General features: G+C 73.1%; 202 protein-coding genes, 2 pseudogenes and 1 riboswitch (2 of these 205 running past the window's edge). Of the genes and pseudogenes, 102 read left to right on the top strand and 102 right to left on the bottom strand.

Going from position 1 to position 227,027, the window contains the following annotated elements:
* Positions 1-1,037: the 5' portion of a DUF8017 domain-containing protein gene (locus tag GGE06_RS13905; protein ID WP_116162170.1), read on the bottom strand. 106 nt of this gene lie to the left of the window's left edge; 1,037 of the gene's 1,143 nt are visible here — the first part of the coding sequence; the start codon lies at positions 1,035-1,037; the stop codon falls past the left edge of the window.
* 107 nt (positions 1,038-1,144) lie between these two features.
* Between GGE06_RS13905 and GGE06_RS13900 the strand changes: the two genes are divergently transcribed.
* Entirely contained in the window at positions 1,145-1,603 is a 459-nt protein-coding gene (locus GGE06_RS13900; RefSeq protein WP_181924695.1) for a DUF4442 domain-containing protein, read from the top strand.
* Positions 1,604-1,654: 51 nt separating this feature from the next.
* Here the strand turns inward: GGE06_RS13900 and GGE06_RS13895 are convergent, their stop codons facing one another.
* On the bottom strand, positions 1,655-2,185 hold the full coding sequence (locus tag GGE06_RS13895) for a hypothetical protein (protein ID WP_184930952.1): 531 nt from the start codon (positions 2,183-2,185) through the stop codon (positions 1,655-1,657).
* Between the two features lie 249 nt (positions 2,186-2,434).
* On the opposite strand from GGE06_RS13895, the gene GGE06_RS13890 reads away from it, so the two are divergent.
* Positions 2,435-3,088 carry a DedA family protein gene (locus GGE06_RS13890; RefSeq protein ID WP_116162173.1) on the top strand — a complete coding sequence of 218 codons (654 nt, stop codon included), beginning with the start codon at positions 2,435-2,437 and terminating at the stop codon, positions 3,086-3,088.
* Between the two features lie 195 nt (positions 3,089-3,283).
* Here GGE06_RS13890 and GGE06_RS13885 read toward each other — a convergent pair whose 3' ends face one another.
* A complete protein-coding gene (locus GGE06_RS13885; RefSeq protein ID WP_116162174.1) occupies positions 3,284-3,811 on the bottom strand; it encodes a gamma carbonic anhydrase family protein in 528 nt (175 codons plus the stop codon).
* A 147-nt stretch (positions 3,812-3,958) separates the two neighbouring features.
* Here GGE06_RS13885 and GGE06_RS13880 point away from each other — a divergent pair, with 147 nt between their 5' ends.
* Positions 3,959-4,726: an acyltransferase gene (locus tag GGE06_RS13880; protein WP_116165649.1), complete on the top strand. Its 768-nt coding sequence runs from the start codon at positions 3,959-3,961 to the stop codon at positions 4,724-4,726.
* Between the two features lie 48 nt (positions 4,727-4,774).
* Here GGE06_RS13880 and GGE06_RS13875 read toward each other — a convergent pair whose 3' ends face one another.
* Positions 4,775-5,638 carry a DMT family transporter gene (locus GGE06_RS13875; protein ID WP_116162175.1) on the bottom strand — a complete coding sequence of 288 codons (864 nt, stop codon included), beginning with the start codon at positions 5,636-5,638 and terminating at the stop codon, positions 4,775-4,777.
* Between the two features lie 117 nt (positions 5,639-5,755).
* On the opposite strand from GGE06_RS13875, the gene GGE06_RS13870 reads away from it, so the two are divergent.
* Complete coding sequence (locus GGE06_RS13870; RefSeq protein WP_116162176.1) at positions 5,756-6,328, top strand: helix-turn-helix domain-containing protein; 573 nt, start codon at positions 5,756-5,758, stop codon at positions 6,326-6,328.
* Positions 6,329-6,372: 44 nt separating this feature from the next.
* Positions 6,373-6,936, top strand: coding sequence for a YbaK/EbsC family protein (locus GGE06_RS13865; RefSeq protein ID WP_184930951.1), 564 nt, complete (start codon positions 6,373-6,375; stop codon positions 6,934-6,936).
* A gap of 85 nt (positions 6,937-7,021) precedes the next feature.
* On the opposite strand, the gene GGE06_RS13860 is transcribed toward GGE06_RS13865, so the two are convergent.
* The gene (locus tag GGE06_RS13860) at positions 7,022-7,462 is read right to left on the bottom strand and encodes a CoA-binding protein (RefSeq protein ID WP_184930950.1); all 441 of its coding nucleotides are present in this window, start codon (positions 7,460-7,462) and stop codon (positions 7,022-7,024) included.
* Positions 7,463-7,616: 154 nt separating this feature from the next.
* Between GGE06_RS13860 and GGE06_RS13855 the strand changes: the two genes are divergently transcribed.
* From GGE06_RS13855 to GGE06_RS13845, 3 genes are all read left to right on the top strand, one after another.
* The gene (locus GGE06_RS13855) at positions 7,617-8,243 is read left to right on the top strand and encodes a YigZ family protein (RefSeq protein ID WP_116162194.1); all 627 of its coding nucleotides are present in this window, start codon (positions 7,617-7,619) and stop codon (positions 8,241-8,243) included.
* Between the two features lie 264 nt (positions 8,244-8,507).
* The gene (locus tag GGE06_RS13850; RefSeq protein WP_184930949.1) at positions 8,508-9,677 is read left to right on the top strand and encodes an exonuclease SbcCD subunit D; all 1,170 of its coding nucleotides are present in this window, start codon (positions 8,508-8,510) and stop codon (positions 9,675-9,677) included.
* The gene (locus GGE06_RS13845) at positions 9,674-12,706 is read left to right on the top strand and encodes an AAA family ATPase (RefSeq protein ID WP_184930948.1); all 3,033 of its coding nucleotides are present in this window, start codon (positions 9,674-9,676) and stop codon (positions 12,704-12,706) included. The genes GGE06_RS13850 and GGE06_RS13845 overlap by 4 nt, the downstream gene beginning before the upstream one ends.
* On the opposite strand, the gene GGE06_RS13840 is transcribed toward GGE06_RS13845, so the two are convergent.
* The 3 genes from GGE06_RS13840 to GGE06_RS13830 form a co-directional block, all read right to left on the bottom strand.
* Positions 12,696-13,145 (bottom strand): Lrp/AsnC family transcriptional regulator, encoded by a 450-nt coding sequence (locus GGE06_RS13840; protein ID WP_116162200.1) that lies wholly within the window; start codon positions 13,143-13,145, stop codon positions 12,696-12,698. The two genes, GGE06_RS13845 and GGE06_RS13840, sit on opposite strands and share 11 nt — an antisense overlap.
* A 159-nt stretch (positions 13,146-13,304) precedes the next feature.
* Positions 13,305-15,017: a DUF885 domain-containing protein gene (locus GGE06_RS13835; protein WP_376773540.1), complete on the bottom strand. Its 1,713-nt coding sequence runs from the start codon at positions 15,015-15,017 to the stop codon at positions 13,305-13,307.
* A gap of 40 nt (positions 15,018-15,057) precedes the next feature.
* Entirely contained in the window at positions 15,058-15,555 is a 498-nt protein-coding gene (locus GGE06_RS13830) for an Lrp/AsnC family transcriptional regulator (RefSeq protein ID WP_116162204.1), read from the bottom strand.
* 59 nt (positions 15,556-15,614) lie between these two features.
* Here GGE06_RS13830 and GGE06_RS13825 point away from each other — a divergent pair, with 59 nt between their 5' ends.
* Positions 15,615-16,841: a trans-sulfuration enzyme family protein gene (locus GGE06_RS13825; RefSeq protein WP_376773538.1), complete on the top strand. Its 1,227-nt coding sequence runs from the start codon at positions 15,615-15,617 to the stop codon at positions 16,839-16,841.
* Here GGE06_RS13825 and GGE06_RS13820 read toward each other — a convergent pair.
* The 5 genes from GGE06_RS13820 to GGE06_RS13800 form a co-directional block, all read right to left on the bottom strand.
* Positions 16,753-18,171 (bottom strand): GNAT family N-acetyltransferase, encoded by a 1,419-nt coding sequence (locus GGE06_RS13820; protein ID WP_221518007.1) that lies wholly within the window; start codon positions 18,169-18,171, stop codon positions 16,753-16,755. The two genes, GGE06_RS13825 and GGE06_RS13820, sit on opposite strands and share 89 nt — an antisense overlap.
* An 88-nt stretch (positions 18,172-18,259) precedes the next feature.
* Positions 18,260-21,043: a DUF7824 domain-containing protein gene (locus GGE06_RS13815; RefSeq protein WP_312883131.1), complete on the bottom strand. Its 2,784-nt coding sequence runs from the start codon at positions 21,041-21,043 to the stop codon at positions 18,260-18,262.
* 242 nt (positions 21,044-21,285) lie between these two features.
* On the bottom strand, positions 21,286-22,878 hold the full coding sequence (locus GGE06_RS13810; protein WP_184930946.1) for an alkaline phosphatase D family protein: 1,593 nt from the start codon (positions 22,876-22,878) through the stop codon (positions 21,286-21,288).
* Between the two features lie 234 nt (positions 22,879-23,112).
* Positions 23,113-24,522 (bottom strand): MocR-like pyridoxine biosynthesis transcription factor PdxR, encoded by a 1,410-nt coding sequence (pdxR, locus tag GGE06_RS13805; RefSeq protein ID WP_116162212.1) that lies wholly within the window; start codon positions 24,520-24,522, stop codon positions 23,113-23,115.
* 113 nt (positions 24,523-24,635) lie between these two features.
* Positions 24,636-25,667, bottom strand: coding sequence for a saccharopine dehydrogenase family protein (locus GGE06_RS13800; protein ID WP_116162214.1), 1,032 nt, complete (start codon positions 25,665-25,667; stop codon positions 24,636-24,638).
* Between the two features lie 108 nt (positions 25,668-25,775).
* Between GGE06_RS13800 and GGE06_RS13795 the strand changes: the two genes are divergently transcribed.
* A complete protein-coding gene (locus GGE06_RS13795) occupies positions 25,776-26,789 on the top strand; it encodes a helix-turn-helix domain-containing protein (RefSeq protein ID WP_116162216.1) in 1,014 nt (337 codons plus the stop codon).
* A gap of 949 nt (positions 26,790-27,738) precedes the next feature.
* On the opposite strand, the gene GGE06_RS13785 is transcribed toward GGE06_RS13795, so the two are convergent.
* The gene (locus GGE06_RS13785) at positions 27,739-28,569 is read right to left on the bottom strand and encodes an alpha/beta fold hydrolase (RefSeq protein WP_184930945.1); all 831 of its coding nucleotides are present in this window, start codon (positions 28,567-28,569) and stop codon (positions 27,739-27,741) included.
* Between the two features lie 167 nt (positions 28,570-28,736).
* Here GGE06_RS13785 and GGE06_RS13780 point away from each other — a divergent pair, with 167 nt between their 5' ends.
* The gene (locus GGE06_RS13780) at positions 28,737-29,627 is read left to right on the top strand and encodes an RNA polymerase sigma-70 factor (protein WP_116162220.1); all 891 of its coding nucleotides are present in this window, start codon (positions 28,737-28,739) and stop codon (positions 29,625-29,627) included.
* Between the two features lie 259 nt (positions 29,628-29,886).
* Positions 29,887-30,627 carry a GntR family transcriptional regulator gene (locus tag GGE06_RS13775; RefSeq protein WP_116162222.1) on the top strand — a complete coding sequence of 247 codons (741 nt, stop codon included), beginning with the start codon at positions 29,887-29,889 and terminating at the stop codon, positions 30,625-30,627.
* A gap of 89 nt (positions 30,628-30,716) precedes the next feature.
* On the opposite strand, the gene GGE06_RS13770 is transcribed toward GGE06_RS13775, so the two are convergent.
* Positions 30,717-31,874, bottom strand: a complete 1,158-nt coding sequence (locus GGE06_RS13770; protein ID WP_116162224.1) for an ROK family transcriptional regulator — start codon at positions 31,872-31,874, stop codon at positions 30,717-30,719.
* Positions 31,875-32,025: 151 nt separating this feature from the next.
* Here GGE06_RS13770 and GGE06_RS13765 point away from each other — a divergent pair, with 151 nt between their 5' ends.
* A complete protein-coding gene (locus tag GGE06_RS13765) occupies positions 32,026-32,463 on the top strand; it encodes a hypothetical protein (RefSeq protein WP_184930944.1) in 438 nt (145 codons plus the stop codon).
* Here GGE06_RS13765 and mug read toward each other — a convergent pair.
* The 11 genes from mug to bioB all read right to left on the bottom strand — a co-directional run bounded on the left by mug (position 32,460) and on the right by bioB (position 43,071).
* The gene (mug, locus tag GGE06_RS13760; RefSeq protein WP_116162228.1) at positions 32,460-32,954 is read right to left on the bottom strand and encodes a G/U mismatch-specific DNA glycosylase; all 495 of its coding nucleotides are present in this window, start codon (positions 32,952-32,954) and stop codon (positions 32,460-32,462) included. The two genes, GGE06_RS13765 and mug, sit on opposite strands and share 4 nt — an antisense overlap.
* Before the next feature lie 62 nt (positions 32,955-33,016).
* A complete protein-coding gene (purB, locus tag GGE06_RS13755) occupies positions 33,017-34,450 on the bottom strand; it encodes an adenylosuccinate lyase (RefSeq protein WP_116162230.1) in 1,434 nt (477 codons plus the stop codon).
* An 82-nt stretch (positions 34,451-34,532) separates the two neighbouring features.
* Positions 34,533-35,306, bottom strand: a complete 774-nt coding sequence (locus GGE06_RS13750) for an SGNH/GDSL hydrolase family protein (protein WP_184930943.1) — start codon at positions 35,304-35,306, stop codon at positions 34,533-34,535.
* Between the two features lie 98 nt (positions 35,307-35,404).
* Positions 35,405-36,424, bottom strand: coding sequence for a hemolysin family protein (locus GGE06_RS13745; protein ID WP_116162234.1), 1,020 nt, complete (start codon positions 36,422-36,424; stop codon positions 35,405-35,407).
* A complete protein-coding gene (locus GGE06_RS13740; RefSeq protein ID WP_184930942.1) occupies positions 36,421-37,770 on the bottom strand; it encodes a hemolysin family protein in 1,350 nt (449 codons plus the stop codon). The genes GGE06_RS13745 and GGE06_RS13740 overlap by 4 nt, the downstream gene beginning before the upstream one ends.
* A 200-nt stretch (positions 37,771-37,970) precedes the next feature.
* The gene (locus GGE06_RS13735; RefSeq protein ID WP_184930941.1) at positions 37,971-38,408 is read right to left on the bottom strand and encodes a GNAT family N-acetyltransferase; all 438 of its coding nucleotides are present in this window, start codon (positions 38,406-38,408) and stop codon (positions 37,971-37,973) included.
* A 53-nt stretch (positions 38,409-38,461) separates the two neighbouring features.
* Positions 38,462-39,124, bottom strand: coding sequence for a class I SAM-dependent methyltransferase (locus GGE06_RS13730; protein ID WP_184930940.1), 663 nt, complete (start codon positions 39,122-39,124; stop codon positions 38,462-38,464).
* A gap of 12 nt (positions 39,125-39,136) precedes the next feature.
* The gene (locus tag GGE06_RS13725; RefSeq protein WP_116162241.1) at positions 39,137-39,481 is read right to left on the bottom strand and encodes a VOC family protein; all 345 of its coding nucleotides are present in this window, start codon (positions 39,479-39,481) and stop codon (positions 39,137-39,139) included.
* Between the two features lie 190 nt (positions 39,482-39,671).
* Positions 39,672-40,403: a dethiobiotin synthase gene (bioD, locus tag GGE06_RS13720; protein WP_116162243.1), complete on the bottom strand. Its 732-nt coding sequence runs from the start codon at positions 40,401-40,403 to the stop codon at positions 39,672-39,674.
* 156 nt (positions 40,404-40,559) lie between these two features.
* Complete coding sequence (locus GGE06_RS13715) at positions 40,560-41,840, bottom strand: adenosylmethionine--8-amino-7-oxononanoate transaminase (protein ID WP_116162245.1); 1,281 nt, start codon at positions 41,838-41,840, stop codon at positions 40,560-40,562.
* Positions 41,833-43,071: a biotin synthase BioB gene (gene bioB, locus GGE06_RS13710; protein ID WP_116162247.1), complete on the bottom strand. Its 1,239-nt coding sequence runs from the start codon at positions 43,069-43,071 to the stop codon at positions 41,833-41,835. Before bioB ends, GGE06_RS13715 begins: the two co-directional genes overlap by 8 nt.
* A 143-nt stretch (positions 43,072-43,214) precedes the next feature.
* On the opposite strand from bioB, the gene GGE06_RS13705 reads away from it, so the two are divergent.
* Both GGE06_RS13705 and GGE06_RS13700 read left to right on the top strand, forming a co-directional pair.
* Positions 43,215-44,417: an 8-amino-7-oxononanoate synthase gene (locus GGE06_RS13705; protein WP_116162249.1), complete on the top strand. Its 1,203-nt coding sequence runs from the start codon at positions 43,215-43,217 to the stop codon at positions 44,415-44,417.
* Between the two features lie 170 nt (positions 44,418-44,587).
* Positions 44,588-45,025 carry an ATP-binding protein gene (locus GGE06_RS13700; RefSeq protein WP_116162251.1) on the top strand — a complete coding sequence of 146 codons (438 nt, stop codon included), beginning with the start codon at positions 44,588-44,590 and terminating at the stop codon, positions 45,023-45,025.
* A 60-nt stretch (positions 45,026-45,085) separates the two neighbouring features.
* Here the strand turns inward: GGE06_RS13700 and GGE06_RS13695 are convergent, their stop codons facing one another.
* The 3 genes from GGE06_RS13695 to GGE06_RS13685 form a co-directional block, all read right to left on the bottom strand.
* Positions 45,086-45,562, bottom strand: coding sequence for a C40 family peptidase (locus GGE06_RS13695; protein WP_116162253.1), 477 nt, complete (start codon positions 45,560-45,562; stop codon positions 45,086-45,088).
* 3 nt (positions 45,563-45,565) lie between these two features.
* Positions 45,566-45,687: riboswitch (cyclic di-AMP (ydaO/yuaA leader) on the bottom strand.
* A 400-nt stretch (positions 45,688-46,087) separates the two neighbouring features.
* Positions 46,088-46,393 (bottom strand): hypothetical protein, encoded by a 306-nt coding sequence (locus GGE06_RS13690; protein WP_184930939.1) that lies wholly within the window; start codon positions 46,391-46,393, stop codon positions 46,088-46,090.
* A gap of 7 nt (positions 46,394-46,400) precedes the next feature.
* Positions 46,401-47,018 carry a ClpP family protease gene (locus GGE06_RS13685; protein WP_116162255.1) on the bottom strand — a complete coding sequence of 206 codons (618 nt, stop codon included), beginning with the start codon at positions 47,016-47,018 and terminating at the stop codon, positions 46,401-46,403.
* 63 nt (positions 47,019-47,081) lie between these two features.
* On the opposite strand from GGE06_RS13685, the gene GGE06_RS13680 reads away from it, so the two are divergent.
* The 8 genes from GGE06_RS13680 (at position 47,082) to GGE06_RS13645 (ending at position 53,779) form a co-directional block, all read left to right on the top strand.
* A complete protein-coding gene (locus tag GGE06_RS13680) occupies positions 47,082-47,360 on the top strand; it encodes a type II toxin-antitoxin system Phd/YefM family antitoxin (protein ID WP_041128052.1) in 279 nt (92 codons plus the stop codon).
* A gap of 219 nt (positions 47,361-47,579) precedes the next feature.
* Positions 47,580-47,882, top strand: a complete 303-nt coding sequence (locus tag GGE06_RS13675) for an urease subunit gamma (RefSeq protein ID WP_030686168.1) — start codon at positions 47,580-47,582, stop codon at positions 47,880-47,882.
* A gap of 14 nt (positions 47,883-47,896) precedes the next feature.
* Complete coding sequence (locus tag GGE06_RS13670; RefSeq protein ID WP_116162257.1) at positions 47,897-48,238, top strand: urease subunit beta; 342 nt, start codon at positions 47,897-47,899, stop codon at positions 48,236-48,238.
* Complete coding sequence (locus tag GGE06_RS13665) at positions 48,231-49,952, top strand: urease subunit alpha (RefSeq protein WP_116162259.1); 1,722 nt, start codon at positions 48,231-48,233, stop codon at positions 49,950-49,952. The genes GGE06_RS13670 and GGE06_RS13665 overlap by 8 nt, the downstream gene beginning before the upstream one ends.
* Positions 49,952-50,614: an urease accessory protein UreF gene (locus GGE06_RS13660; protein WP_116162261.1), complete on the top strand. Its 663-nt coding sequence runs from the start codon at positions 49,952-49,954 to the stop codon at positions 50,612-50,614. The genes GGE06_RS13665 and GGE06_RS13660 overlap by 1 nt, the downstream gene beginning before the upstream one ends.
* 26 nt (positions 50,615-50,640) lie before the next feature.
* On the top strand, positions 50,641-51,318 hold the full coding sequence (ureG, locus tag GGE06_RS13655; protein ID WP_116162263.1) for an urease accessory protein UreG: 678 nt from the start codon (positions 50,641-50,643) through the stop codon (positions 51,316-51,318).
* Positions 51,315-52,058 carry an urease accessory protein UreD gene (locus GGE06_RS13650; RefSeq protein WP_116165654.1) on the top strand — a complete coding sequence of 248 codons (744 nt, stop codon included), beginning with the start codon at positions 51,315-51,317 and terminating at the stop codon, positions 52,056-52,058. Before ureG ends, GGE06_RS13650 begins: the two co-directional genes overlap by 4 nt.
* 143 nt (positions 52,059-52,201) lie before the next feature.
* Entirely contained in the window at positions 52,202-53,779 is a 1,578-nt protein-coding gene (locus GGE06_RS13645; RefSeq protein WP_116162265.1) for an alpha/beta hydrolase, read from the top strand.
* Between the two features lie 52 nt (positions 53,780-53,831).
* Here GGE06_RS13645 and GGE06_RS13640 read toward each other — a convergent pair whose 3' ends face one another.
* Complete coding sequence (locus tag GGE06_RS13640) at positions 53,832-54,869, bottom strand: NAD-dependent epimerase/dehydratase family protein (RefSeq protein WP_184930938.1); 1,038 nt, start codon at positions 54,867-54,869, stop codon at positions 53,832-53,834.
* Between the two features lie 85 nt (positions 54,870-54,954).
* Positions 54,955-55,644 (bottom strand): lysophospholipid acyltransferase family protein, encoded by a 690-nt coding sequence (locus GGE06_RS13635; protein ID WP_116162267.1) that lies wholly within the window; start codon positions 55,642-55,644, stop codon positions 54,955-54,957.
* Positions 55,645-55,722: 78 nt separating this feature from the next.
* Between GGE06_RS13635 and GGE06_RS13630 the strand changes: the two genes are divergently transcribed.
* On the top strand, positions 55,723-56,742 hold the full coding sequence (locus tag GGE06_RS13630) for a DUF3048 domain-containing protein (RefSeq protein WP_116162269.1): 1,020 nt from the start codon (positions 55,723-55,725) through the stop codon (positions 56,740-56,742).
* Positions 56,743-56,752: 10 nt separating this feature from the next.
* Here GGE06_RS13630 and GGE06_RS13625 read toward each other — a convergent pair whose 3' ends face one another.
* The 5 genes from GGE06_RS13625 to GGE06_RS13605 all read right to left on the bottom strand — a co-directional run bounded on the left by GGE06_RS13625 (position 56,753) and on the right by GGE06_RS13605 (position 61,441).
* Positions 56,753-56,953: a hypothetical protein gene (locus GGE06_RS13625; protein ID WP_116162271.1), complete on the bottom strand. Its 201-nt coding sequence runs from the start codon at positions 56,951-56,953 to the stop codon at positions 56,753-56,755.
* A 255-nt stretch (positions 56,954-57,208) separates the two neighbouring features.
* The gene (locus GGE06_RS13620; RefSeq protein ID WP_116162273.1) at positions 57,209-58,159 is read right to left on the bottom strand and encodes a cytochrome c oxidase assembly protein; all 951 of its coding nucleotides are present in this window, start codon (positions 58,157-58,159) and stop codon (positions 57,209-57,211) included.
* A 102-nt stretch (positions 58,160-58,261) separates the two neighbouring features.
* Positions 58,262-59,287 (bottom strand): 6-phosphofructokinase, encoded by a 1,026-nt coding sequence (locus GGE06_RS13615; RefSeq protein ID WP_116162275.1) that lies wholly within the window; start codon positions 59,285-59,287, stop codon positions 58,262-58,264.
* A 158-nt stretch (positions 59,288-59,445) separates the two neighbouring features.
* Positions 59,446-60,174, bottom strand: coding sequence for a type 1 glutamine amidotransferase (locus GGE06_RS13610; RefSeq protein WP_116162277.1), 729 nt, complete (start codon positions 60,172-60,174; stop codon positions 59,446-59,448).
* A gap of 19 nt (positions 60,175-60,193) precedes the next feature.
* Positions 60,194-61,441, bottom strand: coding sequence for a Mur ligase family protein (locus GGE06_RS13605; RefSeq protein WP_116162279.1), 1,248 nt, complete (start codon positions 61,439-61,441; stop codon positions 60,194-60,196).
* Positions 61,442-61,567: 126 nt separating this feature from the next.
* Here GGE06_RS13605 and def point away from each other — a divergent pair, with 126 nt between their 5' ends.
* On the top strand, positions 61,568-62,125 hold the full coding sequence (gene def / locus GGE06_RS13600) for a peptide deformylase (RefSeq protein ID WP_116162281.1): 558 nt from the start codon (positions 61,568-61,570) through the stop codon (positions 62,123-62,125).
* Positions 62,126-62,157: 32 nt separating this feature from the next.
* Here the strand turns inward: def and GGE06_RS13595 are convergent, their stop codons facing one another.
* Complete coding sequence (locus GGE06_RS13595) at positions 62,158-62,805, bottom strand: TetR/AcrR family transcriptional regulator (protein WP_116162283.1); 648 nt, start codon at positions 62,803-62,805, stop codon at positions 62,158-62,160.
* Positions 62,806-62,967: 162 nt separating this feature from the next.
* Between GGE06_RS13595 and GGE06_RS13590 the strand changes: the two genes are divergently transcribed.
* Positions 62,968-64,182, top strand: a complete 1,215-nt coding sequence (locus tag GGE06_RS13590) for an acyl-CoA dehydrogenase family protein (protein WP_116162285.1) — start codon at positions 62,968-62,970, stop codon at positions 64,180-64,182.
* Positions 64,183-64,203: 21 nt separating this feature from the next.
* Here GGE06_RS13590 and GGE06_RS13585 read toward each other — a convergent pair whose 3' ends face one another.
* Positions 64,204-64,674, bottom strand: coding sequence for a VOC family protein (locus GGE06_RS13585; RefSeq protein ID WP_184930937.1), 471 nt, complete (start codon positions 64,672-64,674; stop codon positions 64,204-64,206).
* Positions 64,675-64,831: 157 nt separating this feature from the next.
* Between GGE06_RS13585 and GGE06_RS13580 the strand changes: the two genes are divergently transcribed.
* Positions 64,832-66,202 carry a cytochrome P450 gene (locus GGE06_RS13580; protein ID WP_116165656.1) on the top strand — a complete coding sequence of 457 codons (1,371 nt, stop codon included), beginning with the start codon at positions 64,832-64,834 and terminating at the stop codon, positions 66,200-66,202.
* A gap of 42 nt (positions 66,203-66,244) precedes the next feature.
* Here GGE06_RS13580 and GGE06_RS13575 read toward each other — a convergent pair whose 3' ends face one another.
* Entirely contained in the window at positions 66,245-66,943 is a 699-nt protein-coding gene (locus GGE06_RS13575) for a putative protein N(5)-glutamine methyltransferase (RefSeq protein ID WP_246532554.1), read from the bottom strand.
* A 61-nt stretch (positions 66,944-67,004) separates the two neighbouring features.
* Positions 67,005-67,487: a glutathione peroxidase gene (locus GGE06_RS13570; protein ID WP_116162291.1), complete on the bottom strand. Its 483-nt coding sequence runs from the start codon at positions 67,485-67,487 to the stop codon at positions 67,005-67,007.
* Positions 67,488-67,524: 37 nt separating this feature from the next.
* Here GGE06_RS13570 and GGE06_RS13565 point away from each other — a divergent pair, with 37 nt between their 5' ends.
* Complete coding sequence (locus GGE06_RS13565) at positions 67,525-67,752, top strand: DUF6011 domain-containing protein (RefSeq protein WP_116165657.1); 228 nt, start codon at positions 67,525-67,527, stop codon at positions 67,750-67,752.
* Here GGE06_RS13565 and GGE06_RS13560 read toward each other — a convergent pair.
* A complete protein-coding gene (locus GGE06_RS13560; protein ID WP_184930936.1) occupies positions 67,741-68,112 on the bottom strand; it encodes a hypothetical protein in 372 nt (123 codons plus the stop codon). The genes GGE06_RS13565 and GGE06_RS13560 overlap by 12 nt on opposite strands.
* Positions 68,113-68,416: 304 nt before the next feature.
* Here GGE06_RS13560 and GGE06_RS13555 point away from each other — a divergent pair, with 304 nt between their 5' ends.
* A complete protein-coding gene (locus GGE06_RS13555; protein WP_116162295.1) occupies positions 68,417-69,487 on the top strand; it encodes an RNA ligase (ATP) in 1,071 nt (356 codons plus the stop codon).
* Between the two features lie 10 nt (positions 69,488-69,497).
* On the opposite strand, the gene GGE06_RS13550 is transcribed toward GGE06_RS13555, so the two are convergent.
* Together GGE06_RS13550 and GGE06_RS13545 are read right to left on the bottom strand one after the other, a co-directional pair.
* A complete protein-coding gene (locus GGE06_RS13550; RefSeq protein ID WP_181924700.1) occupies positions 69,498-70,361 on the bottom strand; it encodes an acyl-CoA thioesterase in 864 nt (287 codons plus the stop codon).
* A 12-nt stretch (positions 70,362-70,373) separates the two neighbouring features.
* Complete coding sequence (locus tag GGE06_RS13545; RefSeq protein WP_116162299.1) at positions 70,374-72,935, bottom strand: DEAD/DEAH box helicase; 2,562 nt, start codon at positions 72,933-72,935, stop codon at positions 70,374-70,376.
* An 82-nt stretch (positions 72,936-73,017) separates the two neighbouring features.
* On the opposite strand from GGE06_RS13545, the gene GGE06_RS13540 reads away from it, so the two are divergent.
* Positions 73,018-73,809, top strand: coding sequence for a metal-dependent hydrolase (locus GGE06_RS13540; RefSeq protein ID WP_116162301.1), 792 nt, complete (start codon positions 73,018-73,020; stop codon positions 73,807-73,809).
* Between the two features lie 90 nt (positions 73,810-73,899).
* A complete protein-coding gene (locus tag GGE06_RS13535; RefSeq protein ID WP_184930935.1) occupies positions 73,900-75,513 on the top strand; it encodes a peptide-N4-asparagine amidase in 1,614 nt (537 codons plus the stop codon).
* Positions 75,514-75,563: 50 nt separating this feature from the next.
* On the opposite strand, the gene GGE06_RS13530 is transcribed toward GGE06_RS13535, so the two are convergent.
* The 3 genes from GGE06_RS13530 to GGE06_RS13520 all read right to left on the bottom strand — a co-directional run bounded on the left by GGE06_RS13530 (position 75,564) and on the right by GGE06_RS13520 (position 80,551).
* The gene (locus GGE06_RS13530; RefSeq protein ID WP_184930934.1) at positions 75,564-76,970 is read right to left on the bottom strand and encodes a Gfo/Idh/MocA family protein; all 1,407 of its coding nucleotides are present in this window, start codon (positions 76,968-76,970) and stop codon (positions 75,564-75,566) included.
* 155 nt (positions 76,971-77,125) lie between these two features.
* Positions 77,126-80,050 (bottom strand): FAD-binding and (Fe-S)-binding domain-containing protein, encoded by a 2,925-nt coding sequence (locus GGE06_RS13525; RefSeq protein WP_116162305.1) that lies wholly within the window; start codon positions 80,048-80,050, stop codon positions 77,126-77,128.
* 39 nt (positions 80,051-80,089) lie between these two features.
* A complete protein-coding gene (locus GGE06_RS13520) occupies positions 80,090-80,551 on the bottom strand; it encodes a MarR family winged helix-turn-helix transcriptional regulator (protein WP_116162307.1) in 462 nt (153 codons plus the stop codon).
* Between the two features lie 91 nt (positions 80,552-80,642).
* On the opposite strand from GGE06_RS13520, the gene GGE06_RS13515 reads away from it, so the two are divergent.
* Both GGE06_RS13515 and mltG read left to right on the top strand, forming a co-directional pair.
* Positions 80,643-82,523, top strand: a complete 1,881-nt coding sequence (locus GGE06_RS13515) for an ABC transporter ATP-binding protein (protein ID WP_116162309.1) — start codon at positions 80,643-80,645, stop codon at positions 82,521-82,523.
* 290 nt (positions 82,524-82,813) lie between these two features.
* Positions 82,814-83,728 carry an endolytic transglycosylase MltG gene (mltG, locus tag GGE06_RS13510; protein WP_184930933.1) on the top strand — a complete coding sequence of 305 codons (915 nt, stop codon included), beginning with the start codon at positions 82,814-82,816 and terminating at the stop codon, positions 83,726-83,728.
* Positions 83,729-83,737: 9 nt separating this feature from the next.
* Here the strand turns inward: mltG and GGE06_RS13505 are convergent, their stop codons facing one another.
* From GGE06_RS13505 to GGE06_RS44065, 6 genes are all read right to left on the bottom strand, one after another.
* The gene (locus GGE06_RS13505) at positions 83,738-84,868 is read right to left on the bottom strand and encodes an NAD(P)-binding domain-containing protein (protein WP_184930932.1); all 1,131 of its coding nucleotides are present in this window, start codon (positions 84,866-84,868) and stop codon (positions 83,738-83,740) included.
* 58 nt (positions 84,869-84,926) lie between these two features.
* Positions 84,927-86,138: an LLM class flavin-dependent oxidoreductase gene (locus GGE06_RS13500; protein WP_116162314.1), complete on the bottom strand. Its 1,212-nt coding sequence runs from the start codon at positions 86,136-86,138 to the stop codon at positions 84,927-84,929.
* Positions 86,138-87,169 carry an ABC transporter substrate-binding protein gene (locus GGE06_RS13495; RefSeq protein WP_116162316.1) on the bottom strand — a complete coding sequence of 344 codons (1,032 nt, stop codon included), beginning with the start codon at positions 87,167-87,169 and terminating at the stop codon, positions 86,138-86,140. Before GGE06_RS13495 ends, GGE06_RS13500 begins: the two co-directional genes overlap by 1 nt.
* 33 nt (positions 87,170-87,202) lie before the next feature.
* Positions 87,203-87,937 carry an ABC transporter ATP-binding protein gene (locus tag GGE06_RS13490; protein WP_116162318.1) on the bottom strand — a complete coding sequence of 245 codons (735 nt, stop codon included), beginning with the start codon at positions 87,935-87,937 and terminating at the stop codon, positions 87,203-87,205.
* Positions 87,910-88,770 carry an ABC transporter permease gene (locus GGE06_RS13485; RefSeq protein WP_184930931.1) on the bottom strand — a complete coding sequence of 287 codons (861 nt, stop codon included), beginning with the start codon at positions 88,768-88,770 and terminating at the stop codon, positions 87,910-87,912. Before GGE06_RS13485 ends, GGE06_RS13490 begins: the two co-directional genes overlap by 28 nt.
* A 116-nt stretch (positions 88,771-88,886) precedes the next feature.
* The gene (locus tag GGE06_RS44065; RefSeq protein WP_352027631.1) at positions 88,887-88,970 is read right to left on the bottom strand and encodes a putative leader peptide; all 84 of its coding nucleotides are present in this window, start codon (positions 88,968-88,970) and stop codon (positions 88,887-88,889) included.
* 176 nt (positions 88,971-89,146) lie between these two features.
* Between GGE06_RS44065 and GGE06_RS13480 the strand changes: the two genes are divergently transcribed.
* From GGE06_RS13480 to GGE06_RS13470, 3 genes are read left to right on the top strand one after another with little or no spacing between them, the layout of a single operon-like run.
* Complete coding sequence (locus GGE06_RS13480) at positions 89,147-90,280, top strand: hypothetical protein (RefSeq protein ID WP_184930930.1); 1,134 nt, start codon at positions 89,147-89,149, stop codon at positions 90,278-90,280.
* A 42-nt stretch (positions 90,281-90,322) separates the two neighbouring features.
* Complete coding sequence (locus tag GGE06_RS13475) at positions 90,323-90,871, top strand: nitrobindin family protein (protein WP_184930929.1); 549 nt, start codon at positions 90,323-90,325, stop codon at positions 90,869-90,871.
* A gap of 36 nt (positions 90,872-90,907) precedes the next feature.
* Positions 90,908-92,944 (top strand): prolyl oligopeptidase family serine peptidase, encoded by a 2,037-nt coding sequence (locus GGE06_RS13470; protein WP_184930928.1) that lies wholly within the window; start codon positions 90,908-90,910, stop codon positions 92,942-92,944.
* A 10-nt stretch (positions 92,945-92,954) separates the two neighbouring features.
* Here the strand turns inward: GGE06_RS13470 and GGE06_RS13465 are convergent, their stop codons facing one another.
* Positions 92,955-93,938, bottom strand: coding sequence for a helix-turn-helix domain-containing protein (locus tag GGE06_RS13465; RefSeq protein ID WP_181924702.1), 984 nt, complete (start codon positions 93,936-93,938; stop codon positions 92,955-92,957).
* Positions 93,939-94,097: 159 nt separating this feature from the next.
* On the opposite strand from GGE06_RS13465, the gene GGE06_RS13460 reads away from it, so the two are divergent.
* The 3 genes from GGE06_RS13460 to GGE06_RS13450 all read left to right on the top strand — a co-directional run bounded on the left by GGE06_RS13460 (position 94,098) and on the right by GGE06_RS13450 (position 97,508).
* A complete protein-coding gene (locus GGE06_RS13460) occupies positions 94,098-95,510 on the top strand; it encodes an aminopeptidase P family protein (RefSeq protein WP_116162328.1) in 1,413 nt (470 codons plus the stop codon).
* A 225-nt stretch (positions 95,511-95,735) separates the two neighbouring features.
* Positions 95,736-96,917: a sialidase family protein gene (locus tag GGE06_RS13455; RefSeq protein ID WP_184930998.1), complete on the top strand. Its 1,182-nt coding sequence runs from the start codon at positions 95,736-95,738 to the stop codon at positions 96,915-96,917.
* A 159-nt stretch (positions 96,918-97,076) separates the two neighbouring features.
* Entirely contained in the window at positions 97,077-97,508 is a 432-nt protein-coding gene (locus GGE06_RS13450; RefSeq protein ID WP_246532500.1) for an STAS domain-containing protein, read from the top strand.
* Here GGE06_RS13450 and GGE06_RS13445 read toward each other — a convergent pair.
* Together GGE06_RS13445 and GGE06_RS13440 are read right to left on the bottom strand one after the other, a co-directional pair.
* Positions 97,439-98,143 carry a response regulator gene (locus GGE06_RS13445; protein ID WP_116165660.1) on the bottom strand — a complete coding sequence of 235 codons (705 nt, stop codon included), beginning with the start codon at positions 98,141-98,143 and terminating at the stop codon, positions 97,439-97,441. The genes GGE06_RS13450 and GGE06_RS13445 overlap by 70 nt on opposite strands.
* A 2-nt stretch (positions 98,144-98,145) precedes the next feature.
* The gene (locus tag GGE06_RS13440; protein WP_312883130.1) at positions 98,146-99,465 is read right to left on the bottom strand and encodes a sensor histidine kinase; all 1,320 of its coding nucleotides are present in this window, start codon (positions 99,463-99,465) and stop codon (positions 98,146-98,148) included.
* Positions 99,466-99,670: 205 nt separating this feature from the next.
* On the opposite strand from GGE06_RS13440, the gene GGE06_RS13435 reads away from it, so the two are divergent.
* The 5 genes from GGE06_RS13435 to GGE06_RS13415 all read left to right on the top strand — a co-directional run bounded on the left by GGE06_RS13435 (position 99,671) and on the right by GGE06_RS13415 (position 105,475).
* Positions 99,671-100,375: an ABC transporter ATP-binding protein gene (locus GGE06_RS13435; RefSeq protein ID WP_116162334.1), complete on the top strand. Its 705-nt coding sequence runs from the start codon at positions 99,671-99,673 to the stop codon at positions 100,373-100,375.
* On the top strand, positions 100,372-102,753 hold the full coding sequence (locus tag GGE06_RS13430) for an ABC transporter permease (RefSeq protein ID WP_184930926.1): 2,382 nt from the start codon (positions 100,372-100,374) through the stop codon (positions 102,751-102,753). The genes GGE06_RS13435 and GGE06_RS13430 overlap by 4 nt, the downstream gene beginning before the upstream one ends.
* Positions 102,754-102,779: 26 nt before the next feature.
* Positions 102,780-103,295, top strand: a complete 516-nt coding sequence (locus GGE06_RS13425) for a PadR family transcriptional regulator (RefSeq protein WP_184930925.1) — start codon at positions 102,780-102,782, stop codon at positions 103,293-103,295.
* Between the two features lie 111 nt (positions 103,296-103,406).
* A complete protein-coding gene (locus GGE06_RS13420) occupies positions 103,407-104,600 on the top strand; it encodes a DUF2306 domain-containing protein (protein ID WP_184930924.1) in 1,194 nt (397 codons plus the stop codon).
* Positions 104,597-105,475, top strand: a complete 879-nt coding sequence (locus GGE06_RS13415) for a hypothetical protein (protein ID WP_184930923.1) — start codon at positions 104,597-104,599, stop codon at positions 105,473-105,475. Before GGE06_RS13420 ends, GGE06_RS13415 begins: the two co-directional genes overlap by 4 nt.
* 29 nt (positions 105,476-105,504) lie before the next feature.
* Here the strand turns inward: GGE06_RS13415 and GGE06_RS13410 are convergent, their stop codons facing one another.
* Together GGE06_RS13410 and GGE06_RS13405 are read right to left on the bottom strand one after the other, a co-directional pair.
* On the bottom strand, positions 105,505-106,041 hold the full coding sequence (locus GGE06_RS13410; RefSeq protein WP_184930922.1) for a GNAT family N-acetyltransferase: 537 nt from the start codon (positions 106,039-106,041) through the stop codon (positions 105,505-105,507).
* A 50-nt stretch (positions 106,042-106,091) separates the two neighbouring features.
* On the bottom strand, positions 106,092-106,640 hold the full coding sequence (locus GGE06_RS13405; RefSeq protein ID WP_116162351.1) for a hypothetical protein: 549 nt from the start codon (positions 106,638-106,640) through the stop codon (positions 106,092-106,094).
* A gap of 131 nt (positions 106,641-106,771) precedes the next feature.
* Between GGE06_RS13405 and GGE06_RS13400 the strand changes: the two genes are divergently transcribed.
* Positions 106,772-107,350, top strand: a complete 579-nt coding sequence (locus GGE06_RS13400; RefSeq protein WP_116162352.1) for an isochorismatase family protein — start codon at positions 106,772-106,774, stop codon at positions 107,348-107,350.
* 10 nt (positions 107,351-107,360) lie between these two features.
* Here GGE06_RS13400 and GGE06_RS13395 read toward each other — a convergent pair whose 3' ends face one another.
* The 3 genes from GGE06_RS13395 to GGE06_RS13385 all read right to left on the bottom strand — a co-directional run bounded on the left by GGE06_RS13395 (position 107,361) and on the right by GGE06_RS13385 (position 110,715).
* Positions 107,361-107,891, bottom strand: coding sequence for a carboxymuconolactone decarboxylase family protein (locus tag GGE06_RS13395; RefSeq protein ID WP_116162353.1), 531 nt, complete (start codon positions 107,889-107,891; stop codon positions 107,361-107,363).
* Positions 107,892-107,980: 89 nt separating this feature from the next.
* Positions 107,981-109,594 carry an FAD-dependent monooxygenase gene (locus GGE06_RS13390; protein WP_184930921.1) on the bottom strand — a complete coding sequence of 538 codons (1,614 nt, stop codon included), beginning with the start codon at positions 109,592-109,594 and terminating at the stop codon, positions 107,981-107,983.
* A 308-nt stretch (positions 109,595-109,902) separates the two neighbouring features.
* Positions 109,903-110,715, bottom strand: coding sequence for a helix-turn-helix transcriptional regulator (locus GGE06_RS13385; protein WP_184930920.1), 813 nt, complete (start codon positions 110,713-110,715; stop codon positions 109,903-109,905).
* A gap of 63 nt (positions 110,716-110,778) precedes the next feature.
* On the opposite strand from GGE06_RS13385, the gene GGE06_RS13380 reads away from it, so the two are divergent.
* A complete protein-coding gene (locus GGE06_RS13380; protein WP_116162359.1) occupies positions 110,779-111,225 on the top strand; it encodes a DUF2000 domain-containing protein in 447 nt (148 codons plus the stop codon).
* Between the two features lie 141 nt (positions 111,226-111,366).
* On the opposite strand, the gene GGE06_RS13375 is transcribed toward GGE06_RS13380, so the two are convergent.
* Positions 111,367-112,800 carry an aminotransferase-like domain-containing protein gene (locus GGE06_RS13375; protein ID WP_181924705.1) on the bottom strand — a complete coding sequence of 478 codons (1,434 nt, stop codon included), beginning with the start codon at positions 112,798-112,800 and terminating at the stop codon, positions 111,367-111,369.
* 135 nt (positions 112,801-112,935) lie between these two features.
* Between GGE06_RS13375 and GGE06_RS13370 the strand changes: the two genes are divergently transcribed.
* From GGE06_RS13370 to GGE06_RS13360, 3 genes are all read left to right on the top strand, one after another.
* On the top strand, positions 112,936-114,186 hold the full coding sequence (locus tag GGE06_RS13370; RefSeq protein ID WP_116162363.1) for a Tm-1-like ATP-binding domain-containing protein: 1,251 nt from the start codon (positions 112,936-112,938) through the stop codon (positions 114,184-114,186).
* 179 nt (positions 114,187-114,365) lie between these two features.
* Positions 114,366-115,250, top strand: a complete 885-nt coding sequence (locus GGE06_RS13365) for a phosphoenolpyruvate hydrolase family protein (protein ID WP_184930919.1) — start codon at positions 114,366-114,368, stop codon at positions 115,248-115,250.
* A gap of 127 nt (positions 115,251-115,377) precedes the next feature.
* Positions 115,378-117,438, top strand: coding sequence for a SpoIIE family protein phosphatase (locus tag GGE06_RS13360; RefSeq protein WP_116162365.1), 2,061 nt, complete (start codon positions 115,378-115,380; stop codon positions 117,436-117,438).
* A gap of 6 nt (positions 117,439-117,444) precedes the next feature.
* Here GGE06_RS13360 and GGE06_RS13355 read toward each other — a convergent pair whose 3' ends face one another.
* The 3 genes from GGE06_RS13355 to GGE06_RS13345 all read right to left on the bottom strand — a co-directional run bounded on the left by GGE06_RS13355 (position 117,445) and on the right by GGE06_RS13345 (position 119,164).
* Positions 117,445-118,062 (bottom strand): DinB family protein, encoded by a 618-nt coding sequence (locus tag GGE06_RS13355; protein ID WP_184930918.1) that lies wholly within the window; start codon positions 118,060-118,062, stop codon positions 117,445-117,447.
* Positions 118,063-118,172: 110 nt separating this feature from the next.
* A complete protein-coding gene (locus tag GGE06_RS13350) occupies positions 118,173-118,568 on the bottom strand; it encodes a TOBE domain-containing protein (RefSeq protein WP_116165662.1) in 396 nt (131 codons plus the stop codon).
* 116 nt (positions 118,569-118,684) lie between these two features.
* Positions 118,685-119,164, bottom strand: a complete 480-nt coding sequence (locus GGE06_RS13345) for an Lrp/AsnC family transcriptional regulator (protein ID WP_030686050.1) — start codon at positions 119,162-119,164, stop codon at positions 118,685-118,687.
* A gap of 210 nt (positions 119,165-119,374) precedes the next feature.
* Here GGE06_RS13345 and GGE06_RS13340 point away from each other — a divergent pair, with 210 nt between their 5' ends.
* Both GGE06_RS13340 and GGE06_RS13335 read left to right on the top strand, forming a co-directional pair.
* Positions 119,375-120,976, top strand: a complete 1,602-nt coding sequence (locus GGE06_RS13340) for a serine/threonine-protein kinase (protein WP_184930917.1) — start codon at positions 119,375-119,377, stop codon at positions 120,974-120,976.
* A gap of 116 nt (positions 120,977-121,092) precedes the next feature.
* Entirely contained in the window at positions 121,093-123,108 is a 2,016-nt protein-coding gene (locus GGE06_RS13335) for a SpoIIE family protein phosphatase (protein WP_184930916.1), read from the top strand.
* Positions 123,109-123,130: 22 nt separating this feature from the next.
* Here GGE06_RS13335 and GGE06_RS13330 read toward each other — a convergent pair whose 3' ends face one another.
* A complete protein-coding gene (locus tag GGE06_RS13330; protein WP_116162373.1) occupies positions 123,131-123,961 on the bottom strand; it encodes a glycoside hydrolase domain-containing protein in 831 nt (276 codons plus the stop codon).
* Between the two features lie 63 nt (positions 123,962-124,024).
* Positions 124,025-124,393, bottom strand: coding sequence for a VOC family protein (locus GGE06_RS13325; protein ID WP_184930915.1), 369 nt, complete (start codon positions 124,391-124,393; stop codon positions 124,025-124,027).
* Between the two features lie 396 nt (positions 124,394-124,789).
* On the opposite strand from GGE06_RS13325, the gene GGE06_RS13320 reads away from it, so the two are divergent.
* Both GGE06_RS13320 and GGE06_RS13315 read left to right on the top strand, forming a co-directional pair.
* Complete coding sequence (locus GGE06_RS13320) at positions 124,790-126,283, top strand: FUSC family protein (protein ID WP_116165663.1); 1,494 nt, start codon at positions 124,790-124,792, stop codon at positions 126,281-126,283.
* 104 nt (positions 126,284-126,387) lie between these two features.
* The gene (locus GGE06_RS13315) at positions 126,388-127,443 is read left to right on the top strand and encodes a lactonase family protein (protein ID WP_184930914.1); all 1,056 of its coding nucleotides are present in this window, start codon (positions 126,388-126,390) and stop codon (positions 127,441-127,443) included.
* A 105-nt stretch (positions 127,444-127,548) separates the two neighbouring features.
* On the opposite strand, the gene GGE06_RS13310 is transcribed toward GGE06_RS13315, so the two are convergent.
* Both GGE06_RS13310 and GGE06_RS13305 read right to left on the bottom strand, forming a co-directional pair.
* Entirely contained in the window at positions 127,549-128,472 is a 924-nt protein-coding gene (locus GGE06_RS13310; RefSeq protein ID WP_116162378.1) for a sirohydrochlorin chelatase, read from the bottom strand.
* Between the two features lie 150 nt (positions 128,473-128,622).
* Positions 128,623-129,699, bottom strand: a complete 1,077-nt coding sequence (locus GGE06_RS13305) for an N-acetylglucosamine kinase (protein ID WP_312883129.1) — start codon at positions 129,697-129,699, stop codon at positions 128,623-128,625.
* 97 nt (positions 129,700-129,796) lie between these two features.
* On the opposite strand from GGE06_RS13305, the gene GGE06_RS13300 reads away from it, so the two are divergent.
* Positions 129,797-130,474 (top strand): uracil-DNA glycosylase, encoded by a 678-nt coding sequence (locus GGE06_RS13300; protein WP_116162380.1) that lies wholly within the window; start codon positions 129,797-129,799, stop codon positions 130,472-130,474.
* A gap of 66 nt (positions 130,475-130,540) precedes the next feature.
* On the opposite strand, the gene GGE06_RS13295 is transcribed toward GGE06_RS13300, so the two are convergent.
* Both GGE06_RS13295 and GGE06_RS13290 read right to left on the bottom strand, forming a co-directional pair.
* Complete coding sequence (locus GGE06_RS13295; RefSeq protein ID WP_116162382.1) at positions 130,541-131,623, bottom strand: WD40/YVTN/BNR-like repeat-containing protein; 1,083 nt, start codon at positions 131,621-131,623, stop codon at positions 130,541-130,543.
* Between the two features lie 87 nt (positions 131,624-131,710).
* The gene (locus tag GGE06_RS13290; RefSeq protein ID WP_116162384.1) at positions 131,711-132,790 is read right to left on the bottom strand and encodes an NADH:flavin oxidoreductase/NADH oxidase; all 1,080 of its coding nucleotides are present in this window, start codon (positions 132,788-132,790) and stop codon (positions 131,711-131,713) included.
* A gap of 123 nt (positions 132,791-132,913) precedes the next feature.
* Between GGE06_RS13290 and GGE06_RS13285 the strand changes: the two genes are divergently transcribed.
* A complete protein-coding gene (locus tag GGE06_RS13285) occupies positions 132,914-133,273 on the top strand; it encodes an ArsR/SmtB family transcription factor (RefSeq protein ID WP_184930913.1) in 360 nt (119 codons plus the stop codon).
* A gap of 34 nt (positions 133,274-133,307) precedes the next feature.
* On the opposite strand, the gene GGE06_RS13280 is transcribed toward GGE06_RS13285, so the two are convergent.
* Positions 133,308-133,958 carry a DUF305 domain-containing protein gene (locus GGE06_RS13280; protein ID WP_246532499.1) on the bottom strand — a complete coding sequence of 217 codons (651 nt, stop codon included), beginning with the start codon at positions 133,956-133,958 and terminating at the stop codon, positions 133,308-133,310.
* Between the two features lie 281 nt (positions 133,959-134,239).
* On the opposite strand from GGE06_RS13280, the gene GGE06_RS13275 reads away from it, so the two are divergent.
* Positions 134,240-135,673 carry an LVIVD repeat-containing protein gene (locus GGE06_RS13275; protein WP_246532548.1) on the top strand — a complete coding sequence of 478 codons (1,434 nt, stop codon included), beginning with the start codon at positions 134,240-134,242 and terminating at the stop codon, positions 135,671-135,673.
* Here the strand turns inward: GGE06_RS13275 and GGE06_RS13270 are convergent.
* The 4 genes from GGE06_RS13270 to GGE06_RS13255 all read right to left on the bottom strand — a co-directional run bounded on the left by GGE06_RS13270 (position 135,652) and on the right by GGE06_RS13255 (position 138,920).
* Positions 135,652-136,323, bottom strand: a complete 672-nt coding sequence (locus tag GGE06_RS13270) for a TetR/AcrR family transcriptional regulator (protein WP_184930910.1) — start codon at positions 136,321-136,323, stop codon at positions 135,652-135,654. The two genes, GGE06_RS13275 and GGE06_RS13270, sit on opposite strands and share 22 nt — an antisense overlap.
* Positions 136,324-136,452: 129 nt before the next feature.
* A complete protein-coding gene (locus GGE06_RS13265; protein WP_116162392.1) occupies positions 136,453-137,127 on the bottom strand; it encodes a phosphatase PAP2 family protein in 675 nt (224 codons plus the stop codon).
* A gap of 132 nt (positions 137,128-137,259) precedes the next feature.
* Positions 137,260-138,195 (bottom strand): M56 family metallopeptidase, encoded by a 936-nt coding sequence (locus tag GGE06_RS13260; protein ID WP_116162394.1) that lies wholly within the window; start codon positions 138,193-138,195, stop codon positions 137,260-137,262.
* A 140-nt stretch (positions 138,196-138,335) separates the two neighbouring features.
* Positions 138,336-138,920 (bottom strand): DUF5134 domain-containing protein, encoded by a 585-nt coding sequence (locus GGE06_RS13255; RefSeq protein WP_116162396.1) that lies wholly within the window; start codon positions 138,918-138,920, stop codon positions 138,336-138,338.
* A gap of 221 nt (positions 138,921-139,141) precedes the next feature.
* Between GGE06_RS13255 and GGE06_RS13250 the strand changes: the two genes are divergently transcribed.
* From GGE06_RS13250 to GGE06_RS13230, 5 genes are all read left to right on the top strand, one after another.
* A complete protein-coding gene (locus GGE06_RS13250; RefSeq protein WP_116162398.1) occupies positions 139,142-139,693 on the top strand; it encodes a GNAT family N-acetyltransferase in 552 nt (183 codons plus the stop codon).
* A 157-nt stretch (positions 139,694-139,850) separates the two neighbouring features.
* Entirely contained in the window at positions 139,851-141,257 is a 1,407-nt protein-coding gene (locus GGE06_RS13245) for a DUF6421 family protein (RefSeq protein WP_116162400.1), read from the top strand.
* 35 nt (positions 141,258-141,292) lie between these two features.
* The gene (locus GGE06_RS13240; protein ID WP_116165666.1) at positions 141,293-142,054 is read left to right on the top strand and encodes an SDR family oxidoreductase; all 762 of its coding nucleotides are present in this window, start codon (positions 141,293-141,295) and stop codon (positions 142,052-142,054) included.
* Positions 142,051-143,130: a threonine aldolase family protein gene (locus GGE06_RS13235; protein WP_184930909.1), complete on the top strand. Its 1,080-nt coding sequence runs from the start codon at positions 142,051-142,053 to the stop codon at positions 143,128-143,130. The genes GGE06_RS13240 and GGE06_RS13235 overlap by 4 nt, the downstream gene beginning before the upstream one ends.
* A gap of 74 nt (positions 143,131-143,204) precedes the next feature.
* Positions 143,205-143,804: a transglutaminase-like domain-containing protein gene (locus tag GGE06_RS13230; RefSeq protein ID WP_184930908.1), complete on the top strand. Its 600-nt coding sequence runs from the start codon at positions 143,205-143,207 to the stop codon at positions 143,802-143,804.
* 40 nt (positions 143,805-143,844) lie between these two features.
* Here GGE06_RS13230 and GGE06_RS13225 read toward each other — a convergent pair whose 3' ends face one another.
* Positions 143,845-144,567: a lysophospholipid acyltransferase family protein gene (locus tag GGE06_RS13225; RefSeq protein WP_116162406.1), complete on the bottom strand. Its 723-nt coding sequence runs from the start codon at positions 144,565-144,567 to the stop codon at positions 143,845-143,847.
* Positions 144,568-144,790: 223 nt separating this feature from the next.
* Between GGE06_RS13225 and GGE06_RS13220 the strand changes: the two genes are divergently transcribed.
* The 6 genes from GGE06_RS13220 (at position 144,791) to GGE06_RS13195 (ending at position 151,415) form a co-directional block, all read left to right on the top strand.
* Positions 144,791-145,102 (top strand): TlpA family protein disulfide reductase, encoded by a 312-nt coding sequence (locus tag GGE06_RS13220; protein WP_116162407.1) that lies wholly within the window; start codon positions 144,791-144,793, stop codon positions 145,100-145,102.
* Between the two features lie 234 nt (positions 145,103-145,336).
* The gene (locus GGE06_RS13215) at positions 145,337-145,867 is read left to right on the top strand and encodes a flavin reductase family protein (protein ID WP_116165667.1); all 531 of its coding nucleotides are present in this window, start codon (positions 145,337-145,339) and stop codon (positions 145,865-145,867) included.
* A 199-nt stretch (positions 145,868-146,066) separates the two neighbouring features.
* Positions 146,067-146,852, top strand: coding sequence for an electron transfer flavoprotein subunit beta/FixA family protein (locus GGE06_RS13210; protein WP_184930907.1), 786 nt, complete (start codon positions 146,067-146,069; stop codon positions 146,850-146,852).
* 65 nt (positions 146,853-146,917) lie between these two features.
* Positions 146,918-147,892, top strand: coding sequence for an electron transfer flavoprotein subunit alpha/FixB family protein (locus GGE06_RS13205; protein WP_116162409.1), 975 nt, complete (start codon positions 146,918-146,920; stop codon positions 147,890-147,892).
* A 155-nt stretch (positions 147,893-148,047) separates the two neighbouring features.
* Entirely contained in the window at positions 148,048-149,340 is a 1,293-nt protein-coding gene (locus tag GGE06_RS13200; protein WP_116162410.1) for a DUF6986 family protein, read from the top strand.
* Between the two features lie 71 nt (positions 149,341-149,411).
* A complete protein-coding gene (locus GGE06_RS13195; RefSeq protein ID WP_184930906.1) occupies positions 149,412-151,415 on the top strand; it encodes a serine/threonine protein kinase in 2,004 nt (667 codons plus the stop codon).
* A gap of 11 nt (positions 151,416-151,426) precedes the next feature.
* Here the strand turns inward: GGE06_RS13195 and GGE06_RS13190 are convergent, their stop codons facing one another.
* Positions 151,427-152,461, bottom strand: a complete 1,035-nt coding sequence (locus tag GGE06_RS13190; protein ID WP_116162414.1) for a LacI family DNA-binding transcriptional regulator — start codon at positions 152,459-152,461, stop codon at positions 151,427-151,429.
* 150 nt (positions 152,462-152,611) lie between these two features.
* Between GGE06_RS13190 and GGE06_RS13185 the strand changes: the two genes are divergently transcribed.
* Complete coding sequence (locus GGE06_RS13185) at positions 152,612-153,568, top strand: ROK family protein (RefSeq protein WP_116162416.1); 957 nt, start codon at positions 152,612-152,614, stop codon at positions 153,566-153,568.
* A gap of 131 nt (positions 153,569-153,699) precedes the next feature.
* On the opposite strand, the gene GGE06_RS13180 is transcribed toward GGE06_RS13185, so the two are convergent.
* Complete coding sequence (locus tag GGE06_RS13180; RefSeq protein ID WP_312883128.1) at positions 153,700-154,146, bottom strand: hypothetical protein; 447 nt, start codon at positions 154,144-154,146, stop codon at positions 153,700-153,702.
* Between the two features lie 1,347 nt (positions 154,147-155,493).
* Here GGE06_RS13180 and GGE06_RS13175 point away from each other — a divergent pair.
* The 3 genes from GGE06_RS13175 (at position 155,494) to GGE06_RS13165 (ending at position 164,883) form a co-directional block, all read left to right on the top strand.
* The gene (locus GGE06_RS13175) at positions 155,494-163,149 is read left to right on the top strand and encodes a golvesin C-terminal-like domain-containing protein (RefSeq protein WP_246532546.1); all 7,656 of its coding nucleotides are present in this window, start codon (positions 155,494-155,496) and stop codon (positions 163,147-163,149) included.
* An 83-nt stretch (positions 163,150-163,232) separates the two neighbouring features.
* Positions 163,233-163,727, top strand: a complete 495-nt coding sequence (locus GGE06_RS13170; protein WP_147321113.1) for a hypothetical protein — start codon at positions 163,233-163,235, stop codon at positions 163,725-163,727.
* Between the two features lie 121 nt (positions 163,728-163,848).
* A complete protein-coding gene (locus tag GGE06_RS13165; protein ID WP_116162422.1) occupies positions 163,849-164,883 on the top strand; it encodes an NUDIX hydrolase in 1,035 nt (344 codons plus the stop codon).
* Between the two features lie 56 nt (positions 164,884-164,939).
* On the opposite strand, the gene GGE06_RS13160 is transcribed toward GGE06_RS13165, so the two are convergent.
* Positions 164,940-165,641 carry an MBL fold metallo-hydrolase gene (locus GGE06_RS13160; RefSeq protein ID WP_116162424.1) on the bottom strand — a complete coding sequence of 234 codons (702 nt, stop codon included), beginning with the start codon at positions 165,639-165,641 and terminating at the stop codon, positions 164,940-164,942.
* 84 nt (positions 165,642-165,725) lie between these two features.
* The gene (locus tag GGE06_RS13155) at positions 165,726-167,090 is read right to left on the bottom strand and encodes a dipeptidase (protein ID WP_116162426.1); all 1,365 of its coding nucleotides are present in this window, start codon (positions 167,088-167,090) and stop codon (positions 165,726-165,728) included.
* 160 nt (positions 167,091-167,250) lie between these two features.
* Here GGE06_RS13155 and GGE06_RS13150 point away from each other — a divergent pair, with 160 nt between their 5' ends.
* Positions 167,251-168,687 (top strand): geranylgeranyl reductase family protein, encoded by a 1,437-nt coding sequence (locus GGE06_RS13150; RefSeq protein ID WP_184930905.1) that lies wholly within the window; start codon positions 167,251-167,253, stop codon positions 168,685-168,687.
* Between the two features lie 34 nt (positions 168,688-168,721).
* On the opposite strand, the gene GGE06_RS13145 is transcribed toward GGE06_RS13150, so the two are convergent.
* Positions 168,722-169,201, bottom strand: coding sequence for a nitroreductase family deazaflavin-dependent oxidoreductase (locus tag GGE06_RS13145; protein WP_116162430.1), 480 nt, complete (start codon positions 169,199-169,201; stop codon positions 168,722-168,724).
* Between the two features lie 138 nt (positions 169,202-169,339).
* Between GGE06_RS13145 and GGE06_RS13140 the strand changes: the two genes are divergently transcribed.
* The 4 genes from GGE06_RS13140 (at position 169,340) to GGE06_RS13125 (ending at position 172,603) form a co-directional block, all read left to right on the top strand.
* Entirely contained in the window at positions 169,340-170,035 is a 696-nt protein-coding gene (locus tag GGE06_RS13140; RefSeq protein ID WP_116162432.1) for a TetR/AcrR family transcriptional regulator, read from the top strand.
* Between the two features lie 111 nt (positions 170,036-170,146).
* On the top strand, positions 170,147-171,430 hold the full coding sequence (locus GGE06_RS13135; RefSeq protein ID WP_184930995.1) for a sensor histidine kinase: 1,284 nt from the start codon (positions 170,147-170,149) through the stop codon (positions 171,428-171,430).
* A 23-nt stretch (positions 171,431-171,453) separates the two neighbouring features.
* Positions 171,454-172,119 carry a response regulator transcription factor gene (locus GGE06_RS13130; protein WP_116162436.1) on the top strand — a complete coding sequence of 222 codons (666 nt, stop codon included), beginning with the start codon at positions 171,454-171,456 and terminating at the stop codon, positions 172,117-172,119.
* 67 nt (positions 172,120-172,186) lie between these two features.
* Positions 172,187-172,603, top strand: a complete 417-nt coding sequence (locus tag GGE06_RS13125) for a hypothetical protein (RefSeq protein WP_221518002.1) — start codon at positions 172,187-172,189, stop codon at positions 172,601-172,603.
* Positions 172,604-172,612: 9 nt separating this feature from the next.
* Here GGE06_RS13125 and GGE06_RS13120 read toward each other — a convergent pair whose 3' ends face one another.
* A complete protein-coding gene (locus tag GGE06_RS13120) occupies positions 172,613-173,368 on the bottom strand; it encodes a maleylpyruvate isomerase family mycothiol-dependent enzyme (protein ID WP_184930993.1) in 756 nt (251 codons plus the stop codon).
* Between the two features lie 48 nt (positions 173,369-173,416).
* A complete protein-coding gene (locus tag GGE06_RS13115) occupies positions 173,417-174,649 on the bottom strand; it encodes an MFS transporter (RefSeq protein WP_184930904.1) in 1,233 nt (410 codons plus the stop codon).
* Positions 174,650-174,731: 82 nt separating this feature from the next.
* On the opposite strand from GGE06_RS13115, the gene GGE06_RS13110 reads away from it, so the two are divergent.
* Positions 174,732-175,958 (top strand): ROK family protein, encoded by a 1,227-nt coding sequence (locus tag GGE06_RS13110; RefSeq protein ID WP_116162440.1) that lies wholly within the window; start codon positions 174,732-174,734, stop codon positions 175,956-175,958.
* A gap of 5 nt (positions 175,959-175,963) precedes the next feature.
* Here GGE06_RS13110 and GGE06_RS13105 read toward each other — a convergent pair whose 3' ends face one another.
* On the bottom strand, positions 175,964-176,437 hold the full coding sequence (locus tag GGE06_RS13105) for an SRPBCC family protein (protein WP_184930903.1): 474 nt from the start codon (positions 176,435-176,437) through the stop codon (positions 175,964-175,966).
* Between the two features lie 235 nt (positions 176,438-176,672).
* Here GGE06_RS13105 and GGE06_RS13100 point away from each other — a divergent pair, with 235 nt between their 5' ends.
* Entirely contained in the window at positions 176,673-177,461 is a 789-nt protein-coding gene (locus GGE06_RS13100) for a cyclopropane-fatty-acyl-phospholipid synthase family protein (protein ID WP_116162444.1), read from the top strand.
* A 19-nt stretch (positions 177,462-177,480) separates the two neighbouring features.
* Here the strand turns inward: GGE06_RS13100 and GGE06_RS13095 are convergent, their stop codons facing one another.
* Positions 177,481-178,065, bottom strand: coding sequence for a DUF4865 family protein (locus GGE06_RS13095; RefSeq protein ID WP_116162446.1), 585 nt, complete (start codon positions 178,063-178,065; stop codon positions 177,481-177,483).
* A 17-nt stretch (positions 178,066-178,082) separates the two neighbouring features.
* Complete coding sequence (locus GGE06_RS13090; RefSeq protein ID WP_116162448.1) at positions 178,083-178,667, bottom strand: TetR/AcrR family transcriptional regulator; 585 nt, start codon at positions 178,665-178,667, stop codon at positions 178,083-178,085.
* 147 nt (positions 178,668-178,814) lie between these two features.
* On the opposite strand from GGE06_RS13090, the gene GGE06_RS13085 reads away from it, so the two are divergent.
* From GGE06_RS13085 to GGE06_RS13075, 3 genes are read left to right on the top strand one after another with little or no spacing between them, the layout of a single operon-like run.
* Positions 178,815-179,096 carry an SHOCT domain-containing protein gene (locus GGE06_RS13085; protein WP_184930902.1) on the top strand — a complete coding sequence of 94 codons (282 nt, stop codon included), beginning with the start codon at positions 178,815-178,817 and terminating at the stop codon, positions 179,094-179,096.
* Positions 179,093-179,851 (top strand): ABC transporter ATP-binding protein, encoded by a 759-nt coding sequence (locus GGE06_RS13080; protein ID WP_116162452.1) that lies wholly within the window; start codon positions 179,093-179,095, stop codon positions 179,849-179,851. The genes GGE06_RS13085 and GGE06_RS13080 overlap by 4 nt, the downstream gene beginning before the upstream one ends.
* Entirely contained in the window at positions 179,848-182,400 is a 2,553-nt protein-coding gene (locus GGE06_RS13075) for an FtsX-like permease family protein (RefSeq protein ID WP_116162454.1), read from the top strand. Before GGE06_RS13080 ends, GGE06_RS13075 begins: the two co-directional genes overlap by 4 nt.
* Before the next feature lie 106 nt (positions 182,401-182,506).
* Here GGE06_RS13075 and GGE06_RS13070 read toward each other — a convergent pair whose 3' ends face one another.
* Positions 182,507-183,100, bottom strand: coding sequence for an ATP-binding protein (locus GGE06_RS13070; RefSeq protein ID WP_181924707.1), 594 nt, complete (start codon positions 183,098-183,100; stop codon positions 182,507-182,509).
* A gap of 192 nt (positions 183,101-183,292) precedes the next feature.
* Positions 183,293-183,610, bottom strand: coding sequence for a hypothetical protein (locus GGE06_RS13065; protein WP_116162456.1), 318 nt, complete (start codon positions 183,608-183,610; stop codon positions 183,293-183,295).
* A 187-nt stretch (positions 183,611-183,797) separates the two neighbouring features.
* Between GGE06_RS13065 and cds1 the strand changes: the two genes are divergently transcribed.
* The gene (gene cds1, locus GGE06_RS13060; protein WP_116162458.1) at positions 183,798-184,928 is read left to right on the top strand and encodes an L-cysteine desulfhydrase Cds1; all 1,131 of its coding nucleotides are present in this window, start codon (positions 183,798-183,800) and stop codon (positions 184,926-184,928) included.
* Here cds1 and GGE06_RS13055 read toward each other — a convergent pair.
* Together GGE06_RS13055 and GGE06_RS13050 are read right to left on the bottom strand one after the other, a co-directional pair.
* On the bottom strand, positions 184,888-185,388 hold the full coding sequence (locus GGE06_RS13055; RefSeq protein WP_116162460.1) for an SRPBCC family protein: 501 nt from the start codon (positions 185,386-185,388) through the stop codon (positions 184,888-184,890). The two genes, cds1 and GGE06_RS13055, sit on opposite strands and share 41 nt — an antisense overlap.
* Before the next feature lie 218 nt (positions 185,389-185,606).
* A complete protein-coding gene (locus tag GGE06_RS13050) occupies positions 185,607-186,716 on the bottom strand; it encodes a hypothetical protein (RefSeq protein ID WP_147321114.1) in 1,110 nt (369 codons plus the stop codon).
* Positions 186,717-187,088: 372 nt separating this feature from the next.
* Between GGE06_RS13050 and GGE06_RS13045 the strand changes: the two genes are divergently transcribed.
* The 4 genes from GGE06_RS13045 to GGE06_RS13030 are packed head-to-tail and all read left to right on the top strand — an operon-like array spanning position 187,089 to position 191,591.
* Positions 187,089-188,324, top strand: a complete 1,236-nt coding sequence (locus GGE06_RS13045) for a hypothetical protein (protein WP_184930901.1) — start codon at positions 187,089-187,091, stop codon at positions 188,322-188,324.
* 36 nt (positions 188,325-188,360) lie between these two features.
* The gene (locus tag GGE06_RS13040) at positions 188,361-189,332 is read left to right on the top strand and encodes a hypothetical protein (RefSeq protein WP_116162464.1); all 972 of its coding nucleotides are present in this window, start codon (positions 188,361-188,363) and stop codon (positions 189,330-189,332) included.
* 51 nt (positions 189,333-189,383) lie between these two features.
* Positions 189,384-190,553, top strand: coding sequence for a hypothetical protein (locus GGE06_RS13035; protein WP_184930900.1), 1,170 nt, complete (start codon positions 189,384-189,386; stop codon positions 190,551-190,553).
* 48 nt (positions 190,554-190,601) lie between these two features.
* A complete protein-coding gene (locus GGE06_RS13030; protein ID WP_116162468.1) occupies positions 190,602-191,591 on the top strand; it encodes a hypothetical protein in 990 nt (329 codons plus the stop codon).
* A gap of 72 nt (positions 191,592-191,663) precedes the next feature.
* Here GGE06_RS13030 and GGE06_RS13025 read toward each other — a convergent pair whose 3' ends face one another.
* Complete coding sequence (locus tag GGE06_RS13025) at positions 191,664-192,488, bottom strand: DeoR/GlpR family DNA-binding transcription regulator (protein ID WP_181924708.1); 825 nt, start codon at positions 192,486-192,488, stop codon at positions 191,664-191,666.
* A gap of 134 nt (positions 192,489-192,622) precedes the next feature.
* On the opposite strand from GGE06_RS13025, the gene GGE06_RS13020 reads away from it, so the two are divergent.
* Positions 192,623-195,004: a hypothetical protein gene (locus GGE06_RS13020; RefSeq protein ID WP_184930899.1), complete on the top strand. Its 2,382-nt coding sequence runs from the start codon at positions 192,623-192,625 to the stop codon at positions 195,002-195,004.
* On the opposite strand, the gene GGE06_RS13015 is transcribed toward GGE06_RS13020, so the two are convergent.
* From GGE06_RS13015 to GGE06_RS12995, 5 genes are all read right to left on the bottom strand, one after another.
* A complete protein-coding gene (locus GGE06_RS13015; RefSeq protein ID WP_184930898.1) occupies positions 194,974-197,379 on the bottom strand; it encodes a right-handed parallel beta-helix repeat-containing protein in 2,406 nt (801 codons plus the stop codon). The genes GGE06_RS13020 and GGE06_RS13015 overlap by 31 nt on opposite strands.
* Positions 197,380-197,593: 214 nt before the next feature.
* Complete coding sequence (locus tag GGE06_RS13010) at positions 197,594-198,202, bottom strand: Rv1733c family protein (RefSeq protein ID WP_184930897.1); 609 nt, start codon at positions 198,200-198,202, stop codon at positions 197,594-197,596.
* Positions 198,203-198,355: 153 nt separating this feature from the next.
* On the bottom strand, positions 198,356-199,180 hold the full coding sequence (locus GGE06_RS13005; RefSeq protein WP_116162476.1) for an MOSC domain-containing protein: 825 nt from the start codon (positions 199,178-199,180) through the stop codon (positions 198,356-198,358).
* A 54-nt stretch (positions 199,181-199,234) separates the two neighbouring features.
* On the bottom strand, positions 199,235-199,735 hold the full coding sequence (locus GGE06_RS13000; RefSeq protein WP_116162478.1) for a DUF6643 family protein: 501 nt from the start codon (positions 199,733-199,735) through the stop codon (positions 199,235-199,237).
* Positions 199,736-199,942: 207 nt separating this feature from the next.
* On the bottom strand, positions 199,943-200,713 hold the full coding sequence (locus GGE06_RS12995) for an IclR family transcriptional regulator (protein ID WP_116162480.1): 771 nt from the start codon (positions 200,711-200,713) through the stop codon (positions 199,943-199,945).
* 128 nt (positions 200,714-200,841) lie between these two features.
* On the opposite strand from GGE06_RS12995, the gene hutH reads away from it, so the two are divergent.
* The 3 genes from hutH (at position 200,842) to GGE06_RS12980 (ending at position 205,922) form a co-directional block, all read left to right on the top strand.
* Positions 200,842-202,377, top strand: a complete 1,536-nt coding sequence (gene hutH, locus GGE06_RS12990; RefSeq protein ID WP_116162482.1) for a histidine ammonia-lyase — start codon at positions 200,842-200,844, stop codon at positions 202,375-202,377.
* Positions 202,378-202,516: 139 nt separating this feature from the next.
* On the top strand, positions 202,517-205,231 hold the full coding sequence (locus GGE06_RS12985; RefSeq protein ID WP_184930896.1) for an aminotransferase class I/II-fold pyridoxal phosphate-dependent enzyme: 2,715 nt from the start codon (positions 202,517-202,519) through the stop codon (positions 205,229-205,231).
* A 121-nt stretch (positions 205,232-205,352) separates the two neighbouring features.
* Complete coding sequence (locus GGE06_RS12980) at positions 205,353-205,922, top strand: HutD/Ves family protein (RefSeq protein WP_184930895.1); 570 nt, start codon at positions 205,353-205,355, stop codon at positions 205,920-205,922.
* Between the two features lie 135 nt (positions 205,923-206,057).
* On the opposite strand, the gene hutG is transcribed toward GGE06_RS12980, so the two are convergent.
* Positions 206,058-207,038 carry a formimidoylglutamase gene (gene hutG / locus GGE06_RS12975; protein WP_116162488.1) on the bottom strand — a complete coding sequence of 327 codons (981 nt, stop codon included), beginning with the start codon at positions 207,036-207,038 and terminating at the stop codon, positions 206,058-206,060.
* Positions 207,035-208,720 carry a urocanate hydratase gene (gene hutU, locus GGE06_RS12970; protein WP_184930894.1) on the bottom strand — a complete coding sequence of 562 codons (1,686 nt, stop codon included), beginning with the start codon at positions 208,718-208,720 and terminating at the stop codon, positions 207,035-207,037. Before hutU ends, hutG begins: the two co-directional genes overlap by 4 nt.
* Before the next feature lie 185 nt (positions 208,721-208,905).
* Here hutU and hutC point away from each other — a divergent pair, with 185 nt between their 5' ends.
* Positions 208,906-209,682 carry a histidine utilization transcriptional repressor HutC gene (gene hutC / locus GGE06_RS12965; RefSeq protein WP_184930893.1) on the top strand — a complete coding sequence of 259 codons (777 nt, stop codon included), beginning with the start codon at positions 208,906-208,908 and terminating at the stop codon, positions 209,680-209,682.
* Between the two features lie 47 nt (positions 209,683-209,729).
* On the opposite strand, the gene GGE06_RS12960 is transcribed toward hutC, so the two are convergent.
* On the bottom strand, positions 209,730-210,566 hold the full coding sequence (locus tag GGE06_RS12960) for an IclR family transcriptional regulator (protein ID WP_246532498.1): 837 nt from the start codon (positions 210,564-210,566) through the stop codon (positions 209,730-209,732).
* Positions 210,567-210,711: 145 nt separating this feature from the next.
* Between GGE06_RS12960 and GGE06_RS12955 the strand changes: the two genes are divergently transcribed.
* The gene (locus GGE06_RS12955; RefSeq protein ID WP_184930892.1) at positions 210,712-212,139 is read left to right on the top strand and encodes an amino acid permease; all 1,428 of its coding nucleotides are present in this window, start codon (positions 210,712-210,714) and stop codon (positions 212,137-212,139) included.
* Between the two features lie 21 nt (positions 212,140-212,160).
* On the opposite strand, the gene GGE06_RS12950 is transcribed toward GGE06_RS12955, so the two are convergent.
* Positions 212,161-213,336 (bottom strand): glycosyltransferase, encoded by a 1,176-nt coding sequence (locus GGE06_RS12950; protein ID WP_116162496.1) that lies wholly within the window; start codon positions 213,334-213,336, stop codon positions 212,161-212,163.
* Positions 213,337-213,394: 58 nt separating this feature from the next.
* Between GGE06_RS12950 and GGE06_RS12945 the strand changes: the two genes are divergently transcribed.
* The 6 genes from GGE06_RS12945 (at position 213,395) to GGE06_RS12920 (ending at position 219,901) form a co-directional block, all read left to right on the top strand.
* Entirely contained in the window at positions 213,395-214,189 is a 795-nt protein-coding gene (locus tag GGE06_RS12945; protein WP_184930891.1) for a glutamate racemase, read from the top strand.
* A gap of 61 nt (positions 214,190-214,250) precedes the next feature.
* The gene (locus tag GGE06_RS12940) at positions 214,251-214,805 is read left to right on the top strand and encodes a hypothetical protein (RefSeq protein ID WP_116162500.1); all 555 of its coding nucleotides are present in this window, start codon (positions 214,251-214,253) and stop codon (positions 214,803-214,805) included.
* Positions 214,806-214,905: 100 nt separating this feature from the next.
* Entirely contained in the window at positions 214,906-216,504 is a 1,599-nt protein-coding gene (gene lnt, locus GGE06_RS12935) for an apolipoprotein N-acyltransferase (RefSeq protein WP_184930890.1), read from the top strand.
* 43 nt (positions 216,505-216,547) lie between these two features.
* Positions 216,548-217,030 carry an NUDIX hydrolase gene (locus tag GGE06_RS12930; RefSeq protein ID WP_116162504.1) on the top strand — a complete coding sequence of 161 codons (483 nt, stop codon included), beginning with the start codon at positions 216,548-216,550 and terminating at the stop codon, positions 217,028-217,030.
* A 55-nt stretch (positions 217,031-217,085) separates the two neighbouring features.
* The gene (locus GGE06_RS12925; protein WP_246532497.1) at positions 217,086-217,937 is read left to right on the top strand and encodes a 3-hydroxybutyrate dehydrogenase; all 852 of its coding nucleotides are present in this window, start codon (positions 217,086-217,088) and stop codon (positions 217,935-217,937) included.
* Between the two features lie 68 nt (positions 217,938-218,005).
* Entirely contained in the window at positions 218,006-219,901 is a 1,896-nt protein-coding gene (locus GGE06_RS12920; RefSeq protein ID WP_116165675.1) for a helix-turn-helix domain-containing protein, read from the top strand.
* A gap of 45 nt (positions 219,902-219,946) precedes the next feature.
* On the opposite strand, the gene GGE06_RS12915 is transcribed toward GGE06_RS12920, so the two are convergent.
* Positions 219,947-221,314: an MFS transporter gene (locus GGE06_RS12915; protein ID WP_116162506.1), complete on the bottom strand. Its 1,368-nt coding sequence runs from the start codon at positions 221,312-221,314 to the stop codon at positions 219,947-219,949.
* 576 nt (positions 221,315-221,890) lie between these two features.
* On the opposite strand from GGE06_RS12915, the pseudogene hydA reads away from it, so the two are divergent.
* Both hydA and GGE06_RS12905 read left to right on the top strand, forming a co-directional pair.
* Positions 221,891-222,885: pseudogene (hydA, locus tag GGE06_RS12910) on the top strand (dihydropyrimidinase); the annotation flags it as partial.
* A gap of 1 nt (position 222,886) precedes the next feature.
* Positions 222,887-223,507, top strand: coding sequence for an LLM class flavin-dependent oxidoreductase (locus GGE06_RS12905; protein ID WP_312883125.1), 621 nt, complete (start codon positions 222,887-222,889; stop codon positions 223,505-223,507).
* Positions 223,508-223,584: 77 nt separating this feature from the next.
* On the opposite strand, the gene GGE06_RS12900 is transcribed toward GGE06_RS12905, so the two are convergent.
* On the bottom strand, positions 223,585-224,334 hold the full coding sequence (locus GGE06_RS12900) for a hypothetical protein (protein WP_147321116.1): 750 nt from the start codon (positions 224,332-224,334) through the stop codon (positions 223,585-223,587).
* Positions 224,335-224,727: 393 nt separating this feature from the next.
* Here GGE06_RS12900 and GGE06_RS43720 point away from each other — a divergent pair, with 393 nt between their 5' ends.
* Positions 224,728-226,347 (top strand): PucR family transcriptional regulator, encoded by a 1,620-nt coding sequence (locus GGE06_RS43720; RefSeq protein WP_221517999.1) that lies wholly within the window; start codon positions 224,728-224,730, stop codon positions 226,345-226,347.
* A gap of 284 nt (positions 226,348-226,631) precedes the next feature.
* Positions 226,632-227,027 (top strand): annotated as a pseudogene (locus GGE06_RS12890) (transposase) (its annotated part continues 126 nt past the right edge of the window); the annotation flags it as partial.

The following is a 227,027-nucleotide window of genomic DNA, read 5'->3' as shown; positions in this document are numbered from 1 at the left end:
AAGTCGCCGGCGGCGTTCTTGAAGGAGAAGGCGATGGACTTGCCGTCCGTCTCGCACTTGTTGCGCTTCTTCACGCCGGGCGCCGTGGCGGTCGCCAGGCTGCCCGTGAGACCGGACGCCGTCGTGTACGGCACGGACTTGGTGATCTTGATGGTGCTCTGCGGCATGTGCTGCGCGTAGCCGCCCCACACCCAGGTGCCGGCCTCGCTACGGGCGAGGGACGCGGTGTCCTTGGCGCCCTGGCCGCCCTTGGTGCCCGAGGTGGCCAGGCCCCAGGTCTCCTCGGTGCCGTTCTTGTCGACGTCGTACGTGCACCACTTGCCCTTGAGCTGCGTGGGCCCGGACATCGTGACCAGCGGACTGCCGTCGTGCTTCTTCTCGTCCTCGAAGTACGTGATCGAGCCCGGCTTCAGCACCTCCCACTCCGGCGGTACGTCGAAGAGGGTGCCGTACTTCGGGTTGTAGACGACCTTCCAGCCGGGGACCGTCGGCTGCTGCGCCGCTCCGTCGCGCGGGTTGGCGATCCCGGACGACTGGCTCGGGGCGGGCGCGGAGGAGGGATCCGCGGAAGCGGAGACGGAGGGCTTGGGGTCCTCGGCGGTGTTCTTCTTGTCGTCGTCCTTGCCGAGCACGAGGAACGCGGTCACTCCGGCCGCGACGACCACGGCGGTGGCGGCGACGATCGCGACGATCGTCGTCTGCTTCTTCTTGCCGCCGTCGGGCCCGCCGGGCTGTCCGGGGCCCGGCACCGCGTACTGCTGCGGCACGGTCGGCTGCTGGTACGGGTTGGGGTAGCCCGGCTGCTGCCCGTACCCCTGCTGCGGGTAGCCGGGCTGTGCGGGCTGCTGCTGCGGGTAGCCCGGCTGCGTCGGCGGTTGCTGCGGATAGCCGGGCTGGGCCGGCGGCTGCTGCGCGTACCCGGGCTGCGTCGGCTGCTGGTACGGGTTCGGCTGCTGGTACCCCGACTGCTGGTAGGGGTTCTGACTCTGGTCCTGCGGGTTCTGCTCGCCCCCGGGCGGCTGCTGTCCTGGCCACATGGCCAGTAACCATAGAGGTGCGCGGGCCGCCCGACCACGCCCGCCCCCGGACCGGTGGGCTGCCAGGGGATGGCCAAGACTGCTACTCGTGGGTAACATCGTGGTTCATGAGCGCAGACCAGATGTCCGTCGGCGAGATGCTCGCCGCCACGGTCCCCATGGCCGGAACCCTGAACCTGGAGTTCCTGGAGACCACCGCCGAGCGCGCCGTCGTGCGCCTCCCGGACCAGCCCGCCTACCACAACCACGTCGGCGGCCCGCACGCCGGAGCGATGTTCACCCTGGCCGAGTCCGCCAGCGGCGCCATCGTGCTCGCCGCCTTCGGCGACCAGCTGAGCCGCGCGGTCCCGCTCGCCGTCAAGGCCGAGATCGGCTACAAGAAGCTGGCCATGGGCGTCGTCACGGCCACCGCCACCCTCGGCCGGCCCGTCGCCGAGGTCGTCGCCGACCTCGACGCCGGACAGCGGCCGGAGTTCCCGGTGCGGATCGACATCACCCGCGAGGACGGCGCCGTGACCGGCGAGATGACGGTCCTCTGGACCCTGCGCCCGCACGACAAGGCGTAGCGAGTCGCGCCGTGCGCACCGTGGCCCCCGCCGGAGCGGGGGCCACACGCGTCACGCGACCTGGAACCAGAAGGCCTCGATGGGCAGGCCGCGGCCCGTGGTGCCGATCATGTAGTTGGGCAGCGTGTTGTACTCGCTCGCGCCGACGTAGGCCGCGCCGCCCTGCCAGCCGTCGTTGCTGATGTGGGCGTCGGCGTTCAACGTGGGCGAGCCGGCGAACATGATCGCCTCCATGGCGACGTTCACCCCGTCGATACCGATCTGATCGGTCGTGTGCGAGCCGTTCACGCAGACCTGGCGGTCGTCCCAGCCGTAGTTCGCGCGGTGCGCCCTGGCGCAGAACCGGATGGAGCTGCCGGGCTGCACGTGGAACCGGACGGCCTCGACGGCGAGGGCGCGGCCGGTGGTACCGGCCCACTCCCCGTCGCAGCGCCAGTCCTGCCAGCCGATGTTCTGCACGTGCGCCTGGTAGCAGAAGGTTCCGGTGGGTTCGCTGCGGGCGACGGCCTGGCCCGCGGTCGTGACCGCGGCGGCCGCCGTGATCGCCAGCGCGGCGACCACGCGCGTGATCTGCTTGAGCATCTGCTGCTTCCCCCTGGTGAGTTGACGAGCCGTCTGCGGCTCGGCGGGATCTTAACCGGCGCTTACGCCACCGCCGTTCGGGGGCCGCGCCCGGCGCCCGACCCGCCGGGCCGCCCCCGGGTTGCCTCCCGGGCGGGTGACAATGCCCTCACCCCGGCGAGTCGAGGCCGGGCACGTCGGAGCCGGTACGCTGCCCAGGTGTGCCCGACGCGGTGCACACCTGGTCGGGTCGTCACGGGAGGTACCGCGTTGCACGTGCAGGAATGGCTGGAGACGATCCCCGCGGTCGCCGTCTACGTCCTCGTGGCGGTGGTGATCGGGGTGGAGAGCCTGGGCATCCCCCTGCCCGGCGAGATCGTGCTCGTGAGCTCGGCGCTGCTCGCCTCGCAGCACGGCCACATCGACCCGTACGTCCTCGGCGCCTGCGCCACCGCCGGCGCGATCATCGGCGACTCGATCGGATACGCGATCGGCCGCAAGGGCGGACGGCCGCTGCTCGCCTGGCTGGGCGGGAAGTTCCCCAAACACTTCAGCGAGGCCAACATCGGGCTTGCCGAGAGCTCCTTCCAGAAGTGGGGCATGTGGGCCGTCTTCTTCGGCCGCTTCATCGCCCTCCTGCGCATCTTCGCGGGGCCGCTCGCCGGCGTGCTGAAGATGCCGTACTGGAAGTTCCTCATCGCCAACGTCCTCGGCGGCGTCCTGTGGGCCGGCGGCACCACGGCCGTCATCTACACGGTCGGCGTCGTCGCCGAGGCCTGGCTCAAGCGCTTCTCCTGGCTGGGTCTCGTCCTCGCCGTCCTGATCGGCATCGCCTCGATGCTGGTCGTCAAGAACCGCGCCAAGAAGGCGGCGGCGCAGCGGACCGAGACCGCGGAGCCGGAGCCGGTCCCCGCGGCGGACTGAGCGCGGACCGTACGCGTACGACGGAGGGCGGCACCCGGGACGGGTGCCGCCCTCCGTTTCGTATCGGACCGCGGTCGTGGGCGCGGGGTTCGTGGGGCCGGGCCTCGGTGGCGGCTCGGGCCCCGGTGGTGGCGTCGGGCCCCGGTGGTGCAGGGCCTTGGTCCCGGTGCGGGGCCGCGATCCCGGCCCCGCGCGTCAGTCCTCGAAGGCCTCGGCGTGGCCCTTGGCGAGCAGCAGGTACATCTCGGCGTTCAGCTGGATCCCCGCCTTCTCCTCGTCGGTCAGTGGGCGGCGCACCTTGGCGGGAACGCCGGCGACCAGCGAGCCCGGCGGGATCTCCATCCCCTGCGGGACGAGGGCCTGGGCGGCGACGAGCGAGCCGGCGCCGATCCGGGCCCCGTTGAGGACGGTCGCGCCCATGCCGACGAGTACGTCGTCCTCGATCACGCAGCCGTGCACGGTCGCGTTGTGGCCGACGGTCACCCGGTCCCCGATCGAGACGGGGAAGCCGGGGTCGACGTGGACCGTGCAGTTGTCCTGGATGTTGGAGTCCTCGCCGATCGCGATCGGACCGCAGTCCGCCCGCAGCACCGCGTGATACCAGATGCTGGCGCGGGCGCCGAGCGTGACCTCGCCGAGCACCACGGAGGTCGGGGCGGTGAAGGCGGTCGGATCGATCTGCGGCTCCTTGCCGCCCACTCCCTTGATCAACGCCTCTGTCATGGTTCGCTCCTGATCATCGGATCCCGGGATCCGCAGCCGTCGTGTCACGCCCGGGGATGCCCCCGCACGCAGCCTATGCCGTGCTCATGACGGACATCACAGCGCACCGCGGTGATCAGGTGCGACGGCTCCGACTACGGTGGCCGGGTGCCCAGGAACAGAAACACGTTCTCATCCCTCGCCGCCTGGCGGCGCAGGGTCCTCGCCCGTGCCGTGCAGGGCGGCTGGCGCTGGGTGCAGCAGGCCGGCTCCGTCACCGCCGAGCACCCCGGGAAGCTGCGGTTCCGCCGCCTCGGCGCAGGGACCCGGCTGGCGTTCCCGCAGGGCACGGTCTTCGGCGAGCCGTGGATCGAGATCGGTGAGTGCTGCATCATCGCCGAACAGGTCACGCTCACGGCCGGGATGCTGCCGGACCTCGACCTCGGGACCGACACGGTCCTGACCCTGGGCGACGGAGTCGTCCTCGGGCGCGGCAGTCACGTCATCGCCGACGCGAAGGTGACGATCGGCTCGGACACCTACTGCGGCCCGTACGTCTACATCACCTCGACCAACCACAGCTACGACGACCCGGACGAGCCCGTCGGCCGCCAGTGGCCCCGCTCGGCACCCGTCTCCATAGGCCCCGGCTGCTGGCTCGGCACGGGCTCGGTGATCCTCCCGGGCGCGCGCCTCGGCCGGAACGTGGTGGTCGCGGCGGGCGCGATCGTGCGCGGCGAGGTTCCCGACCACTCGGTGGTCGCGGGCGCGCCGGCCAGGGTCGTCCGCAGCTGGGACCCGGAGAAGGGCTGGCAGCCGCCGATCCGTACGCCCGCCCCGGTGCCGATCCCGGAACACGTCACCCCGGAGCAGCTCGCGGCGCTGGCCGTCTGGGAGGCGCAGCGCGCGCAGTCGTCGGAGTCCGTGCCGTCCTGACCGGTGAGGGGTGAACGGCCGGCGGTGTGAACGGCCGGCGGTGAGCGGTTAGCCCGTCGCCAGGAGGACCGTGCCCACCAGGGCGAGGCCCGCGCCCGCCGCCTGGACCGCGCGGAGCCGTTCTTTGAGGACGCCGCGGGCCGCGAGGGCCGTGACGACCGGGTAGAGGCTGGCGAGGACGGCGGCGACGGTGACCGGGCCCTGCTGCGCGGCGATCGCGTACGTGCCGTTGGCGGCGACGTCCGCGAGGCCCACGAAGGCGAGGGCCGGGAGCGCGGCGCGGACGACCCCGGCGCCGCCCTCCGGAAGCGCGCGGCCGCCACGCCTCACCGAGGCGTACAGGGCTCCGCCGCCGACCAGGACGTTGGTGACGCGCTGGACGAACAGGGCGAGGAACAGGCCCGTGACGGTCGTGGACGCCTCGGCGATGAGCGTCATCACCGAGCCGAAGCCGAACGCCGCGATCAGGGTCAGCAGGACCGCCTGGCGCTGGACGGGCGCCCCGCGCAGCTCCGGTCCGCCCGCGAGCACCACGCCGAGGATCGCCACCGCGATCCCGGCGAACTGGAGCAGCCCCGGCCGGTCGCCGACGAGGAGGCCGACGGAGACGGGGACGACGACGCCGAGGGAGCCGAGCGGCGAGACCACCCCCATGGGGCCGAGCGCGAGCGCCTTGTAGAAGGCGAGCATGGCCGCAGGGCCGACGACGCCCGCCCCGACCGCGTACCAGAGCTGGGGCCCCGCCTCGGTCCAGGCGCCGGTCGCGAGGACGATCGAGCCGAGGACGAGGACCGCGAGGGCCTGGGAGACCACGACGACGGTGAGGGCGGGGATCCGGCGGGTGAGGAGTCCGCCCCCGAAGTCGGCGAGGCCCCACAGAAGGCTGGTGGCCAGGGCGAACAGGGCGGTCATGGATCCTCGCAAGGGCGTGCGTCAGCGGCGTGCGGCAGTACAGTGCAGTGAACAATCGGGTGCACCCCACCGTAGTTCAGTCTGTTGAACTCTGTCATCCAGAATATTGGACGGAACGTGTCGGACCTCGACCAGCTCACGCAGTCGCTCGCCCGGAACCTGAAGCGCTGGCGCAAGGAGCGGGGACTCACCCTGGACGCGCTCGCCGCCCGCGCGGGCGTCAGCCGCGGCATGATCATCCAGATCGAGCAGGCCCGGACCAACCCCAGCGTCGGCACCACCGTGAAGCTGGCCGACGCCCTCGGCGTCTCCATCACGACCCTCCTCGACTACGAGCAGGGCCCCCAGGTCCGGCTCGTCCCGCCCGGCCAGGCCGTCCGGATGTGGTCCACCTCCACCGGCAGCCACACCACGCTCCTCGTCGGCACGGAGGCCCGCGGCCCGCTGGAGCTCTGGTCCTGGACCCTCATGCCGGGCGACGGCAGTGCCTCCGACCCGCACCCGGAGGGCACGGTCGAGCTGCTGCACGTCACCGCCGGGACGCTCACCCTCGTCGTGGAGGGCGAGGACCACCCGCTGCCCGCCGGCACCTCCGCCGTCTTCGAGGCCAACGTCGCGCACGCCTACCGCAACGACGGCGACGAGCCGGCCGAGATGACGATGGCCGTCTCCATCCCGCCCGTACGCTGAGACGGATGCCCCTTCCCCGGGCGGCGGTTGTTAGCGTGAGGCGTATGCGCGCACCCATCGGAGACTTCGTAGACGCCCGGCCCGCCCCCGACTGCCTCGACCTCCTGACCGCCCCCGTCGCGGCAGCCGTCCGCGCCTGGACGGGGCCCGTCACGGCCGACCAGGTGCTGTACGTGGACACCGACCCGGACATCGCCGACACGGCCGTCTTCGTCGAGCACCACGGGCCCGACCTCCTCGACGCGTCCGCCAACTGCGTGGTCGTGGCGGGCAGGCGCGGCGAGACGACCACCCTCGCCGCGTGCCTCGTGAAGTCGGCGACCCGGGTCGACGTCAACGGCCTCGTCCGCAAGCACCTCGGCGCCCGCAAGGCCTCGTTCGCTCCGATGGACACCGCGACCGGCGAGACCGGCATGGAGTACGGCGGGATCACCCCCGTCGGCCTCCCGGCCGACTGGCCCCTCCTCGTCGACGCCGCCGTCGTCGACACCGAATGGGTCCTCATCGGCAGCGGCCGCCGCCGGGGCAAGCTCATCCTCCCCGGCAAGGCCTTCGCCCAACTCCCCGGCGCCGTCGTCCTGGAGGGCCTCGGCGTCCCCGTCGGGTGAGGAGGGGGCCGACCGTCGGTGAGAACGGGGCCGAGCGTCGGGTGAGGGCGGGGCCGAGCGCCCCGCCCAGGACCCGGCCCGCGGCTCAGCCCAGGCGGGGTATCTCGATCGCGGGGCAGCGGTCCATGACCATGTCGAGCCCCGCCTCACGGGTGCGGGCGAACGCGTCCTCGTCGATGACGTCCAGCTGGAACCAGACCGCCTTGGCGCCGATCGCGACGGCCTCGTCGGCGACGGCCCCCGCCAGCTCGCTGTTCACGAAGACGTCCACGACGTCCACCGGGAACGGGATGTCGGCCAGCGAGGCGTACCCCTGCTCGCCGTGGACCGTCTCCGCCTTCGGGTGCACCGGCACGATCCGCTTCCCGAAGCGCTGGAGGACGGCCGCCACCCCGTACGCGGCACGGCCCCGGTTCGACGAGAGGCCGACCACCGCCCAGGTGTCGCCCGTGGACGTCAGGATCCGCCGCACCGTCTCCGACGCGGAGTACGCGGTGGGGTCCGTGGTCGTGGTGTCTACGCTCATCGCTTCTGCTGCCTTTCGTGGGCGCGGCCCGTCTGCGAGTGGAACGAGCCGCGCCGAGCCGTGATTCCCGCCCGCGCCACCGCGCGGCCCTGAGATCTCCCCTAGGGAGTGCCTTGCCGATCAGGCCGGGCCCGGCGGAACGTAGGCTGGTCGGATGCAGGAGCAGTACCGCACTCTGGCCCGTGAGGGCGTGCACGAGACCGAGATCAACCGCTCGCGCTTCCTCTGCGCGCTCGCACCCGTCGCCGACGAGCGGGAGGCGCAGGAGTTCGTCGCCCGGATCCGCAGGGAGCACCCGACCGCCACCCACAACTGCTTCGCGTACGTCCTCGGCGCCGACGCCTCCGTGCAGAAGGCGAGCGACGACGGCGAGCCCGGCGGCACCGCCGGCGTCCCCATGCTCCAGATGCTGCTGCGCCGCGAGATGCGGTACGTCGCCGCCGTCGTCACCCGCTACTACGGCGGCGTGAAGCTCGGTGCGGGCGGCCTGATCCGCGCGTACGGCGGGGTGGTCGGCGAGGCGCTCGACGCCCTCGGCACCGTCACCCGGCAGCGCTTCCGGCTCGCCACCGTCACCGTCGACCACCAGCGCGCCGGCAAGCTGGAGAACGACCTGCGGGCCACCGGCCGCGCCGTCCGCGAGGTGCGGTACGCCGACGCCGTCACGATCGAGATCGGTCTCCCCGACGCGGACGTCCCCGCCTTCCGCGGCTGGCTCGCCGACGCCACGGCGGGAACGGCCTCCTTCGAACTCGGCGGCGAGGCGTACGGGGACGCGTGACGGGTGACCTGTGACGGGTGACGCGTGGCGCGGCGAGATGTACGCGCGCGTGACACGTCGCAGGTGACGCGCCTCACACGGGCGAGCCCTCGGTGACGCCCCCGCCCGTGGCGTCCGCTCCCGTGGAGCCCCGTCCGTGACACCCCGCCAGGGGAGCCCCACCCGTGAGGCCCTCCCCACACCCCCGCTCGGGATAGCGTGGTGGGCGCACACGAACGGGAACCGGCGGCGAGGAGCGGGGCACATGCGGGGTGGGACGGCATCGTGAGGCTCCTGCACACCTCGGACTGGCACCTCGGCCGGTCCTTCCACCGCGTCGGCCTCCTCGACGCCCAGGCCGCCTTCCTCGACCACCTCGTGGCGACCGTCCACGCGCACGACGTGGACGCCGTCCTGGTCGCCGGTGACGTCTACGACCGGGCCGTGCCGCCGCTGCCCGCCGTCGAGCTGTTCGACACCGCGCTGCACCGCCTCGCCGAGGCCGGCGTGCCCACCGTCATGATCTCGGGCAACCACGACTCCGCCCGGCGGCTCGGCGTCGGCGCCGGACTCATCGAACGCGCCGGGATCCACCTCCGTACCGACCCCGACGGCATCGGCACCCCCGTCGTCCTGACCGACCCCCACGGCGAGGTCGCCCTCTACGGCCTGCCCTACCTGGAACCCGCGCTCGTCCGCGAGCGCCTCGGCGCCGAGAAGGCCGGCCACGAGGCCGTCCTCGCCGCCGCCATGGACCGCGTCCGCGCCGACCTCGCCACGCGGCCCGCCGGCACCCGCTCCGTCGTCCTCGCCCACGCCTTCGTCGCGGGCGGCGCGCCGAGCGACAGCGAGCGGGACATCACGGTCGGCGGCGTCGCCGCCGTCCCCACCGGGATCTTCGACGGCGTCGACTACGTCGCCCTCGGCCACCTCCACGGCAGCCAGACCCTCACCCCCCGCGTCCGCTACTCCGGCTCCCCGCTCGCCTACTCCTTCTCCGAGGCCGACCACCGCAAGACCATGTGGCTGATCGACCTCGGCGAGAACGGGACGATCACCGCCGACGTACGCCTCGACTGCCCCGTCCCGCGCCCCCTCGCCCGGATCAGGGGCCGGCTCGACGACCTCCTCGCCGACCCGGCGCTCGCCCCGCACGAGCAGTCCTGGGTCGAGGCCACCCTCACCGACCCCGTGCGCCCCGCCGAGCCCATGGCCCGGCTCACCGAACGCTTCCCCCACGCCCTCAACCTGGTCTTCGACCCCGAGCGGACCGGCGACGACCAGGGCGCCTCCTACGCCCAGCGGCTCCGGGACCGCAGCGACCAGCAGATCGCGGAGGACTTCGTGGCCCATGTGCGTGGCGGCGCCGCCCTCGACGGCGCCGAACGGTCCGTCCTGTACGGCGCCTTCGACGACGTCCGCGTCGACGCGGCCGAGCGCGAGGTGGGCCGATGAGGTTGCACCGCCTGGAGATCACGGCATTCGGGCCGTTCGGCACCACGCAGAAGGTCGACTTCGACGCCCTGTCCTCCGCCGGGCTCTTCCTCCTCCACGGGCCGACCGGCGCCGGCAAGACCTCCGTCCTCGACGCCGTCTGCTTCGCCCTGTACGGGAGCGTGCCCGGCGTCCGCCAGAACCCCGGCACCTCCCTGCGCAGTGACCACGCGCCCGTCGGCACGTACACCGAGGTCCTGCTCGAACTGACCGCGGGGGACCGGCGCCTGGAGATCACCCGCCGCCCGGCCCAGCAGCGGCCCAAGAAGCGCGGCGGCGGCTTCACCACCGAGAAGGCCCAGACCTGGCTCCGGCAGTACGACCCGGCCACCGGCGAGTGGGCCGGCCTCAGCCGCTCCCACCAGGAGATCGGAGAGGAGATCACCCAGCTCGTCGGCATGAGCCGCGAACAGTTCTGCCAGGTCGTCCTCCTCCCGCAGGGAGACTTCGCCCGCTTCCTGCGCGCCGACGCCGAGGCCCGGGGCAAGCTCCTCGGCCGCCTCTTCGACACCCGCCGCTTCGCCGCCGTCGAGGAACGCCTCGCCGAACTGCGACGCGCCGCACAGCAGCAGGTCGAGGACGGGGACGCACGGCTGCTCACCCTCGCCCACCGCATGACCCAGGCCGCCGGCGGCCTCGACGCCGCCCGCACCCCCGTCGAGGGCCGGCCCGGCGACCCCGGGCTCGCCGAGTCCGTCCTCACCTGGGCCGCCGTCGCCCGCACCGAGGCCCGCGAGGCCCTCGACATCGCCGGCGTCCGCCTCACCGCGGCCGAGGCGGGGCAGGCCTCCACGCGGGCCGCCCTCGACGCGGAGAACGACCTCGCCGCCCGGCAGGCCCGGCACGCCGACGCCCTTCGGCGCCGCGAGCGGCTCACCGAACAGACCCCCGAGCGCGACCGCCTCCAGGCCACCCTCGACCGCGGCCTCAAGGCCGACCGGGTGGCCCCCGCGCTCGGCCTGCGCCGGGACGCCGAGCGCGAACACACCACCGCGCAGAGCGCCCGGGAGCGTGCGCTCGCCCAGCTGCCCCCCAGCCTCGCCGACCACGGCGCCGAGCAGCTCTCCGCCCGCGAACACCGGCTGCGCGAGGAGCTCGGCGGCCTCGAAGCCGCCCGCCGCGCCGAGCACCGGGCCGCCGCCGTCGCCGAGGAACGCGCCGTCCTCGCCCGGGAGGCGCGCGCCGACGAGGACGCCCTCCGGGACGCGGCCGACTGGCTCGCGGGCTGGGAACCGCGCCGCACGGCCCTCGCCGAACGCGTCGAGGCCGCCCGCGACGCCGCCGCCCGCGCCGAGCACCTCGCGGGCCGCCTCGATCCCGCCCGCCGCCGGCTCGCCGCGGCCCGCCGCCGCGACGCCCTCGCCGAGGGCACCCGGGTGGCCGAGGCGCGTCTCGCGGAGGCCCGCGAGCGGCGCAACGCGGCCCACGAGACCTGGCTCGACGTCAAGTCCCGCCGCCTGGAGGGCATCGCCGCCGAACTCGCCGTCACGCTCACCCCGGGCGACCCCTGCCAGGTCTGCGGCTCCACCGCCCACCCCGCCCCCGCCCGCACCACCGCCGACCACGTCGACCGCGCCACCGAGGACGCCGCCTATGCGGCCTACACCCGCGCCGAGGAGACCCGCACGGGTGCCGAACGCGAACTGGCCGTCACCCGCGAGTCCTGGTCCGCGGCACGTACGGAGGTGCAGGACGGGCCCGAGTCGCCCGAGCCCACCGTCGCCGAACTCGCCGACGAAGCAGACGAGTTGGCCCGGCTGCACGCCGAGGTGCACGCCCTCGCCGGGCAGACGCACAGCGCGCGGGAGGCGCTCGCGCGAGCCGAGCGGGAACACGAGGAGCGGGTGGGCGCCCAGCGGGAGGCCGAGCGGCGGGTCGCCGCGCGGACCTCGCGGCGCGAGGCCCTGGAGCGGGAGCAGTCCGCGCTCGACGAGGAACTCGCCCGGGGACGCGGCGTGTTCGCCAGCGTGGCCGAACACGCGGCCCTCCTCGAGCGGCGGATCGCGCTCCTGGCCCACGCCGCCGGGGCCGTACACACCGCCGAACTCGCCGCCCAGCGCCTCAAGGAGGCCGACGACCGGCTCGCCGACGCCGCCTACCGCGCGGGCTTCGCCACCCCGGCCGAGGCCGCCGGCGCCGTCCTCGACGAGCGTGAGCGCCGCGACCTCCAGCAGCGCGTCGACGCCTGGCAGGCGGAGGCCGCCGCCGTCGCGGACCGGCTCGCCGAGCCCGGCACGGCCGAGGCCGCCGCCCGGCCGCCCGCCGACCCCGCCGGCGCGGCGGCCGCGCACGCCGCGGCCGAACGCGCCCTCCGCGAGGCCGACTCCGCCCTCTCCGCCGCCCGCGAGCGGGCCACCGGACTCGCCGGACTCTCCCGGCAGGCCGCCACCGAGGTCCGCCGCCTGGGCCCGCTGCGCGAGGAGTACGACCGGGTGGCCCGGCTCGCCGCCCTCACCGCCGGCACCTCCGCGGAGAACGAGCGCCGGATGCGCCTGGAGTCGTACGTCCTCGCCGCCCGGCTCGAACAGGTCGCGGCGGCCGCGAGCGCCCGCCTCCAGCGCATGTCCTCGGGCCGCTACACCCTGGTCCACTCCGACGCGCGCTCCGGCGGCAAGCGGTCCGGCCTCGGACTGCACGTCGTCGACGCCTGGACGGGCAACGAACGCGACACGGCCACGCTCTCCGGCGGCGAGACCTTCTTCGCCTCCCTCGCGCTCGCCCTCGGCCTCGCCGACGTCGTCACCGACGAGGCCGGCGGGGTCAGGCTCGACACCCTCTTCATCGACGAGGGCTTCGGCAGCCTCGACGAGCAGACCCTCGACGAGGTCCTCGACGTCCTGGACTCGCTGCGCGAACGGGACCGCAGCGTCGGCATCGTCAGCCACGTCGGCGACCTGCGCCGCCGGATCCCCGCCCAGCTGGAGGTGGTCAAGGCGCGCCAGGGCTCGGCCGTGCGGCTGCGGACCGGCGCGGACGCGCTCAGCGGCTGAGGGAACGCCGGGGCAGCGGCGAGGAGTAGACGACGCTGGTGGTCACCGCGCCGAGCGTGGCGATCTTCCCGCTGATCCCCTCCAGGTGCTTCATGGAGCGGGCGGCGACCTTGAGGACGAAGCAGTCGTCGCCGGTGACGTGGTGCGCTTCGAGGACCTCGGGCGTGGTGTCCAGCAGGTCGTGGAACGGCTTGTAGTTGCCGTGCGGGTAGCGCAGCCGTACGAAGGCGAGGATGGGCAGGCCGAGGCGGTCCTGGTCGACGATCGCCGTGTACCCGGTGATCACCCCGGCGTCCTCCAGGCGCCGCACCCGCTCGGTCACCGCGGACGGCGACATCGACACGGCGCGGGCGAGCTCGGCGAAGCTGGCACGGCCCTCGGACTGGAGCGCTTCGAGGATGCGCCAGTCGGTGGCGTCGGGTGCGTAATCGGTGCTCATGGGAGAGATCCTGCGGGGGAATCCCCGGCCGATCAAGCGATCGACCGGGGATTCTCGCCATCGGAGACGCCGGAGCCGGGGCATCGGATCCAAGATTCGGATCCAAGATTCGGATCCGATATCCCGGATACTGGATCCGATATCCCGGATACGGAGACCTCAGAGGCGGGAGATCTCGTCCACCAGGTCGTCCAGGCCCAGCGGGCCCAAGGAGAGGGCCGCCATGTGCCAGGCCTTCGCGTCGAACGCGTCGCCGTGCGCGGCCCGCGCGTTGGCGCGACCGAGCAGCCAGGCGCGCTCGCCCAGCTTGTAGCCGATCGCCTGGCCCGGCATCGACAGGTAGCGGGTCATCTCGCTCTCCACGAAGGACGGCGGCCGGCTGCTGTGCAGCTGGAAGAACTCCTGCGCGAGCTCCGGCGTCCACCGCTCGCCCGGGTGGAAGGGCGACTCCGCGGGGATCTCCAGGCCGAGGTGCATGCCGATGTCCACGATCACCCGGCACGCGCGCATCATCTGCCCGTCGAGGTAGCCGAGGCGCCGCTCCGCGTCGGGCAGGAAGCCGAGCTCGTCCATCAGGCGCTCCGCGTACAGCGCCCAGCCCTCCGAGTTCGCGCTGACCTTGCCGATGGTCGCCTGGTAGCGGGAGAGCCGGTCGGCGACGTGCACCCACTGCGCGAGCTGCAGGTGATGGCCGGGCACGCCCTCGTGGTACCAGGTCGACACCAGGTCGTACACGGGGAAGCGGGTCGTGCCGTCCACGGGCAGCCAGGTGCGGCCGGGGCGGGAGAAGTCCTCGGACGGGCCGGTGTAGTACGGCGCGGCGGCGCCGCCGGGCGGGGCGATCCGGGACTCCACCCGCCGTACCCGCTCGGCGAGTTCGAAGTGCCGGCCGTCGAGCGTCTCGATGGCCTGGTCCATCAGCTCCTGGAGCCAGACCCGTACCTCCTCCACGCCCTCGATGTGGGTGCCGTGCTCGTCGAGGTGGGCGAGCGCCTCCCAGGGGCCCGCGCCGGGCAGGATCCGCTCGGCCTCGGTCCGCATCTCGCCGAGGAGCCGGTGGTACTCGGTCCAGCCGTACGCGTACGCCTGGTCGAGGTCCAGGTCGGTGCCGTTGAAGAAGCGGGTCCAGCGCTGGTAGCGCTCGCGGCCCACCGTGTTCGGCGCGTCGGCGACGGCCGGTGCGTACACGTCGCGCATCCAGTCCCGCAGCGCCCCGACGGCCGCGGTCGCGCCCTTCGCGGCCGTCGCGAGCGCGGCCCGCAGCTCCTCGGGGAGCGCGGCGGGGCCGGCGGCGGCGAACTCCTCGAACCAGCCCAGCTTCCCGTTCTCCCCGCCGGCCCACTCGGTGAGCTGCTCGACGAAGGTGGCGGTGGGGCGCGGCCCGCCGTGGAGCTTGCGCTCCAGACCGAGCGCGAGCGAGGCGCGGTAGCCGTCGAGCGCGGCCGGGACCGCGCGCAGCCGGTCGGCGACCGCCTCCCAGTCCTCCTCGGTCTCCGTCTGCATGACGGTGAAGACGATGCGGACGCTGTGCGCGGGCGAGCGCATGTTGCTGACGGTGCAGAGGTTCTCCTCGGCCTCGTGCATGGCCAGTTCCGCCGTCAGCCGCTCCCGGAGGAGCCGCGCGCAGCGCCGTTCGGCGTCGCTGTCCGCGCCCGGCGCCCGCTCGGCCTCGTCGAGCCGCGCGAGCGTGCGGCGGGCGAGGTCGGCCACCGCACGCTGGCCGGCGGGCGAGAAGTCCGGCAGCCGTCCGGCGCTCTCCTTGACTCCCAGGTACGTACCGGTGATCGGGTCGAGGGCGATGAGTGCGTCGACGTGGTCGTCGGCGACCTGGCGGGGCAGCGGGCTGATGGAAGTGTCTGGCATGGGGGTCATCCTGGCGCCTCCGGCGGGCCCGCGTCACCCTCGTCCGGCCTCAGTCGGCTGACAAGGAGGGGCCCGAGGAGGGCGGCAGGAGCGGGCCGCACTCCCACTGCTGGAAGATCAGCCGCGTCTCGACGCGGGCCACCTCGCGGCGCGAGGTGAACTCGTCGAGGACGAGACGCTGCAGGTCGGCGGGGTCCGCCACGGCCACGTGCACCAGGTAGTCGTCGGGTCCGGTGAGGTGGAACAGCGCCCGGGACTCGGGGAGGGCCCGGATCCGGTCGACGAACGGACCGATCAGTTCACGCCGATGGGGGCGGACCTGGACCAGAAGCAGTGCTTCGAGCCCGCGCCCGAGTTTGGCCGGATCCAGTCGTAGCTGGTGTCCGAGGATCACGCCGGTGCGGCGCAGCCGTGCCACCCGGTCGAGGCAGGTGGAGGGTGCGACCCCGACCTCGGCGGCGAGTTCGCGGTAGGTGCTCCGGGCGTCGTTCTGCAGGAGGCGAAGAATGTGCAGATCGACCGTGTCCAGTACGACAGAATCGGCCATCTGGCGAACGTAGCACGGTGATTTCGCGCTACTTCCCGGTATCCGTTCACAGTGCCGCCATGGACGCCATGGATCACGGCCTCTCGGCCATCCCGAGGGCCCTTGCCACCGAAGCCGTGCACGCCGGCCGCGAAGACCTCGCCGGCCTCGGGCTGCACGCCCCGCCGCTCGACCTGTCCACCACCTACCCCTCGTACGACGCCCGGGCCGAGGCCGCCCGCATCGACGAGTTCGCCACCACCGGCGCCCGGCTCGACGGGCCGCCGGTCTACGCCCGGCTCGACAACCCGACCGTCGCCCGCTTCGAGGACGCCCTCGCCCGCCTGGAGGGCGCCGAGGCCGCCGTCGCCTTCGCCAGCGGCATGGCCGCCCTCACCGCCGTGCTCCTCGCACGGGCGAGCCAGGGCCTGCGCCACGTCGTCGCCGTCCGCCCGCTCTACGGCTGCAGCGACCACCTCCTCGACGCCGGGCTGCTCGGCACCGAGGTGACGTGGACCGATCCGGCGGGCGTCACCGACGCCCTCCGCCCCGACACCTGCCTCGTCGTGGTCGAGTCGCCCGCCAACCCGACGCTCGCCGAGGCCGACATCAGGGCCCTCGCCCACTCCTGCGGCTCCGTCCCGCTGCTCGTCGACAACACCTTCGCCACGCCGGTGCTCCAGCGGCCCGTCGAGCAGGGCGCGCGCATCGTGCTGCACAGCGCCACCAAGTACCTCGGCGGCCACGGCGACGTCATGGGCGGGGTCGTCGCCTGCGACGAGGAGTTCGCCCGTACCCTCCGTCAGATCCGCTTCGCCACCGGAGGGGTGCTCCACCCGCTCGCCGGATATCTGCTGCTGCGCGGCCTGTCCACCCTTCCGGTACGGGTCAGGGCGGCGTCCTCGACGGCCGCGGAGCTGGTCCGGCGGCTCGCCACCGACCCCCGGATCGCCCGCGTCCACTACCCGCGGATCGGCGGCGCGATGATCGCCTTCGAGGTGTACGGGGACCCGCACGACGTGATCGCCGGGGTACGGCTCATCACCCCGGCGGTCAGTCTCGGCAGCGTCGACACCCTCATCCAGCACCCGGCCTCCATCAGCCACCGGATCGTGGCCGAGGGAGACCGGCGTTCGGCGGGCGTCAGCGACCGGCTGCTGCGGATGTCGGTCGGCCTGGAGGACGTCGAGGACCTGTGGCGCGACCTGACCCAGGCGCTCAGCGCTCCGCCGGCCGGGTCCCTTCGTGCGGCTGCTCCTGCTGCGTCCGGGCGGCCGGTCGCGATGCCGAGGCCAGCCGGGCGGTGATCACCAGGGTGCCCTCCTCGATCTGGTAGTCGAGGGGGAGGTTCAGCGCCCGCATCGCGGCCACCATCCCCGTGTTGGAGGACTGCGTCACGGCGTACACGCTGTCGCAGCCGGTCTCCTCGGCCATCGCCACCAGTCGGCCGAGGAGCTCGGATCCGATGCCGCGCCGCTGCCAGTCGTCCTCGACGAGGAGAGCGACCTCGGTCTCGTCGCCGTCCCACAGCAGGTGGCCGAGGGCGACGAGGCGGCCGGAGGTCGTCTGCACGGCGAGGGTACGGCCGAAGCGGGGGCTGAGCAGGTGGTCGAGGTAGCGGTCGGCGTCGCCGACCGGGCCGTGGTAGCGCAGGCCCAGGGTGCGGGCCGAGCAGCGGTCGTGCATGGCGCGCGCGGCGGCCAGGTCGCGCTGGTCGGCGCGGCGCACGGTGATCTCGTTGCCCTCCGGCAGGGTCAGCACGTCCCGGCTGCGCGGGAGGCGGGGGCCGAGGCGGGCGTCGAGCTCGACGAGGGCGCGGGCCCGGGCGAACTCGGTCGGGGTGAAGGGCAGATAGGGCCGCTCGATGATGAGGGTGCCGCCGTGCGGGTCGCGCAGCCGCATCACGGTCTCCTCCAGGACTCCTTCCACCGGGGCCTGTTCGCCGGTGGGGCGGCCGGTGAGCGAGACGGCCGGCACGGAGTGGAGGGTGCAGCGGCCGAGGAGCTGGCGCAGCGCGAGCGGCAGTTCGGCCGCGTCGAGCGCGGTACGGGTGGCCAGGCCGAGGACCCGGGTGGGCGTGTCCACCAGGTCGTGGGCGTCGGCCCGCTCGGTCCAGGTGTCACGGCCGCCGGCCGCCGCCGTCTCACGGGCGAGGGCCTGCGCGGAGAGGTCGGCGGGGGCGCGCAGCAGGAACTCGTCGACCGTGCCGTCACCGAGCGGATGCGTCTGCAGGGTGAGGATGTCCACGCCGAGGCGGGCGAGGACCGTGCAGAGCGCGGCGAGGCTGCCCGGGGTGTCCGCGACGGTGGTCCGCATCCGCCACAGCGTGGTCTCGGCCGGGGCCGCGGACTCGTCCCCGCTCTCGCTCCGCTCGGACCCGGCCGCCGCCGGGAGGCCGGCGGGTGGGGCAGGGCTGGCATGACTGTGCCGCCGCGCCCACCAGGTGTGGAACGCGGCGGTGGCGACCAGCGCGATCGCCGAGAAGACCAGGAGGTAGGGGCCGTCATGGCCCTTGACCACGGTCTTGGCGATCGTGTCGGCCACCACCACGGCGGTGAACAGGGCGGCGAGCTCGATCAGGTCGTGCCGCCAGTGGTGCGGACGGTGGGCGCTCTTCGAAGACGTCACATCGGTCATGGCTTCACTGTGACCCAGCGGTGTTGCGTGATCACGAACGCTTTGTGACTGACGGGTTAAGCGCCGATCTGGCGGATTAAGAACCGATTCAGACCGTTTCTGTCGGCGGCTGATCGACCCCCTGACGGAGTGCGCCCAGCAGCCGCTTGGCCTGCACCACCAGCTGCGAGGAACCCCGTCCCGAGGCCGACGCGCCGAGCCCGGAGACCTCGCCGACGGCCCCGCACCGCTCCACGCAGTCGGCGGCGACCGCGAGGACCTCGCCGAGCCCCCGTACCGGCTTCGCCGCGGCGAGCAGCTCCGGGAGCATCGCCGCGAGCACCGCCCAGACCGTCCCGTACGCGCCCGTGGCGGCCGCCGTTCGGGCCGCGTCCGCCAGCCGGTTCGGCTTCACCGAACCCTCCGCGACCAGCCACGCCAGCTCCGCACCGAGCCCCCGGGCGTCCAGCTCGCCCCGCGCCGCCAGGACGAGCACGGCGTCCACCGCGCGCAGCCGGTCGTCCGCGTCCACACAGCCGAGACCGAAGGCAAGGGCCAGCAGGACCGCCCTTCCGACCGGACCTTCGGCCTCGACCAGCGCGGTCAGCGGCTCGGTCGTGCCGCGCGAGTCCCCCTCGGTGCTGCTCGTGAGCGTCGGCAGGAGACAGGCCGCGAACACCTCGCGGTCGGCCGGCAGCACCGTCGACCACTGCGCACGGCCCTCTATCCAGTGGGTGCAGCGGCGCGGAGTCGCCTCCAGGGCGCCACCGAGCCATTGGAAGGCGGGCGGGAACTCCGCCCGCACGGCGGGGTGCTCGTCGATCCCGACGACGAGGCGGTCGGCCAGCCACAGCCTGCGAAGGGTCCTGTCCTCGTCGCGCTGGAGGAAACGCACGGTGGCCCCGACGGAGGCCGCATCAGCGACAGCCCCGCCGCCGGACGCGCTCGGGACCGGCTCGTCGGCCGTCGCGCTCGGGACCGGCTCGTCGGCTGCCGCGCCCTGGACGGCTCTTGCGGCGGTCGCCTCCCCTCGCAGCCAGGCGGCGAGCCGTCGGCCGGGCTCGGTGCCGAGCGCCGCGGCCTCCTCGGCCGCCCGCTCCGCCGACGGATCGGCTCGCAGCACCCGGACCAGGGCCTGCGCGAGATCGGTCGGAGCGGGCTCGACGCCGGCGTCCCGGTACTCCCGCAGTCGGTCCACCAGGACCAGCGGGTCGATCGCCCCCGTGTGCCAGGTCGGCGTGGCGAGCAGGAACGGCAGCGCGGCCGTGCCGACGAGGCCGGCGGCCTCCCACAGCCGGGCGTCGAGGACCCCCGACAGAGCCTGGTGGAGACAGGCGACGGAACCGTGCCCCTGGGTCCTGCGGACATCGACGAGCGCCGGGTCCAGGACCCCGAGCAGCCCCGCGAGCACCACATGGACCCCATGGGTCTCGTGCGTGAAGTAGTGGGGCTCCTGCTCCCATCGCGGCCGGGGGAAGGCCTCCCGCACCGCTTCCGCCACGGCCGCCCGGTCGGCGTGCGCGTGCCGCACCAACCCGTCGAGCGCCCGCTCGAAGGCCGCGGGCTCCTCCGCCAGGCGCCTCACCACCAGCTGCGCCATCAGCTCCTCGACCGTCGTCGCCGCAGGCGCGAGCCGCTGCGGCTCCGGCACCGGCGGCAGGATCTCCTCGTACGGAAGCCGCGCCTCCTGCTCCAGGTCCGCGCCGAACAGCTCCTCGGCGGCCTGCCGGTGCGTCGGGCCCAGGAGACCGGCGGCCTCGGCCAGCTCGCGTCGGACCTCGGCGTCCACGGCCGGCAGATGGCGGCCGACCAGCTTGAGGGCCCGCTCCTGCACGTCGGTGTCCTCGCTCGCGAAGGCCTCCGTCACGGCGGGCAGCAGCTCCCCGGCCGCGCCCGGCTCCCGGGCCAGCACCTTGCCGACCAGCGCCAACTGGGCCCGTACGAGCTTCTTCTCGGTACGGAAGAGAACACCGGCCGTCATCTCGGCCAGCGCCCCGACCGGCAGGAGCTCCGCCGAGGCGAGCTCCACCAGGACGTCCTGGGCGTACCCGGCGACGAGCGACGGCGCCTCGGCCGCGATCCCGACCCAGTCCGGGATCCGCTGCCGCAGCTCCTCCGCGTCCGGTGCGAGCAGCCGCACCATCTCCAGCGGCAGGCGGAGGTTCCGGATGGGGCCGCCGCGCAGCAGCCGCGACACGCACACGTCCAGGATCTGCGCCCGGTCCAGGATCCCTTCCTCGACGAGCGTCCGCAGGGCGAAGGGCCAGTACCGCTCCGGTCGGCGGCCGAGGGACCGGGCCAGCCGCTCGGGCGGCTCGGCCATCGCGAGCGCGTGCGCCACCAGGACCGGGGTCTGCGGGTCCTCCCGGAGACGCTCCACGAGCCGATCGTCCGTGATGTGCCAGGCCCAGCCGGTCACGTAGCCGTCGGTCGGCGGCACCCTGTACCCGGAGCGGACCATGAGCCCGTGCAACAGCGGGTAGCTGTTCTCCGCCGCCGTCCGGCGCTTGGCCAGGCGCCCCGCCAGGTCCGCCGCCCACTCGGGGTCCCGGTCGCCGAGCACCTCGAGGGCCAGGACCTTGTCCTCCTCCCAGATCAACAGGTCGCGCGCGCCGAGCCAGCTCGCGGCGGCCGCGGCCGTCGGGTGACAGCCGGCCCCCGCCACGTACAGCGCGCTGCGGATCCGGTTCGGGTGGTACGGCGGCGTCGCCCACTTCCCGGCACGCACCTCCGCGCGCAACTCCTTGAGCCGAGCGAGCGCGGCCTTGCGGGCGGCGGCGTCCAGCGGCTCCAGGAGCCCCGGCATCCGGGCGGCCTCCCCGTCGCGCACCGCCGCGAGCAGTTCCTCGACGCGGGCGTCCCCCTGCCCGCCACCGCCCGCGCGAGCCGTCACGTCCTCACCCGCACGAACCCCCGTGCTGTCACCCGCACCAGCCACCACGTCGTCAGCCCTCCCCGTTCCCATGCTCCCCCCGTCCCGTTCTGCCGCGGCCGGAGAACGACCCGAACCGCGGCCGGAGCCCGTAGGCCCCGGCGCGGACGGCCGGACGGAGGCGAGCGCCTGTACGGATCGCGTCATGGGAACGACGTTACGACCCCCCACTGACAATCAGCGGCGCCCGCCCCGACCAGGGGTTACTGTCCGACGCGCCCCGGCTGCAGCACCTTGGTGAACAGCACCGCGCCGCCCTCGGCCCGCAGCCGTACCGTCAGTTCCCCGCTGTGTCCGTCGATGTCGACCTCGCCGAAGTACTGCGGGCTCTCCATCGGCGACAGGTTCGCCCGCTCCGGCGCCCGCACGAACACCCGCTCCGGACCGAAGGTCGCGTCCAGCGCGTTCGCCGGGAACCCGCCCGCCGCCAGCGGCCCGGACACGAACTCCCAGAACGGCGCGAAGTCCTGGAAGGCCGCCCGCTCCGGCGCGTAGTGCTGCGCCGAGGTGTAGTGGACGTCCGCCGTCAGCCACACCGTGCCGGTGATCCGCCGGTGCTTCACGAACCTCAGCAGCTCCGCGATCTGCAGCTCCCGGCCCAGCGGCACGCCCGGGTCGCCCTGGGCGATCGCCTCGAAGTTCGCCGCGCCGTCCGTGACGACCAGACCGATCGGCATGTCCGCAGCGAGCACCTTCCACACCGCACGGGACGCGGCCAGCTCCCGCTTGAGCCAGGCGAGCTGCTCGGCACCGAGGATGCCGGTGGTGTCGTCGGCCTGCCGGCCGGGCGAGTTGGCGTTCCGGTACGAGCGCATGTCGAGCACGAACACGTCGAGCAGCGGCCCGTACCGCACCACCCGGTGCACCCGCCGCTCGCGTCCCCCACCGCGCGCGTGGAGCGTGGAGACCGGGAAGTACTCGCCGAACGCCTGCGAGGCGCGGGCCGCGAGGACGTCCACGTCCTTCTCCGTGTAGCGGGCGTCGTCCAGGATCTGCCCCGGGTACCAGTTGTTCCGCACCTCGTGGTCGTCCCACTGCACCACCGACGGCACCTGCGCGTTGAAGGCCCGGACGTTGTGGTCGAGGAGGTTGTAGCGGAAGTTGCCCCGGTACTCGTCGAGGGTCTCCGCGACCTTCGACTTCTCCGGCGTCGTGACGTTCCGCCAGATCCGTCCGTCCGGCAGGGTCACGCTCGGCTGGATGACCCCGTCGGCGTAGATCGTGTCGCCGCTGCACAGGAAGAAGTCCGGGTCGAGGCGGCGCATCTCCTCGTACGCGCGGAAGCCCCCGATGTCCGGGTTGATGCCCCAGCCCTGCCCCGCGATGTCCCCGGACCACAGGAAGCGGACCCCGCCCCGGCGCCGGTCCGGGGCCGTGCGGAAGGTACCGAGGACCGGCTCGCCCGCCCGGCGCGGGTCGTCCGGATCGACGAGGGTGACCCGGTAGTGGATCTGCTCGCCCGCCGGCAGTCCGCGTAGGGCGGTCGTACCGGTGAAGTCCGTGTCCGCGCCGATCAGCGGCCCGAGGTGGCGGCGCGCGTGCCGGAAGGACTCGGTCGCCGAGGTCTCCACGAGCATCCGCGCCGGCCGGTCCGAACGCACCCACACCAGACCGGAGGAGGCCGTGACGTCACCGGCCTGCACGCCCCACTCGGCCCGGGGCCGGCCCGAGAGCGCGAACGCCGGGGCGGCGAGGCCGGTGCCGCCGAGGGTGAGCGCCGCCGACGCGGCCAGCGAGCCGCGCAGGATGCTCCGCCGGGCGGGGGAGGAGGAAGAGGCGGACGGGGGAAGGGACATGAAAGGACCTCCGGGGTCGGTCGTTCCGGTCACGGACGGCGCCCCGGCCCATGCCGGACGGCCGAGTGCGCCGCCCCATGCCTAACGACCGGGTGCGGCGCCCACACCAACCCCGCGTGAACAGATCGCCCTGGCCGCCGGCCGCTTTGGATCCGGGATCCAACACTTCGGATCCAACATCCGGGATCCAACATCCCGGATCCAACACCCGGGATTCTGGATCCACGACCCCCGTCACCCGCGCCCCAACGCCTCCGCCACCAGCCGGATCCCCGTCGTGACGGCCGAAGGCGCCAGGTGCGCGTACCCGATGACGAGCCGTACGTCCCCGTCCGCCGGCCGGGCCGTGCCGTACTCCTCCAGGGAACGCAGCGCCACCCCGGCCTCCGCGGCCCGTGCCAGGAACCGCTCGGGTGGCCCGAAACCGGCCGGTACGCGCGCGATGACGTGGAGTCCGGCGGCGATGCCGCTCACACGGGTGCCGGGCAGGTGTTCCGCGAGGGCGGCGAGGAGCGCGTCCCGCCGCTCCCGGTAGGCGCGTTGGCAGCGGCGGAGCTGTCGGTCGTACCCGCCGCGCGTCACGAACTCCGCGAGGACGGCCTGGTCGAGTACGGGATTCCCGAGGTCCATCGTCCGCTTGCGTTCGACGACCTCGTCGAGCAGCGCCTCCGGGACGAGCAGCCAGCCGAGCCGCAGGCCCGGGGCGAGGGACTTGCTGACCGAGCCGGCGTAGGCGACCCGCTCGGGGTCGAGTCCCTGGAGCGCGCCGACGGGGGCGCGGTCGTAGCGGAAGTCGCCGTCGTAGTCGTCCTCCAGGACGTATCCGTCCACCGCGCGCGCCCAGTCGAGGAGCGCGGCCCGGCGTTCCGCCGACCAGCTGATCCCGGACGGGAACTGGTGCGAGGGCGTCACCACCACCGCCCGTACGCCGGAGTCGGCGAGTGGCCCCGGGCGCAGACCGTCCTCGTCCAGTGGCAGCCACACCGTGTCCAGGCCGGTCGAGGCGAACAGCCGCCCGTGCTCGGGGCTGCCGGGGTCCTCGATGCCGACCCGGTCGTGTCCACGCGCGCGTAGGACGAAGCCGAGCAGGGTCGACGCCTGTGCCACGCCCGAACAGACCACGAGCCGCTCGGGATCGGCCACCACGCCCCGCCGCCGCGCCAGCAGCGCGGCGAGGGCCTCGCGCAGTGCGGGGAGCCCGCGCGGATCCGGGTAGCCGAGCGACGGGTGGGGGAGCCGCGTGAGCACGGACCGCTGTGCCGCCGCCCAGGCGCTCCTCGGGAACAGCGACAGGTCGGGCGTCCCCGGACGGAAGTCGATCCGGATCCCGGGCGTCCCGGCGGCCAGGTCGCGGGCCCCGCGCGTGGCAGCCCGGGCCGCGCCGCCCACCCAGGTCCCCGCGCCCCGGTCGCTGCGCAGGTAGCCCTCGGCCGTCAGCTGTTCGTACGCCTCGGTGACGAGGCCCCGCGAGACGCCGAGGTCGGCCGCGAGCGCGCGGGTCGACGGCAGCCGCGTCCCGGCCGCGAGCCGCCCCGACCGCACGGCCTCCCGCAGTGCCTCCTGCAGTGCCCGCCCCCGCCGTCGCGGCGGAGCGCCTGCGGCCGGCAGCAGCAGCTCCCAGGCCGCCTGCCCCTGGCTCCTCATGTCATCTGGCCCTTCTCGCCGTCCCGGCCCGGAAGTTCACCGATCCACCCGGGACCGATCCACCCCAGGACCGATCCACCCGGTCGGACCCATGATGCCGAGGCCGCCCCGGGTCAGTGCCGCACGTCCAGGGACAGGTGTGCGGACAGCGCGCGGAGGAAGTCGGGTGCGTCGAACATCTCGCCCGCGGAGGCGACGCCGGTCGTCCGGGTCCGGCCCGTGAGGATGCGGTGGAGCGCCTCCACCGCGAGCGGCGCGGTGACGGCGTAGATGTCCTGGCCGGCGGCGACGGCCCGGCGTTCCGCGCCGCCGGAGCGCACGACGACGTCCACCAGGAAGGTCTGCGCGGAGCGGCCGCGCCCGTCGACCGCGGTCGGTGCGGACGGGTCCGGCGCCGTCAGGTCCTGGGCCGCGTCGACCGCCATGTACGTGCGTACCTCCGGCACCGCCAGGTGGCTGGGGACGGTCACGACGTCGGCCATGGTGAACTCGCCGATGACGGGTCGGGTGCCCAGGGGCGCGGGGAAGGGCCACTCCACGACGGAGAGCGCGTCGTCGTGGTATTCGAGCCGTCCGCCGGTGTGGCGGACGTGCCGCCCGCCCCGCCGCTCCCGGGAGACCCTGCCCGCCGCGAGGGTCCCCGCTGTGGGGTGCCAGCTGCTCAGTCCGTACGCGACGTGCACCTCGTCGGCCGTCGTCCAGTCGCCCATGGCCGTGGTCGCCAGGAGGTCGCCGAGGCCGCCGTAGAAGGCCATCGCGGGGACGATCACGGTTCCCGCGGCGCGGGCCCGGTCCCTGAAGCGCGCGAAGGTGTCGGCGTTGGCCTCGATCTCGGCCGCCACGTCCACGTACGGGATTCCGGCCCGCAGCGCGGCCTCGATCACCGGGGCGCCGGTCACGGCGAACGGTCCGGCGCAGTTGACGACGGCCGCCGCGCCCGCCAGCGCGCGGTCGAGCGCGGCCGGGTCGTCGACCGACGCCGGGCGGACGTCGAGCCCGTCGTGGGACGCGGCGAGCGCCCGCAACTTGTCGGCGTCGCGGCCGGAAAGCACCGGGACGAACCCCCGCTCCAGCAGCTCCGCCACCACGAAGCGCCCGGTGTGACCGTAGGCACCGAACACCGCGACCGTCCGACCCGATCCCATGACTTCTCCCGCCGTTCCCTGTAATCGAATGTTCAACTACTGCCATCCTGGCGGCCGTTGCGAGCCACCGCGAGTGTCCGGAACGACATGTCCCGTACAATTACGGACATGGGTACGCTCGCGCTGGCCGTCACCGACGGCATGCTGCACTTCGAACTCTCCCTCGCCCACGAGGTGTTCGGCTCCGCCCCGGACGCGGTCGCCGTCCCCTGGTACGACATGACCGTCTGCGGGCCCGGCCCCGTACGGGTCGAGCGGTTCCGCCTGGAACCCGACCACGGGCTCGACCGACTCCCGTACGCGGACACGGTGATCGTCCCCGGCTGGGCCGACGTCGACCGGGAACCGCCCGCCGACCTCGTCGACGCCGTACGCGCTGCCCACGAGGCAGGCGCGCGCGTGGCGTCCCTGTGCACGGGCGCGTTCGTCCTGGCCGCCGCCGGTCTGCTCGACGGCCGCCGTGCGACCACGCACTGGGCGCACACCGAGGCCCTGGCCGAGCGGTATCCCCGGGTCGAGGTCGACCCGGACGTGCTCTACGTCGACAACGGCACCGTGCTCACCTCCGCCGGCAAGGCCGCCGCGATGGACCTCTGCCTGCACCTCGTCCGCCTCGACCACGGCTCGGCGATCGCCAACACGGTCGCCCGCCGCCTGGTCGTGCCCCCGCACCGGGACGGCGGCCAGGCCCAGTTCGTCACCGCACCCGTGCCCACCCGCGAGGACCACCCGCTCACCGAGCTGCTGCCCTGGGCGGTCGAACGGCTCGACCGGCCGCTGACCGTCGAGGACCTGGCGCGCCGGGCGCGGATGAGCTCGCGCCACCTGGGCCGCCACTTCCGGGCGGCGACCGGCACCACTCCGCTGCAATGGCTGCTCACCCAGCGGATCCGCCGCGCCCAGGAGCTCCTCGAAGCCACCGACGACAGCGTCGACGCCATCGCGGAGGCCACCGGCATGGGCACCGCCACGACGCTGCGCCGGCACTTCAACCGCACCGTCGGCGTGCCCCCGGACACCTATCGCCGCACCTTCCGCCTGCGGACCCGCCCCGGTCCCGGCGAAGTGGTCCCCGATGGCGCGACGGAAGTGGACCTCAACGCGGACCGCACCGCTCCCTAGCGTCGGAGGCATGAACGCGAACGCCCTGCGCGGGGTCCTCCTGGTGACCTTCGCCTACGCCCTCGTCGGTGCCTCCTTCACCGCCAACAGCCTGCTCGGCGCCTACCCGTACGCGGGTGGACAAGCCCTTCGGTACGGCGCCGCATGCCTGCTCCTCCTCCCGCTGCTCGGCCGTGACGGGCTCGCCCCGCTGCGGCTCCTGACCGCCCGCCACTGGCTGCGGCTCGCCGCGCTCGCGGCCGTCGGCATGGTCGGCTTCAACCTCGCCGTCCTCGCCGCCGAGCGGACCGCCGAGCCCGCCGTCCCCGGCGTCCTCGTCGGCTGCGCCCCGGTCGTCGTCGCGGTCCTCGTCCCGCTGACCGAGGGTCGCAGGCCCGCCCCCGCCGTGCTGTACGGAGCGCTGCTCGTCGCCGCCGGCGCCTTCACCGTGCAGGGCTGGGGCCGGACGGACCTGGCCGGGATCGGCTGGTCCGCGGCGGCGCTCGCGGGTGAGGTGGGCTTCACCGTGCTGGCCGTCCCGGTGCTCCGGGTCCTCGGGCCGAAGCTCCTGACGGCCGCCGTGTGCGGGATCGGCGCGGCCGAGGCGGCACTCCTCGGCCTGGTCGTGGACGGCGCCGGGTTCGTGCGGATGCCGACGGCCGTGGAGGCGGGAGCCCTGTTCTGGCAGGCGGCCCTGGCCACCGTCGTCGGATTCGTCCTCTTCTACATGGGCGTCCAGCGTGTCGGCATGGAGAGGGCCACTCTCTACACCGGGGCCATCCCGATCGCCGCAGCCCTGAGCGCCGCCCTGGTCGGAGACGCCGTCTTCGGCCTCCCGCAGGCCACCGGCAGCCTCCTCGTGGGCGCCGGAGCCGCCCTGGGCACGGGCCTGTTCACACGGGAGGCCCGCAGGGGTCTGTTCACACAGGTGCGCCGGCGTGGTCTGTTCACACGCACGCCCCACCTCGTCTCAGCGGCTGCCGTCCAGGATCACGCGTGCGACGAGAGCCGGGTCGTCGTTCATCGGCACGTGCCCGCAGCCGGGGAGCCTGACCAGGCGCGCGGCGGGCAGGATCTGCTTGGCGCGGATGCCCTGGCGGCGCAGCAGCAGCCGGTCGCCGCTGCCCCAGGCGACGGTCACGGGGACCGAGGGGACGACGTCGCGGAAGAGGGCCGTGCGGCCGGCGGCAAGCGTCTGGTGGAAGCCGGTGGCCTCGCGCAGCGCGAGCGTCTCGGCGACGACGGCCTCGGGTGAGCGGCGGCCGGGGCGCGCGTAGATGGTGCTGGTGAGCACGGTGCGTCCGGCGGCCGAGCGGGAGAGGCGTTCGATCAGCGGCACGGGCAGCGCCAGGGCGGCGCCGCGCATGGCCCGCAGGGTCCCGAAGGCGTACCGCCGCTCGCTCTCCGACCAGAAGCCGGCGGGGGAGAGGGCGGTGACCGAACGCACCAGCTTCTCCCGGCCGAGTTCGAGGGCGAGCAGTCCGCCGAGCGAGTTACCCGCCACGTGCGGCCGCTCGAAGCCGACGGCCCCGCAGAAGGCGCCGAGCACGGGGACGACGGTGGACAGGTCGTACGGGCAGCCCTCGGGCAGCCCGTCGGAGGCCCCGAAGCCGGGCAGGTCGACGGCGATGACCTCGCGTTCGGCGGCGAGCACGTCGAGTACGGGCTCCCAGGCCTGCCAGTGGTGCCCGATGCCGTGGAGCAGCAGCAAGGGCTCGCCCGCGCCCCGCCGCTCGTACGTCAGGGACGTGGTGCGGGGACCCGCCGGGGTCTCGATCGTGAACGCGATCCGTGCGGGCATGGGCCCCTCGCTTCCTCGTGAAGCTCGCTCGTGGAGCTTCCTCGTGAACACCGGGCACGCGCCATCTTTTAGACGTCCCGTCAGTAAGAATTACCGCTCAGTAGCCAGGAGTTCAAGACGGGAGCCGGAAACTGGACAGGACCGGTGACGTGGGCTGGGATGGGTGGGTGCTCACCGACACCGACACCCTGACCGAACTCTTCGAGGAGCACCGCCCGATGCTCCTCGGCGTCGCCTATCGGATGCTCGGCCGCACCGCCGACGCCGAGGACGTCGTCCAGGAGGCCTGGCTGCGCTGGACCGCCGCGGACCGGGCCGCCGTCCGCGAACCGCGCGCCTTCCTCGTACGGATCACCACGCGGCTCGCCATCGACCGGCTCCGCCAGGCGCAGGCGCGCCGCGAGTCCTACGTCGGCCCCTGGCTCCCCGAGCCCCTCGTCACCGACTTCGGCCCCGCCGCCCCCGACAGCGCCGAGCGCGCGCTGCTCGCCGACTCCGTCTCGCTCGCCGTCCTCGTGGTGCTCGAATCCCTCTCCCCGCTGGAGCGGGCCGTCTTCGTGCTCCGCGAGGCCTTCGGCTTCCCGTACGGGGAGATCGCCACCGCCCTCGACCGCTCCGAGGCGGCCGTGCGCCAGCTCGCCGGACGCGCCCGGCGCCACGTCGACGAGGGCAGGCCGCGCTACGACGTCGACCCGGCCGAGCGCCGCGACCTCACCGAGCGCTTCCTCTCCGCCGCGGCCGGCGGCGATCTCGGCGAGCTCCTCGCGCTCCTCGCCCCCGACGTCCGGCTCGTCGGCGACAGCGGCGGCAAGTCCAAGGCGCCGCTGCGCATCATCGAGACCGCCGACAAGGTCGGCCGCTTCCTCTCCGCCGTCGCCCGGGACGCGTGGGCCGGGTACGAGGCGCGCTTCCTGGAGCTCAACGGCGCCCCCGCGGTGCTCGTCCTCGCCGACGGGAAGCCCGACACCGTCTTCCAGATCGAGATGCGCGACGGACTCGTCCAGTGCGTCCACATCATCCGCAACCCCGACAAGCTCCGGGGCCTCGCCGACGCCTGACCAGGATCACGCCAGTCGGCCGGAACTCGCCCCGCCTCCCCTCCCGGGAGGCGGGGCTCTTTGCTGCGCAGGGCTCACCAGGGTGCGAACGTCCTGTGAACGATCTAGGTCAGAGGGTCACATTCAGGGGCGTTCGACGGAGGATTGGTCTTGACCAAGGGGGTGGCTCGCCTTATGGTCGCAGAGTTAGTGCAGGAACCTTTAATAAACAAGGGCGCGGAAAAACGCCGCGGGACACGGCGAATTGCGGAGGATCAGGGTGGGGACCACGCAGCTGGCATCGGTACCGGAACCGAAGTACCAGCACCTCAAGACAGTGATCGGCGAAGCGCTCGACTCGGACTTCGCGGTCGGGGAGATCCTGCCCAACGAGCGCGAGCTCGCGGCCCGCTTCGGCGTCGCCCGCGCGACGCTCCGCCAGGCCCTGGAGCAGCTGGAGCTGGAAGGGCGCCTGCAGCGCCGCCGTGGCGTCGGCACCACCGTCGCCCCGCCCCGCGTCGGCGTCGACGTCTCCACCACCCAGCACGTCTGGCCCGGTGTCGGTGACGACGCCTGGCAGCCCCAGGACTCCGCCGCCGACGTGGCCCCGGCCGCCGTCGCGCGCGTCCTGGAGACCGCCGCCGACGAGCAGGTGCACGTCGTCCGCCGCCTCCGGATCAGCCAGGGCCAGCCGGTCGCCGCCGAGCTGCTCTACGTGCCGGCCGGCTCCGTCCCCGGCCTCAGCGCCATCGACGCGCCCGCGGGCCCCGCCCGCGCCCGCGCCGTGCTCCGTGAGCTCCAGCACCTCGCCCTCGACGGCCAGGACCGCTCCGTGGAGCTCGGCTCCGCCCGCGCCGACGACGCCAAGGAGCTCGACCGGCTGCCGGGCGCGCCCGTCCTCGTCGTGACGACCCGCTACCTGTCCGCCGGACGCCCGGCCGCCGTCTCGGTGGCGACGTACCGCGCCGACACCTGCCGCCTCACCTTCGGCGACTCGGCCGACCTGGTCATGGCCTCGTGACACGGCACGAGTAACGACACGGCACGAGTAACGCCGTACGACTGACACCGCGCGAGCACCGGCCCGTCGCAGGCTCCCCGGAAAGGGGGCTAGCGGCGGGCCGTCACCGTGCCGTCCACGGCGAAGAGCTGCTCCTCGACGTGGTCGAGGGCGAGCCGCAGGGCGCCCGTTCCCACCGCGGCCTCGCCGAGCAGGGACAGCACCACCCGCGGCGGCCGCAGGCAGAACCGCGCCAGTTCCTCGCGGAGCGGCTGGAGCACTCCGTCGAGACCGGCCGCCCAGCCGCCGACGACCACCAGCTCGGGGTCGATGGCGAGGACCAGGGCCGCCACGTCGTGCACGAGCCGCTGGATGAACCGCTGCACCGCCGCCTCCGCGCGCGCGTCGCCCTTGCGGGCCAGCGCGAAGACCTCGGCGACCGCCTGCTCGTCCAGCGGGTGCAGCGGCTCGTCCGTGGTCGACAGGAGATGCTCGGGGGTGACGCCCCGGCCGAGCAGGTGCAGGGCGCCGATCTCCCCGGCCGCCCCGCCGAAGCCCCGGTGCAGCCGGCCGCCGATCAGCGAACCGGCCCCCGGGCTGAGCCCCGCCAGTACGAACACGATGTCGTCGGAGTCGGTCGCGGCACCCTTCCAGTGCTCGGCGACGGCCGCCGCGTTGGCGTCGTTCTCCACGATCACCGGGCAGCGGAAGGAGCGCCTCAGCCGATCGCCGAGCGCGAGGCCCGTCCAGCCGGGCAGCGCCGTGCCGAGGCGCACGGTCCCGTCGGCCTCCACGATGCCGGGGGTGCCGACGCCGACCGCCCGCAGGTTGGACCGGGCGACCCCGGCCCTGCGCAGCACGTCGGCCACGACCGTACGCACCCGGTCCAGGCGCTCGTCCTCGGGCGCCGTCTCCGACACCTCGCGGGACCCGGCGCCGATGATGCGCCCGTCCAAGCCGGAGAGCAGGGCGGCCACGCGGTGCGGGCCGATCTCGATGCCGAGCAGATGACCGGCCTCCGCACGGAACCGGAACCTCCGTGCCGGACGTCCCTGCCGCCGGGCCTCGCCCTCCTCGGGCGCCGACTCGACGACGAGACCGCCCTCCATGAGGCCCTCGACGACGCCCTCGACCGTGGGCCGCGACAGGCCCGTGATCCGGGTCAGATCCGTGAGCGTGGGCGCGTCGGCGCCGCGCAGCGCATGGAGTACCACCGCGGAGTTGATCCGCCGCAGCAGAGACGGATCCCCGCCGGTCAGCCGCCCCACAGTGTTTCCTCCCAGCTCGTGCGCCTCTCCGGCGGATGGTACTCAATGGGCCCGGATGCGGCGAGTGCCGCCCCCGCGGCGCCCCGGAGCGGCGCGCGCCCCGAATCCTGACGGAACGCCAACTGTCAGTGGCGGCCGTTTTACTGGATCCATGACCACGGCACAGCACCTGGCGACGATCGACTCGCTCCGCACCCGCGCCTTCCCGGCGCGACCGGAGCGATCCGGACGCGTCGACAGCGGCCCGGGCTTCCACGTGGGGACGCTCGCGACGAGCGAGGACTTCTGGGAGGACGACGGCACCCGCAGCCTCCTCGTCGAGGAGCAGTACGAGGCGGAGCGGGACGGACTCGCCGCCCTGTTCACCGTCCGCTGGGGCCCGCCGCGGGTGCTGAGCCTGTGGTACGTCCTGGAGCGGATCCACGACGACGAGGAGATGCCCGAGCCGTGGGCCGACCTCAGCTGCCACACGCCGGACCTGCGGCTGTGGCGGGTGGACGGCCGGTGGATCGGCCTCGGCGTCTCCCAGCACGACAAGGAGCTGCCGTTCGAGCTCCTCGCCGTGGTCACCGAGGTCGACCCGCCCTAGGAGGTGCCTTCGGCCGCCGCCCGCAGCCGGGCGAACTCCTCGGCCATCGTCGCCGCCGTCCAGTGGGCGTTGAGCCCGCTCGGATTGGGCAGCGCCCAGATCCGGGTGGAGCCGATCATCCGCTCCTGCGGACCGATCGCCGCCTTCGGCTCCGCGAAGGCCGTGCGGTACGCCGTGACGCCGACGACCGCGAGCCAGCGCGGCTCAAGGCGTTCCACCTTCTCCGTCAGCAGACGACCGCCCTCGCGGTACTCCTCGCGGCTCAGCTCGTCGGCCCGCGCGGTGGGCCGGGCGACGACGTTGGTGATGCCGAGCCCGTACGAGAGGAGCTCGTCCTGCTCGTCCGGCCGCAGCTGCCGCGGTGTGAACCCGGACAGGTGCAGGACCGGCCAGAAGCGGTTGCCGGGGCGGGCGAAGTGGTGGCCCGTGGCCGCCGTCATCAGACCCGGGTTGATCCCGCAGAAGAGGACGGAAAGGCCGCCCGCCACCACGTCGGGAACGACGCGGTCGCGAGCGGCCTCCAGCTCCTGCTGGGTGAACCGGGGGTTCCGGGTCAGAGGATCGCGCCGGGGGTGTAGGCGGCGGCCTCCGGGTGCTGCTTGAGGATCTCCTCGATGCGGGAGACCACGGACGCGACCTGGTCGGCGGCGGCGCCCGTGAAGGACAGCTTGTCGGCCATCAGCTCGTCGAGCTGCGCCCGGTCCAGCGGGATCCGCTCGTCGGCGGCCAGCTTGTCGAGCAGCTCGTTCTGCACGGTGCCCTGCTCCCGCATGGCGAGGGCGGAGGCGACGGCGTTCTCCTTGATCGCCTCGTGGGCGACCTCGCGGCCGACCCCGGCGCGCACGGCGCCCATGAGGACCTTCGTGGTCGCCAGGAACGGCAGGTAGCGGTCGAGCTCGCGGGCGACGACGGCCGGGAAGGCGCCGAACTCGTCGAGCACGGTGAGGAAGGTCTCCAGGAGGCCGTCGAGCGCGAAGAAGGCGTCCGGCAGCGCGACCCGGCGGACCACGGAGCAGGACACGTCGCCCTCGTTCCACTGGTCGCCCGCCAGCTCACCGGTCATCGACGCGTAGCCGCGCAGGATGACCATGAGGCCGTTGACGCGCTCGCAGGAGCGGGTGTTCATCTTGTGCGGCATCGCCGAGGAGCCGACCTGGCCGGGCTTGAAGCCCTCCGTCACCAGCTCGTGGCCCGCCATCAGGCGGATCGTCTTGGCGATCGAGGACGGGGCGGCGGCCAGCTGCACCAGCGAGGTGACCACGTCGTAGTCGAGCGAGCGAGGGTAGACCTGGCCGACCGAGGTGAAGGCGTGCGCAAAGCCGAGGTGGCCGGCGATCCGCTGCTCAAGGTCGGCGAGCTTGCCGGCGTCGCCGCCGAGCAGGTCCAGCATGTCCTGCGCGGTGCCGACCGGGCCCTTGATGCCGCGCAGCGGGTAGCGGCCGAGCAGCTCCTCCAGGCGGGCGTACGCCACGAGCAGCTCGTCCGCCGCCGTCGCGAAACGCTTGCCGAGGGTGGTCGCCTGGGCGGCGACGTTGTGCGAGCGGCCGGCCATGACCAGCTCCGCGTACTCGGCGGAGAGCTTGCCGAGCCGGGCGAGGACGGCGACCGTACGGTCCCGCATCAGCTCCAGGGAGAGCCGGATCTGCAGCTGCTCGACGTTCTCGGTGAGGTCGCGCGAGGTCATGCCCTTGTGGACGTGCTCGTGGCCGGCGAGGGCGTTGAACTCCTCGATCCGGGCCTTCACGTCGTGCCGGGTGACCTTCTCGCGCTCGGCGATGGAACCGAGGTCGACCTGGTCGAGAACGCGCTCGTAGTCGGCGAGGGCGGCGTCCGGAACCTCGATCCCGAGGTCCTTCTGCGCACGCAGCACGGCGAGCCACAGCTGACGCTCCAGCTTCACCTTCTGCTCGGGGGACCAGAGGACGGCGAGCTCCGCGGAGGCGTAGCGGCCGGCCAGAACGTTGGGGATGCGGGGCTTCGGAGTCACAGCAGTCACGTGCACAGAGTTTACTGGTGGTTTCTGCAGGCCAGCGCCACGGTCCCGTGTGGAGCTTGCTACGAGACGCAGCTCACTCGGGCTCGTACGGCAGGAGCTCGGGGCGCTTGGGCGCGCGGCCGTCCCCCGAGGAGCGGCCGGTCAGGCGCCGTCCGATCCACGGGCCGAGGTGCTCCCTGGCGAAACGGGCGTCCGCGATCCGGCGGCTCGCCCAGCCCGGCCGTACGGCCGGGGGAAGCGGTTCGCGCCAGTCCGCCTCGGGCGCCAGGCCGAGCGTCTGCCACACGGCCTCGGCGACCCGCCGGTGCCCGTCGGCCGTCAGGTGGAGCCGGTCCACGTCCCACAGCCGGGGATCGCCGAGCGGCGGGGCCCCGTACAGGTCGACGACCAGCGCGCCGTGCCGGTCGGCGAGCGTGTCGATGTGCTCGAACAGCTCCTCCATCCGGGGGCGGAAGCGCTCCATGACCGGGCCGTTGCGGCCGGGGCTGCGCATCAGGACCAGCTGTCCGCAGGAGGGGGTGAGGCGCTCCACCGCCTCGGTCAGCAGGTCCCGCACCCGGACCATGTCGACCTTGGGCCGCAGGGTGTCGTTGAGCCCGCCGACCAGGGTCACCACGTCGGCCTTCATGCCCGCGGCCAGGCCGACCTGCTCGTCGACGATCTGCCCGATGAGCTTGCCGCGGACGGCGAGGTTGGCGTAGCGGAAGCCGGGGGAGCGGGTGGCGAGACGGGCGGCGAGGACGTCGGCCCAGCCCCGGTAGGAGCCGTCGGGGGCGAGGTCCGACATGCCTTCGGTGAAGCTGTCTCCGACGGCGACGAGACTGTTGTACGTGGCATTGATCTCCATGGCGGAGCGATCATACCGTGCGGTATGGCCGGCCCCGGGGCCCGGCGGTGTGCCGGGCCCCGGGGCCGCGACGCGGGCTTATGGTGCCGCGACGCGGGCTACGGTGCCGTCGGACGGCCCACCAGTTCCCTCAGGACGTCCTCCATCGTCACCAGGCCCGCCGGCTTGTCCGCCTCGTCGAGTACCGCCGCCAGGTGCGTCCGGCTGCGGCGCATCGCCGTGAGGACGTCGTCCAGCGGCGTCGCCGCCCGGACCCGGGCGATCGGCCGCAGGGCCGACACCGGGAACGGCAGGTCGCGCGGCGTGACGTCCAGGGCGTCCTTGACGTGCAGATAGCCCAGGATGCGGCGCTCGGCGTCGACCACGGGGAAGCGGGAGAACCCGGTCCGCGTCGCCAGCGCCTCCAGCTCCTCCGGAGTGGTGCCCACCTCCGCGTACACCACCTTCTCCGCCGGCATCACGACGTCCCGCACGGGGCGCCGGCCCAGCTCCAGGGCGTCGTGCAGCCGCTCGGCGGCCCGGTCGTCCAGGAGGCCCGCGTCGCCCGCGTCGGTGACCATCCGGGCCAGTTCGTCGTCCGAGAAGGTCGCCGCGACCTCGTCCTTGGCGTCCACCCGCAACAGCCTGAGCAGCGCGTTGGCGAAGGCGTTGATCGCGAAGATCACCGGTCGCAGCGCCCGCGCGAGCGTCACGAGCGGCGGCCCGAGGAGCAGCGCGGAGCGCGCCGGGTCGGCGAGCGCGATGTTCTTCGGCACCATCTCGCCGAGCAGCATGTGCAGATACGTCGCCAGGGCCAGCGCGATCGCGAACGAGATCGTGGCGGCCACGCCGTGCGGCACGCCCATCGCGTTGAAGGCCGGTTCGAGCAGGTGCTCGATGGCCGGCTCGGCGACGATGCCGAGGACCAGGGTGCAGAGCGTGATGCCGAGCTGTGCCGCCGCGAGCATCGCGGACACGTGCTCCAGGCCCCAGATGACGCTGCGCGCCCGCCGGTTCCCGGAGTCGGCCAGGGGCTCGATCTGGCTGCGGCGGACCGAGATCAGGGCGAACTCGGCGCCGACGAAGAAGGCGTTGACGACCAGGGTCAGCAGGCCGATCAACAGCTGGACCGCGATCATCGGCCGGCCTCCCCGGACTCGTCGGTGCCGTGCGGGGCGGCTTGCGCGGGGGCGTGCAGCAGGACGCGCGCGGCGCGGCGGCCCGAGGCGTCGACGACGTCGAGGCGCCAGCCGGCCAGCTCCACGGTGTCGCCGGCGGCGGGGATGCGGCCGAGTTCCGTCGCGAGGACGCCCGCGAGCGTCTCGTACGGGCCGTCCGGCACCCGCAGGCCGATCGCGGCCAGTTGGTCCGTACGGGCGGCGCCGTCGGCGGACCACAGCTCGCGGCCGTCCGCGTCCTCGCCGGCCCGCGCCAGGTCGGACGTCTCGTGCGGGTCGTGCTCGTCGCGCACCTCTCCGACGACCTCCTCGACGATGTCCTCGAGGGTGACGACTCCGGCCGTGCCGCCGTACTCGTCGATGACGACGGCCATCGTCTGCTTGCCCGACAGGCGGTCGAGGAGCCGGTCCACGGTGAGGGTCTCGGGGACGAGCAGCGGCTCGCGCAGCATCTCGCCGATCCGGCGGCGGGGCCGCTCCTCGGCCGGTATCGCGAGCACGTCCTTGATGTGGGCGATGCCGACGACGGCGTCGAGGCTGCCCCGATAGACGGGGAAGCGGGACAGGCCGGTCGCGCGGGTCGCGTTGGCGACGTCCTCGGCGGTGGCCTGCACCTCGAGGGCGGTGACCTGCACGCGGGGCGTCATCACGTTCTCCGCGGTGAGCTCCGCCAGGTTGAGGGTGCGGACGAACAGCTCGGCCGTGTCCGCCTCCAGGGCGCCCTCCTTCGCGGAGTGCCGGGCGAGCGCCACCAGCTCCTGCGGGGAGCGCGCGGAGGCGAGCTCCTCGGTCGGCTCCAGGCCGAGGCGGCGCAGGATCCGGTTCGCGGTGTTGTTGAGGTGGCTGATGAACGGCTTGAAGGCGGCCGTGAACACGCGCTGCGGGGTGCCCACCACCTTCGCGACGGCGAGCGGAGAGGAGATCGCCCAGTTCTTGGGGACGAGCTCGCCGACGACCATCAGGACGACCGTCGACAGGGCGGTGCCCAGGACGAGGGCGACCGAGGAGGCCGTCGAGGACGAGAGTCCGATCGACTCCAGGGGGCCGCTGATCAGCGCGGCGATCGACGGCTCGGAGAGCATGCCGACGACCAGGTTGGTCACGGTGATGCCCAGCTGCGCGCCGGAGAGCTGGAAGGTGAGCGAGCGGACGGCCTTGAGCGCGCCCGACGCGCCGCGCTCGCCGCGCTCCACGGCGGCTTCGAGATCGCCGCGCTCGACCGTGGTCAGCGAGAACTCGGCCGCGACGAACGCGCCGCACGCGAGCGCGAGCAGGAGCGCCACCACGAGCAGAAGCACTTCGGTCATCGGTTCACCTCCGTCCCATGATCAGTCAGCGGGAGAGGGATCGCTCGATGTCGGCGGTCGGAACCAGTGCTACTGGGAGGCTCGCCCATGGGCGGACGCTCACACCTTTCGGTCGTCGGGAGGAATGGACACCATGGTAAAGGATCGGCAAAGCGGGGTGGTGATCGCCCCGGTGATCCCCCCGGTGGCGATCCCGGTGGTCACTTCGCGGCCCGGTCCGCGAGCGGCTTCACCCAGCGCCGCCAGTGCTCCTCGCGCTCGTACCCGGCGGCCGTCCACAGCGCCTGTCCCGTCCCGTTCGCCTCCAGGACCATGGCGTCCGCACGCCGTCCGCCGAGCGCGAGGAACCTCTCCTCGGCCGCGCGCAGCAGCGCGGTGGAGATCCCGCGGCGGCGGTACGAGGGCAGGACGGCGAGCCGGTAGAGCGAGGCGCGCCAGCCGTCCCAGCCGGCGATCACGGAGCCGACGATCACGCCGTCGGCGAGGGCGAGGATCAGGGCGTCGGGGTCGCGCTCGACCAGCCGGGTCACCCCGTTCACGTCGTCCGAGATGGACGTGCCCTCGGCGGACTCCTTCCAGAAGGCCAGGACGGCCTCGGCGTCGGCGGGCACAGCGGAACGTATCTGCAGGTCGATCATGACCGGATCCCATCACGTGGCGCGGCGGGGCTGCCAGGAATTACCGCCGGGGATCACCGCCGGGCCGTGCCCAGGACGCAGGGGGAGGACGGCAGGCGCGGGCCCTGCTCCGGGACGTCGAAGGAGCGGTACGAGACGAGGTCGAAGCCGGCCGCCTCGATCGCCGCGAGCGGGGTGCGGGAGGTGTGGCAGCCGCCGAAGAGCAGAGGCCAGACCGTGCGGTCGAGCCCCCGCTGCACGCGTGCGAGCCCGGGCGTGTCCGCCGCCCCGTGCTCGAAGAACCGCAGCTCGCCGCCGGGGCGCAGGACCCGCCGCAGCTCGGCGAGGACCTCCGGCACGTTCCGTACGGTGCACAGCACCAGCGAGGCCACCGCCGCGTCGAAGGAGCCGTCCGGCCCCGGCAGTGCCTCGGCCGTGCCCGGCAGCACCGTCACCGGGACGGCGGCCCGGCGCCCGGCCTCCTCGGCGAGCCGGCGCAGATGGGGCTCCGGCTCGACGGCGACGACCTCGGTGACCCCGGCCGGGTAGTGCGCGAAGTTCAGGCCGTTCCCCGCCCCGATCTCGACGACCCGGCCGGTCAGCCCGGCGAGCAGCTCCGTCCGCAGCGCGCCGAGACCGCCCCGGGTGTCGGCCGAGGTGCTGAACCGGGCGTAGAAGCGGGCGAAGAGCGGATGGTGCACGTGAGGGGTCCGGGGCGCGGGACGGTTCTGGGTCATCGGAGTCGCCCCTCAGCCCGTCACGAAGCAGAACTCGTTGCCCTCCGGGTCCCGCATGACCTGGAAGGAGCCCTGCTCGTCGGTGACGAGCCCGCCGACCGCGACCGCCCCCAGCGGCAGCACCTCCTTGGCCGCCAGCGCCGGATCCGGCACCTCCAGGTCGAGATGCAGCCGGTTCTTCGCGGCCTTGCCCTCCGGCACCCGCTGGAAGGCGATCCGTACGAACTCCGGCGGATCCACGTACGACCAGTCGGCGCTCCGGTCGACGGGCTCGCCGCCGAGGAGCCCGGCCCAGAAGCGGACGAGGGCCGCCGGGGCGGCGCAGTCGAAGACGATCTCCTGAACGTGTGCGCGCATACGGTCAGCGTACGGAGAGGGGTGCGGGTTGTGCGTGCGCACGCGCCCTCGGTGAGGGGTGTGCTTGCGCGCGTGCCGTCCGCGTACGGAGACCGCGCTTTCCGCGTACGGAGACCGTGCTTTCCGCGTACGGAGACCGCGCTTTCCGCGTACGGAGACCGTGCTGCCCGCGCGGTCTCCGCGCGTGCCCTCAGCTCGCGGGGAGCGGTGCCGCCTGCGCCTCGGCGAACGCCTGCGCGTCCCACGTGCCGCCGAGCTCCGGGCCCAGCCAGCCGCCCGCCGCCGCCCGGAACGCCGCCGGGTCCAGCGCCCCCGCACCCTCCGGTACCGCCCCGAGCAGCGGAGCGCCCGCCTCATCCGGCAGGTCCGCGAGGTTGCAGCGCGCCGCCAGGTCCGGCGCGTCCGGCCAGCTGCCGACGACCACGCCGAGCTGCTCGATCCCGCGTGCCCGCAGCGCCTCGGCCGTCAGGGCCGTCGGGTTGAGCGTCCCCAGACCGGCCGGGACCACCACCAGAACCGGCGCGCCGAGCAGCGCGGCCGCGTCGGCGAGGGTGCCGCCCTCCTCGTCGAAGCGGACGAGGAGGCCACCCGCCCCCTCCACGAGCACCAGGTCGTGGTCGGCGGCCAGCTTCCGGGCGGCCTCCGCGACCTCCCGGGGCCCGACCGGGGTGAGCCCGGCCCGCCGGGCGGCCGTTCCGGGGGCCAGCGGCTCCGGGAAACGGCCGAGCTCGGCGGAGGTCGTGGCGCCGGAGAGGCGTACGACCTCGTCGGCGTCGCCCTGCTCGTCGGGGGTGACGCCGGTCTGGGCGGGCTTGAGTACGGCTACCGACCGTCCCGCGGCCGTGGCGACGGCCGCCACGGCCGCGGTGACGACGGTCTTGCCGATTTCCGTGCCGGTGCCGGTCACGACGATGATGCCCATGGGGGGTGTCCTTCCTTGTTCGGTGCGGCTTGCACGGGGTGCGGGTTCAGGCGCGGAGGCCTCTGGCGCCGGCAGGGGCGCCGTTCCGTTGTGCCCACCCGTTCCTCCCTGCGGAACGATTGCCCACAACGGCGGGGCGCCCCCGCCACAACGGGGTCAGCCCGCCTGCGCCGCAGCCCTCACCGCCGCGCAGATGCTGGCCAGGTCCTCGTCGCCCGTCACGTACGGCGGCATCGTGTAGATCAGGTCGCGGAAGGGGCGCAGCCACACGCCCGCCCGGACCGCCGCCTCCGTGGCCGCGGCCATGTCGACGTCGTGGTCGAGCTGGACGACGCCGATGGCGCCGAGCACCCGCACCTCGCGCACACCGGGGAGTTCCGCGGCAGGGGCGAGCCCCTCGCGGAGTCCCGTCTCGATGCGCTTGACCTCCAGTGCCCAGTCCTGGGACATCAGCAGGTCGATCGACGCGCAGGCCACCGCCGAGGCCAGCGGATTGCCCATGAAGGTCGGCCCGTGCGCCAGGACGGGAACCTCGCCGCGCGAGATGCCCTCGGCGATCTCCGTCGTGCAGAGCGTGGCCGCCATCGACAGGTAACCGCCCGTCAGCGCCTTGCCCACGCACATCACATCGGGCGAGACGCCGGCCTGGTCGGCGCCGAACAGCGTGCCCGTACGGCCGAAGCCGGTCGCGATCTCGTCGAAGATCAGGAGCACACCGTGCTCGTCGCACGCCTCGCGGAGGACGCGCAGGTACTCGGGCGGGTGGAACCGCATCCCGCCCGCGTTCTGCACCACCGGCTCCACGATCACCGCGGCGACCTCGTCCGCGTGGAGAGCGATCTGCTCCCGCAGCATCCGGGCGTACGACTCCTCGTACGTGACCGGCGGCGCGTCGACGAAGACCTGGCGCTGGAGCACGCCCGACCACAGCTCGTGCATCCCGCCCTCGGGGTCGCACAGGGACATCGGCTGCCAGGTGTCGCCGTGGTAGCCGCCGCGCCAGGTCATCAGGAGCTGCTTGCCCGGCCTGCCCACCGATCGCCAGTACTGCAGGCACATCTTGGCCGCGACCTCGACGGAGACCGAGCCGGAGTCGCTGAGGAAGACGTGCTGGAGGGGTTCCGGGGTGATCTCGACCAGGCGGGTGGCGAGCCGCACGGCCGGCTCGTGGGTGAGCCCGCCGAACATGACGTGGCTCATCCGGCCCAGCTGGTCGTGCGCCGCCTCGTTGAGCACGGGGTGGTTGTAGCCGTGCAGCGCCGACCACCACGAGGACATGCCGTCGATCAACTCGGCCTGGCCGTGCACGGGTTCGGCGAGCCGGAGACGTACACCGGAGGCGGACTCGATGACCAGCGGCTCCGTACGGCCCGGCATGGGGCCGTACGGATGCCAGACGTGCGCCCGGTCCAGGGCGAGGAGTTCGTCGTTACGCATTCGGCGCGAGGTCCGTCCCGGCGCCGCGGCGGCGCACGGCCACCAGGTCGGTGCGGGCCTCGTCCGAGGTGCGCACGGGCGCCGCGTGGCCGCCGCAGGGGCCGCAGCCGCCGGCCTCCTCCGCGTGACCGCCGCAGCCCGCGCCCTCCGCGGAGGCCTCCGAGCCGCAGCCCGCCGAGGCCGTCGAGCCGCAGCCGCCCGTCGCGCCCGCCGCCGCGAGCGCGTCCGCGCGGTGCTTCGGCAGCGTGGTCGTGCCCGCGCCCTCCACCTCGAAGCCCGCGTCCGCGATCATGTCCAGGTCGGCCTGGCCGGCCTGGCCCTCGCTGGTCAGGTAGTCGCCGAGGAAGATCGAGTTCGCGATGTTCAGCGCCAGCGGCTGCATCGAGCGCAGGTGCACCTCGCGGCCGCCGGCGATCCGCACCTCGACGTCGGGGCAGACGAACCGGACCATCGCGAGGATCCGCAGGCAGCGCTGCGGGGTGAGGTTCCACTCCTTGGCGAGCGGGGTGCCCTCGAACGGGATCAGGAAGTTGACCGGCACCGAGTCCGAGTCGAGCTCGCGCAGCGCGTAGACGACGTCGACGAGGTCCTCGTCGCTCTCGCCCATGCCCGCGATCAGACCGGAGCAGGCCGACAGACCGGCGGCGTGCGCCTTCTGCACGGTGTCCACGCGGTCCGCGTAGGTGTGGGTCTTGGTGATGTCCCCGTACGTCGCCTCGGACGTGTTCAGGTTGTGGTTGTACGCGTCGGCGCCGGCCTCCCGCAGCCGCTCCGCCTGGCCGTCGGAGAGCAGACCGAGGCAGGCGCACACCTCGACGCCCTCGTTCTGCTCCTTGATCGCCTCGATCGTCTTGCCGACGCGCTCCACGTCCCGGTCCGTGGGGCCGCGGCCGCTGGCCACCAGGCAGACCCGCTTGGCGCCGCCGGCGACACCCGCCGCAGCGGCCTGCGAGGCCTCGTCCGGCTTCAGCCAGGTGTACTTGAGGATCTCGGCCTTCGAGCCGAGCCGCTGCGAGCAGTACGAGCAGTCCTCGGGACAGAGACCGGACTTCAGGTTGACCAGGTAGTTCAGCTTCACCCGGCGCCCGAACCACTGACGGCGCACCTTGCCGGCCGCCGCCACCACCTCGAGCAGTTCGTCGTCGGAGGTCGCCAGCACGGCGAGCGCTTCTTCACGGGTCGGCAGCTCGCGCCGCAGCCCCTTCTCCACCAGCGTGTTCAGCAGGTCCATAACCGCAGATCCTTGCCTACCGCCCGCCCCCTGGCCAAGGAGGAACCGAACAAACGCCCCCGATCGAGGTGTGTGGATGACCACATCCCGACCTCGACATCCTGCGGTTAGGGTCTGTGCGCTGCCTACAAAAGGATCGCCGCATGCCACAGGCCGAGGACGCACGCGCCGCGGGCGCCGACGACGCACGGGCCGCGGGCCCGCGCCGTACCGCCTTCGACTGGACCGACGCGGAGGCGCGCCGCCGGGCCGAGGCCGGTCTCGTCCGGACGCTGCGGCCCCGGGCGGCCGAGCCGGACGTCCTGGACCTGGCGAGCAACGACTACCTCGGCCTCACCCGCCGCGCCGAGGTCACCGAGGCGGCGGCCGAGGCGGCCAGGCGCTGGGGCGCCGGCTCCACCGGCTCGCGGCTCGTCACCGGCACCACCCGGCTGCACACCCGCCTGGAGCGCGAACTCGCCGACTTCTGCGGTTTCGAGGCGGCCCTCGTCTTCTCCTCCGGCTACACCGCGAACCTCGCGGCGCTCACCGCGCTCTCCGGCCGGGACTCCCTGATCGTCTCCGACGCCTCCAACCACGCCTCGATCGTCGACGGCTGCCGCCTGGCGCGCGCCGAGACCGCGGTCGTCCCGCACACCGACGCCGAGGCCGTCGCCAAGACCCTGGACGCCCATCCGGGGCGCCGGGCGCTCGTCGTCAGCGACTCCGTCTTCTCCGTCGACGGCGACAAGGCCCCGCTCCCCGGGCTCGCCGACGCCTGCCGCGCGCACGGCGCCGGGCTCGTCGTCGACGACGCCCACGGCTTCGGCGTCCTCGGCGACGGCGGCCGGGGCGCGCTGCACGAGGCCGGGCTCGCGGGCGACGAGGACGTCGTCGCCACCCTCACCCTCTCGAAGTCCCTCGGCAGCCAGGGCGGGGCCGTCCTCGGCCCGGCGCGGGTGATCGAGCACCTGGTGAACGCCGCCCGCACCTTCATCTTCGACACCGGGCTCGCCCCGGCCGCCGCGGGCGGCGCGCTCGCGAGCCTGCGGCTGATCGCGGCCGAACCGGGCCTCGCCGAGCGGGCCCGTACCGTCGCCACCACCCTGCACCGGCTGCTCACGGACGCCGGGCTGACCTCGGCCCGTCCCGACGCGGCCGTCGTCTCGGTCCACGCCCCCTCCCCGGAGGCGGCGCTGCGCTGGGCGGCGGACTGCCGCGAACAGGGCCTGGCGGTCGGCTGCTTCCGGCCCCCGTCCGTCCCCGACGGCATCTCGCGGCTGCGGCTCACGGCGCGGGCCGATCTGACGGACGCGGAGATCACGCACGCGGTGGAGACGATCCTGCGGACCGCGCCGGCGGTCTGACGTCCCGTCGGGAGTCCCAAGCGCGTTCCCGGGCAGCAGAGTTCACCGCTTCGGGCGACAGATGGGGACATATCTTGGTGGAACGCCTGCCGGGGCGGCACGATCGGTGGGACTCTGACGCGAAGCGCGATCCGGGGCAGAAGCCCCGGCGGGAAAGGGACAGCGTCGCCATGGCAGACCATCAGGAAGCATCCGTCACTCTGCCGAGCGATCCCGCGTCGGTCCCCACCGCCCGGCGGTTCGTCGTGGAGGTCCTCGACGGGTGGGGCCTCGCCGGTGCCGACGACCTGGCGGACGCGATCCGCCTGATGGTCTCGGAGCTGGCCACCAACGCCGTCCTGCACACCTTCGGGCAGTCGCCCACGTTCACGGTCGACGTCCGCCTGGAGCGCGAGGAGCACCTCCACATCGGCGTCACCGACAGCCACCCGCGCTGGCCCCGCCGTCTTCCGGCGGCGGTCCAGCAGGACAACGGCCGGGGCATGGTCATCATCCGCTCCCTGGCGGCGGAGGCGGGCGGCCGTCTGTCGGTCACCCCGACGGAGGAGGGCGGGAAGACGGTCTGGATCTCCCTCCCGTGGGCCCCGGCGGCGGCCTCGTACGCATAGACCCGGCGCAGGGGTGCGGCGCCACCGCACCCCTGGGGCGGGCTCAGTGCCCGGCGGGCGTCATCGGACGCGGCCGTAGTAGACCTTCGACGTCCAGATCGGGTCGAGCTTCACCCAGGATCCCGTCTTGGGCGAGTGCCAGATCTTGCCGCTGCCGGCGTAGATGCCCACGTGGTAGACGCTCCCGCCGGAGTGGAAGAAGACCAGGTCCCCCTTCTGTCTGCTGGACGCGGAGACGTGCCGGGTGTTGTTGTACTGCTGCTGCGCGGTGCGGGGCAGCCACTTGCCCGCCTGCTTGTACGCGTAGAGCGTCAGACCGGAGCAGTCGAACCGGGAGGGTCCCGCGCTCCCGTACCGGTACGGGGCTCCCTTCTTGGACGCGGCGACGCTCAGTGCCTTGTTCGCGTAGGTGGTCGCCGCCTGGGCCTCGGACGCCGCACCTGGTGCGAGCATCGTGCCGCCGACGGCGGCGAGGGTGAGAGCCGTGACGGCTCCGGCCCGGGACAGCAGGGACGGGACGTGCATCTGCGCAGTCATGCGCAACCCTTCGTCAGCCGCCTGCGAAGGATGACCTGTCGGGTTCGGGCTGGCGAAGATGCCCGGCCGCGGCTGCGGCTTCACCCCAAGGGACGGCCCCGCTGCGGAAACAGCGCGTACGTCCCGTACTGCCTGGGTCCTCCACTCCTGCCGATCCACTCCTGTCGACCAGACGTCCGGGACAGCGGCAGGACTCGGCGTCCGCCCGGACCGCCCCGCCTCGGATGGCGGGGGCTTGTCGTCGACAGGGATCTTGACCCACACCCAGGGCGAAATCCGAGCTGAAACGGCGATATGTGAGGCTCCTCACGACTGATCCATTCGGGTGGACAGGGTGCTTTCGTGATCACCGGAGGTTTGGCCTACGAGCCCCGTACCAGGGGTGGAACGTCCCATTCCGCCAAATGCGTACACCTGTTGCGCAACTCACCCGGCACATATGTCGACTCGTCGACTACGCCGAACGGGGGAGCGATTCTGCGGTGCGTGTCGGCCGTACGGACCTCGACACGACATGCCGGAATGTCAACTCGCCCGTGCGCGGGGGACGGTGACGCGGTCGGTGCGGCGCTCGCCGTCCAACACCCGCAGGGCGCGCGCCAGTGTGTCCGCGTGCACCTCGCTCTCGCCCCGCATATGCATGAGCGTCAGGGCCTCGCGCAGCGCCTCCGCACGTCCCACCAGGGCCTGTGCCGCCCGTAGTGCCCCATAGGTATGCGTACCCCTGGATGGGTTGATCTTCCCAAGGAGGTCGACGACTTCGAGGTAGGCGTCGATCAACTCGCCCTCGGCCCGCGTCAGCGCGGGCAGCGGCGGCAGCTCGGGCACCACGGCCGGCTCACCGCGCCGCACCGGCGTCGCGCCGGTTCGTGATCACGTGGTCCACCAGGCCGTACGCGACGGCCGCCGGCGCGTCCAGGACGGTGAGGCGGTCGATGTCGGCGTCGATCCGGTCCCGGCTCTGCCCGGTGTACTGGGCGAGCATCCCGGCCGTCAGGGCGCGCAGCCGGAGCAGCTCGCGCGCGTGGATGTCGAGGTCGCTCGGCTGTCCCTGGAGGGGTTCGTCCATGGCCGGCTGGCGGAGGGTGACCCGGGCGCCGGGGAGGACGAGCCGCTTGCCGGGGGTGCCGGCGGCGAGCAGGACGGCGGCGGTGGAGGCGGCCTGTCCGAGGCAGGTGGTCTCCACGTCGCAGGAGAGCGTCCGCATCGTGTCGTGGATCGCGGTCATGGCGCTGATCGAGCCGCCGGGGGAGTTGATGTAGAGCGCGATGTCCTGACCGGGGGCCGCGTAGTCGAGGTGCAGGAACTGGGCGATGACGTCGTTGGCCGAGGTGTCGTCGATCGGGGTGCCGAGGAAGACGATCCGGGACTCGAGGAGCTTCGAGTACGGGTCGAGGGTTCGCGTTCCGAAACTGGTCCGCTCCGTGAACTCGGGAAGGACGTGGCGGGCATCCATGGCTGAGCACCTCCAGCTGTCTGTAAAAAATGTACAGGACGTACAGGCCGTAAGATGAGGAGCATGACCTACGAGATCCCGGTGACGCAAGCGCGGGCTGAGCTCGCCGACCTCATCAACCGCGTCGTCTACGGCGGCGAGCGCGTCGTCGTCACCCGGCACGGGAAGCCGCTCGTCGCCCTGGTCTCCGCCGCTGACCTGGAGGAACTCGAGGCGGCGGAGAAGCCTGCCGACGAGCAGGTGGTCAGCTCGCTCTCCGGGCTGCACCCGGTCGACTCCGCTCCCGGCGAACAGCGCCGCTTCGGCATCGCCGCCCACCACCGCGAGCCCGGCACCTCCTGACGGACGGCGCGAACAAGCCACGCACCGCGCCCCGTCCGGGGGTGCAGATCTGATCATCATGAGAACGCAAAGGCCGAGTTAACGAGCCGGAAAAACTTCCGCCCTAACGTGCAATGTCTGGCCGTGCATCGCATCTCCGCAGTTCAACAGAGTGTTGACGGTCGGTAGGGTCCCCAGCTGTCCGGGTCCCGTCCCGGTCGACGACTGTGAGGTGGAAGAGTGCAACTGAGCCCGCACGAGCAGGAACGCCTGCTCATCCATGTGGCGGCCGACGTGGCCGAGAAGCGCCGGGCCCGCGGTGTGCGGCTCAACCACCCCGAGGCCGTCGCGCTCATCACCTCCCACATCCTGGAAGGCGCCCGGGACGGGCGGACGGTCGCCGAGCTGATGGCCTCCGGGCGCAAGGTGCTCACCCGCGACGAGGTCATGGACGGCATCCCGGAGATGATCCATGACGTCCAGGTCGAGGCCACCTTCCCGGACGGCACCAAGCTCGTCACCGTCCACGACCCCATCGTCTGAACGGGCGGCCGCCGATGATCCCCGGAGAGATCCTGTACGCGGACGGGCCCGTGACCCTCAACGAGGGGCGCCCCGTCACCCGCCTCACCGTCCTCAACGCCGCCGACCGGCCCGTCCAGGTCGGCTCCCACTACCACTTCGCCGAGGTCAACCCCGGTCTGGACTTCGACCGTGCCGCCGCCCGCGGGCAGCGCCTGCACATCGCCGCCGGGACCGCCGTCCGCTTCGAACCCGGCATCCCCGTCGAGGTCGAGCTCGTGCCGATCGCCGGCCGCCGGATCGTGCCCGGCCTGCGCGGCGAGACCGCGGGCCCCCTCGACCTCCCCGCAGACCACAAGGACGGCGACCGTGCCTGACCTCCACCGCGCCGTCTACGCCGACCTGTTCGGCCCCACCACCGGCGACCGCATCCGGCTCGCCGACACCGACCTGCTCGTCGAGATCGAGGAGGACCGCTGCGGCGGCCCCGGCCGCGCCGGCGAGGAGGCCGTCTTCGGCGGCGGCAAGGTCGTCCGCGAGTCCATGGGCCAGGCCCGCACCACCCGCGCCGAGGGCGCCCCCGACACCGTCATCACCGGCGCCGTCGTCATCGACCACTGGGGCGTCGTCAAGGCGGACATCGGCATCAGGGACGGCCGGATCACCGCCCTCGGCAAGGCCGGCAACCCCGACACCATGGACGGCGTCCACCCCGACCTCGTCATCGGCCCCGAGACCGAGATCATCGTCGGCAACGGCCGCATCGTCACCGCCGGGGCCGTCGACACCCACGTCCACTTCATCTCGCCGACCGTCGTCGAGCAGGCCCTCGCCACCGGCGTCACCACCCTCGTCGGCGGCGGCACCGGACCCGCCGAGGGCACCAAGGCGACCACGATCACCCCCGGCCCCTGGCACATGGCCCGGATGTTCGAGGCCCTGGACACCTTCCCCGTCAACATCGGGCTGCTCGGCAAGGGCAACACCATGTCCCGGGAGGCCATGCACTCCCAGCTGCGCGGCGGCGCCCTCGGCTTCAAGATCCACGAGGACTGGGGCGCCACCCCCGCCGTCATCGACGCCTGCCTGGGCGTGTGCGAGGAGACCGGCGCCCAACTGGCCATCCACACCGACACCCTGAACGAGGCGGGCTTCGTCGGCGACACCCTCGCCGCCATCGCCGGCCGCACCATCCACGCGTACCACACGGAGGGCGCCGGCGGCGGGCACGCCCCCGACATCATCACCGTCGTCTCCGAGCCGCACGTCCTGCCCAGCTCGACCAACCCGACCCGGCCGCACACCGTCAACACCATCGAGGAACACCTCGACATGCTGATGGTCTGCCACCACCTCAACCCGGCCGTCCCGGAGGACCTCGCCTTCGCGGAGTCCCGCATCCGGCCCTCCACCATCGCCGCCGAGGACGTCCTCCACGACCTGGGGGCCATCTCGATCATCTCCTCCGACTCCCAGGCCATGGGCCGGATCGGCGAGGTGATCATGCGGACCTGGCAGACCGCCCACGTCATGAAGAAGCGCCGCGGCGCCCTGCCCGGCGACGGCCGCGCCGACAACCACCGGGCCCGCCGCTACGTCGCCAAGTACACGATCAACCCGGCCGTCGCCCAGGGCATGGGTCACCTCGTCGGCTCCGTCGAACCCGGAAAACTCGCCGACCTGGTCCTCTGGGAGCCCGCCTTCTTCGGCGTGAAGCCGCTCGTCGTCGTCAAGGGCGGCCAGATCGCGTACGCGCAGATGGGCGACGCCAACGCCTCCATCCCCACGCCCCAGCCCGTCCTGCCCCGCCCGATGTTCGGCGCGCTCGGCCGGGCCGCCGCGGCCGGATCGGTCAACTTCGTCGCCCAGGCGGCGATCGAGGACGACCTGCCCCGGAAGCTCGGGCTGCACAAGGAGTTCGCCGCCATCGGCTCCACCCGGCGGGTCACCAAGGCCGACATGCGCGAGAACGACGCCCTGCCCCGGGTCGAGGTCGACGCCGACACCTTCTCGGTGACCATCGACGGCGAGCCGGTCGAACCCGCGCCCGCCGCCGAACTGCCCATGGCCCAGCGCTACTTCCTCTTCTGATGACGCTCTCCGCTCTCCTCGTGCTCGCCGACGGGCGTTTCCCCGCCGGCGGGCACGCCCACTCGGGCGGCGCCGAGGCCGCCGTCAAGGCCGGCCGCCTCAAGGACGCCGCCGACCTGGAGTCCTTCTGCCGCGGCCGGCTGCACACCACCGGCCTCACCTCGGCGGCGCTCGCCGCCGGGGCCGCGCACGGACTCGACCCGTACGAGCTCGACGCGGCGGCCGACGCCCGCACGCCCTCGGCGGCCCTGCGGGCGGCCTCGCGCCGACTCGGCCGCCAGCTGATGCGGGCCGCCCGCGCCGCCTGGCCGAGCCCCGAACTCGACGCGCTGGCCGCCGCGTTCCCGCGCGGCGCCCACCAGCCCGTCGTCCTCGGCACCGCCGCGCGCGCCGCCGGGCTCGGCCCCGAGGAGGCGGCCCACTGCGTCGCGTACGAGACGGTCGGCGGCCCGGCGACCGCAGCCGTCCGCCTCCTCAGCCTCGACCCCTACCAGGCCACCGCCGTCCTCGCCCGCCTCGCGCCCGAGATGGACCAGGTCGCCGAGCGTGCCGCCGCGGCCGCCGGGCAGGGCGTCGACGCCCTGCCCGCCGCCTCCGCGCCGCTGCTCGACCTCACCGCCGAACAGCACGCGGCCTGGCCGGTGCGCCTCTTCGCCTCGTAGCCCGCAGAAGCCCTCAGGAGCCCCCCATGCACCTCGACCACGCCCACACCCACCACGGCGCCGTCTCCGCCGACGCCCACCGGCCCGACGGCACCCGCCGCGCCCTGCGCATCGGGCTCGGCGGACCGGTCGGCTCCGGCAAGACCGCCACCGTCGCCGCCCTCTGCCGCGACCTGCGCGACAGCCTCTCCCTCGCCGTCGTCACCAACGACATCTACACCCGGGAGGACGCCGAGTTCCTGCTCCGCGAGGCCGTCCTGCCGCCCGAGCGCATCCAGGCCGTGGAGACCGGCGCCTGCCCGCACACCGCCATCCGCGACGACATCTCCGCCAACCTCGAAGCCGTCGAGGACCTGGAGGACACCGTGGGACCGCTCGACCTCATCCTCGTCGAGTCCGGCGGCGACAACCTCACCGCCACCTTCTCCAAGGGCCTCGTCGACGCCCAGATCTTCGTCATCGACGTGGCCGGCGGCGACGACATCCCCCGCAAGGGCGGCCCCGGCGTCACCACCGCCGACCTCCTCGTGATCAACAAGACCGACCTCGCCCCGCACGTCGGCTCCGACCTGGAGCGGATGGCCCGCGACGCGAAGGAGCAGCGCGGCGAACTGCCCGTCGCCTTCACCTCCCTGCGCGGCGAGAGCGGCGTCGCGCCCGTCGCCGACTGGGTCCGGGCGCAGCTCGCGGCATGGACCGCGTGAGCCTGCGCGCCACCGCCCGGATCGCCGCCGACGCCGACGGAGGGCTGCCGCTCCTGGTGAGCGACGGCCCCCTCGCGCTCCGCCGCACCCGGGCCGCCGGACCGTACACCCGGGTCACCGTCGTCGGCGCGATGAGCGCCCCGCTCGGCGGTGACCGGCTGGCGATCGAGACCGAGGTGCGGGACGGGGCCCGGCTGCTGGTCGACTCGGCCGCCGCCACCCTGGCCCTGCCCGGCCCGAGCGCCGACCCCGCCGCGTACGACGTGCGGATCTCCGTCGCCGACGGTGCGGTCCTCCGCTGGCTGCCCGAGCAGCTCGTCTCCGCCGCCGGCTCGCACCTGCGGATGCGCACCACCGTCGACCTCGCGCCCACGGCCCGTCTCGTCCTGCGAGAAGAACAGGTCCTCGGCCGGCACGGCGAAGTGCCCGGCACCCTCACCACCCGGCTCACCGTCCGCCGCGCCGGCCGCCCCCTGTTCGACCAGGAGCTGTCCTTCGGCCCCGGCGCGCCCGGCGGCTGGGACGGCGGGGCGGTCCTCGGCGGCCACCGGGCCACCGGCCAACTCCTCGTCGTCGACCCGGCGTTCGCCGACAAAGCGGTGGAGGCACGGCTGTACGGGGAGAACGCCGTGGTCAGCCCGCTCGCCGGACCCGCCGCACTCGCCACCGCCGTCGCCCCGGACGCGCTCGCGCTGCGCCGGCTCCTCGACGCGGCCTTGTCCGAACTCGCCCCGTTCTGACCCTTCCCCGAACCTGTACCGCTCAGCGGTACACCGTTCACCGGTTATTGGTTTGGCAAAGGAACAGGTGTACGCCCTTTCATCGGGAGCCCCAAGGACGAAAGGATCCCCCGGACACACAGACTCCTTCAGGGGGAGGACCATTGAGACGCACAGCAGTGCTCGGCTCCGCCGGCACTCTGATAGCGGGCACGCTCATGGCGACCGCGCTCGCTGCGCCGACGGCCGGCGCCGTCACCGGCCAGGACCGTAACGACGAGGCGCGCGGCGCGGCCATCGCCGCCGAGCGCGCCGCGAAGGCCGGCATCGACTGGCAGGACTGCCCGGCCGACTGGGGCTTCGCCGCGCCCATCCAGTGCGGCTGGGTCACCGTCCCGGTCGACTACGCCAAGCCGAACGGCAAGAAGATCAAGCTCGCCGTGGACCGCGCCGTGTCCACCGGCACCCCGGCCGAGCGCCAGGGCGCCCTGCTCTACAACCCGGGCGGCCCCGGCGGTTCCGGCCTGCGCTTCCCGCGCCGGGTCACCACCAAGAGCCCGCTCTGGGTGAACACCGCGAAGGCGTACGACTTCGTGGGCTTCGACCCGCGCGGTGTCGGCCACTCGGCGCCCATCTCCTGCGTCGACCCGACCGACTTCGTCAAGGGCCCGAAGCTCGACCCGGTCCCGGACAGCGAGGCGGACAAGCTCGCCCAGCGCAAGCTGGCCGCCGAGTACGCCAAGGGCTGCGCCGAGAAGAGCGGCGACATGCTGCCCTACATGACGACGCGCAACACCGCCCGTGACCTCGACGTCATCCGGGCCGCGCTGGGCGAGAAGAAGCTCAACTTCATCGGTGTCTCCTACGGCACCTACCTGGGCGCCGTCTACGGCACGCTGTACCCGAACCACGTGCGCCGCATGCTGGTCGACAGCGTGGTCAACCCGGAGAAGAGCAACATCTGGTACCAGGCGAACCTGGAGCAGGACATCGCCTTCGAGGGTCGCCTCAAGGACTGGATGACCTGGGTCGCCCAGAACGACGCCACCTTCCACCTCGGCGACACCCTGGCGAAGGTCCAGCAGCAGTGGGTGACCCTGCGCGCCGCCGCCAAGAAGGAGCCCCTGGGCGGCAAGGTCGGACCGGCCGAGCTCATCGGCTTCTTCCAGAGCGCGCCGTACTACGACTCCTCGTGGGTCCCGGTCGCGCAGGCCTGGAGCGCGTACGCCGCGGGCGACCCGCAGCCGCTGATCGACGGCGCCGCCGCCGACCTCACGGACACGGCCGGCAACATCGCGTCGGAGAACGGCAACGCCGTCTACACCGCTGTCGAGTGCGCCGACTCCGCCTGGCCGACGAACTGGAACAAGTGGGACCTGGACAACTCCCGGCTCCACGAGCAGTACCCGTTCATGACCTGGGCGAACGCCTGGATGAACCTGCCGTGCGCCACCTGGTCCGCGCCGCAGCAGAAGCCGACCCAGGTCAAGACCGGCAAGGGCCTGCCGCCGGTGCTCATCGTCCAGTCCGAGCGTGACGCGGCGACGCCGTACGCCGGCGCGGTCGAGCTGCACAAGCGCTTCAAGGGCTCGCGTCTCATCACCGAGAAGAACGCGGGTTCGCACGGCGTCACCGGTCTGGTGAACCCCTGCATCAACACCAAGGTCGAGACGTACCTGCTCACCGGCAAGGTGGACAGCCAGGACGTGACGTGCGAGCCGCACGCCACGCCCAAGCCGTAACACTCCGCGCGGTCTGAAGGGAGGGGCGGCCGTCCGACGGCCGCCCCTCTCGTCATGCCCGGGACGCCAGCCAGGCGTCCTCCGCCGCGTAGTCGAAGAAGTCCACCTGGTACTTCGCGAGACCCGGGAACGCCTCCCGCCACTCCCGTCCCTTCAGGTGCCCGGCCAGCCACTCGACCGTCTCCGGCAGCGACTCCGCGTACGACACCACCGGCCGGTAGCCCAACTCCCGCTCGGCCGCCGTCATGTCGTAGACGATGGGATGCGGCGCGGTCCACGGGGTGAGTCCCACCAGGTCCTCCGGGGGCGCCCCTTCGATCAGCACCGTCTCGCTCTCCACGCCCAGGACGGCGTCGATGGCCGCCCCGATCTCCGCCACCGTCGGCGCCTCCGGGTCGGCGCCGTTCAGCACCCGGCTGCCCGGGTCGGCCGCCGCGAGCCGGACGAGCTCCGCGAGGTTGTCCACGTGGGCCGGGTGGAACCGCGAGGTGCCGCCGTACGACAGCAGGCGCACCGGCCTTTCGTCGAGCGCCCGCTTCACGAACCACAGCTCGCGCGGCCCCGGGCAGTACGGGCCGTGGATCGCACCCGCCCGCAGCAGTGTCGTCGGCAGCGTCTCGCCCGCCGCGAGCAGCTCCCGCTCCAGGGCGATCTTCCGCGTGCCGTACGTGGTGTCGCCCGGCGCGACCGTCCGCCAGTCCTCCGCGACCGGCACCGGGAAGGCGGGGAAGCCGTCCGGCCGGTCCTGGGTGTCGAAGCTGCGGCCCTGCGCGTCCTCGTAGACGGCGCCGCTCGACACCACCACCGCCGAACCGATCCGGTCGGCGAGACCGGTCAACTGCCGTCCGTGCCCGCCGTCGTAGGCGACGATGTCCACGAGCACGTCACAGCCGTCACCGAGCCCCGCCGCCAGCGCGCCCTCCTCGTTCCGGTCGAGCCGCACCGAACGGACCTCGTCCGGCCACCTGTCGTCCCGTACGCCGCCCCGGGAGGCGGCCGTCACCTCCCAGCCGTCCGCGACGAGCGCCCGCACGGCCGCCCGCCCCACCTGTCCCGTCGCACCCAACACGAACGCGTTTCCCTTGGTCATGCAGGGGACGCTACGGGTGCCCGGGGCGGCGGCCCAGAGGATTGCGCCGTGCGCGGATCCGCCCTCAGCGTCCCCCGCGCGGGAACTATTCGGAGGGCCCGGACTCCGCGGCCTTCACCACCGCCGCGTACTCGTCCACGTACTCCTGACCCGACAACCGCAGGATCGCGTACATGATCTCGTCCGTCACCGCGCGGACCACCGCCCTCTCACCCGCCGACCCGGCGAACCGGGAGAAGTCCAGCGGCTCCCCGAACCGGATGGTGACCCGGCGGATCCTCGGCACCACCTTCCCCGGCGGCTGGATCTCGAAGGTCCCCACCATCGCGCACGGCACCACCGGGACCCCGGCGGTCAGCGCCATCACCGCCACCCCGACCTTGCCCTTGTAGAGCCGTCCGTCGTGCGAACGCGTCCCCTCGGGATAGATCCCCAGCAGCTCGCCCCGGCCGAGGACGCCGAGCCCCTCCCGGATCGCCGCCTTCCCGGCCTCCTTCCCCGACCGGTCGACCGGGATCTGCCCGACGGCCCGGAAGAACGCCGCCGTGAGCCGGCCCTTCAGGCCGGGACCCGTGAAGTACTCCTGCTTCGCGAGGAAGGTGATCCGCCGGTCGAGCACGACCGGCATCAGGAAGTGGTCGGAGAAGGAGAGGTGATTGCCCGCGATGATCGCGGCCCCCTCCTCCGGTATGTGCTCGAGCCCCTCGATCCTCGGCCGGAACAGCAGCTTGAGGAGCGGTCCGAGCAGGACGTGCTTCATCAGCTGGTAGAACACGCGTGACCCCCGTTCGTCGTCCGTCACGCCCGTTGTATCCCCGCACGCGCGCGTGGTCCACTGGTGGGGGAGCGTCACATGACAGGCGAGCGCGGGGTCAGGCGCCCCGGCCGCGTCCTCACCGCGCTGCTGTGCGCGCTGACGGCGGCCGGGTTGTACGGCTGCTCCGGCTCGGGCCCGTCGGAGCCGAGCCCCAGGCCGACCACCGCGCCCGCCACCTCCGCCACCCCTACCACTCCCGCTGCCGGGATCTCACCCTTCACCGGGCTTCCCGCGAAGCCGGCCCCCGTCCTCGCCGTGAAGATCGACAACGTGCCGGCCGCCCGCCCCCACACCGGACTCGGCGCCGCCGACCTCGTCTACGTCGAACAGGTCGAGGGCGGGGTCACCCGGCTCCTCGCCGTCTACTCCTCCCACCTCCCCGGCCTCACCGGCCCCGTCCGCAGCGCCCGCGAGTCCGACATCGCCCTGCTCGGCGACTTCGACCACCCGGCCCTCGCCTACTCAGGCGCCCAGACCGCCCTGACCCCGCTCCTCCGGGCCGCGCCCCTCGACCTCCTCACCGAGAGCTCGGCACCCCAGGCCTTCCGGCGCTCCGCGCAGCGACCCGCCCCGCACAACCTCTACGTGAGCCCCGGCCGCGCCCTCGCCGCCGCACCCGGGGCCGGCGACGCCCGGGACATCGGCCTCCGCTTCGGGCCCGCGCCGCCCGGCGGCACCCCGGTCACGACCTCGACCGTCCGCTACCCGGCGGCCCGCTACACCTTCACCTGGTCCCCCGCCGACCACGCCTGGCACGTGGCCATGGACGGCCGCGAGGCCCGCGCCACCGACACGGGCCCGCTCACCCCGGAGACGGTCGTCGTTCAGCACGTCACGATCCGCCCGTCCCGCTTCCACGACCGGTTCGGCTCGGTCTCCCCGTACAGCGAGACCGTCGGCAGCGGCACCGCCCTCGTCCTGCGCGACGGGCGCGCCCACGAGGCCCGCTGGTCCCGGCCCTCGGCCGGCTCCGGCACCACCTTCACCACCCCGGCCGGAGCGCCCCTGCCCTTCGCCCCCGGCCAGACCTGGATCGTCCTGGCCCCGCGCTCCTAGAGCCCGGCGGTCAGGACGTGGAGGCCGGCGGGCGGGGCGGGGGAGGGGGTGGTGCGGAGCTGTCCGCCGCCGCCATCCCGATCGTCGACACGACGAGCAGCACCAGGCCGAACCAGAGCCAGCCGCTGCTGCCGAGCGCCACCGTGTAGGCCGTCGTCAACACCAGCGCGGCGCACGTCAGCACCGTCATCGTCTTCGTGGGACCGGACATCAGCCCGCCCTCCTCCCGACCGAGGCCACGGAAGCCGTCAAGCCCATCGTGACCCCGCGAGAGGGGCGCGCGCTACTCCCTGGACGCTCCGGCGTGCGCCGGAACGCAAACCGGGCCCGGCGCCGCGAGCGGCACCGGACCCGGAAGGGACCGTGGATCCAAGATCCTGGAGGCGGATCCAAAATCCTGGATCTGGATCCAAGATCCTGGATCCGAATTCTGAATCCTGGATCCAGAATCTCGGATCCAGGATCGTCAGCTGCTTCGCCCCTGCAGCGACGCCAGATACGCGTTGTACGCCTCCAGCTCCTTGTCGCCGTCACGGTCGGCGGCCCGGTCCTTGCGGACCGCCTGCCGCTGCTCGGAGTGGTACCACTGGTAGACCAGCGCGATCAGGACGAGCACGGACGGGATCTCGCTGAAGGCCCAGGCGATGCCGCCCGCGGCGGTCTGGTCGGCGAGGGCGTCGATGCCGAGCGAGGCCGGGGGGTTCTTGTACGACTCCACCATCGGCTGCGACGCCATCATCATCGCGATGCCGAAGAACGCGTGGAACGGCATGCCCGCGAACAGCTCCAGCATCCGCATCACGTACCCCGGCCGGTGCGGGCCCGGGTCCACGCCCATGATCGGCCAGAAGAAGACCAGGCCCACCATCAGGAAGTGCACCATCATCCCGATGTGCCCGGCCTTCGAGCCCATCAGGAAGTCGAAGAGCGGCGAGAAGTACAGCGCGTACAGGCTCGCGATGAACATGGAGATGGTGAACGCCGGGTGCGTGATCACCCTCATGTACCGGCTGTGCAGCAGCTTCAGGAGCAGCTCGCGCGGCCCCGTCGAGCCCCGGCCCGCCACCGGCAGCGCCCGCAGCGCGAGCGTGACCGGCGCGCCGAGGAGCAGCAGGATCGGCGAGAGCATGGAGATCACCATGTGCTGCACCATGTGCACGCTGAACATGACCATGCCGTAGTCGTTGAGCTTGGTGCACATCACCAGGGCGATGGTCAGCACGCCGACCGTGAAGAACACCGTCCGGCTGACGGGCCACGCGTCACCGCGCCGCCGCAGCCGCGCCACGCCCCACCCGTACAGACCGAGCGCCGCCAGGCATCCGATCAGGAAGAAGAGGTCGGGAGAGAACTCCAGGCCCCGTCCCAGCGTGAACGGCGGCAGGTCCGTGGTCATGCCGTGCCCGCTGTGATCCATCCGTACACTCCTGGAGCCCGATTCGCGCTTGTTGTCCGCACCAGACTAGAACCGCCCCCGGCCGCGACTGCGACCGGGGGCGGATGTGACGTACAGGAGTCGTCAGAGCACGCACTCCGCCTCTTCGTACCGGTCGGCCGGGACCGTCTTGAGGGTCTCCACGGCCTGCGCCAGCGGGACCATCGTGATGTCCGTGCCGCGCAGCGCGGTCAGCATGCCGAACTCGCCGCGGTGCGCGGCCTCGACGGCGTGCCAGCCGAAGCGGGTCGCGAGGACGCGGTCGTACGCGGTGGGGGTGCCGCCGCGCTGGACGTGACCGAGGATGACCGGGCGGGCCTCCTTGTTCAGCCGGCGCTCCAGCTCGACGGAGAGCTGGTTGGCGATGCCGGTGAAGCGCTCGTGGCCGTAGATGTCGGTGCCGGCGGTCTTGAAGTCCATCGAGCCCTCGCGCGGCTTCGCGCCCTCGGCGACGACCACGATCGCGAACCGCTTGCCGGCCTCGAAGCGCTCGCCGACCCGGGCGGTCAGCTCGTCCATGTCGAAGGGGCGCTCGGGGACGACCACGGCGTGCGCGCCGGCGGCCATGCCGGAGTGCAGCGCTATCCAGCCGGTGTGGCGGCCCATCACCTCGACGACGAGGACCCGCTGGTGCGACTCGGCGGTGGTCTTCAGCCGGTCGAGGGCCTCGGTGGCGACGGTGACGGCCGTGTCGAAGCCGAAGGTGACGTCGGTGGAGGCGATGTCGTTGTCGATCGTCTTCGGGACGCCGACGATCGGGATCCCCGCCTCGGAGAGCAGGTTCGCCGCCTTGAGGGTGCCCTCGCCGCCGATCGGGATGATGGCGTCGAGCCCGAGGTCGGCGACGTGGCCCTTGGCGCGCTCGACGCCGCCGACGAGGTGCGCGGGCTGGACCCGCGAGGAGCCGAGGATGGTGCCGCCCCGGGCGAGGATGCCTCCGACCGCGTCGAGGTCGAGCTTCCGGTAGTCACATTCCAGGAGGCCCTTCCACCCGTCGTGGAAGCCGATGACCTCGTCGCCGTGATCGACGACGGCGCGGTGCACGACGGAACGGATGACAGCGTTCAGACCGGGGCAGTCTCCGCCGGAGGTGAGCACGCCAATGCGCATAGCCCAAAAACCTTTGCAACGTGGGCCGACTCCCGGACCACGTCGTCCGGCTGGATCCCCGCCACCCTATCGCCGCAGGGTGGCGGGGCCGAACCGGATGTCCGCACAGTGGACAACGTACGTTCGTACGAGGGGCGAACAGCGGCCCCGAGGGTGACTCAGGCGGGCTGCGAAGCCGCCGCGATGCGCTCGGCGCGCAGCGCCTCGTACCAGCGGTCGTCGGTCGGCGGCAGCGCGTTCACGTCGAGGGCCAGCTTCAGGAGCAGGTCCGCGATCTGCGGGTTGCGGGCCATGACGGGGCCGTGCATGTACGTGCCGAAGACGGTGTCGTTGTACGCGCCCTCGGTGCCGTCGCCGGTCCCGTTGCCGTTGCCGTAGACGGTCCGGGCGAAGGGCCGGGCCGTCGGGCCGAGGTGGGTGATGCCCTGGTGGTTCTCGAACCCGGTCAGCTGGGGAAGGCCCAGGCGCGGGTCGATGTCCGCGAGGACGTCGCCGACGCAGCGGGCGCCCTCGCCGCGGGTCGAGATCACGTCGATGAGCCCGAGGCCGGCCTCGCGCTCGCCGAGGTCGTTGATGAACTCGTGGCCCAGGATCTGGTACCCGGCGCAGACCGAGAAGATGATCGCGCCGTTCGAGGCGGCCCGGCTCAGGCCGCCGTCCCGCCGCAGCCGCTCGGCCGCGAGCCGCTGCGGACGGTCCTCGCCGCCACCGATCAGGTAGATGTCGCCCGAGGTGGGGACGGGCTGGTCGCTGCGGACGTCGACGCGCTCGACGCTGAGGCCGCGCTGTTCGGCACGGCGCTGGACGACGAGGACGTTGCCCTGGTCGCCGTAGGTGCTGAGCAGGTCCGGGTAGACCCAGACCAGGCGCAGGCTGCTGTCACTCATGCTGCAAGTCCTCTACGGGTCAGTTGCCGACGCGGCGGCGGACGTCCTGGAAGGCGGTGTAGTTGGCGATCAGCTCGATCTGCCCGGGCGGGGCCATCGAGACGGCCTCGTCGAGCGTCTCGCAGACGCGGAAGTCCACGCCCGCGACCTCGAGCCGGACCGCGAGGTCCAGCTTCCGGTCGCCGATCACCATGATCGGGTGGCCGGCGAGCCGGCCGTAGTCCACGTCCCACAGCCAGGAGGTGTCCGTGCCGTCGGCGCCCCGCGCGTTGACCGAGAGGATCACCGGGGCGGGCGGCCCGTCGATGAGGGAAAACGTTTCGAGCCAGCCGGCCGGGTTCTTCGCGAGCAGCAGACGCAGGTCGCGGTTCTGGAAGGACACCACGTCGTAGCGTCCGGCGACGGCCTGCACCTGGTACATGCGCTCCAGGGCCACCTGCGGCGGCACCCCGAAGACGGCGGCGACGGCGGCCGAGGTGGCGGCGTTCGCCTTGTTGGCGCGGCCGGGCAGCTGGAGCCGGATCGGCCAGGCCGAACCGTGCGGGTCGAGCACGTGGTCGCCGCTGAGCGCCCAGCTCGGCGCGGGACGGCGGAAGCCGCACTCGCCGCAGAACCAGTCGTCGCCCGGACGCTGCATCACACCGCCGCAGGCGGGGCACGACCAGGCGTCGTCCTTCCACTCCTGACCGGCGGCGACCCACACCACGTTCGGGGAGGAGGAGGCGGCCCACACGATCAGCGGGTCGTCGGCGTTGGCGATGACCACGGCCTTGGTGCCGTTGAGGCCCTCGCGCCACTTCTCGGCGAGCATCCGGGTCTCGGCGGCGCGGTCCAGCTGGTCGCGGGAGAGGTTCAGCAGCGCGATCGCCTTGGGCGTGGTGTCCCGGGCGACGCCGGCGAGGTACTTCTCGTCGACCTCGATCACACCGAACTTGGAGTCCGTGCCGCCGGCCAGCGCCGAGGTGATGCCGGCGGGCATGTTGGCGCCGAGGGCGTTGGAGACCACGGGCCCGGCGGCGCGCAGGGCCTCCGCGATGAGCCGGGTCGTCGTCGTCTTGCCGTTGGTCGCCGACACCAGGACGACGTCCAGATGCTGCGCGAGCCGACCGAGCAGGTCGGGGTCGAGCTTGAGCGCCACCCGGCCGCCGATCACCGATCCGCTGCCGCGCCCCGCCGCACGCGACACCGCGGCCGCGGCCTTGCCCGCCGTCACGGCCAGCTTGGCGCGCGGCGACAGCGGCTCTGGATTACCGGGGTGTCCTGACATCGTTCTTGTTCCTCCTTGCGTCGGTCCGGGCTCAGCCTATCGAGATCCGGCCAGCAGCCCGAACAGCGGCACCGGCAAGCGACCGCACGAAACGTCGAGGTCACGGCGGACCGTACCCTTACGGCCATGCGAAACCGCCCCATCCCCGGCAGTTCCGGCCTCGTCCGAGCGATGACGCTCCTCGGCGACCCCGTGCTGCACACCCCCTGCGCGCCCGTCACCGACTTCGGACCCGAACTGGCCCGGCTCGTCGAGGACATGTTCGCCACGATGTACGCGGCGCACGGCGTGGGCCTGGCGGCGAACCAGGTCGGCGTGGGCCTGCGGGTCTTCGTGTACGACTGCCCCGACGACGAGGAGAACCGCCACCTGGGCCATGTGGTGAACCCGCGCCTGGTGGAGGCGGACGGCGACGAGATCCGCGGCCCCGAGGGCTGCCTCTCCCTGCCGGGCCTGGAGGCGCCGACCCCCCGCTACGACCGCGCGGTGGTCGAGGGCGTACGCCTCGACGGCACCCCGATACGGATCGAGGGCACGGGTTTCTTCGCCCGCTGCCTCCAGCACGAGACGGACCACCTGGAGGGCGGGGTCTACGCGGACCACGTCACGGGGTGGCGCAAGTCACGTCTGCTGCGCACGATCCGCAAGCAGCCGTGGGGGACCGGGGCCGACCGGATCGCCTAGGGCCCGTCCGGCCGTCCCCGTCGGGTCCGGCCCTAGAAGCCCGGCCCGCCCGGGCGGTCGTCGGCCTCCGCGAGGCGGCCCCACAGCAGGTCGGCCAGGCTCTTGACCAGCTCCGCCCGGGAGCAGGGGCGCTCGCCGAGCCACCAGTCGCCGGCCGCGTGCATCATGCCGACGATGCCGTGGCCCCAGATCCGGGCCTGGGCCTCGGCTGCCGGTCCCAGGTCGACGCGCTCGGCGATGACCTGGCCGAGCTCCTCGCCCATGCGGCGAAGGAGGGGGGCCGAGTGGCGGCCGACGTCGAAGCCCTGCTCGGTCTGGTGCGACTCCTCCGCAGGGTGCATGAGGAAGCGGTAGACCTGGGGCATCGCCTCGATGGACGCCAGGTAGGTGTCGAGGGTGGCCTCGACGCGGCGGCGCCGGTCCGCGGGGGCGTCGAGCGAGGCCCGGAGCGAGGCGAGGAGCGCGTCGGTGTGCCGGGTGGCGAGGGCGCGGTAGAGCCCGCCCTTGTCGCCGAAGTGGCGGTAGAGGATCGGCTTGGTGATGCCGGCCTCGGCCGCGATCGCGTTCATGGACGCCTTGGGGCCGTCCCGGAGCACCACCCGGTCCGCCGCCTCCAGCAGCTCGCGGCGCCGCTGCTCGGCGGGCGTCTGCTGGTCGGTGGTCCGGTGTGCGATGTCCATGTGCGTGTCTCCCCGCCCGTGCGATTCGTGAGGCTGTCGCAACGTAACACCCGGCCGGGATCCGGTGCCGCTCGGGCCGAACCGCTCCGCTGCAGGTTGACAGCCTCTACCCACCGGTAACAGACTGCTGTTACCGCAAGTAACGTCATGCTGGGAGGGAACATGGGCGAGTTCACGCTCGAACTCAACGAGGACCAGAAGCAGGTCCGCGACTGGCTCCACGGCTTCGCCGCCGATGTGATGCGCCCCGCGGCCGCCGAGTGGGACGAGCGTGAGGAGACTCCCTGGCCGATCATCCAGGAAGCGGCCAAGCTCGGCATCTACTCCCTCGACTTCTACGCCCAGCAGTTCTTCGACCCGACCGGCCTCGGCATCCCGATGGCGATGGAGGAGCTCTTCTGGGGCGACGCCGGCATCGCCCTCTCCATCGTCGGCACCGGCCTCGCCGCCGTCGGCGTCCTCGCCAACGGCACCGAGGAGCAGATCGGCACCTGGGTCCCGCAGATGTACGGCGACGCGAACGACGTCAAGGTCGCCGCCTTCTGCTCCTCCGAGCCCGACGCCGGCTCCGACGTCGCCTCCATGCGCACCCGCGCCGTGTACGACGAGGCCAAGGACGAATGGGTCCTCAACGGCACCAAGACCTGGGCGACCAACGGCGGCATCGCCAACGTCCACGTCGTCGTCGCCGTCGTCGACGCCGAGCTCGGCTCCAAGGGCCACGCCTCCTTCATCGTGCCGCCGAACACCCCCGGCCTCTCCCAGGGCCAGAAGTTCCAGAAGCACGGCATCCGCGCCTCCCACACCGCCGAGGTCGTCCTGGAGGACGTCCGCGTCCCCGGCTCCTGCCTGCTCGGCGGCAAGGACAAGCTGGACGAGCGGCTCGCCCGCGCCCGGGAGAAGGCCAAGACGGGCGGCGAGCGCGTCAAGAACGCCGCCATGGCCACCTTCGAGGCCTCCCGCCCGGCCGTCGGCGCCATGGCCGTCGGCACCGCCCGCGCCGCGTACGAGGTCGCCCTCGACTACGCCAAGACCCGCGTCCAGTTCGGCCGCCCGATCATCGAGAACCAGGGCGTCGCCTTCCAGCTCGCCGACATGGCCACCCAGATCGACGCCGCCCGCCTCCTCGTCTGGCGCGCCTCCTGGATGGCCACCGCCGGCAAGCCCTTCACCGCGGCCGAGGGCTCCATGTCCAAGCTGTACGCGAGCGAGGTCGCCAAGAAGGTCACCGCCCAGGCCATCCAGATCCTCGGCGGCAACGGCTACACCCGCGAGTACCCGGTGGAGCGCATGCACCGCGACGCCGCGATCTACACCATCTTCGAGGGCACCAGCGAGATCCAGCGCATGGTGATCAGCCGCGCGATCGCGAAGTAGCCGCGAGGGGGAAGCGGCCGCTCACACCAGGCAGAACTCGTTGCCCTCCGGGTCCTGGAGGACCACCGCGTAGTAGTCCATGCCGTTCGGCTCGTCCATCGTGTACAGCACGGTCGCGCCGAGCGCCGTCAGCCGGGCCACCTCGCCGTCCACGCGCGCGCGGCGGAGGGCGAGGGGGACCTCGCGGCCGCCGCCGACCTTCAGGTCGAGGTGGACGCGGTTCTTGACGGTCTTGGGCTCCGGTACGTGCTGGAACCAGACCCGGGGGCCCACGCCCTTCGGGTCGACGATGGACTCCGGAAGGTCCCCGGCGCCCTCGCCCAGCTCGTCCTCCGGCACGCCGATCGCCTCCCAGTACGCCCGCCAGGTGGCGTGGCCGGCGGGCGGCAGGTCGGGGACGTACCGCAGGGCGTCCAGCCAGAAGGGCACCAGGCGCTGGGGGTCGGTGCAGTCGATGGTCAGTTGCAGCGTCAGTTCGGGTCGCTCGTCCATGGGAACGAGCCTCGCAGACGCCACTGACACCGGGCCCGGGCCGTCGAGCGTTTCAGGCCAACAGGCCTGATCCGGTCGGCTGTTCGGCTCCGGCTACCTGTGAGTTACTTCCTGAGGGACAATCACCGGGCCAGTGACGATCAAGGGGGAACCGATCATGGCCACCACCGGTACCGAAGCACCCCACCTCGGGGGAAATCCGCTCCTCGGCTCCATGCTCGACCTCAAGAAGGACTCGCTGGGCACCTTCCTGCGCGCCCGCCGCGAGCACGGGGACGTCGTGAAGATGACCGCGGGCCCGCCCGGAATCCGCGCCACCTTCTACGGCGTCTTCTCCGCGGAGGGCGCCCAGCAGGTCCTCGCCGGGGAGTCCGCCAACTTCCGCAAGGACAACGCCTTCTACCAGGAGATCCGCGAGTCCTTCGGCAACGGCCTGCTGACCAGCCAGGACGAGGACTACCTCCGCCAGCGCCGGCTCGTCCAGCCCCTCTTCACCAAGCGCCGCGTCGACGGCTACGCGGGGGCCGTCGCCGCCGAGGTCACCACCCTCATCGGCGAATGGCAGGACGGCGCCGCCGAGACCGTCGACGTCCTCCACGAGATGACCCGCCTCGCCCTGCGCGCGGTCGCCCGCATCCTCTTCGGCACCGACGTGGACGCGGCCGTCGAGATCGTCGAGCGCTGCTTCCCCGAACTCGGCGCGTACGTGCTGCGCCGCGGCTACTCCCCGGTCAAGTTCCCGCGCGACTGGCCCACCCCCGGCAACCGCAAGGCCGCCGCCGTCCACCAGGCGCTGTACGAGGTCTGCGACCGGATCATCGCCGACCGGCGCGGCTCCGGCCGGGCCTCCGGCGAGGGCGACGACCTCCTCACCCTGCTCGTCGAGGCCGAGAGCGCGGAGGACGGCAGCTTCGACGCCACCGAGCTGCGCGAGCAGGTCCTCGTCTTCCTGCTCGCCGGGCACGAGACCACCGCCACCTCGCTCGGTTTCGCCCTCCACCTCCTCGCCCGCCACCCCGAGGTGCTGAAGCGGACCCACGAGGAGGTCGACCGGGTCCTCGGCGGCCGTACCCCCGGCGCCGCCGACCTGGACGCGCTGCCCTACCTCACGCAGGTGCTCAAGGAGGCCATGCGGCTCTTCCCCGCCGCCCCGGCCGTGGGCCGGCGCGCGGTCGACGCCACCGTGATCGGCGGCGTCACCATCCCGGCGGGCGCGGACGTCATCGTCGCCTCCTGGGTCACCCACCGGCACCCCGACTACTGGGAGGACCCGGAGCGCTTCGACCCGGACCGCTTCACGCCCGAGGCGGAGGCGGCCCGCCCCCGGTACGCCTGGTACCCCTTCGGCGGCGGCCCGCGCGCCTGCATCGGCCAGCACTTCTCGATGCTGGAGTCGGTGATCGCGCTGGCGATGATCCTCCAGAAGTACGGCCTGGAGGCCGTCGACACCGAGGTGCCGGTCGGCTCCGCGATCACCCTGACGCAGGAGGGCCCGGCACGCTGCCGCCTGATACCGAGGACGGCGTAGCCGGACCGGACGGGGGAGCGGCCCGGGGCCGCTCCCCCCGCCCTACGGCCTGGTCGCGACGACGATCGTCGCCCACCACTCCTCGGAGGTGACGACCCGAGGCACCAGACCGGCCGCGGACATCACCGCGAGCGCCGTCTCCGCCTGCCGCTCGCTCGTCTCCACCAGCAGGTGTCCGCCCGGCGCCAGCCACTCCGGCGCCTCGCCGGCGACCCGGCGCAGCACGTCGAGCCCGTCCGCGCCGCCGTCGAGCGTGACCAGCGGCTCGTGGTCGCGGGCCTCGGGCGGCAGCAGCCCGATCTCCTCGGTCGGTACGTACGGCACGTTCGCGACCAGTACCTCGACCAGGCCCCGCAGCTCCCGCGGCAGCGGCGCGAAGAGGTCCCCCTCGTACACCAGGCCGCCGCGCGGCTCGACGTTCCGCCGGGCGCAGCGCACCGCCGCCGGCTCGATGTCCGAGGCGTGCACCCGCGCGCCCTCGACCCGGTCGAGCAGCACGGCACCCGCCGCGCCGGAGCCGCAGCACAGGTCGACGCAGACGGCGCCGGGCCGGGCCAGCTCCACCGCGTGACCGACGAGGAACTCCGTACGCCGCCGGGGCACGAAGACCCCGCCGTCGACCTCGATCCGCAGCCCGGTGAACTCGGCCCACCCCACGACGTGCTCCAGCGGCAGGCCCGAGGCCCGCCGCTCGACCATCAGGTCGAGCTCGGCGGGCCCGGCGGCGGTCGCGAGGATCATCTCCGCCTCCTCCTCGGCGAAGACGCAGCCGGCGGCCCGCAGCCGTTCTACGACCCCCAGGTCAGACAAGCTGGGCCTCGATCGCCGCCACGACCTCGGGGGCCTCCGGCTCGGTGCGCGGACGGAAGCGGGTGACCTGGCCGTCACGGCCGATGAGGAACTTCTCGAAGTTCCACTGCACGTCACCGGCCTCGCCCTCGGCGTCGGCGACCTTCACCAGCTCCGAGTAGAGCGGGTGGCGGCCGTCGCCGTTGACGTCCGTCTTCTCCAGGAGCGGGAACGACACCCCGTACGTCGCCGAACAGAAGGTGGCGATCTCCTCGGAGCTGCCCGGCTCCTGGCCCGCGAACTGGTTGCACGGCACGCCGAGCACGGTGAAGCCGCGCTCCCCGTACTCCTTCTGCAGCCGCTCCAGACCGGCGTACTGCGGGGTGAGCCCGCACTTCGAGGCCACGTTCACGACCAGGACGGCGTGGTCCCGGTAGTCGGCCAGGGAGACCGGCTCGCCGGTCAGGGTCTTCAGGGGGATGTCGTACAGGCTCATGGGAGTGCTCCTCATCGGAATAGGGTTTGATCTCAGCATGGGAGACGAACCACTGGCAATCGCGATCGATTCCACGACACCGCCGGGACCGCGCCGGGTGTACTGCCGGCTCTGCGGCCGCCCCCTGACCGGCGCGGACTCCCGCCGCACCGGCCTGGGCCCCACTTGCGACGCCAAACTCCACCCGGCGCCCCCGGACATCCGCACCCGCCGCCACGAGGTGGAGCAGGACACGCTGCCGGGAATGGACCCGTCAGCCGGCTGAGGCGATCAGCTCGGAGTACGCCACCCAGTCGCCGAGGTGCCGGTCCTCGGTACCGCCCCGGGGCGCGGCGGCCCAGACGTCGAGCACGGGCGCGAGCGAGCCGTGGCTCTCCACGCACAGCTCCCAGACCGCGCTCACGTCGTACACGGGTTCCGGGTCGGCGAGCGTCTCCCGCCACCACGTGTCGAGGAAGTCCTCGATCGCCTCCGCCTGCTCGCGCGGCCACTCCCGCCACGCCGTCCGGCTCAGCGCGGTGGACTGGTACCCGATCCCGTCGAAACGGCCGCTCGCCAGGAAGGCGGAGAACTCCGGCAGCAACCGCCGGACCACGGCCGGGTGGTCATCGAAGTGACCGGGCACCTCATGGAACAGCTGACGAAGCGGTGCCCGGGGGACCGCGAGGAGCGCCAGCTCCTCGGCGCCGTAGCAGTGGAGACAGCCCCCCCCGCGGGTGCCGTCATCCCGCCGAACACGGCGTCGACTCGGCGCAGGGCGGAGGCAAGGGCGGAAGAGGCCATCGGGTGTCCTGACGGGACTCCGCCGGCGCGGCGCCCGGCGAAGATCGCGACGCTACCAGCCGTCAAAACCACTGGGCCACCCGTTTCCCGGCCCGTCAGGGTGAGCCGCGATGAGACCGAAACCCGAGCACCTGGAGTCCTGAACCATGTCCACACTGCGCGTCACCGCCGAAGTCCTGACCGTCCATCCGCATCCGAACGCCGACGCCCTGGAGCTCGCCCAGGTCGGGCTCTACCGGGCCGTCGTCGCCAAGGGGATCTACCGCACGGGTGACGCCGCCGTCTACATCCCCGAGCAGGCCGTGCTGCCCCTCGCGCTCGTCGAGGAGCTCGGGCTGACCGGACGGCTCGCGGGAGGGAACTCGGACCGGGTGAAGGCGGTACGGCTGCGCGGGGAGTTGTCGCAGGGCCTCGTGTGCCGGCCCGCCGCGCTCGCCGGCGTCGACCTGGCGCGGGCAGCGGCCGAGGGAGCCGACTTCGCGGAGGCGCTCGGGATCACCAAGTGGGTGCCGCCGATACCGCCGACCATGAGCGGGGACGTCGAGGCCGCGCCCGACCTGCTGCCGTGGGTCGACATCGAGAACCTCCAGCGCCATCCGGACGTGTTCGAGCCCGGCGAGCCCGTCGTCCTGACGGAGAAGCTCCACGGCACCGCCTGCCTTCTGACCTTCCACGCCGAGGACGGGCGCGTGCAGGTCTCCTCCAAGGGGTTCGGCGGGAAGGGGCTCGCCCTTCGGGAGGACCCGCGCAACCTGTACTGGCGCGCCGTCCGCGGCCATGGCCTCGCCGGCGTCGCCGAGCGGCTCGCGGAGCGGCTCGGCGCCCGCCGGGTGGGGCTCTTCGGTGAGGTGTACGGCTCCGGCGTGCAGGACCTCGCCTACGGTGCCGACGCCCGCTCCGAGACCGTCGGCTACGCCCTCTTCGACGTGTCCGCCGAGATCGACGGCCAGGTCCGCTGGCTCGACCCGGAGGACGTCGTCGAGGCCGGTGAGGTGCCGCTCGTACCGAGGCTGTACTCCGGGCCGTACGACCTCGACACCGTCCTCGCGCACGCGAGCGGCCGGGAGACCGTCTCCGGTCGGGAGACGCACCTGCGGGAGGGCGTCGTCATCCGGCCCGCGACCGAGCGGTACAGCCCGGTCGTCGGCGGCCGGGCCATCGCCAAGGCGGTCAGCCCGGCCTACCTGACCCGCAAGGGCGGCACCGAGTACGAGTGACCCGGGCTGCTCACAGCTTCCTGAACAGGCCCTCCTGGACCACCGACACCAGGAGTCTGCCCTCGCGGTCGTAGATGCGGCCCCGGGCGAGTCCCCGGCCGCCCGTGGCGATCGGGGACTCCTGGTCGTACAGGAACCACTCGTCCGCGCGGAACGGGCGGTGGAACCACATCGCGTGGTCCAGCGAGGCCATGTCGAAGCCGCGCGGGCCCCAGAGGGGCTCGACGGGGATCCGGACCGCGTCCAGGAGCGTCATGTCCGAGGCGTACGTCAGGGCGCAGGTGTGGACCAGCGGATCATCGCCCAGCGGGCCCACCGCCCGCATCCACACCGCGCTCCTCGGGTCCGCGCCCTCGACCTCCTCCGCGGTCCAGCGCAGCCGGTCCACGTACCGGATGTCGAAGGGCTGCCGGCGGGCCATCCGCTCCAGGGCCTCCGGCAGCGCGCCCAGGTGCTCGCGGATCTCGTCCGCCAGGTTCGGCAGGGTCTCCGGGTCGGTGAGGTGCCGCGGCGGCAGCTGGTGGTCGAAGGCGCCCTCCTCCGGCTTGTGGAAGGAGGCCGTGAGGTTGAAGATCGTCCGTCCTTCCTGGATCGCCGTGACCCGGCGGGTCGTGAACGAGCGGCCGTCGCGCACCCGCTCCACCTGGTAGACGATCGGCACGCCGGGGCGGCCCGGCCGCAGGAAGTAGGCGTGCAGCGAGTGCACGGGCCGGTCGCCCTCCGTGGTGCGGCCGGCCGCCACCAGGGCCTGTCCGGCGACCTGCCCGCCGAAGACCCGTTGCAGCGACTCCTGCGGGCTGCGCCCGCGGAAGATGTCGACCTCGATCCGCTCCAGGTCGAGCAGATCCACGAGCCTCTCGGCGGGGTTGGTCACCACAGGTCTCCTCTACAGCTGTCCGACGGACGTCACGCGGACCACGGCCCGGCCCTCCTCGTCGGAGGCCGCGAGATCCACCTCCGCGCTGATGCCCCAGTCATGGTCGCCGTTCGGGTCGGCGAAGGTCTGGCGGACGCGCCACAGGCCGTGCGCCGCGTCCTCCTCGATCGCGAGCAGCTTCGGGCCACGCGCGTCGGGACCCGTACCCAGATCGTCGTACTCGTCCCAGTAGGCGTCCATCGCCTCGCCCCACGCGTCCGCGTCCCAGCCGGCCTCGGCGTCCAGCTCGCCGAGCGCGTCGACGTTGTCGAGGGCGGCCAGCTCCACCCGGCGGAACATCGCGTTGCGCACCAGGACCCGGAACGCGCGCGCGTTCGCCGTGACCGGCTTGACCTGGTCGGCCTTCTCCTGGGCCTCCTCGGCCGTCTGGACCTCCGGGTTGGCCAGCTGCTCCCACTCGTCGAGCAGCGAGGAGTCCACCTGCCGCACCATCTCGCCCAGCCAGGCGATCAGGTCCTCCAGGTCCTCGGTCTTCAGGTCGTCCGGGATGGTGTGGTCGAGCGCCTTGTACGCGCTCGCCAGGTAGCGCAGGACGATGCCCTCGGTCCGCGCCAGCTCGTACCAGGAGGTGAACTCCGTGAAGGTCAGCGCCCGTTCGTACATGTCACGGATGACCGACTTCGGCGACACCGGGTGGTCGCCGACCCACGGGTGCGACTTCCGGTAGACGTTGTACGCGTGCCAGAGCAGCTCCTCCAGCGGCTTCGGGTACGAGATCTCCTGGAGCCGCTCCATCCGCTCCTCGTACTCGACGCCGTCCGCCTTCATCCGCCCGACGGCCTCGCCGCGCGCCTTGTTCTGCATGGCGGCGAGGATCTGGCGCGGGTCGTCGAGCGTCGACTCGACGACGGACACCATGTCCAGGGCGTACGAGGGGGACTCCGGGTCCAGCAGGTCGAAGGCGGCGAGCGCGAACGTCGACAGCGGCTGGTTCAGCGCGAAGTCCTGCTGGAGGTCGACCGTCAGGCGGATCGTGCGGCCCTCGGCGTCCGGCTCGTCCAGCTGCTCCACCACTCCGCCGTCGAGCAGCGAGCGGTAGATCGCGATGGCCCGGCGGATGTGCCGCAGCTGCGCCTTGCGCGGCTCGTGGTTGTCCTCCAGGAGCTTGCGCATCGCCTCGAAGGCGTTGCCCGGACGGGCGATCACCGACAGCAGCATGATGTTGGTGACCTTGAAGCGGGAGGTCAGCGGCTCCGGCTCGGCGTCGATCAGCTTCTCGAAGGTCGATTCGCTCCAGGCGACGAAGCCCTCGGGGGCCTTCTTGCGGACCACCTTGCGGCGCTTCTTCGGGTCGTCGCCGGCCTTCGCGAGCGCCTTCTCGTTCTCGATGACGTGCTCGGGCGCCTGCGCCACCACGAAACCGGCCGTGTCGAAGCCGGCCCGGCCGGCCCGGCCCGCGATCTGGTGGAACTCACGGGCGCGCAGCGTGCGCACCCGGTTGCCGTCGTACTTGGTGAGGGCGGTGAAGAGCACCGTGCGGATCGGCACGTTCACGCCGACGCCGAGGGTGTCCGTCCCGCAGATCACCTTCAGGAGGCCCGCCTGGGCGAGCTTCTCCACGAGCCGCCGGTACTTCGGCAGCATGCCCGCGTGGTGCACGCCGATGCCGTGGCGGACGTACCGCGAGAGGTTCTGGCCGAACTTGGTGGTGAAGCGGAAGTTGCCGATGAGCTCGGCGATCTGGTCCTTCTCCTCGCGCGTGCACATGTTGATGCTCATCAGCGACTGCGCGCGCTCGACGGCCTGCGCCTGCGTGAAGTGCACGATGTAGACGGGCGCCTGCTTGGTCTCCAGGAGCTCGGTCAGGGTGTCCGTGATGGGCGTGAGCCGGTACTCGTACGACAGCGGCACCGGCCGGGTCGCCGAGCGGACCACCGAGGTCGGCTTGCCGGTGCGCCGGGTCAGGTCCTTCTCGAACATCGACACGTCGCCGAGCGTCGCCGACATGAGGATGAACTGCGCCTGGGGGAGTTCCAGGAGCGGGATCTGCCAGGCCCAGCCGCGGTCCTGCTCGGCGTAGAAGTGGAACTCGTCCATGACGACCTGGCCGATGTCGGCGTACTTGCCGTCCCGCAGCGCGATCGAGGCGAGCACCTCGGCGGTGCAGCAGATCACCGGGGCGTCCGCGTTCACGGAGGCGTCGCCGGTGAGCATGCCGACGTTCTCGGTGCCGAAGAGCTTGCACAGGTCGAAGAACTTCTCCGACACCAGCGCCTTGATCGGCGCGGTGTAGAAGGTCACCTGGTCATTGGCGAGCGCGGTGAAGTGCGCACCCGCCGCGACCAGCGACTTTCCCGATCCGGTGGGCGTGGACAAGATCACGTTGGCCCCGGAGACGACCTCGATCAGCGCCTCTTCCTGGGCCGGGTAGAGCGTGATGCCCCGGTCCTCGGCCCAGGAGGAGAAGGCCTCGAAGAGGGCGTCGGGGTCGGCGGTCGGCGGCAGCTGATCGATAAGGGTCACGCCCCCATCTTGCCCGCATTCCGCTCGGATGAGGGAACCGGCCATCATCAGCCTTGATCACGGACGATAGGCTCGTCCGTCGACCGGTCGTCAACTGAGCGCCGGCAGGGGAGAAACGGGGCGGCCAACCATGATGGGACCGGCGCATTCGCTGTCCGGAGCGGCGGCATGGCTGGGGGTGGGAGCGGCCGCGGCCGCCTTCGACCACCCGATGCCCTGGCCGGTTCTCGTCGTCGGTGCGCTCATCTGCGCGGGCGCGGCCCTCGCGCCCGACCTCGACCACAAGTCGGCGACCATCTCCCGCGCTTTCGGGCCGGTCTCCCGGGGCCTCTGCGAGATCGTCGACAAGCTGTCGTACGCCGTCTACAAGGCGACCCGCTCCACCTCCGACCCCCGCAGGTCCGGCGGGCACCGGACCCTCACCCACACCTGGCTCTGGGCGGTCCTGATCGGCGCCGGCGCCTCCGTCGCGGCGGTCACCGGCGGCCGCTGGGCCGTCCTCGCGATCCTCTTCGTGCATCTGGTCCTCGCCGTGGAAGGCCTGCTGTGGCGGGCCGCCCGGGTGTCCAGCGACGTCCTGGTCTGGCTGCTCGGCGCCACCGGCGCCTGGATCCTCGCGGGCGTCCTCGACCAGCCCGGCAACGGCGCGGACTGGTTCTTCACCGGCCCCGGCCAGGAGTACCTGTGGCTGGGCCTGCCCATCGTCCTCGGCGCCCTCGTGCACGACATCGGCGACGCCCTGACCGTCTCCGGCTGCCCGATCCTGTGGCCGATCCCCGTCGGCCGCAAGCGCTGGTACCCGATCGGCCCGCCCAAGGGCATGCGCTTCCGGGCCGGCAGCTGGGTCGAGCTCAAGGTCCTGATGCCCGCCTTCATGGTCCTCGGCGGCGTCGGCGGGGCCTCGGCGCTCGGTTTCTTCTAGAGGCCGGCGGGGGCCGAACGGCACAGATCGCGCCATGTCCGCTCATCGTCCTCTGGACCGCGTGCCGTGGCCGCGCTTCACTTCCGGGCCATGAGATCACTCAAGATCACGAGCGTGATCGGCGGTCTGGTGCTCGCCGCCGGCGCGCTGTTCACCGCCCACCCGGCCGCCGCCGACGGTCCGACCGGCCCGACGCCCCCCGCCGAGTTCTCCACCGACTGGCACGACCCGGTCACCGCCGCCCCGCCCGTCGCCACCCCCGGCACCCGCACCTGCGAGGTGACCCTCGCCGCCACCCGGTTCCGCGACTTCACCCCGTACCGGGGGAGCTACGCCCCGCCGAAGGAGTGCGGCACCGGCGCCCGCTGGAACAAGGTGGTGCTGCGCCTCGACGGACAGGTCAAGGGCCGCCAGTACGACCGTCTGGGCTACCTCACCCTCGGCGGCGTCGAGATCCTCCGCACCTCCACCCCCGAGCCCTCCCCCGACGGCATCAGCTGGTCCGTCGAGAAGGACGTCACCCGCTACCGGGACACGCTCAGCCGCCCGCAGCCGGTCGAGATGCTCATCGGCAACGTGGTGAACGAGACGTACACCGGTGTCATCGACGTCCGCGTCACCCTCACCTTCCACGCCGCCGAGGGCCGCGTGAAGCCCGCCGCCGGCACCCCCGACCGGGTCGTCCCGCTCACCGGCGCCACCCTCACCACCCCGCGCAACACCGAGCGCGTCCTCGCCGAGGTGTACGCCACCGGGTCCGGCGGCGGCTGCGAGGAGTTCTGGTACCTCACCGTCCCCGACGCGGCCCCCTACTCCTGCAAGGCCACCGACGGGCCCTACCGGGAGGTGCGGATCTCCGTCGACGGGAAGCTCGCCGGCATCGCGGCCCCCTTCCCGCACGTGTGGACCGGCGGCTGGTCCAACCCCTTCCTCTGGTACGTGACGCCCGCGCCGCGCGCCTTCGACGTGCAGCCGATCACCTACGACCTCACGCCCTTCGCGGCCCTGCTCAACGACGGCGCGGCCCATCGCGTCGAGGTCTCCGTCGCCGGCGTCCCCGCCGGGCAGTCCGGCTGGAGCATCCCCACCAACGTGCTGCTCTGGCAGGACGAGGGCAGCGAGGTCGTCACCGGCGGCCTGGACCGCCACGAGCCCGGCACCCCGCGCAACTCCGCCGTGTACACGGCCGGTTCGCCGGACGTCCTGGAGACCACGGGCGGCGACACGCTCACCGTCGCCGGGCACCTGAACACCTCGCACGGCCGCGTCGCGACGACCGTCACCCGTACCGTCGACCACCGGTCCACGCACCGCTGGGGCGCCGACGAGAACCCCGACGCGCTCACCGCCCGCTGGACCGACGACGAGACCGTGACCGTCGGCCGGACCGCGACCCACACCCGGCGCACGTACACGATGGACGGCGAGATCGCCGTCGACGGCGCGAACCGCCTGCGGACCGAGCTCACCGTCGGCGACCGCGCCGCCGTCGACGTCGTCCGGAACGGCAAGCGGCTGTCCTGGTCGCGCCTGGACGACACGTACACCGGCGACGCCTCCTTCACGCTCGGCGTCCCCCGCGACCAGCGGCACGCGGTCGGCACCGGCACCGAGCGCTACCGGCTGTACGGCTCCGCCGGCTGCTACGACCGCAGCCTGACCTCCGTCCAGGGCACGGTCACCGAGGACCTGCGGCGCTGCTGAACACGACGCTGCCCGGCCCCGCTTCCCGAGGGGCCGGGCAGTGCCGCCGGTCAGGCCGGCTTCGCCGAATCCACGCCCGCGCGGGCCCTGCGCCACTCGCCGCGCGTGAAGTCGGGGATCTCCTGCGGCGCGCCGTTCGCCTTGATCGAGGCGTGGCTCAGCGGCACGGGAGCCGTCCAGGTGGCGGCGTCGTACACGTCGAAGTCCGGCGGCAGGCCCTTCTGGAGGCACTGCATCAGGCGGTAGACCATGATGTAGTCCATGCCGCCGTGGGCCCCCGGCGGGTTGGCGTGGTCCTTCCACAGCCAGTGGTCGAACTCGGCCGCGTACGCCGAGAAGTCCCCCCAGACGTCGTCCTTGTGGTCCGGCTCCAGATAGATCCGGGCCGGGTAGTCCTCGAAGACCCCCCGCGTACCGCCCAGGCTGTTGATCCTGCTGTACGGGTGCGGGGTGGACACGTCGTGCTCCAGGCGGATCAGCCGGCCCTTGGCCGTCCGCACCATGCTGATCGTCCGGTCGCTCTCGATGTACGTCTCCTTCCAGCTCGGGTCGCCGGCCGGCACGTGAGCCGCGCGGTACTCGGCGAGCCCGAGGGACGGGGTGCCGAAGCTGCTGATGCTCACCGCCCGGTCGCCCCGGTTGACGTCCATGTAGTTGGCGACCGGCCCGAAGCCGTGGTTCGGGTAGAGGTCCCCGCGCAGCCGGGTGTGCCACAGCCGGCGCCAGGGCCCCTCGTAGTACGTCGGCGAGAACAGCAGCCCGCGCAGGTCGTGGTTGTACGCCCCCGCGCCGTGCAGCAGCTCCCCGAACCTCCCGGCGTGCGCCATCCGCAGCACCCGCATCTCGTTGCGCCCGTAGCAGCAGTTCTCCAGCTGCATGCAGTGGCGGCGGGTCTGCTCCGACAGGTCGACGAGCTCCCACAGCTGGTCGAGCTCGAGCGCGATCGGGCACTCCACGCCGACGTGCTTGCCGTTCTGCATCGCCGTCCTGGCGATCGCGAAGTGGGTGTCCCAGGGGGTCGCCGCGTACACGAAGTCGAGGTCGGTGCGGGCGCAGAGGTTCGCGTAGTCCTCCTCGCCGTGGGTGTAGAGGGTGGGGGCGGGCCGGCCGGAGGCGGTGACGGCCCTGGCGGCCTTGGCGGCCTTCTCGCGCACCGGGTCGCAGAGGGCGACGACCTGGACCCAGGGGAGGGCGAGGAAGTTGCCGATCATGCCGCCGCCGCGGTTGCCGAGCCCGATGATGCCGATCCGGACGGTGGATCGGCCCTGGAACGGGACGCCGGCCATGGTGGCGCCCCGGCGCTTCGGCACGGCGGGGGCCTGCGGCGTGACGGCGGGAGCGGAACCGGTGGCGGCCTGCGCGGTCTGCCCGCTCGCGGCGGTGATGGCGAGTCCCGCTCCGGCCGTGGTCCGCAGGACCGTGCGACGGCTCGGGGGGCGCGGTGTCTGGTCGTCCATGGAACCTCCCTGCTGACGGGTGGTTGGACTGTACTGTTCAGGTTCCTCCGCCGAGCCGCACCGGCCGCGGATGATCACCCGAACATACGAAGGGCCCCTCACCGTACGGGGTGAGGGGCCCTGTCCGCCCTGGCGCGTGGAGGATTGACGGATAATCAGGGGCGGGTGGCGCGTTCCAGAGCGAGCAGCACCGATTCGTAACTCCGGCCTGTCGCGCGGTTCATCCCGATCTCGCACATCCGGTTCGCCGAGACGTGCGCGTCGAACGGACGGGCCGTGACCTCGGCGGCCTCGCGGGCCGTCGCCGAGGCCGTCAGCTCCGGGTGCAGCATGCCCCGGTCGCCGGCGAAGGCGCAGCAGCCCGCGTCGGCGGGGACGACGACCTCCTCCGCGCAGGCCCCGGCGAGCGCGGTGAGCTTCTCCTCGTCGCCCAGGTGCCGCATCGAGCAGGTCGGGTGGACCACGGCCGAGGCGACCCGGCGGTGCACGTCGAGCCGGGGGAGCAGCTCGTCCGCCGCCCACACGAGCGAGTCCACCACGGTCAGTTCGGCGTGCAGCTCACGGTTCTCCTCCGTCAGGTACGGCACCACCTCGTGCGCGATGCCGAGGGTGCACGAGGAGGCGTCCACCACGAGCGGCAGCCTCCCGCCGGCCGTCCATCCCCAGGCGGCCTCGACGATCCGGTTCGCCATCACCTCGTTGCCCCGCTCGTACCCCTTGGAGTGCCAGATCGTCGCGCAGCACGTGCCGGCCACGTCGTCCGGGATCCACACCGGCCGCCCGGCCCGCGCGGACACCGTGACGACGGCCTCCGGCAGCGAGGGCCCGCGGACGCCCTCCGGATTGCCGAAGACGCGGTTCACACAGGCCGGGTAGTAGACGGCGACCGCCGCCGGACGGTGGGTGCGGGGGAGCCGCCAGGCGGCCGCGCCGGGGATCTCCGGCAGCCACTCCGGGACGAGGTCGGGGCGGACGGCCCTGCGGGCGAGGCCCGTCACCGACTCCAGGACCCGGTCGCCGATCCGGTCCGCGGCGGCGACCGCGAGCCGCGCGGAGGCCTCCACCACGCGGAAGTTCCTCGCGGCCAGAGCCGCGATCCGCTCCTCGCGCGGCGAGTGCCGCTGGTGCCGGAACTCCTTCATCAGCGCCCCCGTGTCGATCCCGACCGGGCAGGCCAGCCTGCACGTCGAGTCGCCGGCGCAGGTGTCGACGGCGTCGTAGCCGTACGCCTCCAGGAGCCGGGCCTCGACCGGCGAGCCGTCGGACTGGCGCATCATCTCCCGGCGCAGCACGATCCGCTGGCGCGGAGTGGTCGTCAGGTCGTGGCTGGGGCAGGTCGGTTCGCAGAAACCGCACTCGATGCAGGGGTCGGCGATCCGCTCCACGGCGGGGATCGTCTTCAGGCCGCGCAGATGGGCCTGCGGGTCGCGGTCCAGGACGATCCGCGGGGCGAGCACACCGGCCGGGTCGATGGCCTCCTTGACCCGCCACATCAGATCGGTCGCCCGCGTCCCCCACTCCAGCTCCAGGAACGGCGCGATGTTGCGGCCGGTGGCGTGCTCCGCCTTCAGCGAGCCGTCGAAGCGCTCCACGGTCACCTTGCAGAACTCGTCCATGAAGGCCGCGTACCGCTGGACGTCGGCGGGGTCGGCCGCGTCGAAGGCGAGCAGGAAGTGGAGGTTGCCGTGGGCCGCGTGGCCGGCGACGGCCGCGTCGAAACCGTGCCGGGCCTGGAGGCCGAGCAGCGACTCGCAGGCCTCCGCGAGCCGGTCCGGCGGCACCGCGAAGTCCTCGGTGATCAGGGTCGTGCCGGAGGGGCGGGAGCCGCCGACGGCCGTCACGAAGGCCTTGCGGGCCTTCCAGTAGCCGGAGATCCGCTTCGGGTCCCGGGTGAAGGCGTTCTCCACGGAGGCCACCGGGGCGATCGGGTCGAGGCCGCCGAGCACGGTCTCCGCCGCCCGCTCGTACGCCTCCAGGGCCGGCGCGTCCGGTGCCCGGAACTCGACCAGGAGCGCCGCCGTCTCCTTCGGCAGCTCCGCCCAGTCGGCGGGCACGCCCGCCACGCTCACCGAGGCCCGCAGCGTGTTGCCGTCCATCAGCTCGACGGCGAGCGCCCCGGCCTCGTTGAACAGGGGCACGGCCGCGGCGGCGGCCGGCAGCGAGGGGAAGAACAGCAGGGCCGTGGACACCTCCCGGTCCAGCGGCAGGGTGTCGAAGACGACCTCGGAGATGAAGCCGAAGGTGCCCTCGGAGCCGACCATCAGTCCGCGCAGGATCCGCACCGGGGTGTCGCCGTCGAGGAAGGCGTCGAGCCGGTAGCCGTTGGTGTTCTTGATGGTGTGCTTGGCCCGGATCCTGGCGGTCAGTTCCTCGTCGGCCTCGATCTCGGCCTTCAGCGCCATCAGCTCCGCGCAGAGCCTCGGCTCGGCGCGCGCGAGCTCCTCGTCGGCGTCCGGGGCGGCCGTGTCGACCACGGTCCCGCTCGGCAGGACGACGGTCAGGGAGGCGACGGTCCGGTACGAGTTCCGGGTGGTGCCGGCCGTCATCCCCGAGGCGTTGTTGGCGACGACCCCGCCGATCGTGCAGGCGATCGCGCTCGCCGGATCGGGCCCCAGGACCCGCCCGTACGGGGCGAGCGCGGCATTGGCCCGCACCACGGTGGTGCCGGGCCGGATCCGCGCCCGGGCCCCGCCGTCCAGGATCTCGACGCCCGCCCAGTGACGGCGCACGTCGACGAGGACGTCCTCCCCCTGCGCCTGGCCGTTGAGGCTGGTCCCGGCGGCCCGGAAGACCACCTCGCGGCCCTTGCCGTGGGCGTACGACAGGATGGCGGAGATGTCGTCGATGTCCTCGGCGACCACGACGACCTGCGGGACGAAGCGGTACGGGCTCGCGTCCGAGGCGTAGCGCACCAGGTCGGAGATCTTCGACAGGACCTTCCCGGGGCCCAGGAGCTCGGTGAGCTCCTCGCGCAGCCGCCGTGGCGTGCCGCGCGCCGTGAGTTCCGGCACGCGGTCGGGGGCGGGCGTCCGCTTCGTACCGGGACGCAGGGCCTGCGGGTTCGGTTCGAGCAGCGGCATGTCCTGGCTCCCCTTCGGCGCGTCCCCGCACCCGTCGGGTCAGCAGCCGCGCTCCGGGCCGGGGTCGACCAGGGCGGACAGCAGACCTTCGAGCACCTCGCGCTGTTCGACGGTCAATGGAGCAAGGATGTCCTCTGCGGCGGCCCGGCGCGCGCTGCGCAGCTCGCGCAGCGTGGCGCGGCCCGCGTCGGTGAGCTCGATCCGCACCACCCGGCGGTTGCTCGGGTCGGGCACCCGGCGCACCCGGTCGCCCGCCTCCAGACCGTCGACGAGACTGGTCACGGCCCTCGGGACGACCTCCAGGCGGGCCGCGAGGTCCGCCATCCGGGGCGGCTCGCCGAAGTGCGCGACCGTGCGCAGCAGCCGGGACTGCGCGGGGGTGATGCCGACCGGCTCCAGATGGCGCTTCTGGATGCGGTGCAGACGCCGGGTGAGCCGCAGCAACTGCTCGGCGAGGAGCCCGTCGGTGTCGGTCCCGCCCGGACGGTCGGAGGTGTTCATGCGGGAACAATATCAGGACCATGTTCATTGTGAGGGTAGGTAACAATGAGCTATGGTCTCTATCGACCGTCGAATCCTCCCGAAGGAGCCCATGCGCCCCCACGACCAGTCCGACTGGACGCCCCCGCCCCGCGACCCCGGCCAGCCCAAGGAGCCCGCGCAGGTGCGGCGGATCCTGCGGCTCTTCCGCCCCTACCGCGCGCGCCTCGCGCTCGTCGGCCTCCTGGTCGGCGCCGCCTCGCTCGTGTCGGTCGCCTCGCCGTTCCTCCTCCGCGAGATCCTGGACGTCGCGATCCCCCAGGGCCGCACCGGGCTCCTCAGCCTGCTCGCCCTCGGCATGATCGCCACCGCCGTCCTGACCAGCGTCTTCGGCGTGCTCCAGACCCTCATCTCGACCACCGTCGGCCAGCGCGTCATGCACGACCTGCGCACCGGGGTCTACGAGCAGCTCCAGCGGATGCCGCTCGCCTTCTTCACGCGCACGCGTACGGGCGAGGTCCAGTCCCGCATCGCCAACGACATCGGCGGCATGCAGGCGACCGTGACCTCCACGGCCACCTCCCTGGTCTCCAACCTGACCGCGGTCGTCGCGACCGTCGTCGCCATGCTCGCCCTCGACTGGCGCCTCACCCTCGTCTCGCTGCTCCTGCTGCCGGTCTTCGTCTGGATCAGCCGCCGCGTCGGCCGCGAGCGCAAGAAGATCACCACCCAGCGCCAGAAGCAGATGGCCGCGATGGCCGCGACCGTCACCGAGTCCCTCTCGGTCAGCGGCATCCTGCTCGGCCGCACCATGGGTCGCGCCGACTCCCTGACCAAGTCCTTCGCCGAGGAGTCCGAGCGCCTCGTCGACCTCGAAGTGCGCTCCTCCATGGCCGGACGGTGGCGGATGTCCACCATCGGCATCGTCATGGCCGCCATGCCCGCCCTGATCTACTGGGCCGCCGGCATCGCCCTCGGGCGGGGCGTCTCGGAGATCTCGCTCGGCACGCTCGTCGCCTTCGTCTCGCTCCAGCAGGGCCTCTTCCGGCCCGCCGTCAGCCTGCTCTCCACCGGCGTGCAGGTGCAGACCTCCCTTGCGCTCTTCCAGCGCATCTTCGAGTACCTCGACCTGCCCGTCGAGATCACCGAGCCCGAGGAGCCGGTCCGGCTGCCGGGGATCCGCGGCGAGGTCGCCTTCGAGAAGGCCGAGTTCCACTACGACCCCGAGGGGCAGAGCCGCCCGACCCTGGACGGCATCGACCTGACCGTCCCCGCCGGCGGCAGCCTGGCCGTCGTCGGCCCCACCGGCTCCGGCAAGTCCACCCTCAGCTACCTGGTGCCCCGGCTGTACGACGTCACCGGCGGCCGCGTCACCCTCGACGGGGTCGACGTGCGCGACCTGGACTTCGACACCCTCGCCCGCGCCGTCGGCGTCGTCTCCCAGGAGACGTACCTCTTCCACGCCTCGGTCGCCGACAACCTCCGCTTCGCGAAGCCGGACGCCACCGACGAGGAGATCGAGGCCGCCGCGCGCGCCGCCCAGATCCACGAGCACATCGCCTCGCTCCCCGAGGGGTACGACACCCTCGTCGGCGAGCGCGGCTACCGCTTCTCCGGCGGCGAGAAGCAGCGCCTCGCCATCGCGCGCACCATCCTGCGCGATCCGCCCGTGCTGATCCTCGACGAGGCGACCAGCGCCCTCGACACCCGCACCGAGCACGCGGTGCAGCGCGCCATCGACGCCCTGTCGGCCGGCCGCACCACGATCACCATCGCCCACCGGCTCTCCACCGTCCGCGACGCCGACCAGATCGTCGTCCTGGAGGCGGGCCGGATAGCGGAGCGCGGGACGCACGAGGAGCTGCTCGCCCGGGACGGACGGTACGCGGCGCTGGTCCGCCGGGACGCCCGTACGGCCGTGAACGGCACCGAGGAGGGCCCCACCCCGACCGAACAGGCGAACGTGGGAGCGGTTGTTCCCCAGAACGTGTGATCGCTCCGGGATTCGTTGCCCGACTCCCGGGCGGCATCGGAAGATTACGGAGTGCGAGCGACGGGCTGCAGACCGCGACCGCACACGTCCCACTGATGTACCTGTACGAGGAGAAGCACCACCATGAACGTCATCACCAACCTGCTCGCCGGCGTCCTCCACTTCCTGGGCTGGCTCGTCTGACGATCGCAGTGCCCGGCGCCGTCGGCCCCCCGTCCCAGGGGGCCGGCGGCGCCGCCGCGTGCGCGGGTTCCCCGGATTCGCGGACGGACCGGGTTAGCGTGCCGCCCATGACGTACCGGACGCCGTCACCGTACGCACCTCAGCGCCGTCCCCGCCGCCCTTCCCTGCCCCGGCCTCCCCGCCGAGACCGTCGAGGCCGCCGGGACGGCCGCGCCCGCCTCACCCGGCGCGGCCGGTTCGCGCTGCTCCTCGGAGCCGTCCTCGCCGTGGCGGTCGCCGTCACCGTCCCGCTGCTGCTCGGCCGCGACGAACCGGCCGTCGAACAGCCCCGCACCCTCCTCGTCCCGGAGGGCCGGCGGGCCGACCAGGTCTACACCGCCGTCGACCGGGCCCTCCACCTGCCCGACGGGACCGCGCGGAGGACCGCCACCACCCCCGGTGTCCTCCCGCTGCCCGCCGCGGCCGGCGGCAACCCCGAGGGCTACCTCTTCCCCGCGACGTATCCGGTGCTCTCGTCCACCACCCCGGAGGCGCTGCTGCGCTTCATGGTGGACACGGCGGCCAGGCACTACGGCACCGCGCGGATCGCCGAGGGCGCGCGGGCGCACGGACTCAGCGTGTACGAGACGGTGATCGCGGCCAGCATCGTCGAGGCCGAGGCCGACAACCCGGAGGACATGGCGAAGGTGGCCCGCGTCGTCCACAACCGGCTCGCCCGGGGCATGGCGCTCCAGATGGACTCGACCCTCCACTACGCCCTCGGCCGCGACACCGTCGACACGAGCTTCGAGGACACGAAGTCCGACAGCCCGTACAACACCTACGCCCGCAAGGGCCTCCCGCCGACGCCCATCGGCAACCCGGGGGACCAGGCCCTGGACGCGGTGATCCGCCCCGCGGACGGCGACTGGCTCTACTTCGTCACGGTGGCCCCGGGGGACACCCGCTTCACCGCCGACTACGCCACCCACCAGGCGAACGTGGCCGAGTTCAACGCCAACCGGGGCGCCGCGCGCCAGTGAACGGGCGGGTCAGGCGGTCGGCGCGGCGACCCGGTCGCCGTCCCGCTCGCCGTCCGGTTCGCGGTCACCGCTCAGCAGGCGGCGGATGTCGGAGACCGCCGCGCGCCCGGCCCGGTTGGCACCGATCGTCGAGGCCGAGGGCCCGTAGCCGACGAGGTGGACGCGCTCGTCCCGTACCGCTCGCGTCCCCTCGACCTGGATGCCGCCGCCCGGCTCCCGCAGCCGCAGCGGTGCCAGATGGTCGATCGCCGCACGGAAACCGGTCGCCCACAGGATGACGTCCACGTCGACGGTCCGGCCGTCGTCCCAGGCCACCCCGGTCGGGGTGATCCGGTCGAACATCGGCAGCCGGTCCAGGATCCCGCGCGCGCGTGCCGCGCGGATCGCGTCGTTGAGGGGGAGCCCGGTGACCGAGACGACGCTCTGCGGCGGCAGCCCGCGCCGCACCCGGTCCTCGACCAGGGCGACGGCCGCGCGGCCCTCCACCTCGCCGAAGGGGCCCTCGCGGTAGACGGGCTCGCGCCGGGTCACCCAGGTCGTCCCCGCGGCGACCTCGGCGATCTCCATGAGGTGCTGGGTGCCGGAGGCCCCGCCGCCCACGACGAGCACCCGCTTCCCGGCGAACGCCTCGGGGCCCGGGTACTGGGCGGTGTGCAGCTGACGGCCCCGGAAGGTCTCCTGCCCCGGGTAGCGCGGCCAGAACGGCCGGTCCCAGGTGCCGGTCGCGTTGATCAGGGCCCGCGTCGCGTAGACGCCCTCCGAGGTCTCGATCCGCAGCCGCCCGCCCTCGCCCTCCCGCACGGCGGTGACGTCGACGGGCCGGTGGACCCGCAGGTCGAAGGTCCGCTCGTACGTGTCGAAGTACGCGCCGATCACCTCCGAGGAGGGACGGGCGGGATCGGCCCCGGTCAGCTCCATGCCGGGCAGCGCGTGCATCCCGTGGACCTTGCCGTACGTGAGCGAGGGCCACCGGAACTGCCAGGCGCCGCCCGGCTCCGGGGCGTGGTCCAGGACGACGAAGTCCCGGTCCGGCTCCAGACCGGCGCGCCGCAGGTGGAAGGCGGCGGAGAGCCCCGCCTGCCCGGCGCCGATGACGACGACGTCCACCGCCCTGACCTCTTCGAACCCGAAATCGTTCACGCTTCCACCAACCGGGGCGGGGGTGCGGTTCTTCCCGCGCCCCGCCCCGTGGTGGCGTCTACCGCCCGCCGGGCACGAGCAGCGGCGCACCGCCCGGAGCGGAGGCCGGGCGACCGTTCGCCGCCGGGACGCCGAGCAACGGGGAGGCGGGGGCCGACGGCAGCAGGCCGCGCGCCGCCAGCTCGGGCGTCACGCCCTCGCCGAACCAGTACGCCTCCTCCAGGTGCGGGTAGCCCGACAGGACGAAGTGCTCCACGCCCAGGGCGTGGTACTCCTCGATCCGGTCCGCCACGTCCGCGTGGCTGCCGACGAGCGCGGTCCCCGCCCCGCCCCGCACCAGACCGACGCCCGCCCACAGGTTCGGCGAGATCTCCAGGCGGTCGCGGTCCAGTGAGCCGCCGCCGTGCAGCGCCAGCATCCGCTGCTGGCCCACCGACTCGCTCCGGCCGAGCAGCTCCTGCGCCGCGGCGACGGTCTCCGCGTCGAGATCCGCGAGCAGCCGGTCGGCCGTCGCCCAGGCCTCCCGCGCCGAGTCGCGCGAGATCGTGTGCAGCCGGATCCCGAACCGGACCGTCCGGCCGCGCTCCTCCGCGAGCCGTCGGATCCAGTCGATCTTCTCCTTCACCTGCCACGGCGGCTCGCCCCACGTCAGGTACACGTCCGCGTGCTCCGCCGCGACCGGGCCGGCCGCCGCCGACGAGCCGCCGAAGAAGATCTCGGGCAGCGGGTCCGGCGGCAGCGCCGTGAGCCCGCCCTCGATCCGGAAGTGCTCGCCGTCGAAGTCGTACGGCCGCCCGCCCCACACACCCCGCACCACCGACAGGAACTCGGCCGTCCGCGCGTACCGCCGGTCGTGGTCGAGGTGGTCGCCGAAGCGGCGCTGCTCGGCCGAGTCGCCGCCGGTCACGACGTTGAGCAGCAGCCGGCCCCGGGTGATCCGCTGGTACGTGGACGCCATCTGCGCCGCGAGCACCGGCGAGATCACCCCCGGCCGGAACGCCACCAGGAACTTCAGCCGCTCGGTGTGCTGGGACAGCGCGACCGTCGTCAGCCAGGCGTCCTCGCACCACGTGCCCGTCGGGGTCAGCACCGCCTCGAAGCCCAGCTGTTCGGCCGCCTTGGCGATCTGGACGAGGTAGTCGATGTCGGGCGCGCGCACCCCGGACACGGTCCGGTCCCGGGTGATCCCGCCGTCCGTGTAGGCGTGCCGGTCGACGAGGGTCCGGCCGTCGCCGCCGGTCGGCAGGAACCAGTGCAGATGGACGGTCATCAGGAGGCCTTTCCGTAGCTGCGCGCCGGGGTGGTGGACGGCGGCAGGTCCTTGTTGAAACGGGTGTCGACGTAGTCCGCGAAGCGGAACGTGCGCGGGACGAGCTTCAGCGCGGCGAAGGTGTCGGCGATCTTCTGCTCGGAGGCGATCGCGGCGTCGTCGAGGGCGACGGGGATGCGCGTCCCGTTGCTCCGCTTCACGGCCGCCAGGGCCACCTCGTACGGCAGCCCGGTCTCCTTCGACCAGACCTTCGCCCACTCCTCGGGGTGGTCGAACACCCAGCCCTGGGCGCGGCGCAGCCGCTCCACGAAGTCGCCGACGGCCTTCGCCTTCTCCGGGTCGGCCAGCGCCGACGGGGCCGCGACCTGGAAGCCGAGGCCGTTGGTGAGGCCGCGCCCGTCGGTCAGCACCCGGCCCTTGCCGCTCAGCAGGACCTGGGAGGTGTACGGATCCCAGACCGCCCAGGCGTCGACCTTGCCGGCGGTGAACGCGGCCAGCGCGTCGGCCGGTTGCAACAGGCTGACCTGGACGTCGTCCAGGCCGAGCCCGGCCTTGCGGAGCGAGGCGATCAGCTGGAAGTGGGCGGAGCTGCCCTGGGCGACGGCGATCCGCTTCCCCTTCAGGTCCCGCGCGGTCCGCAGCGGGGAGTCCTTCGGGACGAGGATCGCCTCTCCCGCGGAGTCGCCGTGCGTCGCGGCGACCACGGTGATCTTCGAGCCGGCGCCGGCCGCGAAGACGGGCGGGGTGTTCCCGACGGAGCCGAGGTCGACGGCTCTGGCGTTCACCGCTTCGAGGAGCGGTGGGCCGGAGGTGAACGTCGACCACTTCACCCGGTACGGGAGGTCGTCGAGCTCACCGGCGGCGCGCAGCAGGGCCTCGGAGCCGCCCTTCTGGTCGCCGACGTTCAGGACGAGGGAGCCCTTGCCGTCGGAGTTCGAGGCGCTGCCGGCCGCGGAAGCGCCGGAGCAGGCGGAGGCGAGCAGGGCGAGCGGCACGAGCAGTGCCGCGGCGGACAGGCGGAAGGACTTCATGGTCGTCTCCTCGGAAGGTGTGCGGTGTGGTGGTCAGGACGTAGTGGTTGAGGCCAACTCGGCCTCCGAAACGCCCAGTTCGGCGAGCAGGCGGGCGCGGAGCGCGGCGAGTGCGGGGTCGCCGGGGGAGCGGGGGCGGTCGAGGTCGACGGCGGTGTCGTACGCGATCACGCCGTCCCGCATCACCAGCGCCCGGTCCGCGAGCAGCAGCGCCTCGTCGACGTCGTGCGTGACGAGCAGGACCGTGCAGCCGCGGCGCCGCCACAGCTCGGCCACGAGTCGCTGGGCCTTGATCCGGGTCAGCGCGTCCAGCGCGCCGAACGGCTCGTCGAGCAGCAGCAGATCGGGGTCCCGTACCAGCGCGCGGGCGAGGGAGGCGCGTTGGGCCTCGCCGCCCGAGAGGGTCTTCGGCCACGCCCCGGAGCGGTGGCCGAGCCCCACCTCGGCGAGCGCCCGCTCCGCCACCGCCCGGTCCGGCTTCCCCGGCAGCCCGAGCAGCACGTTCCGCCAGACCTTCTTCCAGGGCATCAGGCGCGGCGCCTGGAAGGCGACCGCGCGGCGGCGCGGCACGAGGACCGTGCCGGAGACCTCCCGGTCGAGCCCCGCGAGGATCCGCAGGAGCGTCGACTTGCCGCAGCCGCTGTGCCCGAGCAGCGCGGTGAACTGCCCCGCGCGCAGGGTCAGATCGAGTCCGTCGACGACGGGACGTCCGTCGAAGGAGCGGGTGAGACCCTGGACGGTCACTGCCCCGTGAAGGTCGGTCGCCATTGCAGCAGCAGCCTTTCGAGAGTGCGGACGAGGGCGTCGGCGAGCAGGCCGAGGAAGGCGTAGACGACCAGGCAGACGACGATCACGTCCGTGCGGAAGAACTCCCGCGCCTGGTTCATGAGGAAGCCGATCCCGGCGTCGGCGTTGATGGACTCGCCGAAGACCAGCGCGAGCCAGGCCGTCGCCAGGGAGTAGCGCAGCCCGGTCATCGCCCCGGGCAGCGCGCCCGGCAGGACGACGTGCCGGACCAGACCCCACCGGCCGAGCCCCAGCGACTCGCCCGCCTCGACGAGCTGGGCGTCGACGCCCCGGATCCCGGCGTACACGTTGAGGTAGAGGTGGAAGGCGACGCCGAGGGCGATCAGCGCGACCTTGGGCGCCTCCCCGATCCCCAGCCAGATGATGAACAGCGGGATCAGGCCGACCCACGGCACCGTCCGCAGCATCTGCACGGGTGCGTCGACGAGGTCCTCCCCGAGCCGCGAGAGCCCGGACACCAGGGCGAGCGCGATCCCCACCGCCCCGCCGAGCAGCAGCCCCACGGCGACCCGCCGCAGCGAGACCCCCATCGCCGTCGGCAGCGTCCCGTCCCCGACCAGGTCGCCGGCGGCCCGCGCGACGGTCCCCGGCGAGGCCAGCACGTCCGCCGGCAGCACCCCCGTCGCACTGCACGACTGCCAGAGGACGAGCAGCAGCACGGGGCCCACGGCCCGGCGCAGCCAGCGGGGAACGGACGGACCGCGGCCCGGTCTCCGGGCAGGGGCGAGGGGTACGAGATCCGGCAAAGGCGATATGTCGGGCGGGGATGAGGGCGGGGCATGGTCGACCGTCATGACGGACTCCGGGGGAGAGGGAGGTGAAGGTACGCCTCAGCGCCCATGGGCGCGGAGCGGACACGCGCGCACGGGAGTCAGGGCGTCAGAAGGCGGGGTGAAGGTGTGAGAGGGCGTCAGCGACCGCGGCGACACGCGGCGGAGGCCACCCGCAGCAGGTCGATGTGACCGCGCGTGGTGAGCAGGGCTGTACGCAACATGGCGCGAACGTAGCGGTCGGCACGCGCGCGGTCAACGGCGTCTCGGACCCTGGACGCGCGATCCCGGAAACGTCCTGCCCACCGTACCGACGTGCCTCCGTGGCCGACACGTGATCAGCGGACCTTAGGCTCCGACGGAGGTACTCGGACGGCACGTTCACGACGGGGGACACGACATGACGTACCGGCGCGCGGCGACACCCGCGCTCATCGGCGGGCTGCTGCTCACCGCACTCCTGTGGTGGGCGGGCTCCAGCGCCGACGCGCTGCGGCTGCCCGGCAGCGTCGGCACGCTCGGCCCCGAGGCGGTCGCCGAGCTCCACCGCTGGGTGGCCCCCTGGTCGTACGACCCGCCGTCCTTCCTCGACTCCGGCGTGCAGGGCTCCGGCTACGTACCCCTCGGCGACGGCGACGACCGCGACCGCTACAACGGGATCTACACGGCCGGGCTCCAGGTCCGGTACGGAGCGGTGTTCGTCGCCTTCGTCCTCGGCGCCCTCCTCCTGATCCGCAGGCTCCCGCCGGAGCGCGGGCGCACCACCGCGGCGTTCCTCGCACTGTGGGCCTGGGGCGCGGCGGCCGGGACGCTGGCCGCCGCCGTGTCCGCGCCCTGGCTCATCGCCGCGGCCGGGCACGGCAGTCACCGCTTCCTGTCCCAGCTGGCGAGCGTGACCGCCGCCGGACGGCAGCTCCCCGTGGCCGTGTCGCTCGTCGTGGCGGGAGCGACCGTCCTCGTCGCGCGGATCGCCGCCGAAGGCGCGGGTCCGCTGCCCCGCACGGTCGTTCCGGCCCGCACCGCGCGCCTGGCCGCCACCGCGGGGACCGCCGTGATCGCCCTGTCCGTGGTGGTCCTCTCGTACCAGCCGGTCGCCGCCGCCCTCCAGGCGTACTCCCCGGACGGCGGCCTCCTCGCCGAACCCGGCGACCTGCTGCGCCAGTGGCTGCTGCTCGGCGCCTGGGACGCCCCGGCGGCCGGCGCGGTCGTCGACCGGCTCCTCCACCGGGCCTCCGACGTCCTCCTCCTCGCCGTCGTCTGGTGGGCCCTGAGCCGGCTCCCCGGGCTCCTCACCCGGGTCACGCTCCCGGCCATGGCGACCGGCGCGGTCTGCGCCACCGTCCTCGGCCTCCTCGCGAGCCAGCTCCTCCGGACAGCGGTCGTCCAGGCGGGCCCCCAGCAGGGCCTCCTCTACTCCTCCGTCGGCATCGGCATCGGCATCCCGGCCGCTCTGACCTGCGGCCTCCTCGCGGGTGTCCTCGCCACCACGGTCCTCCGGCTCTCCCTGCGGGGCGCGCCGGAACCGGCGGCCTAAGCTGCCGTACGGCACAGGCCCCGACCCCAGGAGCACACCCTCATGAACGATCGCGACCGGCAGCACCCGTACCCCGACGCGTTCCGGGAGGACGAGGCGCCCGCGCCGCACCCGCTGCTCGCCCCGGTCGCCGGGCTGCTCGGGATCTGGGTGGGGCGCGGGCAGGGTGGCTATCCGACGCTCGCCGAGGACTTCGCGTACGAGCAGGAGGTCACCTTCAGCCACGACGGGCGGCCCTTCCTGCACTACGAGGCGCGGGCCTGGCTCATCGACGGGGACGGCACCCCGCTGCGGCCGTCGGCCCGGGAGAGCGGCTGGTGGCGGCTGCAGCCCGAGGGGCGGGTCGAGGCGCTGATCACCCAGCCGACCGGCATCGCCGAGATCGCCGTCGGCCGCGCGGACGGCGGCACCGTCGACCTCGGCACCCACGAGGTCGCCCTCGCGCCCACCGCCAAGCAGGTCGACGCGACCCGCCGCCGCTACACCCTCACCGACGAGGACACCCTCGACTTCGTCCACGACCTCGCTGCCGTCGGCCGGCCGCTCCAGCACCACCTCGCGGTACGGCTCCGCCGCGAGAAGCGGAGCTGACGCCGGGACCGGAGGGCGGGCCTGCACAATACGGGGGTGAGCGATGACGACCCGTACCTGTGGCTGGAAGACATCTCCGGCGAGCCCGCCCTCGCGTGGGTGGCCGAGCGGAACGCCGAGACGGCGGACGTGCTGGCCGCCGACGCCGGGTTCGCCCCGCTGAAGGCGCGCCTGCGGGAGGTGCTCGACGCCTCGGACCGCATCCCGTACACCACGCGGCGCGGCGCGTACCTCTACAACTTCTGGCGCGACGCCGACCACGTGCGCGGGGTGTGGCGGCGCACGACCCTGGAGCAGTACCGCAAGGACGAGCCCGAGTGGGAGGTCCTCCTCGACGTCGACGCCCTCGCCGCCGCCGAGGGCGAGAAGTGGGTGTGGGACGGGGCGCGGGCGCGCCGTCCCGCGTACGACCGGGCCCTGGTGCGGCTCTCGCGGGACGGCGGCGACGCCGTCGTGGTCCGCGAGTTCGACCTCGGCACGCGGGAGTTCGTCGAGGACGGCTTCCAGGTGCCGGAGGCGAAGACGCGGATCGGCTGGATCGACGCCGACACCGTCTTCGTCGGCACGGACACCGGACCGGGCTCCCTGACCGACTCCGGCTACCCGCGCACGGTCCGCCGGTGGCGGCGCGGCACGCCGATCGAGGAGTCCGAGCTCGTCTACGAGGCCGAGGACGGCGACGTCTCGGCCTGGGGGTACCACGACCCCACCCCCGGCTTCGAGCGGGACTTCGTCGGCCGCTCGCTGGACTTCTTCCGCAGCGAGACGTACCTCCTGACGTCCGACGGCGCGTCCGGCGGCGCGTCCGGCGACACCACCGTGCGCATCGACGTCCCCGAGGACGCGCTCGTCGACGCCCACGGCCGGCACCTGCTCGTCACCCTGAAGTCCGAGTGGCTCGGGCAGCCCACCGGCTCCCTCCTCGCCTTCGGCTTCGACGCCTTCCTCGCGGGCGACCACACCTTCGAGGTGCTGTTCACCCCGGACGCGCGGACGGCCCTCGCCGGGCACTCCTGGACCCGGCACCATCTGATCCTGGAGACGATGCGGGACGTCAGCGCCCACATCGAGGTCCTCACCCCGGGCCGCGACGGCGCCGGCTGGACGCGGACCCCGCTCGTCGGCGTCCCGGCGCTGTCCGCCGTCGCCGTCGTGGACACGGACCCGGACGTCTCCGACGAGTACTTCCTCGACGTGTCGGGCTTCCTCCAGCCCTCCAGCCTCCACCGCGGGCAGATCGGCGGCGAGACGGAGGTCCTCAAGCAGGCCCCGGACCGCTTCGACACCGCCGGTCTCACGGTCGCGCAGCACTTCGCGACCTCCCCCGACGGCACCCGCGTGCCCTACTTCGTCATCGGCCCCGACCACACCGCCACCGGACCCGGGCCCACCCTCCTCTACGGCTACGGCGGCTTCGAGGTCTCCCTCACCCCCGCCTACGGCGCCCTGCGGGGCCGGGGGTGGCTGGAGGGCGGCGGCACGTACGTCATCGCGAACATCCGGGGCGGCGGCGAGTACGGGCCGGACTGGCACCAGGCCGCGCTCGGCGCCGAACGGCCGCGGGCCTTCGAGGACTTCGCGGCCGTCGCCGAGGACCTCGTCGCCCGGGGCATCACCACCCCGGACCGGCTCGGCGCGGCGGGCGGCAGCAACGGCGGCCTGCTCATGGGCGCGATGCTCACCCGCCACCCGGAGCTGTTCGGGGCGATCGTCGCGCAGGTCCCGCTGCTCGACATGACCCGCTTCCACAAGCTGCTCGCGGGCGCCTCCTGGATCGCCGAGTACGGAGACCCGGACGACCCGGCCGACCTCGCCCACCTGCGGGAACTCTCCCCGTACCACCGGATCGCGGCCGACCGGACCTACCCGCCGGTGCTCCTCATGACGTCCACCCGCGACGACCGGGTCCACCCCGGCCACGCGCGCAAGACGGCGGCGCGGCTGCGGGAGCTCGGCCACCCCGTGCTGTTCCACGAGAACACCGGCGGCGGCCACGCGGGCGCCGGGGACAACGAACAGGCCGCCCACAACAGCGCCCTCGTGCACACCTTCCTCCGGAGGCACCTCACCTGAGCCCTGGTGTCTAGAGCCATCCCGCGCGCTGCGCCTGCAGCGCCATCTGGAAGCGGCTCGTGGCGCCGAGGCGGGCCATGAGCACCTGGATCCGGCGGAAGAGCGTGCGGCGGCTGACCCCGATCTCCCGGGCGATGACGTCGTCGCCCGCCCCGCCGGCGAGGAGCCGGAGCAGCCGCCGGTCGGCCGGAAGCAGTCCGGCCGGCCGGACGGAACGGCCGTGCAGGGGCAGCGCGTTCTGCCAGGTCTGCTCGAACAGCGCGACCAGCGCCGACAGCAGACCGCACGGCTGCACCACCAGCATGCTGTTGTGGACGTCGGCCTCCTTGATGGAGAGCGAGACCATGGCGTACGACTCGTCGATGATCACCAGCTTCACCGGAACCGACGGCAGCACCCGCGCCTGCTCGCCGGCCTCCACGCACGGCTCGATCGCCGACTCCAGCTGACCCGGGTACTCAAGCGACGCCTGCGAGTAGACGACCCGCTGGGTCACCCCGCGCGCCAGCGTCGCCAGCGCGTCGTCGGTGGCGCTGGGCAGCGGGAAGTACGGCGGGGAGTCCAGCTGCCGGATCTCCCCCCGCGCACTCGCCCAGGCGTGCCGCATGCGGGGGCCGACCGCGTCACCGGTCACCACCTCGACCAGGTCGTCGTGGTACGCGGCGAGCCGCTGCCGCCGGAACGACTCGAAGGCGCCCCCGACCGTGATCCGCGACTCGTCGAGCTCGGCCGCCCGGTGCCGCCCCAGGATCTCCAGGCCCGCGGCGGGAGGCACCGGGGCCACCGGGTCCGGGTCCTGCCCCGCCGGACTCGCCAGGCCCGCGTCGACCAGCTCCCCGTACGCCGCGGTCAGCTCCGCGCCGTCGAGACCGGCCGCGGAACCGATCGCGCTCAGCGGCGCGGGGCCGAGTTCCAGGAGCTGGACGTAGACCCGGCGGGCCTCGTCGCCGATCCCGAGGAGCCGGAGCGCCTCACCGAGCTTCGCGTTCGCCATGGACCGCATTATCGACCCGCGCCGGCCGCCCCCGCCGCCCGGGTGTGGCCGATCCGTGCCACTGGCCGATCCCGGCACCCGGCGTGTCCGCGGCGCAGTACCGTCCGGGTGCCGCCGACGACCGGCGGCCGAGAACGTACCCGGAAGAAGGTGCAGGACGTGGCGAAGGGTCGCAAGAACGGCCTCTACAACGGCGTCTCCGAGGAGCTCTCCGCTCTGATGAGGACGGGGTGGGCGGACACCGAACGGCACGACCTCGAACCGGCCGAGCAGGCCCCGTTCGCGGCCGAGCGCCGTCTGGCGCTCTCCGCGCTCTTCCCCGGCGAGCGCCTGATCGTCCCCTCGGGCAAGCTCAAGTACCGCTCCAACGACGACACCTACCCGTTCCGCCCGTACTCCGGCTATGTGCACATGACCGGCGACCAGGCCCGCGACGGCGCGCTCGTCCTCGAACCCCGCGCCGACGGCGGCCACGACGCCTACTGCTACCAGCTGCCCCGCGACAGCCGCGACAACGACGAGTTCTGGATCGGCTACACCGCCGAGCTGTGGATGGGCCGCCGCCGCTCCCTCGCCGAGTCCGCGACCGTCCTCGGACTGCCCTGCCGCGACGTCCGCACCATCACCGAGGACCTCGCCGCCGGCACCGGCGTGCCGACCCGGATCGTCCGCGGCGTCGACCCGGCCCTCGAAGCCGCCGTCACCACCGACGAGGAGCGCGACGCCGAGCTGGAGGGCGCGCTCAGCGACCTCCGCCTCGTCAAGGACGCGTGGGAGCTCGGCGAGATGCGCAAGGCGGTCGACTCCACCGTCCGCGGCTTCACCGACTGCGTCGCCGAGCTCTCCCGCGCGATCGCCTCCTCCGAGCGGTGGATCGAGGGGACCTTCTTCCGCCGCGCCCGCCTGGAGGGCAACCACGTCGGCTACGGCTCCATCTGCGCCGCCGGCGACCACGCGACGATCATGCACTGGACCGACAACGACGGCCCGGTCCGCCCCGGCGAGCTGCTCCTCCTCGACGCCGGCGTCGAGACGCACTCCCTCTACACCGCCGACGTCACCCGCACCCTCCCCATCAGCGGCACCTTCACCCCGGTCCAGCGCCAGGTGTACGACGCGGTGTACGAGGCGCAGGAGGCGGGCATGGCCGCGGTGAAGCCGGGCGCCCCGTACCGCGACTTCCACGAGGCGTCCCAGCGCCACCTGACGGCGCGCCTCGTCGAGTGGGGCTTCATCGAGGGCCCCGTCGACCGCGCGTACGAGCTCGGCCTCCAGCGCCGCTTCACCATGGCCGGCACCGGCCACATGCTCGGCCTCGACGTCCACGACTGCGCGCAGGCCCGCACGGAGGAGTACGTCGACGGCGTCCTCGAACCGGGCATGGTGCTCACGGTCGAGCCCGGCCTGTACTTCCAGCCGGACGACCTGACCGTGCCCGAGGAGTGGCGCGGCATCGGCGTCCGGATCGAGGACGACCTGGTCGTCACCGAAGAGGGACACGAGAACCTGTCGGCCGGTCTGCCGCGCTCCTCGACCGAGGTCGAGGCGTGGATGGCCCGGTTCGCGGGCTGAGCCTCCCGCCGGCTCGGACGAGGGGCCGTCCGCGTGAATTCACGCGGACGGCCCCTCGTGTCGTCCGGGGGTTCGGCTCGTCGTGCCGTGGGGGAGGGACGGTGGGACGGATCGTCCAGCTGTCTGTGGCGGTGAGGGGTGCGGGTGGGTGACCGTGGAGCGGCGGCAGGGGGGTCCGTGCGGCGTGCGACCGTGAGGAGCGTCCGGGTGGTCGTCCTGGCGCTCCTGGTGTCGGCCCTCGGCGGGCTGACCGTCGCCGGACTCGCCGCCGTCGAGCCCGGCCCGCCGGTGACCGCGGCGGCCGGGTGCGAGGTGTCCGTCCCGTACACCGCCGGCACCGGCGGCTACGCGGTCTACCGCATCCCCGCGGCCGTACGGACCCGAGCCGGGACCGTGCTCGCCTTCGCCGAGGGCCGGCGCGGACGGGCCGGTGACAGTGGCGACATCGACGTCGTCGTGCGACGCTCGGCCGACGGCGGCTGCACCTGGGGGCCGCTGCGGGTCGTCGCGGCGGGGGACGGCGACACGCGCGGGAACCCCGCACCGGTCGTCGATCCCCGCTCGGGCGACGTGGTGCTGGTCAGCTCGTACAACGGCGCGGAGGCGACGGAGCGGCGGATCCTGCGCGGCGAGGTCCCACCTGCCCGCGGCCGCCGCGTGTTCGTCCAGCGCAGCTCCGACGACGGGCGGACGTTCTCCGCCCCGCGCGAGATCACCGCGCGCGTGAAGAAGCCCGGATGGCGCTGGTACGCCACCGGGCCGGGCCACGCCCTCGCCCTGACGCGCGGCCCGCACGCCGGCCGGCTCGTCGTGGCCGCGAACCACTCGGCGGCGCCGCCCGAGGGCTCCACGGACACCGGAGAGGAACCCGGGTACTACGGGGCGCACGCCCTCTACAGCGACGACGGCGGCCGCACCTGGTCCCTCGGCTTCGTGGACGACACCTACGACGGCTTCGTCAACGCCAACGAGTCGACGGCCGCCCAACTCCCCGACGGAAGCGTCTACTTCAGCTCGCGCGACCAGCTGGGGGCGAGCCCCGGCAACCGTGCCGACGCCTCCTCGGCCGACGGAGGCGAGAGCCTCGACCGTCCCTTCGCGCCCCAGCACTCGCTGGACCGCGTGCCCGTGGTGCAGGGCAGTCTGCTGTACGCGGGCGGCCGTGACGGGGTCCTGCTGTTCTCGGCCCCCTCGGTACCGGACGACCGCGCCGAGGCGGCCCTCTGGACCAGTACGGACGGCGGACGGACCTTCACGAAGGCGCTGACGGCGGACCGGCGGAAGGCCGCCTACTCGGACCTGGTCCCGCTGGACCGCGCCACGGTCGGCCTCCTGCACGAGACCGGGACGCGGAGCCCGTACGAGACCGTCGAGTTCCGCCGCATCCCGCTGCCCCCTGTCGCTTGAGCCGCTCCGTACGCATGCCCGGTCCCCGTGTGCCCGAACGAGGGAAAGTGCGGCGGATCTTCACCGATTCAGGTGACAGCGGTCGAGGTGAAACGTCCCTCCCCGCAGAGGGGCGGCCACGCTCGACGTGACACATGGAGCCACCCTGTGGAGCGTCCGATGCAGCTGATCCCCCGTCATGACCCGTACCTCGTCGTCCGCTCGACCGGCGGCGTCACGGTCGCCGCCCTCCGGGGCGAGCTCGACCTCGTCCTGGTGCGGCACCTGCGGCCCGAGCTCGACGCCCTCGTCCGGGAGTCCGACGCCCTGACCGTCGACATCCGGCGCCTCACCTTCTGCGACGCCACCGGGCTCGGGCTCCTCGCCCACTGCGCCGGGCGCATGCACCGGCGCGGTGCGCGCTGGCGGCTCCACTGCGACCAGCCGTGGATCCTGCGGCTCATCCGGCTGACCGCGCTCGGCGACGTCCTCCGCCCCGAGCCCGGTCCTGCGGACCTCCTCGACCCTCCGGACCCGCTCGGTCAGCAGGCTCCGTCCGGACCGGCGGTGTCGCTTCCGGCCGAGCCCGGGGTGACGAGACCCGTCTCGTAGGCGGCGATCACTGCCTGGGCCCGGTCGCGCAGCCGCAGCTTCTGGAGGATGCGGGCGACGTGCGTCTTCACCGTCGCCTCGCTCAGCCGGAAGCGCACCGCGAGCTCCGCGTTGGTGTGGCCGCGCGCCAGGGCCTCCAGGACCTCCAGCTCGCGCGGCGTGAGCGTCGCCAGCTCGCGGTGCGGGGCGGCGGAAGGCCCGGAGGAGGACGCGGCGAAGCGCTCCACCAGGCGCCGGGTGATCGCCGGGGCGAGCAGGGCGTCCCCGGAGCGGACGAGCCGGACCGCCGCCGTCAGGTGCTCGGGCGTGACGTCCTTGAGGAGGAAGCCGCTCGCGCCCGCCGCGAGCGCCGCGTACACGTACCGGTCGAGGTCGTAGGTGGTGAGGACGACGATCCTCGGCGGCGCCGCCTCGTCCGCGAGGATGCGGCGCGTGGCCTCCAGGCCGTCCGTGCCCGGCATCCGGATGTCCATCAGGACCACGTCCGGCCGGGTCCTGCGGACCGCCGCCACCGCCGCGTCGCCGTCGGCGGCCTCCGCGACCACGTCGATGCCGTCGGCGGCGAGGATCATCCGGAAACCGGTCCGCACGAGCGCCTGGTCGTCGACGATCACCACGCGCGGAGCGCCGGCCACGGTCACGGAACCTCCCACGGAATCACCGCACGGACCCGGTATCCGCCGTGCGGGCGGCTGCCGGCGTCGAGCGTACCGCCGTACACCGCGAGCCGTTCCCGCAGTCCGAGCAGCCCGTGACCGCCGCCCGGCTCCGCCGACCGCCGCCGGCGCCCGCCCGTGTCGGACACCTCCACCCGCAGCCGGCCCGCCCCGTACTCCACCGTCACCGACACCCGCGCGCCGTCCGCGTGCTTCAGCGCGTTCGTCAGCGCCTCCTGCACCACCCGGTACGCGGCGAGGTCCACCCCCGCGGGCAGTTCCACCGGGACGCCCCGCACCGCCACCTCCACCGGCACCCCCGAGGACCGCACCCGGTCCGTCAGCTCCGTCAGCCGGTCGAGGCCGGGCTGCGGGGCGAGCGCCACGTCGGCGGCCGGATCGGGACCGTCCGCGGCCATCGTGAGCAGCCCCATCACGTGCCGGAGCTCCGACATCGCCGTCCGTCCGGCCGCCTCCACCGCCAGCATCGCCTCCCGGGCCAGCTCGGGGGAGGTGGCCAGGACCGTGCGGGCGGCACCGGCCTGAATGGTCATCATGCTCACGTTGTGGGTGACCACGTCGTGCAGCTCCCGGGCGATCCGCGACCGCTCCGCCTCCACCGCCCGGCGCAGCGCCGCCTCCTGCTCCTCCCGCAGCACCCGCTCCCGCTGCCGCCACAGATGGACGCCGTGCGAGACGAGGGCGAGCGGCAGCAGGACGAGCAGCGGCACCAGGTCGTCGTCGACCTTCGGCACCAGCGGGAAGACCGCGTACAGCAGCGCACCGGTCAGGAGCGAGGCCGCCACCGACTTGCGGTGCGGGCTGTACATCGCCGCGCTGTACGCCGCGACGAGCCCCGAGGCGAAGGTGATCCGCGTGGCGTCGTCCGCCGCGTCCCCGATGTGCAGGACCACGGCCGCCACCGTCACCGTCCAGTAGACGGTCAGGGGATAGCGGCGCCGCAGTACCAGCGGCAGCGCGGTCAGCAGGGCAGCCGCCGCCTCCCAGGCCTCCACCGGCGGCAGCAGATGCTCCACGGCGTGCAGGGGACGCGGATCGCCCGGACCCCCGGGGAGGCCCGGGGGCGCCGGGACGGGCGGGGGCTCACCGGGCGGCGGCGTCCCCGCCGGGGCCGGCCGGAGCTCCACGTACGAGCGGTTCAGGTTCCCGATCATCGTCGCGACGGCGAGAGACAGGGCGAGCAGCCCGTCGGCCGCCCACGCCCAGCGCGACAGCGGGGGCGGCGCGCCGAAGGCCCGCGATCCACGCACCCGGCCCAGGAGTTCCTCGTACCTGCTCACCGGTGCAGTGTGCCAAGCAGGGCTGCCGGGGCGAATCGGCCCGGGGGACCAGGGCACCGTCCCCGCGGAGTACATCGCGCGGATGACCCGCCGGCGCCTCCGCCGCACACGGTACGGATCTCCGCCACCGCGGCCGACGCGCCCCCGGCCGGCCCGCTCCTAGCGTCGGCGCGAACCCGTTCACCGTCCGAGCCCTGGAGGGCCCATGACACCGTCCGACACGGAACCGCTGATCGACCTGGCCGAGGTCGGCAGGACGTACGAGGACGGGCCGGCCGCGCTCGCCGCCCTCGACCTCCGGGTGGCGCGAGGGGAGTCGCTCGCCGTGCTCGGCCCCTCCGGCAGCGGCAAGTCGACGCTGCTCAACCTGCTCGCCGGGCTCGACCGGCCGAGCACCGGCCGGGTGACCGTGGACGGACTGCGCGTCGACCGGCTGAGCGAGACGGCCTCCGCCCGCTACCGGCGCAGCCGCGTCGGCATGGTCTTCCAGTTCTTCAACCTCCTCGACGACCTCACCGTCCTCGACAACGTGCTGCTCCCCGCCCAACTGGCCGGAACGCCCCGCGGCAAGGCCGCGGCACGCGCCGCCGAACTCCTCGAACGGCTCGGCGTCGCCCGGCACGCGCGCGTGCACCCCGGCCGTCTCTCCGGGGGCGAGCGGCAGCGCGTCGCCGTGGCCCGCGCCCTGATGAACCGTCCGCCGCTGCTCCTCGCCGACGAACCCACGGGGGCCCTCGACACCGCGTCCGGCGCGGAGGTCCGCGACCTCCTGCGCGGCCTCAACGCCGACGGCCAGACGATCGTCCTCGTCACCCACGACCTCGCCCTCGCCGAGGCCTGCGCGACCCGCACGATCGAACTCGTCGACGGCCGCGTCACCCGCGACGACGCCCGGGCGGTGACCCGATGAGCGCGCGTCCCTCCGGCCCCGGCGGAGGAGCCCTCGGGCGCGTCGTGCGCGCCGGCGTCGGGCGGCGCCGCACGCAGACCGCCGTGATGGTGCTGACCACGCTGCTCTCCGTCGCCTCCGCCGTCCTCGCGCTCGGCCTCCTCCTCGCCTCCGGCGCGCCCTTCGACCGGGCCTTCGCCCGGCAGCACGGAGCCCATCTGACCGTGCGGTTCGACGGCGCGAAGGTCACCCCCGAGCGGCTCGCCGCCACGGCCCGCGCGACCGGAGTGGCCGCGGCCTCCGGCCCCTTCGCCGTCACCGCCCTGCGCCTGAGCGCTGACCGGTCGGCCCCGCCCGGCTTCGCCCCGCCCCCGCTGACGGTCGTCGGCCGGGCCTCCGCCGGCGGCCCCGTGGACGCGGTGACCCTGACGGAGGGCCGGTGGGCCACGGCCCCCGGCGAGATCGTCCTGGAGCGCGGATCCGTCCCGCCGGCCTCGGGCCCCGGGACACGGCTGACCGGCGGCAGCGTCGCCCTCACGGTGGTGGGGATCGCCGAGTCGGTCGGCGAGAGCGCCGACGCCTGGGTCGTACCCGCGCAGCTCACGGCGCTGGCGGGCGGACGGCCTCCCGCGCTCCAGATGCTCTACCGGCTCACCGCCGCCGACGGCACCGCCGAGGTGGCGGCCGGCCGGAAGGCCGTCACCGCCGCCGCGCCGCCCGGAGCGGTCACCGGCGCCCGCTCGTACCTCGACGTGCGGGAGGCGGCCCGTCAGAACACGGCCGCCTTCGTGCCCTTCGTCACCGCCTTCGCCCTCCTCGGCCTGGCGATGTCCGTCCTGGTGATCGGCATCGTGGTGAGCGGCGCCGTCGGCGCGGCGACCCGCCGGATCGGGATCCTCAAGTCCCTCGGCTTCACCCCGCTCCAGGTGGGACGCGCGTACGTGGCCCAGGCCCTGATCCCGGGCACCGTCGGGGCCGTGCTCGGCGCCGCCCTCGGGAACGCGCTCGCCGTGCCGCTCATGGCGGAGGTGGCCGAGGTGTACGGCACGACGGAGGTCCTCGTCCCCGTGTGGGTCGATCTCGTCGTGCCGGCCGGAGCCCTCGCCCTCGTGGCCGGTACCGCCTTCGGGCCCGCCCTGCGCGCGGCCCGGCTGCCCACCGCGACGGTCCTGCGCATCGGCCCCGCCACGGGCGGCGGCCGGGGGCGCGCGATCCGTGGCCTGCTGGGGCGGCTGCCGCTGCCCCGGCCCGTCACCCTGGGCCTCGCCGGTCCGTTCGCCCGCCCCGGGCGCGCGGCGAGCACGGCCGCGGCGGTGACCTTCGGGACGCTCGCGGTGACCCTGGCCGTCGGCCTCGGCAGCACGCTCGTCGCCGTCAAGACGGACGGCGATCCGGACCGGGGCGGCGACGTCACCGTCCACACCATCACCCTGGCGCAGGGGAAGCCCGGCGATCCCACGCCGAGGCCGGGGAAGCCGGCCGACGTGGCCGCCGTGGCGGCGGCGATCGCCGCGCTCCCGGGCACGGACTCCGTGTACCGGACGGCCCACACCCAGCTGGAGGCGGCCGGGCTCAAGGGCGGCGCGCCCCTCGTCGCGTACGAGGGGGACATGGCCGGCAGCCCCCACACGATGGTCTCCGGCCGCTGGTTCGGGGCCACCGGGGAGGCCGTCGCGGCGAGCCGCTTCCTGACCACCACCGGGGTCCGCGTCGGGGACACCGTCACCCTCTCCGAGCAGGGCCGCACGGCCCGGGTGCGGATCGTCGGCGAGGTCTTCGACCTCGGCGACGGCGGCATGACCCTGCGCACCGGAGCCGCGTCCGTCGCCGCGCTGCGGGCCCGCTACCAGCCCGCCGACTTCGCCGTGACCGTCACCGCCGGAACGGACGCCGTCCGCTACGCGCAGCGCCTCGACGCCGCCCTGTCCCCGCTCGGGGCCGAGGCCGCCGTCACCGAGGGCAGCAAGTCGAGCGTCATCCGGGCGATGCAGGCCCTGATCGTCATGCTGACCCTGATGCTCGTCGCCGTCGCCTGCCTCGGCGTGCTGAACACGGTGGTCCTCGACACCCGCGACCGCGTCCGTGACCTGGGCGTCCACAAAGCCCTGGGGATGACTCCGCGGCAGACCATCGCTCAGGTTCTCACCTCCGTCGGCGCCCTCGGCCTCGTCTCCGGCCTCGTCGGCGTGCCGCTCGGCGTGGCCCTGCACGGCCGGGTGATGCCGGCGATGGGCCGCGCGGTCGGCACCACGATCCCGCCCGCCGACATCGACGTGTACGGCACACCGCTGCTCGTGCTGCTCGCGACGGCGGGCGTCGTGATCGCGACGGCCGGCGCGCTGCTCCCGGCGGGCTGGGCGGCCCGCACGGCCACGGCCCGGGCGCTGAGGGCGGAGTAGGAGGGGAAGGAGGATACGGTCGCCGCATGTCTGAAGTCCGCTTGACCACGCCCTCCTTCCTCGTGCTCGGCATCATCGACAAGCTGGGCGAGGCCAGTCCGTACGACGTGAAGGTGGAGGCCGCGCGGACGGTGGCCCCGTTCTGGTCCATGCCGCACGCCCAGGTGTACGCGCAGTGCGACCGGCTCCTGGAGGCGGGACTCCTTTCGGAGGTGCGGCAGCCGGGCGGCCGCAACCGGCGCCTGATGAGCCTCACGGAGGAGGGAGCGAAGGCGCTGCGCGGCTGGCTCGCGGACCCCGCCTTCGTCCCGGTCGAGGCCCGCGAACGGGGCATCCTCAAGCTGTGGTTCGGCGCCAGCCCGCGCGTCCACGCCCCCGTCCAGATCGACGAGCACCGGCGGACCCTGGACGAGTACGAGGGGCTCGCGCACGACGTCGGCGAGCTGCTGACGCGCGGTCAGCGCGAGGCCCTGGAGTTCGGCATCCGGTATGAGCGGATGATGGTCGATTTCTGGCAGTGGGTGGAGAGCCGCGAGCCCTGATCCCGCGGACGGCGGCTTGTTACCGACCGGTTGACCCCGGGGGTGCGCGCCCCTACCTTCCTCCATAGTCCAGAAAGGACTATGGGTGCTTTCGGTGAAGGGGGAATCGCCATGAGCCGTCCGACCGGCACGAGCCGGAGGTGGGGGAGAGCGGCGACCGTCGCGGTGACCGTGCTCTGCCTCGCGTACGCGCCGATCGCCATGACCGAACTCTGGCCGTACGCGCGGCCGGGAGCGCCCGCCCTCGGCGAATGGCTCCTCGGCCGGTCCGTCTCCCCGGAGTTCGTCGCCGAGGCCGTGCGCGACCGCATCGGGCCGTACGGCCGCAGCCTCGCCCCCCTGGTCGTGCACTCGGTCCTGGGCGGCCTCCTCATGCTGCTCGGCCCCGTGCAACTGCTCTCCGCCGTCCGGCGCCGCATCCGGCTGCACCGGATCGCCGGGACCGTCTTCGCCGTCACGGTGTACGTGTCGATGGCGGGCGCCGCCCTCTACCTCCTGCGCACCCCGCCGGCGGAGGCCTTCAGCGGGGCCGCGTTCTGGATCGTCCTCGCCACGATCCTGGTCGGCACCGTCGGCAGCGTGACCTCCGGCGTCCTCGCCGCCCTCCGCGGCTTCCCCGACCTCCACCAGCGCTGGCTGCTGCTCTGCTACGGCTTCCTGATGACCGCCCCGCTGCTGCGGCTCGAATGGGGCGTGCTGCCCTCGCTCTACCCCGGGCTCGACCTCTTCGACGTCAACCGCGTCGCGATCATGCACCTCGGCGCGCTCGTCTCCTTCGGCGCGCTCCTCGCCTCCCGCGCCCTCGACCGGCGCGCCACCGTCCCCGGCCTGACCGGCACCTGGTGCCCCCTGCCGGTGCGCGTCGCCGCCCATCTCGCGGGCGCGGCGGGCCTGGTGCGGATCACGGTGGCGTTCCTCGGCGAGGGAACCGCCGGGCGCCGACTGCTCCTCGCCTACCTCGTCCCGTACGCCGTGACCTACGCGGTCATCGCCGTGCGGGCCGCGCGCGCCGGCGGCGCGTGGGCGCGCGAGGAGTGGTCGCTGCACCTCACGGCCCTGTGCCTGGCCCCCGCCTTCTCGGCGCTGACCGTGCCCGTACTCGAACGGACCCTGGGCCTCGACCGGGCCACGGCCCTCGTCGCGGGCGTCGGCGTCGGCTGCGGCATGCTCGCCTACGCGGCCGTGACGGTGGTGAGCCTGCGGATCCTGTACGCCCGCCAAGTCCTCAAGCGGCAGCGGGAGTTCGCCGACCTGCCGACGAGTCCGGCGACCGCCGGTGCCGTGTGGGAAGGAGCGCGGGGATGAGCGTGACTCCGCAGGAAGCGGTCGTGGCCGACGGGCGCGCGCTCTCGCCCGCCGTCGTGGTCCTGAGCGGTGTCGTCGGAGGCATCGGCGCCGCCGTGGGCGCCCTGCTCGCCGTGGCGAGCCTGACCGGGCATGCGGCGGGCGCCTGGGTGTCGCCCGAGGCGTTGAGCCCCGGCCTCGTCGGGGCCGCCATGGCGGGCGTGGCACCCGCGCTGTTCACGGTCGGCCGGGCCCGCGTCTGGGAGGAGGCCCGCTGCCTGGTGCTGCCGCTCGCGATCGTCCTCGTCGGCCTCTTCACGGTGACCGTGCTGAACGCCGGAAGCCTCCAGGCCGTACGGGGCGGCCCACTGTTCCTCGCCCTGTTCAGCCTCGGCTGGGTCGCCACCCTCGGCGTCCTCGCCCTCGCGGCGGTGGGCTGCCTGGCGGCGCAGTACCGCGCACGGCCCGGCGGCACGGGGGCGGGCCCGCGGCGTCCGGCCGTCCCGCTGCCCGCCTGGTCGAAGCCGCCGCTCGCCGTGCTCGGCTCGGGCTGGCTCGGCATCGGCGCCGGCCTGCTGTTCTTCCCGGCCTTCTGGGGCGCCCTGCTCCCGTGGACGGTGAACCGCGCCGACGCGCAGGGCCTCGGCGTGTGGGCGCTCGCGCTCGGCGTCGGCGTCCTCGGCTCCCTGGCGGAGGACGACCTGGCCCGTATCCGACCCGCCCTGAACGCCGTCCCCGTCGTGGCCCTCGCCCTCGGCGCGGTCCTCGCGGCCCGTGCCTCCACGGTCGACTGGGCCTCGGGCCCGGGTGCGGCCCTCGTCGCCCTCGTCGCCGGACTCCTCGTCACGGGGGTCTCGGGCCGATGGCTGCTCGCCCGGGCCGCCAAGGACGTCTAGACGTCCAGGGCCTCTCCGCCGGACAGGCCCTAGGAGTCCCGCTTCCAGTCCTCGGCGAGGAGACCGAGCAGCACCTCGTCGAGGAACTCGCCGAGCACCCAGGCCGAGGAGCGCAGCACGCCCTCGCGGACGAAGCCGTTGCGCTCGGCCGAGCGCAGCATCGCGTGGTTGTCCGCCAGCGTCTCGATCTGCAGCCGGTGCAGACCGCGCACGACGAAGCCGTAGTGGCACAGCACGGCGACGACGTCGGTGCCGTAGCCCTTGCCGCGGGCGGACGGCAGCAGGCCGAGGCCGATGTGCGCGCACCGGTTGTGGGTGTCGATGCCCCACAGCGTCGCCGTGCCGACCAGCGTGCCGCCCTCCAACTCCACGACGGAGAAGGGGACGTGGCGCTGCTCCTTGTCGTCCACCACGAGCCGCGGGTCCTTCGAGCCCGGAGTGATCGGCCGCCACGGCCCGGCTTCGGACCGCGAGCCGTTGACCACGTCGTCGTAGAGCTCGGTCCGCAGGACGGGGACGTCCTCCTCGTGCCGGGCCCGGAGCCCGACCGTGTCGCCTCTCAGCATGCAGGCTTCCTGTCCGACCGGGCCCGGCGGCGGCAAACCGATTTCGCGGCTCAGGGCCGCCAGCGCGGCGCCCCGTCGTCCGGGGTGTCCGGGCTCGCGAAGTGGAAGGGAACGGACAGGTGTCGGGCCAGCGCCCGGCCCGCCTCCTCGGCGGCCGCGGCCACCGGTCGGCGCGATTCCGCGGCCCGCGCCTCTCCCAGGTGCCGTACGGCCGTCTCCCGGTAGACCGTGGCGAGGTGCCGCTCGCCGGCGGGCTCGGTGGAGACGGCCAGGAGGAGCACGAACCAGTCGTGGACGGTGTCGCCGTCCCAGATCGCCTCGATCGCGGCGACCGGCCCCGGGCAGCCGGAGGCCTTCGCCGCCAGCGACTCCAGGTCGAGGGGGCTGAGCGGGGTGCGCGCGATCCGGTCGCCGTGGTGCAGGTACCGGGCGTGGACGACCAACTCCGCCTCGTGGAGCCCCAGACCGCGGGCCCGGCAGGCCTCCCAGACGACACGCGCCGCCTGGAGCCGGCGGTCCTGGAGGACGTACCCGTCGACCTCGCCGCGCATGCCCTCCGGCAGCAGCCCCCACCACTCGGACGTCGTCAACTCGGCCATGCGGATCCTCCCCCGGTTCTCGACGGGTGAGGCTACCCGCAGGTCAGGGGCCCGTGCGCGAGGGTTTCCCGGACCCTCCGGCGGGGCGAAATCCCGTGGCGGGCGGGGCTCGTGGCCGTGATGATGGCCGGATGACCGAGCGCGCGCAGCCCGTGGATGCCCTGATCGTCGTCGACGTGCAGTCGGCCTTCGTCACCGGAGACGGCGCCGTGCCCGACGCCCGCCGGCTCGTCGACCGGACGACCGAACTGATCGCCCGGGCCCGGCGGGACGGGGCGTTCATCGCCCACCTGCAGAACGACGGGCCGCCCGGCGCCGAGGACGAACCGCACACCCCCGGCTGGGAGCTCCACCACGCGGTGGAGCCAGGACCGGCCGAGGTCGTGATCCGCAAGCCCCGCGACGACGGCTTCGCGGAGACGCCGCTGGGTGCGGTGCTCACCGCCGCGGGGGTACGGGCGGTCGCCGTCTGCGGAGTGATGTCGGAGATGTGCGTGCAGGCGACGGCCCGCACGGCCCTGGAGCTCGGCTACCGGGTCGTCGTCCCGCACGACGCCCACGCGACCCAGGACATCCCCGCGGCGCCGGGCATCGGCGAGGCCGTCCCGGCCGCGACGGTCTCCCGCGTCGCGGCGTACGCCCTCGGGAGCGACGCGGAGACCACCGTCCCGACCGCCGACGTCACCTTCACCGCCCCTGGCGCGAGCTGAGACCGCCGGCTCAGTCCTCCGGCTCCGGCTGGATGCCCGCGAGGAGGTTGAAGGCGCCGGTGAGGAGGTTGAGGGTGACCACGCCGACCACCTCGGCGATCACCCGGTCGCTCCACCCGTGCGCCCGCACCTCGGCGACGTCCTCGTCGGAGAGCGCGCCCGGTTCGGCGAGGACCTTCAGCGCCAGGCCGATCAGGGCGGCCTCGCGCGGGTCGGTCGACGTGCCCTGGCGGGCGAGCTCGACGTCGGTCTCGGTCAGACCCGCCGCGCGCCCGGCTGCGACGTGCGCCTCGCGGCAGGTGCCGCAGCCGATCCACTCCTGGACGGCGAGGGAGAGCTTCTCGCTCAGGGCGCGGGGGATCTTCACCCGCTTCATGGCGCGCGAGAGGCTGAGATAGCCGTCGAGCAGCGCGGGCGAGTGCGCCATCGTGGACACCATCTCGCCGACGGAGCCGTGCCGTTCGACGATGTCCGTCAGTAACTCGCGGGCACGGCCCTGCGCCTGCTCGGGGGCGAGCGCGGTCAGTCTTCTCGTCGTCATGGAACCTCTCCTCTGTATACCCTTGGGGGGTATAACGCGGAGGGGTGGCGAGAGGTTCCCGGGGGACGAGCAGCACCTGTGTCACCAGGTCAGGGGGCGAGTGCCGCGAGGTAGTCGCGGAGCAGGGCGATGCGGGCGAGCGGGGCGACCAGGCCCACGTATCCGTCGGGCCGCACCAGGCACAGGTCGCCGGGGCGGCCGAGCCGGCCGGCCTCGATGCCGTCCCGGGGCGTCACGGGCAGGACCAGGACCGGGACGGCGGAGCGGGCACACGCGGCGCGCAGGGCGGCGAGCACCCCGGGCGCGGCCCGCTCGGCCCGCAGGACCAGCGTCCACCGCTCGTACGCGAGGAGGGTGTGCAGCCGGACGACGGGCCCGCGGGAGTGCCCCGTACCGCTTGCGACCCGGTCGTCGCGGACCGCGACTCTGACGTCGGGCACGCGGTCGCCCGCGCGCGGCCCTGAGCGGTGGTGGCGGCCGGCGCGGTGCCAGGACGGCGCGCGGCCCCGGTGGTGGCGGAGCAGGTCGCTCAGGCGCAGGTCGAGCCGGCGCTGGAAGCCGCGCCCGGCGAGGGCGCCGGGCACCGTGGCCGTGAACGCCCGGTGGCCCAGCGGAGGCAGCGGCAGCTCCATGAAGTCGAACCGCATCTCGCGGACGTACCGCACGGCCATCCGCCGCTGCTCGTCGCAGTACGTGTCCAGGAGACCCTCGCCGGCTTGGCCCCGGTGCACGGCGGCGAGCTTCCAGGCGAGGTTGTGGGCGCCGAGGATGCCGACGTTCACGCCGTGGCCGCCGACCGGGGCCCAGGCGTGCGCCGCGTCCCCGGCGAGCAGGCCGCGCCCCTGGCGGAGCCGGGCGGCGACCCGGTCGCCGAAGCGGTCCCGGTTCAGCCGGAGCGGCTCCGTCGTGTCGAGCCGGAGGCCCGGCATGCGGGTGGTGTCCGCGATCAGGTCGCGCAGCTCCTCGACGGTGGGCGCGGCGGTCAGCGTGGGGTCGGGGTCGTCGCGGAAGCAGAAGAAGCGGAAGCCGCCGCCGGGCAGCGGGAAGACGAGCAGGGAGCGGTGCGGGGCCAGGAAGATGTGTCCGCGCCCCGGCCGCCCGTCGAGCGGCCAGGTGGGGCGGGCGTTGCCCTGGACGACCTGGAGGCCGATGCGGCGGCGGCCCTCGAAGGGGATGCCGAGCCGGTCCCTGACCAGGCCGGCGGTGCCGTCGCAGCCGACGATCCAGGGGGCGGTGGCGGACTCGATCCTGCCGTCGCCGTGGCGCAGGGTGAACTCGGCCCGGTCCTCGTGGACCTTGAGGTCGGTCACCTCGGCGTTCCACTCGACGCGGGTGCCGAGACGGGCGAGTTCCCCGCGGAGGAGGCGTTGGACGTCGTGCTGCTCGATGTTGAGCGGGCGGGCGTGCGCGGAGAGCGCCCAGCCGGTGGTGAGCTCGCCGAGGAACCGGTCGCGCGCGTGGATCGTCACCGCGTCCGGCTCCACCCCGTGGCGCCGGAGGAGCTCGCCGACCCCGAGGGAGTCGAGGGCCTCGCGGGCCCGCGCCCAGAGCACCAGGGCACGGGCCTCGTGCTCGGCGGCCGGCGCCTTGTCGACGATCCGGACCCGTAACCCGAGCCGGCGCAGACCGATCGCGAGGGTCAGTCCGACCGGTCCCGCCCCGACCACGCACACGTCCACGTCGCCGTCCGTGCCTGTGTCCACTCGGTCACCCGCTCCCCGCTCGTTCTCCCCGCCCTCTTCAGTTGCTCAGGGTGCGGGCGGCGGATCGGCGTCGGCAGGGCGTGCGGCGGGGGCGCTGGAATCACCGTCACCAGGGGAGAGGGCTACGAGTGCCTCATCTGGTCCGTTTGGGTGATGAGAGGCGGAATTCGGTCGTCCGCAGGAGGTGGTGACGGTGTGTCTGGCGGGATCGTCCCGGTTCGCGGCGCCTCACCGGCCGGACGGCACACCACCGGGCGTACGGACGGTCGCCCCCGGAACGCGTGTGCGCCCCTCGTCCGGCGGCCGGTTCACGACAGCGGCGACGGTCCTCCGCGCGTGCGTGCGAAGCGCCCGGGGGTGGTGCCCACGATCCGCTTGAACGAGCGGTTCAGATGCGACTGGTCGTAGAAGCCGGTCGCGGCCGCCACCTCGACCGGCGGCTGCCCGTCGAGCAGCAGACGCCGGGCCCGGTCGATCCGGCGGGCCGTCAGATACTGGTGCGGCGCGATGCCGAAGGCGCCGCTGAAGGCCCGTACGAGATGGGCGGGGTGCGCGTGCAGCCGCAGGGCCGCCTCGTCCAGGGTCACGCCCTCGACGAGACGTGCGTCGAGGAGCTCCCGCAGACCGTGCGCCACCCCGGGATCGGCTCCCCGCCCGGGCGTGACGAGCCGGGGCCGCAGATGGCCGCGCAGCCGCTCCCCGATCAGGGCGAGGCGGCTCTGCGCCTCCAGTTCGTCGCCCGGCTCCGCGAGCGCGGTGTGCAACTGCCCGACTCGGCGCCGCAGCAGCGGATCGACCAGGTCGGGCGCGTCGACCGCGGGACCGATGAGGCTCTCGTCCAGCTGCGTCAGGTCCAGATAGAGGACCCGCTTCCGGAAGCCGCCGGAGGTGGCGGGCGAGCCGTTGTGCGGGACCTGCGGCGGGAGCAGGGACACCGTGTCGCCGGGCGTGCCGCGCTCGTGCCGGTCGAGGTCGTAGCGGACCGCGCCGTCGTCGACGATGAGCAGCGTCCACACGTCGTGCACGTGCATCGGGTACGAGTGCTCGGTGAAGTGGGCGTGGAACACCTCCACGACACCCGGCACGTCCGGGCGCCACGCCGAGACCTGCTGCCGGGTCACGTGCGGTTCACCATGCAAGGAATGTACAAGACCCCGAGACGGCCCCGGCGGCAGTCTCGGACCATGACGACGATCGACGACACGCCCGACAGCACGCCCGTACGGTTCGACACCAAGATCGCCGTTCTGCTGCGCGAGGACCTGGAGACCTGGCAGCGGCTGAACGTGACGGCGTTCCTGGTCAGCGGCCTCGGCACCCAGCTCCCCGAGGTGGTCGGCGAGCCCTACGCGGACGCCGACGACACCCCGTACCTGCCGATGTTCCGGCAGCCCGTCCTGGTCTTCGAGGGCACCAAGGAGACGCTGACCGCCGCGCACGGCCGCGCCCTCTCCCGCGCGCTGCCCCGGGCGGTCTTCACCACCGACCTGTTCACCACCGGCAACGACCGCGACAACCGCGCCGCCGTGCGGGCCGTGGGCACGGGACAGCTCGATCTGGCGGGCATCGCCGTGTACGGGCCGCGCAACGCCGTCGACAAGGTGCTCAAGGGGGCCAGGATGCACCCGTGAGCCCCGCCGGGATCCGGACCGTCACCCGGCCGAGTCGAAGGTTCCGGACCGTCACCCGGCCGAGTCGAAGGTTCCGGACCGTCACCCGGCCGCGCCGAAGGTTCCGGACCGTCACGCCGCCGCGCCGAAGGTTCGGGACCGTCACCCCGCCGCGCGTTCCGCGCACTCCAGGAGGACGGGGAGCGCGGCGGCCAGCGCCTCCGTCCCGTGCGCGTACGGCAGCCGGAGCCGGTCGCGGAAGCCGTCCACCGGCGAGAACGCCGCCCCAGGGACCACCGACACCCCGTGGCGCCGCGCCAGCTGGGCGAGGGCCTCCGTGTCGACGCCCGGGATCCGCACCCACAGCGCGGGCCCGCCCGCCGGCCGGGTCCACTCCCAGTGCGGTGCCGCCCCGCGCAGCAGCGCCTCGGCGGCGTCCCGCTGGCCCCGCAGCTCCGCCCTGCGCCGGGCGCGGGCCTCGGGCAGCCGGTCCAGGAGGCGGACGGCGACGAGCTGGTCCACGACCGAACAGGCCAGGTCCACCGAGGTCTTGATCTTCGCGAGCCGGGCCACCACCCGCGGCGAGGACCGCACCCAGCCCACCCGCAGACCGCCCCAGAACAGCTTCGAGAGCGTGCCCACGGTCACCGAGTCCATCGGGAGCCCGGCCACCAGCGGAACCGGAGCGGCGTCCTCGTCGCCCAGGGCGAGTTCGGCGCAGGCCGTGTCCTCGACCGTGAACAGCTCCTGCTCCGCGAGGACCCGCACCCACTCCCGTCGCGCCGCGCCGCCCAGCGTGCGCCCGGTCGGGTTGTGGACCGTCGGCTGGAGGTACACGAGCCGCGGCCGCGCGCGGGCGCACAGTCGGCGGAGCTCCGCCGGACCCGTACCGTCCGCGCCGCCGTCCGGCCCGTCCCCGCCGACCGGGACGAGCCGCGCGCCGCGCGCCCGCAGCGCCTCCAGGGAGCCCCGGTACGTGGGGTCCTCCACGACCACCGTGTCGCCCGGTCCCACCAGCGCCTGCGCCACCAGCCACACCGCCTGCTGCGAACCCGAGGTCACCAGGATCTGCTCCGCCTCCGTCGCCACCCCCGCCGCCCGGTAGTACGCGGCGATGCCCTCCCGCAACGCGGGGATCCCGTACGGGTGGTAGCCGTCCGCGCCGAGCAGGCCGCCCAGGTCGCCGTGGGTCAGCGCCCCGACGGCCTCGCCGACCGCGCCGAGCCCGGGCAGGGCCCCGCTCGACAGGTCCGCGGTGCCGGAGCCCCCCGAGCGCGCGTCGAAGCTCGCGAGCCGCCCCTCGGCGACGTACCGGTCGAGCGCCCCCGAGCCCCGCAGCCGGGAGCCGCTGCCCCGTACGCTCTCCAGCCACCCCTCACTCTCCAGGAGTCCGTACGCGGCCGTCACCGTGGACCGGCTCACGCCGAGCACCAGGGCCAGTTCGCGCTGCGAGGGCAGCACGCTGCCGCCGGGCACGTCCCCGCGCTCGGCCAGCTCCCGCAGCGCGTCCGCGAGCCGCCGCGGCAGCGGACCCGGCCCCTCCGACGACCAGCCGGTGAGGAGTCGGGACAGACGGGTCGAGGCGATCCTGGCCATGGCACCCATCTTGCGTCACGACGCAGGCCAATTCGCCCCGACTGGTCGTTGTCGCCGCAGGTCACGCCCCGGAGGATCGACAGCGGCGGGACCCGGGCACGGGACCGGACACGGGACCGGGAGAAAGGTGAGGGCATGGCGACCGTCGTGCTGGCCGGCACACTGGACACCAAGGGGGAGGAGTACGCCTGGCTGCGCGAGCGGCTCAGGGAGTACGGCAGCGACGTCCTCCTCGTCGACACCGGCATCATGCCGCCGCCCGCCCAGGCCCCCGTGGCCGACGTCCCCGCCGACGTCGTCGCGCGCGCCGCGGGCCACGACCTGGCGCGCCTCCGGGCCGCCGGCGACCGGGGCGCGGCCGTCACCGCCATGGCGCAGGGCCTCACCCGGATCGTCCTCGACCTCTACCGCAAGGGGCGACTGCACGCGGTGCTCGCCGCGGCCGGCAGCGGCGGCTCCGCGATCGCCGCCCAGGCCATGCGGGCCCTGCCCATCGGCGTCCCGAAGGTGCTCGTCAGCACCATGGCCGGCGGTGACGTCTCCCCGTACGTCGACAGCAGCGACCTCACCCTGATGTACAGCGTCGTCGACGTCTCCGGGCTCAACTCCGTGTCCCGCCAGGTCCTCGGCAACGCCGCCGCGGCCGCCGCCGGCATGGCCCGCCGCCACGAGCGCAACCACGACGAACCCGCCGGCCGGGGACGGCCCGTCGTCGCGGCCACCATGTTCGGCGTGACCACCCCGGCCGTCGACACGGCCCGCGCCCGGCTCGCCGAACTCGGCTACGAGGTCCTCGTCTTCCACGCCACCGGCGCCGGCGGCCGGGCCGTCGAGAAACTCGCCAGGGACGGCATGCTCGACGGGGTCCTCGACCTGACCACCACCGAACTCGCCGACGAACTCGTCGGCGGCGTGCTCAGCGCGGGCCCCTCGCGGCTCACCGCCGCCGGCGCCCTGGGCATCCCCCAGGTCGTCGCCCCCGGAGCGCTCGACATGGTCAACTTCGGGCCGGCCGCCACGGTCCCCGAGCGGTTCGCCGAACGCCGGCTGCTCATCCACAACGCGACGGTGACCCTGATGCGCACCACCGCGCGCGAGATGGCCGACCTCGGCACGTCCATCGGCCGCAGACTCCGCGCCGCGCGCGGACCCGCCGAGGTCTTCTGGCCCCTGCGCGGCGTCTCCGCCGTCGACGTGGCCGGCGGCCCCTTCGACGACCCGGAGGCGGACCGCGCCGGGCTCGACGCGCTGCGCGCCGCCGTCCTCGGCGGCGAGGTCCGCGTCCACGAACTCGACGCCCACGTCAACGACCCCTCCTTCGCGACCGCGATGGCCGACCGCCTCCACCAGCTGATCACCGAGAACAACCGCAAGGCCGCCCCCTGAGACGCCAGGACGCCCGCCGGGCCGCCCCTGAGACACCGGGACGCCCGCCGAGTCGCCGTTTGAGACACCAGATATGCCCACCGGGCCGCCGTCTGAGACGCCAGGACAACCGTCGGCCGCCTGCTGAGCCGCCCGCTGAGCCGCCCTCCGAGACGCCAGGACACCGAGGAGTGACCGCCGTGAACACCCGGACCACCACCCCAGCCGCCCCCAGCCGCCGGGACGTGCTCGACCGGCTGCGCGCCCAGGTCGCCGCGGGCCGCCCGATCGTCGGCGCGGGCGCGGGCACCGGCCTCTCCGCCAAGTGCGCCGAGGCCGGCGGGGTCGACCTGCTGATCATCTACAACTCCGGGCGCTACCGGATGGCCGGCCGCGGCTCGCTCGCCGGTCTGCTGCCGTACGGGGACGCCAACGCCATCGTCCAGGACATGGCGCGCGAGGTGCTGCCCGTGGTCCGCGACACGCCCGTCCTCGCCGGAGTCTGCGGCACCGACCCGTTCCGCCGCATGGACCTCTTTCTCGACCACCTCAAGGCCATGGGCTTCGCCGGGGTGCAGAACTTCCCCACGGTCGGCCTGTACGACGGCACCTTCCGGGTCAACCTGGAGGAGACCGGCATGGGGTACGGCCTGGAGGTCGACATGGTCCGCGCCGCCCACGAGCGCGACCTGCTCACCGCCCCGTACGTCTTCGACCCCGAGCAGGCCGCCGACATGGCCGAGGCCGGCGCCGACGTCCTGGTGCCGCACGTCGGACTCACCACGAAGGGGGCCATCGGCGCGGGCACCGCCATGACGCTCGACCAGGCCGCCGAGGCCGTCCAGGCGATGCACGACGCGGCCAGGCGGGTGAACCCCGACATCCTGGTCCTCTGCCACGGCGGACCCATCGCCGAACCCGAGGACGCACGCTACGTCCTGGAGCACACCACCGGCGTCGTCGGCTTCTTCGGCGCCTCGTCGATCGAACGCCTGCCCACGGAGCGGGCCGTCACGGAACAGACCCGCGCCTTCAAGGCCCTCACGATCGAGGCCCGGGGACCCCGGCGCGGTCACCGGGAGTGAGCGCCCCCGCCGATCCTGGTCCGTACCGATCGACGGCACTGCGAAGGGCCCGCCGTCGGCTCCTCGGCTAGGGTGATTCGGTAGGGATTGCGCCCCCCGGGGCCGGGCCGATGCGTAGGTCGATGCTTTGGAGACTCATCAGTCGTCGAGCAGGGTTCCGCAGCCGCCCCGGGCGGCCGTCGGGGACGCGGGTGTGCTCCGCGAGCTGCTGCCGATCGCCCTCTGGCGGGAGGACGCCGAGGGCCGCATCGTCGAGTGGTCCCTCGCCGCCCAGGACCTCCTCGGACACCGGCCCGAGCACGTCCTCGGAAGGCTCGCCACCCCGCTCCTCGTCCCCGACGCCAACCGGGAACTCGCCGCCAAGCTCACCGACCGCGTCCAGTCCGGCGAGACCATGGTCGGCACGCTGCCCGTCCGCCACCGCGACGGCCACACGGTCACCATGGAGATGTGGATCGTCCCGGCCACCGACCCCGAGGGCCGCCCGGGGGCCATGCTCATCGCGGTGGAGACCTCCGAGGTCCTGCGGATGCGGGAGAACCTGGCGGCGATGGAGAGCCTCTTCACCCAGTCGCCCATAGGGCTCGCGCTGCTCGGCCCCGACCTGCGCTTCCTGCGCGTCAACGACGCCCTGGCGCGGATGAACGGCGTCTCGGCCGCCCGGCACGTCGGCCACCGGCTCACCGAGGTCGTGCCCGACGTCAACGCAGCCGGGCTCGAATCCCTGATGCGCCAGGTCATGGAGAGCGGTACGGCCGTGGTGGACGCCCGCCGGGTCGGCCGTACCCCCGCCGACCCCGACCACGACCACATCTGGTCCTGCTCGTACGCCCCGCTCGTCGACCGCACCGAGCGGCGGTCGCTCGGGCTCATCGCCTCCCTCGTCGACATCACCGAGAGCCAGGAGGCACACATCGAGGTCGAGCGCGCCCGCCAGCGCTTCGCCCTGCTCGCCGAGGCCGGCGCCCGGATCGGCACCACCCTCGACCTGAAGCAGACGGCCGAGGAGGCCGTCGCCTTCCTCGTGCCCCAGCTCGCCGACTCGGCCGACGTGCAGATGCTGGAGTCCGTCCTCGAACCCGACGATCCCGTGGACTCCACCCGGAGCGTGCTGCGCCGGCTCGCGGCCCGCTTCCCCGACCCGACCGCGCCCACGGCCCTCCTCACCCCCGGGCAGACCTTCCAGATCCCCCTGGACTCCGTGTACGAGCAGGTCCTCGTCCGCGGCCTGCCCATGAACCTCTACACGACCGACATCCCGGAGCTCTTCACCGATCCCCGCACCGAGGCCCTCCAGACGTATCTCGCCACCCGCATCGGCTCGGCCCGGCTCATCCCCCTGGTGGCCCGGGGCCAGGTGCTCGGCGCGGTCACGGTGACCCGGCTGCGGACCCGTGAACCCTTCGACGAGCAGGACTTCGTCCTCATCGACGAGGTCGTCGCCCGCGCCGCCCTCAACATCGACAACGCCCGGCTCTACACCACCCAGCGGGAGGCCGCCCTCACCCTCCAGCGGAGCCTCACCAACAACGCGCTCCCCGACGTCACCGGCCTCGAACTCACCGGCCGCTACCTGCCCGCCAGCTCCCACGACGTCGGCGGCGACTGGTTCGACGTCATCGCGCTGCCCGGCGGCCGGACCGGGCTCGTCATCGGCGACGTCATGGGCCACGGCATCCACGCGGCGGCCGTCATGGGCCAACTGCGCACCGCCGTCAGGACCCTGGCCCGCCACGACATCGCACCCGACCGCATGCTCAGCTCCCTCGACGCCGTCGTCGCCGACCTCGGCGAGGACGAGATGGCCACCTGCGTCTACGCGGTCCACGACCCGGCCACCCGCGGCTGGGTCATCGCCCGCGCGGGCCATCCGCCGCCGGCCGTCGCCACCCCGGACGGCACCATCACCTTCCTCGACGGGCCGCCCGGGACCCCGCTCGGCACCGGGGCGCACGACTTCGGTACGGAGGAGGTCGTCCTGCCCGGGGGCGGACTCCTCGTCCTTTACACGGACGGGCTCATCGAGGCCCGCCACCGGGACCTCGACCAGGGCATGCGGCAGCTCGCCGAGGCGCTGCGGCCCCTGGACAGGCCGCTGGACACGATGTGCGACGAGGTCCTCGGGCAGCTCCTCGCGGGCTCCGCCCAGGACGACGTGGCGATGCTCCTCGCCCGCACCACCCGCTGACCCCTCCTACGAGCGGGACCTGTGGAGGTCGCGGAGGAGGGCGATCTCCGCCCCGTGGTGCAGGAGCTCCTGGTTCACCCACCAGACGATCTCCAGGAAGGGGTTCTCCGGGTCGCTGCCGTGCGGGTACGTGCAATGGCCCACGGTGTCGAGAGCCTTGTCGTCGACGGACAGCAGCGCCTCGCGCCAGGCGGCCGCGGCCGCGTCGAAGGCCGGCAGGGCGGAGGCGACGTCCCCGCTGACCGTGAAGTCGTCACGGGTCAGGTTGCGGCCGCCGTTCGTGTGGTCGGCGCGGAGCGCGAGCATCTCGGTGAGATGGCTCAGCCGCCAGGCGATCGTCGTGAACGGCGGCGGCGCGGGGTGCGGCGGGGGCGTCGTGTCCCGACCCCAGTCGCCGGCGCCCACCAGGAGGGTCGCGCGCGGCCCCGGTCCGTCGGCGTGCCGCCGCACCGACCAGCAGTCGGCCACCGGCTCCCAGAGGTACTCCGCGTCGGTCATCGGACCGACCTCGACGTGTGTCCCGTTGCCGCTGTCCATCACCGGTCCCGCCATCCGTTCCGCGAGCCGCTGCCGGGCGAAGTCGAACTGGTCGAGGAGGGGGACGAGCCGCTCGGGCACGGGCATGGGGCGCTCCGGATCACAACGGGGACAGAGCGTCGTACGCTGCCACAGGACCCTGCCCGGCGCGCGCGAATTTCCTTGCGGGGCCGGGTGGTTGGCGTCCCGCAGGGGGCTCAGGTCCGGTCGATGTGCACGCTGGTCGACTTCACGCGGGCGGTGGCCCGCATGCCGACCTCAAGACCCAGCTCCTCCACCGCCTCGCGGGTGAGCAGCGAGACGAGCCGGTGCGGACCGGCCTGGATCTCGACCTGGGCGGCGATGTCGCCGAGCTTGACGGCGGTCACGATCCCGGGGAAGGCGTTGCGGGCGGAGGTGTACGGCTCCTCCTCGTCCCCGGCGGTGCCCTGCCCCACCTCGATGGAGAAGGCGGCCAGGTCGCGGCCGTCGATGAGCCGCCGGCCGTTCTCGTCGCGGTGGGTCGCGACCCGGCCCGCGTCGGCCCAGCGGCGCGCCGTGTCGGGGCTGACGCCGAGCAGGCGGGCGGCCTGACCGATGGTGTAGGACTGCATGCCGGTCACGTTAGGTCGTAGGGGATCCCCCTACAAGCGATCAAGATCTGTCCCAGGGCGTCGGCCGGTCCGCTCGGACGAACCGACGAAGCCGACCGGAACGGAACGAAGCCCGCTCAAGCCGTCCCCGACCGCCGCCCGACCGCCTCGACCAGCGGCAGCAGCCGGTGCGCCACCCGCTCCCGCAGCGCGATCTCGGTCCGGGTGCGGACCACCCCGGGCAGCTGGATCAGCCGCTGGATGACGTCCTCCAGATGCCCGGCGTCCCGGGCCACCACCCGGGTCAGCAGATCGCCGCCGCCGGTGATGGAGAAGGCCTCCACGATCTCCGGCACGCCCGCGAGCGCGTCGCCGACCTCGTCCAGATGCCCCTGCGTCACCTCGACGTGCACGAAGGCGAGCACCGGGTGACCGAGAGCGGCGGGGGAGAGGACCGGGCCGGTCGCCGTGATCACCCCGTCCCGCTCCAGGCGGTCGATCCTCGCCTGCACGGTGCCCCGCGCCACCCCCAGGATCCGCGCGTACTCGCGCACGCTGGTCCTCGGCTGCTCGATGAGCAGCCGCAGGATCCGCGTGTCGAGTTCGTCCACCGCCATGCTCCGTCGGCCTCCTTCGCCCCGGCTCGTCCGGTTTCCGACTGTACCCATGCCCCCGGTGGGCACCGTGCCCGCGCCCCGTGTCCGGAACCGCCTGCTCACACGGCCGAAACCCCCGAAGCCCCCGGCGGGCCGGGGCCGCATCCCGTACGGTCGGTGCTGCCGGAGCCCGGGAGGCTCGGGGGCCTGAGGGGGAGCGGGGGGATCGGGATGGGTGCGCCACGGCTGCTGCCGCTGCGGGGCGACGATCCGGCGCGTCTGGGACCGTACCGGCTGATCGGCCGCGTCGGGTCCGGCGGGATGGGCCGCGTCTACCTCGGCCGTACCGTCAGCGGCCGTCTCGTGGCGGTGAAGACCCTGCTCGCGGAGGGCGAGGTCTCGGAGACCGACCGGCGGCGTTTCGCCCGCGAGGTGGCGCTGGCCCGCCGCGTCAACGGTGTGTTCACCGTGGCCGTCCTGGACGCGGACGCGGAGACCGGCCGGCCCTGGATGGCCACCGAGTACGTCCCCGCGCCCTCCCTCGCCGAACTCGTCCAGGAGGGGGGTGCGCTGCCGCCGGCCGCCGTGCGCTGGATCGCCGCCGGGATGGCGGAGGCGCTGGTGGACCTCCACGGGGCGGGGATCGTGCACCGGGACGTGAAACCCGGGAACGTGCTCCTGCCGCAGTCCGGACCCCGGCTCATCGACTTCGGCATCTCGCACGCGCTCGACCTGACCCGTACCACCCTCACCCTGGGCACGATCGCGTTCACCTCGCCGGAACAGGCGCGCGGCGAGGCCTCCACCCCCGCGTCCGACGTGTACTCGACGGGTACGACGCTCTTCCACCTGGCGACGGCCCGACCCCCGTACGCCCCGGGCTCGGACGCCTTCCGGCTGCTTGCCCAGGTCCAGCGGACCGAGGTCGTGCTCGACGGACTGCCGCGCGAACTCGACGACCTGATCCGGCCACTTCTGACGCGGGACCCGTCGTCCCGGCCGACGCCGCAGGACATCCTGTCCGCCTTCGAACGCGAACCCAGCGGCGGCAGCGAACTCCTCCCGGCGCCGTGGACGTCGCTGATCCGGGCCCGGCACGAGTACGTCCCTCCGACGGAGGCCGACGACGCCCCGGCCGGCGACGCCACAGCCGCGAGCGCCGCGCGTGCCGCCGATCCCGTACCGGCGCTGCACTCCGCCCCGACGCGGACGGCCCTCCCGAAACCGGCTCCTGCGCCGGCGCAGGAGCCGATGCCGCGCCCGGAGACCCCGGCGGCCCCGGTGAAGGGCGGCGGTCGAAGGCCGGGCCGGCGCGGCCGGGCCCTGGTGGCGGCCGTGGCCGCGATCGTGGTGTCGACCGGGGGGTACCTGGTCTACGACCGCATGGCCGAAGACGGGTTGAGCGTGGCGGACTGCCTGTCCAACACCCGTACCGCCCCGGGACACTACGAACCCGGGAGCCCCCGCGAGGTGGACTGCGACGACCTCGCCGCGACGCTGGTCGTCAGGGCGCAGACAGACCCGGAAGGTCCCTGTCCGGACGCTTCCCTGTCCAGCGAACACTGGCCCGGAACAAACCTCTGCGTCGGGCCGCGCGTTGTCGAGGGCGACTGCCTGAACGAGACCAGGTACGACTCGGGCTACGTTCCGGCGTCCGTCCTGTGGGCGGTGAGCTTGTGCGCAGGTCCGTCTCCCCGGCTGAAGGTCACAGCGGTCCGGGCCGCGGACGGGTCCACGGACGGGTCCGTCTGCGGCGAGGCGTACCGGAGCGGATTCGACGGCCGTCTCTGGACCGACGGCAACGGTTCCGTGTACTGCCTGGAGAGGATCTAGGCACGGCGGAGCCCCGCATCCGCCCGCTGCTCCGTTCGCGCGCCGGAGCGATCTGGGAGAGGCTCGTCGGGACCGGCTGAGGCGCGGCCGGGCACGTCCGGCGGGAGCGACGACGAGTGGATGCGTACCGTGAACAGGACCAGGCGGGTACGTCCCCGCCCGGGCCGGCCGAGCGCTGGAGCGCGGAGGCCGCGTGGGGCGACGCCGTCCTGGACGCGGTCTTCACCCAGTCCGACATCGGGCTCCACGTCCTCGACAGGGACCTGCGCGTCGTCCGCGTGAACGGCGTCGTCGCCGGGCTGCACGGCATACCCGTTGACCGCATCCCCGGCATGCCCGCCGTCGAGGCGTACGCGACGTTCGCGGGCGTGCACATCGACGAGGCCGTCCTGCGCAAGGTCCTCGCGACGGGCCACCCGGCCACCGACCTGCGCGTCGTCGGGCGCGCACCCGGCGCCGCGCACGTCGAGCACGTCTACTCGGCCTCCGCGTACCGCCTCCAGGACGCCGCGGGAGACGTGCTGGGCCTCGTCATCACCAGCACCGACGTCACCGACAGCGAGCGGGCCCACGCCCGGCTGCGGCTCCTGCACGACGCGCACGAGCGCATCGGCGCCACCCTCGACGTGGAACGCACCGCCCAGGAGCTCGTCGACGTGGCCGTGCCGGCGTTCGCCGACTCCGTCGTCGTCGCCCTCACCGACGCCGTCCTCCGGGGGCAGGACCCGGCCCTCCAGTCCCGGGACACGGTGCCGCTGCTGCGCTGCACCGCCACCGGCGGCACGGGGACCGGGCCGGAGGTCCCGGAGGCCGGTGCCGTCGTGCTGCCGGGGATCTTCGACGAGCGGGAGCCCGCGCCCGGCCGTCCGCTCCCGACGCGGCTCGTGGTCCCCCTGACCGTACGCGGGCAGATCTTCGGCGCGGTCGCCTTCCAGCGCCGTGCCGACGCCGAGGCGTACGGCCCCGACGACCGTGCCCTCGCCGACGCCCTGGCGTCCCGTACGGCGAACTGTCTGGAGAACGCCCTCCGCTACACCCGCGAGCACATCGTGATGACCGCTCTGCAGAGCTGGCCGCCGCCCAGGGAGGAGGCCACCCAGAGCGCCGTCGACGTCGCCCGTCGGCACCGGCCCGGTGGCAGCGGCGCCGGCTCCTGGTGCGACGTGATCCCGCTGCCGGGCGCGCGCGTGGCGCTCGTCGTGGGGCAGGTGGAGTCCCGGGGGCCCGGGGCCGTCGCCACCATGAGCCGGCTGCGGACCGCCGTCCACAGCCTGACCACGCTCGACCTCGACCCGCACGAGCTCCTCGCCCGCCTGCACGCGACGACCCTGCGGCTCGCCGCGGAGGGCGGGGCGACGGCCGCCGACTCGGTCGCCGCGCCGCACGTCGACGTCCACCCCACCGCCGGCTGCACGATCGCCGTCCACGACCCCGTCGACGGACGCCTCGACATCGCCCGCGCCGGTGCGTCGCTGTTCGTCGTCGTCCATCCCGACGGGTCGGCGGACCCCCGGCCGCTCGACGAAGGACCCCTGCTCGGCGGCGAGGGCCCGCCGTTCGCCTGCGCGACGTACTTCCTGCCCGAGGGCAGCACCCTCTGTCTGGCGTCCGGCGGCGAAGGGCCCCGGACGGAGGACCTGATGGCGGCCCTCGCCCACCCGGGGCGCGATCCGGAGGCGATGGCCGACGACGTGGAACGGCTCCTCACCCCCGACCGGGTCCTGCTCCTGGCGCGCACCCGCCACCTGCCGCCCGGCGAACTCGCCGAGTGGGAGGTCCCGTACGACCTGTCCGCCGTGGCCACCGCGCGGGTCCACGTCCAGGACCGCCTCCGCCGGTGGAACCACCCCGCCGACCCGTTCACGGTGACGCTCGTCGTCAGCGAACTCGTCACCAACGCCCTCCGCTACGGCGCCGCCCCGGTCGTCCTCCGCCTGATCGCCGACGGCCCGTCGCTCATCTGCGAGGTGAGCGACGCCGGGCAGGCGGCGCCCCACCTCCGCCATGCCAAGGCCGTCGACGAGGGCGGCCGCGGCCTCCTGATCTGCGCCTCCCTCGCGGACAACTGGGGCGTGCGCTACAACGACGACGGCAAGACCGTCTGGGCCGAACTGGGCGGGGAGGCCGGCTAGCCGCGGAGCCTTCGGAGGGCGATCAGCCGACGATGGCGACCGGGCCGTCCCACGCGTCCTGGTCGACGGTGAGGGTGTAGCCGCCGCGCGTCTCCTTGCTGTTGACCAGGTACTGGTGGCCGCGGCTGTGGCCGGTGTACTGGGTGGCGCCCCACGGCCAGTCGGCGGTGGTGGTGTTCTGCTTGTCCCACAGGGCGTACCAGAGGTTGCCCGGCAGGTCGGTGCGGTCGGTCGCGGTGGCGACGGCCTTCGCGCTGGAGCTGGTGAAGCCGTAGAAGCCGCCGCGGTACGTCTTCGCGCGGAGCGTCCTGGTGAAGGACCGCACGTACGTCAGCACGGCGTCGTTGCACGCCTTGTCGGTGACGGCGTACGGCTCCATGTCCAGGAAGACCGGGCTGCCGGGCTTCATGCCGAGTGCCGAGGCCTTCGCCGCCGCGTCGTTGCCGTCCGTCACGCCGAGGGACGCCGCCGTCGAGGCCGTGAGCCTCTCGGGGTTGGAGCTGGTCTGGCAGGGCGGCTGGGCGCCGACGTAGAGGGGGATGAGCTTCCAGCCCGCCGCGTCGACCGACTTCACCCAGGACGCGGTGAGGTTCGGCTGCGCACAGCCCCGGTTCTTCCCGCCGATGTAGACCGCGGCGCCGCCGTAGAAGCCGTTGGTCTTCCAGGCCTTCATCGCCGCCAGGGAGGGCGCCGTGCACGTGTCGAAGGCCCGCCCGGTGAACGTCCTCTGCGCGGGCCACACCGTGGCCGCCATCGAGGTCTGCGCCGCGACCACGGCGCCCACCACGGCGACGGCACCCCCGGTCGCCGCGGCGATGTAGCGACGCTTCTTCGAAAGCCGATGGCCGGCCATACCCACCTCTTGTCACGAACGCGACAGACAGTCGCAGTGACCACGCACTGTAGTGGACGGCCCTCAGGGAGCCGGGACCGGCTGGGTGAGGTTCAACGGATTGCCGTCGGGGTCCTTGATGTGGGCGACGCGCTGTCCCCACGGCATGTCGGTGGGGCCGCCGCCGACCGAGCCGCCGAGCGCCGTCACCCGGCCGAGCGTCTCGTCGACGTCGTCGACACCGATGCTGAGCAGGATCCGCGGCGCCGCCCCGTCCCCCGCGTCGTCCCTGGCCACGAGACCGAGGTCGGTGTCGCCGATGCGCAGGCCGAGATAGAAGACCGGTCCTTCCTCCGGAACCCGGGAGACCTCCTGGGCGCCGAACAGTTTCGTGTAGAAGTCGCGCAGGACGTCGTGGTGGGCGGTGACGATCACCGGCTGGATGGTGGACATGGCACTCCTGTCGAGAACGGTCGGGAACGGTCGTGTCGCCGGGCAGACCGTTCGAGGACGCCGAACTCATCGGTGAAGACACCGGCGCGTGGGCGGCGCCGCCGGCATCCGGTGTCCGGCGGTGTGGGCCAATGGCTCCGTCCGGTCACCCGTCTCGGCGTGTCGCTGGGCCGATGGCCCACCCTTTCGCCGGTGAGTTGAGCCGCTGTACCCCCTTCGGTCTATCCTTGTAGCCATCACACATCTTCGGCGCCGCGCAGCGCCGTCCGGCGACGAGGCCGGACCGGCCCGCGGTGCTTTCGTCGTGTCCGAGCCCCCACCACCCCCGGGGACGTCTCGCGCGCGGTGAGGGACAGATCAAGGGGGGCGGGATTGGCCGCCGTGCACAAGTACTTCATGGCCCCGGATCCGGGGCGCGTCAGGCTCAGGGTCTCGCTGCGCGCCGTCCTCGGCATCGCGCTCGCGGTCGCCCTGGCCGAGCTGTCCGGTCTGTCCCTCGTCGCGTCCATCACCGCCGGGCTCGCCGCGCTGCTCGCCCTCTTCACGGTCGCCGACCCCAGCGTGCGCCGTCAGGCCGTCACCACGGCCCTGCTGCCCACGGTCGGCTTCCCGGTGCTCGCCCTCGCGACCCTCCTGCACGGCGCTCCGGCCCTGCGCGACGCGGCCTGGCTGCTCGTGATCTTCGCCGGCGTGTACGCGCGCCGCTGGGGGCCGCGCGGACACGCGCTCGGCATCTTCGCCTTCATGCAGTTCTTCGTGACCCAGTTCCTGCACGCCCTCCCCGCCCAGCTCCCCGAGCTGTACGCGGCCACCGGCATCGCCCTGGGTGCGGCCGCGGCCGTGCGCTTCGTGCTGTGGCCCATCGAGCGCCGGGTCCCGCCGCCGGCGGCGCCCGCCCCGCTGCCCGGGACGGGCCTCGCCCGGGCCACCACCCGCCAGGCCGTCCAGGTCGCCGTCGCCTCCGGGGCGGCCCTCGTCATCGGACAGGTCCTCTCGGAGCAGCGCTGGTACTGGGCCGTCGGCACCGTCTGGTGGATCTTCGTCAACACGGCCTCCCGGGGCGAGACGCTCGTCCGGGGCTTCCGCCGCGTCCTCGGGACCGTCACCGGCATCGCCGCCGGATTCCTCGTCGCCATCCCGCTGGGCGGCGCCCCCGTCGCCACCGCGCTGCTGGTCGCCGTGTGCGTGTTCGGGATCTTCTACGCCGCCCCCGTCTCGTACAGCTGGATGATCCTCGCGGTCACCGTGATGGCCAGCCTGCTCTACGGGCTCCTCGGGGTGCTCGACGGCGCGCTGCTCCTCCTGCGGGTGTCCGAGACCGTCGTCGGGGCCGTGTGCGCCGGCCTCGCCGTGACGCTGGTCCTCCCCGTACGGACGCACACCACGAACGACGCGTGGATCCAGCGGGCGCTGCTGTGCGTCCGGTCCGCCACGTCGGCGTCCGTGCGCCGTCTCGCGGGCGAGGAGGCCGCCGACCCGACGCCGCACGCCGCCGAGCTGGAGGCGCTCCTCGGGCGCGTCCGGCTCTCGCTGGCTCCGCTGGTGCATCCGCTGACCCCCTTCCTGGGGAGGAAGCAGCGGGCGCGCCAGGTCCTCGTGCTCCTCGACGAGGCGGCCGCCGAGGTGCGGGGACTCGTCGCCGTGGCCGCCGACCCGGACGCCAGTCACGACGCCCGCCTGGCCGCCGCCTGCTGGCGGGTGGAGGCCGCCGTGGAGGCCCTCACCTCGCGCGAAGGGGCCGCGATGGAGCTGGAGGGTCACCTCCGGGCCGACGGCGAGGCCCACGCGGGTGCGCCGGCCCTCGTCCATGCTCGCGGGCTCGCGCGCGTGCTCACGGAGCTGGACGCTCCGCTGCGGACCCCGCCCGGCGCGTGGATGGTCCGCTCCTGAAGGGCCCCGGGCTCCGCGATTTGGTCTAGACCGCCTGCTACCGTCGGCCCGACGAGAGACGACGGCCGGTCGACCGCGACCGGCCCGGGGACAGGGGAGGCGCCGTGGGCGGCACAGGGACGGATCAGGGCCGGAGCGGGGTACGGGCGTACATCGGCTCCTTCACCTCGGCGGGCGGCCGCGGCGTCCTCGCCGCCGACGTGGACGAGGCGACCGGCGCGCTGACCGTCACCGGCGCCGACGACGCCGTCGCCGACCCCTCCTTCCTCGCCCTCGCCGGCCCCGTGCTCCACGCCGTGTCCGAGACCGACGCGGGCGCCGTCGCCGCCTTCGACGTCACCGGGCCGGCGCCCCGGCCGCTGGGCGACCCCGTCCCCGTCGACGGCGCGGGCCCCACCCACCTGGCGCTCGCCGCCGGACACCTCCTCACCGCCAACTACACCTCCGGCAGCGTCACCGCCCTCCCCCTGGCCGAGGACGGCACCGCCCGCACCGCCACCACCGTCCTGCGGCACGAGGGCGGCGGCCCCGTCGCCGACCGCCAGAGCGGCCCGCACGCCCACCAGGTGCTCCCCGACCCCAGCGGCGACTGGGTCGTCAGCGTGGACCTCGGCACCGACTCGGTACGGATCTGCGCGCTCGACCCCGCGACCGGGCGGCTCACCCTCCACGGCGAGACCGCGCTGCGCCCCGGCACCGGGCCGCGCCACCTCGCCTTCCACCCGGCCGGCACCCACGCGTACGTCCTGAACGAGCTGGAGCCCACCCTCACCATCTGCCGCTGGGACGCCGCGCGGGGCGTCCTGGAACCGCTCGGCGAGACCCCCGTCGTCCCCGAGGGCGCCACCGGCCCCAGCCACCCCTCCGAGGTGGTCGTCTCCCCCGACGGCCGCTTCCTCTGGGCCGCCGTGCGCGGCGCCGACACCCTCGCCGTGCTCACCCTCGGGGCGGACGGCGCCGAGGCCCGTCTCGTCGCCACCGTGCCCTGCGGCGGCACCTGGCCCCGCGACCTCACCCTCGCCCCCTCCGGGCGGCACCTGTACGCGGCGAACGAGCGCTCCGGCGACGTCACCTGGTTCACCCTCGACCCGGAGACCGGGATCCCGACGCGCACGGGCGCGATCGAGGCCCCCGCGGCCTCCTGCGTCGTCTTCGGCTGAGACTGCCGGGCGGGGGACGGTCGGGGTACGACGAAGGGCCCGCGCCGGACGATTCCGGAGCGGGCCCTTCCGTACGGCGCGGGGGCCGGGGCCTGCGAGCGGGCCTCAGAGCGAGGGCGCGCCCTGCGGCTGCTGCAGCGGGATGCCCAGCGCGGCGGTGTACTGCGAGAGCACCAGCTTGCCGATCGCCGGGTAGGCCCCCAGCGGCTCGGCGGCGGCGCAGCCCGCCTCCTTCGACGCCTCGTCGAGGAGGCCCTCGGCCAGCTCGGGGCCGATCAGGTACGGGGCGAGGGCCAGCTGCTCCGCGCCGGCGGCGCGCAGCTGATCGGCCACGGAGGTGATGGAACCCTCCTGGTCGAGCGCGGCGGCCATCACCGGGACGGCGAGGCGCGCGGCGAGCAGCATGCCGGTGATGCCGGCGGCCTGCACGGCCTCCTCGCCGCCGACCGTGGCCAGGATGATGCCGTCGGCGGCCGTCGCGACGGTGAAGAGCCGGGCGCGGTCGGCGCGGGCCAGACCGGCCTCGGAGAGCCGCACGTGCAGCGCCTCGGCGAGCAGCGGGTGCGGGCCGAGGACATCGGTCAGCTCGGCGGTGTTGCCGCCGTCCATGAGGGCCTGGCGCACCTGGCGCATCTGCGCGCTGTCAGGGCCCGCGAGCAGCGGGACGACGACCGCGGCCGGGCCCGTCGGGGCGGTGGCCTCGCGGCCGGCGGCCAGGGCCAGCTCGTACCGCTCGGTGCGCAGCTTCTCGGTCGCCGCGAGGACGGTCGAGAGCGAGGGGTACTCGGTGTCGTCGCCCTCCAGGAAGCCGATCGCGGCCTCCAGGCCGGGCAGCTCGGAGCGGGCGATGCTCACGACCTCCTCGGCCAGCGAGCGTATGGCGGCGGACGGCGCGCCGGGCACGGCGAGAACCAGTGCGGGAGCGCCCTCGGGCGCCGCCGCGGGTTCGGGGCGACGGTGCCGCCCGGACTGGCGGGGTCGAGGCATTCGTACAGGCAGGCCGGAAGCAGGCCCAGTGGGGGAGCTCATGGCGCCGCATGCTACTGGTTTCGCCCGCCGCGCCGTTGGCTGAGGTGCGGTCACGTGCCTTCTGCCCCTCTATGTCCGCTCTCTGTTCCGACTTCCGTTCCGCCACGCTTGCGCACCCGCCCCGGCGCCGGTTCCGCTTCCTCGTCTCCTTCACTCCGTACGGGGCGACTCCCGCCGCCGCGCACCGCGTCCCAACTGGGCGGAAGGCCCCGCCTTGACCCCCTCGGCGCCGAACAGGCGGAGCAGCGACGGGTGTTCCGGCAGGCGCAGGGTGTCGGTGGCGAGCGCGGAGGCGAGGGCGACCGCCCCGGCGAGAGGGTCTCCCGCCGGCTCCACCGCCCGGGCCTCCGGCAGCAACTCCGCGAGAGCGGACCGGAGCGGGGCGAGCAGGGGCTCGCCCATCTTGAAGAGTCCGCCGGTGAGGGCCACCGAAGCACCGGGCTCCGCGGGACACGCGGCCTCGGCGGCCTCGGCGATGTGCGCACCGGCCCGCGCGAGGATGCCAGCCGCCACCGGATCCGACCCGGCGCACCGCCCCACCTCGGGGGCGAAGGAGGCGAGTACGGCGGGCCGGTCCGTACGCGGGTAGAGCACGCCCGCCAGTCCGGCCGCGGGCCCGAAGAGCTTCTCGGCCCGCGCCAGGAGCTCCGTCGAACCCCCGCGCCGCCCGTCGTACGCGCGCATCGCCGCCTCGAGGCCCGACCGGCCGATCCAGGCGCCGCTGCCGCAGTCGCCGAGCAGGTGCCCCCAGCCGTCGGCCCGCCGCCAGGACGCCAGGTCCGTGCCGAGCGCGATCAGCCCCGTACCGCCGGCGACGACGACGCCCGGCCGCTGGCCGAGCGCCCCGGCGTAGGCGGTGACCGCGTCGGCCGCGAGCGCCAGACGGCGCACCCCCCACGCCTCCGCGAAGGCGCCCGGCAGTTCGGCCCGCAGCTCGTCCCCGAGGGTCGCCATCCCCGCGGCACCCACGGCGACGGCCGCGACCGGCCGCCCGCCGGCCCGCTCCCGCAGGGCGGCGACGGAGGGCAGGGCCTGCTCCAGGAAGTGACCGGCGGAGATCCCGCCCGGTCCGGTCCGCACCGGCTCCCGGGAGGAGACGGTCTCCAGGACGGTGCCGCTCACCGCCTCGGCCAGCGCGACGCGGAGCCCCGAACCGCCGGAGTCGACGCCGACGACCAGGGCGTCGGAGGACTCGGCCACGGGAAGAGCGGGACGTACGGGATCCACGGAGACCACGGTGCACCATCCTCGGAGACGTGAGCGGGAGCCGGCGGGGGTCCGCGCCGGACCCCGTTGTCAGCGTAGGCCGGTAGAGTGACGGACTGTGACAGCGCGACCCTTGAACGAACTGGTGGAGCCCGGCTGGGCGGAGGCCCTGGGCCCCGTCGCGGGACGTGTCGCCGCGATGGGCGACTTCCTGCGGGCGGAGATCGCCGCGGGCCGGACGTACCTGCCGTCCGGACCGAATGTGCTGCGGGCCTTCCAGCAGCCCTTCGACGAGGTGCGGGTCCTGATCGTGGGTCAGGACCCCTATCACACACCGGGGATGCCGATGGGGCTCAGCTTCTCGGTCGCGCCCGAGGTCCGCTCGCTGCCGCCCAGCCTGGAGAACATCTTCCGGGAGCTGCACACCGACCTCGGCCTGCCCCGGCCGTCGAACGGCGATCTGACGCCGTGGGCCCGCCAGGGCGTCCTGCTCCTCAACAGGGCGCTGACGACGGCCCCGCGCAAGGCCGGTGCCCACCGGGGCAAGGGCTGGGAAGAGGTGACCGAGCAGGCCATCCGCGCGCTGGCCGCCCGGGACAAGCCCCTGGTCTCGATCCTCTGGGGCAGTGACGCCCGCAGGGCCCGCCCGCTCCTCGGGAACCTGCCGGCGATCGAGTCCGCGCACCCGTCCCCGATGTCGGCGGACCGGGGCTTCTTCGGCTCCCGCCCGTTCAGCCGGGCGAACGAGATGCTCCTCGGCATGGGCGCCCAGCCCGTGGACTGGCGCCTGCCCTGAGCCCGGAGGGGCGCCGGACGACCGGCGCCCCGACCGGCGCCCCGATCGGCGGGTCGGGCCGTGACCTCAGATCACCGCCGCCCGCACGCACAGCACGTCCGGCAGGTGCTCCGCCAGGAGCTGCCAGCTGTCCCCGTCGTCCGCGCTCGCGTACACCTCGCCGTTCCGGTTGCCGAAGTAGACGCCCGCCGGGTCCGCGTCGTCCGTGCACAGCGCGTCGCGCAGCACCGTGCCGTAGTGGTCGCCCTCGGGCAGGCCCCGGCTGAGCGGCTCCCACGTGGCACCCGCGTCCGTCGTCCGGTAGACGCGGCAGCGGCGGCCCGCCGGAACCCGGTCGGAGTCGGCGGTGATCGGGAAGACGTACGCGGTGTCCGGGCGGTGCGGGTGCGCGGCGACCGCGAAGCCGAAGTCCGAGGGGAGTCCCGAGCCGATGTCGGACCAGTTCGCGCCGGCGTCGTCGCTGCGGAAGACGCCCCAGTGGTTCTGGAGGTAGAGCCGGTCGTTGTCGCCCGCGTCCTGGGCGATCTTGTGGACGCACTGCCCGAACTCGGGGTTCGGATCGGGCAGGAAGACCGCGGACACACCCTGGTTGGAGGGCGCCCACGCGGCTCCGCCGTCCCGCGAGCGGAACACCCCGGCCGTCGACACCGCGACCGTCAGCGCGTCCGGGTCGCGCGGGTCCGTGACGACGGTGTGCACGGCCTCGCCGCCTCCGCCGGGCACCCACTTCGAGCGCGTCGGGTGCTCCCAGAGCGGGCGGACGAGCTCGAAGGACTCGCCGCCGTCCGCCGACCGGAACAGCGCGGCCGGCTCCGTCCCCGCGTACACGACGTCGGGGGAGTGCCCGGGGGCCGGGTGCAGCTGCCAGACGCGCTCCAGGGAGGCCCCCGTGTCCTCGGGGAACTTCACGGCGGGGCGGGCCGGTTCGGTCCAGGTCCTGCCGAGGTCGTCGGAGTGGAAGACGGAGGGGCCCCAGTGCGCGCTGTCCCCGCCCGCGAGCAGGCGCGGTGTCGGCCGCCGGGTGTCGATGGCCACCGAGTACACCGCCTGCGCGGGGAAGCCGGGATCGTCGAACTCCCATCGTCCGTCGTGCCTCCGCCCGATGAAGAGGCCCTTGCGGGTGCCTACGGTGAGGAGTACGTCGGGCATGGCTGCCACCTCCAGGGACGCCGTTGTCACTGATACGGGCCAGTCTGCACCCGGCCACTGACAACGGCTCCCGGTGACGCGCCGTGGTCAGATCGCCCAGGCGTACTGCGAGGGCGCGGGGGTCAGGGCGCCCAGCTCGCGGGCGGCGCGGCGCGGCCAGGAGGCGTCGCGCAGCAGCTCGCGGCCGAGGAGGACCGCGTCGGCCTCGCCGTTGGCGAGGATCTTCTCGGCCTGCCCGCTGTCGGTGATCAGGCCGACGGCGGCGACGGGCAGCCCGGTCTCGGCCTTGACGCGGGCGGCGAAGGGCACCTGGTAGCCGGGGCCCACCGGGATCTCGGCCGGTCCGCCGTTGCCGCCGGTGGAGACGTCGAGGAGGTCGACGCCGTGCTCGCGCAGGAGCGCGGCGAACCGTACGGTCTCGTCGGCCGTCCAGCCCTGCTGCTCCAGCCAGTCGGTGGCGGAGACACGGAAGAAGAGGGGCAGTTCCTCGGGCCAGACGGCGCGCACGGCGTCGACGACCTCCAGGGCGAGGCGGGTGCGGTTCTCGAACGAGCCGCCGTAGGCGTCGGTGCGGTGGTTGCTGTGCGGGGAGAGGAACTCGTGGATCAGGTACCCGTGCGCGCCGTGGATCTCGATGACCTCGAAGCCGGCCTCCAGGGCGCGGCGGGCCGCGTCCGCGAACTGTCCGGTGATCTCCCGGATGCTCTCCACGGTCAGCTCGGTCGGGACCTGGTGGTCCGCGGCGAACCCGACCGGGCTGGGGCCGACGGGCTGCCAGCCCTCGCTCGGGTCGACCGGGCCGCGGCCCTCCCAGGGCCGGTTGGTGGAGGCCTTGCGTCCGGCATGACCGATCTGGATGCCGGGGACGGTGCCGTGCTCCTTGAGGAATCCGGAGATGCGCCGCAGTCCTTCGATCTGGGTGTCGTTCCAGAGGCCGAGGTCGGCCGGGCTGATGCGGCCCTCGGGGGAGACGGCGGTCGCCTCGACGAGGATCAGTCCGGCACCGCCGGTGGCACGGGCCGCGTAGTGGGCGAAGTGCCAGTCGCCGGCGACGCCCGCGCCCGGTCCGCTCGTCTCCGCCGAGTACTGGCACATGGGCGCCATCCAGACCCGGTTGGGCACGGTCAGGGAACGCAGGGTGTACGGCTCGAAGAGGGCGACGCTCATGACGGACTCCGTTTCGGGATGCCTCGAAGATGCTCGTACGATACTCATCGTAGTACGGCACCTGTCAAACTACGAGGCTCCTCGTACAATGGGGCGCATCCCGGATGAAGTGGAGCCGCCGCCATGACGACCACCACCAGCCCGCGCGTCCTCGAACACCCCACGCGCGACCAGATCCGCCTCGAAGAGGTGCTGCACGCCCTCTCGGACGCCGTGCGCCTGCGGATCGTGCGGGACATGGCGCGCGAGGACACCGAACTCAGCTGCTCGTACTTCGACCTCCCGGTGACCAAGTCGACCACCACGCACCACTTCCGGGTGCTCCGCGAGAGCGGTGTCATCCGGCAGATGTACCGGGGCACGGCCAAGCTCAACTGCCTGCGCAGGAGCGACCTCGACGCCCTCTTCCCCGGTCTCCTCGACTCCGTCCTCGCCGCCGCCGGCGCCCAGGCCGGGCGCGAGGGGGAGGAGGGGACGGCCTGACGGCCGGGCTCCCTCCCGCCCCCCCCCGCGGCGCCTACAGCGAGCGCATCCGGTCGATCTCCGAGCTCTGCTGGGCGATCACGTCGTTCGCCATCTCCTCCACGAGGACGTTGTTGCCCTCGCTCAGCACCTCGGCGGCCATCGTCACGGCCCCTTCGTGGTGCTTGATCATGAGTTTCAGGAAGAGCGCGTCGAAGGCCTCGCCCTTCGCGCTCCTCAGCTCCTCCAACTGCGCCTCGGTCGCCATGCCCGGCATCGAGTGATGGTCGTGCGCGCCCTGTGCCCGCGGACCGCCGTTGTTTTTCAGCCAACCTTCCATGGCGCCGATCTCCGGCCGCTGCGCCGCCGCGATCCGCGCGGCGACCTTCTTCACCTGCGGCGAGGACGCCCGCCGGGGGACCAGGTCCGTCATCGTCAGGGCCTGCCGGTGATGCACCATCATCATCTGGACGTACCGGAAGTCCGCGCCGTTCGGGCTCTCGTCGGGGAGCAGCCGGGCGGCCTCCTCGGGGGATATCCGCCGGGCCGGTTCACCCGGCTTGCCCGGTGCCACCACCGACTTCCCGGTCGAGGCCTCGGCCTGCGGCGCGCTCTCGTCGGGCCCCGACTCGCAGGCACCCAGGGCGAGTACGGCGACGGCGGACAGGGCCACGGCGACGACGGCACGCTGACGGCGGATCAACAACGCGACCTCCAGGGGTTCTTGCGGGGAACAGTGACCGTTCCTAGCACTTTCTCTTCTTGACCGATCGAAAACCTTCATTACGTCTGTGTTGCCATCTGTTGAGATGTGCACGGCAAGGAAGATACTGCCGGGGTCCAACACCCGTTCAAAGATGAACGGATACCAGGGAGGACGGAGTGACTTCGTTGCGTACCCCGCGTTCCACGTCCGACACGCGTGACCCGCGTGCCCGCATCAGACTCCTGGGCGTGGCATCCGCCGCCGCCGGGCTACTGGCCACCATGCTCGTGGCAGGACCCGCGACCGCCAGCCCCGACCCCGGAGACACCGGCCCCGTACAGGGCACGGTCTCCGCGCAGCAGGCCGCGGAGGCGCGCTCCGCCATCCAGAGCGGCGAGATACCCGGCGTGGACGAGATCGTCCACAGCCAGAACATCGAGCACCTGGCGAACATCCCCAAGGACGCCCTCAAGGGCCTCAACTCGGACCTCGCCTTCCAGGGCAAGTACGCCTTCGCCGGCAACTACGACGGCTTCCGGATCTTCGACATCAGCGACCCGAAGGCCCCGAAGACCGTCACGCAGGTCCTCTGCCCGGGCTCCCAGAACGACGTCTCCGTCTCCGGGAACCTCCTCTTCCTCTCCACCGACTCCTCCCGCAGCGACAACTCGTGCGCCAGCACGACGCAACCCGCCTCGGTGAAGGAATCCTGGGAGGGCATGAAGATCTTCGACATCAGCGACATCGCCAACCCGAAGTACGTCGCCTCCGTCGAGACCAACTGCGGTTCGCACACCCACACGATCCTGCCCAAGGGCAAGAACGTGTACATCTACGTCTCCTCCTACTCGCCCAACGCGGCCTTCCCGGACTGCCAGCCCCCGCACGACGGCATCTCCGTCATCAAGGTGCCCCGCAAGGCGCCCGAGCAGGCCGCGGTCGTCAACTTCCCCGTCCTCTTCCCGGGCGACGGCCCGGACGGCGGCGGCAACCCCGGCGCGCCCACCAATCCGGGCGTCTCCAAGACCACCGGCTGCCACGACATCACCGTGCTCCCGTCGGAGAACCTCGCGGCCGGCGCCTGCATGGGTGACGGCATCCTCTTCGACATCAAGGACCCCGAGCACCCGCGGGTCATCGACCAGGTCGAGGACAACGTCAACTTCGCGTTCTGGCACTCCGCGACCTTCAACCAGAAGGCGAACAAGGTCGTCTTCACCGACGAGCTCGGCGGCGGCGGCGCCGCCACCTGCAACGCCCAGGTCGGTCCCAACCGGGGCGCCGACGGCATCTACGACATCGTCGGCAAGGGCGACCAGCGCAAGCTCGTCTTCCGCAGCTACTTCAAGATCCCGCGCCACCAGGCCGACACCGAGAACTGCGTCGCGCACAACGGCTCGCTGATCCCGGTCAAGGGCAAGGACCTCATGGTCCAGGCCTGGTACCAGGGCGGCGTCTCCGTCTGGGACTTCACCGACTCCTCCGCCCCGAAGGAGATCGCCTACTTCGAGCGCGGCCCGCTGTCCGCCACCACCATGGCGACGGGCGGTTCCTGGTCCGCGTACTACTACAACGGCCACATCTACTCGAACGACATCGCGAAGGGCTTCGACGTCCTGCAGCTCTCCGACCGTCGTACGGACCCGGCGAAGCGGATCCGGATGGACCAGCTCAACGTCCAGACCCAGCCGGACTACTTCGACCTCGACGACTGACCGAGGTCATGACGGCCGGATGACGGCCTGAGCACCCGCATGCCGTCGGGCGGACCCCCGCCCGGCGGCATGCCCGCCTCCCAGTCGAGCCCGTACCGCTGGAACAGCTCCCACCGCAGCCGGGCCGGCGGCATCGGGGCCCCCGGCAGCAGCAGCGCCACCACCGTGCCCATCAGCAGGGCGCGCAGCAGCGGGTAGTCCGTGTCCACGTCCGTCGAGCCGTACCGCGCGACCGTGTCCCGCAGCAGGAAGGCCAGGCGCTGCTGCTCCTCGCACTGCACGAACCCCTCGGCCTGCAGGATGCCCGCCATGTGGGTCCGCATCAGCGTGGGCCGCGCCACCGCGAGCCCCAGGACCGCGTCGATCGCGCGGGCCAGCCGCTCGCGGCCGTCCTCCGTGCGCAGCTCCCGCTCCAGCGCCTCCTCCAGGGTGAGGTGCATCAGCCGGTGCACCGCCGCCTGGAGCAGCTGGCGCTTGCCGGGGAAGTAGTACGAGATCAGCCCCCGCGCCGTACCGGCCCGCTCCGCGATGTCGCCGAGCGTGGTCGCCTCGTAGCCGTGAGCGTCGATCAGGTCCACCGTGGCCTGGAGAATCCGCTCCCGCGACCGGCGCCGAAGCTCTTCATTGACCGATGGGCTACGCGGGGACATGCTGGACTCCTGCGTTGACTGGCTGCCGGCCAATATACTCGGCGCATGCCGTCGGCATGCCCCTGTGGCATACCGGCGGGGATGCCGTCTGTTCTGGGCGACACGGGGGATCGTCCAGAACAGGCGGCTTCATCGTCTTCCTCCCATTCTGCTCCCGTGGCCGCCTTCACCTCCGGGGGCTTCGCGCCGCTCGCTCCACCGGTACGTGAGGACCGCCACGGCCACGCAGAACCAGCCGAGCAACCACCCCTCGACGACGTCCGAGGGCCAGTGGACGCCCAGGTAGACCCGCGTGAAGCCCACCCCGAGCACCGAGACGGCGGCGACGCCCGCCACGGTCCCCCAGCCGCGCCACTCGTCGCGCCAGTACAGGGCGAGGACCCAGAGCAGCAGCCCGCAGGTGACCGTCGCCGTCATGGCGTGGCCCGAGGGGAAGGCGGAGTACCGGGCCGAGTCGATCGGATCGGCCCACTGCGGCCGGTCCCGGTCCACCAGCGACTTGAGGGCCTGCTGGAGTCCGGCGGCCAGCAGGCTCGTCCCGGCCACCCACAGAGCCGGCCGCCGCTCCTTCCGCCACCACAGCAGCACCGTGGCGACGGCGGCCAGGGCACGCATCGTCCACGGGTCCCACACCCAGTCGGTCAGCACACGGTTGACGTGGGTGAAGCCGGGGTGCGCGAGGGCGCTGCGGTGGAGGGCCTCGGCGACCGACCGGTCGAAGGAGAGCAGCGGCGACCACCCCACCGCGACGAGCAGGAGCAAGGTCAGGGCCAGGACCCCGGAGATCACGGCGGAGGTGCGCATGCGCCGATCCTGCCCGACGATCAGCCCCGCTCCGTTGTCCGGGCCGGGGGGTGTCGCCGTCCGGGACCGGTCCTCCGTCCCGGCGCGCGTCGCCGTCCGGGACCGGTCCGTCGCGCCCGCTGCCACCTGCCGTTATCCCAGCGCGCGGAGCGCCGGCACGAAGGCCACGAGCACAGGGATGATGGGCACCAGGGAAGCGGCCGCCGTCAGCCGGAGCCGGTGGCCGGCGGTCAGGCGCGGGGTCGCGGTCAGCAGCCGGTTCACCCGCTGCGGCAGACCGGCGTCGGGCGCGGGCCCCGGGCCGAACACTCCTCGGTCCTCGTTCAGTTCGACCAGCGCGAGCGCGATCGTCAGCCGCCCGAAGCGACGCGAGGCGACGTCGTCGGCGGCCAGCTCCACCAGACGGTGCATCTCCTCGCGGAAGGCCGCGAAGACGGGGATCCCGGGGAATCCGGCGGCCAGCGCGCCCGAGGAGTGCAGCAGCCAGTCGTGCCGGGCCCGGGCGTGGCCCTGCTCGTGAGCCAGGACCGCGTCCAGCTGACGCCCCTTCAACCGGCGCAGCGCCGCGGTCGTGATGACCAGCCGGGGCGTGGAGCCCGGGACCCACCAGGCGTTCGCCCGCTCGCCCTCCAGGACGACGAGCCGCTCGCCGGCCGGCTGCTCCCCGGGCAGCAGGGGTGCGCGGACGAGCAGTTCGCAGCGGTGCTGCCGGCGGCGGGCGCGGGCCTGGCCGATCTCGCGGCCCAGCATCGCCCCGGACCAGACCCCGCCGGCCGCCAGGGCCACCGCGAGCACCGCCGACCAGGGCCCGGACGTGCCGAGCTCGTACGCGTCGACCACCGCGCGCGGTGCGCCCGCGAAGACCTGCCCCCGTACGGCCTGCCAGGCCACGGACGCGCTGAACGTCATGGAGAGCGCGAAGCTGACCAGTACCGCGGCCACCACGCACTGCCACACCCACAGGGCCACCACGGGTTCTCGCTCCACCCAGTCGGCCCGGGACAGCAGCTTGGGGGCCGCGACGGCGGTCAGGAGGCCGAGCAGGAACAGCGCGAGGGAGACCCACATGGCGCCAGCCTATGAGCGCGGTACGCGCCGGGGTATGGGCGGGGGCGGCAAGTGACGTACGCCACGGTTTGGTTGGCCGGAAGACGCGGGCACGGGGCCGGATCCCATGGGAGCTCCCCGGGCCCGGCGCGCCCCCGGCCTCACATGGTCACCAGCATGGCCAGCATCGCGAGCGCCATCGACAGCCGGCAGGCGTGCGTCAGCTCCGGCCGGCCCGCCCAGCCGCCGCCCGCGCTCGCCCACGCCCGGCCCGCGCCACCCCCCGCGGTCGCCGCCACCGGGACGAGTCGCGCACCCGAGCGGAGCACGTACGCCGCGTAATAGAGGAGAAGCCCGCCCGTGAGCACGGGTATGCCGCCCGTCGTCCCCGCCGTGTGCCCCGCGTGCGCCCCCGTCGCGCCGGGCGCCGCCATCGCGACCGCCATGTAGACCATGGCGAGCGAGCCCACCAGATGGTGCAGATGGTGACCGCCGTGCCGGACCGCCAGGAGACCGTGCAGCGCCGCCGCGCCGAACACCGCCGCGTACACCGCCCACACCCACTCCGGCGGGGCCAGGACCGCTGCGGGCAGCGCCATCGCCGCCATCCCGAAACCCATCACGGCCTCGCCGACCGCGGCCCGCCGCTCCTCGCCGACGCCGGTGCGCGTCCGCTGCAGGCAGTACACGCCCGTCGCCGCGCACAGCGCGACCAGCAACCACCCGGACAGAGCCGGTCCGTGCACGGCACACCTCCCCCTAGGGCCTGTCTGACCATTCCCGTCGGATCAGGCCGGAATGGTCAGACAGGCCCTCGCCGTCCCCTCCAGGAAGGAATGCCCGCCTCCCGGGGGCCGCACGCGGGCGCACAGGCGCGCACAGGCGTACGAGGAGAGCGAAAGGCGCGCGTTAGGCTCGGGCCGATCGCGCACGCCGATCGTCAACGCCCGAGGGGAGCCCCGAGAACATGGACACCGCCACGTCCCAGGAGACCGGCCGGATCAGCTACCGCGACGCGGTCCTCGACGACGTCCCGGCACTCGTCCCGCTCGTCGAGTCGGCCTACCGGGGCGACGCCAGTCGGGGCGGCTGGACGACGGAGGCGGACATCCTCCAGGGGCAGCGCACCGACCCCCAGGGCGTGACCGAGGTGATCACCACCCCGGGCAGCCGGCTCCTGGTCGTCGAGCGCGACGGCGAGCTGGTCGCCTGCTGCCAGCTGGAGCACCGTGGGGAGGCCGCCTACTTCGGCATGTTCGCGGTCCGCCCCGAACTCCAGGGCGCCGGTCTGGGCAAGCAGATCATCGCGGAGGCCGAGCGCCGGGTGCGCGAGCTGTGGGACGTGCGCGAGATGCACATGACGGTGATCTCCGTGCGCGAGGAGCTGATCGCCTGGTACGAGCGGCGCGGCTACCGGCGCACGGGCCGGACGACCCCGTTCCCGTACGGCGACGAGCGCTTCGGCCTGCCCCAGCGCGACGACCTGGAGTTCGAGCTGCTGATCAAGCCGCTGAGCTGATCCGTCAGGCGGAAAGGTGGCTTCCCCCCTGACGGACAGGAAAAACTTCTGCCGTCAGGGGGGTCGCACAGGATAATTTCTCTTGGCTCCCCTTGTGTGAACGAAGCGTCAATGGTTACGTTGGTCGGACGCAAGGTTCTCCTGTGGAGGAAGAGGCATGACGGAAATTCTTGTGCAGGACGTGACCGGTGGGGCGATATCCACCGACGCCCGCGTGATCGACCACCCGGCCTGGGCCGAGCTCAAGAATGCCGTGGAGGAGATCCGCCCCTGGCAGTCCAAGGACGGCTCCATCGACTTCGAGGCCGAAGGCGCCCCCGCCCGCGCGCTCGTCGAGCTGACCGTGGACCGCCTGGTCGCGGCCGTCGAGCAGCTCTCCCCGCTCGTCCCGCACGACGGCGCCTACCACCGCGCCCTCGTCGCGGACCTGCGCAAGTGGGTCGAGAGCGGCTTCACCGTGCCGGACTTCCTGGACTCCCTCATGGAGTTCCACCCGGCCACCGGCCGTGCCGACGGGCTCCAGCACCTCGTGCTCTTCCCGATGTACACGCAGAACGGCAACCTGGACCGCAACTTCGAGGCCGTCGTGCTCCGCATGGTCTGGCCCGAGTGGCTCTCCGAGCTGGAGCGCACCCGCTACGACAATCCGGGCTTCTGCGGCATCACCTTCGAGGACTTCACCGCCGGGTACGACACCAACTCGGCCGTCCTCTTCCCGGAGACCGTCGCCGTCCGCGAGGTCCCCGAGCGCTTCACCTGGGGCGGCATCTTCTGCGACCGCGAGGCCGCGCGCTTCCGCAAGGTCACCGAGGCCGCCGTCGACACCCTCGGCGTGAAGCTCCCCGAGGACATCGCCGTCATGCTCGGCGACCAGGAGCGCTGCCAGCAGGCCTTCGCGCTCTGGGACCTGGTCCACGACCGCGCCCACAGCCGCGGCGACCTGCCCTTCGACCCCTTCATGATCAAGCAGCGCCAGCCGTTCTGGATGTACGGCCTGGAGGAGCTCCGCTGCGACCTCACCGCCTTCAAGGAGGCCGTGAAGCTGGAGTCCGAGGGCAACGGGCACGGCCGTGACGTGCAGTACGCCGTCCTCTTCGACCGGATGTTCCGCTTCCCGCTCACCGGCGACCGCACCCGCAACTACGACGGTCTGGGCGGCCAGCTCCTCTTCGCGTACCTCCACAAGAACGACGTGGTGCGCTGGACGGACAACGTCCTCACGATCGACTGGGACCGGGCCCCCGAGGTCACCAACCGCCTCTGCTCCGAGATCGAGACCCTCTACCGCGAGGGCATCGACCGCCCGAAGCTGGTCCACTGGTTCAAGGCGTACGAGTTCGTCTCCGCCTACCTCGCCCCGCACCCGGGATCGAAGTGGGCCAAGGGTCCCGACGCCCTCGACCTCTCCCTGCCGCCCCGCAAGCTGGTCGACGACGTGCTTCCGGACGAGTTTCCGCTGAGCATGTTCTTTGAGGCCCTCGCCAAGAAGCTGAAGGGCGTGATCGCCGACACCAAGGGGATCACCGCCGCCGACGTCCCGAGCACCGAGCGGGCCGCCGCGTGAGCGACCTCACCGAGAACACCGAGGAGGCGTCGCCCATGAACTCCAACGGAAACGGCGGACCGCTCGACGGCGCCGTCATCGCGGTCGCCGGCGCGGCCGGCCCCGCGGGTCGCGCGACCCTGCTGCGTCTCGCCGAGGCGGGCGCGACGGTCGTCGCGTCCGACGCCGACCCGGCACGCCTCGCGGAGGCCGTCGACGCCGCCCGCTACGCCCACGGCGGAGCCAAGGTCATCGGCGACACGGTCGACCTCCTCGACCTGGACGCCACCCGTGACTGGGCCGCGAAGACCGAGAAGGAGTTCGGCCGGGTCGACGGCCTGGTCCACCTGGTCGGCGGCTGGCGCGGCAGCGCCTCCTTCACGGAGACCGACCTCAAGGACTGGGACTTCCTGGAGAAGCTCCTGATCCGTACGGTCCAGCACACCTCGCTCGCCTTCCACGACGGGCTGCTGCGCGCCGGCGGGCGCGGCCGGTACGCCCTGATCAGCCAGTCCGGCGCGCACAAGCCGGTCGCCAACAACGCCGCGTACAACGCCGGCAAGGCGGCCGCCGAGGCCTGGACCCTGGCCATGGCGGACTCGTTCCGCAAGCTGGGGGGCGACGAAGGCCCGCAGGCGGCGGCTGCCATCCTGGTGATCAAGGCATTGGTGCACGACGCGATGCGCGCCGAACGCCCCAACGCGAAGTTCGCGGGCTTCACCGACGTCAAGGACCTGGCGAACGAGATCGCGGGTCTCTGGGACAAGCCCGCCCAGGAAGTGAATGGACAGCGTCTGTGGCTGACCCCCAAGCCGTGACCGCGGCACTCGGCCCCAGGACCGACGCACGTCGTCACCACGACCCGTCGGTCCGGGGCTTCGCCAGCGACAACTACGCCGGCGCCCACCCCGAGGTCCTCGCGGCCCTCGCCCTCGCCAACGAAGGCCACCAGGTGGCCTACGGCGAGGACCAGTACACCGATCACCTCCAGCGGATCATGCACAGCCACTTCGGCTCCACCGCCGAAGCCTTCCCGGTCTTCAACGGGACCGGGGCGAACGTGACCGCCCTCCAGGCGCTCACCGACCGCTGGGGCGCCGTCATCTGCGCCGAGACCGCCCACATCAACGTGGACGAGGGCGGCGCGCCGGAGCGGATGGGCGGCCTCAAGCTGCTCACCGTCCCGACCTCGGACGGCAAGCTCACCCCCGAGCTGATCGACCGGCAGGCCTGGGGCTGGGAGGACGAGCACCGGGCCATGCCCCAGGTCGTCTCGATCACCCAGAACACGGAGCTCGGCACCGTCTACACGGTGGACGAGATCCGCGCCATCGTGGAGCACGCCCACGCCAAGGGCATGAAGGTGCACCTCGACGGGGCCCGGATAGCCAACGCGGCCGCTTCGCTGGACGTGCCGATGCGCGCGTTCACCAACGCGGTCGGCGTGGACGTGATCTCGTACGGCGGCACGAAGAACGGCATGCTCTTCGGCGAGGCCGTCGTGGTCCTCAACCCCGACGCGGTCAGCCACATGAAGCACCTGCGCAAGCTGTCCATGCAGCTCGCCTCGAAGATGCGCTTCGTGTCGGTGCAGCTGGAGGCCCTTCTCGCGAAGGACCTGTGGCTGCGCAACGCCCGCCACGCCAACGCGATGGCCCAGCGCCTCGCCACCGGCGTGCGCGAGCTGGACGGGGTGGAGATCCTCTACCCGGTGCAGGCCAACGCGGTCTTCGCCCGCCTCCCGCACGAGGTGAGCCGGCGCCTGCAGGAACGGTTCCGCTTCTACTTCTGGGACGAGGCCGCCGGCGATGTCCGCTGGATGTGCGCCTTCGACACCACGGAGGACGACGTGGACGCCTTCCTCCAGGCCCTGAAGGAAGAGCTGGCCCGCTAGCCCTGAGTGCATATGTATGCGGCCGGACGGAAAGTCATTGACTCCGTCCGGCCGTCTTCATAAGGTCGTTCCGCATGGAACTCATCCAGCAGAACCCCGACGTCGATGCGTACCTCGCCACCGGCGAGGCCGTCGACCACGAGCATCCGCGCGTCAGGGAAGTGTCCGACCGCCTTGCCGGCGATCACTCCGATGCATACTCATACGCCGAAGCGGCCTTCGCGTTCGTCCGCGACGCCATCCCGCACTCCATGGACTCCGGCGACCTCCGCGTCACCTGGCGCGCCTCGGACGTCCTGGAGCAGGGCACCGGCATCTGCTACGCCAAGTCCGTCGCGTACACCGCGCTCCTGCGGGCCCGCGGCATCCCCGCGGCCCTCTGCTACCAGCGGCTCACCGAGGACGACGGCTCGGACCCCGTGGTCCACGGCCTCGTCGCCGTCCTGCTGCCCGGCGAGAGCGCCTGGGCACGGCAGGACGTACGGGGGAACAAGCCGGGCGTCGACGCCCGGTTCTCGCTGACGGAGGAGCGGCTGGCCTTCCCCGTACGGCCGGAGCTCGGCGAAGTGGACTACCCCGAGCTGTACGCCGAGCCGCACCCGCTCGTCCTGGACGTCCTGAAGGCCGCCCGGGACCGCCCGCACCTCGACCGGACGCTGCCGGCGGAGCTCTGAGCCCCGGGGGCGTCCTTCGACGTGCGGAGAAACGGTTCCGTCAGCCGGCGTCCTTGACCTCGGCCGGCGTCGGAGCCGTACCGCCGAGGTGCGCGGGCACCCACCAGGTGTCGTTCGCGTCCTTCGGGCGGACCGGGTAGGCGCGCTGTGCGGCCTCCAGGAGCTCCTGGACGCGCTCGCGCAGCCGCCGGGTGATCGCGCCCGCGTACTGGTCGGAGGGGGCCTCCACGGGCTCGCCGACGCGGATCGTCACCGGGATGTGGCTCCGCTTGAAGTTCCGCGGCCTGCCCTTCGTCCAGACGCGCTGGGTGCCCCACAGCGCCATCGGGATCAGGGGGACGCCCGCCTCCTGCGCCAGGCGCGCCGCACCCGTCTTGAAGCTCTTCAGGGTGAAGGACTGGGAGATGGTCGCCTCGGGGAAGACGCCGATGATCTCGCCGGCCCGCAGCGACTCCAGGGCGTGCTTGTACGCGTGCTCGCCCTGGGTGCGGTCCACCGGGATGTGCTTCATGCCGCGCATGAGCGGCCCCGAGATCTTGTGCTTGAAGACCGAGTCCTTCGCCATGAAGCGCACCAGGCGCTTCTGGGGGAGCGCGGCGAGGCCGGTGAAGATGAAGTCCAGATAGCTGATGTGGTTGCTCACGAGCACCGCGCCGCCGGTCCGTGGGATGTGCTCCGAACCCTGGGTGTCGATCTTCAGGTCGAGCGCCTTGAACATGGTCAGAGCGGCGCCGATGACCGGCCGATAGACGAGTTCTGCCATCGGAGAGGAACCTCTTCTTCATGTGCCCGGAGGGGGTTCTCCCGGCGAAGTTACGCGGCCGTAGGTTTTCGGCTTTGGGCAGATCGTGCCCCATGTGGGGCCCCGTGACCAGTCCAGACGGCTTCGTATGGGGAGATTCTCGTCACTCGCGGTGGTCGTGGCGGGAATCGATCGGCGTCGTGCGACGCTGCACCGGGGGAACGGGTGAGTGAAGGGGAATGGGATGACCGAGGTCCTGGGGCCGGAGGTGCTCGGCACCGAGCTGGGGGAGCGGGCCACGCTCGTCCAGTTCTCGACGGCCTTCTGCCAGCCCTGCCGGGCCACCCGCCGGACGCTCGCCGAGGTCGCCGCGATGGTGCCCGGCGTGGGGCACGTGGAGATCGACGCCGAGGAGCGGCTCGACCTCGTCCGCGAGCTCGGCATCGCCCGCACCCCCACCGTCCTCGTCCTCGACGCCTCCGGGCGCGTCGTCCGCAGGGCCGCCGGACAGCCCCGCAAGGCGGACGTCATCGCGGCCCTGGGCAGGGCCGTCTGACGGCCCTGGATCCGCCGGCCGGGGCCGGGTCGTCTGACGGCGTGACACTTCTCCCACATCCCGGTACGCACTTGACTGCACCGGTCACCGATCGTCACCCTGACGGAGTGCCCATAGAACTCCTTCTCTACGGCCGGGCCCACGTGGATCTGGCCCGCAACGCGAGCGCGCGCTGTCCGGGTGTCTGACCACCCCAGGACCCCTCTCATGACGCCCTCGCAGAAGGACAACTCCATGACGGTTTCGCCTGACCTCCGGCTCAGCACCGTTCCCACGATCGGCGCACCCCGGCAGGCCTCTCCCGATCTGCTCCGCTCCGTCTTCCGCCGGCACGCCGCCGGCGTCGCGGTCATCACCGCGCACGGCGAGCGCCCGGTCGGTTTCACCGCCACCTCGCTCAACTCCGTCGCCGCCGAGCCCCCGCTGATCTCCTTCGGGGTCGGCACGGGCTCCTCCAGCTGGCCCGCGGTCTCCGAGGCCGAGCACATCGGCGTGCACATACTCGGCGAGCACCAGCAGGAGCTCGCGGCCACCTTCGCGCGCAGCGGCGCCGACCGCTTCGGCGAGGGGACCCGCTGGAGCATCGGCCCCGAGGGCGTGCCCGTGCTCGACGGCGTCCTCGCCTGGCTGGTCTGCCGCGTGGTGGCCCGGGTGCCCGCCGGGGACCACCGCATCGTCATCGCGCAGGCGGTCGCCGGGGACCCGGACGGCGCGGGCCGTCCGCTCCTCTACCACCACGGCCGCTTCAACGCGCTGCGCGACTGAGGGTTCCCCCGCGCGCCGCTCTCCGTGCGTTGGCAAGGTCACATGCCTGAGCGCTTGCTCATTGGTAACGGACTGGGTGTACTGGCGAGTAATATTTTGGTCGGGGCGTCCGGCGCCCCGACCGGAAACCCGCCCTTCAGGCGCCTATGCTGCGAGCAACAAGGCAGCCCAGTTATGACGATGCAGTAGGAGAGCCGGCGTGAGCTTGAGGATCGTTGTCTGTGTGAAGTACGTGCCCGACGCCACCGGCGACCGGCACTTCGCCGATGACCTGACCGTCGACCGCGACGACGTCGACGGCCTGCTGTCGGAGCTCGACGAGTACGCGGTCGAGCAGGCGCTGCAGATCGCCGAAGAGGCCGACGACGCCGAGGTCACCGTGCTCACGGTCGGCCCCGAGGACGCCAAGGACGCGCTGCGCAAGGCGCTCTCCATGGGCGCCGACAAGGCCGTCCACGTCGAGGACGACGACCTGCACGGCACCGACGTCATGGGCACCTCGCTGGTGCTCGCCAAGGCCATCGAGAAGGTCGGCTACGACGTCGTCATCGCCGGCATGGCCTCCACCGACGGCACCATGGGCGTCCTGCCCGCGATCCTCGCCGAGCGCCTGGGCGTCCCGCAGGTCACCCTGCTCTCCGAGGTCAAGATCGAGGACGGCGTCGTGACGGGCCGTCGTGACGGCGACACCGCCTCCGAGCAGCTGGAGGCCTCGCTTCCGGCCGTCGTCTCCGTGACGGACCAGTCGGGCGAGGCCCGCTACCCGTCCTTCAAGGGCATCATGGCCGCCAAGAAGAAGCCGGTGGAGTCCCTGGACCTGGAGGACCTGGAGATCGACGCCGACGAGGTCGGTCTCGAGGGTGCCTGGACCGCGGTCGACTCCGCCGCCGAGCGTCCGGCCCGCACCGCCGGCACGATCGTCAAGGACGAGGGCGAGGGCGGCAAGCAGCTGGCCGAGTTCCTCGCGAGCCAGAAGTTCATCTAAGGCTCGCGCGAACCGCGCCCGTTCCCTCAGACCGCCCCTTTCCGTTCGCAGGAGATTGAAGTCCCATGGCTGACATCCTCGTCTACGTCGACCACGTCGACGGAGCCGTCCGCAAGCCCACCCTGGAGCTGCTGACGCTCGCCCGTCGCCTCGGCGACCCGGTCGCCGTCGCCCTCGGCAACGGCGCCGCCGACACCGCCGCCGCGCTCGCCGAGCACGGCGCCGTGAAGGTCCTCACCGCCGACGCCCCCGAGTTCGCCGAGTACCTCGTCGTCCCGAAGGTCGAGGCCCTCCAGGCCGCGTACGAGTCTGTGTCCGCCGCAGGCTCCCTGGCCGCCGTGCTGGTGCCGTCCTCCGCCGAGGGCAAGGAGATCGCCGCCCGCCTCGCCGTGCGCATCGGCTCCGGCATCATCACCGACGCCGTGGACCTGGAGGCCGGTGACGAGGGCCCGGTCGCGACGCAGTCCGCGTTCGCCGCCTCCTTCACCACCAAGTCCCGCGTCTCCAAGGGCACCCCGGTCATCACGGTCAAGCCGAACTCGGCCCCCGTCGAGGCCGCCCCGGCCGCCGGCGCCGTCGAGGCGCTCGCCGTCTCCTTCTCGGAGAAGGCCCACGGCACCAAGGTCACCTCCCGCACCCCGCGCGAGTCGACCGGCCGCCCGGAGCTGACCGAGGCCGCGATCGTGGTCTCCGGCGGCCGCGGCGTCAACGGTGCCGAGAACTTCGCGATCATCGAGGCGCTCGCCGACTCGCTCGGTGCCGCCGTCGGCGCCTCCCGCGCCGCCGTCGACGCCGGCTGGTACCCGCACTCCAACCAGGTCGGCCAGACCGGCAAGTCGGTCTCGCCGCAGCTGTACATCGCCTCCGGCATCTCCGGCGCGATCCAGCACCGCGCGGGCATGCAGACCTCGAAGACCATCGTCGCCATCAACAAGGACGCCGAGGCTCCGATCTTCGACCTCGTCGACTACGGCGTCGTGGGCGACCTCTTCGACGTCGTCCCGCAGCTCACCGAAGAGGTGAAGTCCCGCAAGGGCTGATGACCTGCGGTTCTGTCGGTCCCGGGGGCCGCACGGCGATCTGTCGCCGTGCGGCCCCCGGCCGTTTCGGACAACCATTGACGCAGGTCCCGACGCCTACTAACTTCGCTATACGGATTGTTGATTCCGTGAAGCGGAAAACAGGAGGATGCAGGATGGGTCAGCAGGAGAAGGTGTCGACGAGCCTCGCCGGCGCGGTCAGCGAGGGCATCAGCGCCTCCCTCGCAGCGGTGGACGCCGAGCTCGACCGGCGCTACCCCGGGGACCCCGGCACCCGCCAGCCCGTCCACACCGTCTACGTCCCCGGCAACGTCTTCGACGCCGGAACCATCCGCTCCTGGGGCGACCAGGCCCTCGCCGCCCTCGACGAGCACGCCCCCGACGCCGCCTCCTTCGCCGCCGTCCTCGGCCTCTCCGACGACCTCGCCGAGGACGTCTACGGCCGCGTGCGCGCCAAGCTGGAGCGCGAGCCCGTCGAGGACCTCCGCGTCGACTTCGAGGACGGCTACGCCGGTACGGACGAGGACCAGGACGCGGCCCGCGCCGCCCGCCTGATCTCCGAGGCGTACGAGAACGGCACCGCCGCCCCGTACATGGGCATCCGGATGAAGTGCATGGAGTCCGCCGTACGCGACCGCGGCATCCGCACCACCGACGTCTTCCTCACCGGACTCCTGGAGAACGGCGGCCTCCCCGACGGCCTCGTCCTCACCCTCCCCAAGGTCACCTACCCCGAGCAGGTCTCCGCCTTCGTCCGCCTCCTGGAGGCCTTCGAGAAGACCCACGGCCTCGACGCCGGCCGCCTCGGCTTCGAGATCCAGATCGAGACCAGCCAGTCCATCCTCGCCAGCGACGGCACCGCCGCCGTCGCCCGCATGATCGGCGCCGCCGAGGGCCGCGCCACCGGACTGCACTACGGCACCTTCGACTACAGCGCCTGCGTCGGCGTCTCCGCCGCCTACCAGGCCAGCGACCACCCGGCCGCCGACCACGCCAAGGCGATCATGCAGGTCGCCGCCGCCGGCACCGGCGTCCGCGTCTCCGACGGCTCCACCAACGTCCTGCCCGTCGGCACCACCGAGCACGTCCACGAGGCCTGGCGCCTGCACTACGGCCTCACCCGCCGCGCCCTCGCCCGCGCCTACTACCAGGGCTGGGACATGCACCCCGGCCACATCCCCACCCGCTACGCCGCCGTCTTCGCCTTCTATCGCGAGGGCTTCGAGACCGCCGCCAAGCGCCTCTCCGCCTACGCCAACCACGTCGGCGGCGACGTCATGGACGAGCCCGCCACCGCGAAGGCGCTCTCCTCCTACCTGCTGCGCGGCCTCCAGTGCGGCGCCCTCGACACCGCCGAGGTCGACGCCCTCACCGGCATGACCCGCGCCGACCTCGACCGCTTCGCCGCCCCGCGCCGCGGCGACCTCACCGCCACCACTGATCGCTAAACGGTCACTTTCCCGCCAACTGCCCCGTACTCTTGTCGAGTTCACATGATCGACAGGGGGACGGGGCAGCGGTGTCATCGGGGGAGAACGGGCGGCTCGCGGGCCGCTACAGAATCGTGCGGCAGCTCGGGCGCGGAGGCATGGGCGTCGTCTGGCGGGCCGTCGACGAGGTCCTCGGCCGCGAGGTGGCCGTCAAGGAACTCCGTACGTACTCGGACGCGGCCGCGCCCGAACTGGCCGACCTGCGCCTGCGGATGACCCGCGAGGCGCGCGCCGCCGCCCGCGTCCGCCACCCCGGGGTCGTCGCCGTCCACGACGTCACCGAGCACGAGGGCCGGCCCGTCATCGTCATGGAGCTCGTCGACGGGCCCTCCCTCGACGACGTCCTCGCCGAGCGCGGCACCGTCGACCCCGCCGAGGCCGCCCGCATCGGCGCCCACGTCCTGGAGGCGCTGGCCGCCGCGCACGACGTCGGCGTCCTCCACCGGGACGTGAAGCCCGGCAACATCCTGCTCGACCGGTCGGGCCGGATCGTCCTGACCGACTTCGGCATCGCCACGATGGAGGACCCCGGCGACGGCTCCGCGACCCACCTCACGCGCAGCGGCGAGATCGTCGGATCCCTCGACTTCCTCGCCCCCGAGCGCGCCCAGGGACAGGACCCGGGCCCGGCCTCGGACGTGTGGGCGGTGGGCGCGACGCTGTACGCGGCGGTCGAGGGCTCCTCGCCCTTCCGCCGTACGTCCACCTGGTCGACCCTCGCCGCCATCGTCACCGAACCCCTCCCGGAGCCCCGGCGCTCGGGCCCCCTCATCCCCGTCCTGCTCCGCCTCCTGGACAAGGACCCCGCCTCCCGCCCGACCGCCCGCGAGGCGGCGCGACTGCTCGGCGCGGTGGGGGGCGCGGCGCCGGGGCCGGAGGCCGCCGGTCCGAACGCGGGCGAGCAGGCCGGGCCTGCGACGGTCGCGCCGCATCAGGTCGCGCCGCATCAGGTCGCGCCGCATCAGGTCGCGCCGCATCAGGTCGCGCCGCATCAGGTCGCGTCCCCGCCGGTCGCGTCCGAGCCGGTCGCGCCCGCGCCTGAGGTTCCCGCGCCGAACCCGTATGCCGGTTCCGTGGAGCCGAATCCGTACGCCGCTTCCGCCGAGCCCCACCCGTACGCCCCGGCCGCCGCGCCGCCCGCCGGAGCCTTCGGCCCGGCCGTGCCCGTGCCGCCCGCGCCGTCCGTGCGGCTCGACGCGGGCACCGGCGCTCCCGGCGGACGGGCCGCCCGCCGCGCGGAGGCGAAGCCGCGCCGGGGGAGCGTCCTCGTCGCCGCCGCCGTGGCCGCCGTCCTCCTCGCCGGCGGGGGCGTCACGTACGCCCTCATGGACCACGACGGCAGCACGCAGGCCGCCGGTGAGACCCCGCAGGACGGGGACGGCGGCGGCGCCGCCGGGGGCGACCCCGGCCGTGTCCTCGACCCCGGGAGCAGCACCGCGCCCTCCGGACGGCCGAGCGGCGGCGCCACCCCGTCGACCGGCCCGACACCCTCCGGCCGGGAGTCCGGCGCCGCGGCCGGCGGCGCGCCGGCCACCGACGGCCCGGGCTCCGACGGTTCGGATCCGGGCGCGGCGGGCGGCCCGGCGGCGGGCGGCGCCGGTTCGGACGCGGCGTCCGGAGCCGGCGGCGGAGGCGGTACGAAGGCCCCGGGCACGGCCGGTGGAAGCACCACGGCCGGCGGTACGACGACGACCCACGCGCCCTCCGGGGGCGGCGCCACGACCGCGCCCACCACCCAGGCCCCGCCGCCCGCCTCCGGCTGCACCGCCTCCGGCTCCTCCGCGACCTGCCAGGTCGTCCGGAGCGCCACCACCACCCGGTACGACGGCGGTGAGATGGGCACGGTCGGCGCGGGCCCCCACTCGTTCTCCTGCCAGGTCGACCTGGACCGGACCGAGACGTACGGCGGAGCCAGCAGCCGCTGGTTCGCCCGCACCGACGACGACAGCGGCAACACCAACGTCTACCTCAGCGTGCTCCACCTGTCCGGCGGTGGCGGCGGCGGTCCGGTGGCGGGCCTGCGGATCTGCTGAACGACGGGGCCTCAGGCGGCCGGTGGCGCGATCTCGCCCGATCCCCGGGCGAGCAGCGTCGTGCCGAGCACCAGCCGTTCCGGCGCCTCGTCGGCCCCGTCGAGGCGCCGGAAGAGGCGCTGCGCCGCCGTCCGGCCGAGCGCGGCGGCGTCCTGGGCGACGACCGTGACGCCGAGCAGATCCGCCAGTTCGATGTCGTCGAAGCCGACCAGGGCGACCGGCCGCCCGTGCCGGGCGAGGGCCCGGACCACGGTCACGGTGACCCGGTTGTTCCCCGAGAACAGGGCGGTCACGGGCTCGGGCGCCGCCAGCATCTCCCGCACCGCCGTGCTCACCCGATCCGGGTCCGTGGAGCCCGGGGAGACCCAGGCGTCCCGGACCGGGAGGCCCGCGTCCTCCATGGCGGCGCGGTAGCCGCGCAGCCGCTCGGCCGCGGTGTGGATGCGGGGGCGGTCGCCGATGAAGCCGATCCGGCGGTGACCGTGCGCGATCAGATGGGCCACGCCGTCGCGCGCCCCGCCGAAGCTGTCGGAGAGGACGGCGTCGGCGTCGATGCGCCCGGCGGGCCGGTCGACGAAGACCGTGGCGACGCCCGCCCTCATCTCCGGCTCCAGGTAGCGGTGGTCGTCACCGGCGGGGATGACGATGAGGCCGTCGACGCGGCGCGCGCAGAGCGCCAGCGCCAACTCCTGCTCCCGGTCCGGGTCCTCGGCGCTCGAACCGTTGAACAGCAGGGCCCCGTGCGCCCGCGCGACCTCCTCGACCGCCCGGCTGAGCGGCCCGTAGAAGGGGTCGGCGAGATCCTCCAGGACGAGGCCGACCGTCGCCGTGCGGCCCTTGCGCAGGACGCGCGCGCTGTCGTTGCGGCGGAAGCCCAGGGCCTCGATCGCCTCCCGTACGCGGCGCTCGGTGTCCGGGGTGACGCCCCGTTCGCCGTTGACGACCCGGGACACCGTCTTGAGGCCGACGCCCGCCCGGGCGGCGACGTCCTTCATCGTGGGCCGGGTGCCGTAGCGGGATTCGGGGCGGCGGGCTATGTCTGCCACGGTGCGGGGTTCCTCCGGAGCGGATGGCGCGGTGTCGAGCGGGTCGAGTCGATCTCGATTCGAGCATAGGGCTTGGACAACGTTGTCATCACTGGGAGACTGTACGGAACGACTTTCCGTTCCCGCCGTCGACTGGAGACCCCGCGCCCCATGGACACCGACCCCGCCACGGGCCTCGTCGCCGCCCTCGACATCGGCGGCACCAAGATCGCAGGCGCCCTGGTGGACGGCGAGGGCCGCATCCGCGTCCGCTCCCAGCGGCCCACGCCCGCGCGTGAGGACGGCGAGACGGTGATGGCGGCGGTCGAGGCGGTGCTGGCCGACCTCGCTGCCTCCCCGTTGTGGGAGTCCGCCGGGGCCGTCGGCATCGGCAGCGCCGGTCCGGTCGACGCCTCCCGGGGGACCGTCAGTCCGGTGAACGTGCCCGGGTGGCGCGACTACCCGCTCGTCGAGCGGGTCCGCCGGGCCGCGGCCGGCCGGCCGGTCACCCTCGTCGGCGACGGCGTCGCCATGACGGCCGCCGAGCACTGGCTCGGGGCCGCCCGGGGCCACGCCAACGCCCTGTGCCTCGTGGTCTCCACGGGTGTCGGCGGCGGCCTCGTCCTGAACGGCCGGGTCCACCCGGGCCCCACCGGCAACGCCGGTCACATCGGCCACGTCCCGGTGGACCTCGACGGCGAAGCCTGCGCGTGCGGCGGGCGCGGCTGCGTCGAGCGCCTCGCCAGCGGCCCGCACCTCGCCCGCCGCGCCCTGGAGAACGGCTGGCGGCCGGGGCCCGACGGCGACGTCTCCGCCGTCGCGGTGGCCGCCGCCGCACGGGCCGGGGACCCGGCCGCCGTCGCCGCGTTCGAGCGCGCCGCCCGGGCGCTCGCGGCCGGCATCGCCGCGACCGCCGCTCTCGTCGAGATCGACATCGCGGTCGTCGGCGGCGGGGTGGCGGGCGCCGGTGAGGTCCTCTTCGCCCCGCTCCGCCGCAGCCTCGGCACCTACGCCGCGCTCTCCTTCACCCGGAACCTGACCGTCGTCCCCGCGGCCACGGGCACCGACGCGGGCCTCCTCGGCGCCGCGGCGGCGGTCATGCGCGCGGACGCGGCTCCGGACTCGTGATCGGCAGCGGTGGCAGGCGCCGACCGGAGGCCACGGCCGGGCCCGTCAACACACCGCGCAGGGACCGGCGGTGGGGCGGCGCACTCGCCTGAACGGTCTGTCCGAGGTGTCCTGACGCGCCCGGGGCCGCGTCACGCCCTGCCGTTGCCGGCCGGTAGGGCGCCGGTGCACGTGGCGCGGCCGAACTCGCCCACGGCGGTGGCGCGTTGGACGTGCCTGCCGCCGATCGCCAGTGCGCAGGACGCCTGGCCGCCCTTTCCGTCGAGGACGACGGCGACGGTCGGAGCCTTGCCGACGGGCATCTGGACCGATTTCTTCCACGGGAGGGTCACGGCCTTCTCGACCGTGGCCGTGCCGGACTCGCCGCGGGCGAGATACGAGATCTCGACGGTCCCCGTTCCCGTGACCTCGTAGGTCACCTCGGCCGTCGCGGCGGCGCTCGGCTTCGGCTGCTCGTCGCTGTCGAGGACGCCGTAGCCGACGAGCCCGAGGCAGGCGAGCAGGGCGATGCCGGCGATCGCCAGGCCGCGCCGGGACGGGGCGGCCCCCGTGCCCTCGTGTTCGCTTTCCTCTCGCACTGCGCTTTCCGCAATTTCATTGGACGACATGAGAGGGCCCGGCTTTCGGTCGGTCGGCAGATGATCCGGGTGGTTATACACCACGCCGCGTGCCGGATGCGAGCGAGCGGAAGAATCGGGCGAACCATACCCCCTCGGTCCATCGATTGTCCTTTATGTCGCGGGGGTTGACCACGTCTCGCAAGAGTGGTTAGAAAGCGCGCTGCAATGCCCGTGACCTCGTGGTTTGTGTCTTCCATGCGATCACCCGAATTGCTCCCAGCTGGGCGGTAACCTCCGCGCCAGCTCGTTCGGCGTGCCCATTTCGCGTGTAGTGACGCGGGTGCGTCGATACCGAAAGGTATTGAGGTGAAAGTTCCGTACAGGAGATATCTCTCCTGTCTTGTCGTGGCGGCGGTAGCAGGTGCGCTATTGCCCCAGGTCGCCTATGGTGCTCCGCAGTCGCCGGCGACGGACGACGACAAGGGCGTCCTCGACACGGTCGCGGGTTGGTTCTCGGACGGCGAGGGCGAGGGCCGGTCGGGTGGGCCCGAGGCGCCGTCGAGCGACGGGACTTCGGTGGTGCCGAGCCGGGAGAAGCTGCCGAAGGGCAAGGCGGCTCCGAAGCCGAAGCGGGTCGCGGAGCTGACCGGGAGGCGGACGGCGAACGCCCGGTACTGGCAGCTGTCCGACGGCCGCGTGCAGGCCGAGGTGTCGGCGGTGCCGACCGGGTACCGGGCGGGCAGGTCCTGGAAGGACATCGACCCGACGGTCGTCCGGTCCGGTGCCGAGGGCTTCGCCTTCTCCAACACGACGAACGCGGCGAGCAGTTGGTTCGGCTCGGACGCGGAGCGGCTGCTGCGCTTCCAGGCCGACGGTCACACGGTGACCCTCGGTCTGAAGGGTGCGGGGAAGCTCGCGCCGGTGGCCGAGGGCGACACGGTCACGTACAAGGACGCGGTGTCCGGTGCGGATCTGTCGTACGTGGTCGGTCCGGGCCGTGTGAAGGAGAACATCGTCCTGGACGCGAAGCCGTCCGGTCCGGTGTCCTTCACGTTCACGCTGGACGCGGGCGGGCTGACGCCGAAGCAGAACGAGGACGGCTCGCTCTCCTTCTACGGTGAGGGCGCGGACCCGGTCCTGGTGATCCCGGCGGCGTTCATGACGGACGCGAAGAAGGACGCCAAGGCCGCGTACGGCTCCGCCTACAGCTCGGCCGTGCGGCAGAAGCTGACGCGGGCCGGCAAGGGCTGGGAGCTGACGGTCACGCCGGACGCGAAGTGGCTCGCGGCGCCGGAGCGGCAGTTCCCCGTCACGATCGACCCGACGATCTCGATCGCGCCGACCCCCACGACGGCGCAGGACGTGATGATCTCGTCGGACGGTCCGGCGACGAACTACGACGACAACTGGCGCCTGTCGGTCGGCAACACCTCCACGGGCGCGTCGCGCGCGCTGATCCGGTTCCCGGTCGGCAGCATCCCGGCCGGCACCAAGCTGGACTCGGCCGATCTGAGGCTGTACTTCGACCAGACCCACACCACGGGTGACTCCGAGGTCCAGCTGGAGGCGCACCGCGCCACGCAGCCGTGGACCGAGGCGCAGGCCACGTGGGACAACGCCAACGCGATCACGGGTGAGCTGTCGGGCACGGCGGTCGTCGTGGACAACGGTGAGGCCGGGCGTACGGCGGCGGTCGGCGCGTGGCCGGCGTCGGGGAACACGGCGTACACGCAGTACGCGGTGAACCAGACGTACATGTACAACAAGGACGCGGTCGCGGGTGACACGTACACCTGGCAGCCGAGTCTTCCCGAGGACGGCACGTACCAGGTCGAGACGCACAACGTCCCGGCCACCGACCGTGCCACGAACGCTCCGTTCACCGTCACCTACGACGGCGGGACGAAGGCCTACACGGTCAACCAGCAGGCCGGCACGGCCGGCGTGTGGAAGACGCTCGGCTCCCACCCGTTCAAGGCCGGCACCCTCGGCAAGATCGTCCTGGGCGACGGTCCGGCCTCGGCCACGACCTCGGTCATCGCGGACGCGGTGCGGTTCACCAAGGGCGGTGTGGTCACCAAGCAGCCCGGTGAGCTGAACACCTGGCACTCCTTCCCCGTCACCAAGACCGTCCAGTCCTGGATCGACGGGACGAACGTCAACAACGGCTTCGTGATCAAGGCCGGTGACGAGTCCGCGAACGGCCCCAAGGGCGGTCCGCGCTACGAGGGCAGCGAGTTCGGGTACGGCGGTGAGACCGCCAACTACCCGCGTCTCGTCCTGACCTTCGGCCGCCAGGGCGTCGACCTCGCCGCCCCGACCACGATCCACGACACCGGCGCGGAGCTGAACTGGTCCGCGTACCAGGACAAGGATCCGATCGGCACCGGCGACGACATCGTCGAGTACCAGGTCCACCGGTCCGTCAGCCAGACCTTCACCCCGTCCGCCGCCACGCTCGTCGCGCCGGTCGCGCCCGGCACGACGTCGTTCACGGACACGTCAGCGACGCCGACGAAGGCCGACGACGCCGACCCGTACGGCCGCGCGTACTACTACATGGTCGCGGTCAAGACGAAGGACGGGCAGGTCGTCGCCGCGCCCACCCAGCTCGTACGGCTGCCGAAGGCCGGCCGTACGACGAAGGTGTTCGCCGCGACGCAGGACACCACCCTGTCCTCGACCCGCACGACGCTGACGCACGACACGATCGACGACAGCGGCCCGAAGAACTGGCTGTCGGTCGGCAACAACTCCGCCACCTACGGCGACACCCGCGCCCTGCTGAAGTTCCCGGCCCTCGGCATCCCCGCCACGGCCCGGGTCCTGGACGCGAACGTGCGCCTGTGGTCCACGCAGACCGCCCAGGACACCACGGGCGCCGTCTACGAACTGCGGCCGCTGACGCGTGACTTCGACGAGGCCACCGCCACCTGGGTCAAGTCCGACGCCACTACCAACTGGACCGCTCAGGGCGGCGACTTCGGCGCCGTGGTGTCCGACACCGGCGCGATGACCAACGACCCGGCGCGCCACGACTGGAACGTCACCTCGCTGGCGCAGTCCTGGGTGACCACCCCGGCCTCGCAGAAGGGCGTCGTCCTGAAGATGGCCGACGAGGCCGCCTCGCAGGAGCGCACGCTGTTCCTGTCGTCCGAGGGCACCGAGCCGCGCCTCGCGCCCAGGATCGTGGTCACGTACGTCGACTCCACCACCGAGTCGACGTACTACGCGCCGCAGACCCCGGCCCGCATGACCCCGAACAGCGACTACACGGTCGACTTCACCCTGACCAACACCACGTCCTCCACCTGGACTTCGGCCGACAACGTCCTGACCTACAAGTGGACGCTGCCCGACGGCACGGACGTCACCAACGGCGGCAACCAGGTCCAGACGGCGCTCCCGTCGAACGTCGCCCCGGGTGGTTCGGTCAGCCTGCAGGCGCAGGTGAAGACCCCGATCAACTCGGCCAACGGCAACAAGCGCACCGACTACGTCCTGACCTGGGACGTCTACAACAAGACGACCGGCACCTGGACCTCGGGCACCTCCGGCATCCCGGGCCTGAGCCAGAACGTGGCGGTGGAGGACCCGACCTCCAACCAGCTCGGCCTGGAGAAGTTCTACGGCTACACCGGCAAGAACACCGGCTCCGGCGCCAGCATGATGAACAACATGGCGTCCGGCAACGTGGTGTGGTCGTACAACGCGTTCAACAACCCCGGCCGGGGCCTGAACACGTTCTTCCGGCTGGCCTACAACAGCCTGGACACCTCCGACACGGTCTCCGGCTACGGCTGGTCCATGCAGGCCTCCGGTCCGATCCGCCTGGGCGCGCCGCTGGAGTTCCAGCCCAAGCCGAACCCCACGGAGATCCGTCTTCCCGACGGTGACGGCACCACCCACGTCTTCCGCTGGGACTCGGCCACGAGCTCCTGGAAGGCCCCGGCCGGTGTGCACTACAGGCTGGCCGCCAAGCCCGGTCTGGACTGCACCCCGCTGAAGGACCCGATCCCGGACGCCTGGACGATGACCCGTCCCGACGGCACCCGCTTCCTGTTCGGCTGCGACGGCTACCTGACCTCCACGGTGGACAAGAACGGCAACACCATGCTGTTCACCTACGAGGAGCGGAAGTCCAACAACAAGCCGACCAAGTTCCTGAAGTACGTCACCGACCCCGCGTCGCGTCAGACGCTGACGGTGGACTACTTCAAGAAGGGCGACAACTCCTACGAGTACGTCTCGGACACGGGCACCATCGCCACGGGCTCGAACCTGACCAACTCGAAGATCTACGACCACATCAAGTCGGTCACCGACGTCTCCGGTCGTAAGATCAACTTCTGGTACACGGACAAGGGTCTGCTCGGCCAGTTCACCGACGGCGTGGGCTCCTCGCAGCCGAAGGTGTTCAAGTTCGCCTACGACGCCACGCAGGGCAACAAGAACGTCAAGATGGTGGCGGCCACCGACCCCCGGGGCAACGCCACCAAGCTGGACTACTACGCCCCGCAGACCGGTGACGACCCGAAGTACCACTGGTGGACCAAGACCATCACGGACCGCCTGAACAACAACACGACGTTCGCCTACAAGGCGGACACGGTGAACCCGAGCTTCACCGACACCAAGGTCACGGACGCCGAGTCGCACGTCACGGACTACGTCCTGGACGACTTCGGCCGCCAGGTGAAGTCCACCAACGCCAAGTCCGAGACCCTGGACATGTCCTGGGACGCGGACAACAACGTCATCCTCATGAAGGAGGCGAACGGCGCCCAGACCACCTGGACGTACGACCAGAAGACCGGCAACCCGCTGACGAAGAAGGACGCGGAGGCCAACAAGAACGGCACCGCGGCGACGGTCTACACGTACCAGACCCGTGCGGACGGCTTCTCGGCCGACCTGTCCACCAAGACCTCCCCCGAGGGCCGCAAGTGGCAGTTCGGCTATGACGCCTTCGGCAACCTGAAGACGGTCACCGACCCCATGGGCGCCGCCACCACCTCGGTGCCCGGCGACTACACCACCACGTACGACTACGACGCGTACGGGCAGCTGACCAAGGCCACCGACGCCAACGGCAACGCGACCGTCAACTCCGACTTCGACGTCATGGGCTACCCCAGGACGATCACCGACGCGGAGAACCACGCCACCTCGTTCGTCTACGACGAGCGCGGTCAGGTCACCTCGGTGACCGACGCGCTGGGCACCACCACCACCCAGACCTACGACGCCTTCATGCGTCCGCTGGTCAACAAGCTGCCCAAGGACCAGGCGCAGGGGGTGTTCATCACCACCCCGGCCCCGGTGTACGACGCCAACGACAACGTCACCACCAGCACCGCCGCGGACGGCGTGGTCTCCACCGCGGTCTACGACCCGGCGGACCAGGTGACCCAGTCGACCGGCCCGGACAACAACCTGAGCGGTCGCACGACGCGCTACACCTACGACAAGGTCGGCAACCTCAAGACCACGACCGAGCCCAAGGGCGTGGCGACGACCTCCGTCCCGGACGACTACGTCACCACCAACAACTACAACGAGATCTACCAGCTCATGTCGGTGGTGAACGCCCAGGGCGACAAGGTCTCCTACGAGTACGACAACGTCGGCAACCCGGTCACGGTCATCGACCCGAAGAAGAACGCCACCGCCGACACCACCGACTACACCAGCAAGAGCTCCTTCGACCTCAACCACCGCGTCACCAAGGTCACCGACGCGGCGGGCAAGTTCACCACGAGCGAGTACGACAAGGACTCGCTGCTGGTCAGGAGCACCGACAAGGAGGGCAACGTCAGCGAGGTCGTCTACGACCAGCGCGGCAAGAAGATCGAGCAGCGGGTCCCCTACTCGGGCAGCACCCTGCGCGTCACGAAGTTCGAGTACGACCAGATGGGCAACACCACCAAGGTGATCAGCCCGCGCGGCACCGCCACCGCGGCCGTGGACGACTTCACCAGCCGCACCGAGTACGACAAGCTCAACCGTCCGGTCAAGCAGTACCAGCCCTACGACCCGGCGGACGCGCGCTACAACGACCCCAACGTCTACACCCAGACGACCTATGACGTGGTCGGCCGCGCTTCGCGGGTCTCCGCGCCGCCGTCGGCGGGTCAGACGGTCCGCAACGACACCGACTACACCTACTTCGACAACGGCTGGACCAAGACGTCCACCGACCCGTGGGACATCGTCACCTCCTACGGCTACAACACGACGGGCCAGCAGGTCTCGCGCACCCTCACCTCCGCCGGCGGTTCCAGCTCGCGGACCCAGGGCTGGGCGTACTACCCCGACGGCAGCATCCAGTCCCGTTCCGACGACGGCATCCCGGTCGGCGCCCACGTGGTGGTGGCGGACGACTCCGACACCCAGACCACGTCGGCGACCGGTACCTGGGCCACGGCCTCGGCCACCGGCCAGCAGGGCTACGACCACCGCACCCACGCGGCGGGCACGTCGACGGACACGTTCACCTGGACGCTGAACGTCCCGCAGGACGGCGGCTACACCGCCTACGTGAAGTACCCGACGACCTCGGGCGCCTCCACGGCGGCGAAGTACACCGTCACCCACGACGCCGGCACCACCGCCAAGACGGTCAACCAGACCACCGGCGGCGGCACCTGGGTCTCGCTGGGCTCGTTCACGTTCAAGCAGGGGATCACGTCCAAGATCACCCTGGCGACCGACGCCTCCGGCAAGGTCGTCGCCGACGCGGTGAAGATCGTCCGTACGGTCACCGAGACGGACAACGAGAAGAAGAACTTCACCTACTCGTACGACCTCAACGGCAACCTCACGTCGATCACGGACGCCTCCTCGGGTGCCAAGATCGACACGTACTCGATGACCTACACCGGCCTCAACCAGGTCCAGAAGGTCAGCGAGTCGCTGTCCGGCGTCGAGAAGAAGGCCACGTCGTTCACCTACGACGCCAACGGCCAGAAGTCGACGACGAGCCACCCGGACCAGTACGCGCAGTACTTCTACGACGCGCGTGAGCTGGTCAAGACGGTGAAGGTCGGCAAGTCCGTCTCGGACGCCTCGCCGAAGACCACCGACTACACCTACACCGACCGCGGCCTGCGGCTGAAGGAGACCAAGGCCAACGGCAACACGGTCGACTACGCCTACTACCTGAACGCGGCGCTGAAGACCCAGACCGAGAAGAAGCCCAACGGCACCCTGGTCTCCTCGCACGCCTACGCCTACGACGCCAACGGCAACCAGGCGCAGGACGTCGCGTCCAAGATGAACGCCGACGACCACGGCGCGTACCTGAACTCCACCACGGACTACACCTACGACCCGGTCAACCGGCTCGCCCAGTCCGTGAAGACGGGAACCGGCGCGGGCACCGAGACCTACGTCCACGACGCCAACGCCAACGTCGTCACCCAGACGATCAAGAACGTCACGACCAACTACACCTACGACCGCAACCGGCTCCTGAGCTCCAGCATCGGTGCCGCGACCAACAACTACAACTACGACCCGTACGGCCGACTGGACACGGTCGTCGCGGGCGGCAAGGTGGTCGAGGACCGGGACTACGACGGTTTCGACCACGTGGTCAAGAACGCCAAGCTGCAGACCGACGGGGTCACCACGAAGACGACCACCTACGTCTTCGACCCGCTGGACCGCACGGCGTCCAAGACGGAGGCCGGCAAGACCACCGACTTCAACTACCTCGGCACCTCCAGCGAGGTCCTGAACGAGGCCGTCGCCGGCGAGGTCACCAAGTCCTACCAGTACAGCCCGTGGGGCGAGCGCCTCGCGCAGCTGAAGAAGAACACCGACGGCTCCGAGGAGCTCGGCGTCTACGGCTACAACGGCCACACGGACGTCGAAACCCTCACCGACACCACTGGTGACACCAAGTCCACCTACGGCTACACGGCCTACGGCAACAACAACGACGCCGAGTTCACCGGCATCGACAAGCCCGACACCGCCCAGCCCGACAAGGAGGCGTACAACCCCTACCGCTTCAGCGCCAAGCGCTGGGACGCCGCCAGCGGCACCTACGACATGGGCTTCCGCGACTACAGCCCCGGCCTGAACCGCTTCACCAGCCGGGACATGTACAACGGCGCTCTGGCCGACATGCAGCTGGGATCGGACCCCTTCACGGGGAACCGCTACGCCTTCACCGGCGGCAACCCGATCAGCAGCGTCGAGATCGACGGTCACAACTGGTGCGAAGGCGGAGCCTTCTGCCCCTGGGACGACAACTTCGCCTCCGCGTGGGTCGGCACCGTCGAGACGGTCGCCGACACGCTCGCCAGCCCCGTGCTCGCCGCGGAGCCGATCCTTCGGGACAAGTGCCCCGGATGCTTCGGGACCCCCGGCAATCCCAATGGAGTGGACCTGGGATTCGAGTGGGTCGCCGGCACCGGTCCCAAGCACCGGGACTTCGGCGGAAACGACGCCTTCACGCAGTCGCTCATGGACCACTACCACGTCCAGCGCGTGCGTGAGATCGCGACCGACAACATCAACGGCGGAAACTACAATCTGGGCGCCACGGTCGCGCAGCGCTACAACAAGGAAACGGGGGTCATGGAGAACAACGGTCTGAATCACTCGCTGAATTCCAAGACCGTCTTCATGGACTTCACGTCGAACATGTCCGCGGCGTTCCTCGGTTCCTACAACATGGACTACACCGTCAAGTCCGTCGACAAGGAGGCGGGTACGGCCACCATCCAGTTCCATGTGAGCAACGACAGCACCATGAACTCCGGAACGCACATCGCCCCGGAGCTCGGCGGGTACAGCTCCTGGTGGAGCGAGAACATCGCCAAGCCCCTCAACTCGTATTACGAGACGGGGCGTTTCAGCACGAAGTCGCAGGACGTCACGTGGACGGAGACGGTCGACCTCAACGACCCCAAGGCTCCGTCGCAGTCCTCGCCCTCGCCCTCGTCCTCGTCGGATGATTCGAGTAGCTTCCTGGACACCGTGACAAGTTTCCTGGGCAGCCTCTTCTGACGGACGCGCCTTGAAAAACGGCGGGGCCGCCCCCAGGGATCCCTGGGGGCAGCCCCGCCGCCCAACGACTGGAAGCAAACAGCATGAAGCTCGACGGATTTCGCGTGGGTCGCATGAGTGCGGGCCTTGCGACTGCCGCTCTGACGGTGATCGCCTCGACCGCTTGCGGGCCGGGCCGACCCGCCCCTGTCTTTCCGAAGGCCGTACAGCATTCCGAACTGGTCGGCCGATGGGACGGGACCGGGGACTCGGAATGCGGCTCGCCGGTGATTCGGCTGCGTGACGACTACACCTTTACCGCCAAGGACCTTCCGGTCGCGTGGGACGGCCCCGGACCGGACTCGAAGGTGACACGCCGCTCGGCCGACGGAAAATGGCACGCGGTCAACAAGGACCCTGGGCTGCCGCCCTACCTGATACTCCGTTTCGACCACCGGAACGACCACGAGTCTCTGCCGTTCACCCTGGAGCAGGGGAAGCTGCAGGCGAACGGAAGCATCGAGGCGGACGGGGGAGATCCCTATTCCTTCTCATGTCACTACAGGCGCACCTCCGCCGACCCCGACTTCGGCCGATAGCGGGTCCGCCCCGGGACCTGACGGATGACCGCACCGCGCAGGCCGAGCCGTCTGCCTGTGCGTGGTTTCCGTGGCAGGGTGTTGCGGGCAAGCCACTGGGGGCTATCGATGAGGGGGAAACGTGATCGTCTGGATCAACGGTACGTTCGGTGCGGGAAAGTCCAGCACCGCGCGCGAGCTGGTCGATCTGATCCCGAACAGCACCCTGTACGACCCCGAGGTCACCGGCGGGGGACTGCGCCGGCTGCTCCCGGCCAAGCGGCTCGCCGAGGTCGAGGACTACCAGGACCTGCCGATCTGGCGCCGCCTGGTCGTCGACACCGCCGCCGCCCTGCTCGCCGAGGTCGGCGGCGTCCTCGTCGTCCCGATGACCCTGCTCCGGCAGGAGTACCGGGACGAGATCTTCGGCGGGCTCGCCGCCCGCCGCATCGACGTGCGCCATGTGCTGCTCGCCCCGGAGGAAACGATCCTGCGGCAGCGGATCGACGGCCGCTCGGAGTACGGCGACCCCGAGGTCGACGCCCGTGTACGGGAGTGGTGCCACCGGCACCTGCCCTCGTACCGCGCCGCCCTCGACTGGCTCGCTGACGACGCCTACACCGTCGACACCTCGGCGCTCACCACGGCCGAGGCCGCCCGGGCCGTCGCCGACGCGGTCCTGGCCGGCCGGGCCGCTCCCTGCGGGATCGTCCAGACGCCCGAGCCGACCGGCGAGACCCTCGCCGCGGGCGTCCTGCTCTTCGACGAGCAGGACCGCTTCCTGCTCGTCGACCCCACCTACAAGCCCGGCTGGGAGTTCCCCGGCGGCGTCGTCGAGCCCGGCGAACCGCCGGCCCGGGCCGGCATGCGCGAGGTGGCCGAGGAGATCGGCCTCGAACTCGACGCCGTCCCCCGGCTGCTGCTCGTCGACTGGGAACGCCCCAAGCCCCCCGGCTACGGCGGGCTGCGCCTCCTCTTCGACGGCGGAACGCTCCGCACCGCAGACGTCGAGCGCCTCCACCTCCCCGGCGCCGAACTGCGCGGCTGGCGGTTCGTCACCGAGGAGGAGGCCGCCGAGCTGCTGCCGCCCGTCCGCTTCCGCCGCCTCCACTGGGCCCTGCGCGCCCGCGAACGCGGCACGGTCCTCAACCTGGAGGCGGGCGACCCGGTGGGCTGAGCTCCAGGGCGACCCGGTGGGCTGAGCCCCGGGGCGATCCGGTGGGGCGAAGGCCTCTACGCCTCGGCCGCCGCCGCTGCCGCCGTCAGGCGGTTCGCCGTGTCCGTCGTCACCGGGGCCCCGTGCCCGCAGCACAGCACCGACGGCGCGAGCTTCGCGAGCGTCCGCATGGAGTCCAGGGCGAGGGCGCGGTCGACGTGCAGGACGCCGAACATGACGTCCGGCACCGAGGCCACCGTGTCCCCGGCGAACAGCACGCCGTGGCGCGGGAGATGGACGGCGATCGAGCCGGGGGTGTGGCCCGGGGCGTGGACCACCACGGCCCCGTCGCCGAAGCCCAGCTCCTCGCCGTCCTCGACCTCCCGGTCGACCCGCGTCGGCGGCGCCTCCGGCGAGGTCAGGCCGTGCTCGAAGATCGGGACCTCCCAGTCCAGGAGGGCCGGCTCCGGGACCGGGGCCTCGCCACGGATCACCGGCGCGTCGAGCCGGTGCGCGAGGATCTCGGCCCCGTGCCGGTCCGCGAGCTCCTGGGCCGCGCCCACGTGGTCCCGGTGGCAGTGGGTCAGCACGATCCGGCGCAGCCGGTCCGGGTCCAGGCCGGCCGACCGCACCGCCGCGCCGATGCCGTCCGCCGTGCCGGCCCAGCCGGCGTCGATCAGGGTCAGCTCCTCCTCGTCCTGCCACAGGTAGGCCTGGCCGATGGAGAAGTCGAGGAGGTGCAGTCGAGGGGTGATCCGGGTCGGTTCGATGGATGCCATACGGCGAACCTACGCATCCGCGCAGGTCCGCCGTGTGCTTCTACGCTCTCGGCGAGCTTCGCCGAGCGCTGAACCGACGCCCCGTCAGGCCTGCTTCGAGCGGGCGTAGTTGACGAGGAAGTGAGCCTCGGCCACCGACAGGCGCTCCAGCTCCTCCGGCGAGACGGACTCGTTCGGCGCGTGGATCTGCGCCTCCGGCTCGCTCAGACCGATGAGCAGGATCTCCGACTCGGGGTAGAGCGAGGCCAGCGTGTTGCACAGCGGGATGGAGCCGCCCATGCCCGCCGTCTGCATCTCCTCGCCGGGGTACGCGATCCGCATCGCGTCGGCCATCGACGCGTACGCCGGGCTGGAGGTGTCCGCCTGGAACGGCTGGCCCTGGCCGACCTGCTCCAGGGACACCCGGGCGTCCCACGGCGTGTGCTTCTCGATGTGCGCGAACAGGAGCTTCGTCACCTCGGCCGAGTCCTCGCCCGGCGGCACCCGCAGGCTGATCTGCGCGCGCGCCGACTTCGGGACCGACGGGGTCGCGCCGGCCACCGGGTGGGCGTCGATGCCGATGACCGTGACCGCCGGGCGCGCCCAGATCCGGTCGGCGACCGTGCCGGCACCCGGCAGGGACACGCCGGACAGCACCTTGGCGTCCTGGCGGAAGTCCTCCTCCGGGTACTGGAGGCCCTCCCACACCTGGTCGCCCGCGAGGCCGTCGATGACGGTGGAGCCGTCCGGGCCCCGCAGCGAGTCCAGGACGCGGATCAGCGCGGCCAGCGCGTCGGGCGCGGCGCCACCGAACTGACCGGAGTGCAGGTTGCCCTCCAGGGTGTCGATCGTGACCCGGATCATCGTCATGCCGCGCAGGGTCGCGGTCACGGTCGGCAGGCCCACGCGGAAGTTGCCCGCGTCGCCGATGACGATGGCGTCGGCCGTGAGGAGCTCGGGGTGCTGCTCCGCGTACCGCTCCAGACCGCCGGTGCCCTGCTCCTCCGAGCCCTCGACGATGACCTTGACCGTCACCGGCACGCCGCCGTTCGCCTTGAGGGCGCGCAGCGCGAGCAGGTGCATGATGAAGCCGCCCTTGCAGTCGGCGGTGCCGCGCCCGTACCAGCGGCCGTTCCGCTCGGTCAGCTCGAACGGCGGGGAGAGCCAGACCGACTCGTCCAGCTTCGGCTGCACGTCGTAGTGGGCGTACAGGAGGACGGTCGGCGCGCCGGCCGGGCCGGGCAGGACGCCGTACACGGACTGCGAGCCGTCCGGGGTGTCGAGCAGCGCCACGTCCTGGAAGTCCTCGGCGCGCAGGGCGTCCGCGACCCAGTTCGCCGCGGCCTCGCACTCGCTGCGGGGCGCCACGGCCTCGTCCGCCACCGACTCGAAGGCCACGAGCTCCGTGAGCTCGGCCTTGGCCCGGGGCATCAGTGACCGGACGGTCTCGGCGATCGGATTCGAGGTCATGGGCACGCTCCTGATGGGTGCGACGTTACGACGTGAGGACGGCGTCCGTCGTATGTCGTGGTACGGCGAACGCACCGCCGATCCTACGGGCGGGGCCCTGGCTACCGCGCCGTAGGATGCGTCAGGCAGACCACCGGTCGGATCAGGAGCAGAAGCACACGTGAGCAGCGAGCACGCAGAGAACGCCGGTCCGGAGCACACCGAGCCCGCAGGCGCGGCTGCCGAGGCCGCCGGGAGCGCGGACGCGGAGCCGGCACGGCTCCCGGACGACGCGGCGCCGGACGGGGAACCGGCCGGCTCGTCGGAGGAGTCGCCGGACGGGGAGCCGGCGGAGGTCTGGGACGTCGTGGTCGTCGGCGCCGGCCCGGCCGGCGCGTCCGCGGCCTACGCGGCGGCGGTCGCCGGCCGCCGGGTGCTGCTCCTGGAGAAGTCCGAGCTGCCCCGGTACAAGACCTGCGGCGGCGGCATCATCGGCCCCTCGCGCGACTCGCTCCCGCCGGGCTTCGAACTGCCCCTCCAGGACCGGGTCCACGCCGTCACCTTCTCCCTGGACGGACGCTTCGCCCGCACCCGCCGCTCGCGCCGGATGCTCTTCGGGCTCATCAACCGTCCGGAGTTCGACGCGCAGCTGGTCGAGCACGCGCAGAAGGCGGGCGCCGAACTGCGGACCGGGGTCACGGTGTCCCGCGTCGAGCAGCACGGCCCGGCGGTGCCGGACCGGCGGACCGTCGCCGTCGTCCTCGCCGACGGCGAGACCGTCCTGGCGCGCGCGGTCGTCGGTGCCGACGGCAGTGCCAGCCGGATAGGCGCTCATGTGGGGGTGAAGCTCGGCCAGGTCGACCTGGGCCTCGAGGCGGAGATTCCCGTGCCGCCGTCCGTGGCGGAGGACTGGAAGGGGCGGGTCCTCATCGACTGGGGGCCGATGCCCGGCAGTTACGGCTGGGTGTTCCCCAAGGGCGACACGCTGACCGTCGGCGTCATCTCGGCGCGCGGCGAGGGCGCCGCCACCAAGCGGTACATGGAGGACTTCGTGGCCCGGCTCGGCCTCGCCGGCTTCGAGCCCACGATCTCCTCCGGTCATCTGACGCGCTGCCGCACCGACGACTCGCCGCTCTCCCGCGGCCGGGTCCTGGTCTGCGGTGACGCGGCGGGCCTCCTGGAGCCGTGGACCCGCGAGGGCATCTCGTACGCCCTGCGCTCGGGTCGTCTCGCGGGCGAGTGGGCGGTGCGGGTCGCCGAGTCGAACGACGCGGTCGACGCGCGGCGCCAGGCCCTGAACTACGCCTTCGCCATCAAGGCCGGGCTCGGGGTCGAGATGGCGGTCGGACGCCGGATGCTCGCCGTCTTCGAGCGGCGGCCCGGGCTGCTGCACGCGACGATCACGGGAATCCGGCCGGCCTGGAACGCCTTCGCCGACATCACCCGCGGCGCCGCCACGCTCGGCGGCATGGTCCGCTCGAACGGCATGGCCCGGCGGGCCCTGGAGCTCCTCGACAAGCGGATGGACACCTCGGCGGGTGTCGGCCCGGCGGGGCGGGGCGTCAGCCCGCGCGAGCGCGCGGCGTCCGAGCCGGAGAGCGCCCCGGAAGGGAGCTGACCGTTCGTCACGGGCCCCGTCGTCCCGGCCGGCATCACGCCGCCGGGGTGACGGGGCCCGTCGTCGTGATGCGGAAGACGGGGTGCTTCGGGGCGATGGCCCGCAGCTCCTCGTCGGAGGAGTCGGGGCCGACGCCGCCGAAGAAGACGCCGACCTCGGCCTTCCAGCGCTTGAGGTAGGCGCGGAGCAGGGCGGGCTTGTCGTCGTCGGCGACCTCGACGGCGGTGAACTCCTGCACGTGCTTGCCCAGGTGCAGCTGACCGCCGCCGGCCGCCCGCATGTTGTGGGTCCACTGGACGTGGCCGCGGGGGGCGACGAGGTACTGGGCGCCGTCCACCGTCAGGAGGTTGACGGGGGTGCGGCGCCATTCGCCGCTCTTGCGGCCGCGGACGGCCAGCACGCGGGAGCCCCAGACGCTGATGCCGCGGCGGGTCATCCAGGCGACGGCGCGGTTGAAGACGTTCACCGTGAACCAGCCGGGCTTCATGACGTGGGCGGTGGGCTGAGCGGACATGAGGGCCTCCTGTGGACCTGTGGACCGAAATCGTGAGCACTGCTCTCGCTTGAGATCAGTGTGCACGGTTCTCCGCTCGCAAGCAAGAGCAGTGCTCTCGTTTCGTTCCGGTGCTCTGAAAGTGGCACACTGCTCTCCATGACGACCGTTCGAGGAGCCCGCGCCCGCGCCCGCATCGAGATCACCGCAGCCATCAAGGACGAGGCCCGCACCCAACTCGCCGCCGAAGGCGCCGCCAAGCTGTCCCTGCGCGCCGTCGCCCGCGAGCTGGGCATGGTGTCCTCCGCGCTCTACCGCTACTTCCCCAGCCGCGACGACCTCCTCACCGCCCTCATCGTCGACGCCTACGACGCGGTCGGCGCCGCCGCCGAACGTGCGTCCGCCGAGGCCGAGGCCGAGCGCCCCCTCGACCGCTGGACCGCCGTCTGCCGGGCGGTCCGCGCCTGGGCCCTCGCCCACCCCCACGAGTACGCCCTCATCTACGGCTCTCCGGTGCCCGGCTACACCGCCCCCCAGGACACGATCGCCCCCGCCGCCCGCGTCGGCCTGGTCCTCATCGACATCGTCCGCGGGGCCCACACGGGCGAGGGGGTCGCCCTCCCGCCGCTGCCGGACGCCCTGAGCCCCGAGGCCGAACGGATCAGCACCGACCTGGTCCCGGACCTCCCCCCGGCCCTCGCCGTCGCGCTCGTCGCCGCCTGGGCGCAGCTCTTCGGCCTCGTCTCGTTCGAGCTCTTCGGCCAGTTCCAGCGCGTCGTCGAGGACCGCGACCCCTTCTTCACGGCGGCGGCCCGCCGCCTGGGCCAGGACGTGGGTCTGCTCCCGGGCGGCTGACCCGCCGCCCGGGGCCGCGCTCCTACTCCGGCGGGAGTACGCGCGACCACCCCGCCGGGCCGACGTGCGCGCGGGGCGGTCGCGGCTAGCGTGACCGGTATGGAAGCCGGCATGGACGAGGAGCGACCGGGCGGACCCTGGCGGGGGGCCCGGCGTGTGCGCGGACGCGAGCCGGGCCGCACGCCGCGAGGCGAGCCCGGTCGCGTGCCCGGTCGCGAGCCGGGTCGTGGGCTCCGCGAGCCGGGGTGGCGGGGCGGCGGAGGTCTGGCCTGGCGGTCGACGGTGCTGATCGCCGTCCTCGTCATGGCCGGCACCGGGTTCGCCGCACGCAACCAGCCCGACCGGGAGGCGCTCGACGCCCTCGGGCGGGCCCTGCTCCTGCTGGGGGCCGTCCCGCTGCTCTTCCGTCACCGCCGGCCCGTGCCGGTGGTGTTCGCCGTCGCGGCCGTCACCCTCGGCTACCTCGCCGCCGGCTACCCGTACGGCCCGGTCTTCGTCATGGTGGCCGTCGCCTGCTTCGCGGCCGTCGTCCACGGCCACCGGACCGCCGCCTGGTGGGCCATCGGCCTGCTCTGGGCGGGCCATCTGCTGCTCTCGCACTGGCTCTACCGCTATCTGCCCCCGGCCGGCGACGGGCCCGCCCCCTGGGGGCAGGAGCTTCCCGCCGCCGCGTTCGTCGTGGCCGTGCTCGCCGCGTCCGAGGCCGTACGGGTGCGGCGCGAGCAGCACGCCCAGCTGCGGGCCGAACGGGCCGCCGCCGAGCGGCGCCGCGCCGACGAGGAACGGCTCCGCATCGCCCGCGAACTCCACGACGTGCTCGCCCACTCGATCTCCGTGATCAACGTGCAGGCCGGCGTCGGACTCGCCCTCCTGGACTCCGACCCCGAACAGGCCAGGACCGCGCTGACCACCATCAAGGCGGCCAGCAAGGAGGCGCTCGGCGAGGTCCGGCAGGTCCTCGACACCCTCCGTACCCCCGGCGACGTCCCCCGCGCCCCGGCCCCCGGCCTCGACCGGCTCCCCGAACTCGTCGAGCAGGCCGCCGCCGCGGGCCTCACGGTCACCGTCTCGACCGGCGGCGCCCCGCCGGCCCTGCCGCCCGGCGCCGACCTCGCCGCCTTCCGGATCGTGCAGGAGGCGCTCACCAACGTGGTGCGCCACTCCGGTTCGCGTACCGCACGGGTGCGGATCGCGCACGGCCCCGGGAGCCTGGAGCTGACCGTCGACGACGACGGCCCCGCCACCGGCACGGAGGCCGGCGGCAGCGGCAACGGACTCGCCGGAATGCGGGAGCGGGCCGCCGCCCTCGGTGGCACCATCGAGGCGGGCACCCGCCCGGACGGCGGCTTCCGCGTCCACGCCGTCCTCCCCGTACGCCCGCGGCAGACGCCGTGAGCGAGACCTCAGGAGAGCCGTCCGTGATCCGTGTCCTGCTCGCCGACGACCAGTCGCTGGTACGGGCGGGGTTCCGCGCGCTGCTCGACGCCCAGCCCGACGTCGAGGTGGCCGGCGAGGCCGCCGACGGCGACGAGGCCGTGGACCGGGTGCGCGCCCTGCGCCCGGACGTCGTGCTCATGGACATCCGGATGCCCCGGCTCGACGGCCTGGAGGCGACCCGGCGCATCACCGAGGACCCGGACCTCGGCGGGGTCCGGGTCGTCATGCTGACCACCTTCGAGCTCGACGAGTACGTCTTCGAGGCGATCCGAGCGGGCGCCTCCGGCTTCCTCGTGAAGGACACCGAGCCGGAGGAGCTCCTGCGGGCCGTGCGGGCCGTCGTCCACGGGGACGCGCTGCTCTCCCCGGGCGTCACCCGCCGGCTCATCGAGGAGTTCGCGGCCCGGTCCAAGGCCCCGGCGGCGACGGCCGCGCTCGGCGCCCTGACCGAGCGGGAGCGGGAGGTGATGGCCCTGGTGGGGATCGGCCTGTCGAACGAGGAGATCGCCCGCCGTCTGGTCGTGAGCCCGCTCACCGCCAAGACCCATGTGAGCCGCGCGATGGTGAAGCTGGGCGCCCGGGACCGCGCCCAACTCGTCGTCCTCGCGTACGAGTCGGGCCTGGTCAGGCCTGGTTGGCTGGGCTGAGGGGGCAAGCGGCGCCGTCCGGGCGGCGTTTGCCGGGCATTGCCGCCGAATCGTATATTCCGATCCCATGACTTCCCCTTCCACCGACAACGTCTTCCGGGAACTGATGGCCGAGGCCATGGCGGCCACCGGCGGCTTCGGGCACCGCGAGCACGTCCATCTGACCTGGCTGGCGGTACGGCGGGTCGGGATGCCCGGCGCCGTCGCCCTCGTCGGCGAGGGCATCGAGCGCACCGCCCGCGCCGCGGGAGCACCGGGGAAGTTCCACGTCACGATGACCAGGGCGTGGGTGGAGCTGGTGGCCGGGTGCGAGGAGGAGTGCGGGCTGCCGGACTTCGAGGCCTTCGCGACGCGCCACGCCGGCCTGCTCGACAAGGGCCTGCTCGACCGGTTCTACCGCCCCGCCACGCTGTCCTCCGCCGAGGCCCGCGCCCGGTGGGTCGAGCCGGACCTCGCCCCGCTCGCCCTCCCGTTCCCGTCCTGATCCCGGCGTTCAGCCCCAGGTGATCGCCGAGGTCTCCCGCCACAGCCGGGCGAGTTCCTCGTCGCCGGTCAGGGTCACGGCATCGATGGGCAGCCGGTTCCACAGGGCGAGGTAGAGACGGTCGGCGGGGCCGCTCAGTTCGGTGTCGGCCGGACCGCCCGTGACGTGGAAGGCCCGCTCCGTCCGGGGCGGATCCGTCGGCGACAGATGGACGGTCCACACGTTGTCGGTGTCCGTCGTCCGCACCCGCAGGGTCCGGGGTCCGGTCGTGCGCACCCGGCTGCGGTCGCGGGCGTGGAAGGCGCAGAACAGTTCGTCGATGCCGTCGGCGCCGACCGCCGGATCCACCGGCCCCGGGCCGCTCGCGAGCGCCGACTCGGCGTCCGCGCGGTGGACGGTCGTCTCGTGCGCCTGGCGGCGGGCCCAGAAGGCGAGCGGTGACGGTGCCGGGAGGAAGGTCCAGCACTCCAGGTCCTCCGGTGCCGCGCGCAGGGCGGCGACGAGCCGCGCGTGCCCCTCGCGGAAGTACGCCAGCAACTCCTCGCCGTCGAGCTTCGTCTCGCCCTCGCCGGGGTGGAACGCGGTGCGCCCCTCGGCCACGAGCGTCGTGGCCCAGCGGTGCACCATCGCCGTGTGCCGAAGGAGGTCCCTGACCCGCCACCCGGGGCAGGTCGGCACCTCCGCGTCGGGCCCGGCCTCGGCGGCCGCGTCCGCGAGGCCGCGACCGGCCGCTTCGAGCGCCTGGATGTGCTCCGTGATCGTCAGGGTGTCCATGTCGCGGATTCTGGCACCCCTGGCGTCCCGTGCGCCCTCTCAACCGTCCCGGGAGGCTCCCGCGTTGCGTGCCCCGTAGCCCATGGCCGCCGCGCCGGCCGCGAGGACCGCGACCGTCGTCAGGGCCACCGGCAGGGAGAACCAGTCGGCGAGGAATCCGATCGAGGGCGGGCCGAGCAGCATGCCCCCGTAGCCGAGGGTGGACGCCGTCGCCACCCCGCCGGGTCCGGCGACCGCGCCCGCGCGGGCCACGGCGACGGGGAAGATGTTGGCGAGGCCGAGGCCGGTGACCGCGAAGCCGAGGAGCGTGGCCCAGACGCTCGGCGCGAGCGCGCCGAGCAGCATGCCGGCGGCGGCGGTCGCGCCGCCCGCGACCAGGGTGCGGGTCTGGCCGAGGCGTTCGAGCAGGGCGGTGCCGGAGAGCCGGCCGGCGGTCATGGCCAGCGCGAAGACGGAGTACCCGGCGGCGGCCACTCCCGGGTGCGCGTGCAGGTCCTGCGCGAGGTGGAGGGCGCCCCAGTCGGCCAGCGCCCCTTCGCCGTACGCGGTGCAGAGCGCGATCACCCCGAAGACGAGCACCGTACGGCGCGACCCGGCGGCCCTCGCGCCGGAGGCCCCGTGGGTGGACGGCGCCGGGAGGGACTCGGGGATCACGGGGGAGGGATGACGGAGCAGTACGGGACCGGCGACGGCCGTCAGGGCCAGGCCGACGACCGTGAGGCCGAGGAGGTGGGCGGTGGGGGACAGGCTCCCGGCGAGCAGCCCGCCGAGGCCCGCGCCGAGCATGCCGCCGAGGCTGAACGCGGCGTGGAAGCTCGGCATCACGGGCCGCCGGAGCGCGGCCACGAGGTCCACGGCGGCGCTGTTCATGGCCACGTTGATCCCGCCGTACGCGGCGCCGAAGACGAGCAGCACGAGGCCGAGCGCGAGCGGGGACCGGGTGAGCGCGGGGAGGGCGACCGAGAGGGAGAGCAGGACGGCGGTGGCGACGGTGACGGCGTGGGAGCCGTACCGCCGACAGAGCCGGCCGGTCAGCGTCATCGTGATCACGGCGCCCGCCGAGACGCCCAGGAGGGCGAGGCCGAGGTCGCCGGCCGAGGCGCCGGTCTGCTGCTTGACGGCGGGGATCCGGACCACCCAGCCGGCGAACAGGAAGCCGTCGAGGGCGAAGAAGAGGGTCAGGGCGGAGCGGAGGCGGGACAGGGAGCGGGCGGCGGTGTCTCCGCCGGAGCCCCCCGATACGGCCGTCCGTACTTTGTTTAGTAGCGGCACAAACTCAGGATAGAGGCGGAGAGGCGACGGAATCAACCGGGCGGGGACGGCGGCCCGGCCCGATCATGGGAGACTCACCCCCATGAACGGCAAGGCGACGACGACCCGGACACGGCTGGACAGGGGGCGTAACGCGCTCGGCCCCGCGCTGGAACTGGTGCACACCGGCAGGGCGCCGACCCGGGCCGTCCTCACCGCCGAACTCGGCGTCACCCGCGCCACCGCCGGCGCCGTCGCCGCCGAGCTGGAGGCCCTCGGCCTCATCCGTGTCGACTCCAACCCCGGTGCCGCCGCCGGGTCCCAGGGACGGCCCTCGCACCGCCTCGCCGTCGACGAGAAGGGCCCCGTCGCCCTCGCCGCCCAGGTCCACGCCGACGGCTTCCGCGCCGCCCTCGTCGGCCTCGGCGGCACCATCGTGGCCACCGCCCCCGGTTGCGTCACCGTCTCCGCCGACCCCGCACAGGTCCTCGGCGCCGTCGTCGACGCGGGGGCCGCGCTGCTCCGGGAGAGCGGCCGCCGCTGCGTCGGCGCCGGACTCGCCGCGCCCTCCGCCGTCGCCGAACCCGAGGGCACGGCGCTCAATCCGCTCCACCTCGCCTGGCCCGCCGGAGCTCCCGTCCGGGAGATCTTCGCCGAGCGGGTGCGGGCCGCCGGGATCGAAGGCCCCGCCTTCACCGGCAACGACGTCAACCTCGCCGCGCTCGCCGAGCACCGCCACGGCGCGGGCCGCGGCGCCCGGGACCTGCTCTGCGTCGCCACCGGCCACCGGGGCGTCGGCGGCGCGCTCGTCCTCGACGGGCGCCTGCACACGGGGAGTTCGGGCCTCGCCCTGGAGGTCGGCCATCTGACGGTCAACCCCGAGGGCCGTCCCTGCCACTGCGGCAGCCGCGGCTGCCTCGACGTCGAGACCGACCCGCTCGCCTTCCTCACCGCCGCCGGCCGGGTGCCCGGCCCCGAGGTCTCCCTGCTCCAGCAGTCCCGCGACCTGCTGCGCACGAGCCCCGACGACCCGGGCGTCCGGGTCGCGGTGGGGGAGCTGATCGACCGGCTCGGCCTGGGCCTCGCCGGCCTGGTGAACATCCTCAACCCCGACCGGATCATCCTCGGCGGGCTGCACCGCGAGCTCCTCGACGCCGACCCCGAGAGGCTCCGGGCGGTCGTCGCCGACCGCAGCCTCTGGGGCCGCAGCGGCGGTGTGCCGATCCTCCCCTGCACCCTGGACCACAACAGCCTCGTCGGCGCGGCCGAGCTCGCCTGGCAGCCGGTCCTCGACGACCCGCTCGCCGCGCTGGGCCGCGAACCGGCCTGACGGGGTCAGCCCCGGGGATCGGGGCGCCCCTCCGCCAGGGCGGCCAGCCGGTCCAGGGCCATACGGGTGCCGGCCTCGTTCTCGGCGGGCGGAACGGCGTCCGGCACCCCCTCGTGGACGACCTGGACCTCGGTCCCTCCGCCGATCGCCGTCAGCGTCGTCGTGAGGATCATGGTGCCGTGCAGCGAGGGGTCGGGCGCCTCGAACTCGATGCTCTCGACGACCCGTTCGTACGGCACCAGCTCCAGGAAGGTGCCGTGGTACGTGTCCGTACGAGCCCCCGACTTCCCGGCCCCTCCGGGGGACTCGTACCGCAGCGACACCCGGAACGCGCCCCCTTCGCGCGCCTCGAAGGCGTGCACCTCGCAGGCCATGCCGTACGGCACCCGCCACCGCGCGACGGCCTCCGGGTCGAGGAGCGACCGGTAGACGACCGCGGCGGGGGCGTCGATGTGACGGGACACGCGCGTGGTGTACACGCCACCCAGGCTAGGGCCTGCCTGACCCTTCCCGTCGGGTCCGGCCCGTCCGGCACGCACGCTCGCCGCACGGCCGAAACACCCAAGTAGCTCCGCTACGAGGGTGTCCCGACCGCACGCCGATCGCACGCACCGGACGACCCGGCCTGATCCGACGCGAAGGGTCAGGCAGGCCCAGGGCCTGCCCCGGTAAACCGGTGGGCGGAGGAGCGGGGACGCCGTACTGTTCACCCTCATGATCACTTCGGCGTCCGACGCCTCTTCCGCAGCCGACCTTCCCCCGCGCCTCGGCAGCCTCACCTTCCACGGCCCGCTCTCCGAGGCCCGCGCCACGCGCATGATCGAGCGGCTCGCCGCCTCCGCCCCCGCCGACGTCCTCGACATCGGCTGCGGCTGGGGCGAGTTGCTCCTGCGCGTCCTGGAGGCGGCCCCCGCCGCGAAGGGCATCGGCATCGACATCAACGCCGAGGACCTGGCCCGCGGCCGGGCCCTCGCCGAGGAGCGCGGGCTCGCCGACCGCGTGGCCTTCGTCGAGGAGTCGGCGCTCGGCACCGACCGGGGCCCCGTCGACGCGATCCTCTGCCTCGGGTCCAGCCAGGCGCTCTGCGACCCCGAACTGCCGTACGACCCCGCCGCCGTCCTGCGCGAGCTGCGGCGGCTCGTCCGGCCCGGCGGGCGGGTCGTGCTCGGCGAGGGCTTCTGGGAGCGCACGCCCACCGAGACGGAGCTCGCCGGGATGTGGCCCGGCGCGAGCGCCGGCGACCACTTCTCCCTCGGCGCGCTCGTCGACCTCGCCGTCGAGGCGGGCTTCCGGCCCGCGTGGATCGAGACGGCGAGCGCGGAGGAGTGGGAGGAGTTCGAGTCCGGCTACCGGTACGACACCGAGGTCTGGCTCGCCGCCCACCCCGACCACCCGCTCGCCGCCGAGACGCGCGAGCGCGTCGACCGGCAGCGCTCCAGCTGGCTCAACGGCTACCGGGGCGTCCTCGGCATCGCCTACCTCACCCTCGTCGCCGTGGCCTGAGGCCCACCGCGGCCCCGTCTCACCACTGCCGTCCCGCGCCGAGCGCCGCGCGGCCCGGAGCCGACAGGTGCAGCACCCGGAAGCGCTCGCCCTCGCCGGCGGGCGCTTCCGGGCCCGCCCACAGGGTGAAGCCCAGCAGCTCCCAGTGCCGCGGGTCCACCGCGAGGGCGGAGGCCACCACCCCGTCCCGCCGCGCCTCCCGCGCGTGCCGGGCCACCGCCTCCGCCACGGCCTCGCCCGGCGGGACACCCTCCCCGAGCGGAACCCTCCGGCGCGTCGCGGCACCCGGCGCCGACGCGGCCGCCGGCCCCTCCTCGTACGCCAGGCCCGTCCAGTGCTGCACCACCGGCCGGCCGAAGTCGTTCACGATGCCCTGGAAACCGGGGCCCCAGAGGAAGGAGTTCATGCCCTCGGGGGCGGCCCAGAGGTAGAACGGCGCGTACTGGTTCACGGGCGAACCGTCCTCGCGCTCCCGGATCAGATACGCCTTGAGGCCGAGCCCGGGGAAGGCGTCGAGCAGATGCCCCCTGGTCGCCACCCGCTTGCGGATGATCTCCATGTCGTAGTCGGCGGGCAGGGTGATCTCGTACTGCATCGCGTGCACGGGAAGGCTCCGTCTCTTCAGCGGGGGATGGGGGCGAGCAGGGCGAGCAGTCCGCGTACGGCGGTGTCGAAGGGCGCGGGGGAACCCGTCGCGCGGGCCAGCACGTACCCGCCCTGCACGGTGGCGAGGACCGTCGCCGCGATCTCCTCCGGATCGAGGCCGCCGCTCAGTTCGCCGCTGTCCAGGCCCTCCCGGACGACCTCGGCGAGCCGGCCCCGCACCCGGCCGAGCACCTCCTCGACCGGTGCGCGCAGCTCCGGGTCCGCGACGACCTCCGGGTCCATGGTCAGCCGGCCCACCGGGCAGCCGCGCAGGACGTCGCGCTCGCGCAGCAGGTACGCCTCGATGCGGGCGTACGCCGAACCCCCGCCGCCGAGGACCGCCTCGGCCGCCGCACCCAGCTCCTCCGCCGAGCGCCGGATGGCGGCCAGCGCCAGGTCCTGCTTGCCGGCGAAGTGGTGGTACATGCTGCCCTGGCCCGCGCCCGCCGCCTGCTGGACGGCCTTGGGGCTCGTGCCGACGTAGCCGCGCTCCCACAGCAGTTCGCGGGTCGCCTCGATCAGCCGCTCCGAGGTGCTCATGCTCATGACCGCACTGTACATACCAGTAGGTACAGAAAGGAAGGAGCACCGACCGCGGCGACGTACTCCCGGTGTCGTACGTCAGGAGCCGCTGCCCGTACGACGACCCGGACCCCCTTCCGGAGGGAGCCTCGAACCACGGACACGACACCGAGGAGCTGAACCCTCATGAACACACTCGCCTACGCGGGCCCCGGCCCGTGGGTCCTCTTCTTCCCCCTCGTCTGGGCCGCCGTCGTCATCGGGATCGTCACCGTCGCCCGCCGCTTCGGATGGCGCCGGGGCGGTCCGTGGCGCGACGCCGGACCCGACGAGCGCTCGCCCATCGCCCTGCTCGGCCACCGGTTCGCGGCCGGCGAGATCGACGAGGACGAGTACTGGCGGCGCCTGAGCGTCCTGGAGGAGCAGTTCGGCCGCCGCGCCACGGATCCGAAGGGGCGCCGGACATGACCGCCCCCGCCGCCCGGGTCGTCGACGCCGTCAAGGTGTACGGCCGCGGCGACACCGAGGTCAGGGCCCTCGACGGGGTGAGCGTCGACTTCCCCGCCGGCCGCTTCACCGCCGTCATGGGCCCCTCCGGGTCCGGGAAGTCCACGCTGATGCACTGCGCCGCCGGGCTCGACACGCTCACCTCCGGCGCCGCGCTCGTCGGCGACACCGATCTGTCCACCCTCGACGACCGGCGCCTGACCCTGCTGCGCCGCGACCGGATCGGCTTCGTCTTCCAGGCCTTCAACCTGCTCCCGACCCTCACCGTCGCCGAGAACATCACCCTCCCGCTCGACCTCGCCGGGCGCACCGTCGACCGCCGGCGGTTCGACCGTCTCGTCGACACCGTCGGACTGCGCGACCGCCTCCACCACCGGCCGAGCGAGCTCTCCGGCGGACAGCAGCAACGCGTCGCCGTCGCCCGCGCGTTCGCCGGCGACCCCGACGTCGTCTTCGCCGACGAACCCACCGGCAACCTCGACTCGCGGTCCGGCGAGGAGGTGCTCCGCCTGCTCGGCCGTACGGTCCGCGACACCGGCCGTACGGTCGTCATGGTCACCCACGACCCGGTCGCCGCCGCCCACGCCGACGAGGTGATCTTCCTCGCGGACGGACGGCTCGTGGACCGCATGACCGGCCCCACGGCCGACCTCGTCCTCGACCGCATGAAGGCCTTCGACACGGGCATCACCACGGTCCCCGGAGGTGCGCCGTGAACACCCCCGCCACCCTCCGGCTCGCCCGGTCCTCGCTCCGCGCCCACCGGCGCCGCTTCCTCGGCACCTTCGCCGCCGTCCTCCTCGGCGTCGCCTTCCTCACCGGCACCCTCGTCATGGGCGACACCCTCCGCGCGAGCTTCGACTCGATGTTCACCAGCGCCACCCGCGGCACCGACGCCATCGTCCGCAGCGCCACCACCGTGACCGCCGCCGGCGAGGCCCAGGGCACCCGCGGCCCCGTCGACGCCGCCCTCGCCGAGCGCCTCGCCCGGGTCCCCGGCGTCGCCGCCGCCGCGCCCCGGATCGAGGGCGCGGGACAGCTCCTCGCCGCCGACGGCACGCCCGTCGGCGGCAAGGGCCCGCCCACCCTCGCGGGCAACTGGATCGAGGACGCCGCCCTCAACCCGTACCGCCTCGCGGAGGGACGCGAGCCCAGCGCTTCCGGCGAGGTCGTCGTCAACCGGGGCGCCGCGAAGACGGCCGGTCTCGGCATCGGCGACACGACGGTCCTGCGCACCCCCGACCCGGTGAAGGTCACCGTCGTCGGCCTGGCCACCTTCGGCGGCGCCGACGGCATGGGGCAGGTCACCTGGACCGGCCTCACCCGCGCCGACGCCGAGAAGTACCTGACGGCGCGCCCCGGAGAGGCGACGAGCATCGCCGTACGCGCCGGGCCGGGCGTCTCCCAGGAGGAGCTGGTCGCCGCGCTGAGGCCCGCGCTGCCCGACGGCGTCGAGGCGATCACCGGACAGCAGGCCGCCGAGGAGAACACCGAGATGGTCTCCGGCCGCTTCCTCGACCTCTTCACCACCTTCCTGCTCGTGTTCAGCGGGGTCGCGGTCCTCGTCTCCGTCTTCACCATCCACAACACCTTCGCCGTCCTCGTCGCCCAGCGGACCCGCGAGAACGCCCTCCTGCGGGCCATCGGCGCCGCCCGCCGCCAGATCGTCGCCGGCACCCTCGCCGAGGCGCTCACCGTCGGACTGCTCGCCTCGCTCGCCGGGCTCCTCGCCGGGATCGGCGTGGCCGCCGGACTCCAGGCGCTGTTCCCCGCGATCGGCTTCCCGTTCCCCGAGGGCGACCTCGTCGTGACCGGCACCTCCCTCCTCCTGCCGCTCGGCGTCGGACTCGCGGTCTGCGCCGGCTCCGCGCTCCTGCCGGCCGTACGGGCCGGGCGGACGGCCCCGCTCGCCGCGCTCCGCGAGACGGACGTGGACGGCTCGGGCACCTCACGCCGGCGCGCGCTGACGGGCGGCGCCCTGCTCGCCGCCGCCGTCGGCACGGTCCTCGCCGGCGTCCTCGGCAGCAGCCCCTCGCTGTGGCCCGCCGCCACCGGGGCCGTGCTCGCCGTCGCCGCGTTCGTGGTCCTCGGACCGGTCGCCGCCGCCCTCGCCGTACGGGTGCTCGGCCGCCCGCTGCGCGGCGTCAACCGCGGCCTCGCCCGTCGCAACGCCCTGCGCAGTCCGGGCCGTACGGCCGCGACGGCCACCGCCCTGATGATCGGGGTCGCCGTCGTCACCCTCTTCACGGTCTTCGGCGCCTCCCTCAAGGCGACCATGGACCGGACCGTCGACCGCTCCTTCGCCGGGGACGTGGCCGTCGGCGCGCCCTCGTTCGGCGCGGGCGGCAGCGGGCTCAGCCCCCGCCTCGCCCCGGCCGTCGCCGCGCTGCCCGAGGTCGACACCGCCGTGGGCCTGGGGCGCGGCGTCGCGGAGGTGGACGGCCGGGGCCGCGCGCTCACCGTCACCGACCCGGCCGCGCTCGCCCGCGTCCTGGACCTGGGAGAGGTACGGGGTTCCCTCACCGCACTCGGTACGGACGGGCTCGCCGTCGCCGCCGACGAGGCCGCCGCCTCCGGTCTCGCACCCGGCCGGACCGCCGAGCTGACGTTCACCGACGGCAGCCGGCACACCTTCACGGTCCGCGCGGTGTACGAACGTTCCGACCTCGCCGGCGACTACCTCGTCACCCGGGCGGCCTGGGCCCCGCACCGCACCCAGGACGCCGACCGGCTGGTCGCCGTCTCCTTCGCGGACGGCGTCCGCGCCGAGGACGGCAAGGCCGCCGTGACCGCGGTCGCCGACCGGTACGGCCATCCGGAGGTGCAGACCCGCGCCGAGTACGCGGAGGCCTCGGCGGGCGGCATCGACATGATGCTCACCCTCGTCTACGCGCTCCTCGCGCTCGCGGTCCTGATCGCGCTGCTCGGCATCGCGAACACGCTGACCCTCGCCGTCCACGAACGGACCCGCGAACTGGGCCTGTTGCGGGCCGTCGGGCAGACCCGGTCCCAACTGCGGGCCATGGTCCGCTGGGAGTCCGTCCTGGTCGCCGCCTTCGGGACGGTCGGCGGGCTCACCCTGGGCGGCTTCCTCGGCTGGGTCCTCGTCCGCGCCTCGGGCGACAGCGCGTTCGTGTTCGCCGTGCCCGCCGTGCGGCTCGCGGCCGTCGCCCTGGTCGGGCTCGTGGCGGGTGCCCTGGCGGCCTGGCGCCCGGCCCGCCGTGCGGCGCGGCTCGAGATCCTCCGGGCGATCGCCACGGAGTGACGGGCACCCCGAGGGGTCTCGCCGCCCGACCGCTTCGTCAGCCCGTGCGGCCGCGCACTCCGAAGGCTTCGTCAGCCCGCCCGGCCGCGCACCCGCGAGGGCCTCGTCAGCCCGCCCGGCCCGCCAGGACCGGGCGGGCTGACGACGGTGCCGACAGCGGCTCGGCCGGCGAGCTGAGCGGCACGCCGGGGAGCCGGCTGTAGCCGATGCCCGCGAACAGGCCCTCGGGCACGGCGGCGAACCCGGCGCGTGCGCACTCCTCGACGGGGTCGCCGACGGGCGGCGCCGTGAGGGTGAACCACACGACCTTGCCGGACGCGCCGCACGGCCGGATGCCCCAGCTCTCACTGACCGCCCCGACGATGCCGAGTCCCCGGCCGCAGGTGGCGAGCGCGTCGAGGTCGTCCACCGGGCCGAAGGCGTCGGCGGGGCAGACCTCGGGGATACGGGGATCGTGGTCCCGGACGGAGACGGTGAGACGGTCGAGCAGCAGCTCGATCTCCACCGTGCAGCCCTTGTCCGGCTGGGCGTGTCGGTGCACGTTCGTCAGAAGTTCGGTCACGCCCAGGACGGCCTGGTCGATCAAGGCGTCCAGCTGCCAATGTCGGAGGTGGGCGGAGATGATGCGGCGGACCTGTCCGATCCGCGACGGCAGGGCCTGAAGCTCCACCGCGTAGTACCTGCTCGGCTCGCTGATCACGGCTGCGACTCCCCGAAGTGGTCCGGAAGAAGACGAAGATACGGATCTGTCTCTGCGGTACAGAAGGGGGCGGCGACCTGATCGCAGCGTCACCACCGCTGAACCCTCAGTGAGGTGGATTCCAGCCTGGACCAGCCGTGACCGCCCCGCAACTCGCCGCGAGCCGCCGCAGCTCAGGACGCCGTCAGGGGGTCAGGACCGCCCCGCCGCCCTCTTCAGCGCCGCGAGGAAACGACCCGACGTCCGGGACCCGCCGTCACGGCCGTGGTCGTGGTCCTGGAGCGTCAGCCGGTACCGCGTGCCGTTCACGGTCGCCACCGTCTCGTCCGCCTTCGCGAACCACGGCCGCCCCGCCCGTACCGCCGAGACCGGCGCGCTGTCGATCTCGCTGCCGTAGCTCGTCAGGAGCGCGAGGCGGCCGTCCTCGATCCGCACCTCTCCCGCGCGCGTCAGCGAGCGCGGCCAGCGCGCGATCCGTACGCCCCTGGCGCTGAACTCGGGCTCCGCCATGCCGATCCGCCCCTTTCACCCGGTTGCCGTACCCAGTGTGCCGGGCTGTCGCCGCCCGCACCAGTAGCCCTTCCGCGGCCCGTCCACAAGCAAGGCCTATGGAACGTCAAAGGGAACGTTTGCCCAGGTGAGAGCGGTATTGTCGGCAGTGGGAGACCCCCGAGGCGACACGCGAGAAGAGGCACGGATGAGCACCACCCACGAGAGTGCGGTTGCCGCGACGGCCACCGTCGACATCGACCGCAGCGACCCCGCGTACCGCTCCTGGCTCAAGGAGGCCGTGCGCAAGGTCCAGGCCGACGCCAACCGCTCCGCCGACACCCACCTCCTGCGCTTCCCCCTCCCCGAGAAGTGGGGCATCGACCTCTACCTCAAGGACGAGTCGACCCACCCCACCGGCAGCCTCAAGCACCGCCTCGCCCGCTCCCTCTTCCTCTACGGCCTCTGCAACGGCTGGGTCCGTCCCGGAAAGCCCGTCATCGAGGCGTCCAGCGGCTCGACCGCGGTCTCCGAGGCGTACTTCGCGAAGCTGATCGGCGTCCCGTTCATCGCCGTCATGCCCCGCACGACCAGTCCCGAGAAGTGCCGGCTCATCGAGTTCCACGGCGGGCAGTGCCACTTCGTCGACGACTCGCGCACGATGTACGAGGAGGCCGCCGCCCTCGCCGAGCGCACCGGCGGCCACTACATGGACCAGTTCACCTACGCCGAGCGGGCCACCGACTGGCGGGGCAACAACAACATCGCCGAGTCGATGTACGAGCAGCTGAAGCTGGAGCGGTACCCGGAGCCCGCCTGGATCGTCGCCACCGCCGGCACCGGCGGCACCTCGGCGACCATCGCCCGCTACGTGCACTACATGCAGCACGACACCCGGATCTGTGTCGCCGACCCCGAGAACTCCTGTTTCTTCGACGGCTGGACGCACCACGACCCGAACGCCACCGCCGACTGCGGCTCGCGCATCGAGGGCATCGGCCGCCCCCGCATGGAGCCCAGCTTCGTGCCCGGGGCCGTCGACCGCATGATGAAGGTCCCCGACGCGGCGAGCGTCGCCGCCGTCCGCGCCCTGGAGACCGCGATCGGCCGCAAGGCGGGCGGCTCCACCGGCACCGGCCTGTGGAGCGCCTTCAAGATCATCGCCGAGATGGTCGCCCACGAGCGCACCGGCAGCGTCGTCACCCTCATCTGCGACCCGGGCGAGCGGTACCTCGACAAGTACTACTCCGACGACTGGCTGGCCGCCCAGGGCCTCGACATCGCCCCGTACTCCGCCGCTATCGAGCGGTTCCTGGCGACGGGGGCCTGGCCGGAGTGAGCCGCCGGTCGAGGCGGCGCGCCGCGTCCCGGAAGGAGAGCCCCACGCCGGGTGCGGCGAGCCGCAGCGCCAGCCGGAAGGGGGCGGCGCCGTCGGCGGCCATCGTCCACCGCAGGCGGGTGCCCGTCCCGGTGGGGGAGAGGGTCCACTCCTCCGCCATCGCCGTCACCCCGGGGGCGTTCGTCGTGTCCACCCGGTAGGCGTAGCGGAGGTCCGGCTCGGAGGCCAGGATCGTCTCGTCGAAGGCGATCCCGCCGCGGAGCCGGACGGTACGGGCCGAGCCGTCCGCCGTCGGGACGGCGGAGGTGACGGCCGTGAACCACGAGGGCAGGCTCCCCACCTCCACGGCCACGGACCGGTAGACGGCGGGGGGCGGGGCGGCGAGGTTCGCGGTGAAGACCAGGCGGACGGGCGCGGAGCTGGTGAAGTCGAGCTCCACGGGCCTGAGTCGGCGGGCCATGGATCCTCCCGGGGGACGCGACGGAGAAAGCACCTTAGCTGACGCACCGTCAACTGCCCAGGGGGCCGGCGGCGACGACCCGCACTCCGTCCGGGCGACGCCACGCCTCCTCCGCCCGTGTGAGCCTTTGCGGCGCCGGGCGGCCCGTCAACCACGTTTCGCGACAAGGGTGTTCACGCCCGGCGAGCGCGCCTGCTGAGACGTCCCGGCGGCTGAGGTCATATCGACTGGGTTCCGTCTGCTGGGGGAGGATTCGGGCCGGGAGCGTAATTCGGCTGTTGCAGCTGCCCGGTTCCTGGATTGGCAGTGGGAATCCTCGCGAAATATATCGACTGGGCATTGCCTCCGACCAAGGTGCCCAGTCCCGCACCTTTCTTGGTGTCCAGCCCGACGAGCATTGCACCAGAATCCCCCGACTTGGCGGCCCCGCCCAAAGTCGGCTCTACGCGTATGAGATCCCTGAAGCAATAGTAGCATTGGCGGTTTTCCCCCCAGGTCTTCAATAGTGAACGAACGCTTTTGATGCGCCCTTCATGCAATCCGGTCGTCACTCCTGCGAAAGCCACATGGAGCCCATAGGCAGGCCCTCCGTGTGTACTCAGATCCGCCATCTGCGGTATCCCGTCGACGTTCGTGATGACAATGCTCTGGTTTGGCTGGGGCCAGATGGGAGACGTGTCGCCCGGTCCGATCGCATAGCTTGTCGCTTGACGCCGGGGGCGCGCCCACGCGAGGTCGTAGGTGTTGAAGTAATAGGGCCCCAAGTGGCCTACCGGGTAGCGGAAGAGGGGGTAGCTGTTCTCTATCAGCCCGATTTTCATCTCTTTCTCTGTCCACTCGCCCGGGGGCTCCAGTCCAACCCCTCCTGGGGGCTGGAAGATGAGATCCGAAGGCCTTACTTTGCTTATGGTGGGAGGGTTGCCGGTTGTGTGGCTGGTGCTGAGGACGTGACCTGAGGAAATGATCCTGGCCGGGCCGCCCCAGTCCGCGACGGTCATCGTCCCCATCAGCATTCCATTTCCGTCCTCTTTCCAGATGCCTATCCCGAGCCCGCCCCAGGCCGGACGGCTGTACCAACCCGTGAATCCTTCATGGAGGACGGGCTGTTCGACCTCTATCACATCCGTGGGTGTGAGCTCTCGCGCCGCGGAGACTCCCGGATCGGCCGTCAAGGTCTCCACGGCGGGTGGGATGTGCAGCTCTCCCGCAGAAAGGGCGGACGTCGACTTCTTTTCCAGCACCTGTACGCAGATCGCCCAGTCGCGTGTCTCCCGACCGCCGACGACCTTGTACCTCATGTCGAGCCCGACGACGTTCGGGTCGTACATCCAATGCGCCACGGACTCGTGCAAGCGCCATCTCGGGAATGCTTTCACAACACCCGTCCTTCGGAACTGCGCCGAATTCGGATCGGCTGCGGGCCCCTCAGTCCATCTACCCACCAAGTGCGGTCTCCCGCATCTTGCCGCGGGCGCACCGCCGTCCGGAGCCGACGTCCTCGTCTGCGCGTCAACTTCCCCTGCTGGACTGCCAATCGGTTCTCCCTCCGGATGCGACGGCCGCCGCGAGGGTCCACCGTGGAGAGGAGGACGACGGTGGTACCACCGGTCCGGACTTCGCCGGGGCGGGACTGCGCGGGGCGGTGGGGCTCGCTGTGACGGCCGCGCCCGGCGGACGGAAGGGACAGGGGCGTGAGAGGCATGGCCGAGAAGGTCTTCAGCATCATCGAGGTGGCGGAACAGGACGGGAAGTGGGGGTACTCGGACATCAACTTCTCCGAGCGGCGAACGCCTGATCCTCCGGATTCCGATGAGGGGCCGGCGTGGCGGCAGGTCAGTCCGGTGCCGGTCGCGGGGAGCGGGTTGGCGGCCGCGGGATCGGCCGAGGACGACCGCCGGGTCTACTACCAGGACCTCGACAGGAGCGTCGTCGGCACGGCGTACGAACCCTCGTTGCCGGACGGTCGGTGGGCCGGGTACCGGGTGTTCACCACCTGGATCGGTGCCCCCAGCGCCGATGCGGGAAGCGCCCTGGCGGTGACGGGAGAGATCGGAGACCTGCGGGTCCACTACCTCGACGACGGCCGGCTCGACGGCGGTCGCCGTCTGGTGAGGCTGGAGGAACGGTCGCGGGAGTGGACGTACACCGTGTGCGCCGACGCCCCGCGGGCTTCGCCGATCAGCCCGCTGGCCGCCGTCACCACCGGGCAGGGCGAGTACTCCTACTACCTGGACGGGCGCGGCCATGTCGTCGAGGTGTCGTGGCTCGGGGCGGAGGGCTGGTCGTCCGCCGATCTGACGGCCGGTGTCGAGGGGTGCCCGACCCCTTCTCCGCTCAGTCCGCTGACCGCGGTCGGCCGCGGTGCCGATTCCCGGCTCGTGTACTTCCTCGACGGGAACGACAGACCCGTGCAGCTGGAACACGAGGTCGTCGAGGGCACGAAGAAGAATCCCGAGGGCGGCGTGGTGTGGCGGGTGCGGAGCCTGTCCGCCTACGGGGCCCCGGCCGCGACGGCCGGCAGCCGGCCGGCGGTCCTGCTCACCGCCGAGGGACATCCGCGGCTCTACTACCTCGACGCCGACCGGATGGTGGTCGAGGTGGGTTTCAACGGCCGTGGCTGGGACGTCGACCACGCCGGCGTGAACACCGACGACGGTGCGGGCGCCCCCGCCGCCGCTGACGGCAGTTCACCGGCCGCCGTGGCCGGCCCCGACAGCGGGGCGGTCCAGGTCTACTACCTGGGCGCCGCCGACGCGGGCGCAGGCCCGCGAAAGGGCGACGACCACCTGATCGAACTGCGGGGGTCCGGGGGCGTCTGGACCGCCCGCCGCCTGGGCGCCGAGCTGGACCTGCCCGATGTCGCCACCGGTGTCCCCAGTCCGATCACCGCCATCTACACCAGCGGCCCGCGCGTCTACTACACGAGCGAGGAGTAGACGGCCCGGCTCCACGGCCGAAGGAGAAGCACCCCCATGCGCATGAACGACACCTATCGGGACGCGGTGAGCGGAACCCTCAAGTCCGAGGACGACGGGGGCCGGACGAACATGACGGTCACCAACGGCACGCCGGTACACCTGCTGGTGTACTGGGTCGGGCTCGACGGTCTGCTGTACGGCCGCAACAAGCGGACCCGCAGACTCGCCCCCGGCTACCCGGGCCAGGTCCTGGACCCCGGAGCGACCCTCACCTGGAACAACATCGACCGCTCCTACTACTTCGTCGCCAAGGTCGGGTACTCGGGCGCCTTCGCCGCGGTCTGGCGAGCCGACAGGGACAACGCCGCCGTGACGGTCACCTGCCGCGACCTGCTGGACCCGGACGACATCGGGGAGACCCCCGTGCCCACCGGCTCCATGATCATCCCGCCGAACGGGCCGAGGATCCTGGTGGGAGTGGGGGTGCTGCAGAAGGACAGGTTCGTCACCCGCGAGCAGTTCTGGCAGCGCCTGCCGAACTCCTACAGCCTCGCGGCCGGCGAGGAGAAGGTCGTCAACTACACGCAGACGCAGGGGATGCAGGACAGCTCGTCCGACACCAGGACGGTGACGGGGTCGGTCAGCACCAGCGCCAGCGCCGGCTGGGGCCCGTTCAGCGCCTCCGTCAACGCCTCCCTGAGCAAGTCCTCGACCAAGACCCAGCAGGTCACCGTGTCCACCCAGACGACCAGCTTCACGTCGAACAGCTACTCCAACGATTCGGCCCACGGCTGGCTGTGCCTGTACTGGCAACTGACCGACACCCTCACCGTGTTCGACGAGACGGGCACCCCGTTGTCATCGGTCGTCTCCGCCACGGGCCCCTCCGTCGTCTGGGGCCCCGTCAAGGTCGACACCCTGGAGAAAGAGGATCTGGACCCGCCTGCTCCGCGTGCCGAGATCCGGGACGACAGGCCCGAGATCGTCTCCCTCCGCCCGGCGCCGGAGCAGCTCCGGTCGGCCTAGGGGACAAGACGGCCCGAGGCGAGGTACACCCACCGACAGCTGGAGGAGATCATGGCGACAGCGGGCGCCCGCCCCACAGGCGTGATGCCGGGTGGCGGCTACACGGCGGTCATCGAAGTGGCCCAGGAGCCGGACGGCTCGTTCCAGTGGACCAACCTCAACATCGCCGCGGCCGGCGACGAGGGGCGCGGCATTGCGAGACCCGCCCCCTTTCCGGCCCTGACCAGCGGATTCGTCGCCATCGGATGGGGATCGGACAGTCGGTGCGTCTACTACGCGGACACCGACGGCGCCATCATCGAACTGAGGACCGACGGAAGCGCCTGGGGCTACAAGAACCTCACCAGCCGCATCGGGGTTCCCGTGGCCGCGTGGAACAGTCCGTTCGCCGTCGCCGGGACGCGGTCCAGGACGATGATGCTCTACTACGTGGAGGAGGACGGCAATCTCGTCGTCATGAAGGCCAGGGGCACCTGGACCTTCATGGTGAAGCGCCGCATCCCCAAGGTCCCGGCGTACAGCCCGCTGGCCGCGTTGCAGAACGGCAGGGGCCGTTTCGTCTACTTCTTCGACAAGCACCATCACGTCATCGAGGTGGAGGGCTTCGGGCAGCCGGTGACTAGGATCACCGATCTCACGGCCTTCGCAAAGCTCCCCTCGGCCTCCCCGCTCAGCGGGCTGACCGCCGTGGGGTGGGGCAACGACCGCCGGCGCGTCTACTACGCGGACACCGACGACAACCTCATCGAGATGATGGGTTACGGGGACGAGAAGAACACGTGGCGGTCGCAGAACCTCGGCGGGAAAGGCGTCAGACAGCTCGAGGACGGAAGCCCGCTCGCGGCCGCGCCGGCCGACCGTGCCGTGGAGGGCGTCGCCCTCTGCGGCCGGGCAGCCGAACCGCTCTGGGCGAAATCCGGGTCCGGCTGGGACACCCAGGACATCTACACGACCCGGAAGGGAGCCCGTCCGGTGGTGGCCGCCAACAGCTCCGTCGCATGCGCGGCGAGCACCGACCACCGCCCCTGGGTGTCCTACGTGGACGAGGACGACCACCTCGCCCTGTGGAGGGGACCGGAGTCGGACCGGCAGTGGTGGGACCTGACCGCCGATCTGAAACTTCCGGCCCCCGCCGGGGTGGCCCCGCAGGGACCGTTGGCCCTCGTCCACACCGAGCGGGGCCCACGCCTCTACTACCTCACCGACGAACCCGAATTCTGAGTGGCTCTGCCTCGCGCGCGGATGCGCGGCAGGTGATCGGAGCTCACCATGCGCATGAACGACAACTACCTGGCGGCCCTCGACGGGACCCTCGTCTCACCCCCCAGGAAGGCCAGGGCCTCGGTCCTGGTCATCAACGACCTCACGATCCCCCTCGACATCTTCTACGTCGACCAGGCCGGCGACCTGTGCGGGCCCGACACCGACGGGAACTGGACCGCGGGTCTGCCGGGCCTCGTCATGGGGGCCGACGGCGACAACGCCGTGATCACCGGCGACTGCTGGGCCGAGAGCTACTGGCTGGCCAAGTCCCACTACTCCGGTGCCTTCGCCGCCGTCCTGCAGAATCCCGGCGGCAAGAGCACCATGACCTTCTCGGGGTTCGACCTGCTGGACCCCAACGACATCGGACCGATCCCCGAGCCCAGCGCGGACATGCTCGTCCCGCAGGACGGACCGAGTGTCCTGGTGGCCACCGGTCTCGTCCAGCACGGCACCACGGCCCGCACCCCGGTGACCACGTGGGCGGACGACCAGGCCGCGCTCGGTGTGGCCGTCACCCGTGAACAGTTCTGGCACTGCACGGGGGAGTCGTACAGCCTCGCCCCGGGGGAGACCCGGACCGTCAGCTACACCGTCAGCCAGGGCGTACAGGAGAGCAGTTCGGACTCCGAGACCACCAACGCGTCCGTCGGCGTGAGTGCCGGCGCCGGATGGGGGCCGTTCAGCGCGTCCGTCTCCGCCTCCCTGAGCGAGTCGTCCACCACCAGCCAGCAGCTCACCGTGTCCACGCAGACGACGTCCTTCGTCTCCAGCACCTACCAGAACCTCGGTGAGCACTCCGAGCTCAACTTCTTCTGGCAGCTGACGGACGTCGCCACCGTCTACGACGAAGACGGCCGGCCGCTGTCCTCCGTGGTCTCCGGTGAGGTCCCCTCCGTCGTCTCCGGCCCCTGGAACGTCAAGGAGGTCGAAGGGGACAGGAGGAAGCGCAAGGTGGAGAGAAAGGCAGGTCACGACCGCCCGCCCCAAGGGTGAGGAGGCCCGGCCCGACCGGAGGAGGCAGAGACGGGCGGCCACGACGGCGGGGCGCAGGCCGCAACGCGGGGCTCAGGACTGCTCGTTCGCCACCAGCAGGCCCGGTACGTACTCCGTCACCTCGGACCGGACGCCGTCCGGCAGGCCGCGGTCCGTCACCCACGTGTCGACCTCGTCGAGCGTCGCGAAGGAACTCAGGCCCACCGTCCCCCACTTGGTGTGGTCCGCGACCAGCACGACCCGGCGCGCCGAGCGCATCAGGCACGTGTTGGTCTCGGCCTCCGCCAGGTTCGGCGTGGACAGGCCGGCCTCCACCGACACGCCGTGCACGCCGAGGAAGAGCAGGTCGAAGTGGAGCGAGCGGATCGCCCGGTCCGCGACCGGACCCACCAGCGCGTCGGACGGCGTGCGGACCCCGCCGGTCAGGACGACCGTCGCCGCCCCGCGCCGCGCCTCGCCCCCGCCGCCCGTCTGCTGCGCCTCGTGGAACACGTCGGCGACCCGCACCGAGTTGGTCACCACCGTCAGGTCCGGCACGTCGAGCAGGTGCCGGGCGAGCGCGTAGGTGGTCGTCCCGCCGGACAGGGCGATGGCCGTGCCCGGCGCGACCAGGGCCGCCGCCGTGCGGGCGATCTCGTCCTTGGCGCTCGGTTCGAGCACCGACTTGGCCTCGAAGCCCGGCTCGTGGGTGCTGGCCTCCGCCACCGGAACGGCCCCGCCGTGCACCTTGGCGACCATGCCCTGCCGGGCCAGCGCGTCCAGGTCGCGGCGGATCGTCATGTCCGAGACGTTCAGCCGGCGGGTGAGTTCGTTGACCCGCACACCGCCACGCCGACGTACCTCGTCGAGGATCAGGGCACGCCGCTGCTCGGCGAGGAGGTTCTGGTTGTCAGTCACCGCCGGGGCCGGTCCTTCCGCAGGAGACAAGGGGATGAGTGTCGGATTCGGTGAGAGTCCGTGCGCGGTCGCACGGCCGTCCGCGATCCTGTTGCCGACGTCGCATCTTCCCACTCTGAGAGGAAGTCCCCTCAGTGTCCCCTGCCACACCTGCCCCGCAGAGCGGGGGCGCGGCGCTCGAACTCCTCGTCCACGGAGTCGGCGGAGCCACCCCCGAGTCGATGCTCGACGACCCCAGGACCGTGCGGGTCACCGGCGACCGGACCGCCGCCATGTACCGGCGCGGCGAGGACCTCGACGCCGAGGAGCATCCCGAGCGGTACGCGGCGCGCCCCGTCCCGGAGGCGTACTGCTGGTCCAACCTGACCTCGGGCGACGGCGCCCGCGCCCTCTGGCTGCTGCTCCTGCCCTTCATGGTGGCCAACCTGGCGCACTGGATGCGGCCGCCCGCCCAGGGCAGGCCGGGCCTCGTCCGGCTGTACGGGGTCCTCGTCCGGCTCGTCGCCCTCACGCTCACCGTCCTCCTCACCGCCGCCGCCTGCGAGGTGGCGCTCGATCTGACGGCCTGGCAGTGCGCCGCCACCACCGCCTGCACCGACGCCTACTCCTGGCTCGGCTTCCTCTCCGCCGACCGCGGCGGCTGGTGGTCCGTGCCGGGCCGCCGCCTCGCCCTCGCCGCCCTCGTGCCCACCGCGCTCGTCGGACTGCTCTGGTACCTCTCGAACCGGACCTGGAGCGCGTACGAGGCGCAGCGCCCGCCCACCGGGTACGACGCCCCCGTCGTGGAGCCCCAGGCCGACACCGAGGCCGCGGACGCCGCCGAACCGGCGGGTCCCGTGGAGCTCCGCCCCGCGCTGGGCCGCCCCGGCTTCTGGTACGGCCGCCGGCTCGTCGCCCGCCTGAGGGCCGCCCACACCGCCGCCGGGTTCCTCACCGTCGCCGCCGCCCTCGTCACGGCCACCACCCGCCACGACGCCGGCGCCCCCGGCCTCCTCACCGTCCTCGGCTGGGCGCTCCGGGCGGCCGTCGCCGTCCTCGCCGTCGTCGTGCTCTGGGTGGTCTGCCGGCGCGGCCGCAGCGAGCGCCGGCTCGACCTGCGCGTCGAACGGGCCCTGGTCTCCTGGCTGCCCGCCGCCTCCCTCGCCGTGCTCGCGCTCACCGCCGTGCACGCCGGCTGGTCCCGGCCCGGCTGGACCTCCTCCGGAACCCTCCCCGGTGACGCCGTGTTCGGCGCCCTCACCCTCGTCCAGGGCGGCCTCGTCGTCGGGCTCGGGGTCGTCGCCCTGCTCCTCCAGCGGCCCCGCAGGGACCCCCGTACCGCCCTGCGCGGACTCGGCGGGCCCGCGGTCGCCATGCTGGCGTGCGCGCTCGGCGGCGTCATGTCCGGGGGAGTGGCGCAGCGCGTCGCCGACTGGCTCGACGGGTCGGCGGGCCGGGATGCGGTCCGGATCGGCCCGCCCGTCCTCCTCAGCTGGCAGGCCTCGGTCATCCCCGTCCTCCTCCTGCTGCTCCTCGTGCCCGCCGCCCTCCTCGCCGCCCGGACCGTCCTGGACGCCCGGCGCCTGCGTGCCGCCGTCGAGGCCGACTACGACGCCGCCGACGAACCCGACCCGGTCCGTACGGGACAGATCGCGGCCGGCCGGGCCCGCGCCTCGCTCACCGACTCCGCGCCCGTCCTCGTCGGCGTCGTCTCCGGCGCGACCCTGCTCCTCGGGGCCGCGTCCGTCGCGGGCGCCTGGGCCAGCGGAAACGTCCCGGGCCGGGCCTTCGACGGGGCCCACCCCGCGATCGCCTCCCTCGCCTCCGTCACCCAGGCCCTCGGCTCGTGGATGATCGGCTTCGGTTTCCTGCTCTTCGTCACCTGGGGCCGCCGCGCCTACAGGGACGCCTCCGCCCGCCGCACCATCGGCATCCTCTGGGACGTCGGCACCTTCTGGCCCCGAGCCGCCCATCCCTTCGCGCCGCCCTGCTACGCCGAGCGCGCGGTCCCCGACCTCACCTGGCGGATGAGCTCCTGGACCCGCAGCACCGGCGGCCGGCTCGTCATCTCCGGGCACTCCCAGGGCAGCGTCCTGGCCGCGGCCGCCGTCTGGCAGCTGCAGCCCGCCACCCGGAGCCGGGTCGCCCTGCTCACGTACGGCTCACCCCTGGAGCGGCTGTACGGCCGCTGGTTCCCCGCCTACTTCGGGCCCGAGGCGCTGCGCGGCCTGAACCGCACGATGCACTGCTGGAGCAATCTGTACCGCTCCACGGACCCGATCGGCGGTCCCGTCCGGGTCCCCGCGGAGGACGGCCGTCCGGCCGTCGACGCGGCGGTGCTGCTCGACCCCGTCGCGTACGGCCGCACCCGCGAACACCCGCTGCCCGAACCGATCCTGGCCCACTCCGACTACCAGGCCGATCCGGCGTTCGCCCGCTGCCGCTCCGCGCTCCTCGACCGGCTCCCGCCGGCCCTTCCCCACCAGCGCACCGAGACCGTCGCCGATCAGGGGAGGTCGGGCAGGTCCTCCGGGTAGAGCAGGGTCAGGTCGTCCGTGCTCGCCTCGGCGAGCACGGCGACCCGGCCGGCGTGCCGCTCCACCATCGACTCGAAGGTCCCCCGCGCCGTCCGGCCGTTGCCGAACGCCGGGCCCTTGGGCAGCTTCTCGAAGTACGTGAGGAGCGCTTCGTCCGTGCCCGGGGCGAGCCGGTACTCGTGCTCGTCGGCCTGCTGGCCGACGATCCGGAGCAGTTCCTCCGGCTCGTAGTCGCCGAAGGTGATGGTCCGCGAGAAGCGCGAGGCCACTCCCGGGTTGACGGTGAGGAAGCGCTCCATCTCCGCCGTGTACCCGGCGACGATGACCACCACCGCGTCCCGGTGGTCCTCCATCAGCTTCACCAGCGTGTCGATGGCCTCGCGGCCGAAGTCCCGCCCGGAGTCCTCCGGCGACAGCGCGTACGCCTCGTCGACGAAGAGGACGCCGCCGCGCGCCCGGTCGAAGGCCTCCTGCGTGCGGATCGCGGTCGAGCCGATGTGCTCGCCGACCAGGTCCACCCGGGAGACCTCCACCAGGTGCCCGCGCTCCAGGACCCCGAGCGAGGCGAGGATCTCGCCGTACAGCCGGGCGACCGTCGTCTTGCCCGTGCCCGGGTTGCCCGTGAAGACCAGATGGCGGCGGACCGAGGCGGCCTTGAGGCCCGCCTCCTGGCGCCGGCGCCCCACCTCGATCATGTTGGTGAGGGTCCGCACCTCCAGCTTGACGCTCTCCAGACCCACCAGGGCGTCCAGCTCGCCGAGCACGTCCTGCGAGGAGCGGGCCTCGGGGGCGGGCTCCGGCGCGGCCGGCACCGCCACCGGGGGGCGCGGCGGGGGCACGGTGCCGAGCAGCCCCGCCGACTGCGTGGCCGTCAGGACCGTGCCGCCGTCGGGCACGGAGGAGCGGACGGCGCTCTCGTCGCTGGTGCAGTCCTCCGCGCTCGCGCCCTCCTCGGGGAACTCGTAACCGCCGCGCGCGCACCGCTCCGTACGGCATTTGCGCAGGGTCGTCCGGCAGCCGTCCGTGACGTGGAAGCCGTACCCTCCGCTGCCCGTCACCCGGCAGCCGTGGAAGGAGCCGCGGCCCTCCGCCGACACGTAGAAGCCGGCCTCGGCGGGCGAGGTGACCACGCACCGGTCGATCGTGGGGTCGGCGCCCTTGGTGACGATGACGCCGGTCTGCACCGAGTCGATCGTGCAGCCGCCGAGGGTGCCGCCGCTGCCGTGGTCCCGGAACCAGGCGCCCGTGGAGGCCTCCCGGATCCGGCAGTCGTCGAGCTGGGCCGTGGCCCCGTCGCTCACCGACACCGCCGTGTTCCGCACCTGCGTCAGATCGCTGTCGACGACGTCGACGCGCGAGCCGCGGTCCAGGACGAACAGCGCGTCCGGGACGTCGTGCACCCGGCAGGCGTCGAGGACGGCGGTCGCCCCGTCGCTCACCCACACCGCCGGGTAGTCGCCCGTACTGTCGTGGATCTCGCACTGGTTGGCGTCCACCCGCGTCCCCGGGTCCCACACCGACAGGCCGTTGCGCCCGAAGCGGCGGACGGTCGACCGGGTCAGCGTCAGGACCGAACGCGAGCGCAGGTCGACCGCGTTCTCCGGGACGTCGTGGATGTCGCAGTCGGAGAGCGTGAGCACCGCGTCCGTGTCGAGCGTGATGCCGTCCGCCGAGGTGCGGTGCACGGAGGAGTCGGTGAGGTGGGCGCTCGCGCGGGCCGCGATCTGCAGACCGGCGCCCTTGATCTCGTACACCTCGCAGCCGACGCCCTCCAGGCCGCTGCCCTCGCCGGACACGGCGATCCCCGCACCGGAGGCGTGGTGCACCCGGCAGCGTTCGAGCCGCGGATGCGCGCCGCCGCGCACGGAGACGCCCGCCTGCCCGGCGGAGACCACCTCGCACTCCTCGAACACCCCGCCCGCGCCGTCGAGCACGGCGATGCCGACCCCGGCCGGATTGTCGACCGTGCAGCGGCGGGCCGTCGGCCGGCCGGCGCCCCGCACCTCGATCCCGGCGGCCGAGCGGGTCATGATCCGCAGGTCGAGCAGCTCGGGCGTGCCGTCCTCGACGAGCAGCGCGGGCGCGGCCACGTCCTGCCCCTCGATGTGCAGGTCCTGCACGGTGACGGAGGCGCGGAGGGTCAGGGGCACCCCGTCCGGGGGCGCGATCCGCACCGAGCCGACCCCGCCCTCGGGGCCGCGCAGGGTGACGGCCCGTCGGATCACGAGGTTCTCCCGGTAGGTGCCGGGCGCGACGGTGAGGACGTCCCCGTCGCCCGCGGCCTCAAGGGCGGCGGCGAGGGAGGGGTACTCACCCGTGCGGCGCCGCCACCGCGATGTGCCGGTGTGCGTCACCTGGACCGTGCCCTGTGCCATGGGTGTGTCCTGCCCCCGCCTCATGCCTCGCCGCTGATCCGATGCCCCACCGTAGCGCGCGCGGCGCCGCCGGGTTGACGGGTCGCCGGCCCCCGGGCGTACCGGGGGCCGACCGCCGCCCGGGACGCGTCACCGCCGGTCCGGGGCGGTCCGGACCGGTCGGACCCGGTCGTGGACCGGTCGAACTCGGACGCCGCGCGGCCGTGCGGGCGGGTCAGCTCCCCGTCCCCGTACGGCCCCAGTCGGGACCCGCCGCCGCCCAGGCGCGGTCGAGGCGCGCGTACCTCCGCAGCACCAGTCTTCGGACGGCGAGGCGGCGGACGAGCTCCACCAGGAGACCGGCGAGGAGCGCGGCCGTCAGACCGGCGATGAACGCGTGCGCGCGAGCCGTCCCCGGCTGCATCGGCGGCGCCACCGGGTGCCCGCCCCGGTCCGTCCAGAGCCGGAAGGAGGCGCCGGGCGCGGAGTGCTGCCGGGCCGTCGCCACCGTGCCCGTGCGGGCCGAGCCGTCCGGTGCGGTCCAGCGGGCCACGACCGAGCGCCGCAGCCGCTCCTCCCCGGCGGTCTCGACGGACTTGGGGCCGCTCACGGGCCCGTCGGCGAGCCGCACCACCCGGGCGGTCGTCGGCAGCCGCTGCGCCTGCTGCGTACGCACCGCGCGCGACAGCGAACCGTACGCGGAGGAGCCGGCCACCCAGCCGGTCAGCGGCACCAGGAGGCAGAGCAGGACGATCGCCGCGAAGGCGACCCACGCCTCGGCGAGATCAGTGGTCCGGCGCAGGGGATTGTGCCGCCAGCGCCAGAGTCCGGTGGCTGCGCGCACGTCTGGACCCCCTAGTTGTACACCGCCTCGATGTTCACCATGCCTCCAACGAGTGTGCCCCGGGCCCGGGTTCCCCGCCTGTCGGGCCGGGGAAAAGTGATGCGGGACCGGTGGCCGGCGGTCCGGTCGGTCCGGTCAGTCCGGTCAGTCCGGTCAGTCCAGGATCTTCACCGCGTCGCCGACCCGGACCGTGCCGGTGTGCTCGGGGACGAGGTTCTGGCCGAAGTTGACCCGGCCGTCGCTCGTGCGGTGCTTGGCGAGGGTCCGCAGCGGCTCCTTGCCCCGCTCGGCGGTGAGCTGGTCCGTCGTGGTCACGACGCAGCGCCCGCAGGGCCTGGCGACCCGGAAGGTGACCTCTCCGACGGCGAGCCGCTTCCAGCCGTCCTCCGCCCAGGGGGCGGTTCCCTCGATCACCAGGTTCGGCCGGAACCGGTTCATCGGCAGCGGGCCCTCGTCGGCGTGGTCGCCCTGGGCTATCAGCGAGTTGAGGGCGTCGAGCGAGGCGGTGGTGGTGACGAGCAGCGGATAGCCGTCCGCGAAGCTCACGGTCTCGCCGGGCAGCGCGTAGTCGGGGTCGACCGGCCGCCGGTGCTCGGGCGCGTCCATGTGCACGAGCCGTACGTCGCTCTCCAGGTACGCCGAGAGCCAGGCGGCCGCGGCGGGGTCGGCCGGGACCGCCTCCACGAACTTGTCGAAGATCTCCACCGCGACCGTGGTCGAGGAGTGCGGTACCTCGACCTCCAGCCTCGCGTGGCCCGGAGCGGACAGGGAGACCCCGCCGCCCGGCAGCGGCTCCGCCGTGGCCAGCGCCATCCGCGGGTGACGGCGCTGCGTCACCACCTTGTTCGCGGCGTCGACGACGGTCCAGCGGCGGTCCGCGGCCAGCCCCCACGGCTGGACCTCGGCCTCCGTGCGGGCCAGCGCGCGCATGGCCTTCACCGGGTGGATGTGGACGGAGCGGAGCAGAGGAGTGGACATGCCCTCATCCTGCCAGCCGCCCCGGCCCTCCCGTCGGCCGCTGCGCAGAGCTTGTCAGTAACCTCCACCCTGGTAAGGACGGTTGTACGGGTCGTCGTACGGCGCGGGGGCCGGAACCGGCGCGGGCCGGGGGGCCACCGGGCGCATCGCCTCGTATCCGGCGGCGGCCGGGCGGGGCTGCTGCGGGTACCCGCCGCCCGGGTAGCCGCGCGGGGCCACCGGCTGCTGCGGGATGTACGGCGTGGGGGCGTGCTGCATCGGGACGGGCGCCATCTGCGCCGCCGGCTGCGGGTAGCCGTAACCGCCGCCGTACGCGGGGGCGGGCTGCGGGCTGGGCGCCGCCGGCAGGGCGGGCAGTGCCGCGGGGAGCGCCGGCAGGTAGGAACCGCTTCCGGCGCCGGCGTAACTGCTGCCGGTGTCGTAGGCGGCGGGCACTCGGATCGGGGCGATCTGAGGCGTGCCCCGCTCCGCGACGAGGGAGTCGTAGATGGGGGTGTCCGGGAAGGACGGCGCGGTGTGGTAACCGCCTCCATAGGTGGAGCGGGGGGAGGTCATGGCACATAAGTTAAGCCCACGATGTGCCGGTTGGGGAGCCCCCATCTTCGGGTCATCCGATTTACGCTGTTTTTGTCGGCCTGACCTGCCAAAACATCGTTAAAGTCTGTGTTAACGGCAGGGGATTTCCCACCCGTCGGCGCACGATCTTGAGCGCTCCGAAACTCAGGATTGCCGACCTATTACCTAAAGTAATCGCGGTGCGATTCAGGGGGCGGGCGTCGCGCCGCCGACCCGGCGGGTCAGTTCCCGTGCCGTCTGCGCCACATGCCCCGCGATCCGCTGCCGCTCCGCCTCGTCGACGGCCTCGTCGGGGAAGGTGACCGCGATCCCCGCGATCGGATGCGCGTGATGGTCGAGGACCGGCGCGGCGATCGAGGAGAGGCCCGGCGTCACCTCGCCCTCCTCCGTCGCGTACCCGCGGCGCCGCGCCTGGGTGAGCAGCGCGCGCAGCGCCGTCAGCGTCGCCGGACCGGCACCGTGCCGCTGCACGAACGCCGACCGGTCCGGGAAGATCGCCCGCACCTGCGCGGGCGGCAGCAGCGCGAGCACCGCCCGGCCGCTCGCCGTCAGATGGGCCGGCAGCCGGACGCCGACCTCGCTGACCAGGGGCGGGCGGCCCGGGGCGCGTTCCTCGATGACGTAGATGACCTCGCGGCCGTGCAGGACGGCGAGGTTCGCGTTGTGCCCGGTGCGGTCCACGAGGGAGGCGAGCGGGGCCCGCGCGAGGCGCTGGAACGGCGCCTGGCGCTCGTACCCGGAGGCCAACTCGAAGGCGCTGAGCCCGAGACCGTAGCGCCGCTCCTCCGGCAGATGGACCACGAAGCCGTCCGCGGCCAGGGTGTCGAGCAGGTGGTAGGTCGTCGAGCGCGGCAGCCCCACGTCCCGGCTGATGGCGGCCGCGGGGACGGGGGCGGCCTGACGGGACAGGTAGCGCAGGACGGCCAGCACCTGCGCTGCGGCAGGGACGATGCTCATGGGGCGAGCGTAGACCAGGGACGCCGTAAACCTACTGTCTGGGATCCCAGACCAGATGTCTTGTATCCCAGACACGAGCTGTCCCGCATGCCTCGCGCACCCCTCCCCGCCTGCGCCTTCATAGGGACATGAACGTTGTTGTTGGTGTCGGTGCCCTCTCCGCCGACGAAGTCGTGTCCGTTGCCCGTCACGGGGCCCAGGTGGCCCTCGCCCCCGAGGCGCTCCAGGAGATCGCCCGCAGTCGCGAGGTCGTCAAGGCCCTCGCCGACGACGCCAAGCCCCACTACGGCGTCTCCACCGGCTTCGGCGCCCTGGCCACCCGCCACATCCCCACCGAACTGCGCACCCAGCTCCAGCGCAGCCTGGTCCGCTCGCACGCCGCGGGCTCCGGCCCCGAGGTCGAGCGCGAGGTCGTACGCGCCCTGATGCTGCTGCGCCTGTCCACCCTCGCCACCGGGCGCACCGGCGTCCGCACCGAGACCGCCGAGGCCTACGCCGCGCTCCTGAACGCGGGCATCACCCCGGTCGTCCACGAGTACGGCTCGCTCGGCTGCTCCGGCGACCTGGCCCCCCTCGCGCACTGCGCGCTCGCCGTCATGGGCGAGGGCGTCGTCCGCACCGCCGACGGCGAGCGCAAGCCCGCCGCCGAGGCCCTCGCCGAGGCCGGCATCACCCCGGTCGTCCTGGAGGAGAAGGAGGGCCTGGCCCTCATCAACGGCACCGACGGCATGCTCGGCATGCTCGTCCTCGCCCTCCACGACCTGCGCCGCCTGCTGAGCACCGCCGACATCGCCGCCGCCATGAGCGTCGAGGGCCAGCTCGGCACCGACGCCGTGTTCGCCGCCGACCTCCAGGCCATGCGCCCGCACCCCGGCCAGGGCGACAGCGCCGGCAACCTGCGCTCCCTGCTCGCCGACTCGGCGATCATCGCCAGCCACGCGGGCCCGGACTGCACCTACGTCCAGGACGCCTACTCGCTGCGCTGCACCCCGCAGGTCCACGGCACCGCCCGCGACACCCTCGGCCACGCCGCACTCGTCGCCTCCCGCGAGCTCGCCAGCGCCGTCGACAACCCGGTCGTCACCCTCGACGGCCGCGTCGAGAGCAACGGCAACTTCCACGGCGCCCCCGTCGCCGCCGTGCTCGACTTCCTCGCCATCACCGTCGCCGACGTCGCCTCGATCTCCGAGCGCCGCACCGACCGGTTCCTCGACCCGGCCCGCAACCGCGGTCTGAACGCCTTCCTCGCCGACGACCCGGGCGTCGACTCCGGCCACATGATCGCCCAGTACACGCAGGCCGCGATCGTCTCCGAGCTCAAGCGGCTCGCCACCCCGGCCTCCGTCGACTCGATCCCCTCCAGCGCCATGCAGGAGGACCACGTGTCCATGGGCTGGGCGGCCGCCCGCAAGCTCCGCCGCGCCGTCGACGGCCTCGGCCGCGTCCTCGCCGTCGAGCTCTACACCGCCGCCCGCGCCCTCGACCTGCGCGCCCCGCTCACCCCCGCCCCGGCCACGGCCGCGGTGCGCGACGGGCTGCGCGAGACCGTCGAGGGCCCCGGCACCGACCGCTGGCTCGCCCCCGAGATCGAGGAGGCCGTCCAGTACGTGGCCTCCGGCCGCGCCCTGGCCGCCGCCGAGTCCGTCACCGGCGCCCTGGTCTGACCCGGACGCAGTCCCTCACGCCTTCCGGGTCCCGCGGGACCCGGAAGGCGCGGCAGGCCGCTGCCACCCCAGGCCCAAGACACCCCCGCCTTCCCCGTCCGCGGCCGGCCGGGCAGCCCTCAGAAGGAGCCGTTCCCCGGTGAATGACCTGCCGACCGCCACGGTGCACAACAGCGTCGGTCAACTGCGCGCCGACGCCTGGAGCTCACTGGCGGACCTCACCCACCGCCTCGCCACCCAGGGTCCGGACGGTCGCCCGGACACCGCCGCGCGCATCCGGGAACTCATCCGCCTCCTGACACCCGTCGAGCACTGCTGGGCCTTCCCCGGCACGGCCGCGCTGAAGGAACTCCGCGGGCTCCACGACCAGCACGAGTACCGGCAACTCGCCCAGCGCACCGACGAGCTGTACCGCGCCCTCGCCGGACACCGCCACCACGGCACCGCCCCGCACACCGCCGCCACCCCGAGCGCCGCGCCCGACGAGACGACGGACCCCGCGCACACCCCGCCCGCGCCCTCCGCCCCGTACTTCGAGGTCCTCGTCGTCGGCGACCTGGACGCCGCCGAGGAACAGGCGCTGCGCGCCGAACTGCGCCGGCTGCGCCGCCCCGACGACGAGTTCGGCTACGAGATCGTCGTCGCCCCCAGCTTCGAGGACGCGGTCATCGCCTCCCTCGTCAACTCCAGCCTCCAGGCCGTCGTCATCCGCGACCGGTTCACCGCGCGCTCCCGCCACGACCTCAGCGTCGTCCGCCGGTTCTTCGACGAGGCCACCGACGCCGCCGCACCAGGGGACAGCGGCGAACGGATCCGCGCCCTCGGCGACCGGCTCCTCGCCCTGCGCCCCGAACTCGACCTCTACCTCGTGTCCGAACGGGCCGTCGAGTCCACCGCGAGCCGCATCGGCCGCCGCTTCCGGCGCGTCTTCCACGCCCGCGAAGGCCTCCTCGAACTGCACCTGTCGATCCTGCACGGCATCACCGAACGCCACCGCGCCCCGTTCTTCACCGCGCTGCGCGCCCACAGCCGCAAGCCCACCGGCGTCTTCCACGCCCTGCCCGTCTCCCGCGGCGCCTCGGTGCTCAACTCGCCCTGGATACCGGAGATCGCGGACTTCTACGGCCTGAACATCTTCCTCGCCGAGACCTCCGCCACCTCCGGCGGCCTGGACTCCCTGCTCGCCCCCACCGGTCCGCTGCGCGAGGCCCAGGACCTGGCCGCCGAGGCCTTCGGCGCCCGCCAGACCTACTTCGTCACCAACGGCACCTCCACCGCCAACAAGATCGTCGTGCAGGCGCTCGTACGACCCGGCGACATCGTGCTCGTGGACCGCAACTGCCACAAGTCGCACCACTACGGACTCGTCCTCGCCGGTGCCCACGTCGTCTACCTCGACGCCTATCCCCTCGACGAGTACGGCATGTACGGCGCCGTGCCGGTGGAGGAGATCAAGCGGAAGCTGCTGATGCTCAAGCACGAGGGCGTCCTGCACCGCGTCAAGCTCCTCATGCTCACCAACTGCACCTTCGACGGGATCGTCTACAACCCCTCGCGCGTGATGGAGGAGTGCCTGGCCCTCAAGCCGGACCTGGCGTTCCTGTGGGACGAGGCCTGGTTCGCCTTCGCCCGCTTCCACCCCGTCTACCGCCGCCGCACCGCCATGGACGCGGCCCGCACCCTCACCGACCGCTACCGCGACCCCGCGTACGCCGACACCTATGCGGCCCACCGTGCGAGCCTCGGCGACGACCCCGACGACGAGACCCTCGCCACCACCCGGCTGATGCCCGACCCGGAGAAGGTCCGCGTCCGCGTCTACGCCACCCAGTCCACGCACAAGACGCTCACCTCGATGCGCCAGGGCTCGATGGTCCACGTCTTCGACCAGGACTTCCGCCACAAGGTCGCCGAGGTGTTCCACGAGGCGTACATGACGCACACCTCGACGTCGCCCAACTACCAGATCCTCGCCTCGATGGACCTCGGCCGCCGGCAGGCCGTCTTCGAGGGCTTCGCGCTCGTCCAGAAGCAGCTCGAACAGGCCGGAGTGCTCCGCGACGCGGTCGCCCAGCACCCGCTGCTCAGCCGCTACCTGCGCATCCTCACCACGCCGGAACTCGTCCCGCCCCGCTTCCGCTCCTCCGGCATCGAGCAGCCCCTGCGCACCGGCCTCGCCCGGATGGAACGGGCCTGGGAGGAGGACGAGTTCGTCCTCGACCCCACCCGCGCCACCCTGCACATCGGGCGCACCGGGATCGACGGGGACACCTTCAAGCACGACCTCCTGATGGACCGGCACGGCATCCAGGTCAACAAGACGACCCGCAACACGCTGCTGTTCATGACGAACATCGGCACCACCCGCAGCTCCGTCGCCTACCTGATCGAGGTGCTCGTCCGCATCGCCGAGGACCTGGAGGAACGCATCGGCGAGATGAGCCCGCACGACCGGGCCGCACACGACAGCGCCGCCACCGGCCTCGACGCGGGCTCCGCGGCCCTGCCCGACTTCAGTGCGTTCCACCCGGCGTTCCGGCCGAGCCCGCGCACCCCCGAGGGCGACATGCGCTCCGCGTTCTTCCTCGCCTACGACGACACCCAGTGCGAGCACCTGTCGGTGGACGCCATCACCGACGCCATGGCGCGGGGCCGCACCGTCGTCTCGGCCACGTTCGTCACCCCGTACCCGCCCGGCTTCCCCGTGCTCGTCCCCGGGCAGATCGTCAGCAAGGACGTCCTGACGTACATGGCCGCCCTCGACACCCGCGAGATCCACGGATACGACCCGGCGACCGGATACCGGGTCTTCACCGAGAGCGCCCTCGACACCCGTCACACCGCCGAGCGCTAGCCCGACCGACCCACGACACCTCCTCTCCCGCGGCCCCCAGGCGGCGGGGGAGGATGTCGTGTTTTCCCGACCGACCGATTTCCCCCACCGACCGATCAGATCCAGAAGGAAGAACACCCTCATGGCACCTCAGATCCTGCGCGCGCACGACCGGACCCCCGCACCCTGGAAGAACGGCGGCGGCATCACCACCGAGGTCGTCGCCCACCCCCATGGCGCCGGCACCGACGACTTCGCGTGGCGGATCAGCGTCGCCGACGTCGCGAGCAGCGGTCCCTTCTCCACGTTCGAGGGCGTCGACCGGATCATCACCGTCGTCGACGGGCCGGGCATGGTCCTCACCGTCGACGGCGCGGAGCACGTCGTCGACACCCCCTGTGCGCCCTTCGCCTTCTCCGGCGACGCCGCCACCGACTGCCGGCTGCTCGACGGCCCCATCGTCGACTTCAACGTCATGGTGCGGCGCGGCGAGGTGAAGGCCGAGGTGTCCGTCGAACGCCGCGGTACGGTGCTGCGCCCCGCCCCCGGGACCCGTGTCCTCGCGATCGTCCTCGACGGCACCGCGACGCCGGGCGGGGAGTCCGTCGGCCTCGGCCGGCTCGACGCGGTCCTGCTCCAGGACGACGAGGACCCCGTCGACGTCACCGTCGACGGGGTCCTCGCGATCGTCGCCCTCACGGACGTCCGCTGAGCGGATCGGGGCCTGAGCGGATCCGGGCGTGGGCGGATCCGCTCCGCTGAGCTGATCCGGGCGGGAAGAGTCGCGGCCGCCAGGCCGCGGCTCTCGTATGCCGGGCGGCCTGGCGGCCTGTTCAGGGGAAGGGCGTCACGCCCAGGTGGTGACCGTCCGGTGCACCAGACGCGCGGCGGCCCGCGCCGTGCGCTGGTCGACGTCGAACTCCGGATTGAGCTCGGCGACGTCGACGACCACGAGCTTGCCGCTGCGCGCGACCCGTGTGCAGACCTGCTCGACGACCTCCATCGGCACGCCGTACGCGGCGGGCGCGCTGACCCCGGGGGCGACGGCCGCCGGCAGCACGTCCAGGTCGATCGTCAGGTGGACGAGGTCGCAGCTCGCGAGGAACTCGTCGACGAAGGCCTCCACCCGCGCCATGGCGAGCAGCCCGCACTCGCCGTCCTCCAGGTACCGCACCCCGAGCGACTCCGCGGTGCGGAACAGCGCCTCGGTGTTGGCGGCCTGACTGATGCCGAGCACCCAGTAGTTGAGGTCGCGGCCGTGCCGCCGCTCGCTCTGCGCCATCTGCAGGAACGGCGTGCCCGAGCTGGGCCGCGCGTCCTCGCGGAGATCGAAGTGCGCGTCGAGGTTCAGCACCCCGAGCCGCCCGCCGGCCTTGAGGGCCCGCGTCTGCTCCAGACCGCTGTACGTCCCGAACGCGACCTCGTGCCCGCCGCCGAGGACCACCACGGGGTGGCCCGCTTCGACGAGGTGCGCGACCGCCCGGCCCAGCCGCTGCTGACCGGCCTCCAGGGCGTCGTCCGCGTCGCCGTCGACCGTCACGTCACCGGCGTCGAGGGCCCGCAGCGGCTTCGGCAGCGCCATCGGGGCGAGGGCCCGCCGCAGGGCGTCGGGGCCCTGCGCGGCGCCCTGCCGCCCCTTGTTCCGGCGCACGCCCTCGTCGGAGCCGAAGCCGACGAACGCCACGTCGCCGGGCTCCGTCAGCTCCGGGTCGAGCTCGACGGCCTTGTGCCACCGCAGGTGTTCGGCACCGGGCCCGTCGTCCCGGCCCGACCAGGGGCGGGCCGGGACGTCCGTGACCGGGGGAGCGGTCTCCTGGAAGGTGCTCACGCCGTGCCGTCCCCGGTCTCCGTCATCGGGATGCGCACGCCGCGCTCCTTGGCGACCGAGGAGGCGTACTCGTATCCGGCGTCCACGTGCCGGATGACACCCATGCCCGGGTCGTTCGTCAGGACGCGCTCCAGCTTGCGGGCCGCGAGCTCGGTGCCGTCGGCGATGCAGACCTGGCCGGCGTGGATGGAGCGGCCCATGCCGACGCCGCCGCCGTGGTGGATGGAGACCCAGGAGGCGCCGGAGGAGGTGTTCACCAGGGCGTTGAGCAGCGGCCAGTCGGCGATGGCGTCGGAGCCGTCGAGCATCGACTCGGTCTCCCGGTACGGGGAGGCGACGGAGCCGGAGTCGAGGTGGTCGCGGCCGATGGCGACGGGGGCGGACAGTTCGCCGTTCGCCACCATCTCGTTGAACTTCAGGCCCGCGCGGTGGCGTTCGCCGTAACCGAGCCAGCAGATGCGGGCGGGCAGGCCCTCGAACGAGACGCGCTCGCCGGCCATGTCCAGCCAGCGGTGCAGGTGCTCGTTCTCGGGGAACAGCTCCTTGATCGCGGCGTCCGTCTTGGCGATGTCGGCCGGGTCGCCGGACAGCGCGGCCCAGCGGAACGGGCCGAGGCCCTCCTCGAACAGCGGGCGGATGTGCGCCGGGACGAAGCCGGGGAAGTCGAAGGCCCGGTCGTAACCGGCCTTGCGGGCCTCGTCGCGGATGGAGTTGCCGTAGTCGAAGACCTCGGCGCCCTTGTCGAGGAAGCCGACCATGGCCTCGACGTGCAGGGCCATCGACTTGCGCGCGCGCTCGGTGAAGCCGGCCGGGTCCGCCTCGCGCTCCTTGTGCCAGTCCTCGACCGGGATGCCGACGGGCAGGTAGGCCAGCGGGTCGTGGGCGGAGGTCTGGTCGGTGACGATGTCGATCGGGGCGCCCCGCTCCAGGAGCTCGGGGAAGATCTCGGCGGCGTTGCCGACGACGCCGATGGACAGGCCACGGCGCTCGTCGCGGGCCTGGACGGCCAGTTCGAGGGCGTGGTCGAGGTTGTCGGCCTTGACGTCGAGGTAGCGGGTGCCGATGCGGCGGTCGATGCGCGTCTCGTCGACGTCGACGCAGATCGCGACACCGTCGTTCATCGTCACGGCCAGCGGCTGGGCGCCGCCCATGCCGCCCATGCCGGCGGTCAGGGTGATCGTGCCGGCCAGGGTGCCGCCGAACTTCTTGCGGGCGACGGCGCCGAAGGTCTCGTACGTGCCCTGCAGGATGCCCTGGCTGCCGATGTAGATCCACGAACCGGCCGTCATCTGGCCGTACATGGTCAGGCCCTCGGCCTCCAGCTTGCGGAACTCCTCCCAGTTGGCCCAGTCGCCCACCAGGTTGGAGTTGGCGAGCAGCACGCGCGGCGCCCACTCGTTCGTGCGCATCACGCCGACCGGCTTGCCGGACTGCACGAGGAGGGTCTCGTCGTCCTTGAGGGTCTTGAGGGTGCGGACGATCGCGTCGTACGCCTCGTGGTTGCGGGCGGCCTTCCCGGTGCCGCCGTAGACGACGAGGTCCTCGGGGTGCTCGGCGACCTCGGGGTCGAGGTTGTTCATGAGCATCCGCAGGGCGCCCTCCTGCTGCCATCCGAGGCAGTTCAGTTCGGTGCCGCGCGGGGCCCGGACGACGCCCGGCGCTTCGTGGGAAGGGCTGGTCATGGTTGCTCCTCAAGGGGATCGAGCCGTTGTGCACCGTCATGACACGCGAGCGGCGGAGCCGGGACCAGCGGCGGCGCCCGCATCTCTCGGATCCGAGACACTTCCCCCGGAACGGGACCATCGGCCCGGTCGCCGCCGGCACCGCTCCCCTAGGATTCGTCCCAGGTAGGAGGCAGGGGGAGCGGATGGCGAGGACGGTGGGCGGCGTGGCCGTGGACCCGGTGGAGCTGGCCCGGTGGTACGCGCAGGGCGGGGGCGGTTCCGTCCCCGCGTACCAGCGCGTCAAGGAGCTCGTCCAGCGGCGGATCCGGGACGGCCACTGGCAGGAGGACGACGCCCTGCCCTCGGAGAGCCAGTTCGTCGAGGCCCTCGGCCTGTCCCGGATGACCGTCAACCGTGCCCTGCGCGAGCTCGCCGCCGAGGGCGTCATCCGGCGCGTCATGGGCGTCGGCAGCTTCGTCGCCCAGCGCAAGGCCAGCTCCGCGCTCCTCGAGGTCCACAACATCGCCGACGAGGTGCACCACCGCGGCCACGCCTACGCCGCCCGTGTGCTGTCCCTGGGCGAGGAGGAGGCCGACGACAGGACCGGCGCGCACCTCGGTCTCGGCACCGGGCAGCGGGTGTTCCGCTCGCGCGTGGTGCACTACGAGGACGGGGTGCCGCTCCAGCTGGAGGACCGCTACGTCAACCCGGCCTTCGCCCCGGGCTATCTGGAGCAGGACTTCACGCTGCAGACCCCGTACACGTTCCTGTCGAAGGTCGCGCCGCTGGGGCGGGGCGAGCACATCGTGGAGGCGGTCCTGGCGACCCCCGAGGAATGCGAGATCCTCGGCATCGGACCGTCCGAGCCGTGCCTGCTGATCCTGCGCCGCACGTGGTCGCGGGACGCGCTCGTGAGCATCGCGCGCCTGCTCCACCCGGGCTCCCGCTACCGCCTCGAAGGCGCGTTCGCCACGCACTGAGCCGGCGCGGGCGGAGGCGGCTCAGGCGGCGGTCTGGCCGAGGCGGCTCAGGCGGCGGTCCGTGCCCCCGCGCCCGTCGGCGCGTGTCCCGAGACGGCCGCGGTCAGCCGTGCCGCACCCTGCGCCAGGGCCTGGCGCACGTCCTCGGTGTCGTGCCGGCCGTGGTGGCGGCGCCAGGTGGTGCTGATCGCGGCGACCGGCCGCTCGTTGTGGTCGAACGCGGCCACCCCCATCGAGCAGAACCCCTGGGACACCAGCTCCACCTCCTGCGACCAGCCGCGCTCCCGCTCCCGGGCCAGTTCGCCGGTCAGTTCCGGCAGGGAGCGCGGCCCGCGTCCGGTGCGGGTGGTCAGATCGCCGGGCCGGGGGAACAGCGCCCGCAGCTGCGCCTCCGAGGTGTGGGCGAGGATGGCGCGGCCGTTGGCCGTCAGATGGGCGGGCAGGCGCACGCCGACATCCGTCACGAGTGCGATGTCGACGTCCCCCGCGCGGGCCGGCGGGCGCTCCTTGAGCAGGTAGACGGTCTCCGCGCCGTGCAGGATGCCGAGGTGCACGGTCTGGCCGAGGCGGCTCGCGGTGGCGCGCAGGATCGGCCGGGCGAGCCGCTCCAGGGGTTCGTGGCGCAGGTAGGCCGAGCCCACCTCGAAGGAGGAGACGCCGAGCCCGTACGCCTGTTCCGACGGGACGTACGTGACGAAGCCGCGGTCGGTCAGCACGGTGAGGATGTGGTACGCGGACGAGCGCGGAATGCCCAGGTCACGGGCGAGTGTGGCGGCCTGTACGAGTCCGGGCCGGGCGGCCAGGTACATGAGCATGTCCAGGGCGCGCGCGACCGCGGGAGAGGCGCTCGACGCGGGACCGGGTGTCGGTTTGCGTTCAGTCATCGGGTCACCTCTTGACGCACCTGTATAGACAGGAATATACAGGCTGGCATTCGCCGTCGGCAGCTCGAACGACGGGCGTGCCGCGAGACGCACCGCCCGGCCAGGTCCTCCGACGCCCCGCCCCCCCCACGAGGGAGACACTCGTTTGCGTACCGAAAACGCCGGCCTGAGCCGTGGGCTCAACTCGCGGCACATCCGCTTCATCGCCCTCGGCTCCGCGATCGGCACCGGGCTCTTCTACGGCTCGTCCGAATCCATCCGGGCGGGCGGCCCCGCGGTCCTCCTCGCCTACCTGATCGGCGGCGCCGCCGTCTTCCTCGTCCTGAGGTCCCTCGGCGAGATGGCCGTGGCGTCCCCCTGCGCCGGCTCCTTCGGCGAGTACGCGAACCGGCACCTCGGGCCGCTCGCCGGCTTCGTCACCGGCTGGACGTACGCCTTCGAGATGGTCATCGTCGCCGTCGCCGACGTCACGGCCATCGGGGTCTACATGGGCTTCTGGTTCCCCGACGTCCCGCGCTGGATCTGGGTCCTGGCCGCCGTCCTCATCGTCGGCGCGCTCAACCTCGTCAGCGTCAAGGTCTTCGGCGAGCTGGAGTTCTGGCTGTCCCTCGTGAAGATCGTCGCCATCGTCGCGATGATCGTCGTCGGCATCGCGGTGATCGCCTTCGGCCTCGGCGGCGGCCACGCCCACATCGGCCTGTCCAACCTGTGGGACGACGGCGGCTTCTTCGCGGGCGGCGCCGACGGCTTCGTCATCTCCTTCGCCATCGTCATGTTCGCCTTCGGCGGCACCGAGATCATCGGCGTCACGGCCGGCGAGGCGCAGTCCCCGGAGAAGGCCATCCCGGGCGCGGTGAACTCCATCCCGCTGCGGATCATCCTCTTCTACGTGCTGACCCTCGCCGTGATCATGTCGATCACCCCCTGGCAGCAGATCAGCGACTCGGGCAGCCCCTTCGTGCAGATCTTCGCCGGAGTGGGCCTCAAGTCCGCGGCCGCCGTCCTCAACGTCGTGGTCCTCACCGCCGCGCTGTCCGCCATCAACAGCGACATCTTCGCCGCGGGCCGCACGATGTACGGCCTCGCCGAGCGCGGACACGGCCCCTCCGTCATGTGTCGCGTGAGCCGCAACGGCGTGCCCTGGGTGACCACCCTCGTCATGATCGGCGCCCTGCTCCTCGCCGTCCTGATGAACGCCCTCGTCCCGGGCAGGATCTTCCTGATCATCTCCTCCATCGCCACGTTCGCCACGGTCTTCGTCTGGATGATGATCCTGCTCACCCAGCTGAAGGCCCGCCGCTCGATGTCCGCCGAGGAAGCCGCCTCCCTGAAGTTCCCGGCCCCGTTCTGGCCCTACGGCCAGATCGTCACCGTCCTCTTCATGGCCGCGGTGATGGTCCTGCTCGCCCTCCACGAGAGCACCCGCGTGGCGCTCGTCGTCGGCGTGGTCTGGCTGGCCCTCCTCACGGTCGTCCACCTCCTCACGGCCCGCCGACGGCAGCAGCGGCCCGCAGCGGCCGCCCCGGCCGACACCCCGGCTGCGGTGGAGGAGCCCGCCGGGATCTCCGGCTGACCCGACCGGGAGCCGGGGCGTTCAGCGGTCCGGTGCCGCCTCCGGGCGCGCGTACGTCCGGCCCTTCCACGCCGCGCCCCGGCCCCGGTAGTGCCGCACCGCCGAGTCCACCGTCATCAGGAGGTAGAGGAACGCGGTGAACGGCAGCAGGGGAGCGAGCCACAGCGGCTGCCGGTAGTAGCGGAGCATCGGCACGTACGTCCCCGCCATCACCGCCCACGCGGCACCCCCGGCCCACGCCGCCGGCGCGTCCCCGCCCCACGCGCCGGCCGCCAGGGCCACCGGCGGCACCAGATAGACGAGCGCGAGCCCCGCGACCGTCCCCACGAGCAGCAGCGGACTGTGCCGCAGTTGGGCGTACGCGCTCCGCGCGACCATCCGCCACAGCTCGCCGAGACCCGGGTACGGGCGGACGCTGTCGACCCGTTCGGCGAGCCCGAGCCAGATCCGCCCCCCGGCCCGCCGTACGGCCCGCGCGAGCGACACGTCGTCGATCACCGCCTGCCGGATCGCCTCCGGCACGTCCGCCGCCACCGCCGCCTCCGTCCGCAGCAGCACGCAGCCGCCCGCCGCCGCCGTCGCGAGCGGCCGCGTCCGGTTGATCCAGCGGAACGGATACAGCTGCGCGAAGAAGTAGACGAACGCCGGCACGACGAGACGCTCCCAGAAGCTCGCCACCCGCAGCCGGGCCATCTGCGACACCAGGTCCAGATCGTTCCCGACGGCCGCCGCCACGAGACGCCGCAGACTGTCCGGCTCGTGTGCGATGTCCGCGTCCGTGAGCAGTAGGAACTCCGGGCCCCGCGCGCGTGCCAGCGCCATCCCGTGCCGCAGCGCCCACAGCTTCCCCGTCCAGCCCGGCTCCGGCTCCCCCGGCGACACGACGGTCAGCGGCAGCCCGCCGTCCCGGGCGGCCAGCTCGACGGCCAGCCTCCCCGTCCCGTCCGTACTCCCGTCGTCGACGAGGAAGACCTCCGCGATCCCCGGATAGTCCTGCGCGAGCAGCGACGGCAGGCTCAGCGGCAGGACCTCCGCCTCGTCCCGCGCGGGCACCACCACGGCCACCCGCGGCCACCGCCCACCCCCGGGGCGCTCCGGCGGCAGCCGCTGGTCCGTGCGCCAGAAGAAGCCCTGGCCGAGCAGCAGCCAGAGCCAGACGGCCAGGGACGCGATCGAGAACCAGGCAAGGGTGCTCATTCGCGGCAGTCTGCCCCAGATCGCGGGGGACGAACGGCTCATCGGCTAGGGTGACCGGGTGAAGATCGCGCTCATGGACTCCGGAATCGGCCTGCTCCCGGCGGCGGCCGCGGTGCGACGGCTCCGGCCGGACGCGGACATCCTGCTCTCCAACGACCCCGACGGCATGCCCTGGGGACCCCGTACCCCCGAGGACCTGACGGGCCGCGCCGTCGACGTCGCCCTCGCCGCCGCCGCGCACCGGCCGCAGGCGCTCATCGTGGCCTGCAACACCGCCACCGTGCACGCCCTGCCCGCCCTGCGCGCCGCCCTCGAACCGGACATCCCCGTCATCGGCACCGTCCCCGCGATCAAGCCCGCCGCCGCGGCCGCCGGCAAGGTCGCCATCTGGGCCACCCCCGCCACCACCGGCAGCGCCTACCAGCGCGGACTCATCCGCGACTTCGCCGACGGCGCCGAGGTCACCGAGGTGCCCTGCCCGGGACTCGCCGACGCCGTCGAGCACGCCGACGCGGACGCCGTGGACGCCGCCGTCGCCGCGGCCGCCGCGCTCACCCCGACCGACGTCCGCGCCGTCGTCCTCGGCTGCACCCACTACGAACTCGTCGAGGAGCGGATCGTCGCCGCCCTGGAGGCCCGCCGCCGGGCCGGGCTCCCGCCGATCGTCTTCCACGGCTCCGCCGACGCCGTCGCCGCCCAGGCCCTGCGCCGGATCGGTGCCGAGCCCGCGCCCGACGCGGACCCCACCGGCACCCTCTCCGTCCTCCTCAGCGGACGCCCCGGACAGCTCCCCGCCCCGGCCCTCGGCTACGCGGAGGGCCGCGCCCTCGCGGCCACGGCCGCCGCGCACTGAGCGTCACCGGACCACTGCGCTCCGGCGCGCTGACCGCGCCGATCCCGGGTACTCTCCCCTCATGAGGGAGCTTTCCCGGAACGAGCCGGCACCCGCCGTCTGGACCGGCCGCGCGACCAACCGCTTCCAGTGGGTCGCGGCCGCCGCCGGCGCCGCCTGCATGGCCCTCGGCATCACCCTCGCCGTCGAGTCCCCGTGGACCTCCGGCATCGCCGCCCTCCTCATGGCGGTGATCGGCTGCGTCGCCGCCGGACTCCTCGTCCTCTTCGGGACCCTCGCCTTCGTCCACGTCGCCGTGAAGGTCGACGACCGCGCCATGGAGGTCCGCTGCGGCCACATCGGCGTGCCGCGCCGCCGCATCCCGCTCACCCAGGTCGTCGGCGCCGACTTCGCGCCCAGCGTCACCCCGCGCCAGTGGGGCGGCTGGGGCTACCGCTGGCGGCCCGAGAAGGGCACCGCCGTCATCGTCCGGCGGGGCGAGGCCCTGGTCCTGCGCCTCGGCGACGGCCTGACCTTCACCGTGACCGTCGACGACGCCGAGTCCGCGGTACGCGTCATCCGCGCCCGCCTGCGCCACCCGGCCCCACCGACCCCGCCCGCCCCGACCGGGGTGTGACCGGGACGGAGCGACACCCCGGTACAGCCGCCCGGGAGACGCTCCGCGCCGGGCCGTACCACCCTCCTCCCGCACAGGGACGACACGTAGACTCCCCAAGGTGAGCGCCACCATCACCCCCGTCGAAGCGCCCGGTCCCGACACCGCACCCACGCCGGGCTCCCGGCTGCGGCGGTTCGTGCGGCCCGGGGCGGCTCTGCTGTCCGGGTTCCTGCTCTTCCTGAGCTTCCCCCCGCGCCCCCTGTGGTGGCTCGCGCTGCCCGCCTTCGCGCTGCTCGGCTGGACCCTGCGGGGCCGCCGGCTCCGCGCCGGGTTCGGCCTCGGCTACCTCGCGGGGCTCGGCTTCCTGCTCCCGCTCCTCGTGTGGACCGGTGAGGAGGTCGGCGCCGGTCCGTGGCTGGCCCTCGCCGCCGTCGAGGCGCTCTTCGTCGCCGCCGCGGGCCTCGGCATCGCGGCCGTCTCCCGGCTCCCCTGGTGGCCGTTCTTCGCCGCCGGGGTGTGGATCCTCGGGGAGGGGGCACGCGCGCGCGTGCCCTTCGGCGGCTTCCCCTGGGGCAAGGTGGCCTTCGGGCAGGCGGACGGCGTGTTCCTGCCGCTCGCCGCCGTCGGCGGCACCCCGGTGCTGGGCTTCGCCGTCGCCCTGTGCGGGTTCGGCCTGTACGAGGCTGTCCGGCGGTTCCGCGCGTACAGGGCCACCGGCACCGTCCCGCGCGGCCCGCTCGCCGCCGCCGCGCTCGCGGTCCTCGTCCCGGTCACCGGCGCCCTCGCCGCGCTGCCCCTCGTCGACGACTCCGCCGAGGACGGCACCGCCACCGTCGCGGCCGTACAGGGCAACGTGCCCCGCCTGGGCCTCGACTTCAACGCCCAGCGCCGCGCCGTCCTCGACAACCACGTGGCCCGCACCCGCGAGCTCGCCCAGGCCGTCAAGGAGGGCCGTGAGCCGCAGCCCGACTTCGTGCTGTGGCCGGAGAACTCCTCCGACATCGACCCGTACGCGAACCCCGACGCGGCCGACGTCATCGACGGCGCCGTCAAGGCGATCGGCGTGCCCACCGTGATCGGCGCCGTCATCGCCCCCGAGACCGGCAAGCTCCGCAACACCCTCATCCAGTGGGACCCCCGGCGCGGCCCCGTCGCCACGTACGACAAGCGGCACGTCCAGCCCTTCGGCGAGTACATCCCGATGCGGTCCTTCGTACGGCTCTTCAACAGCAACGTCGACCGCGTCAGCCGGGACTTCGGCCCCGGCACGAAGGTCGGCGTCTTCGACCTCGCCGGTACGAAGGTGGGCCTCGCGACCTGCTACGAGGCGGCCTTCGACTGGGCCGTGCGCGACACCGTCACCCACGGCGCCCAGCTGATCTCCGTCCCCAGCAACAACGCCACCTTCGGCCGCACCGAGATGACCTACCAGCAGCTCGCGATGAGCCGGGTGCGCGCGGTCGAGCACAGCCGGGCGGTCGTCGTGCCCGTCACCAGCGGCGTGAGCGCGATCATCCGCCCCGACGGCGAGATCGTCGCGCAGACGAAGATGTTCACCCCGGACGTCCTCGTCGAGAAGGTGCCGCTGCGGTCCTCGCAGACCCCCGCGACCCGCCTCGGCACCCTGCCCGAGGCCCTGCTCGCGGCCCTCGCGGTGGCGGGTCTCGGCTGGGCCGGCGCCCGCGCGGTCCGCGCCCGCCGGACCCCGGCGGCCTGACGGAGGGCCCGGCCCCGGTCCGTTGATGATCTAGGGTCGGGGCATGGGCACTCCTGACTTCATCCGTGAACTGCGCGCGACGGCCGGTCACCAGCTGCTGTTCCTGCCGGGCGTGAGCGCCGTCGTCTTCGACGACCGGGGCCGGGTCCTGCTCGGCAAGCGGGCCGACAACGGCCGCTGGGCGCTCGTGGGCGGGATCGTCGACCCGGGGGAGCAGCCTGCCGACGCCGTGGTCCGCGAGGTGTTCGAGGAGACCGCGGTGCACTGCGTGCCCGAGCGGATCGTGCTCGTGGAGACCCTCCGCAAGCCCGTCGTCTACCCCAACGGCGACATCTGCCAGTACATGGACGTCGCCTTCCGCTGCCGCGCGGTCGGCGGCGAGGCGCGCGTCAACGACGAGGAGTCGACCGAGGTCGGCTGGTTCGACGTGGACGCGCTCCCGGAGATGAAGCGCTTCTCCTACCTGCGGATCGAGAAGGCGCTCGCCGACGAACCCACATGGTTCCGCACCACAGCAAACGGCTGAACTATGGGCCCTGCGCACATCGGTGGGGCAGGGGCCCGTTCATAGGGTGCGGAACATGAGCGCCCCCATCACCGAACCCGGCACCGTGGCCGGCACCGAGCCCGGTGCCGATCCCGCCTCGCCCCTGCCCCGCGCCGCGGGCCTCGCCCTCGACCTCACCGGCCGCACCGCGCTCGTCACCGGCGCGGCCGGCGGCATCGGGCGCGCCTGCGCGCTGCGGCTCGCCGCCGCCGGGGCCCGGGTCAGAGCCGTCGACCGGGCCGCCGAGGGCCTGGAGACCCTCGCGGAGGAGGCCCGCGGCCTCCCCGGCGGCCTCGACGCCCGGCTCCTCGACCTGACCGACCTGGACGCCGCGGAGGCGGCCGCCGCCGGCACCGACATCCTCGTCAACAACGCCGGGATCCAGCTCGTCCGCCCCATCGAGGAGTTCCCGCCGGACGTCTTCCACACCGTCCTCACCGTGATGCTGGAGGCGCCCTTCCGGCTCATCCGCGGCGCCCTGCCCCACATGTACGGCCAGGGCTGGGGGCGGATCGTGAACCTGTCCTCCGTCCACGGGCTGCGCGCCTCCGCGTTCAAGTCCGCCTATGTGGCCGCCAAACACGGCCTGGAGGGCCTCTCCAAGACCGCCGCCCTCGAAGGCGCGCCGCACGGCGTCACCTCCAACTGCGTCAACCCCGGCTACGTCCGCACCCCGCTCGTCGAGAAGCAGATCGCCGACCAGGCCGCCGCCCACGGCATCCCCGAGGAACGCGTCCTCGCCGAGGTCCTCCTCAAGGACTCGGCGCTCAAGCGGCTCATCGAACCGGAGGAGGTCGCCGAGGCCGTCCTCTACCTCTGCAGCCCCCAGGCCTCGTTCATCACCGGCACCTCCCTCACCCTCGACGGCGGCTGGACCGCCCACTGAGGAAACCCCCTGTGAAGCCCGTCCACAGGGGTGGTGCGACCACACGTCCGGCAGGTATCCCTGTGTCCATGTCCCACGAACACGTCTCCTACCTGGAACTCCTCGCCCGGGGAGCAGGGACGGAGGCCTACGACCGGCCCGTGCTGCTCGCCCGAGCGAGCGGCGCGGGCCCCGAGGCACTGGCGGAGCTCGAAGAGGCCAAGCAGCTCGCGCTGCGGGTCCGGGCCGAGCTGGAGGGGCGGCGGCGCCGCGAGGCGGAGCTCTCCGCCCTCTTCGCCACCGCCCACGACCTCGCGGGACTCCGCGACCTCGACGCGGTGCTGCGCGCCATCGTGCAGCGCGCCCGCTCGCTCCTCGGCACCGAGGTCGCCTACCTCAGCCTCAACGACCCGACCGCCGGCGACACCTACATGCGGGTCACCGAGGGCTCGGTCTCCGCCCGCTTCCAGCAGTTGAGGCTGGGCATGGGGGAGGGGCTCGGCGGTCTGGTCGCCCAGACCGCCCGCCCGTACGTCACCGACGACTACTTCGACGACGCGCGCTTCCAGCACACCCGGACCATCGACACGGCCGTACGCGACGAGGGCCTCGTCGCCATCCTCGGCGTGCCGCTCAGCCTCGGCAGCCAGGTCATCGGCGTGCTGTTCGCCGCCGACCGCAGGGCCAGGGTCTTCGAGCGCGAACAGGTCGCGCTGCTCGGCTCCTTCGCCGCGCACGCCGCCGTCGCCATCGACACCGCCAACCTGCTCGCCGAGACCCGCTCGGCCCTCGCCGAGCTGGAACGGGCCAACGACATCATCCGCGAGCACAGCGGTGTCATCGAGCGGGCCTCCGAGGTCCACGACCGGCTCTCCGAACTGGTCCTGCACGGCGGCGGCGTCCACGACGTCGCCGACGCAGTCTCCGAGGTCCTCGGCGGCACCGTCGAGTTCACCGAGACCGGCGCGGGCGCGGCCCGCCGCACCGGGGGCCACGCGGTCCGCGAGGGCGACGACTGGGTGGCCGCCGTGTCCGCCGGCGGCGAGACCCTGGGCGCGCTCGTCCTCCACGGCCAGCCCGAGCTCGACCCGGTCGACCAGCGCACCCTGGAGCGCGCCGCCCTCGTCACCTCCCTGCTGCTCCTCGCCCGCCGCTCGGCAGGCGAGGCCGAGCAGCGGGTGCGCGGCGAGCTCCTCGACGACCTCCTCGACGCCCCCGACCGGGACCGCGGGCTGCTGCGCGAGCGCGCCGCCCGCCTCCGTACCGACAGCGAGGCCCCGCACGTCGTGCTCGCCGCCCGCATCGACCGGGCCGCCGGCGGCGCCGCCGACCCCGACGCCGGAGGCCGCGAGAGCGCCGACCGCCAGCGCCTGTGGTCGGCCGCCTCGCACCTGGCCGCCACCCGGCACGGGCTCGCCTCGGCCCGCGACGGCGGGACGGTCCTGCTGCTGCCGCTCGGCCCGGGGGAGGGCGCCGCCGAGCTCGCCCGCCAGACCGCCCGGAGCCTCGGCGGCACCCTGCGCGAGCCCGTCACCGTCGGCGCCTCCGCGCCCGTACGGACCCTCCTCGACCGCCCGGACCAGGTGGCCGTCGCGTACCAGGAGGCCCGCCGCTGCCTGGACGCGCTCGTCCTGCTGCGCCGCTCGGGCCAGGGCGCGGCCGCCGAGGACCTCGGCTTCCTCGGCCTCCTCCTCGCCGACGGCCGGGACATCGACGGCTTCGTGGGCCGGACGATCGGGCAGGTCGTCGCGTACGACCGGCGGCGCGGGACCGAGCTGGTCCGCACCCTGGACGCCTACTTCGCCAGCGGCATGAGCCCGGCCCGTACCAAGGACGAACTCCACGTCCACGTCAACACGGTGGCCCAGCGCCTGGAGCGCGTCGGCCGGCTCCTCGGCCCCGACTGGCAGTCCCCGGCCCGCGCCCTGGAGATCCAGCTGGCCCTGCGCCTGCACGCCCTGTCGGACGCGGTCACGGGGACATGACGAGCCGGGCCCCGCACCTGTGCGGGGCCCGGCTCGTCTCGTGGATCAGGCGTCGGCGCCGACCCGGGCGTCCTCGGAGCTCCGCTCCCGGATCTCGCCGAGGTCGCGGTCGCGGGTCTCGCGGGCGCAGGCGATCGCGACGACCGTGAGCAGCGCGGCGGCGATCACGTACAGGGCGATCGGCGTCGAGCTGTCGTAGTCGTCGAGGAGCGCGACCGCGATCAGCGGCGCGGGGGCCCCGGCGGCGACGGAGGAGAACTGGGCGCCGATGGAGGCGCCCGAGTAGCGCATCCGGGTCGCGAACATCTCGGAGAAGAAGGCCGCCTGCGGCGCGTACATCGCCCCGTGCAGGACGAGACCGACCGTCACGGCGAGCAGCAGCGAGCCGAAGTTGCCGTGGTCGATGAGCAGGAAGAACGGGAACATCCAGGCGCCGACGCCGACCGCGCCGATCAGGTAGACCGGGCGGCGGCCGATCCGGTCGGAGAGCGCGCCCCAGGCGGGGATGACGGCGAAGTGGACGGCGGAGGCGATGAGGACGGCGTTCAGGGCGGTCTGCTTGCTCAGCCCGACCTGGGTGGTCGCGTACACCAGGATGAACGCGGTGATGACGTAGTACGAGATGTTCTCCGCCATGCGGGCGCCCATCGCGATCAGCACGTCCCGCCAGTGGTGCCGGAGCACCGCGACCAGTGGCATCTTCTCGACCTGCCCGGCGGCCGCCTTGCGCTCCTCGGCGGCGGCGAGCGCCGCCTTGAAGACGGGCGACTCGTCGACCGAGAGCCGGATCCACAGGCCGACGGCCACCAGGACGCCGGAGAGCAGGAAGGGCACGCGCCAGCCCCAGGAGGCGAAGGCCGCGTCGGAGAGCAGCGCGGTCAGCGCGGACAGCACACCGGTCGCGAGGAGTTGCCCGGCCGGCGCCCCGGTCTGCGGCCAGGAGGCCCAGAAGCCGCGCCGCTTCGCGTCGCCGTGCTCGGAGACGAGCAGGACGGCGCCGCCCCACTCGCCGCCGAGCGCGAAGCCCTGCACGAGCCGAAGCGTCGTCAGCAGCACCGGGGCGGCGGAGCCCACGGTCGCGTGCGTCGGGAGCAGCCCGATGGCGAAGGTCGCCCCACCCATCATCAGCAGGCTCAGGACCAGCAGCTTCTTCCGCCCGAGCCGATCCCCGTAGTGCCCGAAGACGAGCGCGCCGAGCGGCCGCGCCGCGAATCCGACCGCGTACGTCAGGAACGAGAGCAGCGTCCCGACCAGCGGATCGGACTCGGGGAAGAACAGCTTGTTGAACACGAGCGCGGCGGCCGACCCGTACAGGAAGAAGTCGTACCACTCGATGGTCGTGCCGATGAGGCTGGCGGCGACGATGCGCTTGAGGGAACCGGGTGGCGTCGGGGAGGGAGTTGCGGCGGCCATGTGCACCACTTCCAGGCATGTGCGGGGACGTTTCGGTGTCGCCACACCGTAGGAAGCGGCAGGTCAGGGGCGTATGTGGTGGGACACCATAGTTCGACGCTCCCGCATGCGCCCGGCCGCCATGGCCCTGCGCCGTGGCCTCGCGGATCCCGGCGGAGCGGCCGGATGAGCGCCTGTCCGTGTTGCACCGATCGGGGTGTTCTGACGCTGCCGTGCTGACTCCCGTGCTGGTTTCGTGCTGACTGAAACCCCATGTCAGCACCTGTGTTCGCCTCTCCCGTGCTGACTTGGTGCTGACTACGGAGAGCGGAACCTGCGCACATGGGGCAGAGCGGGCGCGGTTGTCGCAGCAGCTGTCGTCGTCATTCCGCTTCGGGCCTGGACGGGTCTTTTCCTGTCCGCGGAGGTGTGTGTGGCAGGTTCATGCGGGTGCCGCCCGGGGGTGTCGGGTCATGGTCCGCGGGAGAAGTTGGGGGCGGCTCACTCGGAACATGGTGACCCGCGTGAGTCGATGGGGCAGATATCCGCGTGGTGCGGGAGGGCTGGATGTGCGGCTGCCCAGTCGCGCAGGCGGCGGGTGTGTCTTTCGCGTCGGACACGCTCGAGACGGGGATGCGTGCCGCGGCATGGGGCGGGACGACGACGATCGTCGATTTCGCGGTGCAGTCGAGGGGCGAGTCGCTGCAGGCCGGCCTGGACGCCTGGCATGTGAAGGCGGACGGGAACTGCGCGATCGACTACGCGTTCCACATGATCATGTCGGACATGAAGGAGTCGACGCTGAAGGAGATGCCGAAACTCGTCCAACACGGCGTGGCCTCGTTCAAATTGTTTATGGCGTATCCGGGTGTCTTCTATTCGGATGACGGCCAGATTCTGCGGGCGATGCAGGTGGCCGACGATACCCGTGGGCTGATCATGATGCACGCGGAGAACGGCATCGCCATCGACGTCCTGGTGGAGCAGGCGCTCGCCCGGGGCGAGACCGACCCCCGCTACCACGGGGAGGTCCGCAAGGCGTTGTGGGAGGCGGAGGCGACCCACCGCGCCATTCAGCTGGCCCGGGTGGCGGGCTCGCCGCTGTACGTGGTGCACGTATCGGTGGAGGAGGCGGTGGCGGAGCCGGCGGCGGCCCGGGACCTGGGTCTGCCGGTCTTCGGTGAAACGTGCCCGCAGTACCTGTTCCTGTCGACGGACAACTTGGCGGAGCCGGACTTCGAGGGCGCCAAGTACGTGTGCAGCACGCCCCTGAGGCCGAAGGAGCACCAGGCGGCGCTCTGCGCGGGCTGCGGACGAACGACCTCCAGGTGGTCTCCACCGACCACTGCCCGTTCTGCTTCGTGGGCCAGAAGGAGCTGGGCCGGGGCGGCTTCTCGAAGATCCCCAACGGCCTTCCCGGGGTGGAGAACCACATGGACCTGCTCCACCAGGCCGTCGTCGACGGGCACATCTCCCGGCGCCGCTGGATCGAGATCGCGTGCGCGACCCCGGCCCGCATGTTCGGCCTCTACCCGCAGAAGGGCACCATCGCCCCCGGCGCGGACGCCGACGTCGTCATCTACGACCCGCACTGTGTGCGGCATCGGCCGCGGCGACTCCGCGATGCGCGTCGCCGGCCGCAAGCCGAACACCCTGGCCCGTCTCGGTGAGGCCATCGAGGTCATCCGCGACCTGGTGGAGGGCCGCGAGGCGACGGTCGACGGCAACCCGATCCGCATTCCCTGGATCAAGGACGGAAAACTCCCCGTCTGGATGGCCGCGTACGGCCCCAGGGCCCTTGCCCTCGCCGGCGAGAAGGCGGACGGCTTCATCCTCCAGCTCGCCGACCCCTTCCTCACCGAATGGATGGTCAAGGCGGTCCGCCAGGCCGCCACCGACGCCGGCCGCGACCCCGACGCCCTCACGATCTGCGTCGCCGCCCCCGCGTACGTGACGGCGGGCGACTCCCCGGCGGCCCTGGCGCACGCCCGGGACCAGTGCCACCACGGCCGCGCCGACAACCCCGACACCGCCTTCGTCCCCGACGAGATCGTCGACCGCTTCTGCCTCCTGGGCCCCGCCGAGGCCCACATCGCGAAGCTCCGCCGCCTCAAGGACTTCGGCGTCGACCAGTTCGCCGTCTACGACATGCACGACGACCGCGAGGGCACCATCGACGCCTACGGCACCGAGATCATCCCCGCCCTCGGCTGACGAGGCCGTTCGGTCCAGCCTTCAACACAGGTGGATGACGGCCATCCACCTGTTCCCGATGACGACCAGCGCACTCGTCATCGGCAAACAGTGTTGATCGAGGCGAGGCGGGTGGCGATCGCGTGGAGTCGGTCGGTGGGGAGGAGGCCGATGGCGAGGGCGGCTATCTGGAGGAGGGTGAGGTCGAGGGCGCGCTGGGCGAGGGGGCCGTCGAGGAGGGCGGCGAAGTGGTCGCGCAGGACGGCTGCGGCTTCTGGGTGGGCGAGGAGGTCGCGCAGCGGCACGTGCACGCTGAGGGGGCCGGTCGGGAAGTCCTCGGGGCGCGGTGCCGGCTGGAGTGCGGCGTCGGCTTGCGGTTTCTGGGCGCGGGCCAGGAGGTGTGCGGACGTGACCGGCCCCGTGGGCGGCAGGCCGAGGCGCTCGTACTGCTCCAGGGGCGCGTCGGCGGTGCGGAGTTGTCGGGTGAGGAGGGTGGCCATGCGCAGTTCGAGGGCGTCGTCCAGGAGGGGGTGTTCCTGGCCGGGGTCGGTGTGCAGGTCGAAGAGGAGGGTGCCGAAGGAGTAGGGGTTGGACAGGGCGTGGCCCGGGACCTTGAGCAGGGGGACGTCCTTGGTGAAGGGGAAGGGCGGGACGAGTTCCGCGCCCTTGAGTTCGGCGGGGGTGAAGCGGCCGCGCATGTGGGTGGGCATGAGGGTGTGCTCGTGCAGCGGCTGGTTGTACGGGTTCGCGCACGCCCGCATGTACACGTAGCGGCCGTCGGTGACGCTGACGTGGCCGCCGAAGCCGCCAAAGAGCGCGGCCTCGCGGACCGGGGTGTCGTCGGCCACGGTCCGGCGCAGGGGCCGGCCTTGCATGTCGGGCGTGCGGTCGACGCCGAAGTACTCCAGGAGCGTGGGACCGAGGTCGATCGTCTGGACGAGGGCCTGGCGGCGCTCGCCCCGGACGCGGCTGCGGGGGTCCCGTCGCTGAACCGGGCGTCCGACCGGAGCGTGTAGGTGAACGTGGTGGCGAGCGCGCTGGTGCCGGCGGCTGCTTTCAGCACGCCGCGTCTACTCATGGGGTGGCCGCTGTGTTCGGAGGAATGCACGGTCTCTCCTCATCGCCGGAGTGCGGGGGCGCCGGATCTGGCTGGAAAACGCCGTCGGCGAAGTGAGGCCCAACGTATGCCCGCCCACAGGGGCTGTGCATGTCCACTTGGCACAGTCATCTGGAGATCGACAGTGCACGATGACACCGTGCCTGCTCCTGTGATGTTGACCGAGCTGATCAGAATGGCGAGGCTCACGCTGAGCCTCGCCACCCCCGGGCCCGATCCCGACACGGTCGCGATCCGGTGGTTCGGGGAGCACCGGCCGGCCGGCCCGGAACCGGAGGAACCCGAGCAGCGCCTGGACGGGTACCGGGTGCTGCTCGGCAGGCCCCGCGTGGGTGGCCCGGCGGTCGACTGGCCCCGCACCGTGGAGCACCTGGTCGCGGCGGGCGCGGCCGCTCTCGCCATCGGCGTGACACCGGACGAGGACGTGGTGCCCGGCGAACTGGTCCGTGCCGCACTCGCTTGGGACGTGCCGGTGGTCCGGATCCCGCCGGAGACGACCTTCGACGAGGTGACGCAGGCGCTCGCCGGCCTGGTCTTCGCATCCGACCTGGACCGTGCGAACCGGCTCGCCATGACCTACGGCGCCCTGACGCAGAGCCTGACCCAAGGCCGTGGCGTCCAGGCGCTCGTCGAGCAACTGCACGGGTACATCGGCGCTCCCACGGCGGTAGAGGACCTGCGCGGCCGGACAATCGCGAGCTCACCCCTCCCGTGGCCGACGATCGAAGACGGGCCAGACTGCGAAATCGGAGCGATCGAGTCGAGCCGCCGCCTCCGCGTCCACGGCGCCGATGTCGGCCGGGTCCGATTCATCGGCCTGGAGGCCGCCGACGCGGAGGCGGCCGAATGCGCGGCCACCGTGATCGCCCTGGAACTCGGACGCCTGCACGCCTACCGCAGCGCGGAATCCGACGCACTGGGCTCACTGATGGAGGAGGTGGCGGGATACCGGTCCGACGACGCGCACGCACAGGATCGCCTGGACGCACTCGGGATCGACGGCCGAGCCGCGCACCGTGTGGTGCTGGCCCGCCTGCCGGCGAACGTCACCGGACGACTCAGGTCGGTCCCCTGGCAGCTGGCCGAACTGGTGGGTGCGCGCCCCACGATTCCGACGGGGATCCTCGACGAACTGGTCGTCATGCTCGTGCCCGGCGACCGCGATGCCCTCGCCGAGGCTCATGCGCTGCACGAGGAACTGCTGGGCTTCGGCAGCACGGTGCAGGTGGGACTGGGCGCGGCGCACCAGGGGGCGTCCGGTCTGAGAATGTCATGGCACGAGGCGCTTGAGGCCTCGAGCCGCGGGCCCGGTGTGCACGAGGTCGCGGTGGTCAGCCTGGCCGCTCTCGTCCTGCAGAGCCAGAACGACGCGGTACGGCGACTCGCAGCCGAGACCCTCACCCCGCTCAAGAAGAACGAAGCAGCCTCCGGCGCCGACCTCGTCCACACCCTGGCCACCTACCTGGAGGAGCGGGGCTCCGTGAGCCGCACGGCAGCACGCCTCTTCGTCCACCGCAACACCCTCCGGCACCGCCTGAAACTCATCGAAACCCTGACCGGCCGCCGACTCGACACCATCTCCGACTGGGTCACGCTCTGGCTCGCACTGGTCGCAGACGGGACGGCCCCGAAAGGCAGCCAGGAAGACCCGAATCAATCGCCCCAGCCTCGGCAGGCCCAACCGCGTCATAAGCGTTCACCGAACCCTGAAGGCCAGGCCAGAGCCCATCTGGACGGAGGGTGAGGAGATCACGCTCCTCGCTTCTCCCCAGAGACTGCGGCTGCGATGTCGCCTGCTGAGTGTGCGGGGGCGGGAGAGGAACAGCGACATCGTGCCAGATGCTGGCTTTTGCTGACCTCCGAGGCTCGCAAGCCGCCGACCTGCGGTGATGTGAGTTGATCACCATGTGTTGGAACTTCGTGGGCCGCACAGGCGAGGAGATCCGCCAGGCCCGCGAGGACTGCATGGCGGGCGACCGCTTCGGCAAGGTGAAGGGCTACGACGGAGACCGCCTGAACGTACCGGAGGTGCTCGCTCTGGCCCATCTGCGGTGCGGTGGCACTTACGCCCAGCTCACCGCCGGGTTCAGCATCGGCATCGCGACCGTCTACCCCTATATACGCGAAGCGATCGGGGTACTGGCCGCCCTGGCACCGGCCCTGGCCGAGGTGATGACGACGGCATCGACGAAGGCGTTCATGATCCTGGACGGCACGCTGCTGCCGATCGACCGGATTGCCGCCGACACCCCGTACTGCTCCGGCAGGCACAAGCGGCACGGCATGAACGACCAAGTCCTCACCGATCCGTTCGGTTGCTTGCTGTGGGCATCCCTCTGCCCTTCCCGGAGTCACCCACGATCTGACCGCCGCTGGCTCAAGCGACGGAAGCGACGGCGCAACAGCGGTCCTGCCAAGATCCGG

Source organism: Streptomyces nymphaeiformis, from assembly GCF_014203895.1.
Taxonomy (GTDB): domain Bacteria; phylum Actinomycetota; class Actinomycetes; order Streptomycetales; family Streptomycetaceae; genus Streptomyces; species Streptomyces nymphaeiformis.
The sequence above is the reverse complement of the archived record's forward strand: the minus strand, read 5'-3'. Positions and strand labels throughout refer to the sequence as shown.

Excerpts from the sequence above, each read along its gene's own strand:
- GGE06_RS13900 (WP_181924695.1), top strand. The coding sequence starts at position 1,145 with ATGAGCGCAGACCAGATGTCCGTCGGCGAGATGCTCGCCGCCACGGTC.
- GGE06_RS13895 (WP_184930952.1), bottom strand. The coding sequence starts at position 2,185 with ATGCTCAAGCAGATCACGCGCGTGGTCGCCGCGCTGGCGATCACGGCG.
- GGE06_RS13885 (WP_116162174.1), bottom strand. The coding sequence starts at position 3,811 with ATGACAGAGGCGTTGATCAAGGGAGTGGGCGGCAAGGAGCCGCAGATC.
- GGE06_RS13875 (WP_116162175.1), bottom strand. The coding sequence starts at position 5,638 with ATGACCGCCCTGTTCGCCCTGGCCACCAGCCTTCTGTGGGGCCTCGCC.
- GGE06_RS13865 (WP_184930951.1), top strand. The coding sequence starts at position 6,373 with ATGCGCGCACCCATCGGAGACTTCGTAGACGCCCGGCCCGCCCCCGAC.
- GGE06_RS13860 (WP_184930950.1), bottom strand. The coding sequence starts at position 7,462 with ATGAGCGTAGACACCACGACCACGGACCCCACCGCGTACTCCGCGTCG.
- GGE06_RS13855 (WP_116162194.1), top strand. The coding sequence starts at position 7,617 with ATGCAGGAGCAGTACCGCACTCTGGCCCGTGAGGGCGTGCACGAGACC.
- GGE06_RS13845 (WP_184930948.1), top strand. The coding sequence starts at position 9,674 with ATGAGGTTGCACCGCCTGGAGATCACGGCATTCGGGCCGTTCGGCACC.
- GGE06_RS13840 (WP_116162200.1), bottom strand. The coding sequence starts at position 13,145 with ATGAGCACCGATTACGCACCCGACGCCACCGACTGGCGCATCCTCGAA.
- GGE06_RS13835 (WP_376773540.1), bottom strand. The coding sequence starts at position 15,017 with ATGACCCCCATGCCAGACACTTCCATCAGCCCGCTGCCCCGCCAGGTC.
- GGE06_RS13830 (WP_116162204.1), bottom strand. The coding sequence starts at position 15,555 with ATGGCCGATTCTGTCGTACTGGACACGGTCGATCTGCACATTCTTCGC.
- GGE06_RS13825 (WP_376773538.1), top strand. The coding sequence starts at position 15,615 with ATGGACGCCATGGATCACGGCCTCTCGGCCATCCCGAGGGCCCTTGCC.
- GGE06_RS13820 (WP_221518007.1), bottom strand. The coding sequence starts at position 18,171 with ATGACCGATGTGACGTCTTCGAAGAGCGCCCACCGTCCGCACCACTGG.
- GGE06_RS13810 (WP_184930946.1), bottom strand. The coding sequence starts at position 22,878 with ATGTCCCTTCCCCCGTCCGCCTCTTCCTCCTCCCCCGCCCGGCGGAGC.
- pdxR (WP_116162212.1), bottom strand. The coding sequence starts at position 24,522 with ATGAGGAGCCAGGGGCAGGCGGCCTGGGAGCTGCTGCTGCCGGCCGCA.
- GGE06_RS13800 (WP_116162214.1), bottom strand. The coding sequence starts at position 25,667 with ATGGGATCGGGTCGGACGGTCGCGGTGTTCGGTGCCTACGGTCACACC.
- GGE06_RS13795 (WP_116162216.1), top strand. The coding sequence starts at position 25,776 with ATGGGTACGCTCGCGCTGGCCGTCACCGACGGCATGCTGCACTTCGAA.
- GGE06_RS13785 (WP_184930945.1), bottom strand. The coding sequence starts at position 28,569 with ATGCCCGCACGGATCGCGTTCACGATCGAGACCCCGGCGGGTCCCCGC.
- GGE06_RS13765 (WP_184930944.1), top strand. The coding sequence starts at position 32,026 with ATGACCACGGCACAGCACCTGGCGACGATCGACTCGCTCCGCACCCGC.
- GGE06_RS13750 (WP_184930943.1), bottom strand. The coding sequence starts at position 35,306 with ATGGAGATCAATGCCACGTACAACAGTCTCGTCGCCGTCGGAGACAGC.
- GGE06_RS13745 (WP_116162234.1), bottom strand. The coding sequence starts at position 36,424 with ATGATCGCGGTCCAGCTGTTGATCGGCCTGCTGACCCTGGTCGTCAAC.
- GGE06_RS13740 (WP_184930942.1), bottom strand. The coding sequence starts at position 37,770 with ATGACCGAAGTGCTTCTGCTCGTGGTGGCGCTCCTGCTCGCGCTCGCG.
- GGE06_RS13735 (WP_184930941.1), bottom strand. The coding sequence starts at position 38,408 with ATGATCGACCTGCAGATACGTTCCGCTGTGCCCGCCGACGCCGAGGCC.
- GGE06_RS13730 (WP_184930940.1), bottom strand. The coding sequence starts at position 39,124 with ATGACCCAGAACCGTCCCGCGCCCCGGACCCCTCACGTGCACCATCCG.
- GGE06_RS13725 (WP_116162241.1), bottom strand. The coding sequence starts at position 39,481 with ATGCGCGCACACGTTCAGGAGATCGTCTTCGACTGCGCCGCCCCGGCG.
- bioD (WP_116162243.1), bottom strand. The coding sequence starts at position 40,403 with ATGGGCATCATCGTCGTGACCGGCACCGGCACGGAAATCGGCAAGACC.
- GGE06_RS13715 (WP_116162245.1), bottom strand. The coding sequence starts at position 41,840 with ATGCGTAACGACGAACTCCTCGCCCTGGACCGGGCGCACGTCTGGCAT.
- bioB (WP_116162247.1), bottom strand. The coding sequence starts at position 43,071 with ATGGACCTGCTGAACACGCTGGTGGAGAAGGGGCTGCGGCGCGAGCTG.
- GGE06_RS13705 (WP_116162249.1), top strand. The coding sequence starts at position 43,215 with ATGCCACAGGCCGAGGACGCACGCGCCGCGGGCGCCGACGACGCACGG.
- GGE06_RS13700 (WP_116162251.1), top strand. The coding sequence starts at position 44,588 with ATGGCAGACCATCAGGAAGCATCCGTCACTCTGCCGAGCGATCCCGCG.
- GGE06_RS13695 (WP_116162253.1), bottom strand. The coding sequence starts at position 45,562 with ATGACTGCGCAGATGCACGTCCCGTCCCTGCTGTCCCGGGCCGGAGCC.
- GGE06_RS13685 (WP_116162255.1), bottom strand. The coding sequence starts at position 47,018 with ATGGATGCCCGCCACGTCCTTCCCGAGTTCACGGAGCGGACCAGTTTC.
- GGE06_RS13680 (WP_041128052.1), top strand. The coding sequence starts at position 47,082 with ATGACCTACGAGATCCCGGTGACGCAAGCGCGGGCTGAGCTCGCCGAC.
- GGE06_RS13670 (WP_116162257.1), top strand. The coding sequence starts at position 47,897 with ATGATCCCCGGAGAGATCCTGTACGCGGACGGGCCCGTGACCCTCAAC.
- GGE06_RS13660 (WP_116162261.1), top strand. The coding sequence starts at position 49,952 with ATGACGCTCTCCGCTCTCCTCGTGCTCGCCGACGGGCGTTTCCCCGCC.
- ureG (WP_116162263.1), top strand. The coding sequence starts at position 50,641 with ATGCACCTCGACCACGCCCACACCCACCACGGCGCCGTCTCCGCCGAC.
- GGE06_RS13640 (WP_184930938.1), bottom strand. The coding sequence starts at position 54,869 with ATGACCAAGGGAAACGCGTTCGTGTTGGGTGCGACGGGACAGGTGGGG.
- GGE06_RS13630 (WP_116162269.1), top strand. The coding sequence starts at position 55,723 with ATGACAGGCGAGCGCGGGGTCAGGCGCCCCGGCCGCGTCCTCACCGCG.
- GGE06_RS13625 (WP_116162271.1), bottom strand. The coding sequence starts at position 56,953 with ATGTCCGGTCCCACGAAGACGATGACGGTGCTGACGTGCGCCGCGCTG.
- GGE06_RS13620 (WP_116162273.1), bottom strand. The coding sequence starts at position 58,159 with ATGGATCACAGCGGGCACGGCATGACCACGGACCTGCCGCCGTTCACG.
- GGE06_RS13615 (WP_116162275.1), bottom strand. The coding sequence starts at position 59,287 with ATGCGCATTGGCGTGCTCACCTCCGGCGGAGACTGCCCCGGTCTGAAC.
- GGE06_RS13610 (WP_116162277.1), bottom strand. The coding sequence starts at position 60,174 with ATGAGTGACAGCAGCCTGCGCCTGGTCTGGGTCTACCCGGACCTGCTC.
- GGE06_RS13605 (WP_116162279.1), bottom strand. The coding sequence starts at position 61,441 with ATGTCAGGACACCCCGGTAATCCAGAGCCGCTGTCGCCGCGCGCCAAG.
- def (WP_116162281.1), top strand. The coding sequence starts at position 61,568 with ATGCGAAACCGCCCCATCCCCGGCAGTTCCGGCCTCGTCCGAGCGATG.
- GGE06_RS13595 (WP_116162283.1), bottom strand. The coding sequence starts at position 62,805 with ATGGACATCGCACACCGGACCACCGACCAGCAGACGCCCGCCGAGCAG.
- GGE06_RS13590 (WP_116162285.1), top strand. The coding sequence starts at position 62,968 with ATGGGCGAGTTCACGCTCGAACTCAACGAGGACCAGAAGCAGGTCCGC.
- GGE06_RS13585 (WP_184930937.1), bottom strand. The coding sequence starts at position 64,674 with ATGGACGAGCGACCCGAACTGACGCTGCAACTGACCATCGACTGCACC.
- GGE06_RS13580 (WP_116165656.1), top strand. The coding sequence starts at position 64,832 with ATGGCCACCACCGGTACCGAAGCACCCCACCTCGGGGGAAATCCGCTC.
- GGE06_RS13575 (WP_246532554.1), bottom strand. The coding sequence starts at position 66,943 with ATGATCCTCGCGACCGCCGCCGGGCCCGCCGAGCTCGACCTGATGGTC.
- GGE06_RS13570 (WP_116162291.1), bottom strand. The coding sequence starts at position 67,487 with ATGAGCCTGTACGACATCCCCCTGAAGACCCTGACCGGCGAGCCGGTC.
- GGE06_RS13565 (WP_116165657.1), top strand. The coding sequence starts at position 67,525 with ATGGGAGACGAACCACTGGCAATCGCGATCGATTCCACGACACCGCCG.
- GGE06_RS13555 (WP_116162295.1), top strand. The coding sequence starts at position 68,417 with ATGTCCACACTGCGCGTCACCGCCGAAGTCCTGACCGTCCATCCGCAT.
- GGE06_RS13545 (WP_116162299.1), bottom strand. The coding sequence starts at position 72,935 with ATGATGGCCGGTTCCCTCATCCGAGCGGAATGCGGGCAAGATGGGGGC.
- GGE06_RS13540 (WP_116162301.1), top strand. The coding sequence starts at position 73,018 with ATGATGGGACCGGCGCATTCGCTGTCCGGAGCGGCGGCATGGCTGGGG.
- GGE06_RS13535 (WP_184930935.1), top strand. The coding sequence starts at position 73,900 with ATGAGATCACTCAAGATCACGAGCGTGATCGGCGGTCTGGTGCTCGCC.
- GGE06_RS13530 (WP_184930934.1), bottom strand. The coding sequence starts at position 76,970 with ATGGACGACCAGACACCGCGCCCCCCGAGCCGTCGCACGGTCCTGCGG.
- GGE06_RS13525 (WP_116162305.1), bottom strand. The coding sequence starts at position 80,050 with ATGCCGCTGCTCGAACCGAACCCGCAGGCCCTGCGTCCCGGTACGAAG.
- GGE06_RS13520 (WP_116162307.1), bottom strand. The coding sequence starts at position 80,551 with ATGAACACCTCCGACCGTCCGGGCGGGACCGACACCGACGGGCTCCTC.
- GGE06_RS13515 (WP_116162309.1), top strand. The coding sequence starts at position 80,643 with ATGCGCCCCCACGACCAGTCCGACTGGACGCCCCCGCCCCGCGACCCC.
- mltG (WP_184930933.1), top strand. The coding sequence starts at position 82,814 with ATGACGTACCGGACGCCGTCACCGTACGCACCTCAGCGCCGTCCCCGC.
- GGE06_RS13500 (WP_116162314.1), bottom strand. The coding sequence starts at position 86,138 with ATGACCGTCCATCTGCACTGGTTCCTGCCGACCGGCGGCGACGGCCGG.
- GGE06_RS13495 (WP_116162316.1), bottom strand. The coding sequence starts at position 87,169 with ATGAAGTCCTTCCGCCTGTCCGCCGCGGCACTGCTCGTGCCGCTCGCC.
- GGE06_RS13490 (WP_116162318.1), bottom strand. The coding sequence starts at position 87,937 with ATGGCGACCGACCTTCACGGGGCAGTGACCGTCCAGGGTCTCACCCGC.
- GGE06_RS13485 (WP_184930931.1), bottom strand. The coding sequence starts at position 88,770 with ATGACGGTCGACCATGCCCCGCCCTCATCCCCGCCCGACATATCGCCT.
- GGE06_RS44065 (WP_352027631.1), bottom strand. The coding sequence starts at position 88,970 with ATGTTGCGTACAGCCCTGCTCACCACGCGCGGTCACATCGACCTGCTG.
- GGE06_RS13480 (WP_184930930.1), top strand. The coding sequence starts at position 89,147 with ATGACGTACCGGCGCGCGGCGACACCCGCGCTCATCGGCGGGCTGCTG.
- GGE06_RS13475 (WP_184930929.1), top strand. The coding sequence starts at position 90,323 with ATGAACGATCGCGACCGGCAGCACCCGTACCCCGACGCGTTCCGGGAG.
- GGE06_RS13465 (WP_181924702.1), bottom strand. The coding sequence starts at position 93,938 with ATGGCGAACGCGAAGCTCGGTGAGGCGCTCCGGCTCCTCGGGATCGGC.
- GGE06_RS13450 (WP_246532500.1), top strand. The coding sequence starts at position 97,077 with ATGCAGCTGATCCCCCGTCATGACCCGTACCTCGTCGTCCGCTCGACC.
- GGE06_RS13435 (WP_116162334.1), top strand. The coding sequence starts at position 99,671 with ATGACACCGTCCGACACGGAACCGCTGATCGACCTGGCCGAGGTCGGC.
- GGE06_RS13430 (WP_184930926.1), top strand. The coding sequence starts at position 100,372 with ATGAGCGCGCGTCCCTCCGGCCCCGGCGGAGGAGCCCTCGGGCGCGTC.
- GGE06_RS13425 (WP_184930925.1), top strand. The coding sequence starts at position 102,780 with ATGTCTGAAGTCCGCTTGACCACGCCCTCCTTCCTCGTGCTCGGCATC.
- GGE06_RS13420 (WP_184930924.1), top strand. The coding sequence starts at position 103,407 with ATGAGCCGTCCGACCGGCACGAGCCGGAGGTGGGGGAGAGCGGCGACC.
- GGE06_RS13415 (WP_184930923.1), top strand. The coding sequence starts at position 104,597 with ATGAGCGTGACTCCGCAGGAAGCGGTCGTGGCCGACGGGCGCGCGCTC.
- GGE06_RS13410 (WP_184930922.1), bottom strand. The coding sequence starts at position 106,041 with ATGCTGAGAGGCGACACGGTCGGGCTCCGGGCCCGGCACGAGGAGGAC.
- GGE06_RS13405 (WP_116162351.1), bottom strand. The coding sequence starts at position 106,640 with ATGGCCGAGTTGACGACGTCCGAGTGGTGGGGGCTGCTGCCGGAGGGC.
- GGE06_RS13400 (WP_116162352.1), top strand. The coding sequence starts at position 106,772 with ATGACCGAGCGCGCGCAGCCCGTGGATGCCCTGATCGTCGTCGACGTG.
- GGE06_RS13395 (WP_116162353.1), bottom strand. The coding sequence starts at position 107,891 with ATGACGACGAGAAGACTGACCGCGCTCGCCCCCGAGCAGGCGCAGGGC.
- GGE06_RS13380 (WP_116162359.1), top strand. The coding sequence starts at position 110,779 with ATGACGACGATCGACGACACGCCCGACAGCACGCCCGTACGGTTCGAC.
- GGE06_RS13375 (WP_181924705.1), bottom strand. The coding sequence starts at position 112,800 with ATGGCCAGGATCGCCTCGACCCGTCTGTCCCGACTCCTCACCGGCTGG.
- GGE06_RS13370 (WP_116162363.1), top strand. The coding sequence starts at position 112,936 with ATGGCGACCGTCGTGCTGGCCGGCACACTGGACACCAAGGGGGAGGAG.
- GGE06_RS13355 (WP_184930918.1), bottom strand. The coding sequence starts at position 118,062 with ATGCCCGTGCCCGAGCGGCTCGTCCCCCTCCTCGACCAGTTCGACTTC.
- GGE06_RS13350 (WP_116165662.1), bottom strand. The coding sequence starts at position 118,568 with ATGCAGTCCTACACCATCGGTCAGGCCGCCCGCCTGCTCGGCGTCAGC.
- GGE06_RS13345 (WP_030686050.1), bottom strand. The coding sequence starts at position 119,164 with ATGGCGGTGGACGAACTCGACACGCGGATCCTGCGGCTGCTCATCGAG.
- GGE06_RS13340 (WP_184930917.1), top strand. The coding sequence starts at position 119,375 with ATGGGTGCGCCACGGCTGCTGCCGCTGCGGGGCGACGATCCGGCGCGT.
- GGE06_RS13330 (WP_116162373.1), bottom strand. The coding sequence starts at position 123,961 with ATGGCCGGCCATCGGCTTTCGAAGAAGCGTCGCTACATCGCCGCGGCG.
- GGE06_RS13325 (WP_184930915.1), bottom strand. The coding sequence starts at position 124,393 with ATGTCCACCATCCAGCCGGTGATCGTCACCGCCCACCACGACGTCCTG.
- GGE06_RS13320 (WP_116165663.1), top strand. The coding sequence starts at position 124,790 with ATGGCCCCGGATCCGGGGCGCGTCAGGCTCAGGGTCTCGCTGCGCGCC.
- GGE06_RS13310 (WP_116162378.1), bottom strand. The coding sequence starts at position 128,472 with ATGAGCTCCCCCACTGGGCCTGCTTCCGGCCTGCCTGTACGAATGCCT.
- GGE06_RS13295 (WP_116162382.1), bottom strand. The coding sequence starts at position 131,623 with ATGCCCGACGTACTCCTCACCGTAGGCACCCGCAAGGGCCTCTTCATC.
- GGE06_RS13290 (WP_116162384.1), bottom strand. The coding sequence starts at position 132,790 with ATGAGCGTCGCCCTCTTCGAGCCGTACACCCTGCGTTCCCTGACCGTG.
- GGE06_RS13285 (WP_184930913.1), top strand. The coding sequence starts at position 132,914 with ATGACGACCACCACCAGCCCGCGCGTCCTCGAACACCCCACGCGCGAC.
- GGE06_RS13275 (WP_246532548.1), top strand. The coding sequence starts at position 134,240 with ATGCTCGTGGCAGGACCCGCGACCGCCAGCCCCGACCCCGGAGACACC.
- GGE06_RS13270 (WP_184930910.1), bottom strand. The coding sequence starts at position 136,323 with ATGTCCCCGCGTAGCCCATCGGTCAATGAAGAGCTTCGGCGCCGGTCG.
- GGE06_RS13265 (WP_116162392.1), bottom strand. The coding sequence starts at position 137,127 with ATGCGCACCTCCGCCGTGATCTCCGGGGTCCTGGCCCTGACCTTGCTC.
- GGE06_RS13260 (WP_116162394.1), bottom strand. The coding sequence starts at position 138,195 with ATGTGGGTCTCCCTCGCGCTGTTCCTGCTCGGCCTCCTGACCGCCGTC.
- GGE06_RS13250 (WP_116162398.1), top strand. The coding sequence starts at position 139,142 with ATGGACACCGCCACGTCCCAGGAGACCGGCCGGATCAGCTACCGCGAC.
- GGE06_RS13245 (WP_116162400.1), top strand. The coding sequence starts at position 139,851 with ATGACGGAAATTCTTGTGCAGGACGTGACCGGTGGGGCGATATCCACC.
- GGE06_RS13240 (WP_116165666.1), top strand. The coding sequence starts at position 141,293 with ATGAACTCCAACGGAAACGGCGGACCGCTCGACGGCGCCGTCATCGCG.
- GGE06_RS13230 (WP_184930908.1), top strand. The coding sequence starts at position 143,205 with ATGGAACTCATCCAGCAGAACCCCGACGTCGATGCGTACCTCGCCACC.
- GGE06_RS13225 (WP_116162406.1), bottom strand. The coding sequence starts at position 144,567 with ATGGCAGAACTCGTCTATCGGCCGGTCATCGGCGCCGCTCTGACCATG.
- GGE06_RS13220 (WP_116162407.1), top strand. The coding sequence starts at position 144,791 with ATGACCGAGGTCCTGGGGCCGGAGGTGCTCGGCACCGAGCTGGGGGAG.
- GGE06_RS13215 (WP_116165667.1), top strand. The coding sequence starts at position 145,337 with ATGACGGTTTCGCCTGACCTCCGGCTCAGCACCGTTCCCACGATCGGC.
- GGE06_RS13205 (WP_116162409.1), top strand. The coding sequence starts at position 146,918 with ATGGCTGACATCCTCGTCTACGTCGACCACGTCGACGGAGCCGTCCGC.
- GGE06_RS13200 (WP_116162410.1), top strand. The coding sequence starts at position 148,048 with ATGGGTCAGCAGGAGAAGGTGTCGACGAGCCTCGCCGGCGCGGTCAGC.
- GGE06_RS13185 (WP_116162416.1), top strand. The coding sequence starts at position 152,612 with ATGGACACCGACCCCGCCACGGGCCTCGTCGCCGCCCTCGACATCGGC.
- GGE06_RS13175 (WP_246532546.1), top strand. The coding sequence starts at position 155,494 with ATGATCTCGTCGGACGGTCCGGCGACGAACTACGACGACAACTGGCGC.
- GGE06_RS13170 (WP_147321113.1), top strand. The coding sequence starts at position 163,233 with ATGAAGCTCGACGGATTTCGCGTGGGTCGCATGAGTGCGGGCCTTGCG.
- GGE06_RS13160 (WP_116162424.1), bottom strand. The coding sequence starts at position 165,641 with ATGGCATCCATCGAACCGACCCGGATCACCCCTCGACTGCACCTCCTC.
- GGE06_RS13155 (WP_116162426.1), bottom strand. The coding sequence starts at position 167,090 with ATGACCTCGAATCCGATCGCCGAGACCGTCCGGTCACTGATGCCCCGG.
- GGE06_RS13145 (WP_116162430.1), bottom strand. The coding sequence starts at position 169,201 with ATGTCCGCTCAGCCCACCGCCCACGTCATGAAGCCCGGCTGGTTCACG.
- GGE06_RS13140 (WP_116162432.1), top strand. The coding sequence starts at position 169,340 with ATGACGACCGTTCGAGGAGCCCGCGCCCGCGCCCGCATCGAGATCACC.
- GGE06_RS13135 (WP_184930995.1), top strand. The coding sequence starts at position 170,147 with ATGGACGAGGAGCGACCGGGCGGACCCTGGCGGGGGGCCCGGCGTGTG.
- GGE06_RS13125 (WP_221518002.1), top strand. The coding sequence starts at position 172,187 with ATGACTTCCCCTTCCACCGACAACGTCTTCCGGGAACTGATGGCCGAG.
- GGE06_RS13110 (WP_116162440.1), top strand. The coding sequence starts at position 174,732 with ATGAACGGCAAGGCGACGACGACCCGGACACGGCTGGACAGGGGGCGT.
- GGE06_RS13100 (WP_116162444.1), top strand. The coding sequence starts at position 176,673 with ATGATCACTTCGGCGTCCGACGCCTCTTCCGCAGCCGACCTTCCCCCG.
- GGE06_RS13090 (WP_116162448.1), bottom strand. The coding sequence starts at position 178,667 with ATGTACAGTGCGGTCATGAGCATGAGCACCTCGGAGCGGCTGATCGAG.
- GGE06_RS13085 (WP_184930902.1), top strand. The coding sequence starts at position 178,815 with ATGAACACACTCGCCTACGCGGGCCCCGGCCCGTGGGTCCTCTTCTTC.
- GGE06_RS13080 (WP_116162452.1), top strand. The coding sequence starts at position 179,093 with ATGACCGCCCCCGCCGCCCGGGTCGTCGACGCCGTCAAGGTGTACGGC.
- GGE06_RS13065 (WP_116162456.1), bottom strand. The coding sequence starts at position 183,610 with ATGGCGGAGCCCGAGTTCAGCGCCAGGGGCGTACGGATCGCGCGCTGG.
- cds1 (WP_116162458.1), top strand. The coding sequence starts at position 183,798 with ATGAGCACCACCCACGAGAGTGCGGTTGCCGCGACGGCCACCGTCGAC.
- GGE06_RS13055 (WP_116162460.1), bottom strand. The coding sequence starts at position 185,388 with ATGGCCCGCCGACTCAGGCCCGTGGAGCTCGACTTCACCAGCTCCGCG.
- GGE06_RS13050 (WP_147321114.1), bottom strand. The coding sequence starts at position 186,716 with ATGTACGACCCGAACGTCGTCGGGCTCGACATGAGGTACAAGGTCGTC.
- GGE06_RS13045 (WP_184930901.1), top strand. The coding sequence starts at position 187,089 with ATGGCCGAGAAGGTCTTCAGCATCATCGAGGTGGCGGAACAGGACGGG.
- GGE06_RS13040 (WP_116162464.1), top strand. The coding sequence starts at position 188,361 with ATGCGCATGAACGACACCTATCGGGACGCGGTGAGCGGAACCCTCAAG.
- GGE06_RS13035 (WP_184930900.1), top strand. The coding sequence starts at position 189,384 with ATGGCGACAGCGGGCGCCCGCCCCACAGGCGTGATGCCGGGTGGCGGC.
- GGE06_RS13030 (WP_116162468.1), top strand. The coding sequence starts at position 190,602 with ATGCGCATGAACGACAACTACCTGGCGGCCCTCGACGGGACCCTCGTC.
- GGE06_RS13015 (WP_184930898.1), bottom strand. The coding sequence starts at position 197,379 with ATGGCACAGGGCACGGTCCAGGTGACGCACACCGGCACATCGCGGTGG.
- GGE06_RS13005 (WP_116162476.1), bottom strand. The coding sequence starts at position 199,180 with ATGTCCACTCCTCTGCTCCGCTCCGTCCACATCCACCCGGTGAAGGCC.
- GGE06_RS13000 (WP_116162478.1), bottom strand. The coding sequence starts at position 199,735 with ATGACCTCCCCCCGCTCCACCTATGGAGGCGGTTACCACACCGCGCCG.
- GGE06_RS12995 (WP_116162480.1), bottom strand. The coding sequence starts at position 200,713 with ATGAGCATCGTCCCTGCCGCAGCGCAGGTGCTGGCCGTCCTGCGCTAC.
- hutH (WP_116162482.1), top strand. The coding sequence starts at position 200,842 with ATGAACGTTGTTGTTGGTGTCGGTGCCCTCTCCGCCGACGAAGTCGTG.
- GGE06_RS12980 (WP_184930895.1), top strand. The coding sequence starts at position 205,353 with ATGGCACCTCAGATCCTGCGCGCGCACGACCGGACCCCCGCACCCTGG.
- hutU (WP_184930894.1), bottom strand. The coding sequence starts at position 208,720 with ATGACCAGCCCTTCCCACGAAGCGCCGGGCGTCGTCCGGGCCCCGCGC.
- hutC (WP_184930893.1), top strand. The coding sequence starts at position 208,906 with ATGGCGAGGACGGTGGGCGGCGTGGCCGTGGACCCGGTGGAGCTGGCC.
- GGE06_RS12960 (WP_246532498.1), bottom strand. The coding sequence starts at position 210,566 with ATGACTGAACGCAAACCGACACCCGGTCCCGCGTCGAGCGCCTCTCCC.
- GGE06_RS12950 (WP_116162496.1), bottom strand. The coding sequence starts at position 213,336 with ATGAGCACCCTTGCCTGGTTCTCGATCGCGTCCCTGGCCGTCTGGCTC.
- GGE06_RS12940 (WP_116162500.1), top strand. The coding sequence starts at position 214,251 with ATGAGGGAGCTTTCCCGGAACGAGCCGGCACCCGCCGTCTGGACCGGC.
- GGE06_RS12930 (WP_116162504.1), top strand. The coding sequence starts at position 216,548 with ATGGGCACTCCTGACTTCATCCGTGAACTGCGCGCGACGGCCGGTCAC.
- GGE06_RS12925 (WP_246532497.1), top strand. The coding sequence starts at position 217,086 with ATGAGCGCCCCCATCACCGAACCCGGCACCGTGGCCGGCACCGAGCCC.
- GGE06_RS12920 (WP_116165675.1), top strand. The coding sequence starts at position 218,006 with ATGTCCCACGAACACGTCTCCTACCTGGAACTCCTCGCCCGGGGAGCA.
- GGE06_RS12915 (WP_116162506.1), bottom strand. The coding sequence starts at position 221,314 with ATGGCCGCCGCAACTCCCTCCCCGACGCCACCCGGTTCCCTCAAGCGC.